Here is a 189,421-nt window from a genome sequence, read left to right on the forward strand (position 1 = left end):
CGAAGCAGGCGACGCGGTGGATGGCACCGGCTGCGCCGGTGTTCGCGGGTGAACCCGCTCCTACAGGTATGGCGCACTCCTTCGGCTGGCGGGGTCTCTGTGGGAGCGGGTTCACCCGCGAAGCAGGAGACGCGGTGGATGGCACCGGCTGCGCCGGTGTTCGCGGGTGAACCCGCTCCCACAGGTATGGCGCATTCCTTCGGCTGGCGGGGATCCTGTGGGAGCGGGCATGCCCGCGAAGCAGGCAACGCGGTGGATGGCACCGGCTGCGCCGGTGTTCGCGGGCGCGCCCGCTCCCACAGGTATGGCGCACTCCTTCGGCTGGTGGGGATCCTGTGGGAGCGGGCATGCCCGCGAAGCAGGCGACGCGGTGGATGGCACCGGCTGCGCCGGTGTTCGCGGGCGCGCCCGCTCCCACAGGTATGGCGCATTCCTTCGGCTGGCGGGGATCCTGTGGGAGCGGGCATGCCCGCGAAGCAGGCGACGCGGTGGATGGCACCGGCTGCGCCGGTGTTCGCGGGCGCGCCCGCTCCCACAGGTATGGCGCATTCCTTCAGCTGGCGGGGATCCTGTAGGAGCGGGCATGCCCGCGAAGCAGGCGACGCGGTGGATGGCACCGGCTGCGCCGGTGTTCGCGGGCGCGCCCGCTCCCACAGGTATGGCGCATTCCTTCGGCTGGCGGGGATCCTTTGGGAGCGGGTTCACCCGCGAAGCAGGCGACGCGGTGGATGGCACCGGCTGCGCCGGTGTTCGCGGGTGAACCCGCTCCCACAGGTATGGCGCACTCCTTCGGCTGGCGGGGATCCTGTGGGAGCGGGCATGCCCGCGAAGCAGGCGACGCGGTGGATGGCACCGGCTGCGCCGGTGGTCGCGGGTGAACCCGCTCCCACAGGGAGGCGCAGCGCCTTCCGAACCTCAGGTCTGGCGCGCAGCCCAGGGATACTGCAACTCCCACTGCCACGCATGCCGCACAATTTGCTCCAGCGAGGCAAACTCCGGCCGCCAGCCCAGCACCTGCAGCGCCTTGCTCGCATCTGCCACCAGCCGTGGCGGGTCACCAGCTCGGCGCGGCGCGTCAAGGGCTTTGATCTGCCGACCGGTCACCGCCCGGGCCGTATCGATCACCTGCTGCACCGAAAAGCCCAGGCCATTGCCCAGGTTGAACGCAGTGCGCTCGCCACCCGCCAGTAGATATTCCACCGCCAACGCATGCGCCGTCGCCAGATCGGCCACATGCACGTAGTCACGGATACAGGTGCCATCCGGCGTATCGTAATCCCGACCAAAAACCGTCACCGCCTCACGCCGGCCCGAAGCAGCCTGCAGGATCAGCGGGATCAGGTGGGTTTCCGGGTCATGGCACTCGCCCAACTGGCCTTCCGGGTCAGCACCCGCGGCATTGAAGTAACGCAGGCATACCGACTTCAAGCCGTAGGCCCGGTCGAAGTCCTCGAGAATCTGTTCGACCATCCATTTGCTCAGCCCATACGGGTTGATCGGCCCCTTGGCATGCGCTTCGTCGATCGGCACATACTGCGGGTTGCCGTAAACCGCAGCACTGGAAGAAAACACCAGGTACCTGATACCGGCATTCACCATGGCCTGCAGGAGGGCAAGGGTGGCCGCGACATTGTTCTGGTAGTACTTGCCGGGCACGCTGACCGACTCGCCCACCTGGATGAACGAGGCAAAGTGGAACACGGCATCGAAACGGCAAACGCCAAACAGCACATCCAGGGCGGGTTCGTCGGCGATGTCCAGTTTCGCCCACTGGATGCCGGGGCCGGGCGAGACCAGGTCCGCCACCACTACCTCATGGCCTGCACCGAGCAGGTGCTTGACCATGTGCGAGCCAATGTAGCCTGCGCCACCGACAACCAGAAACTTCATCCATGCCTCCTGGACTCTGCTGTTGTACAGCCGCGCTTTTCAGCTACAGGTCTGTTGTGAGGGTAGATGGCCATATACCCTATTTCAAGAACAGCCAGTTGGACATGTACTTGCCGTCGAACGTGATGCTGTAGCGCCCATCCTGGTAAGCCATCGGCAACGGTTTCAACTGTGCCTGTGCATCCCGGGCGAACAGCTTCAGGCCAGCAGGCGCCTTGATGCTCAGGGTGCCGGCAAGCGGCTCGACGTTGAACGGTGTCTTGTCATCGGCCTTGGGCACGGCACGGGTGCCCAGCGACACCAGCAGCTCGCGCGACTGGCCCAGGGGGTTGCCGTCCAGGCTTTGCACGACGACGCTGGCGTACGGCGTTTGTGCTTGCACCTGGATGGCGCCGAGGCTGATCGAGCGACCTCCCAGCCAGCCGGTCGCGGCCTGGGTCAGCGGTGTGTCGATGGTGTAGATGCCCTGTTGCCAGTTGCGCTTGAGTTCACCCGTGTCACTGACTGCCTCCGTGGCGTCGGCTGGCAGCAGGGACTGCCCCGGGTCGTGCAGCACCTGCGCACCGGCGGGGATGGCGGCGGGTTTCAGCCAGGGCAACTCCGGCGTCTGTGGCAGGGCGATCTGCAGTTGGCCCTTTTCCATGGCCGTGCGCAGCAGCGGCGAGTTGCGTGGGGTGACCTCCTGGTTGTACAGGGTGGCGGGCGTCGGCGCGAACACGTAGCGGGTAGTGGCAGGCTTCACATCCGCACGGCGATAGAGCAGGGCGGCAGCGGGCAGGGTGGCGATCATCGCCGGGTCGTTGTACGCGTGCCAGTTATCCGCCGTACGCCAGCCTGGGTTGAAGGCCTGCTGGCTGTAGGCGTACTGCAGCATGGCGTCCCAACCCTGGTGAGCGGCGGTGCCGGCCACGTACAGCGGCAGCGAGTGGCGGTCGGGTAGCGGGAAGGGCTCGGCGTTCCACTCGGTGACAGTCAGCGGCTTGCCGACCACCTGGGCCGCGGCGATCCAGTCGATCATGCCGTCGCTGCTCAACGGGTTCTTCTCCAGTTGGCCATTGGCGCCGTAGCTATGGGCGTCGATGATATCGCCTGCGGTCAGTGCCGGCAGCGCGCTCAGGCCATTGCCGCCCCAGGTACTGGTGGTGGCGATCGGCACTTTCACACCGAGGCCGCGCAGGTGGGCGATCATGTCGGCGTTGAAGCGTTGTTCCAGGTCGTTGAGGAACAGCTTTGAAGGGCCATGCTCCCAGGCGCGCCAGGTGAGATCGGTGGGCAGGTCATAGCGTTTGGCGAAGGCTTTGGCCGCCTCCATGTAGCGCCCGCTGTGACGCGGTACGTCCTTGTTCGGCATCAGGGCGTTACCATAATGCTGGGTGAGGTCGTTCTCATTGGTGAGCAGCACGGCAGCGATGGCCGGGTCGTCCTTGTAAGCCAGGCCGGTGTATTCGTTCACATGGGTCAGGTACTGCTCGGCAAAGCGTTTCATCGCGTTCTGGATACTGTTGTTCACATAGGCGTAACCCTTCAGGTCAACGCGTTCCTCTCCCTTGGCCAGTTCCTTGAAGTCATCGATGTGGTCATTGGCGGTAAGCGCACGCTGCACATGCATGTCCAGCCAGATATAGACGCCTTCGTCCTTGAGTGCCTTGATCCACAGGTCGAGCTTGCGCAGCGATTCGGCACTGAGTTGCTGGGTATCGCGCACCAGCGAGCCGTCGCCAAACACGTTCGGGCTGACCCATGGCGAGTCGTGGTGGTGCAGGCGCACCAGGTTGAAACCCAGTGCCGACAGGCGCTTGGCCTGTTGGCGGATTTCTTCGTCGGGGCTCTTGAACAACGAATAGGCGGACAGGTTGGTGCCCCAGAAGCGCACCGGGGTGTTGTCCTCGAACATCAGCTGTTCGCCGACGGCCTTGACGAAGCCGCGCTTGCCGGCAGGCTTTTCCGCGGCATTGAGGAACGACAGGTCCACTGGCGAGGTGCGCCAGTCCAGTTGGTCGTCGGGCCAACCGACGGGGTCGACCAGGCCGAAGCGTTCGCTGGGCGTGGGCCCCAGGTCGATGTCGCCGGTGATGTTGAGCACCGCCTTGATCTGCTGCCGGCCAGCGCTGATCGGGTCGCTGTAGATGAACGCACGCAGTTCGTACGGGTTGCCGCGCTCGAAATACACCTTGGCCAGTGGCGGGTCGAAGCGCATTTCGATGCGCCGGCCCTGTTCAGCCTTGCCCCACGACCAGCCACGGTTGCCGGACAGCAGTTGCGGGGCGCCCATGTCCCCGGCAATTTGCGCCGGGTCGAACTGGAACACCATGCCGCCGCCCATCACCCCGGCCTGGCGGCTATGGGCGTCGAGGTCGAAGGCCCAGCTCAGGGTTTGCGCCTGTGCCTTGCGGATATCCGCCGCCAGGTCGAAGTCCAGCTCTTTGTTCTTGCCTTGCAGCGTGTAGTGGTAGGGGCCATTGACCTTGAACGCGGTGGCGAAGCCCGTCCAGCTCCAGTTGGCCGCCCAGAAGTCGAACTTGGCTTTCATCACCGGCCCACCACCGTGGGTCACCATGGGCAGGCCATTCTGTTCATCGACGCTGACTTGCCACGCCGATGCCCAGCTGGTGAGCGGCAGCAAGGCCAGGCCAGCAATGGCCGATACTCGCAGCAGGGTTGGAAAACCTGGGCAGCGCAGGGTGAGCACGTTCATGGGCATTACCTGGGTTGAAGGCCGGGGTCGGCCAGCGCGATGGCCTGGCTGTTCTGCAGTCTGCGGACCATCTGGACGTAGGCCACGCCCAGCCCGGCGACAGACCAGTACACCACCGGGATGAAGGTGATGCTGCTGACGGTGAAGATGATCACCAGGATGCCGATCAGTGTCGCCAGCAATACCCGGCCGAGCTGGCGTCGCTCGTCGTCCTTGTCGGGGAAACTGCGCATGGCCTTGCGGATGCCGTGCAGTACGGTGGCGAAGAACGCCACGAACAGGCCAAGCCCGACCAGCCCGATCCGCAGTGCCAGGTTGATATAGGTGTTGACGATGTCGATGATGCCTTCACCCTGGATCATCGATTGCATTTCCGGGGTGTTGCGGAAGTCGAACGAGCCGAACAGCGGGTTGCGCTGGATGACGATCCACGAGTTGTCCATCAGCCGTTCGCGGTAGGTGATGTTCTCCTTTTCGAGGCTGCCAATGAACGGCAACAGGTCCAGAACCTTGTCGCCACCGGGAACGATGGTCAGCAGGGGCAGGGCCAGCATGCCGGCCGCGGCCAGCAGCGCAAGGCGCCTGACCGCACCTTTGCCCAGGGCGATGAACACCACCACGATGACCACGGCGCCGATCCACGGGCCACGGGACAGTGGCGCGAACAACCCGGCGGCCAGCAGCAGGGCGCCCAGCACCCGCTGCAGGGTGCTGCGCACATAACCCTGGACGAACAGGAACAGGCCGATGGCCACGCTCATCACATAGCCCAGGGCAATCGCCTGCCCGGTGGTGACGCTGGCACGCAGCGAGCCGCCACGGCTGAGGTAGCCGGACATGCTCCACGGCACGCCCATGGCGTCGACCAGGGCACTGTACAGCAGCCAGTGGCGCACGTACTCGGCCACGCCGATCAGGGCCAGGACGAAGGAGGCAAGCACGAAGGCCAGCAGTGTGTCCTTGAAGTCGCTGATCTGGCGCAGGCCACGGCTGGCCACGTAATACGGCAGGAACACGTCGACATACAGGTACAGCGTCTGGCGCAGGGTGTCGGTCAGGGTGGTTTCGCGCAGGTACAGCACGCTCATCAGTAGCAGGCCGGCCGCCAGCAGTCTGTCGGGCCAGGTGCGGCCGAAACGCAGGGTGTCGCCTTGCCGGCGCAGAGCCAGTGCCGCCGGCAACAGCACGCACAGGGTCAGCAGGCGGATATGGTTGAGGTCGACCAGGTAATTGACCACGCCAAACCCGGGCACTTGCACCGAAGCTGGCGGGATCAGGAACAGCAGCATGTAGAACAGCGCCATGGGGTTGTGCTCGCGGCGCCCGGCGATAAACAGGATGACGGCGCCCGCACCCAGGTAAAGCCAGAAACTGTGCGAGACGAAGGCCAGCAAGGTCAGCAGGAACCACAGGTTGCGCCGGCGCTTGAAGTCGCTCAGCGGAATCAGGTCGGTGGCAGGCCGCCGCGCCAGCAGGAAGACCACGCTTGCCAGAAACAGGATGACGATCAACGCACGAAAATGTTCAGGCATTGGCTATGTACACCTTTGCGTCGGTGGGCAACGGCTAGCATCGTGGCTGATTGAAACTATAGTGACCTTTTAGCCAATCAGTCAGAGATTGACGTCATGCCGTCGATTGATGTGTCTGCCACCGCGAGCCTGCGCAAGCGGGCCCTCAGGGCCGGGTCGTGGAACCTGGTTGCACAGGTGGCGTCACAGGTGATGCGCCTTGGCGGCAACCTGGTCATGGCCCGCTTGCTGCTGCCGGAAATGTTCGGGGTGATGGTCATCGCCACCACCGTTTCGGTACTCCTGCATTTGCTGTCCGATGTCGGCCTGCGCCAGAACATCATCCAGAGCCATCGCGGTGACGATCCGCATTTTCTCAATACCGCATGGACCGTGCAGATCATCCGCGGCTTCGTGCTGTTTGCCCTGACCTTGCTGCTAGCCCTGGGGGCCTGGCTTGCCCAGCTGGCCGAGCTGTGGCCGGCGGGCTCCACCTATGCTGAACCGGTGTTACCGATGGTACTGGCGGCGACCGGGCTGTCGGCGGTGATCTGGGGCTTCCAGTCCACCAAGATAGATGTGGCGGTACGAACTTTCCAACAGAAGCGTGTGGTGCTGGTCGACCTGGCCTCGCAGCTGGTCGGCCTGGTGGTGATGCTGGTGTTGGGCTACCTGACGCACTCGGTCTGGGCGCTGGTGATCGCCGGTCTGGTGTCGGCCCTGGCCTGGACCCTGCTGGGCCACACTGCCCTCAAGGGGCACAGCAACCGCCTGCAGTGGGACCGCAGCGCGCTGAACGAACTGATCGTGTTTGGCCGCTGGATTCTGCTGTCGTCGATGGTCGGCGTGCTGGCCATGTACGGTGACCGCATGTGGTTTGGCGCCAGCATGACGGCGGCACAACTGGGGGTGTATTCGATTGCCGTGCTGATCCTCGGTGCCGTGCAGACCGCGCTGATGAAAATTTTCGGGGCCGTGGCGCTACCCGCCTTCAGCGAAGCGGCCCGGGCCGACGACAAGGAACGCCTGAAGGCGCTGTATCACCGCTTCCGTCTGCTGGTCGACCTGCTGGTGCTGTTCATCTGTGGCGGCTTCCTGACCGCCAGCCCGCTGCTGATCAGCTGGATGTACGACGACCGCTACCGTGAAGCCGGCCCGATGCTGGCGATTCTTTCGCTGTCGTTCCTCACATTGCGCTATACCTTGGCTCATCAGGTGTGGATTGCCCTGGGCCTGACCAAGTACCAGGCGATGGACAACATCATCCGCCTGGTCTCGCTGTGGGGGCTGCTACCGCTGTTGCTGGCGATTGGCGGTGTGGACTGGGCGATCTGGGGGGTTGCCCTGCATGCCGTGCCAACTCTGGTGCTGATCGTGTATGTGAATTGCAAACTGGATATCTTCAGCCTCAAACGTGAGCTGGTGGTGCTGCCGATGCTACTGGTCGGGGCGCTTTGCGGGGCGCTGCTGACAGCCTTTTTCAACTGGCTGTAATGCGGCTTGCTGGGTGAAATTTTCAAAGATACAGGTAACAGGATCATGGGGAAGCTTACTTTTTGTACTGCGCAGTTGGGTCGTAGAGGCTTTCTCCAGAGTTGTGTCTTGCTGGGCGTTGGTGGTGCGGTGTTCGGCGCTAAGGCAGCCGTTGCCAGTCAACCTGCCGACAAGTCCGGGTTCGTAGTGATCAACGGCTGGGTATTGCCGTCCCGTTACTTCCGGAACGAACCCGCATGATCAAGGACTATCAGCAGCAGAAGGTACTGCGCGACAGCTACGATGTCTGCATCATTGGCGCCGGCCCGGCGGGTATCACCCTGGGCTTGCGCCTGGCCGCCGCCGGCTGGAGCGTACTGCTTGCCGAAGGCGGCGGGCGTGAGTACTCGGCGAACTCGCAAGCCTTGTACGCCTGTGCGTCCACCGGCCTGGAGCTGTATGCCAAGGAGGCTCGCCTACGTTACCTGGGCGGAACATCCAACCATTGGGCAGGCCGTTGCCGCCCGTTCAGCCCCTCGGACTTCTCCATACCCCCCCTTGGCGACTTGCCTGGCTGGCCCATCCCCTATTCGGAAATCGCGGGCTACCTGCCAGCAGCCATGGACATCGTCGACCTGCCGCCCGGGTCGGATTTTCAGGCGTTGAATACTGGCCTGGACGGCGGTGACTTCGAGCCAGACCGCTTTCTGCTCAGCCCGCCAACGCGCTTTGCGCAAAAATACGCCACGGCCCTTGAGCAGACCCAAGGCCTGGATGTATTCATCAACTGCAATTGCGTGAACCTGGAGTTTGACCAGGCCTCCGGCCACCTGGCTGCAGTCGTACTGTCCGATTACGAGTGCAATCGCCAGCGCCTTGTTGCGAGAAACTTCGTGCTGGCCACCGGTGCCATCGAGAATGCCCGGCAACTGCTCAACAGTGAGTCGTTGGTGGCGGCCGGAGTCGTGAGCAAGGATGGGCTGGTCGGCGGCTGCTTCATGGAGCATCTGAACATTGACCTTGGCACCTTCATCCTCAAGTCGGGGCTGGCCCCTGAGCCGCGCGAGTACTACACCACCGATGCCTTCGTTGACGAATACAAGGCAGGTAAAGGCAATGTCCGGGCCGCCTTGCTGGCCGATGTGCAAACCTATGGTCGTACTGCCGAGGTCAAGCATTTTCTGGAGAGCCTGGCCTGTGACATGGGGGTTGCCAGCAAGATCGCCTTCGTGGCCAGGTTCAGTTGCCCCGGTGACGGCGTGATCAGCACCATGATCGAGCAGTTCCCCAACCTGCACAGCCGCGTTTCGCTGCTGGATGAGAAGGACGCACTGGGCGTGGCCAAGGTCAATGTCAATTGGGCACTGACCGCAGATGACCGCCACACCATCAAGTGCATTGGCAGCGAACTGGCCAAGCAGTGGGCTGACATGAACCTGGGCTTCGTCAAGCTCAACGACTTCGTTTATGACACCTCGATACCGCTGAAGTTGTCGCCGCATGCCCACCACATGGGGACCACGCGCATGGCATCGTCGGCGCAATTCGGTGTTGTCGACAGCAACTGCAAGGTGTTCGGCACCGAGAACCTTTACGTCGCCGGCAGCAGCATCTTTGCCACGGGTGGCGCTTCCAACCCGACCATGCCGCTGCTGCAGTTTGCGGTACGCCTGGCCGACCACCTCGATGCCAGGATGAGTTCGGCCAGGGACGCCGTGGCGTGATGCAGGTTGTACATGGGTTGAGTGCGCTGCGGTCAGCACCCACAAGAACGAGACCGGATGCGCCTCAGGAACAGTCCAGATTGCTTTGATTGCGAGGCGGGCAGCATGAAAGGATGGATACGCAAGGCAGTGACGCACTATGTCCACGCAACGGGGCGAGGAAGCTCGTTTTACAGGAAGTTCTGCAAGCCTTCCGGGCTTGAGTGGGGGGCCTATCTGACGCGCTGGGGCAACTTTCACTCGGTAGGCAGCAACTTCTATGTCAATACAGGCTGCAAGTTCCTCGACCCCTCGCTGGTTCGCATCGGCAACAGTGTGGGCCTGTCCGACTGCACGCTGATCGGTCACGACGGGGTGGTATTGCTGATCGAACATCGCTTCGGCAAGCATCTGGACTCGGTCGGTTTCATCGACATCAAGGACAATTGCTTCATCGGCCATGGTGCGATCGTCATGCCCCGCGTGACCATCGGCCCTGAGTCGATCGTGGCCGCCGGTTCCGTGGTGACCAAGGACGTGCCGCCGGGCACGGTGTTTGGTGGCAACCCGGCAGAGTTCATCTGCACCACCGAGGCGTTGATCAAACGGGTCGAGGCACGTTGCGAGGCCTACCCGTGGATCGACCTGATCAAGCAGCGCAATGGCGCCTATGACCCGCAGCTGGAGCCGCTGCTGATGGCGCAAAGGCGCCAGTACTTCTTCGGGGATGGCAACCATGGCTAGCAAACCTGTGGACGTCATGGTGGTCAACTTCAACACGGCCGGGCTGCTGCGGCCGATGTTCGACGCGCTGCGCCGGGCCGACAGCGAACGGCTGGCCAGCTACCTGGTGGTGGACAACGCCTCGGTCGATGACTCGCTGCAGCGCATGGCCGAGGTGTGCCCGCAAGCGCTGCTGCTGAGCAACAAGCAGAACGTGGGGTTCGGCCGGGCCAATAACCAGTTGCTGGCGCACCTGAAGGGCAAGTACGCCTTGCTGCTGAATACCGATGCCTTTGTCGCCCCAGACTCCCTGCAGAAAACCCTCGACTACATGGACACCCACCCTGAATGCGGGGTGCTGGGGGTGCGCCTGGAGGGCCGCGACGGCGACCTGCAGCCCAGCTGCCGCTACTTTCCCACACCGCTCAACGTGTTCGTCGGGCGTACCGGGCTGGGGCGCTTCTTCCCGGGCTTGAAGATGGTCGACGAAATGAACTGGGACCACGCCTCGGTCCGTGAATGCGACTGGCTGCCTGGCTGCTTCTACCTGGTGCGCCGCGAAGTGCTGGACCAGGTGGGCCTGTTCGACCCGCGCTACTTTCTTTATTACGAGGAAGTCGACCACTGCAAGCGGGTGAAGGCGGCGGGCTGGAAAGTGGTGTTCTACCCGCACACCACGGTGGTGCACATCGGTGGGGAAAGTTCCAGGTCGGTGGCCGAGCTGGAGGCGGCCAGCCGGCAGATCTCGTCATACCAGATCGAAAGCGAGCTGCTGTACTTCCGCAAGCATCACGGGCTGGCGGGGCTTGCCCTGCACATGCTGCTGGTCACCCTGGGCGACCTGGTGCTGGCACTCAAGGCGCTGTTGAAACGACGCGGGCGGGGCGCAATACAGGCCTGCTGGCGTCACTGTCGGGCGACCTGGTCACTGTTGTTCAAGACCCGGTACGCCAGCCAACCGACAAGGTAGGTGGAGCCATGTTCGAGAATGTACGTGCCGACCTGCGTGCCCATGGTGGCGACTGGGGCGCCCAGGGCTTCTGGGTGTTGTTGGTGTACCGTTTCGGCCGCTGGCGCTATGGCGTGCGCCCGGCACTGCTGCGCAAGCTGTTTTCGCTCATCTACAAGATCCTTTACAAGTTCGTGCAGATCATCACGGGTGTGGAGCTGCCGTGCGAAGCGGTGATCGGCCGCAACTTCGTTATCGACCATTTTGGCGGCATCGTCATCAGCGGCTATGCCCGGTTCGGCGATGACTGCCGCATCCGCAATGGCGTGGTGGTGGGCCTGAAGAACGTCAGCGAACCGGTTGCACCGGTGTTCGGCAACAACGTCGATATCGGCACCGGGGCCAAGGTGCTGGGTAGCATCCGCATCGGCAACAACGTGATCATCGGTGCCAATGCCGTGGTGCTGGTGGATGTGCCGGACAACTCGCTGGCGGTGGGGGTGCCGGCCATCATCAAGGCCAGGCAACCGGCCGCCACGGTGCCCGTCGAGTGAGGCCCATGGCGAGCGGGATCGGTGTGGTGGTGATTGGCCGTAATGAAGGCCAGCGCCTGGAGCGTTGCCTGCGTTCGCTGCTGCAGGGTGCGGAAAAGGTCCTGTATGTCGACTCGGGCTCAACCGATGGTTCACCGCACTTGGCCCGCAGCCTGGGGATGGAGGTACTGGCTCTGGACATGGGCACCCCGTTCACCGCCGCGCGCGCGCGCAACGAAGGCTTTGCCGCCTTGCAACGGCTGCTGCCGTCGATGCACCTGGTGCAGTTCGTCGATGGCGATTGTGAGGTGGATGCCGGCTGGCTGGCCACGGGGCAGGCATTTCTCCACCAGCATCCTGAGGTGGCAGTGGTGTGTGGCCGCCGACGCGAGCGCTTCCCCCAACGGTCGGTGTACAACCTGTTGTGCGACCTGGAGTGGGACACCCCCATCGGCGAGGCCAAGGCGTGTGGTGGCGATGCCCTGATGCGGGTAGACGCCTTCGCCGCCGTCGGCGGCTTCCGCCCCGAGCTGATCGCCGGAGAAGAGCCCGAATTGTGCGTGCGCCTGCGGGCGAAGGGCTGGAAGGTCTGGCGCCTGGATGCCGAGATGACCCTGCACGACGCTGCCATGACCCGTTTCAGCCAATGGTGGTGGCGTAGCCTGCGTGCTGGTCACGCCTATGCCGAAGGGGCCTACCTGCATGGTCACACGCCGGAGCGGCACTGGCTGCGCGAGTCGCGGCGGGCCTGGCTGTGGGGCCTGGGCATCCCCGTGGTGATCGTGCTGGCCTGCCTGCTGGTGGGCGGCTGGGGCCTGCTGCTGCTGCTGGTGTACCCGTTGCAGGCCGTACGCCTGGCCCGTCGTGGAGGCAAGTCGGTGCGGGAGAACTGGCTACAGGCGGTGTTTCTGGTATTGGGCAAGTTCCCGGAAATGCTCGGGCAACTGAAGTTCTTGCGCCACCGCATCGCGGCCGGCAAATCGGCGTTGATCGAGTACAAGTGAGAGATCATCCAGCCCTTTGCGGTGTGCTGTGGCGCAGAGAACCGAGGTCGCAAGCAGTCCGCGTACCCTGTGGGAGCGGCTTTAGCCGCGAAGAATCCAGCCTGGTGCATGGAACCGGCTGCACCGGTGTTCGTGGCTAAAGCTGCTCCCACAGGGCCTCTGCTAATTCAATAAGTTACGTGCAGCTCTATGAGAAAGAGGCCCAATGATGCTCGGCACGATCGTGAAAAGCGTGTTTACCTTGCAACCGGGCTACTCGTTGCGGGCGCTGAACAACAAGTACAAATTGACGCTGCAGATTGCCAGGCAATGGCCTGAGCTGAATGCGTTCCTGCAGCGCATGACCGCAGCCCTGGGCCAGCACGGTCTGCAGCGGCTGGGCGTGGATTGCATCGGTGTCGTGCAGTGGCCCTACCTCAGCAAATGCTGGGAAGCCCCGCAGCGCCTGGAGGTGGTGGCTTCGCACTTCGAAGTGCTGGCCGGGCAGTTCCCGGCGCTGTTGCTGCTGGGGCGGGACGAAAGCCTGACGCTGTGCGAACTGTCCAGCCATTCGCCGGGCTGTCGCCTGGTGCTGGACCGGCCGATCTGGTTCAAGCGCGAAGGCGAGCTGGTATTGAACCTGTTCCAGGGCGACCTGCGCGTGGCTTCCCTGGCGTTCAGCCTGTGCCGCAGCCAGGGCGAACTGTGCCTGTTCATCGGTGCCGTGCAGGGTATTCACAAGGGTGTCGACAGCGAAACCTCACTGGCCATCTACCGCGACCTGACCAAGGACTTCGAAGGGTTACGCCCCCGCAGCCTGCTACTCGAGGGGTTGAAGTGCCTGGCCAGGACCCTGGGCGTGGCGCACCTGTATGCCGTCAGTGATGCCTGCCGCCACCATCGGCACGCGTATTTTGGCAACGACAAAGGCCAGGACCTGGCAGCCGATTACGACGTGATCTGGCGTGAACACGGGGCTTCTGCGTCGAACCATGCAGACTTCTTTGCCCTCCCGCTGGCCGCAGTACAGCGGGCGCTAGAGGACACACCGGCGAAGAAACGGGCGATGTACCGCCGCCGCCAGGCGTTGCTCGACGATGTTTTCGCCCGCTTGCAGGCCGCGTTACCAGGCAGCGGTGACAACCTTGAGCTACAAGGAAAGCAGGGGAGTGCACCTGACGAGGTGGCATCGGCGGGAGCCTGAAGTAACGGCTGACGCTGCCGCGACAGGGCTGAGGGTTCATTACGCGGGTCTTGATCTGGATTCCTATGCGCATTGCTTATTTCATCAATCAGTACCCGAAGGTCAGCCACAGTTTCATCCGCCGTGAGATCCTGGCGCTGGAGCGCCAGGGGGTAGAGGTGCAGCGTATCGCCCTGCGCGGCTGGGACGCCGAGCTGCAGGACGCCGAGGACACCAGCGAGCAGGACAGGACCCGTTATGTGCTGCGAAGTGGCATCAAGGGCTTGCTGCCACCGGCCTGGCAGGTATTGCGCACGCAGCCGCGGCGGTTCTTCCAGGCGCTGTTGCTGGCCATGCGCCTTGGCCTGCGGGCCGACCGCACCTGGCCCTACCACCTGGTCTACCTGGCCGAGGCCTGCCAGGTACTGCAGTGGTTGCAGGCAGGCGAGGCAAAACACGTGCACGCGCATTTCGGCACCAATTCCACCGAGGTGGTGATGCTGGCCAACGTGCTGGGTGGGCCAGCTTACAGCTTTACCGTGCACGGGCCGGAAGAGTTCGACAAGCCGCAGTTCCTGCACATGGGCGAGAAGGTGCGGCGTGCCGCTTTTGTCGCGGCGGTCAGCTCGTACGGGCGCAGCCAGTTGTTTCGCTGGGTGGCACACGACCAATGGGCCAAGGTGAAGGTGGTGCATTGCGGCCTTGAACGCAGCTTCCATGAAGTGGCACCGGTCAGCGTGCCCACGACGCCGCGCCTGGTGTGTGTTGGCCGCCTGTGCGAGCAGAAAGGGCAGCTGCTGTTGCTCGAAGCCACGCGGATACTTGCCGCCCGGTCGATCGATTGCGAGCTGGTGCTGGCCGGCGACGGTGAGATGCGTGGGCAGATCGAGGCGTTGATCGCCCGGCACGGCTTGCAGCAGCAGGTACGCATTACCGGCTGGATCAGCAGCGCGCAGGTGCGCGAGGAAATCCTTGCTGCGCGCGCGTTGGTGCTGCCGAGCTTTGCCGAGGGTTTGCCAGTGGTGATCATGGAGGCCATGGCTTTGCGCCGGCCAGTGCTGACCACCTATGTGGCAGGCATTCCCGAGCTGGTGCGGCCGGGCGAGAACGGCTGGTTGTTCCCCGCCGGTGCCGTGGACGAGCTGGCGGTGGCCATGGCCGAGTGCCTGGCGCAACCTGCCGAAGTGCTCCAGCGCATGGGCGAGGCGGCTCGCCAACGTGTGCTGCAACGGCATGACATCGATACCGAGGCGGCCAGGCTGGCCGGCTATTTCAAGGCATCCGCATGATGAGTGTACTGGCTTGGTTACTGGGCGTGCTGGCGGCCATCGTCCTGTTGCCGGTACTGCTGCTGCTGTTGCAGGTGCTGATGGCCTGCCTGCCGGCGCGCGCGCAACCGTCGGGCAGCAACGCTCGTCCGCAGGTGGCAGTGCTGGTGCCTGCCCATGACGAGGCTTCGATCATTCGTGCCACGCTGGCGAGCATTGCCCCGCAGTTGCGGCCTGGCGACCGCTTGCTGGTGGTGGCGGACAACTGCACTGACGATACTGCGCAACTGGCGCGCGAGGCCGGTGCCGAAGTGGTGGAACGTCACGACCCGCAGTTGCGCGGCAAGGGCTACGCCCTGGACTTTGGTGTGCGCCACCTGGCCGAGCAGCCGCCCGAGGTGGTGATCGTGGTGGATGCCGATTGCCAGGTGGGCGAGGGGGCGATCGAGCGCCTGGCGCGGTGCTACCGCGAGGTCGCTCGCCCGGTGCAGGCGCTGTACCTGATGCGCGCACCGGCAGGGGCCGGGCTGAAAGTGCAGGTTGCCGAGTTTGCCTGGCGGGTCAAGAACCTGGTGCGCCCGCGTGGCTGGGCTCGGCTGGGCCTGCCTTGCCAGTTGATGGGGGCGGGCATGGCGTTCGGCTGGCGTGACCTGGCCTTGATCGACCTGGCCAATGGGCACCTGGTGGAGGATTTGAAGCTGGGCCTGGACCTGTGCCAGCAGGGCAAGCCGCCAGTGTTCTGCCCCGAGGCGGTGGTCAGCAGCCAGTTCCCTGCCAGCCAGCGAGGCCTGGGTAGCCAGCGCACACGCTGGGAGCATGGGCACCTGGGCATGATGCTGGCCGATGCGCCCAGGCGTGCGCTGGTCGCAATCACCCAGCGTAACAGCAGCTTGCTGGCCATGACCCTGGACCTGCTGGTGCCTCCCCTGGCATTGCTCGCACTGGCCCTGCTCGGGCTTAACCTTGTGGCCTGGCTGGCGTACCTGCTGTTCGGCCTGGCGGCACCTGCGTGGATCGCCCTTTGCGCGCTGGCGTTGCTGGGCCTTGCCATCGTGCTGGCCTGGGCGCGCTTCTGTCGCGAACTGATCCCGTTTTCCGTGCTGCTGTACGCGCCGTTCTACGCCGCAAGGAAGGTCCCCTTGTATCTGGGGTTCCTGATCAGGCGCCAGGTGGAATGGGTACGTTCGAAACGGGATGAAGACTGATGGCAGAGTGGCAGAAACGCTGGAACACCCTGGTCGGCAAGCTCGAAGTGGTGGCTGATGCCGCTGCTGCGCAGCGCCTGCTCGCCCAGCTGGCCGCCCCGCAGGCCGCGACCGTGCTGGGCTTCGTCAATGCCCATGCAATGAACCTGGTGGTGCGCGATGGTGCGTACCACCAGGCATTGTCGGCGGCCGACGTGCTGTTGCGCGACGGCTCCGGCATGGCGATTCTCTATCGCCGGCTGGGGCTTGAACCTGGGCTCAACATGAATGGTACCGACTTCATTCCTCGGCTCATGGCCGCCTACCGCGGGCGACGGGTCGCGTTCTGGGGCACCCGGCAACCTTACCTGGACCAGGCGGTGCAGCGCAGCGCAGCCCTGTTCGGGGTGGTGCCGGTGTCGGTTCACGATGGCTTTGCCGGCATCGATACCTACCTGCAACTGGCCAGGGAGCAGCAACCGGAGCTGATCGTGCTGGGCATGGGCATGCCCAGGCAGGAGGCGGTGGCGGCAAGGCTGGCGGCCACTGGCGAGCCGTGCCTGATCGTGTGCGGTGGCGCGATCCTGGACTTTCTTGGCGGCAAGGTCAGCCGGGCGCCTGAATGGCTGCGGCGGTTTGGCGGGGAGTGGCTGTACCGGCTGATGCGCGAGCCGAAGCGTTTGTTCATGCGCTATGTAGTGGGCAACCCGTTGTTCTTGCTGCGCACCTTGCTGTACCGCCGGGGCGGAGGGGGCGCCAGGCGCACCGTATGAGTCGGTCGGCATTCGTGCGGGCGGTGATTCCGGGCACACTGATAGCGGTTGGCTGCTACAGTGAGATCAACGGCTGGGGGCTGCACGATTCTGTTTCACTGGCTTTGCATGAGCCGTTGTCAAGACTGCTGTTTGATGCAAGGCAGTTGCTACGCGCAAATCGATGAGGTCTGAAATGGTTTTCGAACCCAGAAGCAGTCGTTCCTTACTGCAAAGAAGAAGCAGCGTAAGTAACGCCATTCAGGCCGGCCTCGATGGAATTGCAGTCACCAGTATTGCCTGGTACCTGATCTACGACCAGTTTGGCTACATCACTTCCGATTACGTGATCATGCTGCTGTTGCTGGTTGGCGCACTGGCAGTCATCTACGATCACTATGCAATCTACCGTACCAACGTCGGGCTCTCCATCAAGGCTTTCCGGCTGTTCAAGGCCTGGTCGGCAACCTTTTGCCTGCTGGTGGTCATGGCCTTCCTGACCAAGCAGAGCGAAACCTATTCGCGGCTATTGGTCGTGCAGTTGTTCATCATTGGCTACATCGCCCAGTTGTTCCTGCATTTTGCCGTGCGAGAGTTGCAAAAGCGTTTTACCGCCCATGCACGCCTGGACAACGCCCTGATCATTGGTGCCGGTGATCTGGCCAATTTCCTGTATCAGAAAATCAGTAACAACCCTTGGTTCGGCGAGCGGGTGCTGGGTTGCGTGCTGATCGCGGCCGAGGAGCCGGGGCGCGAAAGCCCCGAAGGCAAGCAGCGCCTGCCGGTGCTCGGGCATATTGCCGAGCTCGACGATATCGTGGCCCGCTACGGCATTCGCACGGTCTACCTGGTGACCCCATTGGGTGGCTCCGAGGTGATCAACGATGTGTATTTGAGGCTGCTCGACAAGTGCATTGCGGTGAACTGGGTACCGGATATCTTCTCGTTGCGCCTGATCAACCATAGCGTGCGGGAAATTGCCGGCATTCCTGTACTGACCTTGTCGGAAACACCGCTGACGGGCATGAGCCTGTTCCTGAAGAACCTCGAAGACAGGGTATTGGCGGCGCTGATCCTGCTGTTTGCATCGCCGGTGTTGCTGGCCGTTGCCCTGGCCATCAAGCTCGATAGCCGCGGCCCGGTGTTCTTCCGTCAGGAACGCACCGGCTGGACCGGGGAAGCGTTCCGTATCTGGAAGTTCAGGAGCATGCATGTCCACCAGCCGGAAGAGGGCGTGGTCAAGCAGGCGCAGAAGAATGATCCGCGGCTGACCCGGGTCGGCGCCTTTATCCGCCGCACCAGCCTGGATGAACTGCCGCAGTTGTTCAATGTGCTGACTGGGGAGATGTCGCTGGTCGGGCCGCGGCCGCATGCATTGCAGCATGACACGCTGTATTCGCAGGACATCGTCGACTACTTTGCCCGCCACAATATCAAGCCTGGCATGACCGGCCTGGCGCAAGTGCGCGGGTTCAGGGGCGAGACCAAGGATATCGAGCAGATGATCCAGCGGGTGGACTCGGACATCGAGTACATCAACAACTGGTCGCTGTGGCTGGATTTCGTGATTCTGGTGCGCACACTCAGCGCCTTTACCGGCAAGCAGGCCTACTGACACAGCACTGTCGGTAAAGGAGCAAATTTCGTATGCGCCCTGCGCACCCTGTGGGAGTGGGTTTACCCGCGAAGAATCCAACACGGTGCATGGCACCGGCTGTGCCGGTGTTCGCGGCTAAAGCCGCTCCCACAGGGTCCCTGCCAATTCAATGAGTCACTCGTAATTCCATGAAAGTGTGCAAGCGCTTTTGGCTGGCCTAGTCCTTGTTCAGCGGGTGCAGCTCCCTGAACCCCCGCGCTTCCTCCACCAGCCAGTCATGCACCGCCCGGGCCCCCGGCTGGTTCAACCCGCCCGGTGGGTAATGCACCACATAGCGCTTGTGATTGGCGATCGGCACCCCGAACGGCACGATCAGCGCACCGCGCTCCAGTTCGTCGTTGAGCAGCGTGCGGCGGGCAATCGCCACGCCAATGCCGGCAATCGCCGCCTCGATGGTCAGGTGGTTGCGGTTGAAGGTGTGCCCGCGCCGTACATCCAGGCCGGCGGCGCCGATGCCCTCCAGGTAGAACTCCCATTCGGCATACTCCGAACTGCCGCGCCAGGCCGTGATGTCGTGCAGCAGCGGGTAGTGTGCCAGGTCCGCCGGCCCGTGCAGCGGTGGGCGCCCGCGCAGCAAGGTGGGGGAACACACGGGGAAGATCTGCTCGTCCAGCAGCGGCGTCGAGAGCATGCCGGGGTAGCTGCCGTCGTTCAGGTCGATGGCCAGGTCGAAATCGCCCGGAGTCAAGGCCTGGGCACTGTCTTCGGCCACCAGGCGCAGCTCGATGTCCGGGTAGCGTTGCTGAAAGCGCGGCAGGCGGGGCGTGAGCCATTTGGCCAGGAACGACGGGATCGAGCGCAGGCGCAAGGTGCCGCGGATTTCACCGGCGTCCAGGCGCAGCAGTTCGGCTTCGATGCTGCCGTAGGCTTCGGCCACCGTCTGCGCCAGGCGTTGCCCTTCGGCGCTCAGTTCCACGCCGCGCGCGCGGCGCAGGAACAGCCGGTAGCCCAGGCGTTCTTCCAGCTGGCGCATCTGTTGGCTGACTGCACCCGGGGTGATGTGCAGTTCTTCGGCACAGCGGGTGAAGGACAAGTGCCGGGCCGCACAGGCGAACACATGCAGCCAGACGAACATCTGGCCATTGAGTTGTCGTCGCATCGTTTAGTTCCACTAAAGCCTTGCTTAGGAAGTTTCGTTGGTCATCCGTGAGCCAGCTAGGCAGTATCGCGCAACTTCGCAATACCGCTCAATTTTTCCAGATAACCGTGCTGCGGCTTCATACCCGGGTACGGTCAGGCATTAGCATGGCTATCAGTGTTTTCGACCTTTTCAAAATCGGCATCGGGCCGTCCAGTTCCCACACCGTCGGCCCGATGCGGGCGGCGGCTACCTTTGCCCAAGTCCTGCGTGAGCAAGGGCTGTTGGCCAGGGTAAGCCGTGTCGAGGTGCGGCTTTACGGGTCGCTGTCAGCTACCGGGGTTGGCCACGCCACCGATCGCGCCTGCCTGCTCGGCCTGATGGGGCAGTGGCCGGACCGTATCGACCCGGCCACTATCGAGTCGCGCATTGGCCAGGTGATGCAGGAGCACTGCCTGATGCTCGATGGCAGCCACCCGCTGGCGTTCGAGTACAGCCGCGACATGCTGCTGCTCGACGAGAACCTGCCGTACCACCCCAATGCCATGAGCCTGGAAGCCATGGACGGGCAGGGCAGCCTGTTGCGCCAGACCTACTATTCGGTGGGCGGTGGCTTTATCGTCGAGCAAGCCGAGATCGATGCGCCATCAGGCGAAGCGGACACGGTGGCGCTGCCGTACGAGTTCGACAGTGCTGCGCAGTTGCTGGCCTTGTGCAAGGCCCATGGCTTGAGCGTGGCGCAACTGATGATGGCTAACGAATGTGCCTGGCGCCCAGAGGCCGAAGTACGTGAAGGCCTGCTGCGGATCTGGGCCGCCATGCGTGAGTGCGTCGACAACGGCTTGCGCAATGAAGGCATCCTGCCTGGCGGGTTGCACGTCAAGCGCCGCGCGGCGCGGCTGCATCGCAGCCTGCAGGAACTGGGCAAGCCCAATGTGATCGGGTCCACCCTCAGTGCCATGGAGTGGGTCAACCTGTTCGCCCTGGCGGTGAATGAAGAGAACGCCGCCGGCGGGCGCATGGTGACTGCGCCTACCAACGGTGCTGCCGGCATCATTCCGGCGGTGCTGCACTACTACATGAAGTTCAACCCGGGCGCGTGCGACGCGGATGTGGTGGACTTCCTGCTGGCGGCAGCGGCGGTAGGCATCCTGTGCAAGAAGAACGCGTCGATTTCCGGGGCCGAGGTTGGCTGCCAGGGCGAGGTGGGCTCGGCCTGTTCAATGGCCGCTGCCGGCCTGGCCCAGGTGCTGGGTGCTACACCGCCGCAACTGGAAAATGCCGCCGAGATTGCCCTGGAGCATAACCTTGGGCTGACCTGCGACCCGGTGGGTGGCCTGGTGCAGGTGCCGTGCATCGAGCGCAATGCGATTGCAGCAGTGAAGGCGATCAACGCCGTGCAAATGGCGTTGCGGGGGGACGGCGAGCACTTCATTTCGCTGGATCGGGTGATCCGCACCATGCGTGATACCGGGGCGGACATGCACGCCAACTACAAGGAGACCTCGCGCGGCGGCCTTGCTGTTGCGTTCGTGGAGTGTTGACGGGACTGTTAAAAATGCTAGTTGCCGACTGTTGCCGATATTTCCATGATGGCCTCAATCATCCTGGATATCACCGCTATGAATGGCTTTTTGCAAAAGTACACAGGTAATTTGCTGTTTTACTCTGGCCGGGAACTGGTGTGTCAAACTGGAAAAGAAATGGCGCGTCTTTTGTACGCGAGTAGTCAATTACTGGTACAGCAGTCTGAAGACCTTAAACTCTTGCAAACTGCAGGTAACAATACGGTAATCGCTGCATGGAGAAGAGGTGGGGGAGAGCGGGCTACTTACTGCCCTTATGGCTTTTCATTGCTGGAGCAGGTATTAGCACTGGCAGGTTTCAACGGTCAATGGCGTGACCCAGTCGGAGGCGGTTATCCACTTGGTCTAGGAAAACGGTTTTTTAGTGTAACGCTCACGAGATTCTGTTCCCCTGATACTGAAAGCCCATTTGGCCGGGGCGGTCTGGGCTCATACAACTATTGCTCCGGGGATCCGGTAAATTTCCACGACCCTTCTGGGTGTTTTCGCTGGCCATGGCAATCTATAAAAGGTGTCAAGAGTGCGATGGATCGGGCAGGCTTGAAAGCTCCGGAGCTAAAGCATTTGATTAAAGCCGCTATAAAAGAAGATCCTCAACTGGAAGGCGGGCTGTATTTTCAGGTCGAGAGACCATTCGGGGCTATGGAAGTTACGCTGCAGAAGGGTAAAGGGACTGCTGGAGCTGCAGTTATCAAATGGGGAGCAGGCAGGTATCACATGAAGACCGAATATGGAGATTTGCCCGATGCGGCGAATAACCCACGTTTGCACTCGACTGGGCAAGGGGTTTTTGCTTCGGATAATAAAGCCATTGTCACTTCCATTTACCGAAAGGCAGCGTTCATTCGTGGGCCTAGAGCTGACTATTAGAGTTCGTAGCCTGGAGTAATGTACAAAGACGGGGCTGCAAAGCAACCCCGTTTGTCCATGGCTGGGTGCAAGACTAACGGTTCTTCTGTTTCGCTGCCAGGAAGCTCGCGCGCATGTCCTTGGCCCAGCCGTCCAGCACCGGCTTGACGTCATTCAAAGTCAGTTTTGTGGTCTTGTTCTCCAGTTCCTGCCCCGTGCCCTTGCGCACGACCTGGGCCAGCACCTTCTGGCTGGAACCATCGAGGAACGCAGCTTCCACACCGACATCCACCTCTTGGTCACGGCCGCCCATGGCAGTGTTCACACCGGCCGAAATCAAGGCGATCGGGATCACTTCATAGGGCTTGAGGCCCTCGTTGCTGGTCGACACTGCCGTGATTGCCGGGCGCACCACGATCACACCCGGGCCGGGGCCCTTGGCCAGCGGCACGACGCTGCCCATTTCACGGCGCAGCGCTTCATTGAAGTAACGGGTGATTTCCTGCAGCGTCTGCGTCGAGATGACCTCCGTCGGCTGCGGCTTGGGGTAGAACTGGCTGGGCTCGATGAATACCTGGCTGTACTGGTTGACGTTGACCTTGGGGTCGATCCAGCGCATCACCGGGTCACCCGAAGGGCTCTTGGCTTCCTGCAGCCGGCTGTAATCCTTGAGGAAGCCGGAATAGTCCTTGGGGTCCACGCGATTGCTGGAGCAGGCGGCCATGGTAAGCAGTGCGGCGCACAACAGGGTAATGCGGGGCAATGATTTCATGATGAAGATGCATCCATGATAGGTCGGCCAGAACAACGCTAGCAGGTGCGTGACAGTTGGCCAGTGGGTAGGTTCCAATCCTTTGTGAAAAGGTAAAAAGTTGCGGCTGGAAGGGTTTGCCTGGAGGTTTTCTGCGGCTGTGAGACCGAGCGCCACCCGCGCGGCGCTCGGTCTCACAGCCGCAGAAAACCTCCAGGCGCACTCAACCCAGCACCTCACGCAATCGGTACCACAACATCCCCAGCGCCAGCAGCGGCGAGCGCAGTGCCTTGCCGCCGGGGAAGGTCAGATGTGGTACCGCGCTGAAGACGTCCAGCCCCTGGCTGTGGCCAAGCGCGATGCTTTCGGCCAACAGCTTCGCTGTCCAGTGGGTGACGTTGAGCCCGTGCCCGGAATAGCCCTGGGCGTAATACACATTGGGGTGCTGGCTGAGGCGCCCGACCTGGGGGAAGCGGTTGGCGGTGATGCCGATCATTCCGCCCCACTGGTAGTCGATACGCACGTTGGCCAGTTGCGGGAACACCTTCAGCACCTTGGGCCGCATGTAGGCGGCGATGTCCTTGGGGTCGCGGCCAGAATAGTGACAGGCGCCACCGAACAGCAGGCGCCGGTCTGCCGTGAGACGGTAGTAGTCCAGGCCGACCTTCTGGTCGCACAGCGCCATGTTCTGCGGGATCAGGCTGCTGGCCAGTGCTTCAGGCAATGGCTCGGTGGCCACCACGTAGCTGCCGGCCGGCAGCACCTTGCCGCTCAGGCGTGGCTCCAGTTCATCGAGGTGGGCGTTGCAACCCAGCACCAGGCTGCTTGCCCGCACCTTGCCGCGGGCCGTGTGCAGGGTCACGCGGGGGCCGTGCTCGATGCGCAGCACCGGGCTCTGCTCGAAGATGCGTACGCCCAGGCCGTGGGCGGCGCGGGCTTCGCCCTGGACCAGGTCGAGCGGGTGCAGGTGGCCCGAGCCCATGTCCACCAGGCCGCCGGCGTACTGGTCGCTGGCGACGATTTCATGCAGCTGGTCGGCACTGACCAGGCGGGTTTGAGGGCGATAGCCGAGTGCAAGCAGGTCATCCTGTTCGTCCTTGAAGGCGGCGAACTGTGCAGGGGTGTTGGCCAGTTCGCAGAAGCCCCAGCGCAGGTCGCAGGCAATGCCGTACTGGGCGATGCGGCTGGCCACCAGCGCCACCGAGTCGATGCCGGCCTGCTTCAGGTAATGCACGCCGTCCTGGCCGACATGCCGGGCAAAGCTGCTGACGTCATGGCCGATGCCGCGAATCAGCTGGCCGCCGTTGCGGCCGCTGGCCCCCCAGCCGATGCGCCGGCCTTCCAGCAGCACCACCGAGAGCCCGCGCTCAGCCAGTTCCAGGGCGGTATTGACCCCGGTCAGCCCGCCGCCGACCACACACACATCGGCGGTCAGTTCGCCCTCCAGGCTGGGGTAGGGCGCCGCATTGCGTGCCGTGGCGGCATAGTACGAAGCGGTGTGTTGGGTAGTGAAAGACATGAGCGTTCTCGACTCAGCGGTTGGACTTGATCTTGCTCCAGGAGCGGGTCATGACGCGCATGATCTTCGGGCTCGGCGTGCTGGAAATGTACAGCTTGTCCAGCACGTCCTGGGGGGGGTAGATCTCGGGGTTGTTGACCAGCGACGCGTCCATGTAGGCCTGGGCATCGGGGTTGGCGTTGGCATATCCGACCGTGGCGCTGACCTTGGCGATTACCTTGGGGTCGAGCAGGTAGTTGATGAACGCCAGGGCCTGTTCGGGGTTGTTGGCGTCTTTGGGGATGGCCAGCAGGTCGAACCACAGGTTGCTGCCTTCCCTGGGAATGCTGTAGGCGACTTTCACGCCGTTTTTCGCCTCCACGGCGCGGTTGGCGGCCTGGAACACGTCGCCGGAGTAGCCGAAGGCCACGCAGACATCGCCATTGGCCAGGTCGGAAACATACTTGGAGGAGTGGAAGTAGGTGATGTAGGGGCGCAGTTCGAGCAGGCGGGCTTCCGCCTTGGCATAGTCAGCCGGTTTTTCGCTGCGCGGGTCCATGCCCAGGTAGTTGAGCATGGCCGGGAACAGTTCGTCGGGCGAATCCATGAACGCCACGCCGCACTGCTTGAGCTTTTTCAGGTTCTCGGGCTCGAACAGCACTGCCCATGAATCGATATGGTCGATACCCAGGGCCGCCTTGACCTTGTCGACGTTGTAGCCGATGCCGTTGGTGCCCCACAGGTAGGGTACGGCGTACTGGTTGCCTGGGTCGTTCTGTTCAAGCTGCTTGAGCAGCTTGGGGTCCAGGTGCTGCCAGTTCGGCAGCTTGCTGCGGTCCAGCGGCAGGAAGGCGCCGGCCTGGGCCTGGCGTGCGAGGAAGTGGTTGGATGGCACCACCACGTCATAGCCGGTGCGCCCGGCCAACAGCTTGCCTTCCAGGGTTTCGTTGGAGTCGAACACGTCATAGACCACCTTGATCCCGCTGCTGGCCTGGAAGTCGGCCAGGGTGGTGTCACCGATGTAGTCGGTCCAGTTGTACACACTGACCGAGGGGGTGGCCTGGGTGGTGGTGGCGAACAGCAGGGTGAATGCGGCGGGGATCAGGGCTTGCAGATGACGCATGGGGACACCTCGTTGGTCTTGTTCTTCGAGTTCGGTGCAGGGGCTCGTGCCCTGTGGGAGCGGGTTTACCCGCGAATACGTCGTTGAATGCACCCCAGCATTCGCGGGTAAACCCGCTCCCACAGGTACCGCGAAAGGTCAGACGCTCAGCATCAGGAATTCACGCTCCCACGAGCTGATCACGCGCTTGTAGTTCTCATGCTCGGCACGCTTGACCGCCACATAACCCTGGACGAACTGCTTGCCCAGATACTGCTGCACGGTCTCGCAGTCTTCCATGTGCTGCAGGGCGTCCTCGATGGTGATCGGCAGGCGCAGGTTGCGCCGCTCGTAGGCACGGCCCTGCACCGGTGCGCTGGGTTCGATGCGCTCGACCATGCCCAGGTAGCCGCACAGCAGGCTGGCGGCGATGGCCAGGTACGGGTTGGCATCGGCGCCCGGCAGGCGGTTTTCCACGCGCATCGCCTCGGGGCTGGAGGTGGGCACGCGCAGGCCGGCGGTGCGGTTTTCTTCACCCCACTCGACGTTCACCGGTGCCGAGGTGTCCGGCAGGAAGCGGCGGAACGAGTTGACGTTGGGCGCGAACATCGGCAGCAACTTGGGGATGTACTTCTGCAAACCGCCGATGTGGTACAGGAACAGCTGGCTCATGCTGCCGTCTTCATTGGCGAAGATCGGCTTGCCGGTGGCGATGTCCACCACGCTCTGGTGCAGGTGCATGGCACTGCCCGGCTCGTCGGTGATCGGCTTGGCCATGAAGGTGGCGGCCACGTTGTGCTTGAGCGCCGCTTCACGCATGGTGCGCTTGAACACGGTGATCTGGTCGGCCAGGTCCAGGGCGTCGCCATGGCGGAAGTTGATCTCCATCTGCGCCGGGCCGTCTTCATGGATCAGCGTGTCCAGGTCCAGGCCCTGGATCTCGCACCAGTCGTAGACGTCTTCGAACAGCGGGTCGAATTCGTTGGCGGCATCGATCGAGAACGACTGGCGGCCGCTTTCGGCGCGGCCGGAGCGCCCCAGCGGCACTTGCAGCGGCAAGTCCGGGTCTTCGCAGCGCTGGGTCAGGTAGAACTCCATCTCTGGTGCCACGATCGGCTGCCAGCCCTTGTCGGCGTACAGCTTGAGCACCTTCTTCAGCACGTTGCGCGGCGACAGTTCGATGGGGTTGCCTTGCTTGTCGAAGGTGTCGTGGATCACGATCGCGGTCGGCTCGATCGCCCACGGGATCTGGTACACCGCGGCCGGGTCGGGGCGGCAGACCATGTCGATGTCGGCGGCATCGAGCAGGTTGTAGTAGATGTCATCGTCAACGTAGTCGCCGGTGACCGTCTGCAGCAGCACGCTCTCGGGCAGGCGCATGCCGCGCTCGTGGAGAAACTTGGCGGTGGGCGCGATCTTGCCACGGGCGATGCCGGTCAGGTCGCTGATCACGCATTCGACTTCGGTGATCCGGTGTTCTTTCAGCCAGGTGGACAGCTGATCGAAGGGGGCGTTCATACAGACCTCTTGGTTGGGTTTTAGTGTGGGAGCGAGTGTGCCGGCGTAAACCGTTGTGTGGTTTCGAAGGCGTCCCGCTTCCCAGGTGACGCGCTGGAGACTATCTTGGTCGCAGCCAGCAAGGCTGATCTATCCACTTTCTCCGGCAATGAATGCACCAAAAGAGTGCAACTAGGACCGAGCGTGACAACCGCAAATGCCCTGCAAGTCCAGGCTTTCCACACCACCGACGTTACCGAACAAGTACGTGCCACCCCTGGCTGGCAGCAGCAGTACCGGCAAATGTCGCCCGGGCATTTCAGCGGTGAGCTGCGTTGCCTGGGGCTGGACGGGGTGGAGGTTTACGAAGAGCGGCTGAACACCCGGGTGGAGCAGTTTTTCCGCGCGCCGAGCGGTTCGCTGGCGTTCTGCTTCGACCGCAGCGAGAACAGCCTGTACCTGCTGAACGAACAGAGCCGCAACATCTGGATCACGCCGGAGAACTACCAGGAAGTGGCGGTGGTGTTCGATCAGGCCTTCCTGGCCCGCCATGGGCTTGACCCGCAGCGCCTGGAAGGGTTGTTCATGGTGCCGCTGGGCAGCGGGCAGAATGCGCTGTTCGGCAGTTGGCTGAGCGCGACGTTGACCCGCCTGGGCGAGGACGATTGCCCGCTGCAGGGGCAGGCCCTGGCGGAGCAACTGCTGGAAGACTGCCTGTTCATCCTCGACAACGCCTGCCAGCGCCTGCAGGGCGTGGCGTTGGGCCGGCGTGACGAGGAACGGGCGATCATGCGCCGGGTGAGCGAGTGGGCGGCCGACTGCCCGGAGGAAACCCTGAACCTGGTGGAGCTGGCGGATGTTGCGGGGGTTTCCCTGCGCCAGTTGCAGCAGGCGTTCAAGGCGTTTACCGGTATGACGCCGGCGCACTGGCTGCGCCTGCGCCGGCTGAACGGTGCGCGGCGCGATCTGTTGCGTGGCGGTGGCGTGACCGTCGCCGAAGTGGCGATGCGTTGGTCGTTCTGGCATTTGGGAAGGTTTTCAGAGAGTTACCGGCAATTGTTCAAGGAGTTTCCCAGCGAGACCTTGAAGCGGGGCAGGGGCTGAATTTGATGGTGTAGCTACTGGCCTCTTCGCGGGTGAACCCGCTCCCACAGGATCACCTCGGGGCCAGGCATTGTGAGGTCCCTGTGGGAGCGGGTTCACCCGCGAAGAGGCAGGCCCAGACATACACAGCCCAGCATTCCACCGCGAAAATTGCTATCGTGCCGCCCTGATTCCACCCGAGGTGCCGATGTTCTACCTGCCTTTGCCCAGCGACCAGGCCGACCGCCTCGCCAGCGAGCCCACCACCGATTTCTTCACCACCGCCAGCGTCCTCGACGCCGCCGCAGTGCTGTTCGTGCAAAACCTGCCGCGCCAGCCCGCCATCGCCTCGGCGGATGCGCAGGAGCGCCGCTTTGCCGAGATCGTGCGTATTGCCAACGAAGTCGAAAGCGCCGCACCCGGCCGCTTCCAGGGCCAGGTGGCGCAGCACTTCGATCGCGAAGCCTTCGCCATGGGCCTGGGCATGCTGGGCGAAAACGGTATCGCACTGCTGTCGACCGAGGTGGAGTACCAGGCCGACGAGCTGCTGGACGCCGAGGGCCAGTGGAACTTCCAGTTCGCCGACAGCTACCGCCAGCGGGCAACCCCGCTGCACCCGGTGTACCTGCCGTCCCTGGCCAGCGACCTGATGCTCAGCGACCAGCAGAACCGCCTGTTGCGCGAATTCCTCAGTGGTATCGACGAGTCGGTGGCGGTACAGGGCTTTGCAGGCACCGGCAAGACCTTCCTGATTCACCAGTTCGCCCGCCTGCTCGAGCCGCAGCGTACGCTGTTGCTGGCCTTGACCGAAGGCCAGTTGCGCGCCCTGCAGGCACGGGTCAAGGACGCCGCCGCCTACACCGCGCTGACCTTTGGCCAGCTGGCCGACGAGCTGCTCAACCGCGACCTCACCGGCAACGGCTGGCGCCTGCGCGACCCGTACCGTACCAAGCTGTCGTGGCGCCCGCAGGATGCGCAGGTGGTACGTTGGCTGGCCATCCCTGACATAGGCCCGCTCGCCGCACGCGATGTGGTTGCCTTGTGCATCCGTGCGGTGCGTACGTTCTGCCACAGCGCCGACACCCAGTTGCAGTTGCACCACCTGCCCTGGGCCGGGCCGGGGACCACGCCGCTGGACCAGGAAGTGTTGCTGGAAAAGGCACGGTTGTACTGGCAGGAGCTGATTCGCCCGTCGGCACGGGAAATCCAGTTGCCGGTGCGCGACTACCACCGGGTCAAACTGCTGTCGCTGACCGGTTATGTGATCGACAGCCGCTACACCCATGTCATCGTCGATGAGGCCCACGAGCTGTCGGCACCAATGCTTGCCGTGCTCGACCGCAGCCCGCAGTCGATCATTGCCCTGGGTGACGAGCTGCAGAACCTCAACGGTCTCAGCGCGCACCATGGCGGCTTTATCCGCCAGCGTTATATCGACCATTCACTGCGGGCCGGGCCGGCGATGGACAACGTGCTCAACCCGCTGATCCAGGCACACCCGGCGGCGATCCAGGCGGCCTTCAGTGGCAGCGCCGAGCATTACACCCGGGTCAGCTTCTTCGACACGGTGAGCGTGCCGGAACAGCCTACGGCGCTGATCGTCGACGATGAATGGGGCCTGTTTGGCTGGTTCCAGCGCCTGACCCACCAGGGCGTGCCGTTCGTGCTGCTGAAAAGCGCGCGCAAGGACTTCGAGTTGTTCGTCGAAGACTGCATCGAACTGTACCGCCATGGCACCCGGCCACGTCACCCGATGCTGTTCCGCTATGCCAGCTGGCAGGCGCTGGAGCAGGACAAGGGTGATGACAAGGCGTTCGTTGCCGTGGCCAACATGCTGCGCAAGGGCTACACGCCGGAGCACTTCGCCAGGGCCAAGAGCCGTTACCGCTGGGACAAGGCGCCCAAGCTGTTCCTGGGGCGGGTGCGGGATGTGAAGAACATGGAGTTCGCCCGGGTAATGGTGTCGCCGGAGCTGATGGTGGCGCCGCAAGTGGCGGGGAACCGCAATGAGCGGGCACGGATGCTGGCGGGGTTGTATACCGCCTGTTCGCGGGCGCGGCATGAACTGATCGTGCCGGGGGGGATGCTGGACTGGGTCAAGGACCAGGTTCGCGATTGAGGCCCCTGGGGCTGCTTTTTCAGCCCTTCAAAATCCCTGTGGGAGCGGGTAAACCCGCTCCCACAGGGCCGCAATGCGGCCCCTAAGCATCGGATCAGTTACGGTCCAGCCACACCGTCTGGGCATTGGTGAACTCACGCACACCAAAGTGCGACAGCTCACGCCCGAAGCCGCTCTTCTTCACCCCACCAAACGCCACGCGGGGGTCGGAAGCGCAATAGCCGTTGATGAACACGCCGCCGGTATCCAGCGCCGCGGTCATGCGCTCGGCCAGCGCGTAGTCGGCGGTGTAGATGGTCGAAGCCAGGCCGAATTCGCTGTCGTTAGCCAGCTCCACCGCATGGTCTGCATCCCGTGCGCTGATGATCGCTGCCACCGGCCCGAACAGTTCCTGCTTGAATGCGGTCATGTCCGGGGTAACGTTGGCCAACACAGTCGGCGCGTAGAAGTTGGCGACGCCATCGACCTTGTGGCCACCCAGCAGCAGGGTGGCGCCTTCGGCGATGGTCGCCTGGACCTGGCCATCCAGTTCGTCGCGCAGGTCGTAACGGGCCATCGGGCCGATGTAGGTGCTGTCTTCCAGCGGGTTGCCGACCTTCAGCTCGCGGGTCGCTTCAACGAACTTGCGGGTGAATTCGTCAACGATGCTTTCCTCGACGATCAGGCGCTTGGCCGCAGCGCAGACCTGGCCGGTGTTCTGGTAGCGGCCGATCACCGCAGCCTTCACGGCAGCGTCCAGGTCAGCATCGGCCAGCACGATGAACGGGTCGGAACCGCCCAGCTCCAGCACGCACTTCTTCAACGCGGCGCCGGCTTGTGCACCAATCGCCATGCCGGCACGCACGCTGCCGGTCAGGGTCACCGCGGCGATGCGCGGGTCGTTGATGGCGCGGGTGACGCCGTCCGGGGTCACGTTCAGCACTTCGAACACGCCTTCCGGCAGGCCGGCATCCTTGAACAGCTCGCCCAGCAGGTAGGCGCTGCCCATCACGTTCGGCGCGTGCTTGAGCACGTAGGTGTTGCCGGCCAGGATCGCCGGCACGGCGCCGCGCAGTACCTGCCAGACCGGGAAGTTCCATGGCATCACGGCCAGGATCGGGCCCAGCGGGCGGTATTCGATGCGGGCTTTCTCGACCTGGGTCGGCTCGGGGGCGAGCATGGCCGGGCCGTGCTCGGCGTACCAGCGGCACAGGCCGACGCACTTGCTGACTTCACCGCGCGCCTGGGCGATCGGCTTGCCGATTTCGTGGCTGATCATTTGCGCGAAGGCTTCAGCCTTGGCTTCGAGGGTGCTGGCCAGGGCAAGCAGGTACTCGCTGCGCTGACCCAGCGACACCTGGCGCCACTGGCGGTAGCCAACCTTGGCGCGTTGCAGCGCCGCTTCCAGTGCGGCGTCGGTGTCGAACGGGTAGGCGCCGATCTGCTCGCCGCTGTACGGGTCGAGGGAGATGGCGTGGGTCAGGCTGCTGATCGCGCTCATGGCGGGACACTCTCGTTGTCGTTGATCCGAGACGCCAGACTAGTGGGCTAGGGCTTTATTGAAAACTGAATAATAATGAGCGAAACATTCACGTTTGGAGAAAGACTGTGGACCTGGTGCAACTGGAGATCTTCAAGGCCGTGGCAGAGCAGGGGAGTATCAGCGCCGCCGCGCAGCACATCCATCGGGTGCCGTCGAACCTGACCACGCGCATCAAGCAACTGGAAGAGGACCTGGGCGTGGAGCTGTTCATCCGTGAAAAGAGCCGCCTGCGCCTGTCCCCAGCAGGCTGGAACTTCCTTGAGTACACCCGGCGCATCCTCGACCTGGTGCACGAGGCGCGGCTGACCGTGGCCGGTGAAGACCCGCAAGGTACCTTCGCCCTGGGGTCGCTGGAAAGCACGGCGGCGGTGCGCATCCCGGCCTTGCTGGCGGCCTACAACCAGCGTTACCCCAAGGTCGACCTGGACCTGTCCACCGGGCCTTCCGGGACCATGCTCGAAGGCGTGCTGTCTGGCCGCCTGGTGGCGGCGTTCGTCGATGGGCCGGTGCTGCACCCGACGCTGGAGGGCATGCCGGTGTTCGAGGAAGAAATGATGGTCATCGCGCCGCTCAACCACGCCCCGGTAACCCGCGCCCAGGACGTCAATGGCGAAAGCATCTACGCCTTTCGCGCCAACTGTTCTTACCGCCACCACTTCGAGAACTGGTTCGTCCAGGACCAGGCCGTGCCGGGCAAGATCCACGAGATGGAGTCGTACCACGGCATGCTGGCCTGCGTTAGCGCCGGTGCCGGCCTGGCCATGATGCCGCGCAGCATGCTCGACAACATGCCCGGTTGCAGCACCGTCAGTGCCTGGCCGATGTCGGAGGATTTCCGCTACCTGAAAACCTGGCTGGTGTGGCGACGGGGTACGGTGTCGCGCAGTTTGAGCATGTTCGTGAAATTGCTCGAAGAAGGGCGCGCAAGCTGATGTTCTAACGCAAAACCTACGCCATTGATGCAAATTTCATCCCGACAACCATGCATCAGCACGAACGCCGTTACGCCCGAAGGATCAGATAATAGGTAAGCCATCCTCGAAAGGAGGGTCGTACCATGCGTAACCATCACTATGCCCTCGGCGCGGCGCTGCTGATCGCCCTGGCGCTGCCATGGACCCTGGCCGCCGCCGCCGACCTCAATGCCCCGATCAACATGCAGGCCGTGCAACTGCAACAGCAGGAGCAGAACGGCATCCGCTACCTGCAAGGTGGCATCGGCCAGGATGAAGCCAACGCCCTGCGCAAGACCCCGGGCTATGACCTGCACGTAGAGCTCTCCACCGGCCCGGAAGGTGAGTTCCAGAGCGGTGCCAACGTCGACATCCAGAATGCACAGGGCCAGTCCGTGCTCAGCGTTGTGGATGCCGGGCCGCTGCTGTACGTGCAGTTGCCTCCCGGCAAGTACAAAGTTACGGGCAACGCCCAGGGTGAGACGGTGCAACAGTTGGTGACCGTGAGTGGCAAGGCCCCCACGACCGTTAGCTTGAACTGGCGTTGATGGAAAAACGGGCAGGAGTACGGATGTGCTCCTGCCTGAAAGGAGCGCATCGCCATGAGCCTGGACCTTCAACTGGAGATGTTGGACGAGTGGGGCTATGTGTTGCTCCCCGGTGTGCTCGAACCCTTGCGTATCGCCTTGTTGCGCTGCGCCATCGATGACCTGCAGCCCATCCACTGGGATTACCAGGGGCTGTTGGAACACTACAAGTGCGTGTTCAACCGCAACCCGTTGTGGTTGCCCTTTCTCGACCTGCCGCCGCTGATTGCCCTGGCCGAAGCGGCATTGGGCGCCGACTGCCATGTGATCGGGCAAACCGCCTGGCGCAGCCACCCGGGCTACCCCGGCATGGCCCTGCACCTGGACCATCTGCCCATGCAGTTGCCCGATTGGCTCAGTGAGCGTGGTGACTTCACCCAGCCCGCGCAGATCCTGACTGCGCAGCTGTACCTCAGCGATATCGACCATCACATCGGGCCGACCTGGGTTGTACCGGGCAGCCACCGTGCGGCGCGGCCACCGCGGGCTGGCGAGCAACACTGGCAGGGCCATGAGGCCCAGCCGGTGCTGTGCAAGGCAGGGGACGCGCTGGTGTTTCGCAGCGATGTCTGGCACAGCGGCGGGGCCAACTGCACCCAGTCACGCGAGCGCGACATGCTGCAAGTGCATTACGGCCGGCGCATGGTCGCGCAGAAGTTTTCGCCGTACCTGAACTGGCGTTTCAACCCTCAGGTGCTGGAGGAGGCCACACCCAGGCAAAGGCGTCTGCTGGGCGAACACGAAGAAGCGGAATACGACTGAGTCCTGCTGTTCGGCAGGCTAGAGGCTGGCAGACGGAATTAGCCAATAGTGGCAACTCGCTTTCAACTTTCTGGTTATCTGGTCGATAATCAGAAAAGTATTACTTCGCGTGACCGGTCCGGATGCAACCGGTCACCGCATAAGATCGAGGGGCCCAAGCCCCCACTTGCCGTGTAGACCATCAGGAGAAGTCATTGATGAAAACCCGACTAGCAGCTTCGCTGGCTGCTGCAGTGCTGGCCTTTGCCGGAGCGAATCTGGCCCAGGCAGCGCAGGTGACCGGCGCCGTTGGCGCCACTGGCCAAGGCGACATGACCTACCGTATTGGCCTGTCGTTCGACTGGGACAAGAAATGGCTGGAGAGCAGCACCGGTTATCTGACCGGATACTGGGATGCGGCCTACACCTATTGGGAGGGCGGTGAGGCCAGTGGCGCGCACTCGCTGTCGTTCAGCCCGGTGTTTACCTATGAATTCAGCGGTTTTACCTATACCCCGTACATCGAGGCCGGCATTGGCCTGGCGGCGTTTTCCAAGACCGACGTGGGCGACCAGCGCCTGGGCTCGGCGGTCAACTTCGAAGACCGCATCGGCTTTGGCCTGAAATTGCCGGGAGAGCAGAAGGTGGGGATCCGCGCGATGCATTACTCCAACGCGGGGCTCAAGCAGCCTAACGACGGCATCGAGTCGTACTCGCTGTTCTACAGCAAAGGGTTCTGAGACCGGGGGCCGCTTTGCGGCCCATCGCGACACAAGGCCGCTCCCACAGGTATGCGCCTGACTTCTGTGGGAGCGGCCTTGTGTCGCGAAAGGGCTGCGAAGCAGCCCCGGCAATTCAGAAGGTATACGAAACCCCAGCCTGCACCGTCCGCGGCGCTCCTGGGTAGGCGTAGAAGTTGAATGCTCCCTCGTCGTATTCCTTGTTGAACAGGTTCTTCAGGTCCAGGTTGAGGCGGATGTTGTCGTTGACCTTGTAAAAGGCCAGCAGGTCAACAACGGTGTACTGGTCCATGTTGTAAGTCACTGCCTCGGTCTGGCCATTGCGGTCATCGACGTACTTCACCCCAACCCCCAGCCCAAGGCCTTTGGCCAGTCCGTCCTGGAATTCGTAGGTGTTGAGCAGGCTGAAGCTGTTCCTAGGAATGTTCGCCAGCCGGGTGCCAGTGGGCAGGCGGTTGTCCTTGGTCACTTCAGCGTCGACGTAGGCGTAGCCACCGATCACCCGCCATTCTGGCGTGACATTGCCGGCGATGTTGATATCCAGACCACGGCTACGTACTTCGCCAGCGGCAAGGTTGTAGTTGGGGTCCGCCGGGTCGCGTGTCAGCACATTTTCCTTGACGATGTGATAGATCGCCGCGTCAACGCTCAGCTGACGGTCCGGCGCTTCCCATTTCATACCCAGTTCGTACGACTTGCCTTTCTCCGGGTCGAAGCCCGAACCTTGCAGGCTGGCGCCGCTATTGGGCTTGAACGAACGGGCGGTGTTGGCATAAACGGCGACAGAGTCGGTCAGGTCGTAGATCAGGCCAAAGCGCGGGGTGACGCCGTTCTCGCCTTTGCTGAAGTCGCGGTTCGCGGGCCGCTTGTCGTCGTAATCATGCTCGAAACGCTCGAAGCGTACACCTGCAAGTGCCTTCAAGCGCTCCGTCAGGGCCACCTGGTCCTGGATGAAATACGCCCAGGTCTCGAGCTTCTCGCTGTCCCAGGTAGTTGGTACCGCTGCCAGCTCCGGCCTCGGCTGGCCTAGTACCGGATTGTAAATATCGATCGTGTAGGGCGCGGTGGAACGGCGAATGATCGAATTGTAATGGTAGTTCTCGTACTCGACGCCGGTCAGCAGGGTATGGCTGAACGCACCTGTATCGAAATGCCCGGTGAGGTTCAACTGCCAGTCGCGGTCGGTCCACTCCAGCTTGCGGTAATTGAAGTTGCGCTGCAGGGTACGGCCATCTGCTGGGGCAATGGTGGCCTCTACAGCATTGCCTTTGAGCGAGCCATCGAGATACTGGAAGCCTCCACCCAGCGTCCAGTTATCGTTGAGCAGGTGTTCGAAGCGCACCTGAGCCATGTTGTTGTCATTGTGCAGCAGGTTGTCGCTGCCTTTCTCCCAGATGTAGGTATCGCGTGAAGCGCTGCCGGCCTGGGTCGGGTAGCGGGTCAAGCCACGGTCCAGCGGGTGGTTGTTGCGCATGAAATCACCCTCGAAGACGATCTTCGTACTGTCGTTGACCTGCCAGCTGAGCACCGGCGCCACGTCATAGCGCTCGCTTTCAACGTTGTCGCGGAAGCTTTCGCCGCCTTCGCCCAGCAGGTTCAGGCGGTAGGCCAGCGAGCCGTCCTGGTTCAGCGGCCCGGTAGCGTCCAGGGTTGCGCGGTGCATGCCCTGGTCATCGAACTGGCTGCCCAGGGTGACCTTGGATTCCGGCAGCGGCTGCTTGCTGACCACGTTGAAGGTGCCGCCGGGGTCGCCACGGCCATACAGGCTGCTGGCCGGGCCACGGATCACCTCCAGGCGCTCGACCGTGTTGGCGTCCGGGGCGTTGGGGTAGCCGCGGTTGATGGGGAAGCCGTTGCGGTAAAACTCGCCGGTGGTGAAGCCGCGCACGGTGAAGGTGGTCAGGCCCTGGCCGCCGAAGTTGTTGGCGCGCCCGACACCGCCGGCGTAATCCAGGCCGTCCTGCAGGCGGGTGGCGCCAGTGTCCTGCAGGACGTCCTTGGGCACCACGCTGACCGATTGCGGGGTCTCATGCAGCGCGGTGTCGGTGCGGGTGGCGCTGGCCGAGCGGGTGGCCTTGTAGCCGTCGACCGGGCCATCGGCACGTTCGCTATCAGCACTGCTGGTAATGCTCAGGGCCTGGAGTTCGATCTGGGCGGGGGCGCCGAGCGGCTCGGGCTCGGCAAAGGCCAGCGGGGAGACAGCATGAAGCACACAAAGCGAAACGAACGTGCGACGCATCGACGGGACGATCCTGGAGTAAGGCGCTGAGGGGGAAGGTGGGCAAGCGCCAAGAAACTACTACGAATCATTATCAAATGCATTCTTTTTAAGTGGCACTGGTGTGCCAGGTACCTAAAGGTGAAATCCGAACCGCCGTCTTCGCGGGCAAACCCGCTCCCACAGGGGGGCCACTGGCCTGAGGGCAGTGAGGTACCTGTGGGAGCGGGTTTACCCGCGAAGAGGCCGGTCCAGGTTACCCAGCCTTCAGCGGACCGCCTTGATCGCCAGCACATTGCACAGCGGATGCTCCAGCACATGCGCCGTGGTCCCGCCGAGGAACGTCTGCATGGCGTCGTGCCGGTGGCTGCCCATCACGATCACATCCGCCCGGCTGTGGCCGACGAACTCGGCAATGGCCTTGATCGCTGCCCCCTCCAGGAAGTGCCTGCGCTCCAGCGGAATCTGGTGGTGGTCGCCCAACCGGTTGAACGCCGCCCGCTGCGCGGTCCGCACGCTGCCATCGAAGCCAGGCATGGTCACCGTACCGGCGCCGAAGTCGGCAATGTGGGTCTTGGCCGCGTCGCACACGTGCAGCAGATGCAGCTCGGCATTGCACTGCAGGGCCAAGGCATGGGCGCAGTGGATCACCTGCTCATCCAGGTGCTCGCCAGCGCCATGGCTGTTCAGGTCCACCGCGGCGGCAATCTGCCGGGGCAGGGGCAGGCGGATATCGCTGACCAGGTGCACGGCCACCGGGCTGTCCTTGAGCAACTGCCAGTCCAGTGGCGTTACCAGCAGGCGCTTGAGTACCGGTTCATGCTGCACGTCCTTGATCAGCAGGTCGCAACCCAGCCGTTCGACCCGCTCCAGCACACTGCCCAGCGGGTCGCGGGTCAGCAGCAGTTCGGTAGACACATCCAGGCCGGCGTTGGCCAGTTGTTCGGCTTCGTCCGCCAGCCATTGGCGGTTGTCGCTGAGCAGCCGCTCACGCTCACGGCTATCGCTCATCAAGCCAAAGGTGTCGACATCGTCGACGAACACATTGATATCCAGCAAAGCCCCGCTGGATTCCGCCAACGCCGCAGCGCGTTGCAGCGCCGGCGTGTGGCGCATCTGCGGGCCAAGCATGACGAACAGACGCTTGAACTGGCTCATCTCACACCTCCACGTGTGACAGCCCCCCGGTGATCTGGTCTTGTTCAGTCTAGACCGCGCAGGGCTGCATGAGCACCTGACGGAGGCTGGCGCGGCACGGCGTGTCGGGTATGATGCGGGCCCCATCATTTTCACGAGGCCCGCCCCATGTCCCTGAGTGCTGAACAGATCGGCGAATTCCGCGCCTTTGCCGAGCAGTTGGCCGATGCTGCCGCTGTGGCGATCAAGCCATACTTTCGCGCCAGCCTGGAGGTCGAGGACAAGGGCGGGCGCCTGTACGACCCGGTGACCGTGGCCGACAAGGCGGCCGAGGACGCCATGCGCGAGCTGATCCAGGCCCGTTACCCCGAGCATGGCATCCTCGGCGAAGAAGCCGGCGTGGCAGTCGGCAGCAGCCCGCTTACCTGGGTGCTGGACCCGATCGACGGCACCCGCGCTTTCATCACCGGCCTGCCGCTATGGGGCACGCTGATTGCCTTGAACGACGGCGTGCGCCCGGTGGTCGGGGTGATGAACCAGCCGTTTACCGGCGAGCGCTTTGTCGGCACCCCGGAAGGTGCCTGGCGCAGCGGTACGCCGTTGCAGACCCGCGCCTGTGCCGACCTGGCCTCGGCCACGCTGATGTGCACCACGCCGGACATGTTCGATACCACCGCGCGCAAGGCTGCGTTCGAGGCCGTTGCCGGCAAGGCGCGCCTGATGCGCTACGGTGGCGACTGCTATGCCTACTGCATGCTGGCTTCCGGTTTTGTCGACGTGATCGTCGAGGCGAGCCTGCAGCCGTATGACGTGCAGGCGCTGATGCCGATCATCGAAGGGGCGGGCGGGGTGATTACCGCATGGGATGGCAGCAGCGCGCAGAATGGCGGGTGTGTGGTGGCCTGTGGTGACCCGGCGCTGCATGCACAGGTGGTGGAGATGTTGCGTCACGCCATGTAAGTGTTGTGTCGCCTGTACTGGCCTCTTCGCGGGTAAACCCGCTCCCACAGGTACTGCACGGTTTTCAGGATTTGTGGTGATCCTGTGGGAGCGGGTTTACCCGCGAAGAGGCCGGTACAGGTTTACTATCTTCCCAATCACCGCACTTTTTCCAATTTCCGGGCTCTATGCTTGGCCAGGCCGCTCTGATCCCCGGTGCGGCCGCCGAATATCGACCCGGTGCCGATGGTTGCAAGCAATCCCAATGTCTTCTCCCGCCTGCTGCTGGCAGGCGCCCTCACATGCCTGTGCGCCTGCACCCAGCAGCAGGGTCGCGACATGGTCAACCAGCTCGGCAACGGCAAGCCCAGCGAACTGTTCCAGACCAGCGTCGACCGCCTGGCCACGCTGTCCATGCGCGACAACCTGCAGAGCTTGTACCTGCTGATGAACAAGCTGTACCTGCGCAACCCCAACCAGTGGAAAATGTCCGGTTATGTCGACGCCGCGACTGCCGAGCGGCAGATCCGCATCGCCATCGAACAACGCCAGCCGTTGGCGCAACTGGGCAACCGTCGCGATCTCGCAGCCTTGAGCTATGCCCTGAGCCCCGAGTTTCGCGGTGATCGGGTCGGTGCCTTCATCTACGCCATCGGCAGCATGCTGATCACGGCGCACGGTGGCCGTACCGAGTTCTACATGACCGATACCATCGACCCGCTGTTCGTCAACAACGCCGCGCGCAATATCGAGAAGGCCACCTGGATGTTGAGCCAGCGGCAGGATGCCAATGGCGTGCTGCTGTTGTTCTCCAACGAGATCTCGGAAGAGGGCAGCAACCTGAGTTTTGCGGTGGAGTTCGGCAAGATCGTGGCTCGGCTGGATTTGCTGGCGGAATTGCTGGATGAGCGGTATCGGCGGATTGGTTTGAATTACGCGCAAAGCCTCTTGCTGATGAACTTCCTGCCTGTACAGTGACGTGAGCGGTTCAGGAAAGACCGTTCGATAAACGAACACGGCCACTGTCCCGTCTGTCCGCTATCCGCCCATCCATTCCCAAGGTTGCATTGCCCAACCCCCGCCTTTTTGCTTAAGTGTGCCCATCCACCGGTTGTCGCCTGCCCCCGCGACCCGCAGCCGGCTCGATAGAATGACCGTGACGACCGCAACCACAGCCCACCGGGCCGTAGGACGCGGCGACCAGAACAATAACGATACCGAGTGCCTTGCCTATGGAAAGCCGCCTGCTGAGCGAGCGCAGTAGCGTGTTTCATCACGCCGACCCCTATGCTGTGTCCGATTATGTCAATCAGCATGTAGGCCAGCATTGCATCGGTCTGTCCCGCACCACCCATCCGCAAGCCAGCCTCAGCCACCGCAAGTTCGCCGAACTGGACCTGTGCCGCATCAGCTACGGCGGCAGCGTACGGGTTACTTCGCCGGCGCTGGAAACCATTTATCACCTGCAGGTGTTGCTCAACGGCAACTGCCTGTGGCGGGGGCACAAGCGTGAGCAACACCTGGTGCCGGGCGAGCTGTTGCTGATCAACCCCGACGACCCGGTTGACCTGACCTATTCGGAAGACTGCGAGAAATTCATCCTCAAGGTGCCGACCCGGTTGCTGGATTCGATCTGCGATGAACAGCGCTGGCACCGGCCGGATGGCGGGGTGCGGTTCTTGCGCAACCATTATCGGCTGGAGGAGCTGGACGGGTTCGTCAACCTGCTGGCGATGGTTTGCCACGAGGCCGAGGTAAGCGACTCACTGCCAAGGGTACAGGGCCATTACAGCCAGATCGTAGCCAGCAAGTTGCTGACCCTGATGAGCACCAATATCCGTCGCGAATGCCTGAGCGCCCCTCAAGTGGGCCTTGAGCGCATTCTCGATTACATCGAGCGCAACCTGAAGCTGGAGTTGTCGGCTGAGGTGCTGGCGGAGCAGGCCTGTATGAGCTTGCGCTCGTTGTATGGGTTGTTTGACCAGCATCTGGGCACCACGCCCAAGCATTACGTGCGCCAGCGCAAGCTGGAGCGGGTGCATGCATGCCTGAGCGACCCGACCTGTGGCGTGCGCAGTGTGACGGAGCTGGCCCTGGATTACGGTTTCCTTCATCTGGGGCGTTTTTCCGAGGTCTATCGGCAGCAGTTTGGTGAGCTGCCGTCGCAGACGTTCAAGCGGCGGGGATGACACCCGCCCGCTTGGCCACCTGATATTTCTGCCAGTTGTTTGCATTTCATGCACAACACACCATTTGCCTTATCTCAGGTAAAAGGTGGCAATCATGTCGACTTCATTGCAGTACACCGTTTATGGGCATGATGGATACAGTCAATACCCATCAGTGCTGCGTTTCAGCGGGCAGAGAAAAGAGTCTGCAACAGGCCACTACTTGCTGGGGAATGGATACCGTGCGTTCAATCCGGTTTTGATGCGGTTCCACAGCCCTGACAGCTTAAGCCCAATGGGTGCCGGAGGATTTAATTGTTACGCCTACTGTGCTGGGGATCCCGTTAACAATACGGACCCGAGCGGTCACTTCAAGCTTCCCCGAGTGCAGTTGCAGAGCGTTCGCTCTAAGGCAGGGTTTCACATGCGAAATCCAGAACTCAAAGGAAAAACAACGACCTCTCCAGTTGTAAGCGAACGTGTCGTGGGAACGGTTAATGAGCTGGGCCGTGGTTATGGGGATCAGTTGAGTCACATAATGACATCGGCGGAATGGACTGATCCTCAAATTCTACTGGTGGAAGGCACCACGCAGAAACTGATCAGCAATTATGGAGAAAACTTGAAACGGGAAGCGGGTTGGACAGTCAGCCAAGCTGCAGCACCTATCAGTTCGCAGAGTCGACTAAGCGAGGCAATCCGCGTGCTCGTTCCGCTCTACGAAAAGATGAAGCTCGCCAAAAATACTCCTAGTGCCATCAGCTGGCTACATGACCCCAAACGGGAAATTTCGAACGTACGAGACCCAGGCAAAGCTGGATAGCACTCTGCACAATCCGGATAGTCCCCCGCCAGCCGTCTCCCTAACCTGACCAGGTCTAAACAATAACAAGGGAGACCCTGGCCATGTCCCTGGGATTCGACTACCTCAATGCCTTGCTCGAGGACGACCGTGAAAAGGGCATCTACCGCTGCAAGCGCGAGATGTTCACCGACCCACGCCTGTTCGACCTGGAGATGAAACACATCTTCGAGGGCAACTGGATCTACCTGGCCCATGAAAGCCAGATCCCCGAGAAAAACGACTTCCTCACCCTGACCATGGGGCGCCAGCCGATCTTCATCGCACGCAACAAGGACGGTGAGCTCAACGCCTTCCTCAACGCCTGCAGCCACCGCGGCGCCATGCTGTGCCGGCACAAGCGTGGCAACCGCTCCAGCTACACCTGCCCGTTCCACGGCTGGACCTTCAACAACAGCGGCAAGCTGCTCAAGGTCAAAGACCCCAGCAACGCCGGCTACCCCGACAGCTTCAACTGCGACGGCTCCCACGACCTGACCAAGGTGGCGCGCTTCGAGTCGTACCGTGGCTTCCTGTTCGGCAGCCTGAATGCCAACGTCAAGCCGCTGGTCGAGCACCTGGGCGAGTCGGCCAAGATCATCGACATGATCGTCGACCAGTCGCCGGAAGGCCTGGAAGTGCTGCGCGGTGCCAGTTCGTACATCTACGAAGGCAACTGGAAGCTCACCGCCGAGAATGGCGCCGACGGCTACCACGTCAGCTCGGTGCACTGGAACTACGCCGCCACCCAGAACCAGCGCAAGCAGCGTGAGGCGGGTGACGAGATCAAGACCATGAGCGCCGGCGCCTGGGCCAAGCAGGGCGGTGGCTTCTACTCCTTCGACCACGGTCACCTGCTGCTGTGGACCCGCTGGGCCAACCCCGAGGACCGCCCGGCCTACGAGCGCCGTGACCAGCTGGCAGCCGACTTCGGCCAGGCCCGTGCCGACTGGATGATCGAGAACTCGCGCAACCTGTGCCTGTACCCGAACGTGTACCTGATGGACCAGTTCAGCTCGCAGATCCGCATCGCCCGGCCGATTTCGGTGAACAAGACCGAAATCACCATCTATTGCATCGCGCCGAAAGGCGAGAGTGCCGATGCCCGCGCCAAGCGCATTCGCCAGTACGAAGACTTCTTCAACGTCAGCGGCATGGCCACCCCGGATGACCTGGAGGAGTTCCGCTCGTGTCAGACCGGCTACGGCGGCGGCACCGGCTGGAACGACATGTCCCGCGGCGCTGCGCACTGGGTGGAGGGTGCCGACGAGGCGGCCAGGGAAATCGAACTCAAGCCTTTGCTGTCCGGTGTACGCACCGAGGACGAAGGCCTGTTCGTGCTGCAGCACAAGTACTGGCAGGACACCATGATCCAGGCCCTGAAGGACGAACAGCAACTGATCCCCGTGGAGGCCGTGCAATGAGCCTGTATGAAACCGTGCGCGACTTCCTCTACCGTGAAGCACGTTACCTCGACGATGCCCAGTGGGATCAGTGGCTGGAACTGTACGCCAGCGACGCCAGCTTCTGGATGCCGAGCTGGGACGATGACGACACCCTTACCGAAGACCCACAAAGCGAAATCTCGCTGATCTGGTACGGCAACCGTGGCGGCCTGGAAGACCGCGTGTTCCGCATCAAGACCGAGCGCTCCAGTGCGACCGTGCCCGACACCCGCACCTCGCACAACATCAGCAACATCGAGATCGTCGAGCAGGGCGAAGGTGAGTGCCAGGTGCGCTTCAACTGGCACACCCTGAGCTTCCGCTACAAGACCACCGACAGTTACTTCGGCACCAGCTTCTACACCCTCGACCTGCGCGGTGAGCAGCCGCTGATCAAGGCCAAGAAGGTGGTGCTGAAGAACGACTACGTGCGCCAGGTCATCGACATCTATCACATCTGATCCAGGGTTTTTGCGAGCGCTGCCCGGTGCGTCCTGCGACGCGCCGTGGCCAGGCTCGCCCGCGAGGTGCAACATGAGCTACCAGATCGCACTGAATTTCGAAGACGGGGTTACCCGCTTCATCGAAGCCGCCGGCCATGAAACCGTGGCCGACGCCGCCTACCGCCAGGGCATCAACATCCCGCTGGACTGCCGCGACGGCGCCTGCGGTACCTGCAAGTGCAAGGCCGAGTCCGGCCGCTACGACCTGGGCGACAACTTCATCGAAGACGCCCTGAGCGAAGACGAAGTCGCCGAAGGCTTCGTCCTGACCTGCCAGATGCGCGCCGAGAGCGACTGCGTCATTCGCATCCCGGCCTCGTCGCAGCTGTGCAAGACCGAACAGGCCAGTTTCGAGGCCGCCATCAGCGATGTCCGCCAGCTGTCGGCCAGCACCATTGCCCTGTCGATCAAGGGCGAGGCCCTCAGCCGCCTGGCCTTCCTGCCAGGCCAGTATGTCAACCTCAAGGTGCCAGGCAGCGAGCAGAGCCGCGCCTATTCGTTCAGCTCGCTGCAGAAGGATGGCGAAGTCAGTTTCCTGATCCGCAACGTGCCGGGCGGGCTGATGAGCAGCTTCCTGACCAACCTGGCCAAGGCCGGCGACCGCATGACCCTGGCCGGGCCGCTGGGTAGCTTCTACCTGCGGCCGATCCAGCGCCCGCTGCTGCTGCTGGCCGGTGGCACCGGCCTGGCACCGTTCACGGCGATGCTGGAGAAGATCGCCGAGCAGGGCAGCGAGCACCCGCTGCACCTGATCTACGGCGTGACCAACGACTTCGACCTGGTCGAGCTCGACCGCCTGCAGGCGCTGGCGGCGCGCATCCCCAACTTCACCTTCAGCGCCTGCGTGGCCAACCCGGACAGCCAGTACCCGCAAAAGGGCTACGTGACCCAGCACATCGAGCCGCGCCACCTCAACGATGGCGATGTCGACGTGTACCTGTGCGGCCCGCCACCGATGGTCGAAGCGGTCAGCCAGTACGTGCGCGAGCAGGGCATTACCCCGGCGAACTTCTACTACGAGAAGTTCGCGGCGGCGGCTTGATCCCTTTCATCCGAACATGACACCGCTTCTGTGGGAGCGGGTTCACCCGCGAAGAGGCCAGCCGGTACAGCGGTTTTGTCTTGTCGGACGCATTCGCGGGTAAACCCGCTCCCACAGGGACAGCGGGCAAGTGGAGATTTGCATATGAACAACCGATTCCAAGGCAAGGTCGCCCTGGTCACCGGTGCCGCCCAGGGCATCGGCCGTGGCGTGTGCTGGCGGCTCAAGGCCGAAGGCGCGCAAGTGGTCGCGGTAGACCGCTCCGAACTGGTTCACGAACTGGCCGGCGAGGGCATGCTCACCCTCACCGCCGACCTTGAACAACATGGCGACTGCACCCGGGTCATGGCCAGCGCGGTTGAAGCATTCGGCCGCCTCGACATCCTGGTCAACAACGTTGGCGGCACTATCTGGGCCAAGCCCTTCGAACACTACGAAGTGGACCAGATCGAAGCCGAAGTGCGCCGCTCGTTGTTCCCCACCCTGTGGTGCTGCCATGCCGCACTGCCGTACATGCTCGAACGTGGCAGTGGCGCCATCGTCAACGTCTCGTCCATCGCCACCCGTGGTGTCAACCGCGTGCCCTACGGCGCGGCCAAGGGCGGCGTCAACGCGCTGACCGCGTGCCTGGCTTTCGAAACCGCCGGCCGTGGCATCCGTGTCAACGCCACCGCCCCCGGCGGCACCGAAGCGCCACCCCGGCGCGTGCCGCGCAACAGTGCCGAGCAGACCGAACAGGAAAAGCACTGGTACCAGCAGATCGTCGACCAGACCCTCGACAGCAGCCTGATGCACCGCTACGGCAGCATCGACGAGCAGGTGGGCGCGATTCTGTTCCTCGCCTCCGACGAAGCCTCGTACATCACCGGCGTGACCTTGCCGGTAGGGGGCGGTGACCTCGGCTGAGCGACACCCCAAAGGCAAGAGCTTTCTTTCACAACAAAAACAAGAGCGACAGATGCCATGCGAACCCTTGACGTACACCCGATCATCGATAACGCGCGCTTTACCCCGTTCCACTGGATGGTCATGGCCTGGTGCGGCCTGCTGCTGATCTTCGACGGCTATGACCTGTTCATCTACGGCGTGGTACTGCCGGTCATCATGAAAGAGTGGGGCCTGACCCCGCTGCAGGCCGGTGCGCTGGGCAGCTATGCGCTGTTCGGCATGATGTTCGGCGCCCTGGCATTCGGTAGCCTGGCCGACCGCGTCGGGCGCAAGAAGGGCATCGCCATCTGTTTCGCCTTGTTCTCCGGGGCGACCATCCTCAACGGGTTTGCCAGCAGCCCGAGCGAGTTCGGCATCTACCGCTTCATCGCCGGCCTGGGCTGCGGCGGCCTGATGCCCAATGCCGTGGCATTGATGAACGAGTACGCGCCCAAGCGCCTGCGCAGCACGCTGGTAGCGATCATGTTCAGTGGCTACTCGCTCGGCGGCATGCTCTCGGCGGGCGTCGGCATCTTCATGCTGCCGCGTTTCGGCTGGGAATCGATGTTCTTCGCCGCAGCGGTACCACTGCTGCTGTTGCCGGTGATCCTCTACCACCTCCCGGAATCGATCGGTTTCCTGGTGCGCAAGGGCCGGACCGACGAGGCCCGCAAGCTGCTCAAGCGGCTGGACCCGGATTGCGACGTGCAGGCGGATGATGTGCTGCAGGCAGCCGACCGCAAAGGCAGCGGGGCGTCGGTGCTGGAACTGTTCCGCAACGGCCTGGCCATTCGTACCCTGGCGCTGTGGCTGGCGTTCTTCTGCTGCCTGCTGATGGTCTACGCGCTCAGCTCCTGGCTACCAAAGCTGATGGCCAACGCCGGCTACAGCCTGGGCTCGAGCCTGTCGTTCATGCTGGCGCTGAACTTCGGTGGCATGGCTGGGGCGATCCTCGGCGGCTGGCTGGGCGACCGCTACAACCTGGTCAAGGTCAAGGTCGCGTTCTTCATGGCTGCCGCGCTGTCGATCAGCCTGCTGGGTGTCAATAGCCCGATGCCGGTGCTGTACCTGCTGATCTTCATTGCCGGCGCCACCACCATCGGCACCCAGATCCTGCTGTATGCCGGCGCTGCGCAAATGTACGGGTTGTCGGTGCGCTCCACCGGGCTGGGCTGGGCCTCGGGCATCGGCCGCAACGGTGCCATCGTCGGCCCGCTGCTGGGTGGTGCACTGATGGGCATCAACTTGCCCCTGCAACTCAATTTCATCGCCTTCGCCATACCTGGCGCGATCGCCGCGCTGGCCATGGCCGTGCACCTGGCCAGCGGCCGTCGGCATGCCCAGGCCATTGCAGCGCAGGCGTAATTCCAGAACAACAACATGAGGTGACCCACCATGACCGTGAAAATTTCCCACACTGCCGAGGTGCAGCAGTTCTTCGAAGAGGCCGCAGGCTTCGGCAACGATGCCGGCAGCCCACGCCTGAAGCGCATCGTGCAGCGCGTGCTGCAGGACACCGCGCGACTGATCGAAGACCTGGAAATCAGCGAGGACGAGTTCTGGCATGCCGTCGACTACCTCAACCGCCTGGGCGGGCGCGGCGAGGCCGGGCTGCTGGTGGCAGGGCTGGGCATCGAGCACTTTCTCGACCTGCTGCAGGATGCCAAGGACGCCGAGGCTGGGCTGGGCGGCGGTACCCCGCGCACCATCGAAGGCCCGCTGTACGTGGCCGGTGCGCCCATCGCCGAAGGTGAAGTACGCATGGACGACGGCAGCGAGGAGGGCGTGGCCACGCTCATGTACCTGGAGGGCCAGGTGCTCGACCCGGAGGGCCGGCCGCTGCCAGGTGCCACGGTGGACCTGTGGCATGCCAATACCCGCGGCACCTATTCGTTCTTCGACCAGAGCCAGTCCGAGTACAACCTGCGCCGGCGCATCGTCACCGATGCCGAAGGGCGCTACCGCGCGCGCTCCATCGTGCCATCGGGCTATGGCTGCGACCCGCAGGGGCCGACCCAGGAGTGCCTGGACCTGCTGGGCCGCCATGGCCAGCGCCCGGCGCATGTGCACTTCTTCATCTCGGCGCAGGGGCACCGGCACCTGACCACGCAGATCAACCTGGCCGGGGACAAGTACCTGTGGGACGACTTTGCCTATGCCACGCGGGATGGGCTGGTGGGCGAGGTGGTGTTCGTCGAGGGTGAGGCGGGGCGGCATGCCGAGCTGAAGTTCGACTTCCAGTTGCAACGGGCCCAGGGCAGCGCCGATGAGCAGCGCAGCAGCCGGCCACGGGCTTTGCAGGAGGCCTGATCCACCAGGTTGGTTTCTTCGCGGGCGCGCCCGCTCCCACAGGTACGGCGCAAATGCTGAAACCTGCGCAGTCCCTGTGGGAGCGGGTTCACCCGCGAAAAAGCCAACACCAGAACAAGAGCCAGCCACAAAGGCCGGCCGCTGCCTTGCGAGAAGCGTCATGAAAACCCTGATCAAGGACTGCTCCCTGTCGGCCATCGTCGCTGGCTGCATCGCCACGATGATCTCCTACGCCGGCCCACTGGTGATCATCTTTCACGCCGCCGAAGCCGCCGGCCTGTCTCATCGGCAACTGTCCTCCTGGGTCTGGGCAGTGTCCATGGGCAGCGCCGTGCTCGGCGCGCTGCTCAGCCTGCGCTACCGGGTGCCGGTGGTAATCGCCTGGTCGATCCCTGGCTCGGCGCTGCTGGTCACCGCCTTGCCGCTACTGGGCCTGGAGCAGGCCGTGGGTGCCTACCTGGTGGCCAACCTGGTCCTGTTGCTGATCGGCATCAGCGGGGCCTTCGACCGCATCATCGCGCGCCTGCCGGGCTCCATCGCCGCCGGCATGCAGGCCGGCATCCTGTTCAGCTTCGGCATCGAGGTGTTCCGCGCCTTGCCGGTGCAACCACTGCTGGTACTGGCAATGTTCGTCACCTACCTGCTGATGCGCCGGGTGCAGCCGCGCTACGCCGTGGCGGCGGTGCTGTGCGTGGGCACGGTGATGACCGTGGCCAGCGGGGCGTTTCGCAGCGAGGCGTTGGTGCTGGAGCTGGCGTCACCGCAGTGGGTCACCCCGCAGTTCAGCCTGGCAGCGGTATTCAGCCTGGCACTACCGCTGGTGCTGGTGGCCCTGACCGGGCAGTTCATGCCGGGCATGGCGGTACTGCGCAACGCCGGCTACCCCACGTCGGCCAGCCCGATCATCGGTGCCAGTGCCCTGGCCGGTGCCGCGCTGGCGCCGTTCGGTTGCCACGGGCTGAACCTGGCGGCAGTCACCGCCAGCCTGTGTACCGGCCATGAAGCCCATGAAAATCCACGGCGGCGCTATGTCGCGGCGGTGGCTGGCAGTGCGCTGTACCTGTTGCTGGGCGTCGCCGGAGCAACGCTGATGTCGCTGTTCGCGGCTTTTCCCGCCGCCCTGATCGCCGCCCTGGCCGGGCTGGCCCTGTATGGCGCCATCAGCGAGGCCCTGGCCCGCAGCCTGGCGGACCCGGCCGAGCGCGATGCCGGGTTGTTCACCTTCCTGGTCACCGCTTCGGGGGTGGCCTTCCTGGGCCTTTCGGCGGCGTTCTGGGGCTTGCTGTTCGGCCTGCTGGCCCATGCGCTGCTGAGGCTGGGCCAGCCACGTGCCCGGGAGGTGCTGCCCCGTACCCCCTGAACCGCTGTGTTTCCAACGCTTAACCCATAAAAACAAGATCAAGAGAGCTTCGGAATGAACCACACCCCTTGCGTCGCCCTGGGCCTGACTTTGCTCAGCCAACCGTTGCTGGCCGCCGAAGGCGGCCTCTTCGAGGATTCGAAGGCTACCCTGAGTGCCCGTAACTACTACTTCAGCCGCGACTTCTCCGACATTGTCGGGGCCAACCGGCAATCCAGGGCCGAGGAGTGGGCCCAGGGTTTCATCCTCGACTTCAAGTCCGGCTACACCCCGGGCACGGTCGGCTTTGGCTTGGATGCGCTGGGCCTGCTGGGCATCAAGCTCGACAGCAGCCCCGACCGCACCAACACCGGGTTGCTGCCGGTGCACGGCGACGGCCGCGCCGCCGACGAATACAGCCGCCTGGCACCCACTTTCAAGGCCCGCTTGTCGAAGACCGAACTGCGCGTCGGCGAACTGCAACCCAACCTGCCGGTGCTGACTTTCAGCGACATCCGCCTGCTGCCACCGACCTATCAAGGCGTCAGCCTGAGCTCTGCGGAAATCGACGGCCTGACCGTGCAGACCGGGCACCTGAAGAGTACCCACCTGCGCAACGAAGGCGGCGACGGCAAGATGAACCCCATGCTCGGCCATGTGCCGATGCGCCAGGTAGAAAGCGATGCCTTCAACTACCTGGGCGGGGACTATGCATTCAATGCCAACCAGAGCAGTGTCAGCCTGTGGTACGGGCAGCTGGAGGACATCTACGAACAGGGCTTTGTCGGCCTCAAGCACAGCAAGCCCGTAGGCAACTGGGTGCTCAGCGCCAACCTGGGGTATTTCACCGCGCGTGAGGATGGCGATGCGTTGCTCGGCAACATCGACAACCAGGCGCTCTTCTCGATGTTTACCGCCCGGCATGGCGGGCACAGCTTGCATGCCGGCTACCAGGGCATTTATGGCGACACCCCGTTCCCACGGGTGTTCGCCAACATCTCGCCGCTGGGTAACGAAGTGCCCACTTATGAGTTCGCCTATACCGACGAACGCTCATACCAGGTGCGCTACGACTACAACTTTGCGGCCATGGGCGTGCCGGGGCTGACCGCGACGGTGCGCTACATCACGGGTAACAATGTCGATACCGGGCTGGGTTATGAAGGGCGTGACCGCGAGCGTGACCTGGACATTGGTTACGCGGTGCAGGGCGGGGTGCTGAAGGGGCTGGGGATCCGTGTACGCAATGCCATGGCCCGGTCCAATTACCGCAGCGATATCGACGAGAACCGCTTGACGCTGGTGTACACCTGGCAGTTGTTCTGAGATGAGGGTAGTTTCCTGAAACCACCTTTTCAGGATCGCCACCCTTGGACTCCATCACCCAAGCCGTTCTCGGCGCTGCCCTTCAAGGTACCGTACTCGGCCGTATCCAGGGCCGCCGCTCGCTGCTGTATGGCGCGGCGCTGGGCACGCTGCCCGACCTTGACGTGATCATCCGCTACGCCGATCCGGTGTCGCAGATGACCTACCACCGCGGTTTTTCTCATTCCCTGTTCGTGCTCACCGGGCTGGCCTTGCTGCTGGCCTGGCTGGTCCACAAGTGCTGGCCAGGCAAAGGCTATACCTTGCCCAGGCTGTTCCTGGCGTTCTGGCTGGTGCTGGTCACCCACCCGTTGCTCGACGCCTTCACGGTCTACGGCACGCAGTTGTTCTGGCCCTTGCAGGCCACCCCGGAAAGCTGGGCAGCGGTGTTCATCATCGACCCGGTGTACACCGTGCCGCTGCTGGCGGCGGTGACCTACGCAATCATCAAAGGGCTGACGAGCCGGGCCACGCAGTTTCTGACCTTGGCCTTGGTGTTCAGCGCAGCCTACCTGGGTTTCGGCCTGGCCGGACGCATGGCGGCCGAGCAGCGTTTCCAGGCGGCCCTCGACCAGCAAGGTATTGCCGTCAGCCAGGTACGTGCCGTGCCGATCGCCTTCAACAGCCTGGTCTGGCGGGTGCTGGCCAAGACCCCGGACGGCGATTACTACGAAGGCATCAGCAGCGGGTTTGACCAGCAGGCGCCAGAAATGCAGCGTTTGCCGCGTAATCTGCAGCTGGCGCAAGCGCTGGCCGGGCACCCGTTGCACCAGCGCTTGCGCTGGTTTACCGATGACTGGCTGCGCTACGACCAGGTAGGTGATGCGCTGGTGGTCAGCGACCTGCGTATGGGCATACCGGGAAACTACACGTTCCGCTTCAGCATGGCCCACCGTGACAGCCAGGGGCACTGGATTGCCGATGTGCCATCAATGTGGAAGGGCGCCGGGCCAGGTTCGGCGTTCAATGGCGACGACCTGGTGCTGATCTGGCGACGGATCGTCGAGCAGCAGCCACCATTGCCACTGGCTGCCTGGACCGATCGCCACCTGGGGGCCGGCCCAGTCGAGCGCGGGCACTGAGGCATGCGCTCAGCCGGGCTGGACCTGGTCAAGTGGACGGCGATGCTGACCATGGTCGCCGACCACCTACGCTTCCTTTGGCCTGATGCCGATGGCCTGTTCGTACTTGGCCGGTTGGCATTTCCGCTGTTTTGCCTGGCGATTGCGGTGAATGTGGGGCGCGGCAGGGCAGAGGCGCTGTACACCCGTGGCAACCTGCGTTATGTGGTGCTGATGCTGGTGTTCGCGGGGCTGTCGGAGCCTGTGTATCGTTGGCTGGACAGTGGGTCGCCAACGTTCAGCGTGATGCCGACCCTGGTGTTGGGGTTGCTGGTCGCCTGGGGTGTGCATCACTCATTGAGATCGGCGCGAGTGATTGGCCTTGCCAGTCTGCTTGCGGGGTGGCTGTTCAGTGAACAGTTGATGTACGGGCTGGCGGGGGTGATGCTGCCGGGCGCCTGGTTGATGGCGCGCAGCAAGGGAGGTGCGGCCTGGTTGTTGCCTTGCCTGTTGGCCATGGGCGGGAACCTGACCAACAGCTGGTTAAGGGAGCATCTGCTGGCGCCAATTGCCGTGCTGACGCTGATGGCCGCAGCCTCGGCGATTCCGCTCGGGTGGTCGCTGCTGCGCCATGAGGGTTGGCGGGTGCCTGCGGTGGGACGTTGGGGTTACCTGTTTTATCCGGTGCATCTGCTGGTCATCAAAGGATTATCCTGAACCAGTAATCGGGGCCGCGAAGGGCTGCAAAGCAGCCCCCGCTTGTATTTCACAGATTCATACCCATCTAGGCCGGCCGCACCGGACTCAGGAACCGCCCATGGAACCCAACCGCTTCGGCGACATCGCCGCCTTCGTCAGTGCGGTGAAGGCCGGCAGTTTTACCGCCGCCGCTGCCACCCTTGGCCTGACGCGCTCGGCGGTGGGCAAGAGCATCGCCCGTCTGGAAGCGCGCATGGCCGTACGCCTGCTCAATCGCACCACGCGCAAGTTGAGCCTGACCGACGAGGGCCTGGTGGCCTACGAGCGCTGGCGGCAGATTCTGGATGACCTGGACGAAGTGGAAAGCACCATGGCCCAGCGCCGTGGCAAGCCCACCGGCACCCTGCGCCTGACAGCCCCCCTGTCATTCGGCCAGCGCCATGTGTTGCCGATGCTTGACCGCTACCTGAAGCAGTGGCCCGAGCTGCGCGCCGACATCCGCTTCACCGACCGTTTCGTCGACCTGGTCGAGGAGGGTATCGACGTTGCGGTGCGTATCGGTGCACCGAAGGAAGACTCGCAACTGTTGACCCGCACAGTGGCCTGGCAGCAGTTTGTCACCTGCGCCTCGCCCGCTTACCTGGACGCGCGCGGCGTACCGCAGGTGCCCGGCGACCTCTATGGCCACGACAAGATCGCCTTCCTGGCCGGCGAAAAGACCATGCCGTGGCGCTTCCATACCGAAGCGGGGCTGCACCTGTGCGAAGACCCCGGGCGGCTGAACATCGACAGCTCCGAGGCGATGCTCGATGGCGCGCGGGCGGGTTTCGGGCTTATTCACCTGCCTACCTACATCACCGGCGACGACTTGCGCGCCGGCACCCTGGTGGAGGTGCTGCAAGCCTATCGGCCGCCAGCGGACCCGATTCGCATCGTCTATCCAAGCAAGCGCCATCTGTCGCCACGGGTACGCGGCTTCATCGACCTGCTGGTAGCCAGCTGGGAACCGGGCGTGCCCTGGGAATACTGATTGGGGACTGGCAGGCCCCTGTGCCGGGCCTGAAGCCGGGTTTATCACTGGCTGCGCAGCAGGGAAACTGGCAGTCACCGAGAATCCCCGTGGAGACCCCATGACTGCACTGTCCGTACTGGACCTGGTCATGATCGGCGAAGGCAAGACCTTCGCCGACGCGATCGAAGAGTCCCGCCAACTGGCGCGCCATGTCGAGCAACAGCAATACAGCCGCTACTGGATCGCCGAACACCACGACATGCCGGGCATCGGCTCGGCCGCCACGTCACTGGTCATCAACGAAATCGCAAACGCCACCCGGCATATCCGCGTCGGCGCCGGTGGCATCATGCTGCCCAACCATGCGCCACTGGTGGTGGCCGAGCAGTTCGGCACGCTAGACACCCTGCACCCAGGCCGTATCGACCTAGGGCTGGGCCGTGCGCCAGGCACCTCAGGGCCAACCGTGCGTGCCTTGCGTGGTGCCGCACCAGAGCGTGATTTCAGCCAGGACATCGCCGAGCTGCGCGATTATCTGGCCGACAACGGCAAGCGCCGGGTGCGTGGCGTACCTGGCAGCCACGATGTGCCGGTATGGATCCTCGGCTCCAGCCTGTTCGGCGCCGACCTGGCGGCGAAACTGGGCTTGCCCTATGCCTTTGCCTCGCACTTTGCCCCGCGCTACCTGCTGCAGGCCATCGCCCATTACCGGGCCAACTTCCAGCCTTCGGCACAACTGGCCAAGCCTTATGTGATGGTGGGCATGAACCTGTTCGCCGCCGACAGCGATGCCGAGGCGGACTACCTGGCCAGCTCCCATCGCAAGTGGATGCTGGACTTGCATGTGGGGCGCTTCGGCCTGTTGCCCAAGCCACAGGAAGGTTATGTCGAGAGCCTGCCGGACCATGAGCGCGCGGTACTTGAGCAAGTCATGGCCTGCACCGTGGCCGGTGGGCCGGAGCGGGTAAGGGAAGGGTTGCGCTCGCTGATCGAGCAGACCGCCGCAGATGAACTGATGATTGACTGCCGCATCCACGACCCGCTGTCGCGGCAGCGTTCGCATGCCTATGCCGCGCGAGCCTTGGCTGAACTGAGCTAAACCCTGCCGGCCTCTTCGCGGGTAAACCCGCTCCCACAGGGATTGCACAGGCCCTGAGGCCTAGGTAATCCTGTGGGAGCGGGTTTACCCGCGAAGAGGCCGGAACAGGAGGGTGATCAGCTGCGGGCCAACCGCCCAGTCACATAATGAGCCACATCATTGAACCCCGGCGTCGACGCATGCCCCGGCGTCACCAATGAATCGATGAACGCCTCATCCTCTGCCGTGATCTTCACCGCCAGCGCACCGCCATAGGTATCCCACTGTTCTTCCGTACGCGGCCCGACAATCGCCGAACTGACCAGCTGGTTGTTCAGCACCCAGGCGATAGCGAACTCGACGATACCCACGCCCTTGGCTTCAACATAGGCCTGGATCTGCCGGGCGGTGGCCAGCGACTCCTGGCGCCATTCCACCTCCATGATGCGTTTGTCCTGGCGCCCGGCACGGCTACCGGCATCTGGCACTGCGCCTGGCGCATACTTGCCACTGAGCACGCCCCGCGCGAGCGGGCTGTATGGCACTACACCAAGGCCGTGGGCAGCCGCAGCGGTGAGCTGCTCCGGTTCGGCCTGGCGGTTGACGATGTTGTACAGCGGTTGGCTCACCACCGGCCTCGGCACGCCCAGCCGCTCGGCAATGTGGCAGGCCTCGGCGATGCGCCAGCCACGGAAGTTGGACAGGCCCCAGTAGCGGATCTTGCCCTGGCGCAGCAGGTCGCCGATGGCCTGCACGCTCTCTTCCAGCGGTACTTTGTGGTCTTCGCGGTGCAGGTAGTAGATGTCCAGGTAGTCCATGTCCATGCGCGTCAGCGTGGCATCGAGGGCATTGAAGATGTGTTTGCGCGACAGCCCGCTGCGGTTGGGCAGGCCATCGGCCGGGCCGAAGCCGACCTTGCTGGCCACGATCCAGTCCTGCCGATGGCGGGCCACCGCTTCGCCGACGATTTCCTCTGCGCGCCCGGCGTTGTACACGTCAGCAGTGTCGATGAAGTTGATGCCCTGGTCCCAGGCCTTGTCGATGATGCGCAGGGCGTCCTCGGTGCTGGTCTGCTCGCCGAACATCATGCTGCCCAGGGTAAGGGCGGAAACCTGCAGGCCACTGTGGCCGAGGGGGCGGTAGATCATGCGCGTGGGTCCTTTGACAGTTGGCTGATCTACCTGTTTTACACACAACCGGGGCGCAATGAAAGGCGGCCTCAACCGATCAGCGCCAAGGCCTCTTGCAGGCTCAACGGGCGCTTCAGGCGTTGTGACAGTGTCGCCATGGCATCGGAATAGCCCTTGGCGATGACCGCCTCGACCCGCTCATCCACGCATTGCAGGGCGATGAAGTCGCCTTTTTCCGGCTCGCCGACGAATTCGATACGGTTCCAGTCCCGTGCGTGACCCAGTACTTCGTAGGTGCGGCCGTGCTGGTAGGTCCAGAAGAACGGCACGTCGGCATAGCGGCGTTGCTCGCCGAGCATGTTGGCGGCGGCGATCACCCCGTGTTGCTGGGCCAGGCGCCAGTGTTCGATACGCACCGGGCGCCCGCTGAGCGGAAAGGTGGCGATATCCCCCGCAGCCCATAGGCCATCTGCCGCGCGCATTTCGGCATCGACTTGCACCGACTTGTCTTCGGTCAGCAGCACGCCCTGGATGAAAGTGGTCGCCGGTTCTACCCCGGTGCCCAACAGCACCAATGGTGTCTGTAGCCGCTCACCGTTGGCCAGCAGCACGGCTTCGACCTTGCCCTGGCCCTTGATCCGTTCGACCTCGGTGGGGCCGTGGAAGGTGACCCCCTTGCGTTCGTGCAGCTCGCGGATGCTACGGCCGATGCGCTCACCCAACTGCCGGGCCAGGGGGACTTCGTGGCGAGTGACCAGGTGCACCTGCAGGCCGTACTTGCGCAAGGCAGAGGCGGCTTCCAGGCCGATGAACCCGTCGCCGACGATCACGACCGGCTGGCCGGGCTCGGCAGCGTCCAGCAGGTGCGCGGCATCCTCCCGTGAACGCAGGGTAAATACCCCGGGCAGATCGACTCCCGGGATATCGGGCCGCAGTGCCTTGCCGCCGGTGGCCAGCAGGCAGGCGTCATAGTCGATCTGCTGGCCGTCGGCCAGAGTGACCTGGCGCTTCTGAGCGTTCAGGGTGCGCACCTTGCCATGCTTGCGCTGCAGTTGGCCCTTGCGCAGGGCGTCGGCGTCGAGCAGGGCTGGCACTTCATCGGGCGGCATCTGCCCGGCGATCACGAACTTGCTGAGGGAAGTACGATCGTAGGCCGGCTGGCGCTCCTGATCGACCCAGACCAGGTGGCCGGCGAAGCCATGGTCCAGCAGGGTGGCGACTGCGGCACTGCCGGCGGCACCGGCGCCGACCACCACGAAACAGCGGGCATCGCTGTGGCGGGGCGGCTCGGTTCTGGGCAGGGGTTGGTCGTCGACCCAGACCTCGTCGCCTTTTACCCAGGTGCTGTAGCGGCGCAGGTCGGCCAGCGCCGGCGGCTCGCAGACCGCGCCCTCGTCCACGGCGAACGCGGCCTTGTGCCAGGGGCAGACCAGCAGACCGCCACAGACCACGCCCTCATTGAGTGGTGCGCCTTCGTGGGGGCAGTTGCCCTGGTAGGCGTGCACCTGGTCGCCCTGGCGGATGAGGATGATCTCCTCGCTGCCGGCCTGGACGCGCAGGGGGCGGTGTTCGTCGAGCTGGGCCAGGCGGGCCACGGCGTACTGGGTCATGGAGGTTCTCCAAAGGGGGCTTTGGAACCATTTGACGCCTGGGCTGGGGAGGGGATGCGTTGAGCTGACGACCGGTGGAGGGTGTGGATTGTGTGTGGCCTGGTCGGGCCTCTTCGCGGGTGAACCCGCTCCCACATGGATCCCACAATCTTCCAGTTGGTGGTGATCCTGTGGGAGCGGGTTGACCCGCGAATGCCTCAACTGGCCCGTGCAGTACTCAGCGCACCGGCCCGGGTTACCCGCAAGGCCACCAGGCTACCCAGCACGATCAACGCCGCCAGCGAATACAGCGCGGCATCGGTCGAGCCGGTCTGGTCCTTGATGAAGCCGACCAGATACGGGCTGAGGAAGCCGGCCATCTGGCCCACCGAGTTGATGATCGCAAGGCCGGCGACAGCTGCGCCGGCGCTGAGCAGCGCGGTGGGCATCGGCCAGAACATCGGCAGGCCGGTGAGGGCGCCCATGGTGGCAATCGACAGGCCGAGGATGGCGATGGCCGGGTTGCTGGCGAAATTCACCGCGATCAGCAGACCGATGGCGCCCATCAGCATCGGTACCACAAGGTGCCAGCGGCGCTCGTTGCGCAGGTCGGCCGAGCGCCCGCAGAGAATCATGAACACACCGGCCAGCAGGTACGGGATGGCGCTGAGCCAGCCGATCAGCAGCGGGTTGTCGAAGCCCATGTTCTTGATGATCGACGGCAGCCAGAAGTTGATTGCGTACACACCGCTCTGGATGCAGAAGTAGACAAAGCCGAAGGTCCAGATCAACGGGTTGGTCAACACGGCGAGCACGCTGTCGCCGGTGGTGCTCGGCTTGCTGGCGGCATCGGCGTCGAGGTCGGCGGCAATCAGCTGGCGTTCGGCCGGGCTCAGCCAGGCGGCTTTCTGGTAGCCGTCACTGAGCAGGAACACTGCCAGTACCCCCAAGGCAACGGTCGGCAGGCCCTGGATCAGGAACATCCATTGCCAGCCGGCCAGGCCGTGCTGGCCGGCGGCGAAGTGCTGCAGGATCCAGCCGGAGAACGGCCCGCCGAGCAGGCCCGACACCGGGATCGCCGACATGAACAGGGCCATGATGCGGCCGCGGCGGGCCGCCGGGAACCAGCGCGAAAGGTACAGCACCACGCCGGGGAAAAAGCCGGCTTCGGCGGCGCCGGTCAGCAGGCGCAGGGCGTAGAATTCGGTGGGTGTGGTGACGAACAGCAGACAGGTGGAGAGGCTGCCCCAGGCGATCATCATCAACGCGATCCAGCGCCGCGGGCCGAAGCGGTTGAGCGCCAGGTTGCTCGGCAGGCCGCAGAGCACGTAGCCGATGAAGAAGATGCCGGCGCCAAGGCCGTACACCGTTTCGCTGAACTTCAGGGCGTCGAGCATCTGCAGCTTGGCAAAGCCGACGTTGACGCGGTCCAGGTAGTTGAACAGGTAGCAGATGAAAATGAACGGAATCAGCCGCAAGGTAATGCGCCGGTACAGCGCGTTGCGGGTGGTGTCCGTGCCTTGGTCAGGGGCGGGGCTGTATGCCATGATCGGGTTCTCTGTTGTTATGGTTGTCGCCGCGTCGCCTGTTCCGGCGCTCGCCCTGACGAGTCTCGGGGACTGCGGCGTGCCTGTCTTTGTGCTTTTGCACAGCACTTGCACCGGGCTGCTGTGCCCGAGCCCAAAACCTGACACCCAAAGGACCGTTCAATGTTCGAACTCGACCATGACCTGGCACAGGATATCGTGGACCGGGCGATGGCCATTCTGCCCTGCAACGTCAATGTCATGGACAGCCAAGGTTTGATCCTCGGCAGTGGCGAACCGGAGCGCATCAATACCCGTCACGAGGGCGCGCAGCTGGTACTGGCCAACGGCCGGATCGTCGAGCTGGACACCGACGCGGCCAAATGCCTGAAGGGCGTGCAACCCGGGGTGAACCTGCCGCTGATGCTCGATGGCCGATTGATGGGCGTACTTGGCCTGACCGGTGACCCGCAGCAAGTGCGCACCTATGGCGAGCTGGTGCGCATGACCGCCGAAATGCTGCTGGCCCAGCGCCATTTGCAGGCCGACCAGCAATGGCGACGGCAGCGCTGTGACGATTTGCTGGCCCTGCTGCTGGGCGGCAGCGGCGATTCTCCCCGGTTGCTCGACGAGGCTCGGCAACTGGGCCTGAAACCCCAGTTGCCACGGGTACCGTGCCTGTTCGAGCTGGCCTCGGGGCCACCCGCCGAAACGCTGTCGGCGTGGTTGATGAGCCGCTACCCGGACAGTTGGTGTGTCAGCCCGGCCCGCCAGTCGTTGTTGTGGTGTCGCCCGGCCAGCGTGGTGCTGGACGAACCGCGCCTGCTGGAACGCCTGCAACGCCATGGCTGGGAAGTGGAACGGCTGGCCCTGGGCGGTGCCGCGCAAAGCCTGGAACAACTGCGCCGGGGTTATCGCCGGGTGCGCGACCTGTTGGCCTATGGGCGCGAGGTACTGCCCGGCGAGCGCCTGCTCAGCTTGCAGCGCTACCGGTTGCCAGCCTTGCTGTGGCGGCATCGCAACGATGATGCGCTGGATGAATTGCTGGAGCCTTTGCAGCGAATTCGCAGCAAGGACAGTAGTGGGCAGTTGCTCACCACCCTGCGCGCCTGGTGTGCCCACGATGGCCAGAGCCAGGCCTGTGCCGATGCCCTGGGCATCCACCGCAACAGCCTGCGCTACCGCCTGGAACGGATTGCCGAACTGGGCGAGGTGGACCCGCTGCGCATGGAAGGCATGCTTAGCTTGTACCTGGGGTTGCAGCTGCTGCCTGCCGACTGAAGGGTTGCCTGCACCGGCGATAGGGCCAATACAGGCGAAAGGCATCTGCCCAAACAACCCGCCCGGCGTTTTGTGCATTTGACCGAGGCCACCTTGGCAGGCACCTGTCAGCATGCCGCTCATCTGGACAGGAGAAACCCCATGAAGATCGTCATTGCCCCCGACTCGTTCAAGGACAGCCTCGACGCTGCCGGTGTCGCCCGCGCCATTGCGACGGGCCTGGGCGAGGCCTGGCCGGAGGCCGAGCTGGTCGAGTGCCCGATGGCCGACGGTGGCGAAGGCACCATGGATGCGATTCTTGCCGCCAGCCACGGCGAACTGCGTTGTCAGACCGTGCGCGGCCCACTGGGGCAAAGCGTCGAGGCCGGTTGGGGCTGGCTACCGCAAAGCCGCACGGCGATCATCGAAATGGCCCAGGCCAGTGGCCTGCAGCTGGTGCCGACTGGCCTGCGCGATGCCTGCCGCAGCAGCACCTGGGGCACCGGTGAGCTGATTGCCGCCGCCCTGGCCGCCGGCGCGCAACGGGTAGTGCTGGCCATCGGCGGCAGTGCCACCAACGACGCGGGCAGCGGCATGTTGCGGGCGCTGGGCTTGCGCCTGCTGGACGCCGACGGGCAAGCACTGGAAGAGGGCGGCCTGGCCTTGGCCAAACTGGCCCGCATCGATGCCAGCGACCTCGACCCGCGTCTGGCCGAGGTGCAATTCGAAGTTGCGGCAGACGTCGACAACCCGCTGTGTGGCGCCAATGGCGCCTCGGCGATCTTCGGCCCGCAGAAGGGCGCCAACCCGCAGCAGGTGCAGGCGCTGGACCAGGCCCTGGGTCATTTTGCCGACCATTGTGCGCAGTTGCTGGGGGAGGATGTGCGCGACTACCCTGGCTGCGGCGCTGCCGGCGGCATGGGGTTCGCGGCCCGGGCATTCATGGGCGCGCAGTTCCGTCCCGGGGTGGAAGTGGTAGCCGAACTGGCCGGCCTGGATGCCTTGGTGCAAGGCGCGGACCTGGTGGTGACCGGCGAAGGGCGCTTCGACGCCCAGACCTTGCGTGGCAAGACGCCAATGGGTGTGGCCAGGGTTGCCAAGCGCCATGGGGTGCCGGTGGTGGTGCTGGCCGGGACCTTGGGTGAGGGCTACCAGCAGCTGTATGCCCATGGGGTCGATGCCGCCTTTGCCCTGGCCAGCGGGCCGATGAGCCTGGAGCAGGCATGTGCCAATGCCGCCGGGCTGCTGCGGGCGCGAGCTTGTGATATCGGGCGCATGTGGCGTTGCGCGAAGCAGATTTGAGCAGGTTGACCGGTGAGCGCTGTGGGAGCGGGTTCACCGCGAGCACCTGCGAAGCCGGTGCCATGCACCCATTGGATGCTGCGCGGTGTAAATTCCCAAAGGGTATTGCCCGCTGGGGCGGTGTACCTAAGGAATAAGCTTTTGCGCCTGGCTGGCCGGTAGCACGGCCAGTTCGCCAAAGCGCTGCGCCGCGTCGATGTAACGTAACGCCGACTTGGCGTCTTTCCACCCCACGTAGCTCATCAGCGACTTCAACTCCCAGCCGTTGGCCGTGGCCCAGGTGGCAAAGCCACGGCGCAGCGAGTGGCCGGTATACAGCGCCGCTGGTACCCCGGCGCGTTCCAGCATGCGCCGCAACAGGCCGACCAGGCTGTTGCTGTTGAGCGCGGCGTCGCTGAGGTTGCCCCAGCGGTCGAGTTTGCGGAACACCGGCCCATGGGCGATGCCGGCGACTTCCAGCCATTGCAGGTAGGCCGTGACCGGGCACAAGGCCTTGAGGGCCGGGGTGCGGTGTTGTACGCCCAGGGCTTCGCGGTCGCCCTTGCTGCGCGGCAGGAACAGGGTAATGCCGACACCGGCCTCGGCCTGGATGTGCTCGACGCGCAGGCGTGCCAGTTCATCACCCCGAAAGCCGCGCCAGAAGCCCAGCAACAACAGGGCAGCGTCGCGGCGCGCCCGGCGCAAGGCGGCCAGGTCATGGTGTTCCCGGGCCTGGCGGGCTTCTTCTTCAAAACATTCCACTGCGCTTTGCAGGTGCTGCAGCAACAGCGGCGCGGCTTGCCTGGGCGGTGCCGGGTGCAGGGTGCGGATGCCGCGTAGTACCTGGCGCACCAGCGGTGCCTTGGTCGGGTCGGGGAAACCTTGGGCCACGTGCCATTGGCTGAGCGCGGCCAGGCGCTGGCGCAGTGTGCTGACTGCATGCTGGTCTGCGTGATCGGCCAGGTAGCGGGCAATGCTCTCGGCCGTGGCAGGGAGAAAGCCGCCCCAGTGGGTTTCGAAATGCTCGATGGCGGCCTGGTAGCTGCGCCGGGTGTTGTCACGGGTGGCGGCGCGGAGGTAGCGCTCGATGTCGGTCATGGTGCGGGTGTCGGTGGGCGATGGGCACACGATAAACCGAAATGGGTTGCCTGTCCCGGCGGTGGTTTCAGCATGACTGATGGCGCGTTGCCTTTAAGGGTTTCCCTTTTCTGCCAGGGGCGTCTGCAGGCGTGCGGTTTCTTCCTCTATGTAGCTCATCAGCGCGCTGACTTCGGCATCGCCCAGGCGCATGTTGGGCATGGCCAGGCGGTTGTATTGTTCGTACAGAAGCATGGCCAGGGGGTCTTTCTGTGCCAGCATCTGGTCGGGTTCCTTAAGCCAGCGGGTCAGCCAGTTGGCGTCACGCTGGCGGGTCACGCCCAGCAGGTCAGGACCGATGCCGGGTTGCCCTGGCTCGGCGTTGCCAAGGGTGTGGCAGGACGAACAGCGGGTACGGAAAAGCTGCTCGCCGCTGCTGGGGGGGCGTACCTTGGGCGCCTGGGCGTAGTCATTGGCCATGGCACTGGCCTGTTTCCAGTTGTGCAGGCTGTTGCCCAGGCGGTCGGCGAGGATGTACGGGCTTTCGAAGGGCGAGGCCTTCATCCAGCGGCCGGTGGCCTGGTTGCCGATGATCAGGCTCAGGTTGTGGTCCTTGGAGCGGCCGTTTTCCAGGCCTTCGATGTACAGGCCGAGGCTACGGCGCAATTGCTCGATATCGGCCGGCTCGCCGGTGAGCAGCGTCCAGCCAGGGCCGATACCGAACTTTTCGGCGTAGCGCTTGAGGGTGGCGGGGGTGTCGTTGTAGGGGTCGATGCTGATGGAATAGAGGAAGATGTCCTTGCCGACCCGATCACCGAGGATTTTCTGCACCTGGCGCAGGCGGGCGGTTTCCACTGGGCAGGAGTCGGAGCAGCCGGTAAAGATGAAGTTGATGGCGACCACCTTGTCCTTGATCAGGTCGTCGAAAAAATGCACTTTTTCCCCGTCCTGGGTGAGCAGGGGGATGTTGGGAAAGTAGTCGGCGCCCCAAGGGGTTGCTGCTTCCTCGGCCACGGGTTGTTGCGGTTGCAGCGGCCAGAACGGGATGCTGGCGGCGAACAGCGAGAGCACCAGCAGGAAACGCCATGAGCCGGACATGATGCGGTCCTCGTAACGGTATTGAGGCTGCCACGCAGCCCATCACCGGCAAGCCAGCCCCCACAGAACTGCACATCACTCATTGAGTTGGCAGGGGCCCTGTGGGAGCGGCTTTAGCCGCGAACACCGGCGAAGCCGGTGCCATGCACCGCGTTGGATTCTTCGCGGCTAAAGCCGCTCCCACAGGGTATGCGGACTGCTTGCAAGTGCAGTTATCTACGCCCCAAAGGGCTGGGCCAGCTTCCACAGGTACTGCACAAGGCTTGGAGCCGATGCAGTCGAGGTGGGAGCCGGCTTGCCGGCGATGGGCCGCCAAGCGGCCCCCGCTTTACCCTCACTTGTATCTGACTGGCGCGGTCACGCTCTGCCCCAGCGCCGATTTCACGGTCACCGTCGCCGGCGTGGCCGGGCCATAGCCGCTGGTGGTTGCCACCAACCGCCAGCTGGCACCGCTGCTCGTGGCGGTCATTGTGGCGGTGCCCAGGTTCACCGGGCCGCCGGTGGTAGCCACGGTCACAGTGATGCTGTTGCCCGTGGCCACCGAGGTAGTGCCTGCGACCTCCCAGGTGAAACGGTTGCTGCTGAGCACCTGCACCGTGGCAGTGGTGACCTGGATCTGGTCGATCGCCGCTGCGCCTACCGCGATGCTGACCGTAGCCGGTGTTACCGATTCGGCGCCCTTGGCGTCACGCGCCGAGTAGTTGAAGCTGGCGGTGAACGGCGTGGCAACCGTAGCCGGCGGGGTGTAGGTCACCGTGGTGCCATCGGTGCTGGTGGTGCCCTGGCCGGAGTCCGGTTGGCTGAGACCGACGACCTTCAGCGGCAGGTTGCCTTCCGGGTCGGTGTCGTTGGCCAGTACATTCAGGGTGATCGGCTTGCCGGCCGTGGTTGCGGCGCTGTCGTTGGCCGCGACCGGCGGCTTGTTGACCGGGTCTTCGCCTTGGTCTTTGGTGCGGAATGTCGGCAGGCCAACCGAAGCCACGTACTCCACGCCATCCCAGCCCGGCAGCGGGGTCGGCATCACCTGGAACTGGCCTGGGTGTTCCAGGTCCCAACGCAGCAGCATCGATGAGTCCTCATGCTGGGTGTTGTGGCAATGTTCCATGTAGGTACCGGCAAACTCGCGGAAGCGGATGGCCATTTCCACTTCCTCCGACGAATCGACATCCGGCCCGATGCGGTACACGTCCTTGCGCGCCCACTTTTCCCATTCTGGCGGTGCCTTGCCGTCGCGGCTGAGGATCACTCCTTCCTCGAAGTGCACATGCACCGGGTGGCTCCAGCCATTGCCGCCGTTGACGATTTTCCACACTTCCAGGGTGCCGTCGCCGCTGAAACCGCCGTCGGTGGACTGCTGGGCCAGCTGTGGCGCCGCACCGATACGCCGTGGGTCCATGCTGTAGCCAAAGCCGCCATCGGTCTTGATGGTCCAGGGCTGGGTATCGGTACCGTCGGAGCGACCGAAGATGAACTCGCGGTGGCGGGCCGCCTTGAGCTTGGCCTGGTCGGTGGCAGAGTTGCGGTCAATCGGCAGTGGTAGCATCTTCAGGCCTTCGGCCTTGCCCGGTTTGGCCGGCTCATAGTCTGCGGGGTTCATGCTCAGGTCCTGGCCACTGTAGGGCTGTACCACAAGCTGCAGGAACTTGCCGATCCCTGGGTCGCCGTTTTCCCAGCGCGGGCCGCTGGTGGTCTGCTTGATCACTGGCTTGTACTTTTCCGAGAGCACGTCGGCCAGCGCGATGGCGCCTTCCGGCCCCTTGCCGCTCAGGTGCTCTTCCAGGTTGACGAAGTACAGCTTGTCGCCGACCTTGATGCCGTTCTTGGCGAAGTTGATGATGATGTCGTAACGCTCGGCGATACCTTGCAGTGGCAGGATGCCGTTGTTGTCCTGCAGGTTGCCGTCACCGTTGAGGTCCAGGGTGCCGTCGAACGGCACGGTGTGCTCCATGATGTTGCCGTCGTTGGCAATCATGTGGAACGGCACCCGCGCATACGATACGTTGGAGCCGGTCGGGCCTTTGAATTCGCCACTGGTGCCGGCAATTTCCCGCACCACGGCGAACTTGAAGTAGCGCGACACCGAGCCGTTGAGGATACGGAAGCGGTAGCTGCGTGCCCGTACCTTGAGCACGGGCCGGTACTGCCAGTTGACCAGGATCTGGTCGCCGAGGAAACCATCGGTGTTGAACGGGTTGAACCACAGCTGGCCGCTGGCATCCCAGGCCTTGTCGGCGATCACCAGGTTGACGTCATAGTCGCGGTTACCCCACGGCATGCCCGAACCACTGGGGAAGCGCAGGTTCACGCCATCCTGCAGCGCCTCGTTGCCACGGTCCAGGGCACTGTAGTAGTTCATCATGGTGGCGTTGCCTTTGTAGACGTTCTGCGCCGTGAAATCCAGCATGTGGTCGTGGAACCAGTGGGTGCTCATGGTTTCGCGCCAGTCACCACGAATCTTGATGCTGCCGTTCTGGCAGGTTTTCAGGCCTGGCGAGGCGTCATTGACGAACAGGGTTTCACCCGGCGAGCAGGGGAAAGCCGCACGCGGGTCCTGGGCCCGGGTGTTGATGGTGTCGTAACCGGCCAGTTGCAGCGGCCAGCGGTAGTCGTAGTACTGCCCTGGGAAGAAATAGGCGTTGGCAAAGCCGTCACTCTCGGCCGGTGAGTGGCCGTTGTGCTCGTGGGTCGAAAGGGTGTGCAGGCCAAAGCCGGCGTTGGCCGAAGGGTCGATCGGCAAGGCGTTGTAGTGGCGCATCAGGATCGGTTGGCCATAGCGCACCATCAGCAACTTGGGCGGGAAGGTGCCGTCGAAGGTCCATAGCGACTTGTGGTTTTGCAGTGGCATTTTCGGGTGGAAGCGGGTGTCGATACCCTTGGTGGTGCCCAGCGTGGTCGGGATGTCGGAGGTCTGGTAGTACAGGCCGCCCGGGGCGAACTCGCCAACCGCGTAGTTGTGCAGTTGCCTGCGGTCACGCAGGCCAAGGTTGATGCGCGCACCGGCCTGGGCGGTCTTGAACCCCGCCTGCGGGGTGAACTCGTTCCAGCGCTGGTGCGACCAGCCTTTTCCTGGTGGCCGGCCTTCCGCCGGCGAACCGACCGGCTGGCGGTTGAGGAACATCTCGATCTGCGCCTTCCACGGGTTGCGGTCGAGCACGTTGGAATACTGGGTCGGGAACGGGTACAGGCCCGGCTGTTTGAGGAAGGCTTCCAGGGCCGTGCCGCTGGGGCCGCTGCGAGCTACCACGTTAGGGTCCTGCGCCGGTGCTGCGCCCAAGGTGGGCACGGGGAAGGTCAGGGGGGGCGGCGGCAGCGTGGGGTCGAGCTTTTCCGTGCCGAATTCCTCGAACAGCAGCAACTGCTGGGTAAACGGCAGTGCCCCGAACAGCGGGCTGGGCTTGCCGTTGGTGGGGTATTTGTTACCGGTTTGCAGGGCCGGCGGCAGCACGTTGTTGGCGCGTACCGTGTCGCGGTCGCCGTACACGCCATTGGTCAGCTCCAGCGCACCTTGGTTGGTCGGCGGCATGTTGTAGAGGTCTAGCAAGGCCTGGGTCGGGTCGGCCGGCTGGTTGGTGTAGGCTGACGGGTCGGTCGGCGGTGGCATGCTGTTGTCGTCGAGGGGGGCGGCCATGACCGTGACCAGCCCTAGGCTGAGCATCAGCGCAGTGACAGAGGACAGCTGGAACGCATGCCTGGCAGGGTGGATCACGGCAGTTGTTTTCATAGCCTTGTGCCTCGCTCGCGGCCTTATGGCTTTACGCTATCGATGGCGTTTTGCCCGTTTATGGGGCTAGAGCAACGGTTGTGCCAACCCAAATTGGGGGAATACCTTTCCAAACAAATCCTTGTAGTGCCTGATGTGCGTAAAATGCCGTAGCGTCAAAAATGGGTGAAGGTCCCCACTAGTGGGTCACCCATTGCCCACTGATTGGGTAGTGACAGCACCGGCGCCCTGGGGTATACCTGAGCGCCACCAAGGGGCGCCCGGCAATGGGCTGATGAACCGCTGGACGCTGCAGCGCGGTGCCCCCACGAACCTGATCCGGATCAGGCCGGCGAAGGGATGTGCCTTGTAACCTGTCTTTTGCCGGCCTTGCTATGAGGCTCGTCCATGCCAAGGCAGTGAACCGGCCGACATACCAGGACTTCGTTGCCTTCCTGCAAGCCGAACTCGACCGCGTCGGCCCACAGGAAGCCGTGCTGGCCGGTGACTTCTGCCAGCGCACCGTGGCGCTGGAGCGGGCTTTCTTCAACGCCGTCTACCCGGAGGACAACTGGGCATGGATATCTTCGATCGCCTCAAGGCCGCTGCCACGCCGCAGTGGAACAGTTATGTCGACCACGACTTCGTGCGCCAGATGGGCGAGGGTACGCTGAGCGAAGCCGCCTTCCGCACCTACCTGGTACAGGATTACCTGTTTCTCATCCAGTTCGCCCGCGCCTGGGCGCTGGCTGCCTACAAGAGCCGTCGCCCGGCCGACATCCGCGCTGCGCAGGCCGGGCTGGCGGCGATTCTGGACGAAACCGAGCTGCACTTGCGCCTATGTGCACGCTGGGGCCTGACCCAGGCCGATATCGAGGCGGCGCCAGAACACCAGGCCACGGTTGCCTATACCCGCTACGTGCTGGACTGCGGCGCTGCGGGTGACCTGCTGGAGCTGCATGTGGCGTTGGCACCCTGCGTGATCGGCTATGCCGAGATCGGCCGAACGCTGTCCGAGCGCATTGGCGATTTGAGCAGTCACCCGTACCGTGAATGGATCGCAGAGTATGCCGGCGAGGGCTACCAGGGTGTCGCCAGCGCGGCGCGCAAGCATCTGGACGAGCTGGCAGCGCGGAGCATGACCGAGCAAGGGTTTGCCGAACTGGTGGGGATTTTCGGCCAGGCGTCCAGCCTGGAGGCGGACTTCTGGCAGATGGGCTTGGACGGAGCCTGATTTGCTGCCTGCACCGGCGATAGGGCCAGTAGCAAATACCACAGGGCTTGCGCCACTATGCTGGTAGGGCCATCAGCCAAGCCCAGGGAGAAGCCTCATGAACATCATCAACGCACGCCTGCGCGGCAAGCCTGGCCTGTTCCGCATCGAACTGAGCGGCGAACGCATAGCCGCCATCAAGCCCCAGGCCGACGGGGTGGCGCCGCGCGCTGCCGATGACCTGGATGCCGGCCAGAACCTGGTGGTGGCACCCTTTATCGAACCGCACATTCACCTGGACGCCACGCTGACTGCTGGCGAGCCGCAGTGGAACATGAGCGGCACCCTGTTCGAAGGCATCGAGCGCTGGGCCGAGCGCAAGGCAATCACCACCCACGACGACATCAAGCGCCGCGCGAAAAAGACCATCGGCATGTTGGTGGACCATGGCATCCAGCATGTGCGCACCCATGTCGATGTCACCGACCCCACCCTGACCGCGCTCAAGGCCATGGTTGAAGTGCGTGACGAAGTGCGCGACCTGCTTGATCTGCAGATCGTCGCCTTCCCCCAGGAGGGTATCGAGTCGTACCCCAACGGCCGGGCGCTGATGAGCGAAGCGGTGGCCATTGGCGCCGATGTGGTCGGTGGTATCCCGCATTTCGAAAACACCCGCGACCAGGGCGTGTCGTCGGTGAAGTTCCTGATGGACCTGGCCGAGCGCACCGGCTGCCTGGTGGATGTGCATTGCGACGAGACCGACGACCCGCAGTCACGCTTCCTCGAAGTGCTGGCCGAAGAGGCCCGGGTGCGCGACATGGGGGCTCGGGTCACAGCCAGCCATACCGTGGCCATGGGCTCGTACGACAATGCCTACTGCTACAAGCTGTTTCGCTTGCTCAAGCAGTCGGGTATCAACTTCGTCTCCTGCCCGACCGAGAGCATTCACCTGCAAGGGCGTTTCGACAACTTTCCGAAACGCCGTGGTGTCACCCGCGTGGCCGAACTCGACCGCGCCGGGATGAACGTATGCTTTGGCCAGGATTCCATCGTCGACCCTTGGTACCCGCTGGGCAACGGCAACATCCTGCGTATTCTCGAGGCCGGCCTGCACATCTGCCATATGCTTGGTTACGAAGACCTGCAGCGCTGCCTGGACCTGATCACCGACAACAGCGCCCGCACCCTGAACCTGGGCGAGCGCTACGGCATCGAGGTGGGGCGGCCGGCGAACCTGTTGCTGCTGTCGGCGCCGGACGATTACGAGATGGTGCGCAGCCAGGGGCATGCGCTGGTGTCGGTGCGCAACGGTAAGGTGCTGATGCAGCGGACGCCGGCGCAGGTCCAGCGCTTTGTCTGACGCCGGCGTGGTCTCAGGCGGCCATCGCAGCCAGGGCGCAGCTTGAGATCTGCGCATCCTGCACGGCTACACCGGTCAGGTCCGCCAGGGTGATCTGGCGATCATGCTCACGCCCTTTGGCGCGGCCAGCCAGCAGCGTACCCAGTTCGATCAACTGGCTGGCGTCGATCCGGCCGCTGTTCAAGGCGTGGGCAACCTCGCCGTACTGGCTGCACTGGGCCATCGAGTCGACGATGATGCGATCTGCCCTGGCCACCAGCGCCGGGTCCAGCTCCTGCTTGCCTGGCGCATCGGCCCCGACAGCGGTGATGTGCGTGCCGGGCCGGACCCACTCGCTGCGCAACAACGGCTGGCGGGACGGGGTCGTGCAGACGATCAGGTTTGCCGCCGCGGCGACCTCTGCAGGGTCACGCGTTGTCAGCACCTCGTAACCCAGCTCGCGGGCAAAAGCGCTATAGGCGACCAGCCCGCTGTCGTGGCGACCCCAGACAACGACCCGGCGGCAGTCGGTCACCGCACCCAGCTGCTCAAGCTGCATCCGCGCCTGCATGCCGGTACCCAGGATGCCAATGGCGGTGACCTGTGCCGGCGCCAGCAAGCGCGCAGCGATACGCCCGGCCAGGGCTGTGCGCATACCGGTCAGCCAGCCCTCGTCCTGCAGCAGGGCCAGCGGCTGCCCGGTGTGTGCAGACAGTACCAGCATCAAGCCATCATTGCTCGGCAAGCCCTTGGACGGGTTGTCATAGAAGCCGGTCGAGAGTTTGACCGTGAAGGTGGCGCTGCCCTCTATATAGGCCGATTTGACGCAGCAGTCACCGTTGGCGCCGGGGAAGGCAAAGCCCTGGACTGGCGGGACCTGCGCCTTGCCCTCGGAGTAGGCGATGAAACCTTGCTCCAGGCAGCGTACCGCAGCTTCCCGGTCCAGGCTGGCGATGATCTGCGCTTTGCTGAAGACCTTCATTGGACGGCCTCGAGGAACTTGTCCAGCAGGATGTTGCGGCCACACAGGATGACCGCGACGCGTTTGCCACGGTAGCGCTCGGCAAGCTTTTGCATGCCGGCGACAGCAACGCCGGCGGCACCTTCGATGATCCAGCGTTCACTGCTGGCGATATCGCGCATGGCCGCCCTGATCTCGGCCTCGCTGACCAGCACGGTATCGGTCAGCAGCGTCTGGCACAGCGGGAAGGTGATGCTACCGGGCTCGACACCGCCGGCCGTGCCATCGGACAGCGTGTCAGTAGCGTCCACGTCGATGATTTCGCCGGCCTTGAGCGACTGCTGCAGAGCCGGATCATTTTCTGGCCAGCAACCGATGATGTCGGTGCCAGGTTTGAGTACCCGCAGGGCGGCAGCGATGCCGGCAATCATTCCGCCACCGCCCACGGCAACGAACACGGCGTCAAGCTCTGGCGCCTGCTCGAACAGCTCGATGCCGATGGTGCCTTGGCCCGCGATGACTTGCGGGTCGTTGTAGGGCGACACGAACGGCTTGCCCTGGGCCTTGGCCTGCCTGGCCGCCTCCAGTTCCGTACTCAGCGGGTCGGTGGGCAGGCAGACCACTTCGGCGCCCAGTGCACGCATGGCTTCCACCTTGTACGCAGAGGCGGAAGTGGTGGTGTAAACGGTGACGGGTACGCCAGCCCGCTTACCCGCCAGCGCCAGCGCTTGCCCGTGGTTACCGGAAGAGGCGGCAATCACCCCCTGCTGGTGTTGATCGACCGGCAACAGGCGGATCTTGTTGCTGGCCCCACGAAACTTGAACGAGCCGGTGTGCTGCAGGTGTTCACACTTGAGCAGCACGTTGCAGCCGCTGATTGCCGACAACCGGGCGCTGTAGGTCAACGGGGTGATGCTGACGGCCGGGCGCAGCGCCACATGGGCATCCTTGATCGCTTCGTATAGCGCATCGAGGTAATCGGCATCGACAACGGTGGGGGAACCTGTGGCGGCTGGCATGGCTGCACTCCTGTCTATTCATGGAATATATGTCCACCGTAGACTAATAGTCTATTTATGGCAATAGGGCGAGCGAAACCGTCGGCGCCCCCATCTGGTCGCCAGCGCTGTGAAGTAAAGGGGGCTTAGGCCCGGAACTCCTTCAGGTATTTGTACACCGTGGCCCGACCCATGTTGAGCACGCTGGCGATGTAGTCGGCGCCACTGCGCCCTTCGAACGCACCCTCGGCATGCAATGCCTGCACAAGGCTGCGCTTGTCTTTTATCTGCAGCGTTTGCAGTGACAGGTTGCGTTCCTGCAGCCAGGCATGCAGGAAGGTATTGATGCGTTCCTGCCAGTCATTGCGGAACAGTGAATCCGGCTGCGGCACCAGCCGGCTCATCTGGAAAAACGCATCCAGCGCCGCGCGGGCCTGCTCCAGTACCGACACATTCAGATTGATGCACAGCAGGTACTCGGCTTCACCGTCCTGGTTGCGCAGCACGGTGCTGATGGAGCGGATTTTCTGGCCATTCCAGTTGAGCTTTTCGTAGGGCCCCAGGTTGGCACCGTTGAGCAGGTCCCCCAGTTCGTGATCGATCGCCGAGTCATCGCCCAGTTTGCGCTGGGAGAAATTGTTGGCGATGTGCACGACGGTCTGGCTGCGCAGGTCATGAACGATGGCTTCTGCGTGCGGGTACAGCAGCAGTGCGATGCTGTCGGCGATTGCCTTGTAGTTTTCCAGGGTCATTTTCTGTCGGTGATCGGGTGCTGGACACCCATGGTGGCGGCAAAGCGCAACTGACACAAGGCAGCTACGGGCAGGGCCGGTACGGTTGCCCGGTTCGAAAACAGCCCGATTTTCCATCTCACATGCGATAAGCCGTGATTATTCCATCTTAGGAAATGTTTGCAGGGTTGGTTGCTTGTCTTCATAATTGGTATGTAATTACATGGTACATAATACGGTACAAAATCGTAGGAGCAAGCATGGCCCGGGGCGGTATAAACAAGGTTGTAGTGCAGCAGGCGCGTCAGGCGCTGATTGCCCGGGGCGAAAACCCCAGCATCGATGCCATACGTATCGAGCTGGGCAACACCGGCTCCAAGACCACCATTCACCGCTATCTGAAAGAGTTGACCGGCCAGCAGCCCGTGGCCGCCGAGGGCGGCATTGCGCTGAGCGACGTGCTGAGCCGAATGGTCGGGCAACTGGCAACCCAGTTGCAGGACGAGGCCGACCTGAAGATCGAGCAGGCCGAAAGCACCTTCACTCAACAGCGCGAGCAGCTGGAAGCGCAGCTGGCGATCGCCCAGCAGGCACTGGCTGCGGCGCATCAGCAGCATCAGATCGATGTGGCCGCACTGGCCGCCGAATCGGAAAAACTGCTTTCCACCCAAAGCACCCTGCAAGCCGAACAGTTGCGCAGTGCCAGCCTCAACCAGTCGCTGGGCGAGCTGCAGGTGCGCCTGGCCGACAAGGACGAGCAGGTAAAATCACTGGAAGACAAGCATCGCCATGCCCGCGATGCACTGGAGCACTACCGCAACGCCAGCCGCGAACAGCGTGAGCAGGAACAGCGCCGGCATGAAGCACAGTTGCAACAGTTGCAAGTGGAAGTGCGCCAACTGCAGCAGGGCATGATCGTCAAGCAGGACGAGCTGACCCGCCTGCACCGCGACAACGAGCGTTTGCTGGGTGAGCATCGTCAGGCCGCCAGCGCCTGCAGGGCGCAGGATGAATTGCTGGAACAGCGTGATGCGCAGATCCAGGGCTTGCGCACGATCCTGGCCCAGGCGCAGGGTGCCAGCGAGGAAATGCGTCGGCAGCTGGATATGCAGGCACAGAGCCTGGAAGCGAGGCGCGACGTGTGCGCGGAACAGGCTCGCCAGTTACGGCAGCTTGAGGAGCAGCTCAAGGCACGAGACGAGGAGCTGCGTGCATGTCGGTCGCAGTTGTCTGCCGCTAACGCGGCGCAGTAAGTCACAGACCAGCGCTGTCTTTGCAGTGTCGCGATCGGGCCGCGGGGCAGCCCCGGCGATTTTTTGCGTCAATATCGACATCGTAGGGCTGTTCCACAGCCCGATCGCGATACAAGGCCGCTGTTACCGAGCGCGCTCAGTCTTCGGCTTGTCTGGCTGCCTCCACACCTGCCGCCGATAGCTTGATGGGGTAGTTCACGCTGATTTGGTGGTCGCTGCTTACCGCCACGCTGCCATCCTGGATCAAGCCGGCTTCCTGCAGTGTCTTGAGCATGCCGGCCACCGCCTTTTCCCCACGGTAGTTGTCCAGCACTTCCTTGCCCAGCCCCTGAGGGTGGGCGTGCAGGAGGCGAGTCAGCACTTCGGTTTTCAATGCATCGTTACTCATGGAGGGCCTCACTTGCCATGCTTGGCCTGAAGCGCCTTGGCATGCTCCAGATGCTGTTCGAGCTTGGGCAGGGTTTCGCTCGCAAAGGCCTTGAGCTCAGCCTTGTCTGACGAGGCCGCCTCCTTCTTGAACAGCTCCACCGCCTTTTCGTGCGCATCGACCTGGTTGTTGATGTAGGACTTGTCGAACGACTCTTCTCGCCATTCCAGGATCACTTTCTTGACCTTGTCGGTCATTGCCGCCTCGTCGGGCACGGAAATGTCCAGCTTGCGGGCGATGTCCCCCAGTTTCTGGTTGGCCTGGGTGTGGTCAGTGACCATTTGCTGGGCGAATGCCTTGATCGCTGTATTCTGGCTTTTTTCCTGGGCCAGGTTGCCAGTGACCACCTCGGCAATGCCGGCCTCGGTGGCCGCCTCAACGAAGTCATCGGAACTAGCCGCCAGTGCGTGTACCGATGCCAGGCCCAACACCATGGAAAAACCGACGCGCTTGATGAAGAGACTGCTCATGCTTCACTCCTTAAACCTTGACGCGACCTCAGTGTCGCGTACGGTTGAGGGGGCACGGGCGGCAAAGGTTTAATCTTTTTCCTGGGCGGCAGCGCCCAGGTGGCGCTCAACTATAGTGAAAGACGGCAAACGCGGTATACCTAGGGATTTCAATGTGTGCAGCCAGGAAGCAGGATGACGACGGCCTCTTTGCGATAACCGGCGAGGGCCGTGCCGTGGCGCTGTTCCGCCTGGTACTGGCGTTCATGCTGGTGGTGATGCTGGCCTTTGTCCTGGTGGAAGGCTGGCGTATCTGGCGCGACTACCGGCACGCCTTCACCAATGCCGAAAACATGGTTACCAACCTGGCCCGAGCCACGGCGCAGCATGCCGAAGACGCCATCCGCCAGGTCGACGTCATCACCGCGGCGCTGGCCGAACGCCTGGAAGGCGACGGCTTCGAGCACATCGACCGGCCGCGCCTGCATACCTTGCTGGTCCAGCAGAAGCGCATCATGCCGCAGTTGCACGGGCTGTTCGTGTATGGCCCCGATGGCAGCTGGATCGTTACCGACCAGGCGGTAGTCCCGCCCAATGCCAACAATGCCGACCGCGACTACTTCATTTACCACCGCGACCATCCCGACCGTGGAGTACACATCGGCTCGGTGGTGCGCAGCCGCTCGACTGGCGACCTGATCATCCCCATTTCACGGCGCCTGGAATATGCCGATGGCAGCTTCGCCGGGGTGTTGCTGGGCACCATCAAGGTGGAGTGGTTCGTGCGTTACTATGGCGACTTCAAGATCGACGAACGTGGCGCGCTGGTACTGGCCAAGCGCGACGGCACCATCCTGGTCAGGCGGCCGTTCGTCGAGCAGGTAGTGGGCCGTAGCCTGAGCAACAGCGAGATCTTCCGCAACCACTTGCCGTATGCAACGGAAGGGGTGGCCGAGGCGGTCGCCGTGGTCGACGGCACGCCACGGCTGTATGGCTTTCGCGCGCTGTCCAGCTACCCGTTGGTGGTGGAGGCGGGCTTGTCGCGGGAATCGATCGTCGCGCCCTGGCGGCAAGACGCAATCAAGTCGGTGTCGGTACTGCTGCTGTTACTGGTGGGGCTGGCGGCCTTTGGTGGTGTGGTGCTGCGCCAGTTGCGCGAGCGTATTGTCATCGAGCGGGCCCTGCACCAGGCACACCAGACCCTGAAGGCCCTGGCACTGACCGACAGCCTGACCGGGCTGGGTAACCGCCGGCGGCTGGATGCGGTGTTCGAGCCGGAGCTGCGCCGGGCGAGGCGCCAGGGCTATCCACTGGCGCTGGTGATGCTCGACCTGGATTACTTCAAGGCCTACAACGACCGTTACGGGCACCCAGCGGGCGACCAGTGCCTGCGGCGCTTTGCCGAGTTGCTGCAACAGGCGCTGAAGCGGCCGGCCGACCTGGCTGTGCGCTATGGGGGCGAGGAGTTCACACTGCTGCTGCCCGATACCGATGCACGCGGGGCGGAGCTGCTGGTGCAGGAAGTGCAACAGCTGTTGCGTCGGCATCTGCTGGAGCATGCAGGCAGCCCACTGGGACGGGTATCGTTCAGTGCGGGGATTGCCGTGGGTGACCTGGCACGGGAGGGCGTGACGGCCGAGAGCCTGATGGTGGCGGCGGATGCGGCGCTGTACCAGGCCAAGCGCCAGGGGCGGGATGGGTATTGTGTGGCGGGGCGTGTGGGAGTGGGAGGGGAAGAATGATTCCTTCAATTGCCTGCACCGGCAAGCCGGCTCTCATGGAACTGCACATAACTCATTGAATTAGCAGGGGCCCTGTGAGAGCGGCTTTAGCCGCTAACACCGGCGCAGCCGGTGCCATGCACCGCGTTGGATTCTTCGCGGCTAAAGCCGCTCCCACAGGGTTTGCGCATGGCTTGAGCTCAACGCTATCGAGGTGGGCGCTGGCTTGCCGGCGCCCAAGCGCTCAAGGCCCTACATAAAGGCGCATTGCACAGCGCCCCGTGAGCCCATGGGCAAGCTCCTTGGCCAGAATGCCCCGCAGCCGCGCATCCAGCAGCCCCTCATCAACCACCTCGAACCCGATCCGCGCATAGAACGGCGCATTCCACGGCACCTCGGCAAAGGTGGTCAAGGTCAGCTCCCGCCCACCCATCTGTCGTGCCGCATCGATCACCTGCCGCAGCAGCCTGCGCCCGACACCTTGCCCCTGGGCCTCCCGGCGCACCGAAATTTCATGAAGATGCAGCGCGTGATCCTCAAGGCGGGCACAGGCAAACCCCAGAATGCGCCCCTCCAGATCCTCAGCCACCCAGCTACCGCCTGCATCGACGAATGCCCGGTGTGTCTCACGGCTCATCACATCACCCTGCGCCAGCCATGCCAGCGCCGGCCAGGCGGCAAAGGCCTGGGCCGCCGAACGCTCGACGTCCGGGAGCCATTGAATGTCGCGCTCAAGGGTAGGGCGGATGCGCATGAGCCAGTCCTTTTCTAGTTGTCGATCCTAATCTGCCGCCAGCACTTGTGGCTGCAATTGCCAGCGCACCGAGCTTACACCTTTCTCCAGGCTGACCCGGCTGACCAACCGCTCCAGTTGCGCTGGTGCCTGCGCGGTGCCCAGCAGTTCGGCGCGCACTTCCAGGCGTGCAGGGTTGGCCAAATCTTCGCTGTGCAGTGATTGCAGGCGCAGTTGCGGGTCGCCCAGGCTGTGCAACATCAGGCTGCGAACCTGGATCTCGTCCTCGGCGCGGCAGACGATGCGCACTTCGAAGTGCTGCTCCGCCTCGCTGGCCGGCACCACTTCCTGGCGGTCCAGGCGCTGGGCAATGTCGCGCAGCAGGATATTGGCGCACAGCACCACCAGGCTACCCAGCGTCGCCTCCAGCAGCAGCCCGAGGCTGCAGAGTACGCCCACCGCAGCCGTGCACCACAGCGTGGCGGCGGTGTTCAGGCCACGTACGTTGAACCCGTCACGCATGATCACACCGCCACCAAGAAAGCCGATGCCCGACACCACATACGCGGCGATGCGCGACGCATCGGTGGGTGCCATGCCCGGCACTGCCTGGGTCATCAGCACGAACAGGCAGGCACCGGTGCTGACCAGTGCATTGGTGCGCAGCCCGGTCAGGCGCTGGCGCAGTTGACGTTCGGCGCCAATCAGCGCCCCCAGCAGCAGGGCGATGCTGACACGCAGCAGAAATACTTTCCAATCCATAGCAAACCTCTTCCACGGGCACACGCCCGCATGAACGCCATCAACTGGCGCGGTTGAAAAACCAGAAAATGCGCAGGACCACGAAGGGGAAGGAAGAAGAGGGGGTTACAAGAAACCACCGTCTTGCCAGGCCGGCCAGACAGTGCAGGACACTGCCGGACTAGCGCGCCACGTGGGCCTGTCGCATGCGACTGGGGCTACTGTCCAATGCAGGTCTCCTGTTCAGGGATGCAAAATTGCGTCGCGGACCTTACGCCCCGTGGCAGGCCAGGTCAAGGGTGAAAACATGACAACGGGCTTCATCCGCACCGGGCTTGCTACCGGTCACGCCTGCATGGAAAAAAACACGAGCAATCGGTACCCTTGCGCCTTCCCTTGCCATCACCCGGACCCTTCCATGCTGTTCAATCTCGCCGTGCTGTTCGGCACCTTGGTGGCCATGGAGGGCGTTGGCACGCTGGCTCACAAGTACATCATGCATGGCTGGGGCTGGTGGCTGCACCGCTCGCACCATGAGCCGCAACTGGGCATGCTCGAAACCAATGACCTGTACCTGGTGGCCCTGGGGCTGATCGCCACGGTGCTGGTAGCCCTGGGCAAAGGTGGTCATGCGCCCTTGCAGTGGGTGGGCGGCGGGGTAGCGGGGTACGGCGTGCTGTATGTCGTGGCCCACGACGGGTTCTTTCACCGGCACTGGCCGCGCAAGCCACGGCCGGTCAACCGCTACCTCAAGCGTTTGCATCGCGCGCACCGGTTGCATCATGCGGTGAAGGGGCGCACGGGGAGTGTGTCGTTCGGGTTCTTCTATGCACCGCCGTTGAAGGTGCTGAAGCAGCAGTTGCGGCGTGAGCGCAGCCAGTTGTGACAGGGGCTTGCACCTGACCTGCGGGAGCGGGCGTGCCCGCGAAGCAGGCTGCGCGGTGGATGGCACCGACTTTGCCGGTGTTCGCGGGCACGCCCGCTACAACAGGGAACTCGCCTCAGTTCACTGTTTCACCCCTGGGTTGCACGGCCACATGCCCGCGGCTCACCCACCAGCCAAACCCCGCCGCCGTGAAGAACATGATCAGGCTGTACAGCGCCGCCGGCACCGCCATGGTGGCGTTGTTCAGCAGTGAAGGGCTCAACGCCAGGGCAATCGCCAAGGTCCCGTTGTGAATGCCGATCTCCATGCCGATGGCAATCGCCTGGCGCTTGGGGATGCTAAGCAGGCGCGGCACCCAGTAGCCCACGCCCAGGCTCAGCAGGTTGAACAGCAGCGCGGCCAGGCCCACCACCGGCGCGTACGCAACCACGGTCTGCCAGTCCTTGGCCAGGGCCAGGACGATGGTGAACGCCAGGAACAACGCGGCCACCAGCTTCATCGGCTTCTCCATGCGTGCGGCGAAAGCGGGGGCGAAGCGGCGAATCAGCATGCCCAGCGCCACCGGCAGCAGGACGATGGCGAACACCTGCATCACCTTGGCAAACTGCAGCGGGATGGCCTGGTCCGATGCCATGAACCAGCTCAGCGACAGGTTCACCAGCAGCGGCATGGTCAGGATCGCGATCAACGAGTTGACCGCCGTCAGGGTGATATTCAACGCCACATCGCCATGGGCCAGGTGGCTGAACAGGTTGGCCGTGGTGCCGCCAGGCGAGGCGGCCAGCAGCATCAGCCCCACCGCCAGGGCCGACTCCAGGCCAAACCCGTTGGCAATCAGGAAGCACACCAGCGGCAGTAGCAGGATCTGGCAAACCAGGCCTACCACTACCGGCTTGGGGTACTTCACCACGCGGGCGAAGTCGGCCAAGGTCAGCGATAACCCGAGGCCGAGCATGATGATACCCAGGGCCAGCGGCAGAAACGCGGTGAGCAAAGGTGAGGCAGTCATGGGCGGTCTCTCGGGCGAAGGATCCCGAAGAGTGTAGGCCGGCCCTGATTGATAGCTAATTGCAAAGCGCCAGCGCTTGGTAACCGGTTGTTACCAAGCGCTGCGGCCAGTGAGGCTGCATGCCGCGTTGCAGTAGGCTTGCGGGCGCAGTAGCATTCCTGTTTTAGCCGAGGATTAGCCTGTCATGCCTTTCCAGCAAGGTCTGCTTGCCACCCCGGTGCCGGCTCACGCCCGTCACCTGTTCTTCACCCTGCAGTCGCCCGAGGCCCTGCCTGCCGCCCTGGATGCCCTGCTGTCGCAGGTTGATGGCGAACAGCTGATCCTGGGTGTCGGCGCCCCGCTGGCCAGGGCCCTGGGCCGTGAAGTACCTGGCTTGCGCGCCTTCCCGCAGCTGGATGCCGCCGTGGAGAACCCCAGCACCCAACACGCCCTGTGGCTGTGGCTGCGCGGTAACGAGCGCGGCGACCTGCTGCTGCGTGCCCAGGCCCTGGAGCTGGCGTTGGCACCAGCCCTGCGCCTGGCCGACAGCGTCGACGGCTTCCTGCACCGTGGCGGCCATGACCTGACCGGTTATGAAGACGGCACCGAAAACCCGGTGGACGAAGAGGCCGTGCAGGCGGCCATTGCCGCCGACGGCTCCAGCTTTGCCGCGTTCCAGCTGTGGAAGCACGACCTGGAGTACTTCAAGTCGCTGCCCCAGGCCGACCAGGACAACATCATCGGCCGCCGCCTGAGCGACAACGAAGAGCTCGACGACGCCCCCGAGTCGGCCCATGTCAAGCGCACGGCCCAGGAAAGCTTCGAGCCAGAAGCGTTCATCGTCCGTCGTTCGGTGGCCTGGGCTGACCAACGTGGCGCTGGCCTGGCCTTCGTGGCCCTGGGCCACAGCTTCGAGGCATTCGAAGTGCAGCTGCGGCGCATGAGCGGCCTGGAGGACGGCATCATCGACGGCCTGTACCGCTTCAGCCGGCCACTGACCGGTGGTTACTACTGGTGCCCACCCATGAGCGAGGCGGGTGTCGACCTGAGCCTGCTGATGCAGGCCTGATCGCTACACATCCAGATACAGAAACACCGGCTGCAGCGGGGTACAGCGGCTAGCCTTGAAAGTTTCCGCGCCATGACGGGAGCTTTCCATGTACGCACGTCGCGATGTCCTACGCGCGGGTGCAACCCTGGGCTTGCTGGCCGCCAGCCCGTGGTTGCACGCCGCCGCCCCGGCAGGTTTGCTGACCCGCAAGGTGCCGTCCACCGGTGAAGCGCTGCCGGTGATCGGTGCCGGTACCTCCGGCAGTTTCGAAGTGGAAGCCGGCTCGGCCCAGTACCAGCAGCTGAAAGTCGTACTGAAGGCGTTCTTCGAAGGCGGTGCCCGGGTCATCGACACCTCGCCCAACTACGGCGGCGCCGACAGCATTCTCGGCCAGCTACTGGAAGAGGGCGGTTGGCACCGGCAGTGCTTCATCGCCACCAAGATCGCCGCCGACAGCCGGGCAGACGCCGAAGCGCAATGGGCCGGTAGCCTCAAGAGCCTGCGCACCGACAAGGTCGACTTGCTGCAAATCCACAACCTGCGCGACTGGCAGACCCAGCTGCCCTATGCCCGCGAATTGAAGCAGCAGGGCAAAGTCCGCTATGTCGGCATCACCCATTACCTGAACAGTGGCCAGGACGAGGTCGCCCGCATCGTGCGCAGCGAACCGCTGGATTTCATCCAGATCAATTACTCGGTCAATGCCCCCGGCGCCGCCCGCGAACTGCTGCCCCTGTGCCAGGACAAGGGCGTTGGCGTGCTGATCAACCGGGCTTTCGACGACGGCCGCCTGTTTGCCCGGGTCAAGGACCAGGCCTTGCCCGGCTGGGCCGCAGAGGCGGGTATCGGCAGCTGGGCACAGTTGTTTCTCAAATTCGCCATCAGCCACCCGGCGGTGACCACGGTCATCCCTGCGACCAGCCGGCCCGAGCGCCAACTTGACCAGCTCAAGGCCGGACACGGGCCGTTGCTGACCCAGCCTCAGCAACAGGCGCTGATCGAGCTGTTTGCCTGACACCATGGCAGCCTGGCGGCGGCGCCTGGACCAGGGGCTGAACATCCAGCCCGGCGAGGGGCCGGCGGTGATCGCCGGTGTGCTGCTGTTCTACCAGTTGTTCACTGGCTACTTCATGCTGCGCCCGGTGCGTGAAACCATGGGCGTTGCCGGTGGCGTGGACAACCTGCAATGGCTGTTTACCGGCACCTTCATCGCCACCCTGGCGTGTCTGCCGTTGTTTGGCTGGCTGGCCTCCAGGGTACAGCGCCGGCACATCCTGCCCTGGACCTACGGCTTCTTCGCCAGCAACCTGTTGCTTTTTGCCGTGCTGTTCGCCCGCGACCCGGAAGCGCCATGGACGGCCCGGGCCTTCTACATCTGGTTGTCGGTGTTCAATCTGCTGAGCATCTCGCTGGCCTGGAGCGTACTCGCCGACCTGTTTTCCACCGCCCAGGGCAAGCGCCTGTTCGGCCTGCTGGCGGCCGGGGCCAGCCTGGGCGGGCTCAGTGGTCCCATCCTGGGTACGCTGCTGGTGGTACCGCTGGGCCATGCCGGTTTGCTGGTGCTGGCCGGGGCGCTTCTGCTGGGCAGCATCGGCGCGACGTTGTTCCTGCAACGCTGGCGAACGCGCCATCCACTGCCGGTACAAGCCGAGCGGCCGGACTCCCGACCACTGGGCGGCAACCCGTTTGCCGGTGCCACTGCCGTACTGCGCTCGCCCTACCTGCTGGGCATTGCGCTGTTCGTGGTATTGCTCGCCAGTGTCAGCACCTTCCTGTATTTCGAACAGGCGCGCATCGTCAGCGAAACCTTCACCGAGCGTACCCGACAAACCCAGGTGTTCGGCCTGATCGACACGGTGGTTCAGGCCCTGGCGATCCTCACTCAAGTGTTCCTTACCGGTCGCCTGGCTCGCCGTATGGGGGTGGGCGTGCTGCTGGTGGCGGTGCCGCTGGTGATGGCAGCGGGCTTCCTGTGGCTGGCACTGGCCCCGGTGTTCGCCGTTTTCGCGGTGGTGATGGTGGTGCGCCGGGCCGGTGAGTACGCGTTGGTGCGGCCGGGGCGGGAGATGCTGTTCACCGTGCTGCCCGCCGAGGACAAGTACAAGGCCAAGAACTTCATCGACACCGTGGTCTATCGTGGCGGCGACGCCTTGAGTGGCTGGCTCAAACGGGCGCTGGACGTGATGGGTGAGCATCCGCAACTGGCGATGCTGATCGGTACGCTGCTTGCCTTGGGTTGGGCGACGACCGGAGGTTGGCTGGGACGGCGCCAGGCGCGCCTGGATAGCACGCCGCGCGACTGACAGGCGCGCCAAATATGCTGGTGCCGCTTATTTAATGCCGCTGGTCCGAACGCTTCGCATTAAACCGAATCCGCCGGAATGACCGAACTCCCAACAGGTGTACGGCAGGTAATGCCGTGCATTCCGAAGTCATACGAGGTTTAAGACCATGGCCAACAAAGAGAACAGCCGCACCGGCAACCAGCAGGGCAGCCAAGGTGGCAACAAGAACCCGGGCAACTTTGCCAATGACCGCGAAAAAGCCTCCGAAGCTGGGCGCAAGGGCGGCCAGCAATCCGGTGGCGACCGTACCAGCGAATCGGGCCGCAAGGGCGGTCGTTCGTAAATGAGGCTACGCAGTGCCCGGGCGACCGGGCGCTGCGATCTTGCACAGAAGGAGAACCCCATGCGATTGATCCCTCTGATAGCCCTGGTGGGCACCCTTGGCTTGCTGGCTGGCTGTTTCGACCGGGATAACGACCACCCGGCAAAGGATGCCGACCAAAGCAAACCCTCGCTGCAGATGCAGCAACCCGGCGACAAACCTGCTCCACAACCTGCTCCAGACCCTGAACCGATGCCCGGTCAGAAACCCAGCCAATAAAATGTGGACAAGGACTACCGCATGACGGCAATAACCCGCAAGACCGACGCGGTGGTACCGGCTTCGGCAAATGGGCCAAGCCTGACCGAGCGTTACAAGACGTTGCTCGAAGGCCCCGACACCACGAGCGCCGCGTGGCTCAGCGAACAGTTGGCACGTGCGCAACGTTTGCCGGATGACCTGCCTGCCGATCCTGCTCAACTGGACGCCTGGAGCGCTCGCCATGCCAGCCAGGTGGCTGAAGCCTATGCGTGTTACCTTGAGCAACGCCGCCAAGGTGCACCAAGGCGCTATTTTGCCAACCGCGCCCAGGCACTGTGGTTCCTGCAACAGGTGGCGCCCACCAAGGCAGTGGACGGGGCATGGCTGCACAGCACCTTGCGACATTGGGGCGATCCCCGCTATCACGGGCTTATCCGCACCTACATGGAAGAGCTGGGCGGCGGCGATCCGCGTTGCAACCACGTGCTGATCTACCAACGGCTGTTGAGCCGGCTGGGTTGCCTGGTGCTGCCTGAGCTGGACGACCAGCGTTACCTGCAAGGCGCCTTGCAGCTGGCACTGGGGCGCTACGGCGATGATTTTCTTGCCGAGGTGATCGGCTACAACCTGGGCTACGAACAACCGCCGCTGCATCTGTTGATCACCACCTACGAACTGGCGGAGCTGGGCATCGATGGTCATTACTTTCAGCTTCACGTGACCATCGACAACGCGGCCAGCGGGCATGCGCATCTGTCCATCCAGGCGCTACGCCAACTCTGCCCGGTCGACGACGCTGGCCAGTTCTACCAGCGGGTGCGCAGTGGCTACCGCTTGAATGGCCTGGGGCTTGATACACCCAGCCTGATCAGCAGCTTCGATCTTGAAACCGAACTGCTGTCGGCACTGGAGCACAAGCGCTCCTTTGGCCAATTCATGCACGCCGACCATTGCCGCGTGCAAAAGCGCACCGTCAACCAATGGCTGGCCGAGCCCGGTGCCATGCCCGCGTTTTTGCTGGCCCTGCAGGCGCAGGGCTGGATCCGCCGCGGTGAGGAGCCTGCCAACAGCCGCTGGTGGGCGCTGATCGACGGCCCCTCGGCACCGATGTATGGCGTGTTCACCGCCTATGAAAAACAACTGTGGCACGACTGGATCGCGGCAGGCTGGCAAGCCCGGGGTCGCCGCGTGCTGCCTGGCAGCTGGGAGGTGCATGTGCAATTGGATGATGCGCTTACGATTCCTGCCCCGGACGCCGATATCGAGACCTTGATCGACACGCTGTCCGGTAACCGCCATGCGACACCGGAAGGACTGCTGGCCACCCGGCGCTACCTGCAGGCTACCGGCCTGATTCAGGAGGCAACCCGCTGATGCTGCTCGATCCACTACAGATCCAGGCTGACCAGGCAATGCTGCAATTGGGCAAGCGCCTGCGTGCCGACGGCTACCGCTTCACCAGTGTCACCCCGGCAACTCATGCTCGGGTGAATGCGCGCCCGGAAGCCGAGCAGGCCAGGACCGCACGCGATGTGTTCGGCTGGAACCGTCCGTTCCGTTCGTCATTGGTTTCTGCCGATGAGCTGGATCAGATGCGGCGTGCCCAGGTGCTGAAGGCGCACGGGGAGTTGCTGCTCAGCACCGTGCGCTGGTCCACAATCGACGACCTGCTGCTGGTGCACTCCGCGTACCCCACCCAGGAAGCCGACGCGGTATTTTTCGGCCCGGACAGTTACCGTTTCGCCCAGGTCATCCATGATCATCTGCAACGCACTCCGAAGCGCATCGAGCATGCCGTGGATATTGGTTGCGGCACCGGTGTCGGCGCCTTGCTGATTGCCCGGGCGGCGCCCCATGCCCAAGTCAGCGCCGTGGACATCAACCCGCTCGCGCTGCGTTACACCGCGATCAACGCGGCACTGGCGGGCCTGAGCAATGTGTCCGTGGAACCGAGTGATATCCTCGACGGCATTACCGGGCTGTTCGACCTTATCGTTGCCAACCCGCCGTACATGCTGGATGCCAGCGAACGTACCTATCGGCATGGCGGTGGTTCGCTCGGCGCGCAGCTGTCGCTGCGGATCGTCGAACAGGCCTGCGAGCGGCTGGGTTCAGGCGGCTCGCTACTGTTGTATACCGGCGTGGCGATCATCGATGGCCGGGACGCCTTGCTCGACGCCGTCCGCCTGCGCCTGGCGGGCCCGGCGTGGTCCTGGGTGTATCGGGAAATCGACCCGGATGTGTTTGGCGAACAACTGAGCGAGCCCGGTTACGAGCAGGTCGAACGCATCGCCGCCGTGGTGCTTACAGTCACCCGCAACAGCTGAGGCAGCATGGCACGACCCTGCACGTTCGGCATCGAGGAAGAATACCTGCTGGTGAACCTGGACTCGGGGCGGGTGCCAGCCACACCTTCGCCAGCCGTGGTCGGGCGTTGTCGCGAGGCGCTGGGCCAGCATTTTGCCCAGGAAATGTTCCGCAGCCAGATCGAAGTGGCCTCGCCGGTGTTTGCCAACCTGTTCGAGGCACGCGAGTTCTTCCAGCACAGCCGCCAGCGGCTGGGCACCGCGCTGGCCGAAGAGGGCATGGGCCTGTACGGCGCGGCAAGCCACCCCAATGCCGCCTGGCTGCGGCAGCAACCCGCCACCCCGGCGCACTACCGGCAACTGTTCGCGGACTACCGGCATGTGGCGCGGCGCAGCCTGCTCAACGGCCTGCACGTACACGTGGGCGTTCCGCCAGGCTGCGACCGCATGCAACTGATCAACCGCGTACTGGGCTGGCTGCCCTTGTTGCTGGTACTGAGTACGTCATCCCCGCTGTGGGCAGGCCAGTGCACCGGCTACATGAGCTACCGGCGAGTGATTTGCGGGGAGTGGCCACACATGGGGCTGCCCGAGCCTTTGCCGGACTGGGCCGCCTACGAGCGCTACCGTGCCTTGCTGCAGCGCACCGGCTCGCTGGCCGCGGACGGCGACTTCTGGTGGGCGATCCGGCCTTCGCGACGCTTCCCGACGGTCGAACTGCGCATCTGCGATGGCTGCCCGCGGCTGGAGGACGCGCTGTGCATCGCTGCACTGTTTCGCCACCTGATCGAGCACAGCATCGTGTACCGGCATGACCCCGCGGCCTGCAACCGCGAGCAGCGCTGGATCACCCAGGAAAACTACTGGCGTGCCATGCGCCATGGGCGCCACGGTGAGTTCATCGGCCTGCACGGGCAACAGCCGGTTACGGCCGAAGGCTGGCTGGCCCAGTTGCAGGAGCATTTGCCGGTCGACACCGCAGACGCCGAACGCGCCTTCCACCATGCACACCACCTGCTGCGCGACGGCACCCATGCCGACCAGCAACTGCAGTGCCTGGCCCAGGCCCGCGCTGCTGGCCTGGGCAGGGCGCAGGCGTTACGGGCCGTGGTGGCCGCCGGGGCTTGCAATTAGCCGGGGTTGGCCGAAAATGGCCGCGCCTTTCGCAGCCACTCGGAACCACCTGCGCCATGATGCTGATCAAGCAATTCCCCGACATTTCCCTGGATGACACGCTGTTTGTCTTCGCCCTCGAAGCCGAGGCCGGCGAGGTATTCGCTGACGTCAACACCGTGTTCACCGGCATCGGCAAGGTCAATGCCGCCATCGCGCTGACCAAGGCCATTGCCACGCGTCGGCCCAGGCTGATCGTCAACCTTGGCTCGGCCGGCAGCCAGCGCCATGGCAAGGGCGAGGTGGTGTGCTGCACCCGCTTCGTGCAGCGCGACATGGACGTGACCCCGCTGGGCTTCGACCGCTACCAGACGCCTTTGTCGGACATCCCGGTGGTGTTGGAGCATGGTGCGCAGATCCCCGGCCTGGCCCTGGAAACCTGCGGCAGTGGCGACAGCTTCGAGATCAACCATGGCAATGCACCTTATGACGTGGTCGACATGGAAGCCTACGTGCTGGCGCTGATCGCACGCGGCGAAGGTATCCCGTTCGTGTGCCTGAAGTACATTTCCGATGATGCCGGCAGTGACGCGGCGCAGGACTGGGCGGTGCAGGTGCACCTGGCGGCCGAGGCTTTCCGGCGGGTGCTGTTCAGCCAGTCGTGACTGCTGGCAAGTCTGAAACGTGCCTTGGCCTGACATTCGGTATCTGGAACTCAGGCATACAGTACTAGTCTTAATATGTGGGAATATTTCCCACGCAAAGAGGCTGACTGGCTCTGAGGGATCGTGCGAAAACCGCAGTTGCTCGCTGACACTGCAGATCTATGGCCGCGCCGGTTGGCTGGCCGCTCCATGGGCGGTTGCGAACTCATTGGTCATTGCGTTTGTTACGGAGATGACGACGCAACGCCAAGCGGAGGTGCATCATGTTGCTCAAGAAATGTTTGTTGGCATTGGCAATTGGTGGCGTCCTGTCGGCATCGACCGTTCTGGTGCCCGACTACATCGGTAGTTTCTCCAGCGTGTATGCCAAAGACGGTGGCAGCGGCGGCGGTGGTGGTCACGGCGGTGGCGGTGGTTCTGGAGGCGGTGGCGGCCACGGTAATGGCGGCGGTGGCTCTGGAGGCGGTGGCGGTCACGGTGGTGGCAGCGGTGGCTCTGGAGGCGGCGGTCACGGTGGTGGTAGCGGAGGCAGTGGTCACGGTGGTGATGGCGGTGGCGGTCATGGCGGTCATGGCGGCCCGGGGGCCGGCGATGGTGACCATGGTGGCATGGCCGGCAAAGGCCCAGGCGATGCGCATGACAACGACAACGATGAGGCGGATGCCGCCAGGGACGCCGCCCGAGACGATGCTGATGCGGCCAGAGACGCTGCAAGGGCTGAGGCCGATGCCGCCCGGGATGCGGCAAAAGCTACTGCAGATGCAGCCAGAGACGCTGCCAGAGCCGAGGCGGATGCCGCCCGCGACGCCGCAAAAGCTGCTGGCGTAGCCGGCGCAGATGACGCCAGAGAAGCTGCCAGGGACGCGGCAGATGCTGCCCGCGACGCAGCCAGAGACCAAGCTGATGCAGCCAGAGATGCTGCCAGGGCTACGGCAGATGCCGCCAGGGACGAAGCCAAAGTCGCTGCCAATGCAGCCAGAGACGCTGCAAGGGCTGATGTGGACGACGCGCCAGACGCGCCAGATGCACCGGATGTGGACGCAGTTGAGGTACGGAACTAGTCGCTTTGAGTGACGTATCGACCGCTGGTCGGTGTATGGGCCAGTTGGAAAAAACCATCGATGGCGGTTTACCTCGAAATCGGTAGAGCGGCCTTCGCGGGCTTGCCCGCTCCCACAGGACTACCACCAGCTTCAATACCTGTAGGAGCGGGCAAGCCCGCGATTGGGCCAATACCGGTTTCACCAGAGGAGTGGCCCCATGTCCAGCAAACCCCACGACCAGTTCAGCATGCAGAACCCGCTGACCCAGTACCCGCACCCGCCATTCCCTGCCCAAGGCCAGCCGGCACCGGGGCTGGACGCCAACATGCAGCCCGAGCCAGACCACGGCGAAACCACCTACAAGGGCTTTGGCCGCCTGGCAGGGCGCAAGGCGCTGATCACCGGTGCGGACTCGGGCATCGGCCGGGCCGTGGCCATCGCCTTCGCCCGCGAGGGTGCCGACATAGCCCTCAACTATCTGCCCATCGAACAACCTGACGCGCGCAAAGTCATCAAACTGATCGAAGCCGAAGGCCGCAAGGTGGTGGCCATTGCCGGTGACCTGAAGGATGAGCAGTTCTGCAAGGAACTGGTCGACCAGGCCCACGAGCAACTCGGCGGCCTGGACATCCTGGTCAACGTCGCCGGCAAGCAGGAAGCGCGCAAGGACATCAGCCAGATCAGTCACGAACAGTTCGACCACACTCTGAAGACCAATGTCTACGCGCTGTTCTGGTTGTGCCAGGCGGCCGTGCCGCTGATGCCGGCGGGGGCGACCATCATCAACACCGCTTCGATCCAGTCTTACCAGCCTTCGGCCACCTTGCTCGACTATGCCACCACCAAGGCGGCGATCGTCGCCTTCACCAAGGCCCTGGCCAAACAGGTGATCGAGCGCGGTATCCGGGTCAACGCCGTGGCCCCGGGGCCTATCTGGACAGTGCTGCAACCCAGTGGTGGCCAACCACCGGAGAAAATCCCCGACTTTGGTGCGCACACGCCCATGAAGCGCCCAGGGCAGCCCGCCGAATGTGCGCCGGTGTATGTGTTGCTGGCCAGCCAGGAGTCCAGCTATATCACCGGCGAGGTATTCGGTGTGACGGGTGGCAACCCGCTGCCATAGGGCAGGGCAGCTAAACCTTCGCCGCCCGGTGCAGTCGATTCAGGTATTGGCAGGCAACCTTGGGAGCACCGCTAATGGCTCGGGCAATCTGGAAAGGCGCCATCAGTTTCGGCCTCGTGCACATCCCCGTGGCCCTCAATACCGCAGTGCGCACCGAGCGGGTCGATTTCGACTGGCTCGACAAGCGCAGCATGGAACCGGTGGGCTACAAGCGGGTGAACAAGGTCACCGGCAAGGAGATCGACAAGGACAACATCGTCAAGGGCGTTGAGTTCGAGAAGGGCCGCTACGTGGTGATCAGCGAGGAGGAAATCCGCAAGGCCCGGCCCGAGGCGACCCAGACGATCGATATCTTTTCCTTCGTCGAGGCCGGCGAGATCCCGCTGCAGTACTTTGATACGCCGTACTACCTTACCCCGGACCGTCGTGGCGGCAAGGTGTATGCCTTGCTGCGCGAAACCCTGGCCAAGACCGGCAAGGTGGCGCTGGCCACGGTGGTGCTGCACACCCGCCAGCACCTGGCGCTGCTGCGACCGCTGGATGACGCACTGGTGATGATTACCCTGCGCTGGCCGGAGGAAGTGCGCGGGCTGGAAACGCTGGAGCTGGACAGCAGTGTGACCGAGGCCAAGGTGGACAAGCGCGAACTGGACATGGCCAAGCGACTGGTGGAAGACATGAGCGGGCCGTGGAAACCGGCGGATTACCAGGATGTGTTCCGCCAGACCATCCTGGACCTGGTGGAGGAGAAGGCCAGCAAGGGCAAGATCGAGACGGTGGAGAAGGGCGAGGCGACGGAAGCGGGCAAAGGTGCAGATATCCTCGACCTCACCGAACTGCTCAAGCGCAGCCTGGGTGGCAAAAAGCCGGCGAAGAAGACACGCAAAGCGTCGTGAACCCTGGCGCTTGACGCAAGCCAGCAACGCAGGGCGCTGCACAGGACTTGTTGCGCTGGCAGGGACCTTGTGGGAGCGGGTTTACCCGCGAACACCGGCGGAGCCGGTGCCATGCACCGCGCTGGATGTTTCGCGGGTGAACCCGCTCCCACAGGGTGCGCAGGCCCGCCAGATAATCGGCCAGGGCTTCGGCGGCGCCGTACCAGCAGGCCGCAATGCCAGCGCCGCCATGCCAGAACCATGGGCCTGGCTCCTTGTTCAGGCACTGCGGGCGCAGCGTTTCAGGCAAGCCCTCATCAGGCCAGCCCCAGCTGCTTGCGCATGCCCACGGTGATCGATTGCCTTGTCTTGCCATAATCGGCCCAGGGGTCGTCCACATCGTCCAGACGCTCAAGCACATTGTCGATGTTCCACTGGTTGGCGCCCTTGAGTTGCGGCAGTTCCTCGCGCCAGATCGGCACGGATACCGGCAGGCCTTCACGCGCGCGCAGGGTGTAGGCGCAGGCGGTGGTCGCGCCCTTGCCGTTGCGCAGGTAGTCGATGAAGATGCGCCCGACGCGGTTCTTGGGCCCGGAAACGGCACTCAGCCTGTCGGGGAAGAGCCTGGCCAGGTAATCGACGATGGCATGGCTGAACGCCTTGACTTCATCCCAGCTGGCCCGCCGGGTCAGGGGCACGACCAGGTGCATGCCTTTGCCGCCACTGGTCTTGAGGAACACCTTCAAGCCCAGTTCATCCAGCAACGTCAGGGCCAGTTGGGTGGCTTCGAGCATGGCCTTCCACGGCAGTGCCGGGTCCGGATCGAGGTCGAGGACGAAGCGGTCGGGCTTGTCGAAATCCTTGTCGGTGGCGTTCCAGGTGTGCAGCTCGAGCATGTTCATCTGCACCGCTCCCAGCAGGGTATCGGCGCGGTTGATGACCATCGCTGCCTGGCCGGCCTCGGCCTTGTCGTAGCTGAGCACGTGGGGTATATGCAGCTGGCCTGCGTTCTTCTGGAAGAACAGCTCGCCGGTCAGGCCGTCCGGCGCGCGCACCAGTGCCACCGGGCGATCCTTGAGCTGGGGCAGGATCCACTGGCTGACGGCGGCGTAGTACTCGGCGACCTCGCGCTTGGTCACGCCGCGGGTGGCGTCGATTATCCGCTCGGGGTGGGTCAGGCGCAGCTCGCCCAAGGCCTCTGGGGCCTTGGCCTGCTTGCGCTTGGGCAGGGTCTTGGCGGGCATGCTGCGCTCCAGGTCGATGGCGGTAGCCGGTTTGTCATCACGCAGGCCGTGGAACACCGAATGGCGCACGATGCCGTCACGGGTCATCTGGGCATAGGCGACTTCGGCCAGCAGCTGCGGTTTCAGCCAGTGCACGCCGCGGGCTTCGGCTCCCGCGGGCGGCCTGGGCAGAGCCGGCGTGTCGGTTTCCAACGGTCCCAGCCGGGCATGGATGCTTGCCAGGGTGGTGGCACTGAAGCCGGTACCGACCTTGCCGGCATAGCGCAACTCGCCGCTGTCGTTGTCGTGCAAGGCCAGCAGCAGTGCGCCGAAACCGCTGCGGCTGCCTTTCGGGTCGGTGTAGCCGACGATCACGAACTCCTGGCGCTGCTTGCACTTGAGCTTGATCCAGTCGGGGCTGCGACGGCCGCTGTAGGGGCTGTCGACGCGCTTGCCGATCAGGCCTTCGAGTTGCAGCTGGCAGGCGCTGTCGAGCAGGGATTCGACGGGCTGGTCAAAGTCGGCGGAGTACCGGAGTACGTCCGATTCATTGTGTTCCAGCAAGTGCTGCAAGGTGCGGCGCCGGTCCTGCAGCGGTAACTGGCGCAGGTCCTGGCCGCCGAGGAAGGGCAGGTCGAACAGGTAATAGGTGATGTGCTCGTCATGTTCGGTGTCGAAGGCGTTCTGCAGCGCCTGGAAGTCCGCCGCGCCGTTCTCGCCGGCCACCACCACCTCGCCATCGAGCCAGGCCGCGTCGATGCCCAGCGCACGCAAGGCGGCAACCTGCCTGGGCAGCTTGCTGCTCCAGTCGTGGCCATTGCGGGTGAACAGGCGGACGTCATCGCCGTCGATGCGGGCAAGGATGCGATAACCGTCGAACTTGACTTCGTAGCGCCAGTCGCCGCCGGGCGGGGAGTCGACCAAGGTCGCCAATTGTGGCTGCAGTTGCGTCGGCAACGGCACCTTCCGGCCTTTGCTGGCCGGTTTGCGACGTGGTGCAGCGGCTTTTTTTGCTGCTGGCTTGCGCGGCACCAGCGTGCGGTCGCTGAGGACGCTGTCGGGCTGGGCGTCGACGATGCTGTAGTCGGCTTCGCTACGCGCCTGGCTGTCTTGCGACTTGACCAGCATCCACTGTTCCTTCTTGCCGGCCAGGTGGGTGCGAAACAGATTCCACACGCCGCCAAGCTTTTCGCCTTGCAGGCGGAAGCGCAACTTGCCCTTGGCATAGGCTTCGTGCGCATCGCCTTCGGGCTCCCAGATGCCCCGGTCCCAGACGATCACGTCGCCCGCGCCGTAATGGCCCTCGGGGATATGGCCTTCGAAATCGGCGTAGTCCAGCGGGTGGTCCTCTACGTGCACGGCCAGGCGGCGCACCTTCGGGTCCAGCGAGGGCCCTTTGGGGATTGCCCAGCTTTTCAGCGTGCCATCGAGCTCCAGGCGGAAGTCGTAGTGCAGGTGACTGGCGTCATGCTTCTGGATGCAGAACTGCAGCGCATGGGCCCGCTTGCCATGGCTGCGCTTGCCGCTGGGCTCGGGCGTGGCGTTGAAGTCGCGCTTGCGCGCGTATTCCTCTAGGGGCTTGGCCATGACGGCTCCGGGCGGTTCTGAGTCTCTATGGTGGGAGCCAGCGGCCCGGGCGGTAGTTCAAAAAACTCTGAATCTTCAACGATCAGGTGCAGTCGACCGAATGAAGCCACTTGACGGAGAACACACATGGCCCGAGCAGATGAACCGAAGCCGTATACCCCGATCGAAATCGACGACACCGAAGACCGCATGGGCAGCGTGCATGAACTGGACTTCGACGAGCGCCTGGATGAGCGCGAGGGGCGTGTGGGCGACGAGCGCCCGGCCGCGGACGTGGCCCGCGAGTTCCCGCCCCGGCGCGTGGCCGAAAGCGGCATGACCGGCGGCGAAGCGCTGAGCGACAGTTTGCACGAAGACAACGTTACCTACGACGACCTGAGCCCGGACACCCTGCTGGATGAGACCGGCGCCCGCGACCCGCATGAGCCTGGCAGCACCGGCGGACCGGCAGACAAGACCCTGCGCCGGGTGGAGGCCCATGAAATCGGCGGCGGCATAGGCCTGGACGAAGCCGAACTGGCCCGCTCCGCACCGCTGGATGGCGAACCGTGGACTGATGATGTAATCGATGACGAGGAGAGCAAGCCATGAACGAACTGCGTTGTGCCTGTGCGCATTGTTCCTGCACCGTGGATGCCAACGCCTTGCAGCTCGAAGGCAAGGTGTATTGCTGCGAGGCCTGTGCCAGCGGGCATCGCAATGGCGAGCCGTGCCGGATGCCGGATTGCCACTGTGGCGAAAAGACCGGGGAGAGCGCGGTGGACAATGCGCTGGACGAGACTTTCCCGGCGAGTGACCCGATTTCACCCTGAAACAACGCCGTCCCATAGCTTCTGCATAGGTTTATGGGGCGGTGATGGTCCTGTGGGAGCGGCCTTGCGTCGCGAAAGGCCGCTCCCTCACAAAGCAGCGCGCAGGCCTGCAGAATCAGTGAGTCTGCCAGATGCCGTTGCTACGCTCGCAATCGGTGCGGGCCTGGCCCAGGCTTGGGGTGTCGTAGTAATAGGTGATTACCCGCGCATCCTTGGGCAACGCCGGCTTGTCACCGCCAGCTGCCTTGGGGTTGGCCAATGCCTCCCGGGTCAACGGTGCGATGCAACTGCCAACGCTGCCGTCCGCGCAACGGGGGACCTTGTGCTTTTCGCTGTTGAGCATGTCCTTGCTCTCGTTGCTGCACGACCAGTTGATCGCTTCGGCGGGCAGGTTGCTGTAGCTGTAACAGCTGTGTCGCTCCACCGGCTTGACCGCCTCGCTGGAGGACCGCGTCAGCACGTTGCAGGCTTCGGCCAGGGCCTGGCCACTGACCAGGCTGGCCCCCATCAATATCAGGACAGCGACACGCATTTGCCACCTCCGGGGCCACAGGCCCTTGTCAGGTTCAGGCGGGCTTGTCGCGCCGGCGCATGGCTTTGGCGCGTTTCTCCAGGACCAGGTAGACAAGCACCGCCAGCAACAGCGGCACCAGGTAGTACAGCGTACGGTAGCCCAGCAGGGCCGCCACCAGCGAACCCTGGGCCAGCTGCCCGTGCAGCAGGGCCAGGAATACCGTTTCCAGCACACCCAGCCCGGCCGGGATATGCGCGACCACACCTGCCACACAGCTGATCAGCAGGATGCCAAGTATCGACGGGTAGAAGGCTTCGCCAGGCAGCAGCCAGAAGATCAGCAGTGCCATCAGCGCCCAGTTGCTGGCACCCAGCACGACCTGGCACAGCGCCAGGCGCAGCGACGGCAGCGTTACCTCATGGTCGCGCCAGCGCCAGGTGCGCTTTTTGGCGAAACCACAGGCCAGTAGGTAGCCTGCGGAAATCGCCAGCAATACCAGGCCGATCAGTTGCAGGCCGGTGGCGCCCACCGCCCAGTTGGCGGGTAGCTCGACCAGGCGCAAGGCGAACACCGTGCCAGCCAGCAGCATGTAGCCCATCCAGTTGGTCAGCAGGCCCAGGGTGAGGATGCGGGTGATGGTCGGTGTGTCCAGGCCCAGGCGGCTGTATAGCCGGTAGCGCAAGGCAACGCCACCCACCCAGGTGGTGAAATTGAGGTTGAAGGCGTAGCACACGAAGGCCACCGGCAAAACCTGGCGAGCCGGCAGGTGGTGGCCGGTGTAGGCCCGCGCCAGCAGATCGTAACTCGCGAACGTCAGGTAGCTGCACCCGGCCAGCGCCAGGCCGATGGCCAGGTTGCCAGGCTTGTAGGCCAGCAACGACTGGCGCACCTCGTTCCAGTCCAGGTTGCGCGCCAGCAGGTACAGCAGCGCAGGGATCAGGATCAGGAATGCCAGGGTGAACAGCCGTTTGCCCCAGGTTTGCCAGTGTTTTCGCGCCATCAGGTCTTGCCCTCGTGATAGTCACCCTGTACCTCGGCCTCCGGCTGCACCGAGCGCAAGCGCTGGCGGTGCGCCGGGAACCAGCCGGCAATCCGCGGGAAATGGCGGATCACGTGGAAACACACGAAGATCAGCGGCGCCCGCCACCAGTAGCCACGGACCATGCGCTCCAGGGTGACCGGCTTGCATTGATCGCGGGCCAGCGCCTGCAGGTGCTGGTTGAGTTGATGGTTGAAGGCACGATCACGGATGAACAGGTTGGCTTCCAGATTGAACGACAGGCTCAACGGGTCCAGGTTGCTGGAGCCGACGGTGGCCCACTGGTCGTCCACCAGCGCCACCTTGCCGTGCAAGGGCCGCTGGCAGTACTCGTGAATGGCCACACCGTCGCGCAGCAGGTAGTTGTACAGCAGCCGCGACAGCGCCCGTACCCAGCGCATGTCCGGCTGACCCTGCAGGATCAGTTGCACCTCCACGCCACGCCGGGACGCATTGCGCAGTTCGCGCATCAGCCGGTAGCCCGGGAAGAAATAGGCGTTGGCCACCACGATGCGCTGCCGGGCACTGCGGAACGCCTGCAGGTAGTGGGCTTCTATATCGGTACTGCGCAGCCCGTTGTCGCGCTCGATGAGCACGGCGCTGCTGGCACCGGCAGGCTCGGTCAGCGGCCGCACCGCGCTGGGCGGCTGCAGCACCGGCGACATCAGGCGCTTGCTGGCGGCATGCACTTGCGCCACCACCGGGCCGGTGACTTCGACGGCATAGTCCTGCTTGGCCATGGCACCAAAGTCGCCCAGGTGGTCGGCGCTGTAGTTGATGCCGCCGATGAATGCCCGCTCACCGTCGACCACCACGATCTTGCGGTGCAGGCGCCGGAACAGGTTGGTGCGCATGCCCACCAGCCGCGGCTGCGGGTCGAAGGCGTGGAAACTGACCCCGGCATCGGTCATGGCGGCAATGAACGGCGCAGGCAGGTCGGCCGTACCGTAGCCATCCACGGCCACTTCGACACGCACGCCGCGCCGGGCGGCATCGATCAGTACCTGCTGCAACTGCTGGCCGACCTTGTCATCGAAGATGATGAAGGTCTCCAGCAGGATTTCCTCCCGAGCGTGGGCCATGGCCTCGAACACACGGGGGTAGTATTGCTCGCCATTGATCAGCAACTGCACGCTGTTGCCGTCTACCCAGGGTCGGTTCACAGGTTGATCTCCGCAGCCAAAGGGGCGTGGTCGGAGAGGTGCGACCACGGGTACTTCGACAGCACCCGGGCAGTGCCGGGCATGGCGTTGCGCAGGTAGATGCGGTCCAGGCGCAGCAGTGGCAGACGCGCCGGAAAGCTGCGAGCCGGGGTGCCGAAATGCTCGCCGAAGGCTTCTACCAGGTGTTCGCTCAGCACCGTATCGGCCTTCAGCCGCCAATCATTGAAATCGCCGGCAACGATCACCGGCGCCTTGGGCGGCAGGCTGTCGAGCAGGTCCAGCAGCAGCCTCACCTGGCGTTGCCGGTGCGCCTCGCGCAGGCCCAGGTGCACGCACACCGCATGCACCTGGTCATGGCCTGGTACCTCCAGTTGGCAATGCAGCAGGCCGCGCTGCTCGTTGCCCTGTACCGAAACGTCCAGGTTGTCGAAGCATCTGATGGGGAATTTCGACAGCAGGGCATTGCCGTGGTCGCCGTGGGGGTACACGGCATTGCGGCCGTAAGCGTACTGTGGCCACATGCTGTCGGCCAGGAACTCGTACTGGGGCGTATCCGGCCAGGCCGGGTGGCGCAGGGCGTGTTGCTGGTGGCTACCGTGCACCTCCTGCAGGAACACCAGGTCGGCGCCGGTGGCGCGCACGGCTTCGCGCAACTCGGGCAGGATGAAGCGCCGATTGAAGAAGGTGAAGCCCTTGTGCACGTTCAGCGTCAGTACATTCAGCCGATGCACGGCGGTAACCTTGTCGAAGATGCAGTGCGGGGCAGGCAGGGTCCTGTTCACAGCGCCACCTCCGGCACCACGCCAGGCTCGGTCATCAGCTCATGGTCCAGCGACAGCTTCTGCAGCAGGCGCCGGGCGTCATAGGGTGCATGGACTTTCTGGTCGTTGTCGAAATAGCAGTAGACGTCACGGGTCGCGCGCCGTGGTGGCGGCCCCGGCACGACCAGCTGGGCATCGTCGGCCTGCCGCCCCTGGCTCCAGTGCTGGATGCGCTGCTTCCAGCGCCGCAGCGCCTGGGCGGTATAGCCACTGCTGTACAGCTCGACATCGCCATGCAGGCGCATGTACACGAAGTCGGCGGTGACATCTTCGACGTAAGGCCATTTCCCGGCGCTGTCGGCCACCACCAGCGCCACCCGGTGTTTGCGCAGCAGCTTGATGAAGGCTTCGCACAAAAAACTCTCATTACGAATTTCCACGGCGTGGCGTAGCCGTGCGTTGCCCTTGATATCGGTACTGCCGTTGTCCCTCAGGCGTTGCGCACACCCCAGCGCGCAGTCGCGGGCGGCCTTGCGGCTGTGTGGCAGCAGCTCGAGAAAACGGCTGAAGCGGGCCTCGTCGAACTTCATGTTCGGTGGAAACTGCCAGAGGAATGGCCCTAGCTTCTTGCCGAGCAGCAGCGGCCCGGAAGCGAAGAAATTGGCCATGGGTTCTTCGATATCCCTTAGCCGACGCACATGGGTGATGTAACGCGGGGCCTTGACCGCGAACACGAAGCCGGGCGGGGTGTCGTCACGCCAGCCCTGGTAGCGTTCGGGCGTTTGCAGGCTGTAGAACGAGCCGTTGATCTCGATGCTGTTGACCGCCCGCGAAGCGAACGCCAGTTCGTCGTCCTGGGGCAGGCCCTTCGGGTAGAAATCCTTGCGCCACGGACCGTAGCGCCAACCGGAGATGCCGATGCGGATATCGCTCACGCTGCCTTCCTCATTACCGGGTCCTTGTTCGGTCACTCTGAAGGTGCGACTGGTGAACAGCGGCCAGGGTTCAGCACGGTTGACCAACGGAAAAGGCCATACCGCGTTGAACTTTGCAGCGCGCGACGTTTCCACCGCATATCTGCTGCGGAGGAAGGGCGCCAGGATGAAATTCGACCGTTTTGCCCAGTGGCTGGCCAATTGGTCCGGCCGCCCGCTGACCTTCGGCATCGCCTGCCTGCTGATCCTGAGCTGGGCATTGACCGGGCCGTTGTTCGGCTTCAACGACACCTGGCAACTGGTGATCAACACCTCGACCACCATCATCACCTTCCTCATGGTGTTCCTCATCCAGAACACCCAGAACCGCGACAACGACGAACTGCACATCAAGATCGACGAACTGCTGCGCACCACGCAACGGGCGCACAAAGCGCTGCTGGACCTTGAAGACATGGACCCGGCCGAGTTGCATGCCTTGCGCAAGCAGTACCGGCAGATGGCCGGGCAGGGTGACGATGCGCAGAAGACCAAGGAATGACCTGCCACCCTGGAGGCAAGCATGGCCAGACATATCGTCCACTTCACCGGGCCGATCAATTCGTCCACCTGTGGCAACCTGATCAACACCTGTTCGCGGGCGTTGCAGCAGGGCGCCGAGGTCCTGCAACTGAACATCGCCACCATGGGCGGCGAGTGCAGTTACGGGTTTACCTTGTACAACTTTCTGCGGGCATTACCGGTCGAGGTGCATACCCACAACCTGGGCACGGTGGAATCCATGGGCAACATCCTGTTCCTGGCCGGGGACCGGCGCACGGCGTGCAGTTGCAGCAAGTTCCTGTTCCATCCTTTCCACTGGACCTTGCACGGATCGGTGGACCATTCACGCATGGCCGAATATGCGATGAGCCTGGACTATGACCTGCGGCTGTATGCACAGATCGTCGCCGAGCGGACCGAGGGCGCGGCCGAGGTACTGGATGTGCCGCGCTACCTGATGGCCTACCCGCGCATACTCGGGCCACGGGAAGCCCTGGAGAGCGGCATGATCCAGGCCATTGACGAGATGCCGATCGAGCTGGAGGCGTGTCATTGGAGTGTGCATGCCTAGCGGTTGCCTGTGCTGGCCTCTTCGCGCGCAAGCCCGCGAACGGTCGCCGTGGCACCAATATTGTGCCCGCATGTGTTTCGCGCCACACGTCGGCTGAGGGCAAAACCATTGAGCAGAGCCAGCGTTCGAGTGTTCGGAACCAAGGTAAGGCGCAGATCCATGCATCCCGCCAAACCATCGCAAGGAGAAACGACATGGCGCAGGACCAAGACCGCACCAGCCACCGTGGCGGCAATAAGGAAACCAACCCAGGCAACTTCGCCAACGACCGGGAACGGGCTTCCCGCGCCGGGCACAAGGGTGGTCAGGTTTCTGGCGGCAATTTTGCCAATGACCGCCAGCGGGCTTCGGACGCCGGCCGCAAGGGTGGGCAAAACAGCCACGGCAAAGGTCGCCATCAGTGATTTTTTGAATTTTCGGCGCATACCCCGATCAATCAGGGTGTCATCCATGGAGAAGAGGAGGCCCCTGCGATGCCTAGCCCACAGCTCTACATCATCGATTACCAGCTGCATGGCCAGCCGCGCAGTTTCATCATCCGCCTGGAGCAGCTGGACAATGTCGAGGCCTGGCATTGGGCAAGTTGCGATGCGGGCATCGGCATCATTCCCAGGTTCGGCCGGGAGAAGATAAGGAAAGTCAGCAGGCCAATGGCAGAGCGCTACGGGATTACCGCAGTGAGCTGGCGGGTGTCGGGGAGCAAGCCGAACCCGTCGGCGGGGGGGCCGGCGGCGACAATGTGATTCCCCGAGCTGCACGACCTTGCGCGGCCCCTGTTGGAGCGGCTTTAGCCGCGAACACCGGCGTAGCCGGTGCCATGCACCGCGTTGGATTCTTCGCGGCTAAAGCCGCTCCCGCAGGAATGCTTGGTGCTCATTGAATGAGAGTGGCAACGGCCAGGTGAGGTCGGTTGAATGCCGACCGCCCCTGACCAACGGCCGCGTCAGGGCTTTTTCAGCACCAGGGTGAGGATGTCGTAGCTGGCGACCAGTTCACCCAACTGGTTGGTCACCTCCACATCCCACGCCACCACGCCCTGGGGCTGGCCCAGCGGGCTGGTCTTGCCCTGGTCGATCTTGCGCTTGCAGGTCAGGCGTGCCTGGATGGTGTCGCCGATGCCAACCGGGTTGATGAAGCGCAGGGTATCCAGGCCGTAGTTGGCCAGTACCGGGCCTTCACCAGGCGAGACGAACAGCCCGGCCGCTGCCGACAACACGAAGTAGCCGTGGGCGATGCGCTTGCCGAACTGCGATTGCTTGGCGGCGATCTCGTCGAAGTGCATGTAGAAATGGTCGCCCGACAGGCAGCCGAAGTTGACCAGGTCGGCTTCGGTCACGGTACGGCGGTGGGTGAGCAGCGACTCGCCGATGCGCAGTTGCTCGAAATAGCGGCGGAACGGGTGTACTTCGGTTTCGATCACTTCGCCACCGCGCACGTATTCGCCGGTTACCGCCGTGAGCATGCTCGGCGAACCCTGTACCGCAGCGCGTTGCAGGTAATGCTTGACCGCACGCAGGCCACCCAACTCTTCACCACCACCAGCGCGGCCCGGGCCGCCGTGCTTGAGTTGTGGCAATGGCGAGCCATGCCCCGTGGATTCCTTGGCCGCCTCGCTGTCGAGTACCAGCAGCCGGCCATGCCAGGCAGCGGCCACCGGGATGGCCTTGGCCGCTACGCTACGGTCGGCGGTGACCAGGGTCGCCACCAGGCTGCCTTTGCCACGCGCGGCCAGCGCCAGGGCTTCATCGAGGTCGTCATAGGCCATCAGCGTGCTGACCGGGCCGAACGCTTCGATATCATGGGCACCGCCTTCGGCATGCGGGTCACGGGCCTGCAGCAGGGTCGGGGCGAAGAACGCGCCCTCGGCCACACCCTCGCCACGCGGTGCGAAACCGTCGCTGGCGCCGAACAGTTGGTCGCAGCTCTGCAGCAGGCTGCGCACCCGCTCGGCCACATCGTGTTGCTGGTCGTGGGAAGCCAGGGCGCCCATGCGCACACCCTCCAGCGACGGGTCACCGACCACCACCTTGCTCAGCCGCTCGCGCAGGCGTGTGGCAACGGCGTCGATGTGCCTGGCCGGTACGATGGCGCGGCGGATGGCGGTGCATTTCTGCCCGGCCTTGGTGGTCATTTCGCGGACCACCTCCTTGATGTACAGGTCGAACTCTTCGCTGTCGGGGGTCACGTCCGGGCCGAGGATGGCGCAGTTCAGCGAATCGGCTTCGGCGGTGAACGGCACCGAGTTGCGGACCAGGTTCGGTGTGACGCGCAACCTGGCGGCGGTGTCGGCTGAACCGGTGAAGGTCACCACGTCCTGGCCTTGCAGGCGGTCGAGCAGGTCGCCGGTGCTGCCGATCACCAGTTGCAGGCTGCCTTCGGGCAACAGGCCGGATGCGTTCATCAGCCGCACCACGGCCTCGGTCAGGTAGCTGGTCGAGGTCGCAGGCTTGACGATGCACGGCATGCCCGCCAGGAAGGTCGGGGCGAACTTCTCCAGCATGCCCCAGATGGGGAAGTTGAAGGCGTTGATGTGCACCGCCACGCCGGCGCGCGGCACCAGGATGTGGCTGCCGGCAAAATGGCCTTGCTTGCCCAGCGGGATCGCCGGGCCTTCGTGCACCAGGTTGCCCGACGGCAACTCACGGCTGCCAATACCTGCATAGGAGAACAGCGTGGCGTTGCCGCCTTCGATGTCGATCCAGCTGTCGGCACGGGTGGCGCCGCTGTGGTGGGACAGGGCGTAGAGCTGTTCCTTGCGCTCGGCCAGGTACAGGGCCAGCGCCTTCAGGCGGGCAGCGCGTTGCTGGAAGTCCATGGCCATCAGCGCGGCCAGGCCACGGCCGCGGGCAAAGTCCACGGCCTCGGCGAAATCCGGACGTTCTTCGTGGCTGTAGGCCAGGACGTGGCCGTCCAGGGCGCTGCGCAGGGCCTGGGCGCCTTGCTGGCCAAGCCAGCGGCCAGCGATGAAGCTTTGCAGGGTAGGGGCGGCAGACATGCTGTTCTCCAATGTAGAGGGGCGCTGTTACCACAGCGCCACGGTATAGTCGATGATCAGGCGGTTTTCGTCCACGGCGTTGGTCAGGCCATTGCCGGAACGGAAGGTGACGTTGCGCCAGCGCAGGCTGACGTCCTTGAACGGGCCGCTCTGGATGACATAGGTGATGTCGGTGTCGCGCTCGCGCTCACGGCCATTGCTGACGGTGGCGGTTTCGGCGTGGCGGCCATCGGTGTAGCGGGTCATGAAGCTCAGGCCGGGGATGCCCATGGCGACGAAGTCGTAGTCGTAGCGCACCTGCCAGGAGTCCAGCCCGGCGCGGGTAAAGGTGTTGTAGGTCACCAGGTTGACGGTGAACGGGTCGCCGCCGTTCACGAACGGGAAGGCACTGTCGCCGGACATCTGCTGCCAGGTGGCGGTGAACTTGTGGGCCCGTACGCCGAGGGTGAACATGGCGTTGAAGTTGCGGTTGTCGATGTTGCCAGCGCGTTCGGCACCGTCGTTGCGGCTGTCGAAGTAGCGCAGGTCGGTGCGCAGGCTCAGGCCTTCACCCAGCGGGCGGGTATCGATCAGGCCGACGAACTGCTGGCGGTAGATGTCCTCGAGCTTGGCGTAGTAGTAGCTGACGCTGGTTTGCGGGGTGAGGGCGTAGCTGCCGCCGCCGAAGTCCAGGTGGTCGCTGCTGGCGGCGCCATAGCCGATGTCGTCGCGGCCCGAGGAATCACGCAGGTTGGCCTTGGTCAGGCGGCCGGCGTTGAAGGTCAGGCCGGCCAGGTCCTGGCTGGTGAGCAGGCCGCCCTGGAAGGTGGAGGCGAGCAGGCGGGTGTCGTTGTACACCACCACCGGCAGGATCGGTTGCAAGGTGCCCAGGCGCAGGGTGCTCTTGGACACCCGCACCTTGCCGGTCAGGCCCAGTTCGCTGTAGTCATCGACCGGTTCATGGCTGTTCGGGCCGAAGGGCAGCAGACCGGTATTGCGGCGGTCGCGGCTGGAGTCGAGCTTGATGCCCAGTTGGCCCATGGCGTCGACACCAAAACCGACCGGGCCTTCGGTGAAGCCCGACTCCAGCTTGGCGGTAAAGCCCTGGCCCCATTCCTCGGCCTTGGCCTGCGGTGCATTGCTCTGACGGAAGTCGCGATTGAGGTAGTGGTTGCGCAGCTCCAGCCGGGCGTGGCTGTCGCCGATGAAATCCGCCATGGCCGGCATCGGCAGGGCGAGGGTGGCCAGCCAGGCGGCCGAAATGAAGTGCGTGCGGTTCATTGTTGTTGTTTTACCCGACATGGTTGTTCTTCCCTGGTAGTCAGTGCTTGCTGGCGCCGGCAGCGCCGATTCCGGTCATGGAGCGGATGAACTGGGCCAGGTAGCGGCCACGTTCCTGATTGGCGCGTTCGGAACTGTCGGTGACGGAGAACACCCAGGCGCCGAGGAAGGCCAGGCTCATGGAGAACAGCGCCGGGTTGCTGTAGGGGAACAGCGCCTTTTCGTTATGCAGCACGTTGACCCACACCGCCGGGCCCAGTACCACCAGCAGCACCGCCGAGACCAGGCCAGCCATGCTGCCGCACACCGCGCCGCGGGTGGTCAGGCCTTTCCAGAACATCGAGAGCAGCAGCACCGGGAAGTTGACCGAGGCGGCCACAGCCAGCACCAGGCCGGAGAGGAAGGCGATGTTCTGCGATTCGAACATCAGGCCGAGGATGACCGCCAGCAGGCCGATCAGCAGGGTGGCGATACGCGACACGCGCATTTCTTCCTGTTCGCTGGCCTTGCCCTGGCGCACCACGCAGGCATACAGGTCGTGGGAAACCGCCGAAGCGCCTGACAGCGCCAGGCCGGCGACCACCGCCAGGATGGTGGCGAAGGCCACGGCGGAGATGAAGCCGAGGAACAGATTGCCACCTACCGCCTGGGCCAGGTGCACGGCGACCATGTTGCCGCCGCCGATGATCGCGCCGGTGGCGTCACGGTAGGACGGTTCGGTACCGACCATGACGATGGCACCAAAGCCGATGACGATCAGCAGCAGGTAGAAGTAGCCGATGAACCCGGTGGCATAGAACACGCTCTTGCGCGCTTCCTTGGCATCGCTGACGGTGAAGAAGCGCATCAGGATATGCGGCAGGCCGGCGGTACCGAACATCATGCCCAGGCCCAGGGAAATAGCGTCCACCGGGTTGGACAGCAGGCCGCCGGGGGCCATGATCGCCTGGCCCTTGGCATGTACGGCCACGGCGCTGGCGAACATCGCCTCAGTGCTGAAGCCGAAATGCTTGAGCACCATGAAGGCCATGAAGCTGGTACCCGACAGCAGCATCACCGCCTTGATGATCTGCACCCAGGTGGTGGCAAGCATGCCGCCGAAGGTGACGTAGGCGACCATCAGCACGCCCACCAGCATCACCGCGTACAGGTAGCTGATGCCGAACAGCAGTTCGATCAGCTTGCCGGCACCGACCATCTGCGCCACCAGGTACATCAGCGCCACCACCAGGGTGCCGAAGGCCGAGGTCAGGCGCACCGGGGTTTGCGCCAGGCGGTAGCTGACCACGTCGGCAAAGGTGTACTTGCCCAGGTTGCGCAGGCGTTCGGCGATCAGGAACAGGATGATCGGCCAGCCGGCCAGTACGCCAAGGGCATACAGCAGGCCGTCGTAACCGTTCATGAACATCATTGCCGAAATGCCCAGGAACGAGGCGGCGCTGATCATGTCGCCGGCGATCGCCAGGCCGTTCTGCATGCCGGTCAGGCCCCCGCCGGCGGTGTAGAAGTCGCTGGCCGAGCGGGTGCGCATGGCAGCCCAGCGGGTGACCAGCAGGGTGAAGCAGACGAACACCATGAACATCGAGATGGCGGTCCAGTTCATTGTGCGCACTCCTGCTTGACCTTGTCGTTGAGCGGGTCGAGCACGTTGTTGGCGCGGTGCACATAGATGCCGGTCAGGGCGAAGGACAGCAGTACCATCAGCACGCCCACCAGCATGCCGACGGTGGTGACGCCACCGCTGAGGGACTGGCCGAGGGTGCTGGGGGAAAACGCCACCAGCAGGACGAAGCCGTAGTAGATCACCAGCATGGCCAGGGTCAGGCTGCCGTTGAGGCGGCGTTTGCGCTGTACCAGGTGCTGGAAGTCGGGGTGGTTGACGATGCTTTCGATGCGTTCGGGTGTCATGGGTTGCGATCTCTGGGTGTTGTAATTGTTTTGTTGAGGTCACGCGGGTGTTGCGGTGTTGCTGATGGCCTCTTCGCGGGTGAACCCGCTCCCACAGGTAGGGCGCTGCTCTCAGGTCTTGTGTAGTCCCTGTGGGAGCGGGCGCGCCCGCGAAGCAGGCGACGCGGTTTCAGAGCTGGTCGAAATCGAGCACTACCTTGTCGCTCACCGGGTAGGTCTGGCACGACAGCACATACCCGGCCGCCACTTCGTAGTCCTCCAGGGCATGGTTGCTGTCCATTTCCACTTCGCCCTCGATTACCCGGCACTTGCAGGTCGAGCACACGCCGGCCTTGCACGAATAAGGCAGCTCGGCGCCGATGGCATTGCCGGCGTCCAGCACGTTCCGGGTGTTGCGTGGCAGGTCGAAGGTGAGGGCGCGGCCGTCGCTGATCACGGTGATGTGGCTGAGCGCCGAGTCCACCTGGCGCGCCGCCTCGCGGGCTTCACGACGGGTTTCGCTGCCAGCGGCGGCAAACAACTCGAAATGGATGCGTTCCTTGGCCATACCATTGGCCCGCAGGCTGTCGCGCACCGTCTCGGTCATCGCCTGCGGGCCGCAGATGAACGCAGCATCCAGGCTGGCAACGTCCATCCAGCGGGAGAACAACTGGCCGCACTTGTCGGCGTCGATGCGGCCGTTGTACAGGTCGACATCCTGCTGCTCGCGGCTGAACACGAAAATCAGGTTCAGGCGGTCGAGGTAACGATTCTTCAGGTCTTCCAGCTTGTCGCGGAACAGTGCGCCGGAGCTTGAGCGGTTGCCGTACAGCAGGGTGAAGCGGCTGTGTGGCTCGCTGGCCAGGGTAGTGGCGATGATCGACAGGATCGGGGTAATGCCGCTGCCGGCAGCCACGCCCAGATAGTTGCCCTGGCGGGCCGGGTCCAACGGCACGAAGAAGCTGCCCGATGGCGGCATCACTTCCAGCTGCTGGCCGGCCTTGAGCATGTCATTGGCAAATGCCGAGAAGCGCCCGCCAGGCACCCGCTTTACCGCCACACGCAGCTCGCCGTCCTGCACGGCGCTGCAGATGGAGTAGGAACGGCGGACTTCTTCGTTGTCCAGCCGGGTACGCATGACCAGGTACTGGCCCTGGGTGAAACGGAACTGCGCCTGCAGGTGCTCGGGCACGTCGAAGGCAATCGACACCGCATCGCGGGTCTCGTTGCGCACTTGCTTGATGGTCAGGCTGTGAAACTGGCTCATGGCGTTCTCCACGGCTCAAATGCATTTGAAATAGTCGAACGGCTCCAGGCACTCGCGGCAGCGGTACAGCGCCTTGCAGGCGGTGGAGCCGAACTGGCTGAGCAATTCGGTATGGGCGCTGCCGCACTGCGGGCAGCACACCTGGGGCGCCTCGCCGAGCAGGCTGCGCTTGCTGGTGCTGCCCTGTGGCGGGGCGATGCCATAGGCGCGCAGTCGCTCGCGGCCCAGTTCGCTGATCCAGTCAGTGCTCCAGGCCGGGGTCAGCCGGCGCTCCAGGGCTGGCGCGGGAAAACCGGCCTGTTCCAGCGCCTGGCGGATATCACCCTCGATCACCTCGGTGGCCGGGCAGCCGGAGTAGGTCGGCGTGACCACCAGGTGCAGGTGGCCGGCGTGCCAGTCGAGGTCACGCACGATTCCCAGGTCGACCACGCTGACCACGGGCACTTCCGGGTCCATGACCTGGGCCAGTACCGCCCAGGCCCGGGCCAGGTCGTCGCTTTGCTGTGCGCGGGCGCCACGGTCGCCGGCAATCAGCTCACCAGGTTGCATCGGGGTACGCCCTTGGCAGGAACTGCATTTCGGCCAGCAGCAGGCCGAGGTGCTCGGTGTGCAGGCCTTTGCGACCGTCCAGGTAAAAGTGGCTGGCGGCCTTGGGCAGCGGCAGCTCGACCGAAGAGAACGTCTCGCCAACCTGCTTGAGCCAGGCAGCGCCGACGGCAGCCGGGTCGGCGGCGACACCCGCTTGCGCCAGGTGCACTTCATTGTCGCTGCCGGCGGCCAACTCGACGGTGAAGCGCCACAGTGCAGGGATGGCCGCGAGCATGCGTTGGCGGCTTTCTTCGGTGCCACCGCCCAGGCGTTGCACCCACTCGCTGGAGCGGCGCAGGTGGTAGGTGACTTCCTTCAGGGCCTTGGCGGCGATACCGGCTATACGTTCGTCGTTCGAGCTGACCAGGCCCTGAAGCACGGCGTAATGCCAGGCGTCATAGAAAAACTGCTTGGTCATGGTCACGGCGAAATCGCCGTTGGGCTGCTCGACCAGCAGCAGGTTGCGATAGGCCCGCTCGTCACGGCGGAAGGCCAGGGCGTCGGCGTCACGGCCGTCATCGAGCAGCTCGGCGGCGTACTCCAGCCAGTTGCGCGCCTGGCCGACCAGGTCGAGGCCGACGTTCATCAGGGCCAGCTCTTCTTCGATGGCCGGGGCGCGGCCACACCATTCGCAAAGGCGCTGGCCCTGCACCAGGGCACTGTCGCCGAGCAGCAGCAGGTAGGGGATAAGGGTTTCGTTGTGCATGGCCAACCTCACATGTGTCCGACTTCGTCGGGCAGTTCGTAGAAGCTGGCATGGCGGTAGACCTTGTCGTCCGCCGGGGCGAACAGCGGGTCTTTCTCGTCGGGGGAAGAGGCGGTGATCAGTGCCGAGGGCACCACCCACAGGCTGACGCCTTCGCTGCGGCGGGTGTACAGCTCACGGGCGTTTTCGATGGCCATGGCGGCATCGGCGGCGTGCACGCTGCCGACATGCTTGTGGTTAAGGCCGTGCTTGCTGCGCACGAACACTTCGTAGAGGGTCCAGACAGACATTTTCGATCTCCGCATCATTCGCCGCTCAGGCGGCGTTCTTGTTCTGTTGCTTGCGCGCGTAGGCCACGGCGGCCTCGCGTACCCAGGCGCCGTCCTCGATGGCCTTGCGCCGGGTGGCGACACGTTCCTGGTTGCACGGGCCATTGCCCTTGATCACTTCGTAGAACTCGTCCCACTGGATTTCGCCGAAGTCGTAGTGGCCGCGCTCGGCGTTCCACTTCAGTTCGGGGTCGGGGGCGGTGCAGCCGAGCAGTTCGAGCTGCGGCACGGTCTGGTCGATGAAGCGCTGGCGCAGTTCATCGTTGGTCTGGCGCTTGATCTTCCAGGCCATGGACTGGGCGCTGTTCGGGGAATGCTCGTCGCTGGGGCCGAACATCATCAGCGCCGGCCACCACAGGCGGTTGATCGCGTCCTGGACCATGTCCCGCTGGGCCTGGGTGCCGTGGCGCATCATGGTCAGGAGGATTTCGTAGCCCTGGCGCTGGTGGAAGCTCTCTTCCTTGCAGATGCGGATCATCGCGCGTGAGTAGGGGCCGTAGGAGGTGCGCTGCAGCACCACCTGGTTGACGATGGCAGCGCCATCCACCAGCCAGCCTACTGCGCCCATGTCGGCCCAGCTGAGGGTGGGGTAGTTGAAGATGCTCGAATACTTGGCCTTGCCGCTGTGCAGCTTGGCAATTTCTTCGTCACGGTCGGCGCCCAGGGTTTCCATGGCGCTGTACAGGTACAGGCCGTGGCCGGCTTCGTCCTGGATCTTGGCCATCAGCTGCAGTTTGCGCTTGAGGCTTGGGGCGCGGGTAACCCAGTTGCCTTCGGGCAGCATGCCGACGATTTCCGAGTGGGCGTGCTGGGAGATCTGCCGGATCAGGGTCTGGCGATAGGCCTCGGGCATCCAGTTCTTGGCTTCGATCTTGATTTCGGCGTCGATCTTTTCCTGGAAGTTGCGCTCCTCGGGCGACATCTCTTCCAGCGACTTGACGCGCTTTACTCCGGTTTCCACTAGCTGTGCGTACATGTGTTCCGACTCCTGCTAAGGCATGAGCCATTTGTAAGCGATACAAAACATAACGTCAAACACATTTGTGTGTATCAAATAAGATTTGTGTATCACATTGGTGGCCCTTTCGCGGGTAAACCCGCTCCCACAGGTCATGTGCAGCCCCAGGCATGATGCGATTCCTGTGGGAGCGGGTTTACCGGCGAAGAGGCCAGCCGAAAAAACGCAAAAAAAAGCCCCGGACGATGCCGGGGCCGAAAAGGCAGCCGAATGAATCAGCTGGCCAACCGTTTGTCGAACACGTGGCAAGCCTTGCCCTCGGAACGCTTGAGCATGCCGCAGGGCTGCAGGCGCACCTGGGTGCTGATGCCGATATAGGTCTTGATCTGCCTGGTCAGTTCCGCGGTCAACAGCTTGCGCTGGCCTTCATCGAGGTGCTGGCACTCTGCGCGCAATTCCACATGCACCTCGACGCTGTCCAGGTTTCCATTGCGATACAGATGAATCTCATACATTTCTGAAAGCTGTTTTATTTTTAGCACCTGCTCCTCGATCTGGGTCGGGAACACGTTGACCCCGCGAATGATCAGCATGTCATCGCTGCGGCCAGTGATCTTGCCGATCCGGCGCATCGGCCGTGCGGTACCGGGTAGCAGTCGAGTGAGGTCGCGGGTGCGGTAGCGCACCATTGGCAGCGCTTCCTTGCTCAGCGAGGTGAACACCAGTTCGCCCAGCTGGCCGTCCGGCAGCACCTCGCCGGTGACCGGGTCGATGATCTCGGGGTAGAAATGATCCTCCCAGATGGTCGGGCCATCCTTGGTTTCGATGCACTCCATCGCCACCCCAGGCCCCATGATTTCCGACAGGCCATAAATGTCGAGGGCATCGATACCCAGCCGTTGCTCGATCGAGCGGCGCAACTCGTCGGTCCATGGCTCGGCGCCGAATATGCCCAGGCGCAGCTTGAGGTCGTGCGGGTCGATGCCCTGGCGCTCGATCTCGTCGGCCAGGTTGAGCATGTAGGAGGGGGTGACCATGATGATGTCGGGCTGGAAGTCGCGAATCAGCTGCACCTGCTTCTCGGTCTGGCCACCGGACATGGGGATCACCGTGCAGCCCAGGCGCTCGGCACCGTAATGCGCGCCAAGCCCGCCGGTGAACAGGCCGTAGCCGTAGGAAACATGCACCTTGTCACCCTTGCGCCCACCCGCGGCGCGGATCGAGCGGGCGACCACATTGGCCCAGGTGTCGATGTCGTTCTGGGTGTAGCCGACCACCGTCGGCTTGCCGGTGGTGCCGCTGGAGGCGTGCAGGCGCACCACCTCCTGCTGGGGCACGGCGAACATGCCGTAGGGGTAGTTGTCGCGCAGGTCGTTCTTGCCGGTGAAAGGGAACTTCGCCAGGTCTTCGAGGCACTTGAGGTCGTCGGGGTGGGCGCCACACTCGGCAAAGCGCTGGCGATACAGCGGCACGTTGTCATAGGCGTGCTTCAGGCTCCAGCGCAGGCGCTCCAGCTGGTGCTGGCGCAGGGCGTCGACACTGGCGGTTTCCATCGGGTCCAACAGGGCACGATCGGCATCATGGTACATGTTCATGGCTTCACTCGAATTGTTCTTGTACGCCGCGCAGTCCCGGTTGCAGGCCGCGTGGTGAGTGTCATGAGCGCAGCATATACGGCTGCGTTCGGTTCGGTAACAAGCCGATGGTCTGAACCGCTCAGAGGCGTTCGATGACCATCGCGATGCCCTGGCCAACGCCGATGCACATGGTGCACAGGGCGTAGCGTCCGGCAGTTTCTTCCAGCTCGTGCAACGCGGTGGTGACCAGGCGTGCACCGCTCATGCCCAGCGGGTGGCCGAGGGCGATGGCACCGCCGTTGCGGTTGACCCGCTCGTCGTCGTCGGCCAGGCCTAACTCGCGCAGTACCGCGAGGCCCTGGGCGGCAAAGGCCTCGTTGAGCTCGATGACGTCCATGTCGGCCAGCGACAGCCCGATAAGCGCCAGCACCTTGCGGGTAGCCGGCACCGGGCCGATGCCCATCAGCCGTGGTTCGACCCCGGCCACCGCCATGCCGACGATGCGGCCGCGGGCCTTCAGGCCATGGCGGTGGGCGGCGGCGCTGCTGGCCAGCAGCAGGGCACAGGCACCGTCGTTGACCCCGGAAGCATTGCCGGCGGTGACGCTGCCGCCCTCGCGGAACGGGGTGCCGAGCCTGGCCAGTTGCTCCAGGGTGGTGTCGCCGCGGGGATGTTCGTCGTGCTCGACCACTTTGGCCGGGCCTTTGCGCTGCGGGATCTCGACCGGCACGATTTCCCGTGCCAGGCGCCCGCGGGCCTGGGCGGCAGCGGCCTTGTGCTGGCTGCGCAGGGCGAAGGCGTCCTGGTCGGCGCGGGAAATACCGAACTGTTCGGCAACGTTCTCGGCCGTTTCCGGCATCGAATCGGTACCGAAGGCCGCCTTCATCAGCGGGTTGACGAAACGCCAGCCGATGGTGGTGTCGAACAGCTCGGCTGCGCGGCCGAATGCCTGCTCCGACTTGCCCATGACGAACGGCGCGCGTGACATCGACTCCACGCCACCGGCCAGCATCAGCCCGGCCTCGCCGCAGCGCAGGGCGCGGGCCGCATTGCCGATGGCATCCAGGCCGGAGCCGCACAGGCGGTTGATGGTGGTGCCCGGCACTTCGATCGGCAGCCCGGCCAGCAAGCTGGCCATGTGCGCCACGTTGCGGTTGTCCTCGCCAGTCTGGTTGGCACAGCCGAGGATGACGTCGTCGATGGCTTTCCAGTCCAGTTCGGGGTGGCGCTGGATCAGGGCCTTGAGCGGGATGGCGGCCAGGTCATCGGCGCGCACGCCGCTCAAGGCCCCGGCATAACGGCCAATGGGTGTGCGCACGGCGTCGATGATCAAGGCATCGGCCAGGGTGTGTTCAGTCATCTTGCGTCTCCTGCGCCAGCACAGTGCCGCGCACTTTGTAGGATTTGCCATGGAACATCGCCACCAGCTCACCGCGCTGGTTCTCGATGCGGACCTCGTACAGGCCGGTGCGGCCCTTGCGGCTGACCTCGCTGGCGCGGGCGGTAAGCACGTCATCGCGCAGCGCCGGGGCCAGGTAGTCGATGCTGCAGCCCAGGGCGACGGTGGCCTGGTCGTAACTGTTGCAGGCAAAGGCAAACGCCGAGTCGGCCAGGGCGAACAGGAAGCCGCCATGGCAGGTGCCATGGCCCTGGATCATGTCGGCGCGTACCGGCATGCGCAGGCATGCCTGGCCCGGGCCGGCTTCCAGCAGGCGGATGCCCAGGCCCTGGGTGGCCTGGTCGCGGGCGTACATGGCCTCGGCACAGGCTTGTGCCAGTTCGACTTCAGTCATGCAGGGTGCCTCCTTTGGCTTCGCAGCGGCGTAACAGCAGGGAAGGGCGGTAGCGGCTCTCGCCGTAGCTGCGCTGCAGGTTGTCGAGCACGCGCAGGGTGTGGGGGATGCCGATGTTCGCGGCCCAGGCCAGCGGGCCGCGGGGGTAATTGACGCCGGCGCGCATGGCCAGGTCGATGTCGGCGGCGCTGGCGACGCCGTGCAGCACCGCATCGGCGGCCTCGTTGGCGAGCATCGCCACGGTACGCAGCACCACCAGGCCGGGCAGGTCGGCGACTGCGGTTACCTTCAGGCCGGCACGCCGCAGCAAGGCCACCGCCTGGTCGCGGGCATTGTCGCTGGTGTCGGCCGACCAGCTGATGGCGAGGCGGGTGGCGGTGCCGTAGTCCAGGGCCAGGTCGAGCAGCACCAGGTTGCGCAGGCCATCTTCCCGGGCGCGCTGGCTGGCCAGGCGGCCATCGGACAGTGCCAGGGTGGCATCGCCCACCTGGATCAGGCCGCTGCCGGCGCGCTGGGTGACGGCGACGCCGCTTTGGCGCAGGCGCTGGACCAGCGGCTGCATCACCCCCAGGTCGCCTTCGACGACGCAGGCATCCACGATGGCAGCGCCATGCAGTTCGGCTGGTTGCGGGCGTTCGGCGCCTTCGGCATAGCTATAGAAACCTTGGCCGGTCTTGCGCCCGAGACGGCCCGCGTCCACCAGCTCTTTTTGCACCAGCGAAGGCTGGAAGCGGAAGTCACCATAGAAAGCATCGAAGACCGAGCAGGTGACGGCGTAATTGACGTCGTGGCCGATCAGGTCGGTGAGCTCGAACGCGCCCATGCGGAAACCACCGGCATCACGCAGCAGCGCATCGAGGCTGGCGCAATCGGCTGCGCCTTCCTGCAGCAGGCGCAGGCTTTCAGCATAGAATGGCCGGGCCACGCGGTTGACGATGAAGCCCGGCGTGGAGCGCGCGTGCACCGGCTGCTTGCCCCAGGCCTGGGCGGTGGCGTGAATGCACGCGGCAACGGCCGGGGCGGTGGCCAGGCCTGAGACCACTTCGACCAGGGCCATCAGCGGTGCCGGGTTGAAGAAGTGCATGCCGACCACCTGCTGCGGGCGTTGCAGCCCGGCAGCCAGGCTGGTGATGGACAACGACGAGGTGTTGCTGGCGAGGATGCAGTCAGCGCAGCACAAGGCTTCCAGCTGGCTGAACAGCGCCTGCTTGACCTGCAGGTTCTCGACGATGGCCTCGATCACCAGGCGGGCATCGGCCAAGGCATCCAGGGCGTCCACCGGGCACAGCCGGGCGCTGATTGCGTCCCGTTCGGTGGCCTGCAACTTGCCTTTTTCCACCAGGCGAGCAAGTTGCCGGTCAATACCGGCCACCGCCTGGGCTGCAGCGCCCGGGCGGTTGTCGTAGAGCTTTACCGGGTGGCCAGCCTGGGCCGCGACCTGGGCGATGCCTGCGCCCATGGCGCCCGCACCGATCACCGCCACCTGCGCATTGCTTGCGAGTGCGCTCATGATCAACGCCCCTTGAATGCCGGTGTGCGCTTGTTCATGAAGGCACTCACGCCTTCGCGGTAGTCCTCGCTGCGCCCGGCCAGGCGCTGCAGGTCGCGCTCCAGCTCCAGTTGCTCATCGAAACCGTTGTCGAAACTGGCGTTGAGGCTGCGCTTGATCAGGGCCAGGCCGTAAGTGGGCTGGGTGGCGAGCTGGCGGGCGAGGGTGAGGGCCTCGTCGCGCAGTGCGGCATCGTCCACCACGCGGTGGATCAGCCCCCATTGCTGGGCCTGTTCGGCGCCCAGGCGCTCGCCCAGCATGGCCAGGGCCTTGGCCCGTGCCATGCCTACCAGGCGCGGCAGCAGCCAGGTACCGCCGGAGTCGGGCACCAGGCCGATCTTGCAGAAGGCCTGGATGAAGCTGGCCGAGCGGGCGGCCAGCACCAGGTCGCAGGCCAGCGGGATGTTGGCACCGGCGCCGGCAGCCACGCCGTTGACCGCGCAGATCACCGGCAGCGGCAGGTCGCGCAGGGTGCGCACCAGCGGGTTGTAGAACGTGTCGATCGATTCGCCCAGGTCCGGCATCTCGGCGCCTGGCGCGACGTTGCGATCGGACAGGTCCTGGCCGGCGCAGAAACCACGGCCTTCGGCAGTCAGCAACAACACCCGCGCTTCGCTGCTCTGGCGCACTTGTTTGAGCGCTTTGCGCACTTCCAGGTGCATGGCGGTATTGAAGCTGTTCAGCTGTTCGGGGCGATTCAACGAAAGGAGGGCGACGCCGTCCTCGATGGAAAACAGGATGTGCTGGAAAGTCATGACAGACTCGCTCCGTCAGTCGAGGGAAAGATGATCAGCGGCCTTGGAAGCGGGCCTGGCGTTTTTCCTGGAAGGCACGAATGCCCTCGTCGCGGTCGGCAGTGCCGGCCAGCAAGGTGAAGGCATGGCGTTCGAAGCGCAGCCCGCTGGCCAGGTCGGTATCGCCGGCCTTGAGCAGCGCTTCCTTGGCCAGGCGCACCGCCAGCGGGGCCTTGGCGGCAATGCTGCGGGCGACGTGCAGGGCGCGCTCTACGGTGAGTTCCGGCTGGGTGATTTCGCTGACCAGGCCGGCCTGCAAGGCATGCCGGGCGCTGATGGCCTCGCCGGTCAGCACCATTTGCATGGCCAGCGGCTTGCCTACGGCCCGCAGCAGGCGCTGGGTGCCACCGGCGCCGGGGATAATGCCGAGGTTGATTTCCGGCTGGCCGAAACGAGCGTCGCTGCCGGCGATGACGATGTCGGCGCACATCACCAGTTCGCAGCCGCCACCCAAGGCGTAGCCATTGACGGCGGCGATCAGCGGCTTGGCGAAAGCGGCGATGCTTTGCCAGTGGGCCACACGGGGGTCGTTGAGGATGCCGACCAGGTCGCGCTCGGCCATCTCGCGGATATCGGCGCCTGCGGCGAATGCCTTGCGGCTGCCGGTGATGACCACCGCGCGGGTCTGCTCGTCTTGCCCGGCCGCTTCCAGTGCAGCGGCCAGCTCTGCCAGTAACTCGGTGCACAGGGCGTTGAGTGCCTCGGGCCGTTGCAGGGTAATGAGCTGGACGCCGTATTCAGACGCCTGCACATCGAGATATTGCGGCATGTCGGGTTCCTCTGGCTGCACGCACGGCACATCGTGGGGCCGGCATTTCTTGGAATTGTTTGCAGGGGCGTGATGCGGGATCACGTCCAGGTGGAACCAGTATATGCATCACGCGATACATCAATGCAACATTGAAAATTGTTTCATGTATCTCTTTTTGAGTTGATTGCGGTTTAGACAGATTGGCTTTTGCTTCAGATTAATCGCTTATTCATCTGCTTTTCAGCGAATTTCGGTGAATTTGCGCGAGTGCAATCACGCCAGCAAAAGCGATACACAAGCCTGGCAATTGACGCTCAATTACTTTGTGATACAAGATCGATGTGCATCTCAAATCATTTCAGGAGCTTTGCCATGCCTTGCTATCGACTGGACGGCCTGACGCCGGTGGTTCACCCGACAGCCTACGTGCACCCCAGTGCCGTGCTGATCGGTGATGTCATCGTCGGCCCTCGTTGCTACGTCGGCCCACTGGCATCGCTGCGGGGGGATTTCGGCCGTATCGTGCTGGAGGAGGGCGCCAACCTGCAGGACACCTGCGTGATGCATGGCTTCCCGGGTGGCGACACGGTGGTCGAACGCAACGGGCATGTCGGGCATGGTGCCGTGCTGCACGGCTGCCGGGTGGGCGAAGACGCCTTGATCGGCATGAACGCGGTGGTGATGGATGGCGCCCATGTGGCACCACGCTGCATCGTCGCAGCCACGGCATTCGTCAAGGCGGGCTTCGAATGTGCAGCGCAAAGCCTGGTGATGGGTTCGCCAGCCCAGGTCAAGCGCCCGCTGACCGAACAGGAACTGGCCTGGAAGCAGCGCGGCACGGCGGAGTACCAGCACCTGGCGCAACGCTGCATGAACAGCATGGTCGAATGCCCGCCATTGGCCGAGGTCGAGCCCGAGCGCCCACGCATGGAAGACACTGGCGTCAGGCCCAAAGGCCAGGCATCGGCATGAGCCTGGCTACCTCACGCAATGGCCAGGCGGCCCGCCGCGCAGGTATAGTCGGTGCTTTATCCGCGCACAGTTCGCCCATGAGCAATCTCGCCCCACTGAATCACCTGATCACCCGCTTCCAGGAACAGACGCCGATCCGCGCCAGTTCGCTGATCATCACCTTGTACGGCGATGCCATCGAGCCCCACGGCGGAACCGTCTGGCTGGGTAGCCTGATCAACCTGCTGGAGCCGATCGGCATCAACGAGCGCCTGATTCGCACGTCGATCTTCCGCCTTACCAAGGAAGGCTGGCTCACCGCCGAAAAGGTTGGCCGGCGCAGCTACTACAGCCTGACCGGTACGGGCCGCCGGCGGTTCGAGAAAGCCTTCAAACGGGTCTACAGCCCCAGCCAGCCTGCCTGGGACGGTGCCTGGACGCTGGTGTTGCTCTCGCAACTGGAGGCCGGCAAGCGCAAGGCTTTGCGTGAGGAGCTGGAGTGGCAGGGGTTTGGTGCCATGGCGCCGAACCTGCTGGGCTGCCCACGGGCAGACCGCGCCGACCTGGCCGCCACCTTGCGTGACCTGGAGGCCAGCGACGACAGCATCGTCTTTGAAACCCACACCCAGGAGGTGCTCGCCTCCAAGGCCATGCGCGCCCAGGTGCGGGAAAGCTGGCGTATCGACGAACTGGGGCAGCAGTACAGCGAGTTCATCCAGCTGTTCAGGCCGCTATGGCAAGGCTTGAAAGAGCAGCAACAGCTCGATGCCCAGGATTGCTTCCTGGCACGCACGCTGCTGATTCACGAATACCGCCGGCTGCTGCTGCGCGATCCGCAGCTGCCAGACGAGCTGCTGCCAGGGGATTGGGAGGGAAGGGCTGCGCGACAGTTGTGCCGTAACCTCTATCGCCTGGTGTTTGCCAAGGCAGAAGAATGGCTGAATACCGCGCTGGAGACGGCTGATGGGCCTTTACCTGATGTGAATGAAGGCTTCTACAAGCGTTTTGGCGGCCTTGTTTGAGGATTGGGTTCAGAGGCGGGCATTCATATGGCAGCCATAAAAGCATGAAAGCTCGCCAACAGGTCTAGACCAGTAGCACGCAGGTGTTCAAGCAAGCCCAGTTGATTATGCGGATCCAGGCGCAAGGGATCCGCAGGCAGGCTGCTGTCCAAAGACCGACCATGCCTGCCCGTCGCAGGTATTCTGGCGTTCTTTGCAGTCGCGTGGCTGATTGTTACGCGATGTTACCCATTACCCCAGTTCCGTTGCCGCAGCTCTGGCTGCAAAGTGCCTTTTTTGAGGGGTGAAGGCAGGGCATGGTGTTTGCATTACTCAGGCACCGAACCTCAACTGGACTAGACCATGCATTCTCCACTGCTCTGCTGCACCGTCCCGCCAGTTGCGGGCAACCTCGGCGTCCTGTCGGCTGCTGCCAGTGGGCTGGAGGGGTTCGTCACTGGCGTCGGAGGCGATATTGACCTGATACTGGGACGGGCCGGGGTCAATCCCGAAAGCCTGCGCCAACCCACGCTGAGCCTGCCGCTCACCAATTACTGCCAGGTGCTGGAAGAGGCGGCCCGCCAGTCGCACTGCGATAACTTCGGTTTGCACTACGGTCTGCAGTTTCAGCCCCAAGCCCTAGGGCTGCTGGGCTATGTCGGGTTGTTGTCCAATGTGCTGGAGGACGCCCTGCGCAATTTCGCGGCGGCGTTTCCTTACCACCAGCACGATACCTTGGTACGGCTGGTCGACTGCGGCGAGTGTTATCGCTTCGATTACCAGGTGCGGCACAGCGCCATTCTGGTGCGTCGACAGGATGCCGAACTGACCATGGGCATGGCGCTTAACCTGATACGCCACGTGCTGGGCAAGGACTGGGCGCCGTTCGCGGTCAGCTTCGAGCACGCTCGCCCACAGGACTGGCAAGTGCATCAGCAGGCGTTCGGCGCGCCTGTCTATTTTGGTCGCGGTTGCAACTCGATGCTCGTCCCCAAGGCTGACCTGAAAGATCAGCTGATGCCAGAGCGCGATGCCAATTTGCTGTTTCTGGTCCAGGACGTGCTCCAGCGCCTGGGCGCGCACGATCAGCGGCGCAACCTGCTGGATGAGGCGGACGCTCAGGTGCGCCTTGCCCTGAGCTGTGGAGAGCCTTGCCTGGAGAGGATCGCGCAGGCACTGGAGCTCAGTCCGGCCGGGCTGCAGCGCCACCTGCGCGAGGCAGGCTTGAGCTTCAGCCAGTTGGTCGAAAGGGTCCGCCGGGATCTGGCGGTGCACTACCTGCGACAGCCCAAACGGCCGGTGTCTGACCTGGCGGGTTTGCTCGGATACTCCGAGACCAGTGCGTTCTCCCGGGCTTTTCGCCGCTGGTTTGGCGTAAGCCCGCGGCAGTGGCGTAGCGAAGACTGCTGAACTGAAAATTGACTTTGCACGTTGAACACGCCCGTGCAGGGTCAAGTCTTGGTCTAGACCAGGCTATAAGATCAGGTTCGCAAGTTCCGGATACCTACCGGCAGGCGCCTTGATCGAGCAGAGCAGGGGTGCCAGGCCTACGTCGCGGTAATCAACAGAGGACAACAACATGTACAAGAGTCCTGAGAACGCCCGCCATGACTGGAAATCCCTTCGACACTGGCGCGTTCAGATATTCATCATCACGTGGCTGGCCTATGCCGCGTTCTATTTCACCCGCAAGGCCTTTTCGGTTGCCAAGCTGGGCATCGCCGAAGACCCCAGCTTTATGCTCGACAAAGCGGCCATGGCCAACCTCGACGCGCTGTATCTGGCCGCCTATGCCCTAGGCCAGTTCGCATGGGGTGTCTTCGCTGACCGTTACGGTACCCGCGTCGTCGTGCTTGGCGGGCTGGTGGTATCGGCCCTGGCCGCGCTGGCCATGGGCACCTTCGCGACGTTACCGATCTTCGCCAGCTGCATGGTGATTCAGGGGTTGGCGCAATCCACGGGCTGGTCCGGGCTGTGCAAGAACATCGGATGCTTCTTCGCTACCCGTGAACGCGGCCGCGTGCTGGGCTACTGGAGCACCTGCTACGCGTTCGGCGGCCTGGTCGCAACGCCGTTCGCCGGGTGGTGGGCGTACCAGATCTCCCATGATTGGCGCATGGCGTTCATCTCCTCGGCGGGCGTCGTGCTCGTGGTTGCCGTGCTGTTCTTCCTGCTGCAACGCAACCGCCCGCAGGATGTAGGGTTGCCCGCCGTCGAAGACGAGGCGCAGTCGGCCGGGCGCACCGACGTTCCACGGGAGAACTACTGGACGGCGCTGCGCAAGGTGCTCGCCAATCGTACGGTCCTGGTGCTGGGAATAGCGTATTTCCTGCTCAAGCCTGCTCGCTATGCAATCCTGATGTGGGGGCCGGTGATCGTCTACGAGCGCATGCCGAGTATCGGCAAAGTGGCTTCGGCCATTGTGCCGTCCGCGTTCGAAGTCGCGGGCCTGGTCGGCCCGATTCTGATCGGCATCGTCTCCGACAGACTGTTCGGCGCTCGGCGCATGCCGGCCTGCGTGATCAGCCTGCTGGCGCTGACCCTGTGGCTGATACTGTTCGTGCCGACAATGCAAAGCGGCAACATCTACCTGGTGGTCGGCTTGCTGTTCATGATGGGTGTCACGCTGTATGGCCCAGACTCGATGATCAGCGGCGCCGCCGCCATTGATTTCGGCACCAGCGAGTCCGCGGGCACCGCCACAGGCTTCGTCAACGGGTGCGGCTCGGTGGGTGCGATCCTCGGTGGGCTGCTGCCTGGCTACTTCGACACCCTCACTGTGTTCTTCGTCTTCACCGGCGCTGCGTTGCTCGCCAGTTTGCTGCTGGTGCCATTCTGGAACAGCCGCCCAGCAAGTCAGGCGACTGTCAGTGAATTCAAGACGACGTCTGGCAGTGTCGCGACATCCGCGCAAACCACTCGCTGATCCCATTGTCATTTCACCCGGCGATGGCTGAAAAGGCCGTCGCCCCTTGATTCCGTACCTTGGAGGTGGCCAATGGCCCTCGCACTGTTTGATCTGGACGACACCCTTATCGATGGCGACTGTGCCAGCCTGTGGAGCAGCCATATGGCCGCGCTCGGTTGGGTCGATGGGCCGAGCTTCATCGAGCGCGACCGCGAACTCATGGCGCTCTATGCGCAAGGCAAGTTGGCCATGGAGGCGTACATGACCTTCAGCCTCTCACCCCTGGTGGGCCGCACGATAGAGGAGGTGGCCGAGGCGGTGGCTCCCTTCGTGGAAGATGTCATCACCCCGCGCATCCATAAAGACGCTGTTGCCTGCCTGGCGCGACATCGCGAAGAGGGGGACCGCCTGCTGATCATTTCAGCGTCTGCGCACTTCCTGGTGAGCCGTATCGCCAAACAACTTGGCGTAGAAGAAGCGCTGGCGATTGACCTTGAACACCAGCAGGGCGCCTATACCGGCAATACCAGCGGGATATTGACCTACCGGGATGGCAAGGTGACGCGGCTTCACAGCTGGCTGCAAGAGCAGGGCGAGGGGTTGGACGGTGCCTACTTCTACTCGGATTCGCGCAATGACCTGCCGTTGCTTTCGCTGGTCGCCAAGCCGCATACAGTCAATCCTGATCCCGTGTTGCGGGCGCATGCTGACGCGGCGGGATGGCCGATTTTGCGGTGGCATTGAGAGCTGTGAAGGGGGTAGATAGGACAAGCAATTTATATAACTAAACAAAATGAATATTTAGTGTAGTTATTCATTGGAGTCATATTATAAGGGCAGGGTAGCTCATCTGTTGAACCAGGGGTAGCTCATGCGTGATCGCTAACCCCCACGTTTGCACGCTAGCGTTCAAGAATGAGCTACCTTCGGCCGCAGTCACCATCAAGGAGTACCATTCAATGACTCACTGTCCAGGCTGGATGCTTGAAAGCGCCCATAGCTAACTCAAGGCTGCTGAGCTTCTAGACGCCCAAAACCTCCCACATGTTGCCATGGCCAATGCAGCGATCGGTATGGAAATCCTGCTGAAATGCTTTATTTCGGCGCCAGATCAACACCAAGGGACATCCAGCGAAACCTACAAGCTCGACGTCGAAGCGCTCAAAGCGGCTCATCAGCACCTGCAGTCAATCGGTAAGATTCCACCAAAACAAAAGCATGACGCTCACGACTTGTTGACGTTGTTTCATGCCATGCCCGCAACCATTCGCCAAACCCTGGACAGCCAGGAAGGTTTATTCGAACGGTATCGGGAGGTGTTCATCAATAGCCGGTATCAGTACGAGCCGAGCAGCTGGAAATTTTCCGATCCAGTGCTGATGAGATTGTTGCGGTGGGCGTTGACCAGTGTGGTTGGCTGCTACAGGGAGCGAGGCTCGCAAGACCCGTTTGTGCTGCGTTACATCGCAGAGGTCCAAGCAAGAGCTGTAGCACAGTGATCGAGGCCAGGGACCTGGCTTCAAATCTGCCCACCCTCGGCCCCGGTAGCTTCATACGAAGATGCGCATAATGAGTATTATGTTAAATGGAGTGTTTGTAAGTGCCCGTCCTCCTAGACCTTTTCAGCAATCACCGGCATCGTTGTCAGCATTCACCGAACCCTTTCGCTCTCAGCCGCTTAGCAACGCTTATGAACCCAAGCTCTTAGGAGTCAATTCACCAATCGCCGACTAGAGCGCTGCTCGGACAGATCCGATTGCTCTGCTATCGACTTGGGAGCATCAGAGCCTCAGTCGCTTGTTGAAAGCCTTGCAGAGCGTAGCGGGCGTGCTTTAGATCCATATGCTCTGCGACGCCAACGGGACACCGTTGCGCTTCCTCCTCTCTGGCGGTCAAGCCAGTGACATCAGCTATACCCAGCCATTGCTGGACGAGGTCAGCATTCCATCGAGCCAACGTGGCCGCCCGCGCAAGCGCTGTAAATGGTTGCTTGCCGACAAGGGCTACGACGCCGAGGCACTTCGCCGCTACTGCGACCAATACCGAATGCAGACCGTCATCCCGCTGCGCTCAATGAAACGCAAACCCAAGCCCGGCTTACCCAGACTGTTTGATCGGCCCAAATACCGACAGCGCAATATCATCGAGCGCATGTTTGGCTGGCTGAAAGAGAACCGTCGCATCGTGACACGCTTCGACAAGCTCGCGAAAAGCTATGCCGCCATGGTCTCTCTGGCTTGTTCCATGCGGTGTTTGCGACATCTCTTTTCGTACAGAGCCTAGGAAACCAGGGGCGATTCAACGGCGTCACCAGCATCATCGAACGTCTGAGCTTGAATCCAAGCCTTGAAATCGAATCGCAACCTAGGGCCGCTCCTGAGGGCGCCTCCCAAACCCTCAAGTTGAGGGGCAACAGTCAGCTTCGCGAGCTAACTCCGATCTATAACCTTTCGGCAATCTCAATCAAATTCAGGTCAGGATCTCGGATGTAAACAGACCTAATGGGGCCTGTCGCACCAGTGCGGGCAACGGGGCCCTCGATGATTGGCCAGGAATGCTCGGTCAGGTGCCGGATAACCTCATCCAATCCAACGCTCGCAATGAAACAGAGATCCAGCGACCCGGGAACTGGAAGATGAGCCTTCGGCTCGATCTCATGGCCTCGAACGTGAACATTGATTTTTTGTACGCCAAAATGAAAAGCCAATCTGTTTTGGCCAAAGCAATCAGCACGCAGCCCCAGAATTCGCGTGTAGAAATCTTTGCAGGCTTCGACATCGATGGTGGTCAAAACAATGTGGTCGAGGTGATCGATCATGACGTCTCCCTTGAGGGATCAAAAAAACAATTGTGTGTCACTGTCCTATCTACTCAGCATGTGTAACGCCAAGGCTTGGTGCGCCCAATCACTAACGACGTCCGCACGCGGCTCGGCACCCTAGACCCCACTCAGCGCGTCTCGGTCAGATGGTGTCGAAGTGTGGTTGAGGTCAAACGAAGCAGAATCGCGCCCCACCAAGCCGAACCTCGGCTCGAATACCCGCCGCCTCGGAGGAAAAGCCAAGAACATGCACCGGTTGACGCTCTTCATCCGAAAGCGATGGATTGCTCGCATTAAAGGACTACGTTCGACTGCGATTTCTTGGCACCCGAAGATGCTGCGTACCTCTTCGCCTTCTGCCTACGTTGGTAGGCGGCGGTACCTAACTGATACGCAGTCACCAAAAACACCAATACAGAGGCGCAAAGCCAGCCAGTGGAGGCCATAGCTGTGAAGAATCCGGCGAAAATAGGGATTGGCCAGACTTTTATGACACCGAAGCTCAACCAAGGTGCAATGATGATGTACAGGATCGGCGTCCAGAACCCCCAGAAAAGAATAGGTAGCAGAGGCTCTGCCCAGGCCACTCCGCCACCAGGTAATAACTTTTTCTTTTTTGCCATGTTCGCTCCTGCTTCTGATTTGGGCGTAAAACACGCCATTCCGTTGAGTATTTGAGATGATCGGATGCCGTTGTCAGGTCACAGCCCATGAGGGTAGTTGGAATTAACCCTATAGGTAGCTGGCACCATCGGGCATCGCTCGCTACCCTGACCTCCCCGTCGCCTGACGGTTTCCAGGTCAAATCCCATTCCCCCAGACGAGCATGTCATGAAATCCCCCACAGGTTTGCTGCTGTCGGCTATCGAACTGGACCGTGCCAGTGCCATACCCCTGTACCGCCAGCTGTATCTGCAGATTCGCAAACAGATACTCAACGGCAGAATTCAGGGGGGCGTGCGCCTGCCGTCGACCCGGACCTTGAGCATTGAGTTGGGGCTGTCGCGGATCACCATTCTCAACGCTTTCGATCAGTTGATTGCCGAAGGTTTCCTGGCCTCGCGCACGGGTGCAGGTACGTATGTCGGTACTGAGTGGGAAAGCCGGAGCATCGAGGACGAGCAGCCGCGCCAGCCACCTCGCCTGTCCGAACTGAGCCAGTCGATGCTGTCGCTGCGCAGCGATCACTTTCGCGGGGTGTCGTATGCCGACTGGGATCCGGCGACGCCAACCTCCTTCCTGCCTAGTCAAAGCACCTATGAAGAATTTCCGCAGGCCATCTGGCGGCGCCTGATGAACCGCCATTTGCTCAAGCCAACCAAGGCGATTCTGGGTTATGGCGAGCTACAAGGCTTGCAGGCGTTTCGCACCGCGATTGCCGAATACGTCTTCGATGCGCGAGGTATCGACTGCGATGCCGGGCAAGTGGTGATCGTTTCCGGCGCGCAGCAAGCGTTCAACCTGCTGGCCATGCTGCTGCTCAATCCGCAGGACAGTGCCTGGATGGAAGACCCTGGGCACATCGCCGCGCGGATTGCGTTGCAAGCCCAGGGGGCTCGGATAGTTCCGTTGCGGGTTGATGAACAGGGGATCGATGTGCAGCAAGGCCTTGCCGAGTGCCCTGATGCGCGCCTGGTATTTTGTACACCTTCGCGTCAGCATCCTTTGGGTGTCACCCTGAGTTATGAGCGGCGCCAGGCACTCATCGCCTGGGCTACGCAGCATCAGAGCTGGATCATCGAGGACGATTGCGACAGCGAGTTCCGCTACAGTGGTCGACTGCTCCCGGCACTGTATGCCTTGGACCAGATGGCCCGGGTGATCTACGTCGGCACGTTCAGCAAAGTACTCTTTCCGTCACTGCGGCTGGGTTACGTGATCCTGCCGCAGGCTCTGGTCGAGCCCTTTTGCACCCTGCGTGCGGTCATGGACCGCAGCCCGCCCACACTGCTTCAGGCCACAACGGCGGACTTCATGCGCGAAGGCCACTTCCTGGGGCACATCCGCCGCATGCGTGCACTGTACAAGGCGCGCCAGCAGGCATTGATCGAACAACTTGAAGAGCAGATCGGCAGCTTTTTCAGGATCACTCCGACCGATGCTGGCATGCACCTGATCGCCTGGCTGCCCCCCGAACTCAGTGACACGGACGTCGCCCGGCAGTTGGCCCAACACAACATTCATACCTATGCCTTGAGCGACTACCGCATCAAGCACGACCTGCCGCCTGCCCTGTTGATCGGCTTTGCCGGCACGCCAGAAAAGCAGGCCCGGCAGCGTGTCGAGGAGCTGGCCCAAGCCTTGCGCACGCTGGGTTACCTCCCGCCGACCACTTGATGCGAGGCAAGTGGCCTTATCAATTAATTGATAATGGATCTATCGAGCGTTCCTGACTGGCGCGATAAAGGCTGCGCCGGTAGACCCGGTGTCTGAACCAGGAACGACGCTAATGAACAATAAGATCCAGGAACGATTCAACGCCTTGCTCAGCCATAAGGTGGTCGAACACAAGGCGGCTCCAGTGCTGACCGAGGCACTGGCCCAGCGGTTGCTTGAGCGTCTCGGGCAATTGCGCCTGTTTGCCCACGCCTACCCGCTACTGACCAACCTCACCCACGGTCGTGTCACCCCCGCCGACCTGCTGGACTTCGCCTATCGCCACGAGCTGCAAGGTCTGAGTCTGCACTTGCTCGACGGCGAGGAAAACAGCCTGAGCCAGATGTCGCCAGAGCAGCTCCAGGCGTTTGCCAGCAAGGCCAACGCGCTGGGGCTGGATGTGCACCTGGAAATCAGCAGCACGCTGAAAAAGGATGTCGACCAAGTGATCGCCATCGCCAAGGCCCTGGGGGTACGCAACATCCGTGTCTACTCACGTTACGAGGGCACGCTGTCGCGGGTCATGGACGTGATCGAGACCGACCTGCACTACCTCGCACAACAGGCCGACGCCAACGATCTGTACTTTGACTTCGAGCAGCATGAAGAACTCAAGAGCAGCGAAATCGCGCAACTGCTCAACCGCCTCAACCACCCTCGCCTGCATGCCCTGTTCGACTTCGGCAACATGATCAATGCCTGCGAACAGCCCCTGCAGGCCCTGCACAACCTGGCGCCGCACATCCGCCAGGTTCACCTCAAGGGCGTGCGCATCGTCCCCGAACAAAACGGCTTCGGCCATTACGGCGTATTGCAAGGCAGCGACGAAGACGATCTGCCCAGCGCCCGCATGCTGTTCGAACTGTTGATGCTGGGCGAAGCAACCCCACAGGTGATCGCGTTCATTCTTGAGCAGGAAAACCACTACGTGGCCCCGGCCTTCCGTCAGCGTCTTGAAGCCGCCGATCCATTCATTGCTTACCGGGAGATGAGCGAAACGCCGCTCCCGAAAGGCTACTCGCTCGAGCGCATGCTGGCCGACGAACACCGCTGGGCAAACAATCAGGTGGCCTATGTCCGACGCGTGCTGGGCGAACTGCGCACCTTGGCTGAACTGACCCTGGCCACCCCTTCCAACGCCTGAACCTGACGACCTGATTACGCCCGGAGAACAATAATGACAACTCAAAACAAGGCCAAATGGCTCAGATTCCTGATCCTCATCCTCGGTGGCGGCACCATTTACAAGTTGGCGAACCTCAAGGACGCCTTCTATGTCCCCATGCAGGAATTCATGGGCCTTAACCACACTGAAATCGGCATGCTGTTGAGTGCCAACGCGATCATCGCGACTGCACTGTTTGTGGTCGGCGGCCTGCTCGCCGATCGCTACGACACGCGCAAACTGATCCCCCTCGGCCTGATCGGGACCGGAAGCCTTGGGTTGTACCTGGCAACCTTTCCGCCCTTCAGCAGCCTGCTGATCGTGTTCAGTCTGCTGGCCGTCTGTGCCGACTGCCTGTTCTGGCCATCGCTGCTCAAAGCCATCCGTAATCTGGGTGACGATCAGGAGCAAGGCCGGTTGTTCGGCCTGCTGGAAGGCGGGCGTGGCGTGGTTGATACGCTGGTGGCCTTTTCCGCACTGGGCGTGTTCGTCGCCATGGGCTCAGGGGAAACCGGCCTGAAGTCGGCGATCCTGTTCTACTCGGTCATCGACATTCTGGCGGGCACCCTGACCTGGCTCCTGCTCAAGGGGGGTAACGCGCAATCGGCCGCCAGGCCGAAAAACGGTCTGGCAAACCTGATGGAAGCGATCAAGGTACCCGGCATCTGGTTGGTCAGTCTCAACGTGTTCATGGTCTACATCGTCTACTGCGGCCTGACCTATTTCATTCCCTACCTCAAGGAAATGTACGGGTTGCCCGTGGCGTTGGTAGGCGCCTACGGCATCATCAACCAATACTTCCTGAAAATCCTCGGCGGGCCTGCCGGCGGTTTCATTGCCGACAAGCAGTTCAAGAGCACCAGCCGTTACCTGAAGTGGGCATTTCTGGCGCTATTGCCGCTGATGGCCGTGATCATGCTGATTCCTAAAAGCCCGGGCTTCATCTATGCGGGGATGGCGGCCACCCTCTCCTTCGCCCTGATTGTGTTCTCGATGCGCGGCGTGTTCTGGGCGCCCATGGGCGAAGTCGGCATTCCCCAGCACATCACCGGTTCGGCCTTCGGCATCGGTTGCCTGATCGGCTATGCACCCGGCATGTTTGCCTATGTCATCTATGGCGCGATCCTCGACCACTTCCCTGGTCAACAGGGCTACAACTATGTGTTCATCCTGATGAGCGTACTGGCCATTGCAGGCTTCATGGTGTCCAGCCTTCTCTATCAAGCGGTGCGCAAAAAATCTATGCCCACTGCTGGGGGCAGCGCGGTACAAGCCTGATCAATGAACCGGAGCGCCTAGAACTCCACCTTGCCCCGCCCCGCCTTGACGGTGCTGCGCCTGGCTTTGCCTTCAAGGCGGCGGGTCTTCGAGCCGAGAGTCGGCTTGGTGGGGCGGCGTTTCTTCTCGGTCTTGCCGGCGGCGATGATCAACTCGGCAAGACGCGCCAGTGCGTCAGCGCGGTTCTGCTCCTGTGTGCGGTATTGTTGTGCCTTGATGATCAACACGCCGTCGCCGGTGATGCGACTGTCACGCAGCGCCAACAGCCGCTCCTTGTAAAACTCGGGCAGCGACGAGGCGGGAATGTCGAAGCGCAGGTGCACGGCGCTGGACACCTTGTTGACATTCTGCCCACCTGCGCCTTGCGCGCGGATGTATGTCAGTTCGATGTCGGCATCTGGCAGGTGCACGTTATTAGAGATGGTCAGCATGGCATGGCCCTTGTGATTCCCCTCCATTATCACAGCCTTCGCTGCTCGCCCACAGAACAAAATAAGGTTGGCCTCAACCACACTGATCGAGGCCCCCCACTCCGCCATTGCCGGTAGCCTCGACATCTGCCGCCTTCCTCAAGCCTTTTGCATAAATGCAACTATGCTAGGTCTGCTACCCGAACGGACCGAGCAGATCGAGCCTTCCGTCCATACGTCATGGCAAAACAATGGTAATGGGATTGATCCGCTTGTGTTGAATTGGCCATTGCAGCATCTCAAGGCAGGTCTGCCGGAGGTCCAAAGTTGCGAATCGCTTTTCTGGTGAACCGGGACGTTGAGAGCAATCTCACTCTCAATTACCTGTTACCCGAGATTCACGAGAGCACGGTGGGAATATTCCTCTCGGAGAGAGTGGGATCGGGCAAGAAGGTGCCACGCATGCTCGGACAACTGGCATTGATCGAGCAGGACTTCTTCAATGCCTTGCCCCCTGGGTTAATCAGATCGAGCGACCAGGTCAGCAGCGGGCTTCGATTCGGTTTTGCAGACCTGCAGCAACGCTTTGGGGTTCCTGTACAGGTATTGCCCAGCTTGAGGGATCCTGCGGGCCTGCAAATGCTGCAGGATGCGGGAGCGGATCTGTTCATCTCAATCCGCTTTGGTCAAATCCTGAAGAATGAAGCGTTGGCAATTCCGTCACGCGGCGTCCTCAATCTTCACTCTGGCCTCTTGCCTCAGTATCGAGGTGTTCTCGCGACCTTCCGGGCGCTGCTGAACGGCGCCTCGGAGATCGGCTGTACCCTCCACTGGATTGACAGTCCCGGCATCGATGTTGGTCGCATCATCGAGACTGCCCGGGTGGCAGTCGACAAGGAGCACTCCTTGCTGTGGCACATCCTTTCACTGTATCAACCAGGCGCGCGTCTCATCATGAACGCAATCAGGCGCCTGGAGCGCAACGAGCCTATGCCGGGGACGTTTCAAGATCCATCTGCCGGGGCCTACTACTCCTTTCCCAGCGAGGATGACCTGATGCAGTTCACGACACTGGGGTGGCGGCTCTTCGATCGCGAGGACGTTTGGGAGCTTTTCGAATCGTACGGATTTCCGTTGCGGATAAATACTCTTTAAGAGCTGAACGGCGGCTGGAATTGCGCCTTTCGGTAGCGTCAGCTACCGCTGCTTTTAGACTTTGACTTCAAATAACTACGTAGGCTGCCCTTCTCGCTTGGCCAATGCTGGGAGCAAAACAAGGAGCTATTGACCGAAGCCGTTTTGAAGAGCGATCACCCTGCCCTTCAATTCGAGCCTGGTCAGGTCTTCGACATCCTGCTCTTCATGCCGCGGGTGGAATAAACTCTGCGCATCATACCCAGCTCGGCATAGCTGTTGCTCATTCTTTTGACATCTAAACGCACCCATACAAGGCAAGTGCCGGGAGCGCTGTAAATTGCTTAAAATACTTTGTTGTCCATTTAGCTCTCTCTTGATTTCTTCAGAAAGAAAGCGGAAATCAACAAGGTCAGTGTAAACATCTCTAGACTCGTAGAGATGCTATATTTCTTGTGCTTAGTCATTCTCTCCTTTGTCATCTCGCCGGAGATAACTGTACTCCCGCCAACATAAAGCTCAACCAATTTGTTATTTTCCATGAACGGCAAGATCTTCTGTTTGTACCAGAACGCCGTTGCTTCTTTGTTTGTAAGCTCAGAGCTAGCTTCATCGGACAGGCATTTGGTGTAACCTTTGAAGCTAGATGCGCAAGTAAGCATTAGTTTGCCCTGTTCGCTGGAGATGACTGTATAAGTATTTTTGCCGATTCTTTTAGTAGAGAAAGTGCCTTTTGACCTGGTAAGGTTGTCAGGGATCTGATTAAGCATTCCATAGGTGAATGGCAAGAATGATAGGCAGACAAACAAAATCGGGACCTGCAGCGCAAGGGACTTAAACTCTTCCTTGCTTGAGCCTTTTTTTGATGCGCCGTTAATCATTGGCTATCTCTCTCTAAGGCTTTGTTCAATGTATTCTTTGAGTGGACTGGTAAAGTTCTCGATAATTTTTCTTGTGTGTGCGTACCTCTATGCGCACTGCTACCCTAGTTTTGATCTCGACTTCCTGCCCTAGGCGCACAGATCCGATACTCTTGCTCTCCAGCGTGGCCGCGTGCTGTCAACCTGCGCCACCAACAGTTCGCTGGTTAGTCGCTTGACATCCGCAGCAGTGATCTGTGAATCCAGTTTTAGTCCTTGCCCTATCACGACATCTCATCTGTGAAGCGACGCTTTCAGTTAAGGTGTGGGATATTTAGATGTCAAGGTGATATTACCGGGTGGCGGGAAATTGGGATTGTTTTATCGTCTCTAATGTACCGCTCATCCCCTTCGGCGTTCTGCGCGGAAATCTCCACAACCGCGCAGAAGCGTTAGTGGGAAGGAAAATCGTATGTCCTATCAACTGTGGTCAGTTCGGAAACCATTCGTTGGTCAGCATGACTGCAATCGATTCATGCTTAAGACAACTCTTTATTCCTTCATGCCAGTCGCTGATGTATGCAGCCCCATCACATCAGGCAATAGAGTTCCGTGACCTGCGCCACAATCTCTCCCTTCGCATCATAGAGCCTCGCCTCTGGTGTCATGGCCATGGAGCGGGCCTCGAGTACATAGCGCTGCCCTGCCTTGAAATGCGCGTAGTCGATGGTCAGGTAGCATTGCCTCACCGTGCTGCCCCCCATCAGGCTGATGCCGCCGCCACCATTGACTTCGTAGTCGAACCTGACGACCAATTCATGGCTGCCGGGGCTGACCTCGAAGAAGCGACCGTCGCGCAGGCGTTGTTTATCCAGGCGTTCGGCCATCAGCACACGGTCATTCGGGAATGGCATCGAAAGATCGACCCAGGCCATCTGTGGGTTGGCAGTGGGCATCGGCGCCTGGCAACCCGCAAATGCAGCGATCGCGAACAACAGTGTCAGCTTGCGCATGGTAGTTCCCCAAAGGCTCCCGGGCTCACTATTCAGGATAACGCCGACAAGTGCTGATGTGTGCATGAAGGGACGACCGAAGCCCCTCATTCCGCTTCATGCTCATGCTTGGTTCACGCAGCCCCTTCTCGTATGATCGTTGCAATCTGATTTGGAACGGATTTCGTGAAGTCGTTACCTGGAAATGTCCCAACTGCCCCCGCTGCCCCCAAGGACGTGAAATGGAACGCGAGTGAGGCTGCCAACCAGCTCTCATGGGACGACCTGCGGATCATCAAAACGCTCAGTGAGTGTGGCAATCGCGCTGCCACGGCCAAGAAGCTCGGCATCAACGTGTCCACCGTCTCCCGCAGGGTCTCCCAGGTTGAAAAGACACTTGGCGTAGCCTTGTTCGATCACCGCAAATCAGGCTACCTGCTCACCATCGAGGGCGCGGAATTACGTGCACTCGCCGAGCGCGTGGAGCTGGACATCGTCAGCGTGACACGGCGTGTCTCGCGTGCCGGCCAGGGGCCACTCGGCAAGCTTCGTATCACCACCAGCGACTCACTGCTTCTCTACTTCCTCACCCCCATCATCGCGGACTTCAAGGCCCTCAATGAAGGCATCACGATTGAGGTGCTGGTGGGCAACGAATCACTGAGCCTTGCACGAGACGAGTCGGATATTGCGGTTCGAGCGACCAGGAAACCCGCCGAAAGCCTGGTAGGTCGCAAACTGGCCACAATCGCCTGGGCTCCCTACGGTAGTAGCCACCATGTAACGCCTGCTCCTCTGTTCACTGAAGGCCAGGCCTGGGTTTCCTATTCCGCAGCGCTACGCGGGCTCAAGGCAACCAGCTATGTCGAAAACAGGGTCGCTGCCGAGTGCATCTCGTACCGTACCGACTCGGTTGCGGCGGCGAGTGCTGCAATCGCGGCAGGCCTGGGGGTGGGTTTTTTACCCTGCATGTTGGGTGATATCACGCCTGGGCTTGAACGGGTCGGCCCGGTGGTACCGGAGCTGCAGGATGAGCTGTGGCTGCTGACGCACCAGGACATCCGCAAATCGTGGCGGGTCAAGGCATTCATGACGTTCTGTGCAGCGGCCGTTGCCAACCAGAAGCCGTTGATCGAGGGCCAATTGGTACTCCCGGTCACGTAGCGCGAAACCGGGAGTGCAGGTCACTCAGCGCGCGAGCCAAGTACCGCTTTGCAGGCGATTTCGATCAGCTGTGGGCGCTGGGCAAGCCTCGAGACGCCGATGATGTTACTGGCGCATTGAGGCCGTTCTGTACCGTAAGCGGCCTTGCGCACCGTGCCGACCACGGCAAAGGCCGCGTCCATGTCCAGTACGTAGAGCGTCTCCTCCACGACATCTTCAAGCGTCGCTCCGTACAGCGCGAGCAGCTTGGCGATATTGTCGTAGCAGGTGCGCATCTGGTCCCCCATCGAAGAGAAATCACAGGGCCTGCCGTCACGATCCAAGGGGGCCGGCGCGACCAGGTTCCCTTCTTCGTCATGATTGAACTGGCCCGATACGTAGATCTCGTTCCCTACCCGCCGTGCCTGCGTATACCCGTAAGCCTTCTCCCACGGAACGCCCCAATAGGCGGTTTGTTTGTTGAGTGGTTGTGAAGCTGCCATCGCTTTCTCCTGGCGCAAACCGGATCAGGTAGATCCGCGTTTGCGTGCGAATCCTAGCAGCAGGATGAACGAGCGCATGGCGCATTAATGCGCTTCTGAAAGCGCAGAAGTGCGCCACCGCTTCGCACTGCGATTCGCTAATCTTTGCTCGGACTCAAGCAACGGGCATCACTGAGGACGTCATCCAGTGCCTCAGCACAGTCTGCAGAAGGCAGGCGCCGTGACTTGTGCGATGACCATCATCCAGCTGACAGGGAACCAAAATGAACAATCCAAAAACTGAAGTCCTGACCCCGTTCAACAGCCAACTGATCTTCATCGATCAGCAGCCACAGATGGCCTTCGGCGTTCAGAGCATTGATCGCCAGACGCTGAAAAACAACACCGTAGGCCTGGCCAAGGCGGCCAGGATCTTCAATGTGCCCACCATCATCACGACGGTCGAGACTGAAAGCTTCTCTGGGCACACCTACCCCGAGCTGCTCGCCGTCTTCCCCGACGCTCCGCTGCTGGAGCGAACCTCCATGAACTCCTGGGATGACCAGAAGGTGCGAGACGCGCTGAAGAAAAACGGTCGCAACAAGGTCATCGTATCCGGCCTGTGGACGGAGGTGTGCAACACCACCTTCGCGCTGTCGGCGATGAACGATGCCGGCTATGAAATCTACATGGTTGCTGACGCCTCCGGTGGCACCACCAAGGAAGCCCACGACTACGCCATGCAGCGCATGATCCAGGCAGGCGTAATTCCGGTGACCTGGCAGCAAGTGCTGCTGGAGTGGCAGCGCGACTGGAAAAACCGCGATACCTACGATGCCGTCATGGAGCTGGTGAAAGAACACTCCGGCGCCTACGGCATGGGTGTCGACTATGCCTACACCATGGTGCACAAAGCACCCGAGCGCGTTCAGCACGGCCCAACCCTGGCCCCGGTTGCTGCCACTGTCTGACCATTGCCAGCCCCTGCCTCCAGGGGCTGTTCATTGACCCGCTGATGGGTATGCCGGCTGGCTGAGCCAGGCCATCGAATCGAGCGTTTATCGTCTGTAGCCCGCGCCGAGGCTGCAGTGGCCTGCTCTGCCCACTCGAAACGTGCGTGCCCACTTCATTGATGAATGGATTTGTATGAACAGTGATCACTGCACTGTGCTGGCGACTGTCGCACTGAAAACAACCGGGCTCCTCAAGCCCTGGCAGGTCACGACTGCCAAGCGGTTGATGCTGGAGAACCTGGACACCGGCATAACGGTTACGGAACTCGCCCAAGCCTGCTCGCTGTCGCGTAGCCATTTCACACGAATGTTCAGGGATACCCTGCAGGTGCCCCCGCAACAGTGGATGCGTGAACAACGGTTGCGCAAAAGCAAGGAACTACTGGGGAGCTCGGGAATGATGCTCGCCGAAATCGCACTGGAGTGCGGCTTCTGCGATCAGTCCCACTTTTGTCGCACATTCGTGAAGGCCGAGGGGATGTCGCCGCAGGCCTGGCAGCGACAAGCGTCCATTCAAACTGAGCCTTTGCACATTTAGGGAGCACATTTGTACTCTATCGATACCGCCCTACCCTCATGGTCAAGGCAGTCGCTACCAAGAGCATCATTCCACTGGCGATGAAGGTCGCCTGGTACCCAACACCGTCATAAAGCACCCCACCCGAAGTCGCACCTACCGTTATCGCCAGCTGTATCACCGCGACCATCAGGCCTCCCCCGGCCTCGGCGTCCTCGGGCAGCATCCTGGCTAGCCAGGTGAACCAACCCACTGGCGCACAAGTGGCAATCAAGCCCCAGCCACCAAGCAGCACCGCCGTCGGGACAATCCATGAACCAGTCGAAATCACAGCGAATGCGACGACGGCCATCAGCAGGGGAATACCTGGCAGCACTCTGAACAGATGCCGGCTTACGAGCGAACCAACCATCATCGTTCCCACCAGTCCCGCCACACCAATGATCAGCAGCAGCAGCGACAGCGTGGGCACGTCCACGTGTGTCACGGTTTCCAGGAACGGGCGAAGGTAGGTAAACAGCGTGAACTGCCCCATGAAGAGGAATGCGACTGCAGCCATGCCAAGCGCAACCTTGCTGTCTCCCAGCAAACGCAGGGGGCCGGTCACCGAAACCGTACCGCGCTCGCCAGGCATTGCCGGCAGCGTGAAGGCTTGCCAGATCAACGCAATTGCAGCCAAAGGTACGACACAGAGGAATGCCCCTCTCCAGCCGATCAGGCCGCCCAGGTAACTGCCGACCGGGGCCGCGATTGCCGTGGCCAGCGCAGTACCGCCCTGCATCACGGCAATGGCTTTGGGAACGAGGGCTTCAGGCGCTATACGCATCATCACTGCGGTGGACATCGACCAATAGCCACCAATGGCGATCCCAAGCACGGCCCGCCCCATCATCAAGGTCATGTAATTCGGGGCAAACGCCACCATTGCGCCGGAAACCAGCATTAACGCCGTGGTGCCCAACAGGACGGGCTTTCGATCAGTCCCCTGCGTCAGGGTGGACAGCAACAAACTGGTGACTACGGCGAAGAAGCCCGAGATCGAAATGGCTTGACCGGCCTCGCCTTCAGTAAGCGACAAATCAGTGGCAAGTGGCGTAAGCAAGCTCACCGGCAGAAATTCGGACGCCACCAGGGCAAAGGCACAGAGTGACATCGCCAGGACGGCGCCCCAGACCTGTCTGCTTGAATGTTGAAGAGGTATCGCTGAGCTGGTCATGGTGGTTCTCGTGGCGCAAGTTACAGAAAAGCAGATGCCCAAGCCGAGCCTGCCGGGCTGAAAGCAGGGGTTACTTGAGGTTTTCGCGGAAGAAAGCGGTCAGCTTGCCAAAGGGAATCAATTCGACGCGATCATAGAGGTCGACATGACCGGCGCCAGGCACGATCACCAGCGCCTTGGGTTCGCCGGCAAGGCGATACGCCTCTTCGCTGAACTCACGCGAGTGCGCGTTCTCTCCTGCAATGAATAGCATCGGGCGTGGCGAAATCGTCTCGATATCATTGAACGGGTAGAAGTTCATGAACCTGACGTTGCTGGTCAGGGTTGGGTGCGTTGTCAGCAGTGGCGGCAGGCCCTTGGGAGTGAACTCACCCCGAGGTGTACGGTAAAAATCGTAGAACTCCCGCTCGATGGCGTTGGAATGCTCGGTCAGCCGATCAACCGTGCCGCTGGTGTACCTGGTATCCCCGCCGGCAAACTCCACATCCCGCTGTGCAGCCGCTTCGGCTATAGCCTGTTTGCGCTGCTCCAGCGTTACACCATGCTTGAGTCCATTGCGATTGGCGGCGCCCATGTCATACATGCTGACCGTGGCAATGGCTTTCATTCGAGGGTCGATCTTGGCTGCGCTGATAGCGAAACTGCCGCTGCCGCAAATGCCCAGCACACCGATACGGTTGCGATCGACGAAGGCTTGGGCACCGAGATAGTCGACCGCCGCACTGAAGTCTTCCGCGTAGATGTCCGGCGATACCAGGTTGCGCGGACGCCCCTCGCTTTCGCCCCAGAACGACAAGTCGATAGCCAGGGTGACGAACCCCTGCTCTGCCAGTTTCTGGGCGTAGAGATTCGAGCTTTGTTCCTTCACCGCCCCCATCGGGTGGCCGACGATAATGGCGGGATAACGGGTATTGCGGTTCAGGTTCTTGGGAACGAACAGGTTTCCGACCGTGTTCAACTGAAACTGGTTCTTGAAGGAAACGCGTTCGAGTGATACCTGCTCACTCTTGTAGAAATTGTTGGCCCCATGGGACATATCGGCGGCTCCCGCAGTGAATGAACTGGCCATCAGGGCAAACGCAACGAACAAAGACTTCATGCACATTTTCCTGTCTGCTCGAAATGGAAGTGGTGCGAGGGGCAGTCGCTGCAAAGCACTCTGGCCACCTCGCCTGCCGCCCATCTTCCGCGGTTAAAACGGCGTATCAGTAGATCAAACGAGTGGTTTTCTTGCCTGAATCTCCAGACCATGCCGCCCGGGCATGGACACCTGAACGGACGCGCGAGTAGTGTTTTCCACAAGATGATCGGAGGCTTCCTATGTCCGCCACCACACAACCGCCCTTGCTCACGCACCCGATGGCCACGCTATACAAGGTCATCGGCGCCCACGCGCCAACGGCTGGCGATTTCGCGACACGCATCGCAGACCTCAGCGTCTACCGGCGTAACACACCAGCCCCACCGATCACCTGCATCGTCGAGCCGAGCATCGTGCTGGTTGTGCAGGGTGCCAAGGAAATGGTCATCGGCAGCGACGTGTTCCCCTATGACACGACCCGCTTCCTGGTCACCTCGCTGAACATCCCTGCCCATTCGGCAGTGACGATGGCCAGCGAAGGTGCACCGTGCCTGGGCCTGGTGTTCAAGCTCGACCTGCGCACACTGGCAGAGTTGATCGCGCAAGATGGCCGTCTTACGGTGAGCGGTGAGTCTGTGCACACAAGCGCCGGCGTCGGTGTGCTGGGCCCGAAGCTGCTGGAGAGCTTCAGCCGACTGATCGAGCTTTTGGAGGAACCTGATGCGATACCCGTGCTCTGGCCCCTGATTCAGCGAGAAATCCACTATCGGTTGCTGCTGAGCGACCAGGCCCCCCTGCTCCGGTCCATCGCCTCCATCGGTAGCAAGGGGCATCGAATCGCCAAGGCCATCGACTGGCTGAAGCTGAACTACGCCGCGCCGCTGCGGGTAGATGAGTTGGCCTCTCGGGTGCAGATGGGGCTCTCGACCTTCCATCAGCACTTCCGCCAGCTCACCGCGATGAGCCCGCTGCAGTATCAGAAATGGTTGAGGTTGAACGAGGCAAAACGGCTGATGCTCAATGAACACCTGGACGCCGCCACTGCAGCCTTCAAGGTTGGCTATGAAAGCCCCTCGCAGTTCAGTCGCGAATATGGGCGACAATTCGGCACGCCACCAAAGCGCGATATCTCGGAATTACGCCAGGGCGCAGAAAGAATCGAACAGGACGCCCGCCTTCCCATTGCAAAGAGCGGCACGCTTCGTGTGCCCCCATCAATAACGTGAAATCAGCTGATCATGCCCAGCTCGGCATCATCCATCAGCACCATGTCTTCGAGGGACTGGATTTGGGGAGGATCGGGGATTCATCTTACGCTTACGTATTGACGACCAGGAAAAACCTATAGCAATATGCCACGAGTGAAGTAAGATCAGTTTGCGTTTTCCAGTAAGAATTTTGACCTTAGGGATGAGGGCTTTTCTGATGGATGCTGCTGCTTCGTGCTCGAAAATCGTCGACAACGGTATCGACGGAAAACGCTTTCTCATCGCCATCACCGGCGACGGCTTCACCTCCAGCCAACTCGAGGCCTTCCACCAGGCCGTCACCACGCTGATCAGCGGCCTCAACGGCATCGTGCCGATTTCCTGGCGCCTGCAGGATGCTATCAACGTCTACCAGCTCGACACCGTTTCCAGCCAGTCCGGCATGTCGCCGAACAGCGCCTTGGGCACTGCCAGCTGCGGCGCCTCGGCCAGCAACCTGAGCGCCGACCCGACGAAAGTCAGCGCTGCCCTGACCGCTGCCGGCCTTACCTGGCACCTGGCCGTGGTCATCGCCAACACCAGCAGCGCCGGCGGCAGCTTCGGCGGCAGCCTGTGCACCCTGACCCTGGACAGCGGCAACGTTGCCCTGCTGGCCCGGGCCATCGCCCAACTGGTGGCCGGACTCGGCGTCGAGTACTCCACCCAGTCCGGCAGCTACCCGGACATCGAGCCCAGCAGCCCCAACCTCACCACCAACCTCAACGCCGCCTCGCTGAAGTGGAAGCAGTATCTGACGCCCGGCTTCAGTGCCCTGCCCTCCGATGTGTCGGCCAGCGGCTGGCAACCTTGGATGATCGGCGCCTTCGAAGGCGGCGGCAATTATCTCAAGGGCATCTACCGGCCCAGCCAGAACTGCCTGATGCGCGATCCCGCCGCCGGCTTCTGCCTGGTCTGCTACCACGAGTTGCTGAAGGCTTTCGCGCCCTACCACCAAACCACCGGACTGTCCTGGCTGGCCAGCCAGAACGGCGTCGGCACCTGGTCGGCCGTGAAGGCCGTATCACCGCCGGTGCAGCCTTCGCCGATCCAGGCGCTGGCCACCACCAGCCTGGCCAGCCGGCTCTTCGTCTTCACCTTGGCCAACGGAGTCATCGGGCACAACTCGGCCACCGTGGTCGGCAACTGGGAAAGCCAGCAACCAATGCCCCTGAGCACCGCCAACGTCGGCCAGGTCGGCGACATCGCCGCCACCCTGGCCGGCAGCGTGGTAGTGGTCGCGGCCCTGTCCGGCAACCAGGTATGGCTGGCCAGCCAGGCGGCCGGTGCGGCGTGGAGCGGCTTCAGCGCGATTCCCTCAAGCGGCCTGCCGGCCGGCTGCACTCGGGTGGCCTGCGCGGTCATCAACGGCCAGCTATTCGTCTTTGCCTCCGGCAGCAAAGGCATCTGGCTTAGCGTACGCAATGGCGCCCAGGTCTGGGACAGCGGTTGGAGCGAGGTCAGCACGCGCCTAGGCCTTGACGCCGGCTCGACGATCGACTGCATCAGCGCCGGCGCCGCAGTGCAGGGCCAGTTCGTTCACCTCTTCGCCGCCCAGGGCAGCACTCTCAAGCATGCCAAGGTCAACGCCGCCCGCGCCTGGCAAGGGGTGGAGAACGTCGCCAGCAGCGGCCTGACCCCAGCCCTCGATCTCAACTGCGCGGTCCGCGACGAGGCCTATGTGTTCCTCGCTGCCGCCACGGCCAAGGGGCCGATGGGCGCGACGCGCAATGCCGTGAACTGGCCCAGCGCCGCCACCACTCTTTCCGCCCTGCCGAACACGGTCAGCCGTGTTTCTGCGGGCTTCCTGTCCGGCACGCTTCTGGCCGCGGCATCCTGACCCACCCACACGGCAAAGCCATCATGGAGAACGCTTATGAGTAGTGGCGGCGGCAGCAGTCCAACCCCCAACCGTACCTGCACCGGTACCCTCACCACCTCGCAACGGCTGGTGCTGGTCAGCACCCAGTACAGCCTCAACGGCGCCAACTGGACGACCACCCCGCCGACCTCGGTGGCGGCCGGCAGCAATGCGACCACCGTGTTTGTCGCCAACGGCCAGACGCCGGACGGCAAGGTCACCTACCAGGCCGACGATGGCACCCAGTTCATCCTGCAGTTCAACATGAACGGTACCAACTCCGCGAACATCCTCGGCGTCGGTGGCACAGCTTCGTCATACAACTACAACAAGACCTTCCCCACAGCCGGCGACACCATCACCGTCGCCTACACCCTGTCCAACACCTGAAAGGAAGCCCGTCATGAGCTACACAATGTCCGTGGACCGGGTGATCCAGCTTGCCCGTTGCGACGATTTCCCCGAGGCGAAGATCCGCGAGATGTTCGCCCAGTACAGTGCCACCGAACTGCCCCTGGAGATCCTGGCGACTCTGCCGATCCCGCTGCCGGTGAAGGTGTATCTCGCCCTGCAGGACGAGTTCTTCAGCGAAACGGAATTCCGCGAACTGTCGCTGGCTTTCGCCAAACACGCAGCCAGCAGCGACCCGGTAGTAGGAAGCAACCACTTCGTAAGCAGCACTATCAACGCCTATGAACAAGCCTTGGTGGAGACCCGCAGTCTGCCACGTGGCGTTGCCCTCAACGCCAATATCCGGCAACAGGTCGAGGGCTATCGCGGTGCGGTCAAGGCGTTGATGGAGCCCCTTAGCCAGGGGTTGCGCAGTGGCAGTAGCGGTACGCCGCTACACACCGTCGCCGCCTATGAAGCTGTGTGGTTCGCCGGCTACGAGCACTACGGCATTGCCTGCCGCAACGCAGCCTCCTGCGCGGTGGCTGCGGTGCCCAAGGTGGAAGCCGACGCCGCCCTGCAATGGGTGCTGGACAACGCCGTGGCCGTGACTAAGGCCCGGGCGGCCTGACATGGCCAGCACCAGCGCCGCCCTGGACGTCGCAGCCGCACTCGCTCGGCTGCGTCGTGGTCCACTGCTGCAAGCCACGGCGGGATCCTCCGCCGCGGTTGCCTTTCCGCCCCTGGAACAGATGCTGCCACACCGGTCGCCGTTCCTGCTGATAGACCGCGTCCTGGCCTGGGACCCGGACAACCATGTGCTGCACGCACAACGCCGCGTCGATCCCGAGGATCCGGTGCTCGGCGGGCATTTTCCCGGCAACCCGATCTACCCCGGTGCGCTCCAGGGAGAAGCCATCGCCCAGGCCGGCCAGTGCCTGCTGCACATGGCCCGGGGCTGCCCGGCGCAACCGCTGGAGATCCTCGCCACGCGGGTGTTCGGCGCCCAGTTTCTTGGCCAGGTACGCCCTGGCGACATCATGGACATCGAGGTAGGAATGCTCGACGACAACGGCATGCTGGCGATCTTCGGCGGGCGTATCAGCGTCGCCGGCGCTGTGCGCAGCGTGGTAGTGATGGAGGGATGTCATGTCTGAAACGCCCCATGTGGTAGTGACAGGGATGTCGGTACTTACAGCCCTCGGCGAGGACCCCGGTAGCCTGCTCGACAACCTGTTGGCCGGGCGCTCTGGCATTCGTCGCTGGAGCAGCTTCGACCGCCAGATCGCGACCAAGGTTGGTGGTAGCCTGGAAGGCTTCGATCCGCGCCCGCGCCTCTGCGCCCTGGCCGACAGCCTCACGGATGCACCGCGCCTGCGCCTGCGCCGGGCGAGCAACCGCCTGCCCTGGTCCACCGCGCTGTCGGTGCTGATGGCCGGGCGCGCCTGGCAGGACGCCGGGCTGTTCGACCTGCCTGCGGGTGATGACGGCGAAACCGCGATCATCGTCGGCGGCCACAACATCGGCCAGAACTATTACTACAACAATTTCCGCCAGTTCGAGCAGGACCCCGACCATATCGACGTTCAGTTCGGCCTCGCCGGGCTGGACACCGACCATGCCGCGGTGGCTTCGGAAGTCCTCGGCATCCGCGGCCCCGGCTACAGCGTCGGCGGGGCTTGCGCCAGCGGCGCCCTGGCGCTGCGCGCGGCGTTCAATGAGATCCGTTTCGGCGATGCCCAACGGGTCGTGGTGCTGGCTCCAGTGCTCGATTACTCGCCGCTGGAGCTGCACGCCCTGGCCCTGATGCAGGCGGTCAGCCAGCGCTCCTTCAACGATCACCCGGAACAGGCAAGCCGGCCTTTCGACCGCCGCCGCGAAGGCTTCGTCCCGGCCCACGGCGGCGCTTGCCTGGTACTCGAACGTGCCGACCTCGCCCAGGCCCGCGGCGCCGAGCCGCTGTGCGAAGTCCTCGCCGTGGCCGCCCGCTCCGATGCCAGTCGCCAGCCAAGCCCGCAGGAAGATGGCCAGACCCGCACCATCCAGGCTGCCCTGCGCGAAGCCCGCCTGCAGCCCGGCGATATCGATTTCATCTGTGCCCACGCTACCTCGACGCCGCTGGGCGACCTTACCGAAGCCCGCTCGATCCGCCGGGTGTTCGGCGCGCACCTGGACCGGCTCAAGGTCAATGCACCGAAATCCATGCTCGGCCATACCTGCTGGTCGGCACCGCTGGTGGAGCTGGTAGCGGCCATCGCGCAGATGCGCGCCGGTCAGCTGCACCCGACCATCAACCTCGACGACCCCGACCCGGAACTCGACTTCGATGTCTGCGCCGCCGGCGCGGTGGCGCATCCGGTGCGCTACCTGCTGAAGAACGCGTTCGGCTTCGGCGGCAACAACTGTGTGGCGATCCTGGGTCGCTGGGAGCCCCGTCCATGAATTTCCTTGTCACCGGCGGCAGCCGCGGCATCGGCCGACGCATCGTCGAACAGGCGCTGCTGGCCGGCCATGATGTCGCCTTCACCTGGAACCAGGACGCCGCTGCCGCCACCGCGCTGCAGCGCCACGCGAAGGAAATAGCCCCGCAGCGGCGTTGCCTGGCCCTGCGTCTGGACATGGCCGATGGAGCAGCCATCGATGCCGTCTGCGAAGAGGCCGACCAATTGCTGGACGGCATCGACGTGCTCGTGGGCAATGCCGCGATCAACCGCCCAAGCCTTGCCGTGTCACTGCCTGACGCCGACTGGCGGGCGGTGATGGAAGTCAACCTGGACGGCAACTTCCGCCTGTGCCGAACCCTGCTGCCGGGCTTTATCGCCCGCCGCCGCGGGCGCATCGTGCTGCTCTCCTCGGTGGCCGCGTACGGCATGAGCGGGCAGCTCGCCTACAACGTGTCCAAGGCCGGGCTGATCGCCATGGCCGCTACCCTGGCGCGCGAATACGGGCGCCGCGGCATCACCGCCAACGCCTTGGTGCTGGGCCTGGTGGACACCGACATGAGCCGCGAGACAGCGGCGCCCAAAACCTTCGAACACTGGCTCGGGCAGTGCCCGAGCGGCCGCCTCGGCACGCCAGACGACGTGGCCCAGGCCGTCCTGTACCTGGCCTGCGACGGGGCCGCTTTCATCAACGGCCAGGCCATCCACCTCACCGGTGGGCTGAACTGGGTGCCATGACAAGGAGCGACGCTATGCACGATATCCACGAGATGGTTCGCGAAGTGGTCCTGCGCCATACCGAGGCCGCCCTGGCCTTCCTCGACCTCGGCCCGATCGATACCCAGCTGCGCTTCGACCACCTCGGTGCCAGCAGCCTGGACATCATCACCATCGTCTCCGATGCCATGCGCGAACTGCGTATCAAGGTGCCGGTAGAACAGCTCAATTCGCTGTCTAGCATCGATGCGCTGATCGACACCCTGAGCGGCGCCGTGGCCGCACGCGCGAGCGCCTGAGCCATGGCCTGGTCGCTGGAGATTCACCACATCGATGTGAAGAAGGCCGGCGACGCGACTCTGATCGTCGCGAAAAACCCGGAAAATGCCGAGGGCCAGCGGGTCCGTGCGGTGCTGATCGACGGCGGGCGCAAGGACGCCGAGCCCCACGTATACAGCTACATCACCGAAAAGGCCGGGCTGGCCAAGGTCGATGCCGTGGTCGTCACCCACTACGACGGCGACCACCTGGGCGGGGTGGCAGCATTGCTCGCGAAGGCGGTGACCACCTTTGACACGGCGCGTGTCTACGACCGTGGCTGGCCGGCCCAGGGGCCCAGCGACCTGTACTTGCGCTACCTCACCGCGATCAACTGCAAGCCCGAACGCAACCGCGTGACCCGCGCTGTGCAGGCCGCAGACCTGAAGCCCTGCATTACCTCCAGCATGGTGTCCAAAACCGGCAGCCCGGCGGTTCCCGCCGGTGCCACGGCCTTCCAGGTCTGCCAGGCGATCAACCAGGCTCCGCAATGGCTGCTCAGCGGCCCTCAGGCAGAACTCCTCCAGCTCAGCGGCGACCGCGCACCGACCCTGACCTGCATCGCCTGCAACCAGTGGGTGCAGCGCCCCAACGGCACCCCCGTCAAGGCCGCACAGGGGGTCAGCGAAGCGGAGAACGCCTGCAGCCTGGCCTTCCTGCTACGCTTCGGCGAGTTCAGCTACTACATCGGTGGCGATATAGAAGATCCCCAGGAAGCCCTGATCGCCCAACTGGCCAACCCCAACGACGATGCCGCAGGCCGTGTCCTGGTAGTCAAGGCCAGCCACCATGGCGCCGACACCGCCACCTCGGCACAATTCCTCCAGCGCATGCGTCCGCTGGCGGTGATGGTTTCCAATAGCACGGGCAACCAGCACGGCCACCCGGCTGCGGCCACGGTCGACGTGCTCAACGGCTATCCCCGCGGCAACGGCGTCACCCCGCCCCCGCCGCCGGCCTCGCCCGGACGGCCACGGCGAACCTATTTCACCGGCTTCGACAGCGCCGAGAACATGAGCAATGCCTTCGTCACCCTGGGCATCGTCGCCGGTGATCCGAATGCCAGCAACCGGCCCGGCAACCTGCTGGTGAAGGTCAGCGAGGCCCAGGCCTTCGCCAACCGCAACTTCCCGGCCAGCACCTGGCGCGCGGTGCTCGCGGTTGCCGATATCGCCGCCAAGGCCGTGGGCCTGACGCCCAACCCGGTGGCCGCCAAGGCCGCTGCCGAAGCGGCGGTCAAAGGCACGCTGGTGGATGTGGTCATGGCGCTGGCCAACACCACCGAGGCGCGCGATGCGGCGACCGCCTTGTGGATACTGCGCAGCAAGACCAGCGGCGGAATCAATAGCGAGTACCTCGCCGGGCTGAGCGTGCAACCCCTCGACCAGGAAGACTGGCTGGACGCGATCGACGCGCAGCGCAGTGCCCTCCAGCGCGCCGCCACCATGGACGACGTCTACCGTTGCGTAGACAGCGCCGCGCAAACCGCCGCCACCGCCAGTGCGGCGGTGCCCGGTCCGCTGGCCGGCTTCGCTGCGCTGGCGGATTGTATCGACGGGTTGGGCACGGCCTACCAGTTGGTCAACCGCTACGTGCCCCTGTCCGAATACACCGTCGCCGCGCAAACCGCGAACGACCAGGCCACCCGGGCACGGGACATCCTCAGCAACGGCGCCGGACGTGTAGCGGCCCTGGCCACCCAGGCCGCGACCGCCGCACAACGGGTGCGCGGCGCCGGCAACCAGGCCCAGGCCATGCAATTGGCAGGCGCCGCCCTCGACGCAGCCGAAAAAGCCTGCGAAGCCGCTGGCGAAACCTTCTATGACCTGGGCAACTGCTACAAGCTGGCCGCCCGCGCCGCTGCGAACCCGAGCCCGGCCATGGTGGGGCTGACCATCACCCGCGCCTGCGGCAGTACCCAGGCTGGCGTGGTTACCGGCGCCATTGCCGGGGCAATCTGCGGCAATGGCCGGCTCGACCCGGCCAGGCAGGCGCTGCATTACGCCCTCGACACGGTCAAGGTCAACTCGTCGACGGCACTGGCCGCCCTGGGTGAAGCCCTCACCGGGGGCGAACCGTTGTTCACCGTCAGCTACTACAAGGCATCAGCCAACAAGGACGTACAGGACTCCCTTTCCTGAGGCGGACCGATCTTTCCTGGAGGCACCACCCTATGACCGCCATGAATGCCGTTACGCAGGACCTGAGCCAGTTGCAGGCCCAGCTCAAGCAGAAGATCGACACCGCCGGCAACCTTGCCCTGGGCGCTGGAACCACGGGTATCAGCGCCCTGGACAGTCTGTTCGGTGCCTGCAACGTGACCCTGGCCAGCGCCAGCATCAGCGACCCCGGCAGCGCCTGGCCGGCCAGTTTCAGCGTCAGCGGCACGCCCAGCGGCGAGTGGACGCTCAACGGCCTCGGCGCCAACCCCAGCCTCTGCCAGCTGACCCTGACCTTCACCCAGAGCGCCCAGGGCCAGGCCATCAGCGCCAGCCTGAGCAGCGTCGCCAGCGCGACCCTCGGCCAGAGCAGCCTGACCTTCAGCGGCAGCCTCGACGACAACAACGCCCTGGTCCTCGACCTGACCCCGCCGGACAGCCGCCTGCCGCTGCTGGCGGTAGGCAACTTTGCCTTCGCCAACCGCTTCGGCGGCTGGCTGCCGGTAGACCTGCCGCTGTTCGCCGACATGCCGTTCAAGCAGATCGAGGTGGTCGCCAGTTATGGCGGCAATGACGACACACGCTGCGCAATCACCACCGGGGTCAGCGGCGACTGGTCTCTGGTCCAGGGCGGCCCCAGTCTTACCGGCGCCTGGGTGACCCTGACCAGCGCCAGCCAGACCGAAATGGACCAGAGCGTCACCCGCCTCAGCGGCACGGTAGGCGGCAGCCTGCAGATCGGCGGCCAGCCATGGACAGTGACCGTCAGTCTCAATGGCAGCAGCCAGGTGACCATCCTGGTCAGCGCCGACGGTAACCGCCAGCCGGCCCTGGCCGCCCTTGCCGGGCTGATCGCAGGCGATGCCGCAGCCACCGCGGTGAGCGACGCGGTGGCCAAACTACCGCTGGCCAATCTGGTGCTGGACAGCGTCGAGATCGCCTTTGACTGGCAGCAGCGCCAGTTGCTCAATGCCAGCGTCAGCGCCACCCTGCCCTTCACCTTCAACCAGGCCCCGGCCGACCTGCTGCTGTCCATCGGCCTGCCACCGCTGCAACTCGGCGGCAATCTGTCGCCAATGACCCCGGTGAAGATCCGCAACGTGCTGATTCAGTACCTCGGTGATGCCGCCGGCTTCCCCGATACCACGGTGACCAAGCTGGCCTTCGACACCGTGCCGGCGGAAGGCAGCTACAGCTTCGCCGTGGGCATGACCGAGGTGTTCAGCGCCGGCCCGCTGGCACTGAACAACGTCGATGTGAACATTGTCAAAACCAGTGACGCCACCACTGGCTCGATGAACGCCAACCTGACCCTGGCCGGCGTCGATATTGCCGTCGCAGCGGCCTACGACAAGGGCTGGAAGATCTCCGGCAGCACCGCGTACGGCCAGCCGCTAGCCATCGGCAAGCTGATCAACGACCTTACCCGGCAATTCAACGTGAGCTGCCCCGCCGCCATCAGCGAGCTGGAGCTGCAGAACCTGGCGGTCAGCCTCGACACCGGCACCTCGAAATTCACTTTCGCCTGCGAGGGCAGCTTCCCCATCGCCGGCACAGAGCTGGATTTCAGCGTCGACCTCGAATTGTCGAAACCCAATACCGCCTGGGAAGGTCACTTCAACGGCAAGGTGGTGATCGGTGCAGCCACCTTCGCCGTCACCTTCACCCAGGACAGCAAGGTCAAGATGCTGCGCGCCGAGCTGGTGCCCACCGCCGGCAAGACCCTGGCCCTGGTCGACCTGGCCCAGACCTTCGCCATCGACCTCTCCGGGGTGCCGGCAGAACTGCTGCCCGTGCTCAATCAGGCCTCGTTCACCTACGACTTCAACAAGTCGCAGTTGGTGCTTACCGCCAGCACCGAGAAGGTCGCGGTGAGCCTGGTCTGCGTGCCCAGCGAACAGGGGCGGATCTACGCGGCAGTGGTGGACATCGCCGTGGAAGCAGATATCTCGCAGTTGCCGGTGGTCGGCAACGAGCTGGCGTCGATCCAGCAGGTCGGCCTGGACGGCATGGGGCTGGTGATCGCCTCTGCAGTATTCGACAAGGACCAGGTCGACGCAGTCAATGCGGTGATTCCCAAGGGCCAGCCGCAGGTCCCGGCGCTCAGCGTCGAGGGCCGGGTGGTGTTGTCGGCCAACCTGATGCTCGGCGACCAGCCGGCCAAGCCGCTGCAACTGGTCTTCGCCAAGCCATCGAAGCCGAAGCAGGCACGGCTTGTGGCGGCCAACGAAAACACCGCGCCGGTACCTGCCGGTACCGCCAAGGCTCAGGGCAAGTGGGTCAATGTGCAGAAGAGCTTCGGCCCGATCAGCCTCAGCCGGGTCGGCGTGGCCTACCGCGAGCAGCGCGTGTGGTTGATGCTCGACGGCGGTTTCGCCATGGGCGGCATCGAGATCGACCTGATCGGCGCGGCCATCGCCTTCCGCCCGGTGCTGCCGCCGATTCCCGACGGTGCCTCTCTCGACGGCCTGTTCATCGGCTACGACAACGGCTCGGTAACCATCAACGGCGGCCTGCTCAAGGTGGTCACCGAGGATGCCAAGGGCAACGAAGTCACCGAATACGACGGCCAGTTGATGCTCAAGGTGCCGAGTTTCCAGCTCTCGGCCATGGCCTCCTACGCCTCCCTCGATGGCTCGCCGTCATTGTTCGCCTACGCCGTGCTTGCCGCCCCCATCGGCGGCCCGCCCTTCCTCCAGGTGGATGCACTGGCGGCAGGCTTCGGCTTCAACCGCGACCTGATCATCCCTGGCCTCGACAAGCTCGAACAGATGCCGCTGATCGCCGCGGTCAACGGCGGTTCGCCGTTCGCCGGCAAGGACGCCTCGCAGGCGCTGAAGGTGATGCACGAGTACGTGCCGCCTTCCTATGGCGACTATTTCCTTGCCCTTGGCGTTCGGGTTGCTTCGTTCCAGATGATCAAGGGCTTCATCCTTGCCGCCGGCAAGCTGGGCAACGAGTTCGAGATCGCCTTGCTCGGCCTGGCCTCGGTGTCGGTGCCGCCGCAGACCTCGTCGCCGATCGGCTATGCCGAGCTGGTGCTCAAGGCGTCCTACAACTTCAACCGTGGCACTCTGTTCCTCGGTGCGCAGCTGACCGCCAACTCCTTCATCCTTTCCCGCGACTGCCACCTCACTGGTGGTTTCGCCGTGGCCGCCTGGACCAAGGACAACCCGGATAACCCTTACGGCTACAAGGCCGGCGACTTCGTCGTCTCCCTCGGCGGCTACCACCCGGCGTTCAGCAAGCCGGACTGGTACCCGGACGTACCGCGGCTGGGCTTCAACTGGAGCATCACCCGTGAGCTGACGGTCAAGGGCGGCCTGTACTTCGCCTTGGTGCCCTCGGCGGTGATGGCCGGCGGCAGCCTGGAGGCGGTGTGGCAGAGCGGCGATCTGCGCGCCTGGTTCAAAGCCTGGGTGGACTTCCTGCTGGGCTGGAAGCCGTTCCACTACGCCGCCGACATCGGCGTCAGCCTCGGCGCCTCGTACAAGGTCGACATCGGCATCACCTCGTTCACCGTCAGCGTCCATGTCGGCGTGCAGATCCAGCTGTGGGGCCCGGAATTCGCCGGCACCGCCACCGCCGACCTGTACGTGATCAGCATCACCATCAACTTCGGCGACAGTAACAGGAACGAGGTCAAGCCGATCCAGTGGAGCGACTTCAAGAGCTCGTTCCTGCCCGGTGGCGGCAGCGCGCCAAAGGCCGCACCGCGGGCCCTGCTGCTCGCCGCCCTGCCGGCCAGCCTCAGCGCCGCCACACCGGTGCAGCAGACCGACTCGGTGTGCCTGGTGCGGGTCGCCAACGGCCTGCTCAAGGATCTCGCCGGCGTCAACGACATGGACTGGGTACTCGACCCGGAACGCTTCGAGCTGACCACCTGGTGCGCCCTGCCGAGCAAGCAGGCCAGCTACACCGGGTCCGGCGCCGCGCAGAACATCACGGCCAGCAACACGGCGTTCGGTGTCGGCCCGGTGGGAGTCAACAACGACTACTTCGAGTCCAGCCATAGCGTGGTGATCAGCAAGCTCGACGGCGAGATGAGCGCCGAGGACATCCGCGTCGACGTCAGCGCCGTGGTGGAAAACCTGCCGGCAGCGACCTGGTCCATCAACGCCGCCCTCGACCCAAGCCTGAGCAACCTGAACGACACGACCCAGCGGGCCATTCCCAACGCAATGACCGGCCTGCGCATCAAGGCCAAGGCCGACAACCCCGACGTCACCCCGCTGCCAATCCAGTTGAGCGTGCTGCGCAAGGAAATCGACGCCAGCCGCGTGGTGGGCTGGATCGCCCCGACCGTGCCCGCCGCCACCGGCTATGACCAGGCCAACGCCATGGGCCAGTTCACCAGCGCCCTGACCAATACCACCGTGGCCAGCGCCCGCAGCGCGATCCTGGCCCAGCTGGCCGCAGCCGGGGTCACGGTGAGCACCCAGGTCAATGTCGACCTGCTGGCACAGAACGCTGCCAACACCCTGCTCAGCGCGCCCCAGCTCTCGGTGCTTGGCGCCCAACCCACCACCTCTTCCGGAGCCGTCCGTTCATGATCAAGGCCTCTTCCACGCCGTTGAGCGACGGCAGCGTACAGTTCGTTGCCCACTGGCTGCCGCCGCTGACCGCCGGCAGCTACAGCATCACCGTTACCCAGCACCTGCAGAACAGCGACCCGAACGCCACCGCCGATGCCGCCTTCGACGAAGCCTTCGTCAACACCCGGCATTTCGCCGTGCGTGGCGAGCGCTTCAGCCTCGACGACAGCGAGCTGGTGTCGCGCTTCCCGCCGCCGGACAACCAGGGCGAATACCAGAACGTGCTGCCCCACGTGATCTTCAAGCGTCGCACCCTGCCCTGGGAGCGCTCGCCTGAGCTGGAGGCGGACAACGCCGCGTGGCTGGCTCTGCTGTTGTTCGAACTGGACGAAGCGCCGCCACTGCAATCGGTGCTGGCCGGCGACCTGCAGCGCCAGGCGTTCCCGCACAGCGCCGAGGCGGCCAAGGCTGGCAAGTCGACGCCCAGCAGCCTGCCGGCCAGCACCGCCAGCTACCCGGACGGCTACGCCCTGCTCGGCACCGCCGGCAATGCACCCACCTTCACCCTGGCCACCGGCGAGCAGTGGTATGACCCCTGCCAAGTGATCGACGTGCCGGCCGAGCTGTTCGCCGCCATCGCCCCGACCCTCGACGAACTGGACTGGCTGGCCCACGCTCGCAGCGTGGTGCTGACCCAGAAGCAGGCGCAGGACGACGGCGAGCAGGAAGGCAACTTCTCGGTGGTGGTGGGCAACCGCCTGCCGGCACCGAACCAGAAATGTGTGGTGCACCTGGTCTCCCTGGAAGGCCTGGCGCGCTACCTGCCCACCGGCGACGGCGAAACCGCCGCGGCGCTGACCCTGGCCGCCGGCGGCACGGCGGACAAACTTCGCCTGGTGTCACTGGCAAGCTGGTCGTTTACCTCCCTCGACCCACAGGAAACCTTCAGCGGCTACCTCGAAGGCGTTGATTGCGCACCGCTGCGGCTGCCCGCCCCGGCGAACGCCAGCGGCAGCGCCGGGCAGGCCGTTGGCAACGCCTTCGCCATGGGCTACACGGCGATGAACCACCAGACCCGCCTTGGCGACACCACGGTGTCGTGGTATCGCGGCCCGTTGCTGCCATTCTCCTCGTCGCCAGTCATCGTCCCACCACCGGGTGCCGCGCCACTGGTGGTGGCCGACCAGGCGGTGCGCTTCGACCCGGCCAGCGGCTTGATGGACGTCACTTACGCCGCTGCCTGGCAGATCGGCCGTGGCCTGGCCCTGCAGAACGCCCTGTTCGCCAGCACTCTCTATGCGTGGAAACGCAGCGAAGCGCGCAAGGTGGCGCAAAACAGCGAAACCCAGGTTCTCAGCCTGCGCCTGCGAGCCTCGGTGACGCCGAACTCGGCGTTGCGCGCACTGAGTGCCGCACCTACCAGCCAGCCCGGCCTGCGCGGCCTGGCCATCGGCCTGATCGCAGAATCCCTGGCCGCCCAGTGCGCCCACTCTTCCAGCTCGTCGGAGACCGCAGAATGACCCGGCTCGCCCAGCGCAACAGTCAGTTCCTCAACCTGCAGGCCATGGTCGCCGAGCCACAGGCTGGCCTCCTGCGCGCCAACAGCAGCGACCCGGTACCCGGCGAGCTCACCCAGTGGCTGGGCAGCCTCGCTGCTCTCAAGGGCCTGCCCTTCGGCTACCTGGTGCCGGACGAGGCCATGCTGCCGGTGGAGTCGATCCGCTTCTTCGTCCTCGACCCGAACTGGATCAATGCCCTGCTCGAAGGCGCCACCAGCATCGGCCGCTCCTGCACCTTCGACGCCGCCATCGACGCCGAGCTGGTGGCGCGCCTGTACGCGGCGGTTTCGCCGGCGACCACGGTCAGCGGCTTCGTCCTGCGCTCCAACGTGGTCAGCGGCTGGCCGGGCATCGAGGTGCGCGCCTACGACGCCAACGGCACGCTGCTCGACGGCGTGCTGCGCCAGCAGGTGCTGGCGCCCACCGTGCTGCTGTTCATGACCACCGGGCAGATCAGCCATGTCGATATCGGCGAGCCGTCCGAGGCCATGCACTTCGGCGTCGATATCGGCCAGGCGAGCAAGTCGCTGCGCTATGTCACCGTGCCCAAGACTGCACCGGCCAACACCCGTCCCGGCGACCAGATCGATGGCGCCAGCGTCGCCGTCGGCTATCGCGCCGCCGGTGGTGGCAAGCGCGTGCTGAAGATCGCCGACCTGGCGAAGAGCCTGCAGGCGCAGCTGGTGACCAGCAACGCCAACCTCGCCCCGGACGGTACCCAGCGTCCGTTCACCCCGGCGGAGTTCGCCCTGGAGCTGGTGGAGGGCGTGCAGACCGTGCGCTTCAGCAATCAAGACAAGGAGGTTTCGGCATGAGCGACAGCGGTCTGATCGTCCCCATCGATGTCACCGCCCTGGTCATCGGCAAACCAGACGCCAGCGCGGTCAATGGTTTCGCCGCGGTGGCCAGCAACTTCGCCCTGATGCCGACGACCCAGGCGGTGGGCCCCTACCTGGCGCAGAACCTGTTGCCCAAGCCATTCGACGCGGTCGACAGCCAGGACGCCATGCAGCCCGGTATCCACCTGCACTGGGCGCTGCCCGACAGCCTCGCTCGTGGCCGTACCGACGGTGGCAAGGTGGCCTTCCTGCAGGCACCGAACCTGTGGCTGGTGACCCGTTTCGCCGGCGGCAACGCCGACGGCAGCACGGTGCAGACCGCCTGGGTGATCGAGAGCGACCAGTTGCAGCAGGTGCAGGACCAGACCCTGCCGCAGAATATCTATTCGCGGGCAGTGCCGGTGACCCCGGACCTGACCGGGGCCAGCCAGCCGTTCCTGTTCCAGGGGCGGGTCTACCGCCAGGCCGACTGGGCCGGGCGCAACGGCGGCACCTATGCCAGCAGTAACACCACCGTGGGCTACGGCACCCCGGCCTATGCCGCGGCGTATCCGAACTGCCCCAACGTGTTCTCGTTCTGGGACCCGCTGGACGATGACGACGCCAAGGCCTTCACCGCCGAGACGCTGCTGTCCTACTCGGTGGTGGGCTGGTACGCCAACAGTGCCAGCGACCCGCTGGCGACCCTGGTCTATCCGGCCAGCGCCACCACCGTGGAGGCGCGCCAGGCCTATATCGCCCAGACCCTGGAATGGGCGCTCAGCGGTAGCCCCGACGTGCCCAACCGTACCGTGTGCAACGGCCTGCTGAGCGGCCTGACCTGGGATCCACAACGAGCCTGGCTGACCCCGCCGAGCGCCGACGGCATCGACGTGGTCATCGCCGACAACACCGCCGAGGCGGTGGCGGCGCTGATCCAGGCGCGCAACCCCGAGGTGGCCGACCTGGAAACCCTGCTCAACGTTTTCCAGCAGGGGCTACTCCACGAGCTGGGCAAGGTCGGTGGCGCCGCTGCGGCCGACGAGGCGGTGCATCAGGCCGGCTTCGCCGCCTACCCCGGCGGCACTGTGTGGCTGGCACGCCAGGTCACCGCGCCTGGCGCCGATCCGTCCGCGGGCAACGGTCAGTTGCCGGATGATGCCGTGGAGCAGTTGGAGCAGGTCAACCGCCTGCAGCGCAGCCTCGACGGCCAGAGCGCCGACCTTGATGCCCTGCGCCAGCAGCTGTTCGTCGACTGGGCCAAGTTCATGCTCCTGCAGTTCAACAAGGCAAACCCGACTGCGCTCACCGCCGACCAGGCCCGCGCCTTCATCAAGACCTACGACCTGTCGGCGGTGAGCGCGCTGGCGGGCAGCAAGACCAGCAGCGGCAGCATCGCTACCCTGCAAACCCGGATCGACAGCGCCCTGGCTGCCCTGCAGAAGACCCTCGGCACCGGCTGGGAAATCAAACCGTCCTCGGCGGCGCGCTTCTGGCAGCCGGCCGACCCGGTGATCCTGCTGGCCGGACGACCCACCACCCAGGCCTCGGCACGGCATGGCGGCGATGGTCGCTTCCATGCCCAGGGCCTGCTCGGTTGCCGGAGCGGCAACCAGTTGGTCAGCGGGCTGCGGGTGCATGGCGCTCTGTTCACCCCGGATGTGACGCTGGCCAGCGCACCGGCGGGCGCCAGTTATCCGCCGGAACTCGGCGCGCTACTGGCCGAATCACTGACCCTCGACCCGCTACGCGCCCCGGACCTGGCCCGGCAGTTCACCCAAGGCAACGGCGCGCAGCGCCTGGCCGCGATCAACAGCGACACCCTCGCAGAACAGATCGCCAGCGCCCAGCGCGCCGCCCGGGACCAGCACCTGCTGGCGGCCGACGCCCGCAGCGGTGCCGCCAATGCGGCGGTGGCCCTGGTCGGCAACGCACCGTCACCGGTGGGCCTGAGCAGCTGGTCGCAACCCTGGCTGCCGACCTTCCTCAACTGGGAAGTGCTGTTCTACCCCTACCACCGCGTCGGCCTGGCCGGTAGCGGGGCCGACTATGCCGCCGACGCGGTGACCGGCTCCTTCACCCTTGATCCGGACGGCCTGGACTTCGACGCCGTCGCCGGGCTGACACCCGATCCTGCCTTCCAGACCTATTCCGGCACCCTGACCCTGGCCGGTCGCACCGAACTCAACCTGCAATCGCAGATCGAGGTCTACCTCAAGAACTACCCGGACGACCCCAATGCCAAGGTCCTGCAAGGCATCCTCGGCCAGCTCGACCTGCAGGCCATGGCGCAGAGCCTGACCGGCTTCAACCAGGGCCTGCTGATGCGTAGCCAGACCCTGCAACTGCCGGTGGTGGACGCGCTGAGCCCGTCGCTGATCGTGCGCAACTTCACCAACACCCAGGTGGCCCCGGCGATCGACGGCTTCAACGTCGCCTCACCGGCGCCGAACAACGGCTTCAACCCGCTGCGCTGCGGCGAACTGCGAATCAACCGCCTGCGCCTGGTGGACGCTTACGGCCAGGCGGTGGATTTGCCGAAGCCGACGCCGATCATCGCCCAGCGCCTCAAGCAGCGCCTGGCCGGTGGCGAGGTGGTCGACAACGGCAAGATTGTCCTGCCGCCGCGCCTGACCCAGCCGGCGCGCCTGCAATTCCGCTGGCTCAGCGCCGAGGATGGCCAGGCCGAGTGTTCCGACCAGGGGCCGGCGCCGATCTGCGGCTGGGTGCTTTTCAACCACCTTGACGACAACCTCAGTGTGTATGACGCCGACGGCTTGCCGATCGGCTCGCTGAATACCCTCGGCCCGCGCTGGCAGGGTGCGCCAGGTAGCGCCAACTGGTCCCGGCCGTTCGACCAGGTAATGGCCTCGATCAACCCGTACCTGGCCAACTTCATCCGTGCCCTCCACAACCAACCGCAGGGCCTGGGCTTCCTCCAGGCCCTGCTCGCCACCCTCGACCAGGCCAGCGGAGCCAGCGGCCCGGCCGCGCCGACTGCCGACCCGAGCCTGAGCGTGCTGATCGGCCGGCCATTGGCGGTGGTCCGTGCTGCCCTGCGCCTGGAACTGCAAGGCCAGCCCGCCGCCGACAACAGCTGGCCGGCCTTCGCCGCCAGCGTCGGCCTGAGCCCCGGCCAGCCGCGGCCCAACGCCGGCATCGGCAACGTGAAATTCCCGGTGCGCCTGGGCGACCTCGGGGTGTATGACGATGGCTTGGTGGGCTACTTCGTAGAGGACGGCAGCGCCGACCAATGGACCACCTTCTACTCGCCAGCGGCCAGCGGAGGCAATGGCGTGGTGCCAGTAGATGTGAACAAGACCTCACTGAGCCCCGTACCCGCCTCCGACAGCGGCGACGGCCTGGCCCTGACCCTGCTCATCGACCCTCACGGCTCGGTGAACGCCACCGCCGGCATCGTCCCGGTGAAGACCATCTGCATCCCCCGCGCCCAGTGGCAGCCCGCACTGGACGCGATCGCGGTGACCTTCCTGACCACGCCGATGGTCGGCGCCGGCACGGTGATGCCGGTACCGGTGCCGCAGGAAAACGGGTTCATCTGGGAATGGGTGACGCGTAACCCGGGCGCCACCGGCTGGAGCAACCTCGCGCCCGGCTCGGCGGTGCCCACCGCGACCCTGGCGTCCCCGCAACGCATCGAAGAAGGCTGGCTGCGGCTGGTCCGCGAAAACGGTAGGGAGTGACCCGGATGAGTGCCATCGAGTACAGCATCGCCAACAAGGACGGCAAGCCCGTGGCTTACCTGAACCAGGCGCAGACCCTGACTTTGACCCTGACCAACGCTAGCGGCGCCGACCTGGAGCTGGTCGGCAGCCCACCGGTGCTGGAGACCGAGGCTGACAGCAACACCAGCCTGCTGTACCTGTTCCTCGGCAGCCTGGTCAGCGACCCGGCCACGGTGCAGATCAGTTGCCCAGGCTGGACCCCGCAGTTCCAGAACACCCCGCAGGGGCCGGTGTGGTGCCTGGCCCAGGCAGAGAACAGTACCTTCAAGGACAAGGCGAAACTGACCGTGACCCTGGACGGGGTCAACATCAACGGCCAGCCCGGCCCGCGCCAGGTGACCGTCGATTGCTGGTTCGGCGACGGCGACTCGGTGCAATTGCCGGTGATGGCGCAGAACGATCCGGGCAAGCTGCTGCCGCTGAACCTGGTTTTCGCCCTGAATGGCGGCAACGTCATCTACATCACCGAGAAGGCCGATTCGCCAATGACCTGCTCGCTGGTGTTCCGCCTGAGCAACCCATCGCCGGACACGCCCATCGTGCCGGAGGACGTGCCCTGGGGCCCCCAGGCGCCGAGCTTCACCCTGTCCTTCGTCTATGCCGACAAAGGCGACGGTTTCGGCGCCCTCACCTCGGCGGAGCGGGCCGCCAGCTTCACCCGCCAGACCGTGCAGGACTACGGCAACCGCTGGTCCATCGCGCCCAGTACCCAGGGCTCACCGAGCTGGACCCTGACCCCGGACCAGCTGACCAACAAGCAGATCCTCGGCACCGGCGAGCAGGCCAGCTTCGAATTCATGCTGGGCAACATCGTCACCCAGCTCAAGGCCGGCACCACCCTGGCCTACCTGCAATGGAGCAACATTCCCGGCTACCAGGACGGCTACCAGACCGTGGCGCTGGTCAAGCAGGCGCCGACCCCGGGCATCCTGCGCTTCATGACCCTCAACGCCAGCGTGATCAGGCAGGGCACGCCGGTGCAGCTGAACTGGCAAACCTTCGCCCTGTCCAAGCGCACCATCAGCTGGAGCCAGGACAACACGCCCTACCAGGTCGTGGTGCCGGCCAACGCCAACGCCTGGGAGCCGGACCCGCAGCCGGACGACACCGTGACTTACACCCTCGACGGCTACGACTTCAACGGCAACAAGGTGCCCAATGCCCAGCAGACTGTCAGCGTCATCGCCAATGCACCGGTGATCAATAGCTTCTCGGTGAGCCCGCGGGTTGCTGCATTCGAAGGCGCCAACCCCAACGTACAGGTCACCGGCAAATGGCAGGCGAGCAATGTCAAGACCCAGCAGCTCAATGGCACGCCGGGCCAGTCGCCACAGACCATCGGTTTGAACAGTGCGGGCGACGTGATATTGCTGATCACCGGGTTCCAGGACCAGATGACCTCGCAGTCACAGACCGTGTACAGCACTCCCGGGTACATACAGACCTTCGTCTCCACCAGCCAGGTCAGTGGCGGCACGAACGGGCCGCTGATCAGGAACGTGCTCGCGTTCGACCGTGGAGCCTCCACCGGCACCTGGACCCTGATCCGCAGCGACGACCTGGCGACCCTGACCCTGGCCAGGCAGGGTTTCACCTGGAGCACCAGCGAGCTGAACATCAAACTGGTCTTCAACGACGGTAGCAGCACCGCTACCCTCAGCTGTGCCTTCGGCAACCTGACCCTGACCGCGCGCAGTGGCAGCGCTGACGCCAATGGCCTGCAGCCACTGGCGATGCTGGTGCAGAACGCCGCAGGGCAGAATGTACCGGTGTTCAGTGCGGTGACGACGAAGTGATCTGCCACCATGGTCGACCAACTCGGTCAATACGCTAGTGGGCATCCAACAAGTAGATACCCCACCAAGGCAAAGGGCATCATCGATGCGGCCGAGCTGGAACCTGCAATGCAGCCGCACCATGATAGGGTACGGCGGCACCTCAGGGCTCTGGGTGCGGCGTCCAGCACCATTGGGCAAGCTGGTTCCGGCCTGCGCGGGTGCTTGGGGTACCATGCACCGCACTGGCTTCCTTGGTCAGGCATCGACAGCCCGGTGCAGCCCCCCTTCCAGCGGTCAGGCATCGACAGCCCGGTGCAGCCCCCCTTCCAGCGGCAACTCATAGGACTTCTTAACCGTACGCACCACCAGTGTGGAAGAGTACGTGCGAATCGGAATATCCCGGTAGGTGTCGAGAAACCGGTAGATATAGTCGGTGTACTCGGTGGCATCGCGAAACTTGGCAACCATCACGAAATCGAACTCGCCCGTCATCAGGTAGCAGTCCTGAATCTCCGGGTGGCTGGCCAGGATGTGCTGCATCTTGCGGTCGATGTCGTTGCTGTCGCGGTCCAGCTTGACCAGGAAGAAGGCGGTCACCTGAATGCCCAGCTTGCGCTCGTCCAGTATCGCGACCTTGGCCTTGATGATACCTGCGCTCTCCAGGCGCCTGATGCGCCGGTAGCAACTGGTGGAAGACAGCCCGACGCTGTCGCTCAGCAACTCCAGATTCTGGCTGCAATCCTTTTGCAGCTTTCCCAGAATTTTCAGATCCATGGCGTCTGTCATTTTTCACGTGTCTTCCTTGAAAAACTGCAATGAATCCGCCGCAAGGACGGGCCAATTTGCACGATTCCCTGCGTGCCATCCCTTTACCATCAACTGAGCTTAGCAGCCCGGCCAGATATGGCCTGCGGGGCGCATGAGAGGGACCTTATGATCATCGCGAAACCGACATGGGCCGCGGACATCCACGGCCTTTTTACCGCGCCTTACTGGATTCCCGCCGCGCAGCGTGCGGCCGTGGCGGCCTCCTGGACCGGGTGCATGAACGCCTATTTCGTCTACCTGGACGACCCCGACTCGGTCAAAGCCTGGTCAGAAACCATCTACCAGCACCTGGCCTCGCGCAACATGCCGCTGACCCTCGACCAGCAGCAGTTCTGGCCGATCGACGCGCTGGAAACATTCAGGTTGTGGGTCAACCAGGGCTGGCGCCTGGACGCCAGCTCTCCCTTCGATCTGGCCGAACGCATTCCGCCACCGGACCTGCCACAACCGGTCAAGCGGGTGAGAAAGGACATCCGTGCCCTCAGCCTTGAGGAGCTGAACCTGTACCGCGCCCGCCTGGACGACGTGATGCAGGTGGGCGACCCCGACAGCGGTTCACCCTGGCAACGTTACGCCTATATCCACACCAACTGGTGCCTGCATTATCAGGAGGCGTTTGCCCTGTGGCACCGGGCATACCTGTTGTACCTGGAACAACTGATCGACTGCGCCATCCCCTACTGGGACTGGATGGCCGAAGATGCCAGTGTCGACGGCAGCCCGCAGGCCGGCCTGCCCCAGGCGTTCCTCGATGAAACCTATGTGCACCCGCACACTGGCGAAACCCGGCCCAATCCCCTGCGCTACGCGGCCGCCAAGGATGGTTGTTCCAAAGTGTGCGCCGGCGGCGCGGTCAACGGGGTGGACTGCCGCTATGTACAGCGCGACCGGTTGTTCTACACCCATGGTGACGACTCGCGCCCGGAGCGCACCCGCTTGTACGGTATGAGCCGGATTTTCCAGCAACAGGTGGTGGATGCCCTGAAGTTCACCACCTTCAGCCAACCACAGGGTGTGCCCGGTTACCCGTGGGCCAACATTCCGGTGTTCGACCCACCTCAGCAAGACAGCCTGTACCCCAATCGTGCGCTTAACTTCGACGGACTGTACGAGCAACCCCACGACAACTATCACGGCTGGATCGGTGGCGACATGGCCGACAACGCCTACACCGCCTTCGACCCGGTCTTCTGCTCCTATCACGCCAACATCGACCGCATGCTCGAGGTCTGGATCAGGGCCAACCCCGGGGCGCAATTCACCACACAGTGCTTGCTCCAGCCCTTCTCCGGCCGCGACGCCGCGCAGGTCACCTTCACCAGCGCCGACGCCTGGCGCTACACCACCCTCGGCGACATGGCCCAGGACAGCCGGCACATCGGCTACGACTATGGTGCGCCGGTGGCCCCACAATTTGGCGCGCCCAAGGCGGCTACCAACCGTTGCTGCAAGCACAGCGCAATGGCCGCCAGCGCCGCGGAAAATGCCGCAGGGCCCGGGCCGTGGGTGGTGTTCGATCACGTACGTTGCACCCACGACACCTATCTGATCGACGTCTTTCTCGACCAGCCCGACGCCACCGCACAGCACGTCAGCGCCGACAACCCGCATTACGTGGGGCGCTTCAGCCGTATCGGCATGGGGCTGGTGGACGACAAGGGCCGATGCATCACCCATGGCGTGTCGCGCGCACTGAATGCAGCCCGCAACGCTGCTGCGTTGGGCCTTGGCCGCGGCGATGCGGTGCAGTTGTCGCTGGTGGTGACCCACCTCGACAGTGGCCGCGTGCTGACGCCTGACGAATACACGACCCTGCCCGGTTTCATCGCCCAACTGGTGTGGGACGACCCGCGCCAGACCCTCGCCGGCCCGCCCCCGGTCGCCGGCTGCTGCTCTGCTTCCACCTCACGCACACCAGGAGAACCGACATGAGCACGCCCTTCAAGCAGTTCACCTCTCCCGCCGGACAAGCCCCCAAGGACTACAACAAGCTGGGCCTGGAAGACCAGTTGCCGCAGTTTGAAACCGACTGGAACAACAACCTCACCGGCTGGACCCAATCGTCCATCATCGGCAACCCTTGGTCGGGCCTGAACGACGCTCCCCGCTCGGGCTACTACAACCCGCTCGTAGAGGGCTTCGGCGACGTGACCCCACCCGCGATCACCTGGGCGCCCTTCCCCAACCGCCTGTGGACGTTCTTCTACAACAACGGCGCGGCGGTCATTCCCCAGTTGGGCGGCAAGGCCATGACCCTGGACCAGGTGATGGAATTGGCCGACCACGGCCAGATCACCCTCGACAACACCCTCTACACGCTTTACGACCCGAACAAAAAGGGCACTGTGCTGCAACTGCCGGTCAAGCGCTGCCCCAGCATCGCCTGGAATGGCACGTACAAGGATTTCACACCTTCCGGCCCACGGGGCTGGCTCGACGAGTACTGCGAGTGGTCGATCGTGCGCGATGCCAACGGCAACATGCGCAAGATCACCTTCACCTGTGAAAACCCCGCGTACTTCCTGGCCATGTGGCGCATCGACCCGAACGCGGTCCTGGGCCTGTACCGCGAATACATCGACCCGAGCGTGCAGCTCGAAGACCTGTACCTGCGCTATGCCGAAGACTGCCCGACCGGCAAGGCCGGCGATCCGGTCATGGACCCCACCACCGGCAAGCCGGCCTATGACACCGTCAACAAATGGAACGCCGGAACCGCCTGTGTGCCCGGCCAGTACGGCGGAGCGATGCACCTGACATCCGGCCCCAATACCCTCAGTGCCGAGGTGTACCTGGCCGCCGCCGCCACCATCTTGCGCCCGGTGAGCAGCAGCCAGAATGCCCAGTCGCTGATCTGCTGCGCGCAGTACGGGCAGAACTATCGCAACTCCGACCCGCACATCGGCTTCATGGCCAATACCACGGCGGTCAACAACCGACTGTCGCTGACCAACCCCATTGGCCTGTACTTGCAACAACCCACCGACTTCAGCGCCTGGAAGGGCCCGCAAGGCCAGGACGTGAGCCAGTACTGGCGCATCACCCGCGGTACGGCCAAGTCGGCCGCCAACGGCTCCGACCAGATCCTGCAGGCGGTGTTCGAGGTGCCGGAAAGCGCCGGCTTCTCGATCAATGACATCACCATCAACAACCAGAAGGTCAACTATGTGTGGGTCATCGCCCAACAACTGTTGGTGGGCCTGAGCGTCACCGTCAAACCGCTCAGCGTCACACCTCAATCCTTCCCATGCGTGCAGGACCGGGTGGCCGGCCTGCAACCCTGGCCGGTGCAACTGCTGCCGCTGGACCTGTTCTACGGAAACTCCCCCACCGACCTGCCCGCCTGGCTTGCACCGGGCAGCAGCAATCAGTTCGTGCTGGTGGTGCAAGGCGCCGACAAGACCACCACGGCGCAGAATGCCAGGGTGCAATTCTCCAACCCCGGGGTTACCGCGCAGGTCACCCAGTACCTGCCCGACGCGTCGGCCATTCCCGGCCAGACCAACGCCGGCGGCACACAGGCCTACATCCTGACCATCACGGTCAGCCCCACCGCAGCCCCCGGCCTGGTGACGGTGCGTGCGCTCAATCCGGATGAAGACGTGAACGTGAGCGCGGCAGACCACCCTTGGGAATCCGGCCTGGCGCTGGTGCCTGGCGCCTGAACCACGCCAGTCTCGCCTCTCTACCGCCGCACCTTCGGGTGCGGCTTCACAGCTTGCAAGGAGCGCAATGATGTCCAGGTCACGCTTGAGTCTTCTGTCGCTGCTGTGCGGCATTTTACTGTGCCTGTCGACCCCGCAACCCGCCACGGCAGCCACGCTGTCGGATGCCGACGCCTGTGTGCAGCAGCAGTTGGTGTTCAACCCGGCCAGCGGGGGATTCCTGCCGGTCAACAACTTCAATGCCACCAGCCAGGCGTTCATGAACTGCTTTGGCTGGCAGCTGTTCATTGCCTTGAACTGGCCGGTGAACCCCGGCTGGCCGGCCACCGCCAGCCTGGCGGGCGAACCCGACATGAACAGCACGCTGGCGCAGTTCGGTGTCCCCTCCGCACCGGGCCAACCCATGAGCGTGGCCCCGGTATGGGCCAGCTACAAGGACGCCAATGACATCTTCCTGCCCGGCGCGCCCACGCCCACTGGCTGGGGCGTACAAACCCTGGTGCCGTCCGGTTGCAGCACTCAGGGTAGCCTCAAGTCACTCAAGGTAGGCGCACGCAAGTTCATGAACGCCACCTCCGAAGGCGCGATCAATGCCTTGCACCGATTCCACCTGTCTACCGGAACACTCGCGTCCATTCCCGACCCGGTCATGGAAGCGTCCGGCGGCTGGTTGACGGACCAGTCTGGCAACCTGGTGTTTTTTGAGCGCAAGGTAGGCAAGGCCGAGTTCGACTACATCGTCGACAAGGGGCTCTACGACGCCGCCAACCAGTTGAAGGTGGCGCAAAACCAGGACGGCAAGACACCGGAGGGGCTGTCGCTGCCAATCGGCGAACCGATGCGCTCGCTGCCTCCGTCCCCTGTCCCGCAGGAGCAGCTGGGCGCGATCGAGCTCAAGGCCGCCTGGCGGGTGCTGACCGGCAAACCCGAACTGTTCGGGCGCTACCTGACCACCGTCGCCTGGCTCAAACGCCCCGATACCCTGAACTGCACCCAGGAAGTGGTGGGGCTGGTGGGCCTGCATATCATCAACAAGACCCAGGCTTCGCCCAACTTCATCTGGACCACTTTCGAGCAGGTCGACAACGTGCCTGAACCGGCCCAGGCCCCGCCGCAACAAACCCCACCGAACGGTTTTGCCTTCAACAACCCTGACTGTGGCAGTGGCCCCGAGTGCACACCGAACCAAGCCCGTATCCAGTGCAAGCAACACCATCCCGATAAGCAATGCACCGATCTCTTCCCACGCGACCAGCCGGTACAGACCACCCGCGAACACCCCGTACCCAGCGACCTGCAGGCCCTCAACAGCGCGGTGCAAGCCAACTTCGCGCAGCACAGCCAAGGCCAGTCGGTGTTCCAGTACTACAAGCTGATCAACGTACTCTGGACCCTCGCCCCCAATCCGCCCAGCCCGGAACCGGGCGCCAACGCGCAAGTGCCGCTGTCGTACGGGCCATTCATCAGCCAGGGCAACGTGCCGGTGGCCAACACCACCATGGAGACTTACGTACAGGGTGATGACTGCAACCAGTGCCATCAGTACGCGACGATTGCCGGCAGCCCTTCGTTGGCCTCGGACTTCTCTTTCCTGTTCAACAGTGCCGGTTCCGCCAGCACCAAAAGCCTGATCAAAAGCGTCAAAGCCTTCGAAACCCTCAAGGACCGCCCCTGAACCGCAAAAGGGGCGATCACCGATCGCCCCGAACAGGGCCTTGTCAGCCCTATCCGGCCGATACCACCCGCCGGGCATCTCTTCGTACGGCTTGAGGCGGGACACCGAAGCCACGAATGAACACCTCACGCATATGCCGGCGGTCCCTGAAGCCGGTTTCCTTCGCTACCACATCCAGGCTGTGACGGCTCTGCTCGATCATCAAACGGGCAGCCTCAAGACGCAGGCTCTCCACAGCCTTGGCGGGCGACTGACCTGTTTCGGCAGTGAATACACGGGTAAATTGCCGGGGGCTCAGATGCACGGACTCTGCGAGCTCCTCGACACTCAACGGGCGATTCAAATGCTTGCGGGCGTAATCCAAGGCGTTCTGAATCCGATCAGACTTCGGCGCAAGCGTCAGCAGCTCGGAATGCTGCGATTGCCCACCGGAGCGGCGCTGATGCATCACCAGCTTTCGTGCCACTGACCTGGCCAACTCGGTTCCCAGATCTTTCTCCACCATACCCAGCGCCATGTCCAGGGCGGCGGTCATTCCGGCGGACGTCCAGATCTGGCCATCCACAATGAAGATTCGGTCTTCTTCCACCTCAATCTTCGGGTGCAGTTCACGCAGCTTTTTCGCATAAGCCCAGTGTGTCGTGGCCCGCCGGTTATCCAGCACGCCGGCCTGGGCCAGCACGAAACAGCCGGTACACAGGCCTGCGATGCGGCGGGCGCCGTCGACAAAGCCTCGAACGCTGGCCAGCACTTCATCGCCTGGCGGAGTCAGCGGGGTCAGAGTACCCGTGATCATCCAGGTATCCGCCAAACCAGGAGCCCCCAACGGCAGCGTGTCCATGTACATGCCCAGGGAAGAACGCACCGTGCCGCCCCCGACGGAAAAATTCTGGATCTTGTAAACCGTTTCGCCCGCGGCAATGTTCGCGAACTCGAACACGGCCTGCGTTGCCAGCGACATGATCTGGAAACCTTCGGTTATGAGATAGCCGACCCGGTGCATGGTTGCAGCTCCATGATTCGATGTCCTGAAAACGTAACATATGTGTCGTTTAAGACAAGTACGAACCTCTGCATCATGGGCTCCACATCCACACAACGGAGCATGATCATGAAGCAGCAATTCAAAGGCACTGCACTCATTACTGGCGCCTCCACCGGCATCGGTTCGATCTACGCAGAACGGTTGGCACGTCGGGGTTACGACCTGGTGCTGGTCGCCCGCAACCGGGAGCGCCTCAACACCCTGGCCAGCCGGCTGACTACCGAAACCCGGCAGAACGTAGAGGTATTTCCGGCAGACCTGGCAAACACGGATGATCTGGCCAAGGTAGAGCGCAAATTGCGCGAGGACGCCAGCATCAGCCTGCTGGTGAACAACGCGGGCATCGGCACTCACACCAGCCTGCTGGAAAGTGATGTCGAGCGCATGGCTGAAATGATCACCCTCAACGTCACCGCCCTCACCCGCCTTACCTACGCGGCCATCCCAGGATTTGTCGCGCGCAAGCAAGGTGCCCTGATCAACATCTCGTCCGTTGTCAGCCTGGCGCCGGAGTTGCTCAACGGTGTGTACGGTGGCAGCAAGGCCTACGTCACTGCCTTTACCCAGTCACTGCACAAGGAACTTGCGGAAAAAGGCATCAGGATCCAGGCGGTACTGCCAGGGGCCACCGCCACCGACTTCTGGCAGATCGGCGGCTTGCCGGTCGAAAACCTGGATCCAGGCATCGTGATGTCGGCCCAGGATCTGGTGGACGGTGCCCTGCAGGACTTTGACGACGAGGTACTGATCTCCATCCCTTCGATGCATGACCTGCAGTCATTCGAGCGCTACGAGGCAAGCCGGCAAGCCCTGTTCGGCCAACTGTCCAGCAATCGGCTTGCCCCACGTTACAACGCCGATTGATCAGGATTGCTGACACCAGCACGGGTGAAGCTGTCGGCCGTTCAACCAGGGCGACAGCTACCCGATTATCAGCAACGGTGCCAGCAGCCTCAAACGCGTCCCCATACGCCCGCCCCGATTCGCGGCACGCGCTGTCTCCTGAAAGCGAGGATGATCGTGTCTCGAAACCTGAGAAGCGAACCCATGAACGAAAGCCTGCTCGAAACTGCAGACAGGCCTACTGCGCAACCGGCTTCAGGTATTGCCCGTACCGCTATTCGAGAATTTCTTTACATCAATGGGGGGAGCGACGAACTCGGGCCCTTCTCCTGACGCCCGCCAACGCACATTGTTGATACCATAGCGCTCAGCCATCGGCCGGCTCACCTTCTTTATCTGGTGCTGGCCGAACCGCGGAATGATGCCGACCCCCGCATCGCAACTTGCCCAGTGCCATGCCTCAGCGTTGTCCATACGCTCCAGCCGGATGATGAAGGTGCGAAATTCCCCATGAAGCTCATACTCGATCACATACAACTGCTGTCCTGCCATTGGACTCTCCTTGGTCGATTCAGACTAATGGAGCGAGCCGTGCGTAAAAAGATTCATTAATTTTGACCGACTGGTCATCGTGCTTATTCATCGCCTTGTTTCCACGACCTTTCAATGCACACGCTGCTCCGGAGCCAACGCATTTACCGTCGCGGCGCCGGAGGCGGTGTTGACCAATGAACAACTGGGTCGCACCGGTGCGTGACAAGCGCCCACCGCGATCTTTACGACGCCGTCGTGCTGCCTGGTGGCGTACGCCTGATACCCGGCGCGCAAAAACTGGTGAAAAGCCACAACGATGAAGAAGTGGTGATCAGTTCCAGAGCCACCCGGCCAACTATGCTCAGTCGACAGCAGAGGCCTGCTCAAGCGTCGCCGCGATAAAGCTGTCTTTCAGCACCTCCAGCAGGAAGTCCGCATTGGCCCGGCTGAAGATCATTGACGGCCGCATTTTCAACACGTTGTCATGCGGGCCTTCGGTGCCGATCAACACGCCACGCGCCCTGGCACCGTCTGCCACCCTCCTGGCCAGCGCCGTAGCCGGCGCCTTAGACTGCCGGTCAGTGACCAGCACGATGCCAAGGAACAGGCCCAGCCCGCGCACATCACCAATCACATCGAACTGCTGCTGAAGCTTGCGAAAACCGTCGAGCAGGTAGTTGCCAACGTTCAGGGCATTCTCTTTCAACTGGTCACGTTCGATTGCGTCGAGCACAGCCAGCCCCACCGCGCACGACACCGGGTTGCCGCCGAAGGTATTGAAATATTCCATGCCGTTGTTGAAGGCATCGGCAACCTCGCGCGTGGTCACTACCGCCGACATCGGGTGGCCATTGCCAATCGGCTTGCCCATGGACACGGCATCCGGCACCACGCCCTGGGTCTCGAACGCCCACCAATGGCTACCCACGCGGCCAAACCCGACCTGAACCTCATCGGCCAGGCACAACCCACCTTCGGCGCGCACCATGGCGTATACCTGCTTGAGGTAGTGCTCGGGAAGGAACACCTGCCCCGCCACGCTCGGGATGGACTCCGCCAGGAAGAACCCAGGCGCCTTGCCGGCTTTGCGCATGGCCTGCAGTTGCTCGGCCACGGACTCGGCAAAGCGCTTGCCATGCTCTGCCGCTGGCCAGTCTTCAGGTGCGTAGTAGCTGTCCGGGACCATTGCCTCATAAACATGCGCCGCCCTGCCCTTGCCTGCCTTGCGCTTGTACTTGTACGGGCTCAGGTCGATCAGCTCCTGGGTGGTGCCGTGGTAAGCCCAGTCCAGTACGATCGCCTCGTCACGGCCTGTGTAGTTACGTGCCATGCGCAGCATCAGGCTGTTGGCTTCACTGCCCGAACAGGCAAAGGACGCAACGCACAGGCCCTCAGGGAGGGTCCCCGTCAGGCGCTCGGCGTACTCGACGATGTTGTCGTGCAGGTAACGGGTGTTGGTGTTGAGCCGCGCAGCCTGGCGCGCCAGGGCTTCTACCACGTCGGGATGGCTATGGCCCAGGTGGCAGACGTTGTTGAAGCAGTCCAGGTAGGCCCGGCCGAAGTTGTCGATCAGCCACACGCCATCGCCACGCACGAACTTGATCGGGTCGGTGTACGAAATCGACAGGTTAGGCAGCAGCAGCTCTTTACGCCTGGAGATGAGCTGTGCCTTCGTCATTCCTTCCTGGTGGTAGGTTTCGGGCGGGATACCGGCCAGCATCGATGCGTCAGGGAACAAATCGGCCCAGACTTCGCGGTATTCTGGCTCACCCACCCCGATGACTTCGCCCGCCGTCAGCTGGGTGTCGGTCACTATTTGCAGATGCAGGTGCGGAATCCATCCGCCGTTTTCATGATCCGTGCCCATGTAGCCAACCAGCTCGCCGGCTTCGATCCTGTCGCCGACGCTCAAGCGCTTGAGCACCTCATGGGCCATGTGCCCCCATAGGGTCACGAATGCCGGGCAACCGGGTGGCGCGTGCTCGATCATCACCAACCCGCCATAGCCCAGCGGGTCGCGCTCGACTTCAACGCTTTTGACGGTGCCGGCGACGGGGGCGTACAACGGCGTACCTGCGGCCATCACCAGGTCGACACCGACATGCAGTGTACGGCGCTGGCCCTTGATGAAGCGTGACTCGAAGGCGCTACCGGTATAAATGCTACGCAGCTCGCCCCACGGCCCGATCGCCAGCGGCACCTGGTGCGCGGCGGAGAACTCATCCCACCAGCAGGCCGCATCTGCAGGGCGTTGTTCGGCCGAAGCAAGGGTCATTTCATGGTTAGCGTCGCCAAATGGGGCAATCACCTTGCCAAGGATTGCAGCTGACGGTCGCACCAGGTCGGCAAAGGACTTGTGGTTATCCGCAAGCCAGCGGCGAACAGCGCCCGCGCCCTCGACGGCATCGAAACCACAGGCCTTGCGCAGAATGCCGGTGGCCAGCCTTGGATTGATCGAATCCAGCTGTTCGAGCAGGCGCCAGGCGGGTGCCTCACTGATCGCCAGGTAGGGGTTGTCTGCTGTCTGATCATGCCGGGAAGCAGAGAACGTGACGCTGATGACCAGGCGCATGGCGATCAGGTTGAACAGCACATCGATTTCTTCTGGCTGCAGGGGGTACGTCTCATGGAAGCCGGCCACCAACGCAGCCGCAGCACCGACAGGATCGTCCATGTCCAGAATGGCGTAGGCGCTGGCAATCGCCACTTCGGCAATCAGCACGGTATGCACTGCATCGCCGAAGTCGATGAAGCCGGTCACCTGACGGTTGGTTTCGGCGTCGACCAGTATGTTCCAGTCGTTGGCGTCGTTGTGGATCACCTGGGCGCGCAGCGATGCCAGCCTGGGTTGTACGCTTTGTTCGAACCGGGTGATGAACCGTTCGACAATCGCCCGACGCTCCGCACCGGGGATGAAATGCAGGCGTGAACGGGCTCCTGCGGCATGGCGCAAATCCCAGTCCAGCTGCCGAACTGCACCCGGATGCATGAAGCCCTGCAGGGCGCGGTCGAGTTCACCCAGTGCCCGGCCAAAGTTCCTCATCAGCTCGAAGGACCGCTTGGCCTCTGCCAGTGGCGTCCCGGGTAACCAGCTGACCAGGCGCACAGCGTGCGTTTCACCAGTGGCACTGGCCACGGTTGGCAGAAAGTCGCCGGCAACACTTGCCTTCAGGTGAGGCACCCCCAGGTGAGCGCCCTGAACCGCCAGGTGGTCGAGCAGCGCGGTTTGAAACTCGCTTTCAACCCTGGGCTCGCTGGCATTGACGATCTTGAGAATCCAGCCTGCATCAACGCCGGTGCGCAGGCGGTAGTTGCAATCACGCTCCCCGTCCAGAGGTGTTGCGATGCCGGTGACGTTGAAGAGTTCCTGGGCAAGGCCCTCTGCATCGCCTGCCGAAAACCGAGGTGCCGGGTGGGATAGGTCTGTCATGTCATCACGTTCCGTGCGAGCAAATAGTTTTTTCAATAGCTTGTCACGCACGGCCGAAACGGACACCCTGCATACCGTCGTGATCGACAAGCATAATGCCGGTTCTCGCCGGCATAAAAACGGTGTGCTGATTAGGTGTTGCAATGCGCGACCTGGACGCAAAAGATCGTGAGATTCTGGAAATACTTTCAAAGGACGCTCGCATTGCCATGAAGGCCTTGGCTGGCCGGATCGGCCTTTCCAGAAGTGCCACTACCGAGCGGGTATCCAACCTGGAGCGCAATGGGATCATTCGTGGTTATCGCGCGGACATCGGCGAAATCGATGCGAACGTGATCCGCGCGATCCTGCTGGTAACGCTGCATCGCACCCCGGCCATGGGGCTGCTCGACCAGTTGGCAACCGACGCACGTGTGCGCCGCGTGTCCTCGGTGAGCGGCCAGCTCGACCTGGTGGTCGAAGTCGAGACCCGAACCATCGATGACCTCAACCAGGTACGGGACAATGTGGCACGCCACGAATCAGTGGATGACATTACCACTTCGGTCGTACTGCGCCGCGATATCGACCGCCAAGGTGCATGACGGCCTGTCGCACGCCCGGGCGACCAGCCAGACGTCCGGCTAGTGCTGCTCCCGTACGAACTCGATAAAGGCCTTCAACGCCGCGGGCACCTGGCGGCGGCTCGGGTAGTACAGATACAGCCCCGGGTAGTAGTGACACCAGTCCCCCAGCACCTGCTGCAAATGGCCACGCTCCAGGTGTTCCTTGACCATGTCTTCGAACACATAAGCCAGGCCGACCCCTTGCAAGGCAGGCGTCAGCATCAGGCTGACATCACTCAATACCAAGGGCCCCTGGACATCGACCTCCAGCTGCACGCCCCCGCGCTCGAACTCCCATCGATAAAGTGCGCCACCAGGAAAGCGGTGCCCGATACAAGGCAGTTGCTTCAAGTCTTGCGGGTGCTGTGGAACAGGATGCCGATCGAAGAACGCAGGCGCCGCTACCACGACCGAACGAAGGTTAGGGCCGATGGGTAGCGAAACCATATCCGCCTGGAGCCGCTCCCCCAGGCGCACGCCGGCATCAAAGCCGGTGCCCACCATGTCCACCAACGCATCGTCACTGACGATTTCCAGGCGTATATCCGGATACGCCGCCAGAAAACGATTGGCCAGGGGCAGCAGCGCGAGTTCCACTGCGGCGCGCCCGGCGGTAATGCGCAGGTTGCCCGACGGTTTGTCGCGGAAGTTGTTGAGGTCCTCCAGCGCGTCGGCGATGTCACGAAAGGCCGGTTGCAGCCTCTGATAAAGACGCTCCCCTGCCTCGGTAAGCGCCACACTACGCGTGGTGCGGTTGAACAGGCGAACATCCAGGCGGGTTTCCAGGGCCCGCAGCGCATGGCTCAAGGCCGAAGGCGTAAGGCCCAGCTCGACCGCCGCGCGGCTGAAATTCAGGTGGCGGGCAATGCACAGGAACAGAGACAGGTCTGCGGTGCTGGTTGGTTTCATTGCTGAAATTCACTCAAAGGACCATGTGATATTCATGGGATTATCACAGCAATCCACAGATTTTAAAGTTCGTTCAACTCATCAAGAAGGCCCGCATGGTGCAGGGTCGGATACAGGAGGAGTTGACATGCGTACCTGGCTCATTACTGGCGCTTCCCGCGGTTTCGGCACCCTGATCACCCAACAGGCCCTGGCAGCGGGTGACGCCGTCATTGCAACGGCGCGTAACCCGGAGGACATCCAGGCTCGTCTTGGCCAGCACCCGAACCTGCTGGCCGTGCGCCTGGATGTGACCCGCGAAGAGGACGCCCATGCAGCGGTCGCAGCTGGCATCAGGCATTTCGGGCAAATCGACGTGCTGGTCAACAATGCCGGGTATGGCGTGCTCGGTGCGGTAGAAGAAACCAGCGCCAGCGAAACCGAACGGTTGTTCGCCACCAACGTTTTCGGGCTGCTCAATGTAACCCGTGCGGTATTGCCTCACATGCGTCGCCAACGCAGTGGCCACGTGATCAACATCTCGTCGCTCGGCGGCTACCAGGCCTACATGGGCTGGGGCGTGTATGGTTCGACCAAGTTCGCTGTCGAAGGCATCAGCGAAGCGCTGCACCAGGAACTGGCTCCCTTGGGGATCAAGGTGACCGTGGTCGAGCCGGGCTTCTTCCGTACCGACTTCCTGGATGACCAGTCGTTGGTGAAGACGGCCCTTGAGCTGCCTGACTACGCGGCCACCGTCGGTGTCATGCGCCACTACGCCGAGGCGGCCAACCATGCCCAGCCGGGCAACCCTGCAAAGCTGGCTGAAGCCCTGCTGGCCGTGGCCAATGCAGCGAACCCGCCACTGCGCCTGGCGCTGGGCAGCGATGCCGTCGCGCGCATCGAGGCCAAGAACAGCGCAGTGGAGCAAGAGCTGGCCCAGTGGCGGGACCTGTCCCTCTCTACCGACTTTGCTGCGTAGCCGTTACCCCGCGCGTTCCTTGTGGGAGTGGGCGTGCCCGCGAACACCGGCGCAGCCGGTGCCATGCACCGCGTTGGAGTCTTCGCGGCTAAAGCCGCTCCCACAGGGTACGAGGATCGCTTGCGCAATCTCCCACCGGAACCGCGCATGCCTTCAGGGCTCAGGAACTAACGCAGCAATGCCAACATGCTTGCGGCATCGCTGCACTCGAACTTGCCGGGTGCTTCGACCGCAATGTGCTTGACCACCAGATCGTCGACCAACATGGCATAGCGTTGCGAACGTCGGCCCATGCCGCGCGCAGAGAGGTCCTGCAACAGACCCAGCGCCTCGCTGAATTCACCGTTGCCATCGGCAATCATCCTGACCTCCTCGCCCACCTGCAGGCTCACGCCCCAGGCATTCATGACGAATGCATCATTGACTGAAACACAGAGAATTTCGGCAACCCCGGCAGCGAACAGGTCCTGTGCCGCAGCCACGTAACCTGGTACATGCCGCTCCGAACAGGTAGGCGTGAAGGCACCTGGCAAGCCGAAAATCACTACCTTTTTCTGTTTGCAGCGTTCGTGCAGGGAAAACGCGTTCGGGCCGATCGCGCAGGCGCCCTCTCCGTTGCTGTACTCGTAAAGCGTTACGTCGGGCAGTGTATCGCCGGGCTTGATCATCGCTGTTTCCTTGAGCGGTAAATGGCCAGGCATGATGCAGCAACCCACCAGGGTACGTACATACAGCGGTTTATTCAGACAATCCCGGAGTCAGGTGTCACGGCGTGTCTGAATCCACTGGAACAATGTCATGCCTACCAGCATCGCAGCGACGAACAGCCAGGCCTGCCAGTAACCGGCAGGCAGCAGAACCAGTGCCGGCCCCGGGCAGATACCCGCAAGCCCCCAGCCAACGCCGAATACCAGGCTGCCACCAATAAGACGGCGATCCACATCGCGTCGCTCGGGCAACTGCATCACCCCACCCAGCAATGCCGTTGAATGTCGGCGCGCCCAGCGCATCGGCAACCAAACCGTAGCAATGGCCCCGATCATCACCAGCCCCAGCGAAGGGTCCCACTCTCCGGCAATGTCGAGGAAACCGAGCACCTTGGAAGGGTCGGCCATCCCCGCCAGCAATAACCCAACGCCGAACAGCACCCCGGCGATAAACCCACTGATGACAGGCATGTCAGCCCCCTTGTACAAGGTGTCGGACGACATACACCGTGGCAAAACCGGTTGCCATGAAGCACAGCGTTGCCACGGCCGAACGTGGTGACAGGCGAGAAAGGCCGCAAACGCCGTGGCCGCTGGTGCAACCGCTGCCGTAGCGCGTGCCGAGGCCTACCAACAGCCCTGCCATGATGAGGGTCCCAGATGCCGTGGTGAAGCGGGGGGACGGCAGCGTGGCAAATATCCCCCACAACAGCGGTGCTGCCAGCAATCCCAAGAGAAAGGCCAGCTTTTCTCTGCGCCCTTCCCCGCCTCGCTGCAACATCGAACCAAGCAATCCACTGATTCCCGCAATACGGCCGTTCATCACCGCGAACAAACCAGCCCCCAGCCCGATCAACGCACCACCGGCCAGAGCGGACCATGGCGTGAAGGCCAGCAAATCAATTGCCATCGTGTTTCTCCCTGCAACAGGAATAGAGAACGATGAAGTTTCAACACAAACAGAATAAATTCAAGATTATCCCGGGGGATGCCGTGGGCATCGGCCAGCTCATCGAACGGCAACTGCAGCGAATCGCGCACTTCGTCGGCCCAGGGCCCTACACGGCCAGAATATTGCAGGATAGCTGGTACAAAACGTGCTCGGTGGTGCTGCCAAACAGCCGGTCCAGCCCCTTTGCAAAAGGCCTGCCCATGACAATGACGTCCACAGGGTGAGTCTCCACGTACTCGCTGAGCACGGTGACCGGGCGGCCCAGGACGAAGTGGCGGCGTTCGGCCGGGGCACCATAACGGTCGGCCAGCGCCGTGAAGTCAGCCTCGAGGGTCTGCCGCAACTGTTCGCCAACATCGCCGACTGCCCACATGGAGTAGCCCATATCGCCCATGTAGGCCATCGTCAGGTCACAGGCATGCAGCAGATCCAGTTGCGCTCCAGTCTGCACGGCCAAGGCGTTGGCCTGCTGGACAATGCTGTCATTGCGCGCCTCGCCCTCAGGTGACGAATCCGCTACGTCCACTGCCGCCACTATCTGCCGTGGCATAGCGGGCCTGGCAGCCCCCAATAGATAGACCGGGATCGGGCAATGGCGCAGCAGCTTCCAGTCCAATGGGGTAAAGAAAGCTCGCTTGAGTACCGGCTCGTGATCGACCTGCTTGAGTAACAGATCCGGTTGCATTTCCAGCGCATGCTCCAGAATATCTGCCTGCAGATCGCTACTCCAGGCAACTTCGCTCGTTACTTGCATGCCCGAAGCGCGTAGCGCTTGCGCCTGGCTTTCAAGCTGTTGCTGCTGGGATTGCAGGTAGGCCTGCCGCTCCGCTAGACGATCACCTGTCTCCAGGAACCTGAGTTTATCCAGCGACTCCAGCAGGCCGACGATATGCAGGCTGGCCGAACTTGACCTGGCCAGGGCGGCAGCTTGCTCCAAAGCACTGGACTGACGCAATGCCGGATGCAGGATCAGCAGCAGGCGTTGATAGTGGCTCATGGTTGCCTCCAACGGTCGGTTCGCCTGATCACTCAGGCGAGGGGGGTTGCATCAAAGGCGGTGTCTTTTCGGGGATGTCGGTCATGGTTGCCTCGGTCAGCAGCAGGATACTGGCGACCGACACGGCGTTCTCGAGTGCGATGCGCACCACTTTGGTGGGGTCGATAATCCCGGCTTCATACAGGTCCACGTAGGCGTTGGCCGCGGCATCGAAACCGATACTGCCCGATTCGGCGAGCATGCGTGCCACCACCACGCCCGCGTCGACTGCGGAATTTTCGGCGATCATTCGCGCTGGAGCCTCCAGCGCCCGCCGCAGTATTTGCAGGCCAGTGCGCGTATCGCCTTCACTACCTGCCTCTTCGGCGAGCAGCGCAGGCACGGCCTTGAGCAAGGCCAGACCACCGCCTGGTACTATGCCTTCGGCAATAGCCGCACGGGTGGCGGCCAAGGCGTCATCCAACGCATCCTTGCGCGCCTTCATCTCCGTTTCGCTGGGTGCGCCCACACGTATCACTGCCACGCCGCCAGCAAGCCTTGCCAGGCGCTCATGAAGTTTTTCCCGGTCATAATCGCTGGTGCAGGCCTCGATCTGAACCCGGATTTGCGCGATCCGTGCCGCCACGGCTTGCTGGGTTCCCTTGCCCCCGATCAGCGCCGTGCTGTCTTTCAACACCACCGCACGGTGCACCTGGCCCAGCTGGGACAACTGCAGCGTATCGAGATTGACGCCAAGCTCCGCTGAAACCAGGGTCGCCCCCGTGAGCACGGCGATGTCCTGCAGCATTTCCTTGCGCCGATCGCCATAGCCGGGAGCCTTCACCGCCACTGCTCGCAGCACCCCGCGAATCTGGTTGACCACCAACGTGGTCAGCGCCTCGCCGTCAATGTCCTCGGCGATCACCACCAGCGGCTGGCCGCTTTTCGCCACTTGCTCCAGCAAGGGCAGCAAGTCATTGAGTGCGCCTATCTTGTGGTCGCAAAGCAAGACACAAGCATCGGTCAGTTCTACCTGCATCTTTTCGGTATCAGTCACAAAGTAAGGAGACACATAACCTCGGTCAAAGCGCATGCCATCCATGATGTCGACCACGGTCTCGGTGGTTTTGGATTCCTCCACGCTGACCACGCCCTCGACCCCGACCTTCTCCAGGGCATCAGCGACCAACTGACCGATCAACGGGTCGTTATGCGCCGACAAGGTCGCCACCTGGGCCTTTTCCTTGAGCGTGCTGACCTGGCGTGATTGCGCCAGCAGCGATTTCATGACCAATGCCAGCCCCTTGTCCAGGCCACGTTTCAGGTCAATGGCACTGGCCCCTGCCACCACATTACGTACACCATCGGCCAGGATCGCGTGGGCCAGGATAGTCGCGGTGCTGGTGCCATCGCCCACCGCCTCCCCGGTACGCTCGGCCGCCTGGCGCAACATCTGGGCGCCGAGGTTTTCCTCCGGGTCCTGCAGATCGACCCGCTTGGCGATGGTCACCCCATCGTTGCAGACGGTCGGCCTCCCCCAACTACTCTGCATCAGCACCGATTTGGATTTTGGCCCCAAGGTGACGCGTACGGCATCGGCAAGCTGAGTGGCACCACTTAGAATTTTTTCCCGCGCGGCGGAACGGAACAGGATTTTGCTGTGGGGCATGACGTCGCCTCCCATGCAGGTCAGGACTGATCGCGGATGCTGCCAGCATCTCGCTTCCACCCCCCTGATGCTTGATTTTTGTCAACCCATCAGGGCAGCTGAAGCGCTGCTCAGCGGCGATCCAGATATCGATACAAGGCTTCTTCCTGGTCAAAGTGCAGCTTGGCCAGAGTATCCAGACGGATGAGTTGGTGCTGGATATCGTCGGCGCTCGGGCTGTCGGCCGCCCGGCTGAAATCCCGGCTCATGCACGACAGCAGATGGATGAGCCGAAAGATTTCCCGATGGGTATGGCTCATTGCAGACAGTGGATCTTCGCCGGGAATGAAACGGCTCAACGCCGGATACAAGCGGCGTTCGTCGTCGCGCTCGTGCCGCTCCAGTAGGTCGTGCAGCGCACCGACCAGCTCGCGCAGGTCGGCCCGAGCCTGCACGACAGGGCGCCTGGCGAAGTCGCAAGCCATCTGGCTAAGCTGCGTCAGCAGCCCGTCGAGTTCCCGATGCTCATCCTGCATCCGGTTCAGGTCTTCCACGGAGAGCACGTTGTGCCGTCGGTTCGCCAAGGGACCAAGCGCGCGCAAGGCGTTGATGATGATCAACAGGTCGATACCTTCCTGCAGCACCGCCCCCATCAATGCTGGCAGGTAACCGGCTGCGGCGACCAGCATAGCCAGCAATGACAGGCTCATGCCCACCCATACCCCCTGCCGGGCGATATGCACGGCATGCCGGGCGATATCCAGTACCTCGACCAACCGATCGAGCCTGTCGACCAGCAAGACCACACCGGCGGCCTGCGCCGAGGCAGTCACACCAGTGGCACCCATGGCAACGCCAACATCGGCTGCAGCCAACGCCGGCGCATCGTTGATGCCATCACCGACCATCAGCGTCGGTGCACTGCGGCAGCCTTGCTGGACCAGGCGAACTTTGTCCTGCGCAGAAAGCCCTGAACGAAGTTCGTCGATGCCCGCTGTCAGAGCAATCATCTCGGCCGTTTCCGGGCGATCTCCGGTCAGCATGACAATCTTGTCGATGCCGCGGGCACGTAGCAGACGCAAGGTCTGGGGTGTTTCCCGACGCAGGTCGTCGGCAAGCCGCAGCACAGCTTTCAACGCACCGTCGACCGCCACGAAACTGCCACTGTTGGCCAGGTAGTCCAGTTGCTGTAAACGCGCCTGAGCCCAGCTGCCATCGTCTGTGCCATTGCGCACGTAAGCCAGGGCCCCCAAGCGGACGGCCTTGCCCTGCACATTGCCGGCAAGCCCCAGGCCAGGGCTTTCCTGTACCTGTTGTGCAGGTGTCAGCGCCAGATTGCGCAGGCGTGCAGCGTGAACAATCGCCTGGGCAATCGGATGGGTGGATGCCTGGGCCAACGACGCGGCCAGTTGCAAGATCTGCAAAGGCGTCCCCTCTCCTTTGACCTCGATCGATTGCAACTGGGCATGGCCGCTGGTCAGGGTGCCGGTCTTGTCGAGGAACACATGACGGATCCCGGCCAGCGCTTCCAGCACCTCGCCATCGCGCACCAGGATGTTGCGCCGCGCGGCTCTGGAAATACCTGACAGAATGGCTATCGGTACTGCCAGTATCAGTGGGCAAGGCGTGGCAACCACCAGCACAGCCAGCACCCGTTGCACATCGCCACTGGCCCACCAAGCCAGCGCGGCGATGAACAGCGTCAGCGGAATGAGCGCCAGCGCGTAACGGTCGGCCAAGCGCACGAAGGGTGCTCGTGACTGGCGTGCTGTTTCGGCCAGACGCACGATGCCGGCGTAGGTGCTCTGCGCGGCGGTGTGCGTGGCCAGCAACAGCAACGGCGCGCCCGCGTTGATCACACCGCTGGGCACGGACTCGCCAGCATGGCGGGTGACGGGTAACGATTCGCCAGTCAACGCGGCCTCGTCGAGGGTCGCCTGTTCCGTCTGCAGGCGTCCGTCCACCGGTACCACTTCACCAAGTCGTACCAGCACGACCTGGCCAGGCCGGACTTCGCTCACGGGCACCTCTCGCAGCCTGTCGTGCTCCTGAACCCAGGCCCATTGGGGAGCCCTGTCGATCAGTGCGCGCAACTCGCGCTCGGCATGACGCAAACTGAGCACCTCCAACGCACGGCCGGTGGCAAGCATGAGTGCGACCACCGCCCCCACCAGCATCTGCTCCAGAGCCAAGGCTGCGCCGATAGACATCAGCGCGATCAGATCGATGCCCGCCTCGCGTCTGGCCAGGCGCTGAGTCATCTCCACCGCCAGCACCACTGCCATGATCGCGCTGCCACCGGCCCAGATCACAGAGGCCCAGGCGGGCTGTTGCGCCGCATAGGCCAGCCCACCGGCCAGCAAGGCCAGAACGCACACCAGCAACAGGACCGGGTCTAGCCATCGACGTGACATGGCAGCTACTTGTGCTTGGCCTGGCGGAGCAACTGCTGGATCTGGTCCTCGGCCTGGGTAGCCCTGCGCAGCGCCTCGTTGGCGGTCTGCTCGACCAGATCGATCCGGTAGCAGACCTGGTCGGCTCGCAGCCTGGCGGTCGCCGCGTTGTTTTCAGCCGACTCCAGACGTGCATCGTATTCCTCGGCAGGCCAACGCGTACATCCCTGGGAGGATGCCAGCAGCAGGCTCGTCAATCCGACAAGCAGATAGCGTTGCATGTAGATGCCCTTTCGCGTGCCCAAGACATCCTGAGTATCGACAGCACCGCCCGCGGCAGCCTGACATTTATCAATCTCATGAGGTATCTGTCAGCGCGTCACCTTGACCTTTGTCAATCGCCCAACAACGCTGGAGCGTAGAAAAAAGGGCTCAAGGCATTCCAACCCACTTCTGGATCTGACACTGGAGCTCATCATGAACGATCTCGAACTGCGCGACCTGGTACTCGAAGAACTGGAGTTTCAGCCGGACATCAATGCTGCGAGCATCGGTGTGACGGTGGAGGACGGCGTGGTCACGCTTTCCGGCCATGTCAACAGTTATGCTCAGAAGGTCAGCGCCGAGCGCACTGTCAAAGCCATGAAAGGCGTGCGTGGGCTGGCCGAAGAAATTGAAGTCCGACTGAACAAGCTGGAGGGTACGGCCGACGACACGATTGCCAACCGCGCCCTGAAAATCATTGCCTGGAGCTCGGATGCCAATGTAGAGGGCATCAAGGTTACCGTGCACAAAGGCACTGTGACCCTGGAAGGCGAGCTGGACTGGCAATACCAGAAGGAGGTAATAGAACAGGCCGTGTGGCGCCTGTCGGGCGTGGCTAGCGTACACAACCGCATCACCTTGAAGGCACGGGCCAATGCCGGCGATATCAAGCACCACATCGAGGAAGCCCTCAAGCGCAGCGCAGAGATTCAGGCCGAAGGCATCCGCGTCACCGTCAACGGGGGTGTGGTCAGGCTAGAAGGCAAGGTGCATTTGCTTCGTGAACGGGAAGTGGTCGAGCGCGCAGCCTGGTCAGTACCGGGTGTAAGCAAAGTCGAAGACTTCCTGTTGATTGCATAGCACTCAGCCCGGAGGGGGGGACGACCATGAACAAGGGTCAGCCATGGAAATTCTATTTCCTGGCCATCGGGCTGTCGGTGCTGGCCGCAGTTCAACTCGGCCTGTTCAACCGGCCGGCGGTGCAGGCCATTCCTTACAGTCAGTTTTTACAGCTGCTGGAACAGCAGAAAGTCAACGACCTGCGCATCGAGCACGACCGCATCCTGGGCAGGCTGCAGGAACCCATCGATGGACATTCGCTGTTTTCCACGGTGCGTATCGACCCGGTGCTCAGCGAGCAGCTGGGGCGATCGGGGGCGGTGTTTACCGGCGTCGCCGAGGACAGCGCGCTGGCCACCACGGTGGGCTGGTTCATGCCACTGCTGATGATGCTGGTTTTGTGGTACTTCCTGTTCCATGGGCTTGGTGAAAAACAGGGCCTGGGCGGGCTGATGGGTGTAGGCAAGTCACGCGCCCGCGTCTATGTCGAGCGCGATATCAAGGTGACCTTTGCCGATGTTGCCGGTATAGACGACGTCAAGGATGAGCTGACCGAGATCGTCGCCTTCCTGAAGAACAAGGCGTGGTATGCCCGCCTTGGCGCTCACGTGCCCAAGGGTACGTTGCTGGTCGGTCCTCCCGGTACCGGCAAGACCTTGGTCGCCAAGGCCATTGCTGGCGAAGCGGCGGTCCCGTTCTTTTCCATTTCCGGGTCGGAGTTCGTCGAGATGTTCGTGGGCGTGGGCGCTGCGCGGGTTCGCGATCTTTTCGACCAGGCACGCCAGGCGGCGCCTTGCATCATCTTCATCGATGAGCTGGACGCCTTGGGCAAGATGCGTGGGCTTGGCAGCCTTGGCGGCAATGATGAGAAGGAGCAAACGCTCAATCAACTGCTGGCCGAACTGGATGGCTTTGACGCGCGCGAAGGCGTCGTGCTGCTGGCGGCAACCAACCGCCCCGAAGTGTTGGACCCGGCGCTGCTGCGCGCAGGACGGTTCGATCGGCAGATTCTCATCGACAGGCCCGACCGCAAAGGTCGCCTGGCGATTCTCAAGGTGCACTTGCACAAGATCGTCTACAAGAACGACCTGGACTGCGAGCGCATTGCCGAAATCACGCCAGGCCTGACCGGTGCAGACCTGGCTAACCTGGTGAACGAAGCGGCCATCATCGCCACGCGGCGTGCCAGCCAGTGGGTCGAACTGCAGGACTTCACTGCTGCCGTCGAGCGCCTGGTCGCGGGTGTGGAACGCAAGGGCAACGTGCTGCGCGACGATGAACGTCAAGTGGTCGCGTACCATGAAATGGGGCACGCCTTGGCGGCGAGCAGCCTGCCAGCGATGGACCCGGTGCACAAAGTCTCGATCATCCCCCGCGCCGCTGGCTCGCTGGGTTATACCCTGCAACGGCCCACCGATGACCGTTTCCTGATCAGCGCACAGATGCTCCGTGACCGTATCGTCGTGATGATGGCCGGGCGCGCTGCCGAAAACCTGGCATTCGGCCAGGTCTCGACCGGTGCCGCCGACGACCTGGGGCGCGCCACTGACATAGCCCGGCAGCTGATCACGCGCTTCGGCATGAGCGCGGAGCTGGGCCAGGCGGTGCTGGAGCGGCAGCAGGCCGGTTATCTGGGCGAGTCAGTGTTGCGCCAGGAGCGCAAGGACTATTCTGAACAGACCGCACGGGAGATCGACCTGGGCATTCGTGGCTTGCTGGAAGAGGCCTACAGCCGTGCCCGGGTGTTGCTCGAACAGCGCCGGGCAGATCTCGACGCCGGAGCACGCCTGTTACTGGCCAAGGAGACCATCACCCCCGAAGAATTCCCGGCGCTGCTGCCGCTGGTCAAGGAACCTGTCACCTACCCGCTACTCGACACAGCCAAATGACGCTCCGCTCCTGATCAGGATAGCGACCATGCTCATCGTCACATTGATCAACATGCTGGTGGTCATACTGGTGGTAATCATTCACTACGAATGCTTGCTGCGTCTGAATGACTGGCTACCGCAGCTGAAATTGTGGAGCCGATTCCGAATAGTCGCGGGTGTGTTCGGCGCGCTGCTGGCCCATGCCCTGGAGGTCTGGTGTTTTGCCTTGGCCTATTACCTGATGGCTCACGCTGATGGCTGGGGCACGCTCAGTGGCAATTTCGATGGCAGCTTCCTGGATTGCGTGTACTTTTCCTTCACCACCTACACCACCATCGGCTTCGGCGACATCGCCCCTACCGGGCACCTCAAATACCTCACTGGCCTGCAGGCATTGACCGGCCTGGTGCTGATCACCTGGACAGCTTCGTTCCTGTTCCTGGAAATGCAGAAGTACTGGAAAGCCAAATAGCGGTGGTTCAATCGTTTGGCGGACACGTGAAGTTCCATCGCAGCCACAGCGCATCCGGCTGCGAACAGACCATGAGCCCTACCCTGCCTGGAGTACCCAGTCGCCATTGGGTGGGCTTGTGCAACGCGCTATGACAGGGTGCTCGTGGCGCTTAAATGGGTTCCTCCAGCCGGCTGAGGTTGAGCAGCCCTTGTTGGTCGACAATTCGTACCTCGCGCCCTGCGCATTGCATGAACCCTGCCTCGATGAACCGGGTGAACAACCGGCTGACGGTTTCCTGAGTGAGGTCCAGGTAGTTTGCGATATCGCTACGGGACATGGGCAGATTGAAAACATCAGCCCTCAATCCGCGGTCATGGTAGCGCGCCGACATACCCAACAGGAATATCGACAACCGTTGATCGGCCCGCCCATGGCAGCACCGCAGGTGTTCATCCTTGCCCTGGATGCCCAGGCTCAGCATATGCAGTAGCTGGTAGCGTAAGCCAGGGATCTGCCCTGACAGATCAACCAGCTGATCCAGCCGAATGGAGCAGACCAGAGAAACTTCAAGCGCCAGCGCGTAGCTTCGATAATGACTCGCACCGATAGCGTCCAGCCCCAGCATCTCACCCGGCAGGACGAAGCCAGTGACCCGCTCGTTGCCCTCGGCATCAAGCAGGAAGTTCTTGATGGCCCCCGAGCGCAGGGCAAATACATGCTCCATGGGCTCATCGGCCTTGAACAGATAGGCGCCCTTCTTCAACGGACGGTTACGGCGCACGATACGTTCCAGCTGGTCCACTTCGTCAGCACTGAGGCTAGCGGGCAAGCAAAGGCGGCTCAACGAACACGCAAGGCACTTCACATGGGGCCTTGCCCCCATATCTACAGGGCCTGACATGGTGACGCCTCAGGTTTTTTTCATGCGACCATTAATTCAAAATTAGCCGCTACGCTCAGTGTTTTCCGGGCTACCGACGAAGGGTAATGTCACCTGCTCAGCGCTTATGCCAATCGCTGTGAATACGACCTGATGGTCAATGGCTGCCCGCATAATCCGTGGCAGCGCGAGACCCTGCAGTACCTTCTGAGCCATCTCAAATGCTGACTGATTGTGGTCAATACCGCAGGCACGCAAATACAACAAGCGGCCAGGGCCTGTACGGACCGTTCTTTTCCTCAGTTTGACAGCGAAAAGCAGCTGCCAGCCGAGCAATTGACAACTGTCAAGTCAGTGCAAGGTCATGGAACGAAACTGTATTTCCGCTCCGGTACCAGCGGGCACACCAGTTCATCCACTTCGCGGTGCATCACGTCCAGGGTTTCCGGTGGCGCAACCGGGATCACGACCACGATCCATGCAGGTGACCGAGCAGGTACAGCCAGATCAGCCTTGGGAATGCTCCGGTGAAATAACCAGTACGCTGCTGGACAGACGATGCATCACCCGTTCCGCCGTGCTGCCGATAAACCAGCCGATGCCATGGTGGTGATAACTGCCCATGACCAGCACATCGATATCATTGTTATCCATGAACACCGCCAGGGTCTTGGCTGGATCGCCTATTCGCATGTGGCGGTGTTCGGCGGCGATGCCATTGCGCTCGGCAAGCGACTGGAAAGCTTCGCTCTGGGCCTCATGAAGGGTTCGGGCGGAATTCGAGTCGAACAGGAACGAGTGTTCCCGGCTGCCGCCAGCGTCCAGATACATCGACCCCAGGTCATAGGCATATAGCAATTCGATCTGGGCATTGCATTGCAATGCCAACTTCAGCGCTTCACTGATGATCTGGTCGTTGAAGCCCTCATACTGATCTTCAGGCCTGGACAGGTCCACGGCTGCAAGGATCTTTCGCGGCAGCGCATGGCTGGCGTTGTGTACCAGGTGCAACGGGATGCGTGTATCACGCAGTAGCTGAACATCCAGTGACGTGAACATGGCGCGCATCCACCAGGGCTCATGCTCGAGCTCCTTGATCAGCATTGCGAAAGGCTGCTCGCGCAAGTGCGCGAGGATCTCGTCCAGTGGATGCTGCACCCACACCACTTCCGTGGTGACCGTGACACCATTGCGCCGCATCGACAGCGCCTGGGACTCCAGCCAGTCACGGTGCTGCTGTACATAGCCTTCGCGCATGACAGCCAGTGCCTGGTCATTGACCAGACCCGCCGTGGCAAGCCCTTCCAGATAATCGAACGCCACAATGTGCAGCGCCATGCCCTTGGCCTTGGCCAGCGCTGCTGCGCGATCATAGACCGGAGTCCGGCGCATCAGGGCTGACGCTAACAGCAGCAGTCTTTGTGGATTTTCCATGGCACACCTCTGCGGTTGCGGTACGTACCTGGAGCATCTGCCACTCACCTTTTGCAAATTTGATGTTTGTCAACTGCCCGCTTCCGCGCAGATAAACGGCATTCTGGATGGCGCGGGAATTTGATGCGGATCAAGGCTTCTAGCCGCTAACGGAGCACGCTACTGGCATATCGACAATGATTTCTTGCTTCGCAGGCGCGCCATGGCGACAAAGAGCGCATGCGCCGGCTATCTGCGCGATGGTGTCATGAAGATTCGCTGTTTGCGCTTTGCCAATCTCCGATGCCCGGAGGAGGCCTGAAAATGCCCGATCAACTGAAAGTCGCGCTTCTTGGTCAGTCTGTTTCATCGTGCGTGGCAAATCCGATTTACCTGAAACCGCTGGTGACCTTGTGCAGGGAATGCCGGGGCAGCGGCCTGAAGGCACCATGCTCGACACCCTGAATGTCGGACACGGCGCCGTGGCGCTGGGCATCGGCATGCTGGTAGGGCTTGAGCGCGAACGCAAGAAAGGCCGCAACGAAGACCATGCCGCAGCCGGACTCAGGACCTTCGCCATCACCGCCCTGCTGGGTTACGTCAGCATGTTGCTGGCAGGGCCGATGCTGGTCGGGGTCGCCAGTCTGGGCCTGGTACTGATGCTCTGCATGCACTACCGCAAGCATGCCGACAAAGATCCTGAGGTCACCAGCGAAATCGCTCTGCTGCTGGTGCTGACTCTGGGCGCGCTGAGCCTGAACGAGCCCGAGCTTGCTACAGCGGTAGGCGTGGTACTGACGGTGCTGTTGGCCATGCAGCGTGAGCTTCATCACTTCGTACTGCAGCAGCTTAGTGAAGAAGAACTGCGCGATGGCTTGATGTTGCTGACGGTTGCACTCGTGGTACTGCCGTTGACGCCGGACCGGTTCCTGGGCCCCTACAGCGTGCTCAACCCGCGCACGATCTGCACGTTGGTCGTCCTGCTGATGGCTGTCGGTGCAGTGGGCCATATCGCCATGCGCCTGATGGGCCCTCGATATGGCTTGCCTTTGAGCGCAATAGCGTCAGGCTTTGCCTCAGGCACGGCCACCATTGCACTGCTGGCCCGTGAAGCGCGGCAACAAAAACTTGCAGTCAGATCCTTCGCGGCCGCGGCGGTGCTGTCCAACCTTGCCAGCATTACGCAATTCGCTTTGGTGCTGACTATCATCGACCGGCACCTGCTGAGCCCTTTCGTGATATCGATCGGGCTTGGCGCATTGGTCACGGTGGTTTACGGAATATTACTGCTGGCACCTTGGCGTGCCGCTTCTGGCGGTTCCGCGGCACATCAGGGTAACGGTGCCTTCAGTCTCTGGACCGCACTGATCATCACGCTTGCCCTGACCGGCGTCGCCCTGTTCTCAGCGTTTCTTCTTCAGCACCTGGGCCACAACGGCGTCAGCATTGCGGCATTCGTCAGCGGGCTGGGTGATGCCCACGCAGCAACTGCGTCGGTGGCCTCGCTAGTGAAGGCCGGACGGCTGGAGGTAGCCGATGTTGTGGTTCCAGGCATGATGGCCGTGACCGGGAACACGCTGACCAAATGTGTGCTGGCGCTCAGCAATGGCGGTTTCCGGTTTGCGCGTTATCTCGTTCCAGCACAGATCATCATCCTCGGGACAATGTGGCTTGGGCTGACTATGTACTGACGAGGCACAGAATATGTGAGAACCGGATGGACCACTTGCCTGATTCAAGTCAAACCAGCGACCAACTGGCTGCCTACACTTAAAACGTCCAGGCATACCAAGGCCTTTGCGGCACGCCATCTATATCCGGATACGTGGAGTTCACCATGCAATCGCAATTGAAATTGATGCTTGCTGTTGTTCTGGCCGGTAGTGCACTCATGGCGCATGCCGATGAAAAGCAAAACGCTGGCGATGCCACTACCAGCGCGCCAGCCGCCAGTACACCCTCCGAGTCGGCCATGAACAAGGCGATGAGCGAACAAATGCACAAGATGCAGGTTGCTCATGACAAAGCCGCCGCAGCGAAGACCCCCGCCGAGCGGCAAGCCGCCATGCACGAGGGTATGCAGACAATGAAGGAAAGCATGGCCATGATGAGCAAGCACCATGCCGCTGGCTGCATGGGCTCGGGCATGGGAATGTCAGGAGCCAAGGGTGGCATGGGTATGGATCACGGAATGATGGACATGATGATGAAGATGATGGATCAGCAGTCGTCAATGATGGATATGCCCATGACGCAGTAACCGGCACTGCTCCACTGTGCCATCGGAGATAGCATCACGGTCGATGACGTGGTCGAAGCACGCTATCGATTTCGTCCACGACCTGCCTTGTTGCATCCTCGATGGCCCCTTCATTACGGCATAGAACCCAGCCGTAATCCGCAATCGCACGCTCGAACGCCTCGGTACAGGCAACCTGCTCGTCCAGGCTATGGATTACCGTACTGCCCAACCCACGCGTTCGTGCCGCGGCCCTTGCCCACGAGGTGTCGGGGGCCGTGACAACGCCTACGTGCAAATCGGGCACTTGCACATATCGCTCGATGTTCAGGCGCAGGATCTCGTCGAACGGCACGGTACGGCGAAATGCGGCATCAGACGGGTACCAGCGATCGATCAGGATGATACTGCCCGCTGGCTGCCTGGGGAGCACGTGCCGGGAAATCCAGGCACGGCTTTCGGCAAAGCGCTCGCATACCCTCAGCTCCAGGTCCCGGGAGGGGTTTCTGGCCAGTTGGTTGACGAGGGCCATGGTTTCCCCCCGGTAGGGGTCGCTTTTTTTCTCGCAAAGCCGGATCACTTTCTTGTGGTCAGCCCTAAGCGCCTTGGTAACGGCTTCCACAAGTGTGGTTTTGCCGGTGCCCTTGGGCCCATCGATGGAAACAAACAGCGGGCGGGTCATTCTTGATTACCGGTGGGGCCAGGTGCGGGATAAGACCTTAGCGTCATTGGGGCCGCTTTGCGGCCCATCGCGACACAAGGCCGCACCTGAAAGGGATCGGCGCCAGCCTTGAGGTGGCGCCGTACCTGTCAGGCCTTACACCGCCAGCGCGCGCTCACGCAGCTCGCTGTTGAGGATGCGGTCGTTCTCGCTGTAATCGACCGGGCAGTCGATCACGTGCACGCCCGGGGTCTTGATGCAGTGCTCGAGCAGCGG

General features: G+C 63.1%; 167 protein-coding genes, 5 pseudogenes and 1 riboswitch. Of the genes and pseudogenes, 101 read left to right on the top strand and 71 right to left on the bottom strand.

All coding sequences use genetic code 11. The features are described 5' to 3' along the window. Positions 1–915: 915 nt before the first annotated feature. From galE to J5M71_RS09880, 3 genes are all read right to left on the bottom strand, one after another. Positions 916–1,890, bottom strand: a complete 975-nt coding sequence (gene galE / locus J5M71_RS09870; RefSeq protein WP_207831826.1) for a UDP-glucose 4-epimerase GalE — start codon at positions 1,888–1,890, stop codon at positions 916–918. Positions 1,891–1,969: 79 nt separating this feature from the next. Beyond that, on the bottom strand, positions 1,970–4,585 hold the full coding sequence (locus tag J5M71_RS09875) for a cellulase family glycosylhydrolase (protein WP_207831828.1): 2,616 nt from the start codon (positions 4,583–4,585) through the stop codon (positions 1,970–1,972). 5 nt (positions 4,586–4,590) lie between these two features. Then, positions 4,591–6,117, bottom strand: coding sequence for an O-antigen ligase family protein (locus J5M71_RS09880; protein ID WP_207831830.1), 1,527 nt, complete (start codon positions 6,115–6,117; stop codon positions 4,591–4,593). A gap of 96 nt (positions 6,118–6,213) precedes the next feature. On the opposite strand from J5M71_RS09880, the gene J5M71_RS09885 reads away from it, so the two are divergent. From J5M71_RS09885 to J5M71_RS09935, 11 genes are all read left to right on the top strand, one after another. Next, the gene (locus J5M71_RS09885; protein ID WP_207831832.1) at positions 6,214–7,590 is read left to right on the top strand and encodes an oligosaccharide flippase family protein; all 1,377 of its coding nucleotides are present in this window, start codon (positions 6,214–6,216) and stop codon (positions 7,588–7,590) included. 236 nt (positions 7,591–7,826) lie between these two features. Continuing rightward, positions 7,827–9,293: a GMC family oxidoreductase gene (locus J5M71_RS09890; RefSeq protein WP_207831834.1), complete on the top strand. Its 1,467-nt coding sequence runs from the start codon at positions 7,827–7,829 to the stop codon at positions 9,291–9,293. A gap of 105 nt (positions 9,294–9,398) precedes the next feature. Next, positions 9,399–10,016 (top strand): acyltransferase, encoded by a 618-nt coding sequence (locus tag J5M71_RS09895; protein ID WP_207831836.1) that lies wholly within the window; start codon positions 9,399–9,401, stop codon positions 10,014–10,016. After that, positions 10,009–10,965, top strand: coding sequence for a glycosyltransferase family 2 protein (locus J5M71_RS09900; RefSeq protein ID WP_207831838.1), 957 nt, complete (start codon positions 10,009–10,011; stop codon positions 10,963–10,965). Before J5M71_RS09895 ends, J5M71_RS09900 begins: the two co-directional genes overlap by 8 nt. Before the next feature lie 8 nt (positions 10,966–10,973). Then, positions 10,974–11,498 (top strand): serine acetyltransferase, encoded by a 525-nt coding sequence (locus J5M71_RS09905; protein WP_207831840.1) that lies wholly within the window; start codon positions 10,974–10,976, stop codon positions 11,496–11,498. Between the two features lie 5 nt (positions 11,499–11,503). After that, the gene (locus J5M71_RS09910; RefSeq protein WP_207831842.1) at positions 11,504–12,481 is read left to right on the top strand and encodes a glycosyltransferase; all 978 of its coding nucleotides are present in this window, start codon (positions 11,504–11,506) and stop codon (positions 12,479–12,481) included. A gap of 205 nt (positions 12,482–12,686) precedes the next feature. Next, complete coding sequence (locus J5M71_RS09915; RefSeq protein WP_207831844.1) at positions 12,687–13,664, top strand: VirK/YbjX family protein; 978 nt, start codon at positions 12,687–12,689, stop codon at positions 13,662–13,664. A gap of 65 nt (positions 13,665–13,729) precedes the next feature. Further along, on the top strand, positions 13,730–14,932 hold the full coding sequence (locus J5M71_RS09920) for a glycosyltransferase (protein ID WP_207831846.1): 1,203 nt from the start codon (positions 13,730–13,732) through the stop codon (positions 14,930–14,932). Next, positions 14,929–16,116: a glycosyltransferase family 2 protein gene (locus J5M71_RS09925; protein ID WP_207831848.1), complete on the top strand. Its 1,188-nt coding sequence runs from the start codon at positions 14,929–14,931 to the stop codon at positions 16,114–16,116. The genes J5M71_RS09920 and J5M71_RS09925 overlap by 4 nt, the downstream gene beginning before the upstream one ends. Then, complete coding sequence (locus tag J5M71_RS09930) at positions 16,116–16,868, top strand: WecB/TagA/CpsF family glycosyltransferase (RefSeq protein WP_207831850.1); 753 nt, start codon at positions 16,116–16,118, stop codon at positions 16,866–16,868. Before J5M71_RS09925 ends, J5M71_RS09930 begins: the two co-directional genes overlap by 1 nt. A gap of 175 nt (positions 16,869–17,043) precedes the next feature. After that, entirely contained in the window at positions 17,044–18,462 is a 1,419-nt protein-coding gene (locus J5M71_RS09935; protein ID WP_207831852.1) for an undecaprenyl-phosphate glucose phosphotransferase, read from the top strand. A gap of 199 nt (positions 18,463–18,661) precedes the next feature. Here the strand turns inward: J5M71_RS09935 and J5M71_RS09940 are convergent, their stop codons facing one another. Next, positions 18,662–19,603 carry a LysR substrate-binding domain-containing protein gene (locus J5M71_RS09940; protein ID WP_207831854.1) on the bottom strand — a complete coding sequence of 314 codons (942 nt, stop codon included), beginning with the start codon at positions 19,601–19,603 and terminating at the stop codon, positions 18,662–18,664. Positions 19,604–19,749: 146 nt separating this feature from the next. On the opposite strand from J5M71_RS09940, the gene J5M71_RS09945 reads away from it, so the two are divergent. Continuing rightward, the gene (locus tag J5M71_RS09945; RefSeq protein WP_207831856.1) at positions 19,750–21,126 is read left to right on the top strand and encodes an L-serine ammonia-lyase; all 1,377 of its coding nucleotides are present in this window, start codon (positions 19,750–19,752) and stop codon (positions 21,124–21,126) included. Between the two features lie 45 nt (positions 21,127–21,171). Then, positions 21,172–22,038, top strand: coding sequence for an RHS repeat-associated core domain-containing protein (locus J5M71_RS09950; RefSeq protein ID WP_207831858.1), 867 nt, complete (start codon positions 21,172–21,174; stop codon positions 22,036–22,038). A 73-nt stretch (positions 22,039–22,111) separates the two neighbouring features. Here J5M71_RS09950 and J5M71_RS09955 read toward each other — a convergent pair whose 3' ends face one another. From J5M71_RS09955 to J5M71_RS09970, 4 genes are all read right to left on the bottom strand, one after another. After that, positions 22,112–22,789 (bottom strand): DUF3313 domain-containing protein, encoded by a 678-nt coding sequence (locus J5M71_RS09955; protein ID WP_207831860.1) that lies wholly within the window; start codon positions 22,787–22,789, stop codon positions 22,112–22,114. A gap of 202 nt (positions 22,790–22,991) precedes the next feature. Beyond that, entirely contained in the window at positions 22,992–24,287 is a 1,296-nt protein-coding gene (locus J5M71_RS09960) for an FAD-binding oxidoreductase (RefSeq protein ID WP_207831862.1), read from the bottom strand. A 13-nt stretch (positions 24,288–24,300) separates the two neighbouring features. Then, positions 24,301–25,389 carry a polyamine ABC transporter substrate-binding protein gene (locus J5M71_RS09965; RefSeq protein ID WP_207831864.1) on the bottom strand — a complete coding sequence of 363 codons (1,089 nt, stop codon included), beginning with the start codon at positions 25,387–25,389 and terminating at the stop codon, positions 24,301–24,303. A gap of 138 nt (positions 25,390–25,527) precedes the next feature. Then, positions 25,528–26,886 (bottom strand): glutamine synthetase family protein, encoded by a 1,359-nt coding sequence (locus J5M71_RS09970; RefSeq protein ID WP_063914126.1) that lies wholly within the window; start codon positions 26,884–26,886, stop codon positions 25,528–25,530. 183 nt (positions 26,887–27,069) lie between these two features. Between J5M71_RS09970 and J5M71_RS09975 the strand changes: the two genes are divergently transcribed. Next, on the top strand, positions 27,070–27,969 hold the full coding sequence (locus tag J5M71_RS09975; protein WP_207831866.1) for a helix-turn-helix domain-containing protein: 900 nt from the start codon (positions 27,070–27,072) through the stop codon (positions 27,967–27,969). A 187-nt stretch (positions 27,970–28,156) separates the two neighbouring features. After that, a complete protein-coding gene (locus tag J5M71_RS09980; RefSeq protein ID WP_207831868.1) occupies positions 28,157–30,067 on the top strand; it encodes an AAA family ATPase in 1,911 nt (636 codons plus the stop codon). A 94-nt stretch (positions 30,068–30,161) separates the two neighbouring features. Here J5M71_RS09980 and J5M71_RS09985 read toward each other — a convergent pair whose 3' ends face one another. Beyond that, positions 30,162–31,547: an aldehyde dehydrogenase family protein gene (locus J5M71_RS09985; RefSeq protein WP_207831870.1), complete on the bottom strand. Its 1,386-nt coding sequence runs from the start codon at positions 31,545–31,547 to the stop codon at positions 30,162–30,164. A gap of 107 nt (positions 31,548–31,654) precedes the next feature. Between J5M71_RS09985 and J5M71_RS09990 the strand changes: the two genes are divergently transcribed. The 4 genes from J5M71_RS09990 (at position 31,655) to J5M71_RS10005 (ending at position 34,610) form a co-directional block, all read left to right on the top strand. Then, positions 31,655–32,521 (top strand): LysR family transcriptional regulator, encoded by an 867-nt coding sequence (locus tag J5M71_RS09990; protein ID WP_063914122.1) that lies wholly within the window; start codon positions 31,655–31,657, stop codon positions 32,519–32,521. A 125-nt stretch (positions 32,522–32,646) separates the two neighbouring features. Next, entirely contained in the window at positions 32,647–33,090 is a 444-nt protein-coding gene (locus J5M71_RS09995; protein ID WP_207831872.1) for a carboxypeptidase regulatory-like domain-containing protein, read from the top strand. A 54-nt stretch (positions 33,091–33,144) separates the two neighbouring features. Beyond that, positions 33,145–33,891: a phytanoyl-CoA dioxygenase family protein gene (locus J5M71_RS10000; protein WP_207831874.1), complete on the top strand. Its 747-nt coding sequence runs from the start codon at positions 33,145–33,147 to the stop codon at positions 33,889–33,891. Positions 33,892–34,088: 197 nt separating this feature from the next. Then, positions 34,089–34,610: an acyloxyacyl hydrolase gene (locus tag J5M71_RS10005; protein WP_207831876.1), complete on the top strand. Its 522-nt coding sequence runs from the start codon at positions 34,089–34,091 to the stop codon at positions 34,608–34,610. Between the two features lie 115 nt (positions 34,611–34,725). Here J5M71_RS10005 and J5M71_RS10010 read toward each other — a convergent pair whose 3' ends face one another. Then, on the bottom strand, positions 34,726–36,849 hold the full coding sequence (locus J5M71_RS10010) for a TonB-dependent siderophore receptor (protein ID WP_207831878.1): 2,124 nt from the start codon (positions 36,847–36,849) through the stop codon (positions 34,726–34,728). Between the two features lie 246 nt (positions 36,850–37,095). Then, complete coding sequence (locus J5M71_RS10015; protein WP_207831880.1) at positions 37,096–37,986, bottom strand: universal stress protein; 891 nt, start codon at positions 37,984–37,986, stop codon at positions 37,096–37,098. Between the two features lie 147 nt (positions 37,987–38,133). Here J5M71_RS10015 and hisN point away from each other — a divergent pair, with 147 nt between their 5' ends. From hisN to J5M71_RS10095, 16 genes and pseudogenes are all read left to right on the top strand, one after another. Next, positions 38,134–38,925 carry a histidinol-phosphatase gene (hisN, locus tag J5M71_RS10020; RefSeq protein WP_207831882.1) on the top strand — a complete coding sequence of 264 codons (792 nt, stop codon included), beginning with the start codon at positions 38,134–38,136 and terminating at the stop codon, positions 38,923–38,925. 225 nt (positions 38,926–39,150) lie between these two features. Further along, entirely contained in the window at positions 39,151–39,882 is a 732-nt protein-coding gene (locus J5M71_RS10025; RefSeq protein WP_207831884.1) for a hypothetical protein, read from the top strand. Positions 39,883–40,136: 254 nt separating this feature from the next. Further along, on the top strand, positions 40,137–41,093 hold the full coding sequence (gene benR / locus J5M71_RS10030; RefSeq protein WP_207831886.1) for a benABC operon transcriptional activator BenR: 957 nt from the start codon (positions 40,137–40,139) through the stop codon (positions 41,091–41,093). 94 nt (positions 41,094–41,187) lie between these two features. Continuing rightward, a pseudogene (locus tag J5M71_RS29250) lies at positions 41,188–41,442 on the top strand (RHS repeat-associated core domain-containing protein); the annotation flags it as partial. A 536-nt stretch (positions 41,443–41,978) separates the two neighbouring features. Next, positions 41,979–43,337 (top strand): benzoate 1,2-dioxygenase large subunit, encoded by a 1,359-nt coding sequence (gene benA, locus J5M71_RS10040; RefSeq protein WP_207831890.1) that lies wholly within the window; start codon positions 41,979–41,981, stop codon positions 43,335–43,337. Continuing rightward, positions 43,334–43,819 carry a benzoate 1,2-dioxygenase small subunit gene (benB, locus tag J5M71_RS10045; protein ID WP_025339039.1) on the top strand — a complete coding sequence of 162 codons (486 nt, stop codon included), beginning with the start codon at positions 43,334–43,336 and terminating at the stop codon, positions 43,817–43,819. The genes benA and benB overlap by 4 nt, the downstream gene beginning before the upstream one ends. 73 nt (positions 43,820–43,892) lie before the next feature. Continuing rightward, entirely contained in the window at positions 43,893–44,903 is a 1,011-nt protein-coding gene (gene benC / locus J5M71_RS10050) for a benzoate 1,2-dioxygenase electron transfer component BenC (protein WP_207831893.1), read from the top strand. Positions 44,904–45,047: 144 nt separating this feature from the next. Next, the gene (locus J5M71_RS10055) at positions 45,048–45,809 is read left to right on the top strand and encodes a 1,6-dihydroxycyclohexa-2,4-diene-1-carboxylate dehydrogenase (RefSeq protein ID WP_207831894.1); all 762 of its coding nucleotides are present in this window, start codon (positions 45,048–45,050) and stop codon (positions 45,807–45,809) included. A 57-nt stretch (positions 45,810–45,866) separates the two neighbouring features. Further along, positions 45,867–47,195: an aromatic acid/H+ symport family MFS transporter gene (locus tag J5M71_RS10060; protein WP_207831897.1), complete on the top strand. Its 1,329-nt coding sequence runs from the start codon at positions 45,867–45,869 to the stop codon at positions 47,193–47,195. A 30-nt stretch (positions 47,196–47,225) separates the two neighbouring features. Beyond that, on the top strand, positions 47,226–48,140 hold the full coding sequence (gene catA / locus J5M71_RS10065; RefSeq protein WP_207831899.1) for a catechol 1,2-dioxygenase: 915 nt from the start codon (positions 47,226–47,228) through the stop codon (positions 48,138–48,140). A 160-nt stretch (positions 48,141–48,300) separates the two neighbouring features. After that, the gene (locus tag J5M71_RS10070) at positions 48,301–49,500 is read left to right on the top strand and encodes a benzoate/H(+) symporter BenE family transporter (protein ID WP_207831902.1); all 1,200 of its coding nucleotides are present in this window, start codon (positions 48,301–48,303) and stop codon (positions 49,498–49,500) included. 54 nt (positions 49,501–49,554) lie between these two features. Further along, on the top strand, positions 49,555–50,805 hold the full coding sequence (locus J5M71_RS10075; RefSeq protein ID WP_207831904.1) for an OprD family porin: 1,251 nt from the start codon (positions 49,555–49,557) through the stop codon (positions 50,803–50,805). A gap of 44 nt (positions 50,806–50,849) precedes the next feature. After that, entirely contained in the window at positions 50,850–51,926 is a 1,077-nt protein-coding gene (locus J5M71_RS10080) for a metal-dependent hydrolase (RefSeq protein ID WP_207831906.1), read from the top strand. 3 nt (positions 51,927–51,929) lie between these two features. Continuing rightward, a complete protein-coding gene (locus J5M71_RS10085; protein ID WP_207831908.1) occupies positions 51,930–52,622 on the top strand; it encodes a TraX family protein in 693 nt (230 codons plus the stop codon). A gap of 100 nt (positions 52,623–52,722) precedes the next feature. Further along, a complete protein-coding gene (locus J5M71_RS10090; protein WP_063914102.1) occupies positions 52,723–53,634 on the top strand; it encodes a LysR family transcriptional regulator in 912 nt (303 codons plus the stop codon). A gap of 100 nt (positions 53,635–53,734) precedes the next feature. Beyond that, complete coding sequence (locus J5M71_RS10095) at positions 53,735–54,715, top strand: LLM class flavin-dependent oxidoreductase (RefSeq protein WP_207831910.1); 981 nt, start codon at positions 53,735–53,737, stop codon at positions 54,713–54,715. Between the two features lie 116 nt (positions 54,716–54,831). On the opposite strand, the gene J5M71_RS10100 is transcribed toward J5M71_RS10095, so the two are convergent. The 3 genes from J5M71_RS10100 to J5M71_RS10110 form a co-directional block, all read right to left on the bottom strand. Beyond that, positions 54,832–55,842 (bottom strand): aldo/keto reductase, encoded by a 1,011-nt coding sequence (locus tag J5M71_RS10100; protein WP_207831912.1) that lies wholly within the window; start codon positions 55,840–55,842, stop codon positions 54,832–54,834. 71 nt (positions 55,843–55,913) lie between these two features. Continuing rightward, a complete protein-coding gene (locus J5M71_RS10105; protein WP_207831913.1) occupies positions 55,914–57,434 on the bottom strand; it encodes an FAD-dependent oxidoreductase in 1,521 nt (506 codons plus the stop codon). A gap of 197 nt (positions 57,435–57,631) precedes the next feature. Then, complete coding sequence (locus J5M71_RS10110; protein WP_207831915.1) at positions 57,632–58,960, bottom strand: MFS transporter; 1,329 nt, start codon at positions 58,958–58,960, stop codon at positions 57,632–57,634. A gap of 162 nt (positions 58,961–59,122) precedes the next feature. Between J5M71_RS10110 and J5M71_RS10115 the strand changes: the two genes are divergently transcribed. Together J5M71_RS10115 and J5M71_RS10120 are read left to right on the top strand one after the other, a co-directional pair. Then, positions 59,123–60,220, top strand: coding sequence for a sugar diacid recognition domain-containing protein (locus J5M71_RS10115; protein WP_207831917.1), 1,098 nt, complete (start codon positions 59,123–59,125; stop codon positions 60,218–60,220). A 141-nt stretch (positions 60,221–60,361) separates the two neighbouring features. Continuing rightward, positions 60,362–61,501 carry a glycerate kinase gene (locus J5M71_RS10120; RefSeq protein WP_207831920.1) on the top strand — a complete coding sequence of 380 codons (1,140 nt, stop codon included), beginning with the start codon at positions 60,362–60,364 and terminating at the stop codon, positions 61,499–61,501. Between the two features lie 126 nt (positions 61,502–61,627). On the opposite strand, the gene J5M71_RS10125 is transcribed toward J5M71_RS10120, so the two are convergent. The 3 genes from J5M71_RS10125 to J5M71_RS10135 form a co-directional block, all read right to left on the bottom strand. Further along, positions 61,628–62,578, bottom strand: a complete 951-nt coding sequence (locus tag J5M71_RS10125) for a site-specific integrase (protein ID WP_207831922.1) — start codon at positions 62,576–62,578, stop codon at positions 61,628–61,630. Positions 62,579–62,671: 93 nt separating this feature from the next. Beyond that, complete coding sequence (locus J5M71_RS10130; protein WP_207831924.1) at positions 62,672–63,655, bottom strand: SCO family protein; 984 nt, start codon at positions 63,653–63,655, stop codon at positions 62,672–62,674. Positions 63,656–63,989: 334 nt separating this feature from the next. After that, the gene (locus tag J5M71_RS10135; RefSeq protein WP_207831927.1) at positions 63,990–67,376 is read right to left on the bottom strand and encodes an Ig-like domain-containing protein; all 3,387 of its coding nucleotides are present in this window, start codon (positions 67,374–67,376) and stop codon (positions 63,990–63,992) included. 242 nt (positions 67,377–67,618) lie between these two features. Then, positions 67,619–67,732, top strand: a riboswitch (TPP riboswitch). A 27-nt stretch (positions 67,733–67,759) separates the two neighbouring features. Between J5M71_RS10135 and J5M71_RS29255 the strand changes: the two are divergent. The 3 genes and pseudogenes from J5M71_RS29255 to codA form a co-directional block, all read left to right on the top strand. Continuing rightward, positions 67,760–67,921: pseudogene (locus J5M71_RS29255) on the top strand (TenA family transcriptional regulator); the annotation flags it as partial. Between the two features lie 5 nt (positions 67,922–67,926). Further along, on the top strand, positions 67,927–68,589 hold the full coding sequence (gene tenA / locus J5M71_RS10140; RefSeq protein ID WP_207832118.1) for a thiaminase II: 663 nt from the start codon (positions 67,927–67,929) through the stop codon (positions 68,587–68,589). A 97-nt stretch (positions 68,590–68,686) separates the two neighbouring features. Further along, a complete protein-coding gene (codA, locus tag J5M71_RS10145) occupies positions 68,687–69,928 on the top strand; it encodes a cytosine deaminase (protein WP_207831929.1) in 1,242 nt (413 codons plus the stop codon). A 13-nt stretch (positions 69,929–69,941) separates the two neighbouring features. Here codA and J5M71_RS10150 read toward each other — a convergent pair whose 3' ends face one another. The 3 genes from J5M71_RS10150 to J5M71_RS10160 all read right to left on the bottom strand — a co-directional run bounded on the left by J5M71_RS10150 (position 69,942) and on the right by J5M71_RS10160 (position 72,618). Next, the gene (locus J5M71_RS10150; RefSeq protein ID WP_207831931.1) at positions 69,942–70,889 is read right to left on the bottom strand and encodes an ornithine cyclodeaminase family protein; all 948 of its coding nucleotides are present in this window, start codon (positions 70,887–70,889) and stop codon (positions 69,942–69,944) included. Next, complete coding sequence (locus tag J5M71_RS10155; RefSeq protein WP_207831933.1) at positions 70,886–71,887, bottom strand: threonine/serine dehydratase; 1,002 nt, start codon at positions 71,885–71,887, stop codon at positions 70,886–70,888. The genes J5M71_RS10150 and J5M71_RS10155 overlap by 4 nt, the downstream gene beginning before the upstream one ends. A 125-nt stretch (positions 71,888–72,012) precedes the next feature. Then, on the bottom strand, positions 72,013–72,618 hold the full coding sequence (locus J5M71_RS10160; protein WP_207831935.1) for a PAS domain-containing protein: 606 nt from the start codon (positions 72,616–72,618) through the stop codon (positions 72,013–72,015). A gap of 239 nt (positions 72,619–72,857) precedes the next feature. On the opposite strand from J5M71_RS10160, the gene J5M71_RS10165 reads away from it, so the two are divergent. Then, a complete protein-coding gene (locus tag J5M71_RS10165) occupies positions 72,858–73,850 on the top strand; it encodes a DNA-binding protein (protein WP_207831937.1) in 993 nt (330 codons plus the stop codon). A 136-nt stretch (positions 73,851–73,986) separates the two neighbouring features. On the opposite strand, the gene J5M71_RS10170 is transcribed toward J5M71_RS10165, so the two are convergent. Then, complete coding sequence (locus J5M71_RS10170) at positions 73,987–74,238, bottom strand: hypothetical protein (RefSeq protein WP_207831939.1); 252 nt, start codon at positions 74,236–74,238, stop codon at positions 73,987–73,989. 8 nt (positions 74,239–74,246) lie between these two features. Continuing rightward, positions 74,247–74,747 (bottom strand): DUF4142 domain-containing protein, encoded by a 501-nt coding sequence (locus J5M71_RS10175; RefSeq protein WP_207831941.1) that lies wholly within the window; start codon positions 74,745–74,747, stop codon positions 74,247–74,249. A 152-nt stretch (positions 74,748–74,899) separates the two neighbouring features. Between J5M71_RS10175 and J5M71_RS10180 the strand changes: the two genes are divergently transcribed. After that, the gene (locus J5M71_RS10180) at positions 74,900–76,468 is read left to right on the top strand and encodes a sensor domain-containing diguanylate cyclase (RefSeq protein ID WP_207831943.1); all 1,569 of its coding nucleotides are present in this window, start codon (positions 74,900–74,902) and stop codon (positions 76,466–76,468) included. A 223-nt stretch (positions 76,469–76,691) separates the two neighbouring features. Here the strand turns inward: J5M71_RS10180 and J5M71_RS10185 are convergent, their stop codons facing one another. Together J5M71_RS10185 and J5M71_RS10190 are read right to left on the bottom strand one after the other, a co-directional pair. Further along, positions 76,692–77,201 carry a GNAT family N-acetyltransferase gene (locus J5M71_RS10185; RefSeq protein ID WP_207831945.1) on the bottom strand — a complete coding sequence of 170 codons (510 nt, stop codon included), beginning with the start codon at positions 77,199–77,201 and terminating at the stop codon, positions 76,692–76,694. Positions 77,202–77,228: 27 nt separating this feature from the next. Further along, entirely contained in the window at positions 77,229–77,942 is a 714-nt protein-coding gene (locus J5M71_RS10190; protein WP_207831947.1) for an MgtC/SapB family protein, read from the bottom strand. A 397-nt stretch (positions 77,943–78,339) separates the two neighbouring features. Here J5M71_RS10190 and J5M71_RS10195 point away from each other — a divergent pair, with 397 nt between their 5' ends. After that, complete coding sequence (locus J5M71_RS10195) at positions 78,340–78,807, top strand: sterol desaturase family protein (RefSeq protein WP_207831949.1); 468 nt, start codon at positions 78,340–78,342, stop codon at positions 78,805–78,807. 115 nt (positions 78,808–78,922) lie between these two features. Here J5M71_RS10195 and J5M71_RS10200 read toward each other — a convergent pair whose 3' ends face one another. Then, entirely contained in the window at positions 78,923–79,816 is an 894-nt protein-coding gene (locus tag J5M71_RS10200) for a bile acid:sodium symporter family protein (protein ID WP_207831951.1), read from the bottom strand. 184 nt (positions 79,817–80,000) lie between these two features. Between J5M71_RS10200 and J5M71_RS10205 the strand changes: the two genes are divergently transcribed. The 12 genes from J5M71_RS10205 (at position 80,001) to J5M71_RS10260 (ending at position 90,860) form a co-directional block, all read left to right on the top strand. Further along, positions 80,001–80,864, top strand: coding sequence for a Dyp-type peroxidase (locus tag J5M71_RS10205; protein ID WP_207831953.1), 864 nt, complete (start codon positions 80,001–80,003; stop codon positions 80,862–80,864). 88 nt (positions 80,865–80,952) lie between these two features. Further along, positions 80,953–81,861 (top strand): aldo/keto reductase, encoded by a 909-nt coding sequence (locus J5M71_RS10210; RefSeq protein WP_207831955.1) that lies wholly within the window; start codon positions 80,953–80,955, stop codon positions 81,859–81,861. A gap of 4 nt (positions 81,862–81,865) precedes the next feature. Continuing rightward, positions 81,866–83,149 carry an MFS transporter gene (locus J5M71_RS10215; RefSeq protein ID WP_207832120.1) on the top strand — a complete coding sequence of 428 codons (1,284 nt, stop codon included), beginning with the start codon at positions 81,866–81,868 and terminating at the stop codon, positions 83,147–83,149. A 148-nt stretch (positions 83,150–83,297) separates the two neighbouring features. Beyond that, the gene (locus J5M71_RS10220; protein WP_063914622.1) at positions 83,298–83,474 is read left to right on the top strand and encodes a KGG domain-containing protein; all 177 of its coding nucleotides are present in this window, start codon (positions 83,298–83,300) and stop codon (positions 83,472–83,474) included. Positions 83,475–83,534: 60 nt separating this feature from the next. Continuing rightward, positions 83,535–83,732, top strand: coding sequence for a hypothetical protein (locus J5M71_RS10225; protein WP_063914623.1), 198 nt, complete (start codon positions 83,535–83,537; stop codon positions 83,730–83,732). A gap of 21 nt (positions 83,733–83,753) precedes the next feature. After that, positions 83,754–85,088, top strand: coding sequence for an iron-containing redox enzyme family protein (locus tag J5M71_RS10230; protein ID WP_207831957.1), 1,335 nt, complete (start codon positions 83,754–83,756; stop codon positions 85,086–85,088). Further along, positions 85,088–86,041: a class I SAM-dependent methyltransferase gene (locus tag J5M71_RS10235; RefSeq protein ID WP_207831959.1), complete on the top strand. Its 954-nt coding sequence runs from the start codon at positions 85,088–85,090 to the stop codon at positions 86,039–86,041. Before J5M71_RS10230 ends, J5M71_RS10235 begins: the two co-directional genes overlap by 1 nt. A 6-nt stretch (positions 86,042–86,047) precedes the next feature. Continuing rightward, positions 86,048–87,154 (top strand): carboxylate-amine ligase, encoded by a 1,107-nt coding sequence (locus J5M71_RS10240; protein WP_207831961.1) that lies wholly within the window; start codon positions 86,048–86,050, stop codon positions 87,152–87,154. A 56-nt stretch (positions 87,155–87,210) separates the two neighbouring features. Beyond that, a complete protein-coding gene (locus tag J5M71_RS10245; RefSeq protein ID WP_207831963.1) occupies positions 87,211–87,798 on the top strand; it encodes a nucleosidase in 588 nt (195 codons plus the stop codon). Positions 87,799–88,161: 363 nt separating this feature from the next. Further along, positions 88,162–88,626 (top strand): hypothetical protein, encoded by a 465-nt coding sequence (locus J5M71_RS10250; protein WP_207832128.1) that lies wholly within the window; start codon positions 88,162–88,164, stop codon positions 88,624–88,626. A gap of 432 nt (positions 88,627–89,058) precedes the next feature. Beyond that, entirely contained in the window at positions 89,059–89,964 is a 906-nt protein-coding gene (locus J5M71_RS10255) for an SDR family oxidoreductase (RefSeq protein WP_207831964.1), read from the top strand. 74 nt (positions 89,965–90,038) lie between these two features. Beyond that, a complete protein-coding gene (locus J5M71_RS10260) occupies positions 90,039–90,860 on the top strand; it encodes a Ku protein (protein ID WP_207831967.1) in 822 nt (273 codons plus the stop codon). Positions 90,861–91,156: 296 nt separating this feature from the next. Here the strand turns inward: J5M71_RS10260 and ligD are convergent, their stop codons facing one another. Further along, complete coding sequence (gene ligD, locus J5M71_RS10265; protein ID WP_207831969.1) at positions 91,157–93,649, bottom strand: DNA ligase D; 2,493 nt, start codon at positions 93,647–93,649, stop codon at positions 91,157–91,159. Between the two features lie 126 nt (positions 93,650–93,775). Here ligD and J5M71_RS10270 point away from each other — a divergent pair, with 126 nt between their 5' ends. Together J5M71_RS10270 and J5M71_RS10275 are read left to right on the top strand one after the other, a co-directional pair. After that, on the top strand, positions 93,776–94,240 hold the full coding sequence (locus J5M71_RS10270) for a phosphotransferase system, HPr-related protein (RefSeq protein WP_207831971.1): 465 nt from the start codon (positions 93,776–93,778) through the stop codon (positions 94,238–94,240). Then, positions 94,237–94,461, top strand: a complete 225-nt coding sequence (locus J5M71_RS10275) for a metallothionein (protein ID WP_207831973.1) — start codon at positions 94,237–94,239, stop codon at positions 94,459–94,461. The genes J5M71_RS10270 and J5M71_RS10275 overlap by 4 nt, the downstream gene beginning before the upstream one ends. 115 nt (positions 94,462–94,576) lie before the next feature. On the opposite strand, the gene J5M71_RS10280 is transcribed toward J5M71_RS10275, so the two are convergent. From J5M71_RS10280 to J5M71_RS10300, 5 genes are read right to left on the bottom strand one after another with little or no spacing between them, the layout of a single operon-like run. Further along, the gene (locus J5M71_RS10280; RefSeq protein WP_063914631.1) at positions 94,577–94,993 is read right to left on the bottom strand and encodes a hypothetical protein; all 417 of its coding nucleotides are present in this window, start codon (positions 94,991–94,993) and stop codon (positions 94,577–94,579) included. A gap of 34 nt (positions 94,994–95,027) precedes the next feature. Beyond that, on the bottom strand, positions 95,028–95,975 hold the full coding sequence (locus J5M71_RS10285; RefSeq protein ID WP_207831975.1) for a lysylphosphatidylglycerol synthase domain-containing protein: 948 nt from the start codon (positions 95,973–95,975) through the stop codon (positions 95,028–95,030). Beyond that, on the bottom strand, positions 95,975–97,177 hold the full coding sequence (gene clsB / locus J5M71_RS10290; protein WP_207831977.1) for a cardiolipin synthase ClsB: 1,203 nt from the start codon (positions 97,175–97,177) through the stop codon (positions 95,975–95,977). Before clsB ends, J5M71_RS10285 begins: the two co-directional genes overlap by 1 nt. Then, positions 97,174–97,959, bottom strand: coding sequence for an endonuclease/exonuclease/phosphatase family protein (locus tag J5M71_RS10295; RefSeq protein ID WP_207831979.1), 786 nt, complete (start codon positions 97,957–97,959; stop codon positions 97,174–97,176). Before J5M71_RS10295 ends, clsB begins: the two co-directional genes overlap by 4 nt. Continuing rightward, the gene (locus J5M71_RS10300; RefSeq protein WP_207831981.1) at positions 97,956–99,008 is read right to left on the bottom strand and encodes a DUF72 domain-containing protein; all 1,053 of its coding nucleotides are present in this window, start codon (positions 99,006–99,008) and stop codon (positions 97,956–97,958) included. Before J5M71_RS10300 ends, J5M71_RS10295 begins: the two co-directional genes overlap by 4 nt. A gap of 31 nt (positions 99,009–99,039) precedes the next feature. On the opposite strand from J5M71_RS10300, the gene J5M71_RS10305 reads away from it, so the two are divergent. The 4 genes from J5M71_RS10305 (at position 99,040) to J5M71_RS10320 (ending at position 100,730) form a co-directional block, all read left to right on the top strand. Next, positions 99,040–99,414 (top strand): low affinity iron permease family protein, encoded by a 375-nt coding sequence (locus J5M71_RS10305; RefSeq protein ID WP_207831983.1) that lies wholly within the window; start codon positions 99,040–99,042, stop codon positions 99,412–99,414. A 21-nt stretch (positions 99,415–99,435) separates the two neighbouring features. After that, on the top strand, positions 99,436–99,987 hold the full coding sequence (locus tag J5M71_RS10310) for an ATP-dependent Clp protease proteolytic subunit (RefSeq protein WP_207831984.1): 552 nt from the start codon (positions 99,436–99,438) through the stop codon (positions 99,985–99,987). A 194-nt stretch (positions 99,988–100,181) separates the two neighbouring features. Next, complete coding sequence (locus tag J5M71_RS10315) at positions 100,182–100,391, top strand: general stress protein (RefSeq protein ID WP_207831985.1); 210 nt, start codon at positions 100,182–100,184, stop codon at positions 100,389–100,391. A gap of 69 nt (positions 100,392–100,460) precedes the next feature. Continuing rightward, a complete protein-coding gene (locus J5M71_RS10320; protein ID WP_207831988.1) occupies positions 100,461–100,730 on the top strand; it encodes a DUF6555 family protein in 270 nt (89 codons plus the stop codon). A 200-nt stretch (positions 100,731–100,930) separates the two neighbouring features. Here J5M71_RS10320 and paaZ read toward each other — a convergent pair whose 3' ends face one another. The 15 genes from paaZ to paaF form a co-directional block, all read right to left on the bottom strand. Beyond that, positions 100,931–102,982, bottom strand: a complete 2,052-nt coding sequence (gene paaZ, locus J5M71_RS10325) for a phenylacetic acid degradation bifunctional protein PaaZ (RefSeq protein WP_207831990.1) — start codon at positions 102,980–102,982, stop codon at positions 100,931–100,933. A gap of 27 nt (positions 102,983–103,009) precedes the next feature. Then, entirely contained in the window at positions 103,010–104,242 is a 1,233-nt protein-coding gene (locus J5M71_RS10330) for an OprD family porin (RefSeq protein ID WP_207831992.1), read from the bottom strand. A 40-nt stretch (positions 104,243–104,282) separates the two neighbouring features. After that, complete coding sequence (locus J5M71_RS10335) at positions 104,283–105,845, bottom strand: cation acetate symporter (RefSeq protein WP_087502178.1); 1,563 nt, start codon at positions 105,843–105,845, stop codon at positions 104,283–104,285. Further along, positions 105,842–106,150 (bottom strand): DUF485 domain-containing protein, encoded by a 309-nt coding sequence (locus tag J5M71_RS10340; RefSeq protein ID WP_046614155.1) that lies wholly within the window; start codon positions 106,148–106,150, stop codon positions 105,842–105,844. The genes J5M71_RS10335 and J5M71_RS10340 overlap by 4 nt, the downstream gene beginning before the upstream one ends. A gap of 169 nt (positions 106,151–106,319) precedes the next feature. Continuing rightward, complete coding sequence (paaE, locus tag J5M71_RS10345) at positions 106,320–107,396, bottom strand: 1,2-phenylacetyl-CoA epoxidase subunit PaaE (protein WP_207831994.1); 1,077 nt, start codon at positions 107,394–107,396, stop codon at positions 106,320–106,322. 15 nt (positions 107,397–107,411) lie between these two features. Then, a complete protein-coding gene (paaD, locus tag J5M71_RS10350; RefSeq protein WP_207831996.1) occupies positions 107,412–107,945 on the bottom strand; it encodes a 1,2-phenylacetyl-CoA epoxidase subunit PaaD in 534 nt (177 codons plus the stop codon). Beyond that, the gene (gene paaC / locus J5M71_RS10355) at positions 107,932–108,690 is read right to left on the bottom strand and encodes a 1,2-phenylacetyl-CoA epoxidase subunit PaaC (RefSeq protein WP_207831999.1); all 759 of its coding nucleotides are present in this window, start codon (positions 108,688–108,690) and stop codon (positions 107,932–107,934) included. Before paaC ends, paaD begins: the two co-directional genes overlap by 14 nt. Before the next feature lie 8 nt (positions 108,691–108,698). Further along, positions 108,699–108,980 (bottom strand): 1,2-phenylacetyl-CoA epoxidase subunit PaaB, encoded by a 282-nt coding sequence (paaB, locus tag J5M71_RS10360; RefSeq protein WP_013972614.1) that lies wholly within the window; start codon positions 108,978–108,980, stop codon positions 108,699–108,701. Positions 108,981–109,005: 25 nt separating this feature from the next. Next, entirely contained in the window at positions 109,006–109,995 is a 990-nt protein-coding gene (paaA, locus tag J5M71_RS10365; protein ID WP_015270325.1) for a 1,2-phenylacetyl-CoA epoxidase subunit PaaA, read from the bottom strand. Positions 109,996–110,252: 257 nt separating this feature from the next. Further along, a complete protein-coding gene (gene paaK / locus J5M71_RS10370) occupies positions 110,253–111,572 on the bottom strand; it encodes a phenylacetate--CoA ligase PaaK (RefSeq protein WP_207832001.1) in 1,320 nt (439 codons plus the stop codon). A gap of 121 nt (positions 111,573–111,693) precedes the next feature. Further along, complete coding sequence (gene pcaF / locus J5M71_RS10375; RefSeq protein ID WP_207832002.1) at positions 111,694–112,914, bottom strand: 3-oxoadipyl-CoA thiolase; 1,221 nt, start codon at positions 112,912–112,914, stop codon at positions 111,694–111,696. Further along, positions 112,907–113,347, bottom strand: a complete 441-nt coding sequence (gene paaI / locus J5M71_RS10380) for a hydroxyphenylacetyl-CoA thioesterase PaaI (RefSeq protein ID WP_207832005.1) — start codon at positions 113,345–113,347, stop codon at positions 112,907–112,909. Before paaI ends, pcaF begins: the two co-directional genes overlap by 8 nt. Beyond that, on the bottom strand, positions 113,340–114,857 hold the full coding sequence (gene paaH, locus J5M71_RS10385; protein WP_207832007.1) for a 3-hydroxyacyl-CoA dehydrogenase PaaH: 1,518 nt from the start codon (positions 114,855–114,857) through the stop codon (positions 113,340–113,342). Before paaH ends, paaI begins: the two co-directional genes overlap by 8 nt. A 2-nt stretch (positions 114,858–114,859) precedes the next feature. Next, the gene (gene paaG, locus J5M71_RS10390) at positions 114,860–115,651 is read right to left on the bottom strand and encodes a 2-(1,2-epoxy-1,2-dihydrophenyl)acetyl-CoA isomerase PaaG (protein WP_207832009.1); all 792 of its coding nucleotides are present in this window, start codon (positions 115,649–115,651) and stop codon (positions 114,860–114,862) included. Between the two features lie 34 nt (positions 115,652–115,685). Continuing rightward, positions 115,686–116,459, bottom strand: coding sequence for a 2,3-dehydroadipyl-CoA hydratase PaaF (gene paaF / locus J5M71_RS10395; RefSeq protein WP_207832012.1), 774 nt, complete (start codon positions 116,457–116,459; stop codon positions 115,686–115,688). 354 nt (positions 116,460–116,813) lie between these two features. Between paaF and paaY the strand changes: the two genes are divergently transcribed. The 7 genes and pseudogenes from paaY to J5M71_RS10430 form a co-directional block, all read left to right on the top strand. Next, positions 116,814–117,413 (top strand): phenylacetic acid degradation protein PaaY, encoded by a 600-nt coding sequence (gene paaY, locus J5M71_RS10400; RefSeq protein ID WP_207832014.1) that lies wholly within the window; start codon positions 116,814–116,816, stop codon positions 117,411–117,413. Between the two features lie 77 nt (positions 117,414–117,490). Continuing rightward, entirely contained in the window at positions 117,491–118,414 is a 924-nt protein-coding gene (gene paaX / locus J5M71_RS10405) for a phenylacetic acid degradation operon negative regulatory protein PaaX (RefSeq protein WP_207832016.1), read from the top strand. A gap of 342 nt (positions 118,415–118,756) precedes the next feature. Beyond that, complete coding sequence (locus J5M71_RS10410) at positions 118,757–119,803, top strand: AraC family transcriptional regulator (protein WP_063914655.1); 1,047 nt, start codon at positions 118,757–118,759, stop codon at positions 119,801–119,803. Positions 119,804–119,972: 169 nt separating this feature from the next. Further along, complete coding sequence (locus tag J5M71_RS10415) at positions 119,973–121,319, top strand: MFS transporter (protein ID WP_207832018.1); 1,347 nt, start codon at positions 119,973–119,975, stop codon at positions 121,317–121,319. 72 nt (positions 121,320–121,391) lie between these two features. Next, positions 121,392–122,045 (top strand): HAD family hydrolase, encoded by a 654-nt coding sequence (locus J5M71_RS10420; protein WP_207832020.1) that lies wholly within the window; start codon positions 121,392–121,394, stop codon positions 122,043–122,045. Positions 122,046–122,374: 329 nt separating this feature from the next. Continuing rightward, entirely contained in the window at positions 122,375–122,800 is a 426-nt protein-coding gene (locus J5M71_RS10425) for a hypothetical protein (RefSeq protein WP_233687813.1), read from the top strand. 337 nt (positions 122,801–123,137) lie between these two features. After that, positions 123,138–123,584, top strand: a pseudogene (locus J5M71_RS10430) (IS5 family transposase); the annotation flags it as partial. Between the two features lie 157 nt (positions 123,585–123,741). Here J5M71_RS10430 and J5M71_RS10435 read toward each other — a convergent pair. Continuing rightward, positions 123,742–124,119, bottom strand: coding sequence for a VOC family protein (locus J5M71_RS10435; RefSeq protein ID WP_207832021.1), 378 nt, complete (start codon positions 124,117–124,119; stop codon positions 123,742–123,744). 296 nt (positions 124,120–124,415) lie between these two features. Then, positions 124,416–124,745 carry a hypothetical protein gene (locus J5M71_RS10440; protein WP_207832023.1) on the bottom strand — a complete coding sequence of 110 codons (330 nt, stop codon included), beginning with the start codon at positions 124,743–124,745 and terminating at the stop codon, positions 124,416–124,418. Between the two features lie 208 nt (positions 124,746–124,953). Here J5M71_RS10440 and J5M71_RS10445 point away from each other — a divergent pair, with 208 nt between their 5' ends. From J5M71_RS10445 to J5M71_RS10455, 3 genes are all read left to right on the top strand, one after another. Beyond that, positions 124,954–126,459 carry a PLP-dependent aminotransferase family protein gene (locus tag J5M71_RS10445; protein ID WP_207832026.1) on the top strand — a complete coding sequence of 502 codons (1,506 nt, stop codon included), beginning with the start codon at positions 124,954–124,956 and terminating at the stop codon, positions 126,457–126,459. Between the two features lie 112 nt (positions 126,460–126,571). After that, entirely contained in the window at positions 126,572–127,642 is a 1,071-nt protein-coding gene (locus tag J5M71_RS10450; RefSeq protein WP_207832028.1) for a TIM barrel protein, read from the top strand. Positions 127,643–127,675: 33 nt separating this feature from the next. Beyond that, positions 127,676–128,941, top strand: a complete 1,266-nt coding sequence (locus J5M71_RS10455) for an MFS transporter (protein ID WP_207832030.1) — start codon at positions 127,676–127,678, stop codon at positions 128,939–128,941. A gap of 17 nt (positions 128,942–128,958) precedes the next feature. Here the strand turns inward: J5M71_RS10455 and arfB are convergent, their stop codons facing one another. Further along, positions 128,959–129,372 (bottom strand): alternative ribosome rescue aminoacyl-tRNA hydrolase ArfB, encoded by a 414-nt coding sequence (gene arfB / locus J5M71_RS10460; protein WP_063914882.1) that lies wholly within the window; start codon positions 129,370–129,372, stop codon positions 128,959–128,961. Positions 129,373–129,813: 441 nt separating this feature from the next. Here arfB and J5M71_RS10465 point away from each other — a divergent pair, with 441 nt between their 5' ends. Next, positions 129,814–130,506 carry a formyl transferase gene (locus tag J5M71_RS10465; RefSeq protein WP_233687828.1) on the top strand — a complete coding sequence of 231 codons (693 nt, stop codon included), beginning with the start codon at positions 129,814–129,816 and terminating at the stop codon, positions 130,504–130,506. 344 nt (positions 130,507–130,850) lie between these two features. Here J5M71_RS10465 and J5M71_RS10470 read toward each other — a convergent pair whose 3' ends face one another. Then, positions 130,851–131,366: a hypothetical protein gene (locus J5M71_RS10470; RefSeq protein ID WP_207832034.1), complete on the bottom strand. Its 516-nt coding sequence runs from the start codon at positions 131,364–131,366 to the stop codon at positions 130,851–130,853. 569 nt (positions 131,367–131,935) lie between these two features. After that, on the bottom strand, positions 131,936–132,358 hold the full coding sequence (locus tag J5M71_RS10475) for a hypothetical protein (protein ID WP_207832036.1): 423 nt from the start codon (positions 132,356–132,358) through the stop codon (positions 131,936–131,938). A gap of 216 nt (positions 132,359–132,574) precedes the next feature. Between J5M71_RS10475 and J5M71_RS10480 the strand changes: the two genes are divergently transcribed. Further along, positions 132,575–133,501, top strand: a complete 927-nt coding sequence (locus J5M71_RS10480; protein ID WP_207832122.1) for a LysR family transcriptional regulator — start codon at positions 132,575–132,577, stop codon at positions 133,499–133,501. A gap of 20 nt (positions 133,502–133,521) precedes the next feature. Here the strand turns inward: J5M71_RS10480 and J5M71_RS10485 are convergent, their stop codons facing one another. Next, positions 133,522–133,983 (bottom strand): Rid family hydrolase, encoded by a 462-nt coding sequence (locus J5M71_RS10485; protein ID WP_207832038.1) that lies wholly within the window; start codon positions 133,981–133,983, stop codon positions 133,522–133,524. 263 nt (positions 133,984–134,246) lie between these two features. On the opposite strand from J5M71_RS10485, the gene J5M71_RS10490 reads away from it, so the two are divergent. After that, entirely contained in the window at positions 134,247–134,933 is a 687-nt protein-coding gene (locus J5M71_RS10490) for a hydrolase (protein ID WP_063914701.1), read from the top strand. A 175-nt stretch (positions 134,934–135,108) separates the two neighbouring features. Continuing rightward, on the top strand, positions 135,109–135,513 hold the full coding sequence (locus J5M71_RS10495) for an AraC family transcriptional regulator (protein WP_207832040.1): 405 nt from the start codon (positions 135,109–135,111) through the stop codon (positions 135,511–135,513). 16 nt (positions 135,514–135,529) lie between these two features. Here the strand turns inward: J5M71_RS10495 and J5M71_RS10500 are convergent, their stop codons facing one another. Continuing rightward, on the bottom strand, positions 135,530–136,708 hold the full coding sequence (locus J5M71_RS10500) for an MFS transporter (RefSeq protein WP_207832042.1): 1,179 nt from the start codon (positions 136,706–136,708) through the stop codon (positions 135,530–135,532). A 70-nt stretch (positions 136,709–136,778) separates the two neighbouring features. Beyond that, a complete protein-coding gene (locus J5M71_RS10505) occupies positions 136,779–137,807 on the bottom strand; it encodes an alpha/beta hydrolase (protein WP_207832124.1) in 1,029 nt (342 codons plus the stop codon). Between the two features lie 221 nt (positions 137,808–138,028). On the opposite strand from J5M71_RS10505, the gene J5M71_RS10510 reads away from it, so the two are divergent. From J5M71_RS10510 to J5M71_RS10575, 14 genes are all read left to right on the top strand, one after another. Further along, positions 138,029–139,015, top strand: coding sequence for an AraC family transcriptional regulator (locus J5M71_RS10510; protein WP_243434155.1), 987 nt, complete (start codon positions 138,029–138,031; stop codon positions 139,013–139,015). Between the two features lie 199 nt (positions 139,016–139,214). Then, positions 139,215–140,873, top strand: coding sequence for a M64 family metallopeptidase (locus J5M71_RS10515; RefSeq protein WP_207832044.1), 1,659 nt, complete (start codon positions 139,215–139,217; stop codon positions 140,871–140,873). Between the two features lie 36 nt (positions 140,874–140,909). Continuing rightward, positions 140,910–141,284, top strand: coding sequence for a hypothetical protein (locus tag J5M71_RS10520; RefSeq protein WP_207832046.1), 375 nt, complete (start codon positions 140,910–140,912; stop codon positions 141,282–141,284). Positions 141,285–141,297: 13 nt separating this feature from the next. Continuing rightward, entirely contained in the window at positions 141,298–141,915 is a 618-nt protein-coding gene (locus J5M71_RS10525) for a hypothetical protein (protein WP_207832048.1), read from the top strand. Between the two features lies 1 nt (position 141,916). Next, entirely contained in the window at positions 141,917–142,441 is a 525-nt protein-coding gene (locus J5M71_RS10530) for a 3-hydroxyacyl-ACP dehydratase FabZ family protein (RefSeq protein ID WP_207832050.1), read from the top strand. Beyond that, positions 142,434–143,726: a beta-ketoacyl-[acyl-carrier-protein] synthase family protein gene (locus J5M71_RS10535; protein ID WP_207832052.1), complete on the top strand. Its 1,293-nt coding sequence runs from the start codon at positions 142,434–142,436 to the stop codon at positions 143,724–143,726. The genes J5M71_RS10530 and J5M71_RS10535 overlap by 8 nt, the downstream gene beginning before the upstream one ends. Then, complete coding sequence (locus J5M71_RS10540; RefSeq protein WP_207832054.1) at positions 143,723–144,463, top strand: SDR family oxidoreductase; 741 nt, start codon at positions 143,723–143,725, stop codon at positions 144,461–144,463. Before J5M71_RS10535 ends, J5M71_RS10540 begins: the two co-directional genes overlap by 4 nt. A 14-nt stretch (positions 144,464–144,477) precedes the next feature. Next, complete coding sequence (locus tag J5M71_RS10545) at positions 144,478–144,741, top strand: phosphopantetheine-binding protein (RefSeq protein ID WP_172827549.1); 264 nt, start codon at positions 144,478–144,480, stop codon at positions 144,739–144,741. Between the two features lie 3 nt (positions 144,742–144,744). Next, positions 144,745–146,901, top strand: a complete 2,157-nt coding sequence (locus J5M71_RS10550) for an MBL fold metallo-hydrolase (RefSeq protein ID WP_207832055.1) — start codon at positions 144,745–144,747, stop codon at positions 146,899–146,901. A gap of 32 nt (positions 146,902–146,933) precedes the next feature. Then, positions 146,934–151,472 carry a DUF6603 domain-containing protein gene (locus J5M71_RS10555; RefSeq protein ID WP_207832056.1) on the top strand — a complete coding sequence of 1,513 codons (4,539 nt, stop codon included), beginning with the start codon at positions 146,934–146,936 and terminating at the stop codon, positions 151,470–151,472. Further along, positions 151,469–152,974, top strand: a complete 1,506-nt coding sequence (locus J5M71_RS10560; RefSeq protein WP_207832058.1) for a hypothetical protein — start codon at positions 151,469–151,471, stop codon at positions 152,972–152,974. The genes J5M71_RS10555 and J5M71_RS10560 overlap by 4 nt, the downstream gene beginning before the upstream one ends. Further along, positions 152,971–153,828 (top strand): hypothetical protein, encoded by an 858-nt coding sequence (locus J5M71_RS10565; RefSeq protein ID WP_207832060.1) that lies wholly within the window; start codon positions 152,971–152,973, stop codon positions 153,826–153,828. Before J5M71_RS10560 ends, J5M71_RS10565 begins: the two co-directional genes overlap by 4 nt. After that, a complete protein-coding gene (locus J5M71_RS10570; RefSeq protein WP_207832062.1) occupies positions 153,825–157,535 on the top strand; it encodes a hypothetical protein in 3,711 nt (1,236 codons plus the stop codon). Before J5M71_RS10565 ends, J5M71_RS10570 begins: the two co-directional genes overlap by 4 nt. A 5-nt stretch (positions 157,536–157,540) precedes the next feature. Next, positions 157,541–159,373, top strand: coding sequence for a hypothetical protein (locus tag J5M71_RS10575; protein ID WP_207832065.1), 1,833 nt, complete (start codon positions 157,541–157,543; stop codon positions 159,371–159,373). A gap of 276 nt (positions 159,374–159,649) precedes the next feature. Here the strand turns inward: J5M71_RS10575 and J5M71_RS10580 are convergent, their stop codons facing one another. Beyond that, the gene (locus tag J5M71_RS10580) at positions 159,650–160,129 is read right to left on the bottom strand and encodes an Lrp/AsnC family transcriptional regulator (protein ID WP_207832066.1); all 480 of its coding nucleotides are present in this window, start codon (positions 160,127–160,129) and stop codon (positions 159,650–159,652) included. Between the two features lie 159 nt (positions 160,130–160,288). Between J5M71_RS10580 and J5M71_RS10585 the strand changes: the two genes are divergently transcribed. From J5M71_RS10585 to J5M71_RS10595, 3 genes are all read left to right on the top strand, one after another. Next, positions 160,289–162,115 carry a tyrosinase family protein gene (locus J5M71_RS10585; RefSeq protein ID WP_207832068.1) on the top strand — a complete coding sequence of 609 codons (1,827 nt, stop codon included), beginning with the start codon at positions 160,289–160,291 and terminating at the stop codon, positions 162,113–162,115. Continuing rightward, positions 162,112–163,848, top strand: a complete 1,737-nt coding sequence (locus J5M71_RS10590; protein WP_207832073.1) for a hypothetical protein — start codon at positions 162,112–162,114, stop codon at positions 163,846–163,848. Before J5M71_RS10585 ends, J5M71_RS10590 begins: the two co-directional genes overlap by 4 nt. Before the next feature lie 70 nt (positions 163,849–163,918). Next, positions 163,919–165,523, top strand: a complete 1,605-nt coding sequence (locus J5M71_RS10595) for a hypothetical protein (RefSeq protein WP_207832075.1) — start codon at positions 163,919–163,921, stop codon at positions 165,521–165,523. A 49-nt stretch (positions 165,524–165,572) separates the two neighbouring features. Here the strand turns inward: J5M71_RS10595 and J5M71_RS10600 are convergent, their stop codons facing one another. Then, positions 165,573–166,526, bottom strand: a complete 954-nt coding sequence (locus J5M71_RS10600) for a GlxA family transcriptional regulator (RefSeq protein ID WP_207832077.1) — start codon at positions 166,524–166,526, stop codon at positions 165,573–165,575. Between the two features lie 108 nt (positions 166,527–166,634). Here J5M71_RS10600 and J5M71_RS10605 point away from each other — a divergent pair, with 108 nt between their 5' ends. Beyond that, a complete protein-coding gene (locus J5M71_RS10605; RefSeq protein ID WP_207832079.1) occupies positions 166,635–167,432 on the top strand; it encodes an SDR family oxidoreductase in 798 nt (265 codons plus the stop codon). A gap of 234 nt (positions 167,433–167,666) precedes the next feature. On the opposite strand, the gene J5M71_RS10610 is transcribed toward J5M71_RS10605, so the two are convergent. Continuing rightward, positions 167,667–167,963, bottom strand: a complete 297-nt coding sequence (locus J5M71_RS10610; protein ID WP_207832081.1) for a DUF6555 family protein — start codon at positions 167,961–167,963, stop codon at positions 167,667–167,669. Between the two features lie 207 nt (positions 167,964–168,170). Here J5M71_RS10610 and J5M71_RS10615 point away from each other — a divergent pair. After that, a pseudogene (locus J5M71_RS10615) lies at positions 168,171–168,260 on the top strand (protease); the annotation flags it as partial. Between the two features lie 46 nt (positions 168,261–168,306). On the opposite strand, the gene J5M71_RS10620 reads toward J5M71_RS10615, so the two are convergent. Then, positions 168,307–171,375: an aminotransferase class III-fold pyridoxal phosphate-dependent enzyme gene (locus J5M71_RS10620; RefSeq protein WP_207832083.1), complete on the bottom strand. Its 3,069-nt coding sequence runs from the start codon at positions 171,373–171,375 to the stop codon at positions 168,307–168,309. Between the two features lie 143 nt (positions 171,376–171,518). Between J5M71_RS10620 and J5M71_RS10625 the strand changes: the two genes are divergently transcribed. Continuing rightward, positions 171,519–171,959 (top strand): Lrp/AsnC family transcriptional regulator, encoded by a 441-nt coding sequence (locus J5M71_RS10625; protein WP_207832085.1) that lies wholly within the window; start codon positions 171,519–171,521, stop codon positions 171,957–171,959. A 39-nt stretch (positions 171,960–171,998) separates the two neighbouring features. On the opposite strand, the gene J5M71_RS10630 is transcribed toward J5M71_RS10625, so the two are convergent. Next, a complete protein-coding gene (locus tag J5M71_RS10630; protein ID WP_207832087.1) occupies positions 171,999–172,889 on the bottom strand; it encodes a LysR family transcriptional regulator in 891 nt (296 codons plus the stop codon). Between the two features lie 127 nt (positions 172,890–173,016). On the opposite strand from J5M71_RS10630, the gene J5M71_RS10635 reads away from it, so the two are divergent. Beyond that, on the top strand, positions 173,017–173,847 hold the full coding sequence (locus J5M71_RS10635) for an oxidoreductase (protein WP_207832090.1): 831 nt from the start codon (positions 173,017–173,019) through the stop codon (positions 173,845–173,847). 167 nt (positions 173,848–174,014) lie between these two features. Here the strand turns inward: J5M71_RS10635 and J5M71_RS10640 are convergent, their stop codons facing one another. From J5M71_RS10640 to J5M71_RS10670, 7 genes are all read right to left on the bottom strand, one after another. Further along, entirely contained in the window at positions 174,015–174,515 is a 501-nt protein-coding gene (locus tag J5M71_RS10640) for a peroxiredoxin (protein ID WP_207832092.1), read from the bottom strand. Between the two features lie 90 nt (positions 174,516–174,605). Continuing rightward, the gene (locus J5M71_RS10645) at positions 174,606–175,025 is read right to left on the bottom strand and encodes a DUF6691 family protein (protein ID WP_207832094.1); all 420 of its coding nucleotides are present in this window, start codon (positions 175,023–175,025) and stop codon (positions 174,606–174,608) included. A 1-nt stretch (position 175,026) separates the two neighbouring features. Further along, positions 175,027–175,464 carry a YeeE/YedE family protein gene (locus J5M71_RS10650; RefSeq protein ID WP_207832096.1) on the bottom strand — a complete coding sequence of 146 codons (438 nt, stop codon included), beginning with the start codon at positions 175,462–175,464 and terminating at the stop codon, positions 175,027–175,029. 148 nt (positions 175,465–175,612) lie between these two features. Continuing rightward, positions 175,613–176,503 (bottom strand): universal stress protein, encoded by an 891-nt coding sequence (locus J5M71_RS10655; protein WP_207832098.1) that lies wholly within the window; start codon positions 176,501–176,503, stop codon positions 175,613–175,615. A gap of 28 nt (positions 176,504–176,531) precedes the next feature. Beyond that, on the bottom strand, positions 176,532–178,151 hold the full coding sequence (gene groL / locus J5M71_RS10660) for a chaperonin GroEL (RefSeq protein WP_207832126.1): 1,620 nt from the start codon (positions 178,149–178,151) through the stop codon (positions 176,532–176,534). A 110-nt stretch (positions 178,152–178,261) separates the two neighbouring features. Next, on the bottom strand, positions 178,262–180,544 hold the full coding sequence (locus J5M71_RS10665) for a heavy metal translocating P-type ATPase (RefSeq protein WP_207832100.1): 2,283 nt from the start codon (positions 180,542–180,544) through the stop codon (positions 178,262–178,264). A 5-nt stretch (positions 180,545–180,549) separates the two neighbouring features. After that, positions 180,550–180,804: a hypothetical protein gene (locus tag J5M71_RS10670; protein ID WP_207832102.1), complete on the bottom strand. Its 255-nt coding sequence runs from the start codon at positions 180,802–180,804 to the stop codon at positions 180,550–180,552. Positions 180,805–181,000: 196 nt separating this feature from the next. Between J5M71_RS10670 and J5M71_RS10675 the strand changes: the two genes are divergently transcribed. From J5M71_RS10675 to J5M71_RS10685, 3 genes are read left to right on the top strand one after another with little or no spacing between them, the layout of a single operon-like run. Further along, the gene (locus J5M71_RS10675; RefSeq protein ID WP_207832104.1) at positions 181,001–181,648 is read left to right on the top strand and encodes a BON domain-containing protein; all 648 of its coding nucleotides are present in this window, start codon (positions 181,001–181,003) and stop codon (positions 181,646–181,648) included. 26 nt (positions 181,649–181,674) lie between these two features. After that, on the top strand, positions 181,675–183,516 hold the full coding sequence (ftsH, locus tag J5M71_RS10680) for an ATP-dependent zinc metalloprotease FtsH (protein WP_207832105.1): 1,842 nt from the start codon (positions 181,675–181,677) through the stop codon (positions 183,514–183,516). A gap of 28 nt (positions 183,517–183,544) precedes the next feature. Beyond that, positions 183,545–183,970 (top strand): potassium channel family protein, encoded by a 426-nt coding sequence (locus J5M71_RS10685; protein ID WP_207832107.1) that lies wholly within the window; start codon positions 183,545–183,547, stop codon positions 183,968–183,970. Between the two features lie 151 nt (positions 183,971–184,121). Here J5M71_RS10685 and J5M71_RS10690 read toward each other — a convergent pair whose 3' ends face one another. The 3 genes and pseudogenes from J5M71_RS10690 to J5M71_RS10700 all read right to left on the bottom strand — a co-directional run bounded on the left by J5M71_RS10690 (position 184,122) and on the right by J5M71_RS10700 (position 186,266). After that, the gene (locus tag J5M71_RS10690) at positions 184,122–184,853 is read right to left on the bottom strand and encodes a helix-turn-helix domain-containing protein (protein ID WP_207832109.1); all 732 of its coding nucleotides are present in this window, start codon (positions 184,851–184,853) and stop codon (positions 184,122–184,124) included. 362 nt (positions 184,854–185,215) lie between these two features. After that, a pseudogene (locus J5M71_RS10695) lies at positions 185,216–185,326 on the bottom strand (phosphoribosyltransferase); the annotation flags it as partial. Positions 185,327–185,339: 13 nt separating this feature from the next. After that, positions 185,340–186,266, bottom strand: a complete 927-nt coding sequence (locus tag J5M71_RS10700) for a universal stress protein (RefSeq protein ID WP_207832111.1) — start codon at positions 186,264–186,266, stop codon at positions 185,340–185,342. A 428-nt stretch (positions 186,267–186,694) separates the two neighbouring features. Here J5M71_RS10700 and J5M71_RS10705 point away from each other — a divergent pair, with 428 nt between their 5' ends. Together J5M71_RS10705 and J5M71_RS10710 are read left to right on the top strand one after the other, a co-directional pair. After that, positions 186,695–187,936 (top strand): DUF4010 domain-containing protein, encoded by a 1,242-nt coding sequence (locus tag J5M71_RS10705; protein WP_207832113.1) that lies wholly within the window; start codon positions 186,695–186,697, stop codon positions 187,934–187,936. A 146-nt stretch (positions 187,937–188,082) separates the two neighbouring features. Beyond that, a complete protein-coding gene (locus J5M71_RS10710; protein WP_207832115.1) occupies positions 188,083–188,505 on the top strand; it encodes a hypothetical protein in 423 nt (140 codons plus the stop codon). Between the two features lie 34 nt (positions 188,506–188,539). Here J5M71_RS10710 and J5M71_RS10715 read toward each other — a convergent pair whose 3' ends face one another. Next, positions 188,540–189,166: a dTMP kinase gene (locus J5M71_RS10715; protein WP_207832116.1), complete on the bottom strand. Its 627-nt coding sequence runs from the start codon at positions 189,164–189,166 to the stop codon at positions 188,540–188,542. Positions 189,167–189,301: 135 nt separating this feature from the next. Next, positions 189,302–189,421, bottom strand: a 120-nt coding sequence (locus J5M71_RS29260) for a hypothetical protein (RefSeq protein WP_243434162.1), incomplete at its 5' end; no start/stop codon positions are given.

The sequence above is a fragment of the Pseudomonas sp. 43(2021) genome, from assembly GCF_017490805.1.
GTDB lineage: Bacteria > Pseudomonadota > Gammaproteobacteria > Pseudomonadales > Pseudomonadaceae > Aquipseudomonas.

Bases quoted from the DNA above. Each gene is read 5' to 3' on its own strand.
- galE (WP_207831826.1), bottom strand. From the start codon at position 1,890: ATGAAGTTTCTGGTTGTCGGTGGCGCAGGCTACATTGGCTCGCACATG.
- J5M71_RS09875 (WP_207831828.1), bottom strand. From the start codon at position 4,585: ATGAACGTGCTCACCCTGCGCTGCCCAGGTTTTCCAACCCTGCTGCGA.
- J5M71_RS09880 (WP_207831830.1), bottom strand. From the start codon at position 6,117: ATGCCTGAACATTTTCGTGCGTTGATCGTCATCCTGTTTCTGGCAAGC.
- J5M71_RS09885 (WP_207831832.1), top strand. From the start codon at position 6,214: ATGCCGTCGATTGATGTGTCTGCCACCGCGAGCCTGCGCAAGCGGGCC.
- J5M71_RS09890 (WP_207831834.1), top strand. From the start codon at position 7,827: ATGATCAAGGACTATCAGCAGCAGAAGGTACTGCGCGACAGCTACGAT.
- J5M71_RS09895 (WP_207831836.1), top strand. From the start codon at position 9,399: ATGAAAGGATGGATACGCAAGGCAGTGACGCACTATGTCCACGCAACG.
- J5M71_RS09900 (WP_207831838.1), top strand. From the start codon at position 10,009: ATGGCTAGCAAACCTGTGGACGTCATGGTGGTCAACTTCAACACGGCC.
- J5M71_RS09905 (WP_207831840.1), top strand. From the start codon at position 10,974: ATGTTCGAGAATGTACGTGCCGACCTGCGTGCCCATGGTGGCGACTGG.
- J5M71_RS09910 (WP_207831842.1), top strand. From the start codon at position 11,504: ATGGCGAGCGGGATCGGTGTGGTGGTGATTGGCCGTAATGAAGGCCAG.
- J5M71_RS09915 (WP_207831844.1), top strand. From the start codon at position 12,687: ATGATGCTCGGCACGATCGTGAAAAGCGTGTTTACCTTGCAACCGGGC.
- J5M71_RS09920 (WP_207831846.1), top strand. From the start codon at position 13,730: ATGCGCATTGCTTATTTCATCAATCAGTACCCGAAGGTCAGCCACAGT.
- J5M71_RS09925 (WP_207831848.1), top strand. From the start codon at position 14,929: ATGATGAGTGTACTGGCTTGGTTACTGGGCGTGCTGGCGGCCATCGTC.
- J5M71_RS09930 (WP_207831850.1), top strand. From the start codon at position 16,116: ATGGCAGAGTGGCAGAAACGCTGGAACACCCTGGTCGGCAAGCTCGAA.
- J5M71_RS09935 (WP_207831852.1), top strand. From the start codon at position 17,044: ATGGTTTTCGAACCCAGAAGCAGTCGTTCCTTACTGCAAAGAAGAAGC.
- J5M71_RS09940 (WP_207831854.1), bottom strand. From the start codon at position 19,603: ATGCGACGACAACTCAATGGCCAGATGTTCGTCTGGCTGCATGTGTTC.
- J5M71_RS09945 (WP_207831856.1), top strand. From the start codon at position 19,750: ATGGCTATCAGTGTTTTCGACCTTTTCAAAATCGGCATCGGGCCGTCC.
- J5M71_RS09950 (WP_207831858.1), top strand. From the start codon at position 21,172: ATGATGGCCTCAATCATCCTGGATATCACCGCTATGAATGGCTTTTTG.
- J5M71_RS09955 (WP_207831860.1), bottom strand. From the start codon at position 22,789: ATGAAATCATTGCCCCGCATTACCCTGTTGTGCGCCGCACTGCTTACC.
- J5M71_RS09960 (WP_207831862.1), bottom strand. From the start codon at position 24,287: ATGTCTTTCACTACCCAACACACCGCTTCGTACTATGCCGCCACGGCA.
- J5M71_RS09965 (WP_207831864.1), bottom strand. From the start codon at position 25,389: ATGCGTCATCTGCAAGCCCTGATCCCCGCCGCATTCACCCTGCTGTTC.
- J5M71_RS09970 (WP_063914126.1), bottom strand. From the start codon at position 26,886: ATGAACGCCCCCTTCGATCAGCTGTCCACCTGGCTGAAAGAACACCGG.
- J5M71_RS09980 (WP_207831868.1), top strand. From the start codon at position 28,157: ATGTTCTACCTGCCTTTGCCCAGCGACCAGGCCGACCGCCTCGCCAGC.
- J5M71_RS09985 (WP_207831870.1), bottom strand. From the start codon at position 31,547: ATGAGCGCGATCAGCAGCCTGACCCACGCCATCTCCCTCGACCCGTAC.
- J5M71_RS09995 (WP_207831872.1), top strand. From the start codon at position 32,647: ATGCGTAACCATCACTATGCCCTCGGCGCGGCGCTGCTGATCGCCCTG.
- J5M71_RS10000 (WP_207831874.1), top strand. From the start codon at position 33,145: ATGAGCCTGGACCTTCAACTGGAGATGTTGGACGAGTGGGGCTATGTG.
- J5M71_RS10005 (WP_207831876.1), top strand. From the start codon at position 34,089: ATGAAAACCCGACTAGCAGCTTCGCTGGCTGCTGCAGTGCTGGCCTTT.
- J5M71_RS10010 (WP_207831878.1), bottom strand. From the start codon at position 36,849: ATGCGTCGCACGTTCGTTTCGCTTTGTGTGCTTCATGCTGTCTCCCCG.
- J5M71_RS10015 (WP_207831880.1), bottom strand. From the start codon at position 37,986: ATGAGCCAGTTCAAGCGTCTGTTCGTCATGCTTGGCCCGCAGATGCGC.
- hisN (WP_207831882.1), top strand. From the start codon at position 38,134: ATGTCCCTGAGTGCTGAACAGATCGGCGAATTCCGCGCCTTTGCCGAG.
- J5M71_RS10025 (WP_207831884.1), top strand. From the start codon at position 39,151: ATGGTTGCAAGCAATCCCAATGTCTTCTCCCGCCTGCTGCTGGCAGGC.
- benR (WP_207831886.1), top strand. From the start codon at position 40,137: ATGGAAAGCCGCCTGCTGAGCGAGCGCAGTAGCGTGTTTCATCACGCC.
- benA (WP_207831890.1), top strand. From the start codon at position 41,979: ATGTCCCTGGGATTCGACTACCTCAATGCCTTGCTCGAGGACGACCGT.
- benB (WP_025339039.1), top strand. From the start codon at position 43,334: ATGAGCCTGTATGAAACCGTGCGCGACTTCCTCTACCGTGAAGCACGT.
- benC (WP_207831893.1), top strand. From the start codon at position 43,893: ATGAGCTACCAGATCGCACTGAATTTCGAAGACGGGGTTACCCGCTTC.
- J5M71_RS10055 (WP_207831894.1), top strand. From the start codon at position 45,048: ATGAACAACCGATTCCAAGGCAAGGTCGCCCTGGTCACCGGTGCCGCC.
- J5M71_RS10060 (WP_207831897.1), top strand. From the start codon at position 45,867: ATGCGAACCCTTGACGTACACCCGATCATCGATAACGCGCGCTTTACC.
- catA (WP_207831899.1), top strand. From the start codon at position 47,226: ATGACCGTGAAAATTTCCCACACTGCCGAGGTGCAGCAGTTCTTCGAA.
- J5M71_RS10070 (WP_207831902.1), top strand. From the start codon at position 48,301: ATGAAAACCCTGATCAAGGACTGCTCCCTGTCGGCCATCGTCGCTGGC.
- J5M71_RS10075 (WP_207831904.1), top strand. From the start codon at position 49,555: ATGAACCACACCCCTTGCGTCGCCCTGGGCCTGACTTTGCTCAGCCAA.
- J5M71_RS10085 (WP_207831908.1), top strand. From the start codon at position 51,930: ATGCGCTCAGCCGGGCTGGACCTGGTCAAGTGGACGGCGATGCTGACC.
- J5M71_RS10090 (WP_063914102.1), top strand. From the start codon at position 52,723: ATGGAACCCAACCGCTTCGGCGACATCGCCGCCTTCGTCAGTGCGGTG.
- J5M71_RS10095 (WP_207831910.1), top strand. From the start codon at position 53,735: ATGACTGCACTGTCCGTACTGGACCTGGTCATGATCGGCGAAGGCAAG.
- J5M71_RS10100 (WP_207831912.1), bottom strand. From the start codon at position 55,842: ATGATCTACCGCCCCCTCGGCCACAGTGGCCTGCAGGTTTCCGCCCTT.
- J5M71_RS10105 (WP_207831913.1), bottom strand. From the start codon at position 57,434: ATGACCCAGTACGCCGTGGCCCGCCTGGCCCAGCTCGACGAACACCGC.
- J5M71_RS10110 (WP_207831915.1), bottom strand. From the start codon at position 58,960: ATGGCATACAGCCCCGCCCCTGACCAAGGCACGGACACCACCCGCAAC.
- J5M71_RS10115 (WP_207831917.1), top strand. From the start codon at position 59,123: ATGTTCGAACTCGACCATGACCTGGCACAGGATATCGTGGACCGGGCG.
- J5M71_RS10120 (WP_207831920.1), top strand. From the start codon at position 60,362: ATGAAGATCGTCATTGCCCCCGACTCGTTCAAGGACAGCCTCGACGCT.
- J5M71_RS10125 (WP_207831922.1), bottom strand. From the start codon at position 62,578: ATGACCGACATCGAGCGCTACCTCCGCGCCGCCACCCGTGACAACACC.
- J5M71_RS10130 (WP_207831924.1), bottom strand. From the start codon at position 63,655: ATGTCCGGCTCATGGCGTTTCCTGCTGGTGCTCTCGCTGTTCGCCGCC.
- J5M71_RS10135 (WP_207831927.1), bottom strand. From the start codon at position 67,376: ATGAAAACAACTGCCGTGATCCACCCTGCCAGGCATGCGTTCCAGCTG.
- codA (WP_207831929.1), top strand. From the start codon at position 68,687: ATGAACATCATCAACGCACGCCTGCGCGGCAAGCCTGGCCTGTTCCGC.
- J5M71_RS10150 (WP_207831931.1), bottom strand. From the start codon at position 70,889: ATGAAGGTCTTCAGCAAAGCGCAGATCATCGCCAGCCTGGACCGGGAA.
- J5M71_RS10155 (WP_207831933.1), bottom strand. From the start codon at position 71,887: ATGCCAGCCGCCACAGGTTCCCCCACCGTTGTCGATGCCGATTACCTC.
- J5M71_RS10160 (WP_207831935.1), bottom strand. From the start codon at position 72,618: ATGACCCTGGAAAACTACAAGGCAATCGCCGACAGCATCGCACTGCTG.
- J5M71_RS10165 (WP_207831937.1), top strand. From the start codon at position 72,858: ATGGCCCGGGGCGGTATAAACAAGGTTGTAGTGCAGCAGGCGCGTCAG.
- J5M71_RS10170 (WP_207831939.1), bottom strand. From the start codon at position 74,238: ATGAGTAACGATGCATTGAAAACCGAAGTGCTGACTCGCCTCCTGCAC.
- J5M71_RS10175 (WP_207831941.1), bottom strand. From the start codon at position 74,747: ATGAGCAGTCTCTTCATCAAGCGCGTCGGTTTTTCCATGGTGTTGGGC.
- J5M71_RS10180 (WP_207831943.1), top strand. From the start codon at position 74,900: ATGTGTGCAGCCAGGAAGCAGGATGACGACGGCCTCTTTGCGATAACC.
- J5M71_RS10185 (WP_207831945.1), bottom strand. From the start codon at position 77,201: ATGCGCATCCGCCCTACCCTTGAGCGCGACATTCAATGGCTCCCGGAC.
- J5M71_RS10190 (WP_207831947.1), bottom strand. From the start codon at position 77,942: ATGGATTGGAAAGTATTTCTGCTGCGTGTCAGCATCGCCCTGCTGCTG.
- J5M71_RS10195 (WP_207831949.1), top strand. From the start codon at position 78,340: ATGCTGTTCAATCTCGCCGTGCTGTTCGGCACCTTGGTGGCCATGGAG.
- J5M71_RS10200 (WP_207831951.1), bottom strand. From the start codon at position 79,816: ATGACTGCCTCACCTTTGCTCACCGCGTTTCTGCCGCTGGCCCTGGGT.
- J5M71_RS10205 (WP_207831953.1), top strand. From the start codon at position 80,001: ATGCCTTTCCAGCAAGGTCTGCTTGCCACCCCGGTGCCGGCTCACGCC.
- J5M71_RS10210 (WP_207831955.1), top strand. From the start codon at position 80,953: ATGTACGCACGTCGCGATGTCCTACGCGCGGGTGCAACCCTGGGCTTG.
- J5M71_RS10215 (WP_207832120.1), top strand. From the start codon at position 81,866: ATGGCAGCCTGGCGGCGGCGCCTGGACCAGGGGCTGAACATCCAGCCC.
- J5M71_RS10220 (WP_063914622.1), top strand. From the start codon at position 83,298: ATGGCCAACAAAGAGAACAGCCGCACCGGCAACCAGCAGGGCAGCCAA.
- J5M71_RS10225 (WP_063914623.1), top strand. From the start codon at position 83,535: ATGCGATTGATCCCTCTGATAGCCCTGGTGGGCACCCTTGGCTTGCTG.
- J5M71_RS10230 (WP_207831957.1), top strand. From the start codon at position 83,754: ATGACGGCAATAACCCGCAAGACCGACGCGGTGGTACCGGCTTCGGCA.
- J5M71_RS10235 (WP_207831959.1), top strand. From the start codon at position 85,088: ATGCTGCTCGATCCACTACAGATCCAGGCTGACCAGGCAATGCTGCAA.
- J5M71_RS10240 (WP_207831961.1), top strand. From the start codon at position 86,048: ATGGCACGACCCTGCACGTTCGGCATCGAGGAAGAATACCTGCTGGTG.
- J5M71_RS10245 (WP_207831963.1), top strand. From the start codon at position 87,211: ATGATGCTGATCAAGCAATTCCCCGACATTTCCCTGGATGACACGCTG.
- J5M71_RS10250 (WP_207832128.1), top strand. From the start codon at position 88,162: ATGCCAAAGACGGTGGCAGCGGCGGCGGTGGTGGTCACGGCGGTGGCG.
- J5M71_RS10255 (WP_207831964.1), top strand. From the start codon at position 89,059: ATGTCCAGCAAACCCCACGACCAGTTCAGCATGCAGAACCCGCTGACC.
- J5M71_RS10260 (WP_207831967.1), top strand. From the start codon at position 90,039: ATGGCTCGGGCAATCTGGAAAGGCGCCATCAGTTTCGGCCTCGTGCAC.
- ligD (WP_207831969.1), bottom strand. From the start codon at position 93,649: ATGGCCAAGCCCCTAGAGGAATACGCGCGCAAGCGCGACTTCAACGCC.
- J5M71_RS10270 (WP_207831971.1), top strand. From the start codon at position 93,776: ATGGCCCGAGCAGATGAACCGAAGCCGTATACCCCGATCGAAATCGAC.
- J5M71_RS10275 (WP_207831973.1), top strand. From the start codon at position 94,237: ATGAACGAACTGCGTTGTGCCTGTGCGCATTGTTCCTGCACCGTGGAT.
- J5M71_RS10280 (WP_063914631.1), bottom strand. From the start codon at position 94,993: ATGCGTGTCGCTGTCCTGATATTGATGGGGGCCAGCCTGGTCAGTGGC.
- J5M71_RS10285 (WP_207831975.1), bottom strand. From the start codon at position 95,975: ATGGCGCGAAAACACTGGCAAACCTGGGGCAAACGGCTGTTCACCCTG.
- J5M71_RS10305 (WP_207831983.1), top strand. From the start codon at position 99,040: ATGAAATTCGACCGTTTTGCCCAGTGGCTGGCCAATTGGTCCGGCCGC.
- J5M71_RS10310 (WP_207831984.1), top strand. From the start codon at position 99,436: ATGGCCAGACATATCGTCCACTTCACCGGGCCGATCAATTCGTCCACC.
- J5M71_RS10315 (WP_207831985.1), top strand. From the start codon at position 100,182: ATGGCGCAGGACCAAGACCGCACCAGCCACCGTGGCGGCAATAAGGAA.
- J5M71_RS10320 (WP_207831988.1), top strand. From the start codon at position 100,461: ATGCCTAGCCCACAGCTCTACATCATCGATTACCAGCTGCATGGCCAG.
- paaZ (WP_207831990.1), bottom strand. From the start codon at position 102,982: ATGTCTGCCGCCCCTACCCTGCAAAGCTTCATCGCTGGCCGCTGGCTT.
- J5M71_RS10330 (WP_207831992.1), bottom strand. From the start codon at position 104,242: ATGAACCGCACGCACTTCATTTCGGCCGCCTGGCTGGCCACCCTCGCC.
- J5M71_RS10335 (WP_087502178.1), bottom strand. From the start codon at position 105,845: ATGAACTGGACCGCCATCTCGATGTTCATGGTGTTCGTCTGCTTCACC.
- J5M71_RS10340 (WP_046614155.1), bottom strand. From the start codon at position 106,150: ATGACACCCGAACGCATCGAAAGCATCGTCAACCACCCCGACTTCCAG.
- paaE (WP_207831994.1), bottom strand. From the start codon at position 107,396: ATGAGCCAGTTTCACAGCCTGACCATCAAGCAAGTGCGCAACGAGACC.
- paaD (WP_207831996.1), bottom strand. From the start codon at position 107,945: ATGCAACCTGGTGAGCTGATTGCCGGCGACCGTGGCGCCCGCGCACAG.
- paaC (WP_207831999.1), bottom strand. From the start codon at position 108,690: ATGCACAACGAAACCCTTATCCCCTACCTGCTGCTGCTCGGCGACAGT.
- paaB (WP_013972614.1), bottom strand. From the start codon at position 108,980: ATGTCTGTCTGGACCCTCTACGAAGTGTTCGTGCGCAGCAAGCACGGC.
- paaA (WP_015270325.1), bottom strand. From the start codon at position 109,995: ATGTACGCACAGCTAGTGGAAACCGGAGTAAAGCGCGTCAAGTCGCTG.
- paaK (WP_207832001.1), bottom strand. From the start codon at position 111,572: ATGAACATGTACCATGATGCCGATCGTGCCCTGTTGGACCCGATGGAA.
- pcaF (WP_207832002.1), bottom strand. From the start codon at position 112,914: ATGACTGAACACACCCTGGCCGATGCCTTGATCATCGACGCCGTGCGC.
- paaI (WP_207832005.1), bottom strand. From the start codon at position 113,347: ATGACTGAAGTCGAACTGGCACAAGCCTGTGCCGAGGCCATGTACGCC.
- paaH (WP_207832007.1), bottom strand. From the start codon at position 114,857: ATGAGCGCACTCGCAAGCAATGCGCAGGTGGCGGTGATCGGTGCGGGC.
- paaG (WP_207832009.1), bottom strand. From the start codon at position 115,651: ATGACTTTCCAGCACATCCTGTTTTCCATCGAGGACGGCGTCGCCCTC.
- paaF (WP_207832012.1), bottom strand. From the start codon at position 116,459: ATGCCGCAATATCTCGATGTGCAGGCGTCTGAATACGGCGTCCAGCTC.
- paaY (WP_207832014.1), top strand. From the start codon at position 116,814: ATGCCTTGCTATCGACTGGACGGCCTGACGCCGGTGGTTCACCCGACA.
- paaX (WP_207832016.1), top strand. From the start codon at position 117,491: ATGAGCAATCTCGCCCCACTGAATCACCTGATCACCCGCTTCCAGGAA.
- J5M71_RS10410 (WP_063914655.1), top strand. From the start codon at position 118,757: ATGCATTCTCCACTGCTCTGCTGCACCGTCCCGCCAGTTGCGGGCAAC.
- J5M71_RS10415 (WP_207832018.1), top strand. From the start codon at position 119,973: ATGTACAAGAGTCCTGAGAACGCCCGCCATGACTGGAAATCCCTTCGA.
- J5M71_RS10420 (WP_207832020.1), top strand. From the start codon at position 121,392: ATGGCCCTCGCACTGTTTGATCTGGACGACACCCTTATCGATGGCGAC.
- J5M71_RS10425 (WP_233687813.1), top strand. From the start codon at position 122,375: ATGGAAATCCTGCTGAAATGCTTTATTTCGGCGCCAGATCAACACCAA.
- J5M71_RS10435 (WP_207832021.1), bottom strand. From the start codon at position 124,119: ATGATCGATCACCTCGACCACATTGTTTTGACCACCATCGATGTCGAA.
- J5M71_RS10440 (WP_207832023.1), bottom strand. From the start codon at position 124,745: ATGGCAAAAAAGAAAAAGTTATTACCTGGTGGCGGAGTGGCCTGGGCA.
- J5M71_RS10445 (WP_207832026.1), top strand. From the start codon at position 124,954: ATGAAATCCCCCACAGGTTTGCTGCTGTCGGCTATCGAACTGGACCGT.
- J5M71_RS10450 (WP_207832028.1), top strand. From the start codon at position 126,572: ATGAACAATAAGATCCAGGAACGATTCAACGCCTTGCTCAGCCATAAG.
- J5M71_RS10455 (WP_207832030.1), top strand. From the start codon at position 127,676: ATGACAACTCAAAACAAGGCCAAATGGCTCAGATTCCTGATCCTCATC.
- arfB (WP_063914882.1), bottom strand. From the start codon at position 129,372: ATGCTGACCATCTCTAATAACGTGCACCTGCCAGATGCCGACATCGAA.
- J5M71_RS10465 (WP_233687828.1), top strand. From the start codon at position 129,814: ATGCTCGGACAACTGGCATTGATCGAGCAGGACTTCTTCAATGCCTTG.
- J5M71_RS10470 (WP_207832034.1), bottom strand. From the start codon at position 131,366: ATGATTAACGGCGCATCAAAAAAAGGCTCAAGCAAGGAAGAGTTTAAG.
- J5M71_RS10475 (WP_207832036.1), bottom strand. From the start codon at position 132,358: ATGCGCAAGCTGACACTGTTGTTCGCGATCGCTGCATTTGCGGGTTGC.
- J5M71_RS10485 (WP_207832038.1), bottom strand. From the start codon at position 133,983: ATGGCAGCTTCACAACCACTCAACAAACAAACCGCCTATTGGGGCGTT.
- J5M71_RS10490 (WP_063914701.1), top strand. From the start codon at position 134,247: ATGAACAATCCAAAAACTGAAGTCCTGACCCCGTTCAACAGCCAACTG.
- J5M71_RS10495 (WP_207832040.1), top strand. From the start codon at position 135,109: ATGAACAGTGATCACTGCACTGTGCTGGCGACTGTCGCACTGAAAACA.
- J5M71_RS10500 (WP_207832042.1), bottom strand. From the start codon at position 136,708: ATGACCAGCTCAGCGATACCTCTTCAACATTCAAGCAGACAGGTCTGG.
- J5M71_RS10505 (WP_207832124.1), bottom strand. From the start codon at position 137,807: ATGAAGTCTTTGTTCGTTGCGTTTGCCCTGATGGCCAGTTCATTCACT.
- J5M71_RS10510 (WP_243434155.1), top strand. From the start codon at position 138,029: ATGTCCGCCACCACACAACCGCCCTTGCTCACGCACCCGATGGCCACG.
- J5M71_RS10515 (WP_207832044.1), top strand. From the start codon at position 139,215: ATGGATGCTGCTGCTTCGTGCTCGAAAATCGTCGACAACGGTATCGAC.
- J5M71_RS10520 (WP_207832046.1), top strand. From the start codon at position 140,910: ATGAGTAGTGGCGGCGGCAGCAGTCCAACCCCCAACCGTACCTGCACC.
- J5M71_RS10525 (WP_207832048.1), top strand. From the start codon at position 141,298: ATGAGCTACACAATGTCCGTGGACCGGGTGATCCAGCTTGCCCGTTGC.
- J5M71_RS10530 (WP_207832050.1), top strand. From the start codon at position 141,917: ATGGCCAGCACCAGCGCCGCCCTGGACGTCGCAGCCGCACTCGCTCGG.
- J5M71_RS10535 (WP_207832052.1), top strand. From the start codon at position 142,434: ATGTCTGAAACGCCCCATGTGGTAGTGACAGGGATGTCGGTACTTACA.
- J5M71_RS10540 (WP_207832054.1), top strand. From the start codon at position 143,723: ATGAATTTCCTTGTCACCGGCGGCAGCCGCGGCATCGGCCGACGCATC.
- J5M71_RS10545 (WP_172827549.1), top strand. From the start codon at position 144,478: ATGCACGATATCCACGAGATGGTTCGCGAAGTGGTCCTGCGCCATACC.
- J5M71_RS10550 (WP_207832055.1), top strand. From the start codon at position 144,745: ATGGCCTGGTCGCTGGAGATTCACCACATCGATGTGAAGAAGGCCGGC.
- J5M71_RS10555 (WP_207832056.1), top strand. From the start codon at position 146,934: ATGACCGCCATGAATGCCGTTACGCAGGACCTGAGCCAGTTGCAGGCC.
- J5M71_RS10560 (WP_207832058.1), top strand. From the start codon at position 151,469: ATGATCAAGGCCTCTTCCACGCCGTTGAGCGACGGCAGCGTACAGTTC.
- J5M71_RS10565 (WP_207832060.1), top strand. From the start codon at position 152,971: ATGACCCGGCTCGCCCAGCGCAACAGTCAGTTCCTCAACCTGCAGGCC.
- J5M71_RS10570 (WP_207832062.1), top strand. From the start codon at position 153,825: ATGAGCGACAGCGGTCTGATCGTCCCCATCGATGTCACCGCCCTGGTC.
- J5M71_RS10575 (WP_207832065.1), top strand. From the start codon at position 157,541: ATGAGTGCCATCGAGTACAGCATCGCCAACAAGGACGGCAAGCCCGTG.
- J5M71_RS10580 (WP_207832066.1), bottom strand. From the start codon at position 160,129: ATGGATCTGAAAATTCTGGGAAAGCTGCAAAAGGATTGCAGCCAGAAT.
- J5M71_RS10585 (WP_207832068.1), top strand. From the start codon at position 160,289: ATGATCATCGCGAAACCGACATGGGCCGCGGACATCCACGGCCTTTTT.
- J5M71_RS10590 (WP_207832073.1), top strand. From the start codon at position 162,112: ATGAGCACGCCCTTCAAGCAGTTCACCTCTCCCGCCGGACAAGCCCCC.
- J5M71_RS10595 (WP_207832075.1), top strand. From the start codon at position 163,919: ATGTCCAGGTCACGCTTGAGTCTTCTGTCGCTGCTGTGCGGCATTTTA.
- J5M71_RS10600 (WP_207832077.1), bottom strand. From the start codon at position 166,526: ATGCACCGGGTCGGCTATCTCATAACCGAAGGTTTCCAGATCATGTCG.
- J5M71_RS10605 (WP_207832079.1), top strand. From the start codon at position 166,635: ATGAAGCAGCAATTCAAAGGCACTGCACTCATTACTGGCGCCTCCACC.
- J5M71_RS10610 (WP_207832081.1), bottom strand. From the start codon at position 167,963: ATGGCAGGACAGCAGTTGTATGTGATCGAGTATGAGCTTCATGGGGAA.
- J5M71_RS10620 (WP_207832083.1), bottom strand. From the start codon at position 171,375: ATGACAGACCTATCCCACCCGGCACCTCGGTTTTCGGCAGGCGATGCA.
- J5M71_RS10625 (WP_207832085.1), top strand. From the start codon at position 171,519: ATGCGCGACCTGGACGCAAAAGATCGTGAGATTCTGGAAATACTTTCA.
- J5M71_RS10630 (WP_207832087.1), bottom strand. From the start codon at position 172,889: ATGAAACCAACCAGCACCGCAGACCTGTCTCTGTTCCTGTGCATTGCC.
- J5M71_RS10635 (WP_207832090.1), top strand. From the start codon at position 173,017: ATGCGTACCTGGCTCATTACTGGCGCTTCCCGCGGTTTCGGCACCCTG.
- J5M71_RS10640 (WP_207832092.1), bottom strand. From the start codon at position 174,515: ATGATCAAGCCCGGCGATACACTGCCCGACGTAACGCTTTACGAGTAC.
- J5M71_RS10645 (WP_207832094.1), bottom strand. From the start codon at position 175,025: ATGCCTGTCATCAGTGGGTTTATCGCCGGGGTGCTGTTCGGCGTTGGG.
- J5M71_RS10650 (WP_207832096.1), bottom strand. From the start codon at position 175,464: ATGGCAATTGATTTGCTGGCCTTCACGCCATGGTCCGCTCTGGCCGGT.
- J5M71_RS10655 (WP_207832098.1), bottom strand. From the start codon at position 176,503: ATGAGCCACTATCAACGCCTGCTGCTGATCCTGCATCCGGCATTGCGT.
- groL (WP_207832126.1), bottom strand. From the start codon at position 178,151: ATGCCCCACAGCAAAATCCTGTTCCGTTCCGCCGCGCGGGAAAAAATT.
- J5M71_RS10665 (WP_207832100.1), bottom strand. From the start codon at position 180,544: ATGTCACGTCGATGGCTAGACCCGGTCCTGTTGCTGGTGTGCGTTCTG.
- J5M71_RS10670 (WP_207832102.1), bottom strand. From the start codon at position 180,804: ATGCAACGCTATCTGCTTGTCGGATTGACGAGCCTGCTGCTGGCATCC.
- J5M71_RS10675 (WP_207832104.1), top strand. From the start codon at position 181,001: ATGAACGATCTCGAACTGCGCGACCTGGTACTCGAAGAACTGGAGTTT.
- ftsH (WP_207832105.1), top strand. From the start codon at position 181,675: ATGAACAAGGGTCAGCCATGGAAATTCTATTTCCTGGCCATCGGGCTG.
- J5M71_RS10685 (WP_207832107.1), top strand. From the start codon at position 183,545: ATGCTCATCGTCACATTGATCAACATGCTGGTGGTCATACTGGTGGTA.
- J5M71_RS10690 (WP_207832109.1), bottom strand. From the start codon at position 184,853: ATGTCAGGCCCTGTAGATATGGGGGCAAGGCCCCATGTGAAGTGCCTT.
- J5M71_RS10700 (WP_207832111.1), bottom strand. From the start codon at position 186,266: ATGGAAAATCCACAAAGACTGCTGCTGTTAGCGTCAGCCCTGATGCGC.
- J5M71_RS10705 (WP_207832113.1), top strand. From the start codon at position 186,695: ATGCTCGACACCCTGAATGTCGGACACGGCGCCGTGGCGCTGGGCATC.
- J5M71_RS10710 (WP_207832115.1), top strand. From the start codon at position 188,083: ATGCAATCGCAATTGAAATTGATGCTTGCTGTTGTTCTGGCCGGTAGT.
- J5M71_RS10715 (WP_207832116.1), bottom strand. From the start codon at position 189,166: ATGACCCGCCCGCTGTTTGTTTCCATCGATGGGCCCAAGGGCACCGGC.